Genomic DNA, 230,686 nt, shown 5'->3' with positions numbered 1-230,686 from the left:
TTATATTATTTCTGCAATCCTGACTTATATCTTTTTTATGTGTGACAACGCTCATTCCCCACCTTGACCACAATCCGGATCTTTGTTATAACAAAACACAGAGACATGATAACACATAAATTAAATTCAAAAACAGAGTTAGAAGTTGTAAGAGAGGAAGCTTTAGAACTTAATTTATTACAGAAATTCAATGCATTTGCAGACAGACAGAAACCGTATCAAATGATATGGTGGCTGCTATCACTAATGGTTATTGGCGGCTTAGCATTACCCCTGACATTCCTGCTTGTTTATTCTTTAAACGGTCCGGTTATTCCGTTCCTGACATTAAGTATGATTTCCTTTTTCACATGTTTAGTTTCCAACATGGGCGGCATGGGTATCCGTGTGAACCTTGGAACATTTTGGTTCAGCTTAATCCTTCATGCATTAATGGCTAGCTTTACACTATTAGCATAACGTCAAATCCCAATTATCTTTTATTACAAAAAGAGGATGTTCCAAATGGTCATCCTCTTTTTTGTATTTACCTTTTAAATAATCTGCTCCTCAAATACCACCCTGCCCTTGTCGAGTTTGCGGCTCATATCGACAGCCCAGGCTGACAAATAAACAGCGCCATCAGGATCATAACGAAGCTTGAAAAAACCTTTCACTTTTTCACCGAAGCGAAGATACTTTCCATCTTGCACAACATACTTTACTTTTGACCCCGATCCGCTTACTATAAAATGGTTATGATGCTTGCAGATGTATTGCAGATTATGCTCATGCCCCGCGGCATAGATAAGATCAGGATACTGGCACAATATCTCTTTCAATTTTTTTCTAAGGCGCCTATAACGCGGATGGGCCATATCTTCCCGCGCCCCTAGAAATTTACGGTAAAGCGGAAGCAATGAGCCAATACCCGGCAAAGGAAGCCATGCATTTTGATCATATATGGTTAGAGGAAAAATATGGTGCTTTAACTGAAATTTCCCCCCGTGGATAGCATAGCTGTAAACAGGATGGTGCCCCACCACTAAGGAGTGCTTGTTTTCCCGCTTATTTCTGTCCAGAATCTCTATCAGTTGCTCGAAGAACTGTTCCTCTGTTGAGACCCTGCAGCCATATTGCTTGCCAATCGGCCGCAGCCCTTTCTGGAGCCACCATTGAGTATCAAGGGCAACAATGGTTAACCGGGGACTGACCTCCAACTCTACAGGGCCTGGGCAGCCGTTAGAAGGAAGAAAAACGTTCCGCCCCTCAAATAGCTTCTGTATGTACTTCTCCTGACGGACAATATAGTCGTAACCATCTTTTCTCCCTTTGTTCCAGTCATGGTTTCCTGCTATAAATACCACCTTGCCATGATAATCCTTCAAAGCCTCGAAATGCATTTTCATCGTGTTCTCGGCATTACGTCGCAACAGGGTTCCCTTTGGGGGCATCCCTCTTGGATAAATATTATCTCCCAGAAATACAACTGCAGATGCCTGATCGGGATTAAAATGAGCACGAAGGGTTTGAAGAACAGGATCTGGTTTTGTGGGATGAATATCACCGGTATCACCAATTAAAAATACTTCAAAGGGAACATTTGACTGAGACACTATGGACATATTACCAATAACAAAAAAAAATAGAAGTTTGTTGGCTGGGAGGATTCTAATGAAAACGATCAGGACTTTAGAACAATCCTAAACGCAGGATTCTGCTTTAAGACATAATACTTTATCCCCAGTTCACGTGCCTGTTGCACCCATTGATTTATCCGGTATTCCTTGTTTGTTGCATCGATCAATACTAATGAAAACTCTACATCTTCATTCAATTTTTGTAATTTGATCCAGGGATTATCAGTTATTAAAACAGCGTTAACCTTCACCCGCTTTCTAAAGTCCTTTTTCTTCCAAAACCTATCCCAGATCATTAATCGCCAACCACCAAGAACTAGAAAATGATTATATGCACTGTCGACATTAGCGTGCGAAGAAGAATTGACCACATTTATCCTGGAAGCAAAAGCACTGACAGAAGGCTGAATAGAGAAAGCAAAGGTCTTGTCGTTGGGTTGAAGATCTGTATATAAACAGCACTGACCTTTAGAAAAAAAAGCAATAGCACGGTTCTTTCGCAAACTGTAGATTATAACTTGCTCCTCTCCACTTCGTTTAATCTGTTCGTAAGAGGTATAAGAAACGATCAATATTAGGAGAGATAAGGATAAGAACAGAATTTTCTTCTTTCTAATTTGAATTGAAATAAGCAGTAATAAAGCGGCGGCAAAGAAAAACAAATAGTAAAACGCACCATAGGGGTAGAAGTTCAGGCTAGAGAATGAAAGGTTCTGAATAGTGATCAATCCATCATTTGTCCATTGAATACAACTGTTTAATACTTCTCCTATAGCTTCCAAAAAATCCTGAGGGATGACTTGGCTGAAAGAAAATAATGCCAAGAATCCAATACCTGCATACATGATTAACTGAACTGGTAGGATGATAAAAAGGTTACTAAGAAGGAAATACACGGGAAATTGATGAAAGTAATACAGACTGAGAGGCAGAGTAGCAAGTTGAGCAGCGACAGAAACAGCGGTCCAACTCCAGATAGTGTCGAAAATCCTATTCTTAAAGAAGAAGAGATGCTTCACTTTAGGATACAGGTAGATCAGGCCAGCAACCGCGAGGTAAGATAATTGAAACCCTGCATCTAGAAGAAAAAAAGGATTATAAATGAGCAGCAAAAAGGCAGAGGCAGCAAGTGTATTGTAAGAATTGGTTCTCTTATTAAAGGTTTTACCAATTACATAAATTGTGCACATCACCGCAGCCCTGCATACAGCCGACGAGAACCCGGTTAACATAGCATAGAACCAAATAAGTGCTATGATTAAGGTAACTTTAAATACGCGTAGCCAAACATTTCTATCGAGGAATGATAGCAAGAACGTGAATATGGAAAACACCAGTAACACATGCATGCCCGAAACTGATAAAACATGCATAGTCCCTGTCTTAGAATATGCAGTTATTATCTCAGAACTTAACTCTGCTTTATATCCTAAGATTAGAGTAGAGGCTAAGGCTGCTGCTTGCTTATCTTTTATGTATTCAGAAAATCCGGCAACAAGCTGTTTTCGAACCTTTAAGCTGTAAGAAATCAAAGGATTACCTTTCTGCCTTCCGACAATTTTAAATTGATTGGCATTAAGGAAAGCTTGCTTCTCTATTCCCTGATGAGAAAGATATTTCTTGTAGTCGAATTCGAATGGATTATACGGCGGCTCTATTTCAGATAACTTTACAGGAATTAAAAGCTCGTCTCCGTACCTTATTGTGCTCTTTTCATTTGCTTTAACAGCAACTTGAAGTTTCCCTCTTACAGGTTTAAACCCCTTTCCCACGAATGCCCTAAGCACCTGCGCCTCAAATCTAAATAGACCCTTTGAATATCTCGGTTCAGACGCCACCCTTATTAAAAATCCTTGTGCCTGAACTTTTCCAAAATAAGTGGGCTGAATGGCGTCTATTTTAGACAAGGTAATAGAAAGACTTAGAAAAAAAAGAAATAGGTGAAGAATACAACCGGCCATCCATTTATTCATATAGAGTTGCAGCCTGTTGTACATAAGCCAAAGAATAATTAGGCATACGAAAGAAAGCAGAGCAATTAGAGATGCTATAATTAACAGCCCCGGTTGTGGGAAAATTAATCCAATAATAATGGCCAACATCACCGGAACCAATATTCGAACAAAGACAAGCTCGCCTTTATAAACTATACCTTTCAAAACTGAAGTCTTAATTGTACTTTGAAATCTGATTTTTTATTCCCAGATATTTTGTCAAGTCCCGAACCCACTTCATCTATATTAGAATAACTAGTGATTGAATATCTAAACCAAACGTCCATTTCCTTTAATAACCTGTATCTTACGTTTGTGTAAAAACGAAGACCTTGATTTTGATAAGCTGGGGCAGAAAAACCATACAAAACATCATTCTCATAAGCGTAGATCCTTGAATTAAAACTTTGGGTATCGAACAGTGCCACCCGGAAGTTTCCTGTTACCTTAGAGCGCATCGGATTAAAGATCATATCCTGGTAAAGAAGAAATCCAAATTCCTTATTAGCTCCTCCTTTTTTAAAGCTTGTAACCTCGGCTCTGCTTCTCGACTGGCAGGAGGCATTCAATTTATAGCTAAACTCCATGCGATAATTCTGGCGCAGCACTTCTTCAAGGAAATTCATTGTATTCTCCAGATTGTCGTTCTCCTGCTTCCGCTCGAACTTATACCGAATTAGCGCTTTCAACTTCTTATTGGGAGTATAGCTAAACTGTGAAAGAAGTTCATAGCCCTGGGAAGGAGCATCTGCCCGAAATCTTAACCATGGGAAGCGAAAAAAATCAACGTATGAAGAGAGTTCGTACTTACGGTTTGGAGTAAAAACTAAACCAGAATAGAATGCTTTTTCATTCACTGCTTTGGATGCCTCCGATATCCCCTGGTTGAAGAACGAATGGAAATCGGCCTGGTAGCTCCTATGTAAAAACACTGTTGCTAATTTAGGACTCATGCTTATAACAGCACCATTTATAACAGCAAAGCCGGAACTCAAGCTGTGTGCTCCTTCGCCGAATAAATACAAGTTGCGCCAGCCATAGGTATAATACAAACCTAAATTACTTAGTTGCTTACCCGCAAACTCCTTACTGCTATACACCTGGCTATTAATCTCAAATGATTTACTAAAATTTGTGCAATAAGAATTAAAGCCTAGCCTCAAGGTGTTCAAGTTGTACTGTGTATTAATACCGTACACAGTCTGCCTAATTTGGCTTTTATTATCAATTTCAACACGGGTCCTATGTAACCCACTTTCATTCAGTGCCCCTATTGCCGCTTCACCGCTCTGGTCGTCCTGATTAAGACTCCCGTCGAGCTTTCTAGAAGAAATAAATGGGGTAATTTCTATTTTTTTCACCTGTATAGTTGCTGCAAGGCCCCTGAAGAAAAGAGCTTCATTTGTCGAACTATATGGTTTAAGTCCCGTTTCGGCCTTAGGAATAGTGGAAACGGCAACGCCCTTGCCAAAGCTTAGGCCTGACCATAAAGACAAACCCTGCCCGAACTGCAAAGAATAATCACCTATGGCAATTTTTCTAACAATATTAATTCCCTTGTAAAAAAGGTTGAGTGAATAAAAATCAAAACCCGGGACAGAGCTTTTGGAAGAGAAACGTTCTCCTGCATCTTTTTCCATTGTTAAAGCCGCAGATAAACCATTGCCATAATGGTATCGATACCGCGTTAGGATACGCTGGGGAGAACCCAGATAATGAGATTTTGATTCATCTTTAATTTGAAAACCCGCCTGCGTTTCAATTACTTGTCCAACCAAAACAATAATCTCATGCCGTCCTTGATGCAAAAGATTTTGTGGTGATACACCACGTAAAGTCCCAACATTTTTAATCGTAATAAAAGGTAGCAACCTGCGTATAGTCTCTAAATCAAGGCCATCCACGGCCTGTAGCTCATACAACTCAAGAAAATCACCGTTTTCCTTTCTGTATTCTATAATCTGATTCACTTGCAGCGGTGAGAGGAACACCAGTTCAAGAAGGCTTTCTTCATTAGCCTTATTAATATCCAATGGGTGTTTTTTATAGAAATTTAGTTTTTCTATTAAATCGGAAAAATCGAAATCATTTCCGACAGTTTCCATTACAGATTCTATGATCGTTTCAATGATGGGATCCTGGTCTGTTTGAGCTACTGCCCGGCGAAACGGTACTACAAGGAGACCCAGGAGTAATAGACCTTTAAAACTCATAAGACATAGATACCTGGGGTGAATAACCTAAAGTTGGATGAGAAGATGCTCCACCATCCAGATGTAGCTTCTGCCACTTGCACCCAAGTCCCGCGAATTGTCTGAAAGGATTAAGACTAACACCTCCCCTGAATGACAAACATTGAAGAGCGTTGTACTCAAGTCCAAACCTTGCATCAGTTAACCATTCCAAATCTTTCACAAATCCGCTATTAAAAATTACCCTATCGGAAATCTCGTAGGCTGCTCCTATTTCAAGAACCGTCGGTATTCGTGCATCAACTTCGCTATTATAGCCGTTCCTTGCAGGATTAGAAATATGGGATCCAATTAGTATTTTAGGAGATGGCCTGAATTGAATACCTGCTTCAAAAGAATATGTTTTTGCCGCGCCATATTGAACTATCTTTACTTGATGTGCATTGAGGGATAATGCGGCAAAGACTGTCTTTCCGAAACGTTTAGCATAAGCAAGACTAATTTTTTGTTCAGAATAAGCAGATATTCCATAATTCTGCAGACCGAGACCTACAGCATTATTTTTAAAAGGACAAATAAATATTGCACCCTGAGTTGCGATGTCTGTCTCCAAAAAGTTATTCTGGTAACTAATAGCTAGTATAGGACTCGTAAGCGCAGCGATTCCTGCCTGGTTTGTCTGCATACTCCAGGCATCCTGTAAAGCAACGCCAGTGTTTCCTAAAGAATTAATTCTGGCCCCTGAGATGACGTCCTGTGCTTGAATTTTAAATACTATCAGCACAAACAGACAAGTTTTAAATGATAGGTTTGAAGGCATATTAAAGGTTTGGAAAACTAAAGTAATTTTTTTTTGAAAAAACGCGTTACATTTAAGAAAAAATTAATCTAAGTGATAAATTCATTATGAAGAAACTTATTCTCGGAGCTGTAATCGGTTTGATTTCAACAGCATCCTTTGCACAGAAAAAATTCTCAGAAGGCACAATAACTTATAAAGTAGAATGGCAGCCGGCTCCTCAAATGCAACAAATGGCTGCTATGTTTCCTACAGAACTAACAGTATACTTTAAAGGAGATTCAACAGCAACTGTATCGAAATCGTCATTCTCGAACACCAACACTATTTTGAATCCAAAGACTGAGTATCAGCGTCTGCTTATCGATGTACCGATGAGAAATAAAAAGTACTCAGTGATACTTACGCCCGATGATGTTGAGCAAATGAAGGAATTTGGTCCTGAATTTAAGGTAACTCCAGCAAACGAAACTAAAACCGTTAATGGGTTCACCGCTCAGAAATATACGATTAGCGAGAAAAAAAGCGGCAAAAGCTTTGATAGTTGGTTCACTAAAGATGTAGATGTAAGCGCTAATTCACTTACTCAATTTTTCGACAAGACATTAGGATTCCCTTTAGAGTTTCAAAGTTTTCAAAGCGGAATGGGTGTTAAAGCAACTGTAAAAGAAATTAAAGAAGGTAAAGTTCCCGCTGGTACGTTCTCGGCTACAAAAGATTATGAAGAAATAACTTTCGCCCAGCTAATTGCAATGATGGGTGGTGGAAGACGTTAATCCTGTTATAACAAATAATTACGAAGGCTTCCATTTTCATGGAAGCTTTTTTTATTTCTCTGTCTCAATTCTACCCGAACGGCTTATCCAAACCACTCATATATGCTTGGCATTTCGAGGGCTTTCTTTTCTTCCTGTTTAATATCTCTTAATACTCTACCTTCAGTCATTTGTATCACACGATTTCCATACGTGTAAGCATCTTTTATATTATGAGTTACCATTAAAGCAGTCAACCGATAGTCCTTTATAATTCTATCTGCTGTTTTCATTACCAACTCTGCCGATCGCGGATCAAGAGCAGCGGTAGGTTCGTCAAGTAAGAGAATTTTGAGGTCGTCCATCGTTGCCATTAACAAGGTTAATGCCTGTCGCTGTCCCCCTGAAAGAGTTCCGATAGCCTGGTCTAGTTTAGCCTCAAGGCCCATTCCCAACATAGCTACTTTTTCTTTAACCCGGCCCCTGAATTCTTCATTAATTCCTATCGTGAGGCTTTTGGATCCCGTTCGGAGCGAAGCAAGGCGAAAATTTTCAAGGATACTCAGATCGGGAGCTGTACCGCTTAATGGGTTTTGGAAAACTCTTGCTATCCATTTACTTCTTTTATAATCGGCATATTTAGTTACATCTGTTCCGTCCATGATTATTGAGCCCGAGGTAGGCAATATGCTACCGGCAATACAATTTAAGAGGGTTGACTTACCTGAGCCGTTTGCACCTACAATCACTACAAAATCATTTTCTTCCACTAAAAGGTTAAGATTTTGAAGGCTTCGCACCTCATTAAGTCTACCTTGGTTAAAGGTTTTGTTTAAAGATGATATCCTGATCATAAGGCCTTCTTAAATAGTAATTGAGGTACGCTTACAATGAGTAGTACAAAAACTGCAGTAATTAACTTAAGCATACTTGCATCGACTCCCAAACTTAAGGTGACTGCCAGCACAGCCTGAAACAGTATGGCACCAATAATCACTAAAAGTAAACTGGCACTTACCGAGGTGATATTAAACCAATTGATAAAGGTTTCTGCAATAATTACCGAACCCAGGCCAGCTATTACAATTCCAATTCCCATGTTTATGTCTGCAAAACCCTGAAACTGGGCTAGCAGATAGCCGCTGGTAGCTGTTAAAGCATTTGCCAGAGCAAGACCGATGATCTTCATCCTGTCGGTACTCACTCCGAGGGAACGGATCATAGTTTCGCTATTACCCGTAGCTCGCATGGTGATCCCGAAATCCGTACTTAGGATATATATGATCAAGCCCGTTAGTACTGCCACAAAAAGCAGAAGAACAATAAGCGTATTCAAATTGAAGTCGTCAAAAATGCTGACCAGGTTATAAAGGTTTAAAAAGTTTAGCAACGGAATATTCGACCTGCCCATGAAACTTAAATTAATAGAATAAAGGGCTGTCATTACCAGAATACCAGAAAGCAACGGGTTTATTTTAAGCTTTGTATGGATGAGGCCTGTACAGGCGCCGGCGGTAGCTCCAGCAAGCATGGTTAGAGGCAATATAATAGGAGCGGAATAACCCGACGACAATAGTATTGCGGTTACTGCCCCTCCCAAGGTATAACTACCGTCTGTAGTAATATCCGGGATATTAAATATTTTCATGGAAATGTAAATCCCTAAAGCTATCCCAGAGAAACATAGGCCTTGTAAAATGGCGGTTAAGTAGAAGTCCATTACTTAACTGCTTCGAAATTTGCAGGGATGGAAATTTGATACTTCTTCGCAGCCCCAGGATTATAAACTCTTTTACGGACCCTAACCATCTCCCAGTTTAGTCCCTCTGTTTTACCCGACTTCAGGTACTTAGCGGCCTGCACTCCAGCTTGATATCCCCATTGATAAATATCGGCGCCAAAAGCTGCTACAGCCCCCCTTTTTACAAGTCCGGCTTCACTAGTAAACACGGGCACATTTTTTTTATCACAGTTTTTCAAAATAGTCTCGAAAGCAGCAAATACTGTATTATCCGGATTAGCAAAAAAGGCATCAATATTTTTATTTAAAAGGGACTGGGTAACGATCTGGGCCTCTGCCGAGCTATTAAGAGGTAATGCTTCTACCTGAACATTATACCGAAGAGCTACCGACTTTATACGCTCAAGAGCGTCTGCTGATTGGGGTTCCGCCTGATTGTAGATCATTCCGACAATTAGTTTCGCTCCCCTTGGCCTTAACATTTTTGGAATAAGGGTAAAAGAGGTATCTATATACGCTAGATCCTCTGCAACTCCGTAAAGATTGGCCGGAGTCTTACCCGATGCATTTAATACCTTCATCCGTGCAGGCACGGGCGAAACCATCATAAAAACAGGGATAGACTTTGTTCGTTGAAGTGCCGTTAAGGTAGATAAGGTGGTGCTTGTAGCTAGCAGGTCCACTTTTTCGGATAGATAGTAGTTGACGATTTGGGTCAAGGCTGGAATGTCTCCCTGCGCATTTTTATAAAAAACTTTAACCGTATTATTCTCCTCGCTATACCCTTCTTTCTTTAGTGCATCTACAAAACCTTCTTTTGCCTGTTCAATAGTTGCATCTTCAAACGCATCCACAAAGCCAACAGTAGGTACTTCTTTATTCTTTGATTTACACGCCGCCAGAAAAAAAACAAGTGCTATTAAATAGGTAAAGCGATTCCAATTCATGTTGCTAATTTATTAAAATACATTCTCAGATCACTATCCTCCAATCAATCCTTACATTATTCTATCATTCCCTCATTCTATCATTCACTCATTCTATCATTCACTCATTCTATCATTCAATCATTCTATCCTACTCATTCTATCCTTCACCCACTCTATCATTCCTTCATTCTATCATTCCCTCACTCTATCCTTCCCTAATTCTATCCTTCACTCATCCTATCATTCCCCATTCCCCTCTCCTCCAACCAAAGTTTATTTATAATTTAGCCGCGATGATTCATTTTAAGTCAAAGCTACCTAAAACAGCAACTACGATATTCAGCGTAATGTCTAAGCTGGCCGCAGACCATAATGCAATTAACCTTTCCCAGGGTTTCCCTGATTATGATGCTCCTGCGGAATTAACCACATTGGTAAACAAATACATGGAGCAGGGTAAGAACCAGTACGCTCCAATGGCGGGGGTTCCCTTACTAAGGGAGCGCATCTCGGAAAAGGTTCAGGACCTGTATGGCTCATTTTACAACCCGGAAACTGAAATAACCATTACTGCTGGAGGAACTCAGGCTATTTTTACGGCTATTGCCGCTACCGTTCAGCCTGGCGACGAAGTGATTGTATTTGAACCTGCCTATGATTCTTATGCTCCTACCGTAAAACTTTTCGGGGGATTGGTTAAGCCTTTTGAACTATGTCCGCCCGATTATAAAATAGATTGGCAGATGGTAAGGAAACTTATCTCTTCCCGAACAAAAATGATTATCCTGAATTCTCCCCAGAACCCTACAGGTGTAATATTGGACGACGAAGACATCAAGCAACTCATAGCTATTACCAGGGGTACAGACATACTCATACTTAGTGATGAAGTCTACGAGCACCTTATCTATGATGGAAAGGAGCATTTAAGCATGGCTCGTTTCCCTGAATTGAGTGAACGCAGTTTTATTACATCCTCATTTGGAAAGCTGTTCCATACAACGGGTTGGAAGATCGGATACTGCCTGGCTCCGGAAGAATTGATGAATGAATTTAAGAAAGTACATCAGTTTCTAGTTTTCAGCGTTAATACTCCCATGCAGTATGCTATTGCGGACTTTTTATCAGACAAGGGGTATTACAAAGAATTATGCAATTTTTTCCAAACGAAAAGGGACTATTTCAGGTCAATGATGAGTGAAACCCGTTTTAAGCTTCTACCTTGCTACGGTTCTTACTTTCAAAATGCGGAAATAAGACATATAACAGAGGAAAAAGATACGGAATTTGTTAAAAGACTAACCTCAGAGTTTGGTGTAGCAGCAATTCCCAATTCGGCATTTTATAATAAAGGCACCGACTATGGCGTTATTCGCTTTTGTTTCGCAAAAAAAGAAGAAACTTTAGAAAAGGCCGTCAATCTATTAACTAAAGTTTAAATTAGTATAAATTTAGCTAATCAATGAGTGTTTTAAAGATCACCACCTTCCAGGCTTACATCTTCTGGGAAAACATTGATAAAAATCTCCAGAATTTGGGTCTGAAACTATCTTCAATCAGAGAGAAGACCGATCTCATTATACTTCCTGAAATGTTTAGTACAGGTTTTACTATGAATGCCCCAGGTCTTGCTGAAGAAATGGGAGGTAAAACCATGGAGTGGATGAAGGTTCAGGCAAAGAAGTTTGAAGCTGTAGTTACTGGAAGTCTTATTATCCGGGAAAATGATCAGTATTACAACCGCCTGATATGGATGCGCCCTGACGGAACGTACGAAAAGTATGATAAACGACATCTTTTTGGTTTAGGCAAAGAAGATTCTGTTTACCGCTCTGGCAAGGACAAATTAATCGTTGAATTGAACGATTGGAAAATTTGTCCGGTTATTTGTTACGATTTGCGCTTTCCTGTTTGGTTGAGGAACAACAATATTGATTACGATCTGTTGTTGATTGTTGCAAACTGGCCGGAGAAACGTTCTTTACATTGGCGCACCCTGATCCCGGCACGTGCCGTTGAAAACCAGGCATATGTTGTAGGAGTTAACAGAGTGGGGCATGATGGAAATGAAATCTACCATTCAGGTGATTCAATGTGTATTGATCCAAACGGCAAAACGGTATACTATAAACCTAATGACGAAGATTTGTACACATTTTCTATCTCCAAAGACGAGTTGATAAAAACAAGAAGAGCGTTCCCGTTTTTAAAGGATGCAGACAAGTTTGATTTATTTTAGTTAAAAAACGTTAAAAAACAGGCTTATTCCACTTGCCAGATTTAATATTACTGATTATTCGGGAAGTGCATATGTGCATTAAGTAAGTTTTATGTTCAGAGAAATTCGTAACAAACCCCTGAGGTACCTTCTAGTTCTTGTATACTTTATCATATTGTCATTCTGTGCTATAGAACTAAATTTCTTATGGCTTTTTGGCTATTCACCTACCCTTCATGATATAAAGACGCCTAACATGCGTATTGCATCTGAGGTATACACTGCTGACAAAAAACTAATTGGCAGGTACTATAAGGAAAACAGGACTCCTATTGAGTTTAACCAGCTTACTCAGCAAACTATTAACGCGCTTGTTGCTACTGAGGACGTACGTTTCTTCAACCATTCGGGTATTGACATCCGTTCGCTATTTTCAAGTATAGTTTCAACCGCGTCAGGGGATAAACGAGGCGCAAGTACAATTACCCAACAACTTGCCAAAAACCTTTATCGCACCCGGAATAACAAACAGCAGGGATTCGTTAAAAAGATCCCGGTAGTAAGAACTATTGTTTTTAAGTTAAAGGAATGGATAACTGCTTTTAAATTGGAAGGGCATTATACCAAGGAAGAGATCCTGACGATGTATTTCAACACCGTTCCTTTTGGTAGTAATACCTTTGGTCTGAAAACTGCTGCTAAGAAGTATTTTAATAAAGATACTGATAAGCTTAGTGTCGAGCAGTCTGCCCTACTCGTTGGTATGTTGAAAGCCAGCACTACTTATAACCCTGAATATCACCCTGAGAGAGCACTTGAAAGAAGGAATATTGTATTATCTCAGATGGAGAAATATGGTTACCTGACTGAGGATGAGTATAAAAAATACAGCAACCGGGGATTGAACCTGACTCTGGGTAAAGTGGAAGATGACACCCGTGGGGATTCTTACCTGCGTACAGCGGTAGCTCGCTATTTGGAAAAGTGGTGTGATGACAAAGGTTACGACCTTTACGAATCAGGATTAAAAATATACACAACCATCGATTCTAAACTACAGAAATACGCGGAGGAAGCTGTAGAAGATCAGATGAAAATTTTGCAAACCAGGCTGAATAATGCCTGGGGGAACCAAAATCCCTGGAGAGATTCTGATGGGAAAGAGATTGAAGATTTTCCGATGAAAGCGGCTCAACGCCTTCCCTATTACTCCTATCTGAAAACTAAATACAGCAATTCTCCCGACTCGATTGACTACTATTTGAACAGACCAAAGAAAATGAAGGTTTTCAGTTGGAAAGGTGACCAGGAAGTTACTTTTTCAACCCTCGACTCTATCAAATACTATTCAAAGATCCTGAATACGGGCATGATGACCATGGACCCTTTTTCAGGCCATATCAAGGTTTGGGTAGGTGGAATTGATTTCGACCACTTTAAATTTGATCACGTTGATCAATCGAAACGTCAGGCAGGATCTACTTTCAAACCTTTCGCCTATCTGGCTGCACTTGAAAGTGGTATGAGCCCCTGCGACAGGTTTGTAGACAAGCCTGTTAAAATTGCTTATGATGAGAACAATCAGCATAAGTTCTGGGAGCCGAAGAATTCTGAATACTACTTTTCGGGACAACAAATGACGTTAAGGCACGCCATGGGTAAATCTGTAAATTCTATTACGGCGCAGATCACTGAGCAGGTGGGTTGGGACAACGTGGTAAAGTATGCTCATAAGTGCGGGATCGAGAGCGAATTGAAATCAGTACCTTCTGTGAGCCTTGGTTCTAATGATGTTTCAGTATTTGAGATGGTTAGGGCTTATGGAACATTTTTAAATCATGGAAAGAAAACAGAACCGATCCTGGTGCATAAGATAACGGATCACGATGGTAATGTTATCGAAGAGTTTAAGGCAGAACAGGAACAGGTTCTTACGGAAGAAATCTCCTGGCTAATGCTATATATGTTCCGTGGTGGTATGGAAGAGCCAGGCGGCACATCCCGCTCTCTTTGGGAATGGGATCTATGGAAAAAAGGAAATCAAATAGGTGGTAAAACCGGAACCTCTTCCGACTTCGTAGATGGCTGGTATATGGGTATTACCAAAGATCTTGTAACTGGAGTTTGGGTGGGCTGCGATGAACGAAGTGTGCATTTTAGATCATCAGGAAGTGGTGAGGGAGCACATACCGCACTTCCGATCTTTGGGAAGTTTATGGAGAAAGTTTACCGCGACCCTTCAAGTGGCTACAGTTACGGGCCTTTCCCGAAACCAACTGTAGAGATCACGAGAGAGTATAATTGTACAACTCCGGACACTTACGTTGACACAACAGCAGTTGATACGCTTCTAACAGACTCTTTAATGGTAGATACCACCGCAGTTCCGGTAACAGAAGACAATCAGCAAGAGCAAAATCAACAGCAACCTGCAACTAGTCCGACACCGGATCAACAAGCCCCTGCCGACAACCTGCAAAGCAATCAAGGCACTGAGGATGAGGCAAAAAGCAGAAGAGAAATTAGAAGGGAACAGAGGCGACAAAAAAGAGAAGACGAGGCAAACAATTAAAATTTTCCTGTATTATTCATAATCGTATGATAAAATTGCATAAGCCCCTAGTTGTTTAATTAGAAACTAAAATGAAGAAAGCATCCTCTCGCTATAAAAGCTGGTTAGTTAAATCAATCTTCCTGTCATTATTTATTTTAATCTCGGGCACTGCAAGTGCTCAGTATTTCGGGCAAAACTTGGTCAGGTATAAAAACCTGAAGTTTAAAGTAAAGCAATCGCCACACTTCGAGCTATACCATTACCTGCGTAATGATAGCCTGGTAAATCGCTTTATGCAGGAAAGCGAGGTGTGGTATGATCTTCATCAACAGGTATTCAGGGATACTTTTGCTAAAAGAAATCCCGTGATCCTGTATGAGAACCACCCGGATTTCCAATCAACAACAGTACTTCAGGGTGGTGCAAGTGTTGGAACAGGGGGTGTGACGGAAGGAATGAAAAACCGGGTGGTTATGCCGATCCAAATGCTAAACCATCAAACCAGACACGTATTAGGACACGAGCTTGTTCACGCATTTCAATATCATACGCTTATAGAAAACGACTCTACTAATCTTGAAAACATCGGTAACCTCCCTTTGTGGATGGTTGAAGGAATGGCCGAGTACCTATCGGTTGGAAAAGTTGATGCTTTTACAGGTATGTGGATGCGTGATGCCTACTTAAATAGAGATATTCCAACCCTTCGTGACCTGACCACAAATAGCCGCTATTTTCCATACCGATACGGTCAGGCGTTCTGGACATATATAGGATCCACTTATGGCGATACAGTTATTGTGCCCCTATTTAAAGCTACAGCAAGGTTTGGATATGAAATGGCTATTAGAAGGACTTTTGGTTATGACGAGAGAACTTTATCCAGTTTGTGGAGAACAGCTATTGAAAACCAATATAAGCCGATGTTGAAAGATACTGCTCAGGTACCAGTAGGCAGGAATATCATAAACAATAAGAATGCTGGCGATATGAACGTTGCTCCTGCTATATCGCCCGACGGTAAATACATTGCTTTCCTTTCTGAAAAAGAACTTCTCAGTATAGATCTTTATCTGGCGGATGCACAAACGGGGAAAATAATACGACGGCTCACGAGCAGGGCCAATAATTCACATATTGATGAATTTAGTTTTATAGAATCCGCGGGCGCATGGTCGCCCGATAGCAGGCGATTCGCCTTTAGTGCATTTAGCTCGGGTAGGAACAAACTCTTCGTCATTGATGTAAAATCAGGTAAAACTATTTCTGAAAATGCTATGGGAGAGGTAGGCGAGTTTAGTAATTTAAGCTGGTCTCCCGATGGATCCAGCATTGCTTTTACCGGACTAAAAGACGGACAAAGCGATATTTATGTCTTTAACCTGACTACTAAGCAGCTTAATCAATTAACAAATGATAAATACTCAGATTATCAACCTGCATTTTCCCCTGATGGTAAAACAATAGTTTTCTCTACAGACAGAACTACTTTTGAAAATGCTACAAAATCAGTAGATATTACTTATAGCCTTGCCTTGATTGATCTTGCAACTAAGGCAATTACAAACATCAACGTATTCGCTGGTGCAAATAATTTAAATCCGCAATTCTCCGGTAACAGTCAGCAGATCTACTTCCTCTCAAACAGGGACGGCTTTAGAAACATGTATAGATATACTATCAATGGCGGACAGGTAGAACAGCTAACCAACTATTTCACTGGTATCAGCGGTATTACCGAATATTCACCGGCTTTAAGTGTTTCTTTAAACGACGACATTGTTTATTCTTATTATAGGTATCAGAAATATACTATCTATAATGCGAAAGCAACTGACTTTAAACCTGTTGTAGTAAATCCACAGGAACTTAATTTCGATGCTGCAATTCTACCTCCAACAAGATCTTCAGGTGTTGATATCATCAACGCTAATTTGGAGAATTTTGAGCGGTTTGAAACCATTGATCCTAACAATCTCAATCCTACTAAATACAGACCTCAATTTAAGCTCGACTATCTCGCAAGTAATGGAGTTGGAGCATCGGTAGGCCGGTTCGGTACAGGTATGTCAAGTGGAGTACAAGGTGTATTCAGCGACATCTTGGGAAGGAATCAAATTTACGCTCTGGCTTCCGTCAATGGTGAGATCTACGACGCTGGCGGCCAGGTAGCCTATATTAATCAAAAAAGCCGTATCAACTGGGGTACAGCCGTTTCGCACATTCCGTACCTTTCAGGGTTTAATGTCGGGTACATAACAGCAGGAAACCCAAATCCGGATGTTAACGGTTCATTTATTTATGGTTACGACATCCTTAGGACTTTTGAAGATCAGGTTCAGGTCTTTGCTTTCTATCCATTTTCCAGAACTTTTAGATTTGAGGCCGGAACTGGAGTAGCTCGTTATAGCTATAGAATTGACAGATATGCCACCTATTACGATGCGGATACAGCTACTGGGTCGATTGGTCGGGCATACCGGTCAGACCGGGCAAAATTGCCTAAAGATGAAGCAAAGAATTACTACGGCATCGACTTCAAATCATTCTCGATCTACCAATTGAACGCTGCATTTGTAGGCGATAATGCTTTGTTCGGAATTACCTCTCCACTAAGTGGATTCAGATACCGCCTCGGTGCAGATGCAATGTTCGGCGATTACAAATTAACTTCTGTAACTGCTGATTTCAGAAAGTACATTCGTACGAAAAAAGTAACTTTTGCAGGACGGGCATACAGTTATTCAAGGATGGGAAGGGATGAGGACAGGTTATATCCTCTTTTTATAGGCTACCCTTACTTAATTAGAGGTTATGAGGCCAACTCATTCTATAATAATGAATCAAGTAGTGGAAGTGCCTTTACGTTAGATCAATTAGTAGGATCAAAGATCGCTGTAGGTAATCTGGAAGCTCGTATACCATTTACAGGCCCTAAAAAGCTAACCGCCATAGAGTCGAGGTTTTTATTCTCCGATCTGAATTTCTTCTTCGACATCGGCCTGGCGTACGACAGGGATTCAAAAGTGGCATTCAGGAGCACCCCAAGGGCTATCGGAACCAAGGAATCAAATCAAGTTGGAGGTGGAGGTACTATCATTGGTAATCCTATTCCTGGACAACCATCACCTATTAACTCCGGAACAACAATTTACGAAAGAATTCCAGCTATGAGTGCGGGGGTTTCTTTAAGGGTGAATGTATTCGGCTACTTTGTGCTAGAGCCATACTTGGCATATCCCTTCCAACGTAAGGATACCAAAGGGCCGGTGTTTGGACTTGCATTCGCTCCGGGATGGTAACAGAACTAGAGATAATAAAAAAAGCGGCGCATACTCCTTGTAGCGCCGCTTTTTTTTATTCCTATTTTCCTTGTTCCTAGAATGCATTGAAAGGTATTTTATGCAGTTGCTAAGCAATCTGAACACTTTTAGTTTCCATATTGTAAACACTGTTAATACCTTTTTTAAAAGGTTTGTAATTTTTAAGATTACAAGGCAATTTTTATTATTTTCGCAGGTTTTAATTGCAGCCTTTATACGAGATTATCGTATAACGCATTGCAGCAATATTGTAGATTTAACACATGCAGAGTTACCAAGAGTTCCTTGACCTTAGTGTCGGTTTCCCTCAGGAAGGTTTTGAAGTTATAGATGATGAATTATACTTCCATGATTTGAATTTGATGGAGATGATTGAGACGTACGGTACTCCCCTACGCTTCACTTATATTCCTCTTATTTCGAAGAAGATTCAACAGGCTAAGCTGTTGTTTCAAAAAGCCATCGTAAACAATAATTACCGTGGCACCTATATGTACACCTATTGTACAAAAAGTTCCCACTTCAGACATATCATAGAAGAAGCATTGAAAAATGATGTTCATTTGGAAACTTCTTCAGCCTTCGATATGCCTGTAATTGACACTTTAGAAAAGAAAGGCATAGTTAGCAAAGACATTACCGTGATCTGTAATGGGTTTAAAACGTATCAGTACAAACAGTACATCATAGATATGTTCCATGATGGGTTCAAGAATATCATTCCGGTTCTGGACAATAAGGAAGAATTCAATATCTATGATGATGAGTTGGACCTTCCTTGTAATCTTGGTATCCGGATCGCATCAGAAGAGCAGCCTGATTCCCAATTCTACACCTCGAGGTTAGGGATCAGGATGGAGGATGTCATCGAGTTTTACAACAATAAGATAGCTCACAATCCAAACTTCCAGGTTAAACTGCTTCACTTCTTTATTAATTCAGGTATATCAGACACTCCGTATTACTGGAATGAATTAGAGAAGTACGTTACCCTTTATTGTAAGTTTAAGAAGGTTAATCCAGAACTTACAACGTTGGATATCGGGGGCGGTATGCCATTTAAAGACTCCCTTGTGTTCGATTTTGATTATGAATACATGGTTAATGAGATTGTGAAACGGATTAAAGAGATTTGCGCGGAACATGATGTAGAGGAACCAGATATCATTACTGAATTCGGCAAGTACACAGTTGCGGAAGCTTCAGGTATCCTTTACAAAGTATTAGGACGTAAGCAACAAAACGACCGTGAGAAATGGCTAATGCTGGATGGTTCATTTATCACAAACCTGCCAGATGTTTGGGCCTTGAACCAGAAATACATCCTATTGCCTATCAATAACTGGGATTCGGAATATGAACGAGTTAACCTTGGTGGAATAACTTGCGACGGCCAGGATTACTACAACCAGGAGGCGCACATGAATAGTGTGTTTATGCCGAAAACGCGTAAGGTACAATACCTTGGTTTCTTCCATACAGGGGCATACCAGGAGGTTTTAAGCGGTTATGGCGGTATTCATCATTGTCTCTTACCTTCTCCTAAGCACGTGATAATTAGAAGGAACAGGGACGAAACTTTCAACTTTGACGTTTTTGGTGAAGAACAAAATAGTAAACAGGTTTTGAAGATTCTTGGCTATACATAGCAGCTAGGGTTTAGAAGTCAGAAATGTTTTTCGACAAGCATTTCTGACTTGCTAATTATTCAACTCTTCTCACCCCTTCTTTTATGGCTAAGAAAAAACTTTCAGACCAGCAGATCCAGGCAATAGCCGAAAGCTTACTACCTTCCTTTATTCCTAAAGATTCTTCAGAAAACCAACTTGCATTTCACTTCACAGCCGAGGGATCTCATTACCAGGTCGCTTTCGAAAAAGAAGCTAAAATCTGGAAGTTCATATCCTGTCAGGAACAAGCAGAAGAATAATCTAATCTTCAAGGTATTTTAGATCAACTTTTGAAAATGAAAGCCAACAATAGAATAATCTAGATTGATCAGGAATTTGTGAGCTCTTGAGCTTTGAGTCAGAGTGTCTAGTTCAACACCTTTACAATTATTCTTTTTTGCCCAATCCTCTATAAAAGCAAGAAAACTAGACCCAAGATCTTGAGATTGGTTAGACGGATCAACAATAACATTGTCTAATTCCAATTGCCTACCTGAATTAAACTTTATTGTAATCCACCCACTCGCAAATCCAATCATCTTCCCATTTAGGAATACACCGAAACAGTGATAATTATTAAACGAGAATAGCTCCTTCAAATACCCTTCAATAATGTGTATGGTCAGCTTCTGATTATATTCTTTCCCCAATAAAGACATCGAGGCAATATCGTTTTCAGAAAGCATTCTAAAATTAGGTTCTTCAGTCATCGTTACCTACCGCACTAGAGCAATATCGGTACTAACAACCTACTAGTCCTAAAGATTTCAAAAAGATAAAGGATACAGTATCATTTCCACAAACCATTTATATAACGGCTAGTTATTCAAAAAACATTTGAATATGTTGCATAATAAAACCGTCGATGATCTTCTCGATATAAAGGAAATCTACCTTGAGCCAGATGTTAGAAAGCATAAGCGAGGATTGGATATTTTAGAGAAATACTCAGGGGCAACACTTACAGAAGTAGAGTCGCATTGGAAGATACCCGAGCTCTTTGGATTTGAAGGCTCAGTGGAAGACTGGATCTCAAATAAAAAGAACGTGCTTATTCTTGGTATTAAAAAATCCTTGAGTGCCAGACCAAATACCAGAAGCTCCCATTGGGTTGGTCCTTCCCAGTCTAATGGTTGTACCATGTCATGCTCCTATTGTTATGTTCCCAGAAGAAAGGGATTCGCAAACCCTATCTCTATTTTTGTGAACATCGAGCAAATATTAGGGTATTTGAAGAGGCATGCAGGCAGGCAAGGGATTAAGCAGGAAGCAGATCACATAGATCCTCAATATTGGGTTTATGAGATTGGGGAGAATGGCGATTGCTCTGCAGATGCAGCAATTTGCGACAACGTAAAGGATATGATTGATCTGTTCAAAGACATTCCTAATGGTAAACTTACATTTGCTACAAAGTTTGTCAACAAGGAAATGCTCAGTTACGATCCTCAGCTAAAGACGCGTATTCGCTTTAGTTTAATGCCTCACAAAATGTCTAAACTGGTAGATGTGCGAACAACCCCTATAAGCGAAAGGATCGATGTGATGAATGATTTCGCTGATGCCGGTTACGAGGTGAATGTGAACTTTGCCCCTGTTATTTACTACGATGGCTGGCTGAACGACTGGAAAGTTCTATTCGATGAAATGAATGATAAATTGAATGAGAAAGTAAAGAAACAGCTGGTAACAGAAATAATCTTCCTAACACATAATCAGCAGTTGCACGAGGTGAATCTCAATTGGCATCCTAAAGCGGAAGATGTGTTATGGAGGCCGGAAATACAGGAGGTAAAATACAGCCAGACAGGTGGCAGAAATGTCCGTTATAAACGAAACTTAAAAAAAGACCTGGTAGATTCACTGGTAGATCTGGTAAAGGAAGAGTTGCCTTACTGTGCTATCAGATATGCATTTTAACAGTGCAACTACAAGATATTTTAGATGTGTATAAAAAAAGGTTGTTCGTTTATTTCGAACAACCTTCATTATTAAGAGTTAAACAACAACTTATTTCTTAAAAAAATCGATGATCAGATTCGCTAGTTCAACTCCAATCCGCTCCTGAGCTTCGTTGGTTGCTGCACCAATGTGAGGAGTTAAAGAGATTTTCGGATGAGAAAGGATCTCTTGACGAGGAGTAGGTTCGTTATCGAATACATCTAATCCAGCAAAAGCAACCTTACCAGAATCCAAAGCATCGATCAAAGCTAACTCATCAATAGTTCCACCTCTTGAACAATTAACAACACCAACACCTTTTTTCACTTTTTCAAACTCTTCTTTACCAAGGATAGGTTTGTCAGTAAATGGAGTGTGTATGCTGATAAAATCAGACTCGCTGATTAATTGATCTAAACTTACTTTAGTAACCGGAACTTTAACGTTTACACCACCAGCCAGATTTAACTCTAACTCAGCAGGAACGTCATACAGGTCATATGCTAAAACTTCCATTCCAAGACCTAAAGCGATCTTCGCAGTTTCGCGACCGATACGGCCAAAACCAATAATACCGATCTTTTTACCTTTTAGCTCAATACCTTTAGCATAAGCTTTTTTAAGGTCATTGAACTTTGAACTTCCTTCAACAGGCATTTTACGGTTTGCATCATAAAGGAAACGGATTCCAGAATAAAGATGTGCAAACACCAAATCAGCTACTGATGGAGAAGATGCTGCAGGAGTGTTTACTACTGCCAAACCTTTGCTCTTCGCATATTCAACATCAATATTGTCCATACCTACACCACCACGGCCGATAAGTTTAAGATTTGGAACTGCATCAATTAAGTCTTTACGAACTTTAGTAGCGCTACGAACAGTGATAGCATCATAGTTCTTCAACGCTTCAGCTAACTGATCCTGAGGAATATTTTGTGTATCAACAGTAAAGCCAGCAGCTTCAAGCAATTGCTTTCCAACTGCATCAATACCGTCATTTGCAAGAATTCTTACCATTTTAGTATTTATGTGATTACGAATTTTAAAAAGGATTAAGCGTGTTTTTCTGCAAACTCCTGCATAGTTTCAACTAAAGCATGGATTGAAGTTATAGGCAGTGCATTGTAAATAGATGCTCTGAATCCACCAACACTACGGTGACCTTTAATACCAACCATACCGCGCTCTTCAGCAAATTTCAGGAATGGCTTTTCAAGCTCAGGGTTTTCCATTACAAAACAAACGTTCATGCGGGAACGGTCTTCAACAGCACAAGTTCCTTTAAATAATGGATTTCTGTCGATCTCCTCGTAAAGAGCTGTAGCTTTTGCGATGTTCTCTTTTTCAATTTGAGCCACACCTCCTTTAGATTTCAACCATCTTAAGTTTAACAATGAGGTATAAATAGCAAAAACCGGAGGCGTGTTATATAAAGATTTGTTATCCGCCTGAACTTTATAATCAAGCATAGATGGAAGTTTTCTGCCTGACTTTCCAAACAACTCATCTTTAATGATTACCAGGGTTACTCCTGCAGGACCCATATTTTTTTGAGCACCAGCATAGATCAAACCGAAATCTGCAACATTGAATTCACGACTGAAAATATCAGACGACATATCACTTACTAAAGGAACAGGTGACTTAGGGATCTCAAATAATTCTGTTCCGAAAATAGTGTTGTTACTGGTTATATGAAAATAAGCTGCATCAGCCGGAATTTCATAATTCTTAGGAATATAAGTATAATTAGATTCCTTAGACGAAGCAACCACATTTACGTTTCCGTATAATTTAGCTTCTTTTAGTGCCTTGCTTGACCATGCACCAGAATCAAGATAAGCAGCAGTTTGACCCTCACCCAATAAGTTAGCAGGAACCATTGAAAATTGTAAACTTGCTCCACCCTGAAGGAAAAGAACAGAATAACCATCCGGAACGTTAAGCAATTCTTTAACAAGGCGGGTAGCTTCTTCTACAACAGCTTCAAACTCCGGTGCCCTGTGCGATATTTCAAGGATCGACAAACCGGTATCGTTAAAATTCAAAACAGCCTGAGATGCCTGTTTAAACACTTCCTGTGGTAGAATACAAGGGCCTGCGCCAAAATTAAATTTCATCGTTAAGTACGTTTTATTTTGCGGTCAAATTTAGAAGAATTATATCTTTTTATTTACCTATTTTTAATTTTTGCAATTATCTTAAAATTAACCTGACGGGAGGTTAAATAATTGGGGATTGCGTACTGGTAGTTATTAATGTCCTTTATCCAGAAGTAGGAAACAGTATTATTAATATTTAAGAGGTTAAACACCTCTGCATAAAGCTGAAAAGTTTCAAAGTACTTCTTCGCAAAACCCAGCTTCCGACCGGAACTTCCCTCCAGTATATTTTTCGAAAAGCCAATATCTACCCTTCTGTAGGCTGGTATACGAAAGGTATCTGCATACCTTTCCGTCCTGGGTGGCCCAACTGGTAAGGCAGAACCATAAAGCATGGTAAGGTGAACTTTATAGGTTGGACTATTAAAGAGCCGGTCCTGAAAAAACGCTGAGAAGTTTATCCTCTGGTCTGTAGGTCTTTTTAAATAACCTGGATAAATAACAGAGGTATTGCCGTCTGCATCCTTTTTCTTGAAGGAATCCCCGGTAATATCTTCCTCCGTCTTCATCAAAGAAACCCTGAAGGAAGATTCCAGCCCTGGCACAAATTCTCCACTAAGGCTGAGATCAATTCCTGCTGCATATCCTACTGCTTCCTGGCCTGCAAAATACCTTATTCTTAGATTCTCTACTTTGTAAGGGATGAGATGGCTCAATTTCTTGTAGTATATTTCGGAACTGAACTTCAATGGCGTGCCTAATGAAACGAAGCTATAATCGGCTCCTGTGAGGAAATGCAAAGAACGCTGAGCTCTACTTTGATTATTGAGATTTCCATTATAATCTCTTAATTCGCGGTAAAATGGAGGTTGATTATAAGAACCGGCCGAAAACTTCAGGCTTAGCTTTTTCGTCGGGCTATACAGGAAATTTACTCTTGGACTTACTAATGTCTCTTTCGTGTACGAATTAAAATTCCCCCTGATGCCAAAGTTCAAATGTAGACGTGATGACCAGCTATATGTATTTTGCAGGAAGCCTGAATAACGACGAGTGTATGTTTTGTTATTCGAGAAGACTGCTTCCGTAAGCAAAAAATCAGGACTATTATAGGGTAAAGAATAACCTGCGGAGTCTGTAAGATTATACTCATTTAGCTCGTCCGTAATCACATCATACTGATAGCGAACTCCAGCCTCCCAGTCCGATCTCCCCTGTTTATAATACCCTCTCAACTCACTGCTATATACCCTCGATTGTAAAAAATTTCGAGCATAATTGTAATCTATACCTTCTCCCCTCCCAGCTCTTACGTTTTCAAACCCAGACGTACTTTCCGGATCTACTGGCTGGTCAAAAATATACCTCCCCTCAATATCATAGGTTTCCTTCTCGGAGATTATGAACGCAGAGTTGATCCATTTTAACAGCAATTTGGACACTGGCCTGTAAGCAAAGGTTACAGCGCCTATTATAGACTCGTACCTATCCTTTTCTGCCCCCTCATAATCCACTTTAAGTTTATACTGTTCGTTGAGTGTTCCGAAGGTAGTTTCTCGGCTTTCCGGTATTAATTCAAAACGACTAAGATTATAATCGGCGAAGAGTGTGGCATCAAGTTTTGAATTAATTCGGCTGCTGTGTAATGCCTGCAAATCGTAAAACCTCGGTTGATAACTTCCTACGACAGGCTGAGTCTTTAGAATACTCTGATTGGTTTTAGTTCGAAAACCAATTAGGGTGAAATTTCTTTTTCTAACGAGTTTCGAAGTAGCTGAGAGACCAAGAAGACCTGCAGAAAGAACTGTTTGCTGACTATCAGGGCGGTTGTAACGAATATCCAGAACAGAGGACAGTTTTTCTCCATACCTCGCATCAAAACCTCCTGCCGAGAAATGTGCCTGACTTACTAATTCAGGGTTTATAAAACTGAGTCCCTCCTGCTGGCCGTTTCTAACCAGCAGGGGGCGAAAAATCTCAACATCATTGATATAAATAAGGTTCTCATTAAAATTACCTCCGCGAACCGAGTATTGCGAACTAAGCTCATTATTGGCAGATACTCCGGGAAGGGTTTTAAGTATAGATTCAAAATTACCTGAGGCTACAGGCATGTTGCCAACCTGTGTAGGATTAATTCTCCGCAAGTTCCCCGTTCTGTTTGTATTGGCTCGAACTTCAACTTGCGAAAGCTGGCGGTAGTTCTGCCGGAGAACAAAATCCTGTCTGATCTCTGAACGTTTTGCAGACCTGATCTCCACCCTTTCACTTTGGAAGCCGTCACGACTTACATACAAAATAATGAAGGGCTTATAGGAAGTGCTTAAAGAATAAGTTCCGCTATCAGTACTGGATATTTTAACTTCTGAATTGGCAACTTTAATCTCTGCCAAGGGTAGTGCTTGTCCCTGTTCGGATCTAACAGTTCCAAACACCCGCACAGACTTCTGAGCAAAGCTTGCAACTGAAAGAGCTAACAGAACAAAGACAAACAAATGTCTCATGTTAGGCCTGAATGAGGTTCGAAGCTTCTTTTAGATCCTTAATTACTTCTACAGGGTCTGCAGCACTAAACACAAAATTTCCTGCAACCAGAACATTCGCCCCGGCATTAAGCAAAGCTCCTGCATTATTACTATTTACTCCCCCGTCAATTTCGATCAGAAGATCATCATTACGGCCGGCAGCAAGAGCTCTCAAAGAACGAATCTTTTTATAAGTATTTTCAATAAACTTTTGTCCTCCAAAACCAGGATTCACCGACATCAATAATACCATATTCACATCAGTGATAATGTCTTCCAGAACCGAAACCGGAGTGTGCGGATTTAAGGCAACACCTGCAATACAGCCCAGATCTTTAATAGCATGAATGGTACGATGCAAATGAGTACAGGCCTCATAATGAACCGTAATAGTTGCAGCACCAGCATTTTTAAACTGCTCCAGATACCTATCTGGGTCCACAATCATAAGGTGAACATCAAGAGGTTTGGATGCATGCTTCTGCAAAGCGGCAATAACAGGAAAACCGAAAGAAATATTAGGAACAAAAACTCCGTCCATGATATCAACATGGAACCAATCAGCTTTACTCGAATTAACCATTTCTATATCCCGCTGAAGATTTCCAAAATCTGCTGCCAGTACTGAAGGTGCTATAAGGTGATTCATAACGCAAATATAAACCTTTAAAGCTTTAGTCCCTTCCTCTTGAAACACTTCATCAGATTTAGCTCGCACCGAATAAAAGGGAATCCACGTATCAATTTTAATGTATAGGTACAAATTTCCCAGCATTAGCAGTGCCTATTCCATACGCTTCATAATATTACTGAATAATCATAGAATAGCTCAATTGGGTATTGCTGTTTTAAAGAAAATGCCCCCAGCCCTTTTAGGCTCGGAGCATAGGTAGAATGTAGGGGGAACCCCTTGCTTTGGGAATACAAATATAACAAATAGCCTTTATAAGTTTCCTAATATTTTAAATACTTTCAATAAATTGGATTATTATAATGTAATCAAGCAAACGTTGCTATTGCAGTTTTTTCAAAAGAAACGTTTTGCCAATGCTGTAGTTCAAAACTTTATTTAGTAGTAAGGGGTTAATGTTACATGTTTTAAATCAAAACAAATACTATGAAATTCATCAAATCACAAAACGCAGATGGTACTGCCGTTAACCTTTTTTACGAGGAATGGGGAACGGGGGCACCTGTTGTGTTTGTACATGGATGGCCTTTAGACCATCAAATGTGGGAGTATCAAACAAGTGTTTTACCAAACTACGGCTTTCGATGTATAGCATATGACCGACGTGGATTCGGAAAATCAGATAAACCCTGGGAAGGCTATGACTATAACACTCTGGCCGACGACCTAAAAGCTTTGTTGGATCAGCTGGATCTACAAAATGTAACACTTGTTGGTTTCTCTATGGGCGGGGGCGAGATAGTGAGGTATTTTAGTCGCCACGCTGGAAAAAGAGTATCAAAGGTGATCCTTATCAGTTCCATAGCTCCATATATGAAACAAACTGAAGACAACCCTGATGGAGTTCCAGAGGATAAACTCACCGAAATCTCTGAGTCGCTACAAGAAGACAGGGCTGGATTTTTGGTTAATTTCGCTAAGCAATTTTATGGATTCAGTTTACTTAGCCATCCCGTAAGTCAAGGAGTTCTAGATCGTGATTTTTTGATTGCATCTCAGGCCTCTTTAAAAGCCACTATTGATTGTGCGCACGCTTTTGGTGAAACGGATTTCAGAAATGAAATGCGTTATATCAATGTTCCTACATTATTAATACACGGCGACGCAGATGAAACTGTGCCAATTAAGGCAACAAGCGACCAGGCAGCCGAATTGATCGCTCAATCAGAATACATAGTGTATGAAGGGGCTCCGCACGGTTTATACTTCACAGATAAAGAAACACTGAATGGTGATTTAATTCAATTTATTCAAGCAGAAAATAGCATTGCCACAACTTAAAGTGTTTAAATTCCAATATACATTGCTTTACTAATAACACCCGGGCCACAGCCTGGGTGTTTTATTCCAGCAAAATATTTCCGTCGATGAATTTCAAATTATACTTGAAGGAATTAACTCGCCAACCATCATCAGTAGATATCAAGCCAATATTATAGCTACCTGTAAACACCCTCACCTTCCCCTTTGTTGCAGTTTCCTTGAAATGCGTAGCTACCACATAGGCAAACACTGTCGCCTCCTCTCCCTGTATATCTATTAAATAATGACCAGCCTGATGATGCACCCCATCCACTCCCTGAAACGTCTTATCCCACAGCTCGCATATTTCTGAAGCAGATTTCTCCCCTGGATCTTCCCCTCCGGCTGAAACCATATCAAACCATACTTTTTCCGTAAATACCTGGTTTTTCAACCTTTCCCAATCACGGTAGTCTTTAAGTATAAAAAGACGGTTAACAAGCTCAGTAATATCGAGCTTATTTGCTATGTCGACTTGTGTACCTAATTCTGCACCCATTGCTAATTATTTATAGTAGAAGAGGAATTTTAGCAAATAGGTTTAAGAAAATCAATAAATCTTCTTCTCTGCGTAGAAAGTACCAAAGGGAATCAGGGAAGCCAAAAATGCAAGAATTACCTTCTTAAATTTCCACTGATACTCGAGCGAAACTTGAATAAGTAAAAAAACATAAGCTACAAACAGTACTCCGTGAGCCATTCCCACAATACGATTTGGCAAGGGCATGGCGTATTGGTATTTTAACACCATTGTGAACCCGAGGAGCAGGTATGATAAACCCTCCAAAAACGCAACTAATCTAAACCTTCCCAGAGGTGTTTTAATAAGATCTGACATAAAACCTGTTAGAGATACAATTTTAAGCAATACAAGATAAATTAAGAGTTCGGGTAGTCGAAATTGAAGTTGGTATGACAGGAGCAATCCGAAACCTTGCATCTTGTTCTTATTGCGGCCAGGATTTATTCAATAAGGACAGTCTTATAAACGTAATTGTAGCTTTTGCCTTACAAACTGGCTTTTACATGGTACAACCATACACCCAACTTGTGCAAAATAGACCATAAATTGCGATACTGGCACCCTAATTGATTCATCTATAGCAGAAACCAAAACTATAAAACTATGAGATTCATTAGCAGAAAAGCCCACGCAGTATTAGATTATATGGCTGGAATTATTCTTATCGCAGCACCCTGGATTTTAGGATTTGCGGATGTAGAAGCCGCAAAATGGTCGGCAGTAATTGTCGGTGCGATGATCCTTGTGATGTCTTTCTTAACCGACTACGAAGGTGGAGGTAAGAAAGTTCTATCAATGTCTGCTCACTTAACTATGGACGTAATTGCAGGTATTTTCCTGGCAGCATCTCCATGGTTACTTAACTTTGATGAACAAGTATATCTACCACACCTAATCATGGGTATTCTTGAAATTGGTGCCGGTATATTTACTGTCACTCAATCACAACATGCACACGATCACCATGTGGATAGAAATATAAGAACTGCACATTAATTGTTTTCAAAACCAATTCGATTAGAAAAGCTGCCCTAAAGGCGGCTTTTCTTGTTTTGACGATATACCAAACTCTTTCATAATTAAACAAACCTATTAGGAAGGTATGCTGTTCCTAGATAAAAATGAATCTATGGCAAATTTCAAATTTGGAGACCGAGTTAAAACAAATGACGGCCGGGAAGCCGTTGTTCAGGAAGATCAGGAAATAGGATCTTCTGAAGTTAAGTTAATGTTTGAAGGAGAGGATTCTGCTCATGTAGTTAATGAATCAGAGCTTCAGAAAATAGAAGAAGAAAATAATTAACAAACGGCTGTCATGATTTCCATGACGGCCTCTACTAAATCTTTAATCTTACCTTATACAGAATACTTCGTCCATTATCATTATCAGCTACAAGGTAGATAATATAATCTCCCTTTTCTCTTCCTCCTACTGCCACAGATTCCACTTTTATATTCTTGAAAATCGCATCTATAGCTGTAAACGGTAAAAAACCATCAATGCTTAAAGAATTTTCACCTGCTTTTTTAGACATATTAGTAATAATTGCAAGAGCCCCGTTTCCTATTTCGCCATCAGCAAAAGCGCTTGTTGTGGCTTCAGAGGAAAGTGTAATGAAAAGCATATCTTTTTTTCGATAGTAATCAAGACCAGAAACTCCTAAGGTGCTATCAGCAAGTATCAATGGAATTACCTTAATATTCCTTTGGGAGGTCAGAGGTAGCTTACTTTCCAACTGTATCAAATAATTTTGTTTCTGGCTTAGATTGCTTCTGTTTGCCAGAAATAAATGATCTTTTACAAAAGCGGCGCCTTCGATGTTTATTTCAGTAACTCCTTTTTTTGTGATCTCAGTATACAGAGGGGCCAAACTGGCCCTTTCGACCTTCCTGCTATTAAGGTCGAGGGTGAATAAAGTATCACGGTAGGGAGAAACACTACCCGAACCAATAAGAAAAAGTTCTTTTCTATTCCTGGATTCAAGGAAGTCGCTTGCTTCTATATCAGCCTTAAAGGACTTCCTTTGTCGCTCGTTGTTTCCGGAAAACATAAGAACGCTTTTGAATACTTGAAAGGCAGTGTCCAGGACAAGAAGTTCCCTTGCATCATCCCCCATTAAGTAAAGGCTATCCTTATAAAAAGTAAGGGATGATCCCGAAGGATAGTTGAAGTCTTCTACCTTTTCTAAAGTTCCTGTCATTACCTGTAATCGTTTTTGAGAGGGACTTTTATTACAAGATATAAGGAATAAAAAGAGAATGATAAATAAGTGAGCTTTCATTAAGCAAAAAGAAAGAGGTCGCCTTTGGATATCCAAATCGAAAGCAACCTCTCTATTAAAAATACTTTTATAAATTTATTTTCCCATGTTCACCATGGTGCAGCTCGTCATCTGCCACCGGTGAAGACCCTAATATCCCCATAAACCGAAGCATACCTTCGTCATGATGATTAGTCCAATATTCTATATCGTAAGGCTTGATCTTAAGAAGAGCGAGACGGGGATCAACAACTCCTTTAGGGAAAAAAGCTTTTACAGTAGAGTTGAATAGCTTTTCCATTTTAGCCCGGTCTGTGACAACAGTAGCGCTTCCATTAACAACAACATAGGTACTAGTAGTAGAATCAGAATAACTGATAGATACTTTGTGCTCTGACTCTACATCATCCACCTTCCCGGAGTATTCGTCAGTAAAAAACCAGATATTACCTTCGTTATCGACTTCAGTTGTGGCCATTGGCCTTGACTTAATCTCAGTGCCGTTATAAGTAGATAGGATAGCGATATCAAGATTATCGACCATGTCCCTGAACTTTTCTATATTTTCATGACGGGCAGTTTCCATAGTTATTATGTTTTTGGTGAAAACAGTTCAATAAAAAGATAGTTTCAATTGCGACTAATAAACCTGTTTCCACCAATATAGAATCTCCAGGGAATACTTTTATAGGGTTCTGAAATATTTAAACCTATCCTGGGGGCTGCTACAACATTCTCCTTATCAACATGAATCAACTTATCTTCCAACCACACCTCATCTCCCTGAAGGGAGATCCCATTATGAGTTTTATTCAAACCCATAGCCTTTGCCAATGCACCCGGCCCCTTGCATAACTTAGTATCATCATTATAGATCTTTCTCCTATGGCGCATAATATCGACTCCCTCACTTGGTTCTAACGCCCTGATAAGAACTGCATGAGAACTATTTTCGGCTCCTGTAACAATATTAAGCATGTCGTGGATCCCGTAGCAGATATACATATAGGCTACCCCACCAGCAGCGTACATCATTTCGTTTCGTGAAGTACGCCGGTGGTTATAAGCGTGTGAACCTAAATCTTCAGGACCTTTATAGGCTTCTGTTTCTACGATAATACCTGCTGTTAATTGGCCGTCAATATTGGTATAAAGGTGCTTTCCTAATAGCTCAGCGGCAATTAATACCACATTCTCCCTCTGATAAAACTCGTTGGATATCTTCATTCAAGTGCAGCTAGTCTTCGGGACGTTCTTTAGGATTAGCCATTTTAACGATGCGTGGCTGAAACTCTGCAAGTACTTCAACGAGATCTTCCTGGGCAGCCATTACATCGTGTATATTTTTATAGACCATAGGAGCTTCATCAAGGTCAGACCCTATTAATGTGATGTTCTTATTTTTAAGTTCAGCTTCTACCAGATCCCTTTTCAAGGTTTTGAAAGCCACATTTCTGCTCATTAAACGACCCGCCCCGTGGGATGCAGAGTTAATGGAGTTTTCATTTCCTTTGCCTCGTACCACAAATCCCGGAGTACTCATAGAGCCGGGAATAATACCCAAAACTCCTTTGCCTGCTGGCGTCGCGCCTTTGCGGTGCACCATAACCTCCGTTCCGTCTGCCAGTTGTTCCTTCCAGGCAAAATTGTGATGATTTTCTATACGAAGAGCAGGATCAAGGCCAAGTGCACGGGCGATCTTATTATGAATTTCGTGGTGATTGGCAGAAGCATAATCGCCGGCCAGATTCATTGCTATCCAGTACTCCTGCCCCTCTTCAGAATCCAGATCCAACCAGGCTAGATGCTTCGCCTCATTAGGCAACTTCATTTTTTTCATTGCTATGGAGGAATAGTGATTGGCTATATTTCCGCCAAACCCTCGTGAACCGGAATGAGATAGCAATGCAAGGTAGCGGCCTTCAGGCACCCCTTCCAATTCTCCTTCTGGAATATTCAATTCGCCCCATTCTACGAAATGATTTCCGGTACCAGAGGTGCCTAACTGGGAATATGCTTTGTCTCGCAGGGAACGGATAAGAGCGGTAGCCTTCCACTCCTTCCGGTCGAACAGGCTCGTATCGAAATGCTTTTTTACTGTCCCTCCCATTCCAAACACAGTATGCTCTTCGAGCATCTTTTTCAATTTATCTTTCTCGCTATCGACGGTGTACGCCGGTAAATCGAAAATACTTAAACACATGCGGCAAGCAATATCAACACCTACGGCATACGGAATAATAGTATTTGCTTCCGTGGCAAGGACCCCTCCTATTGGTAAACCATATCCTTGATGAGCGTCGGGCATGAGGGCACCAGCAACAGAAACAGGCAGATTGATGGCCGTATTCATTTGAGCGAAAGCCCCGGGTTCGATATGCTCCCTTCCAAAAACCGGAAACTCTCTTAAATTCTCCGGCATCTCCGGAGCAGGTTTTTCAAAACGTGGCATTACTCCTTCCTTTTGCAGACCGATCACCTTCTCTGCAAGATTCTTAAACTTCCCATGTTTTTGCCTTAGATAAGCTTCAGGATCTCGAACCAATTTATTCAGATGTTGAATTAGCTCCTCCTTGCCCATCACTTTATGTTTCAACAAACCATTAGCAACACGACTAAAAAGTTCCAAGGCTGCTTCCTGATTTACTCCTAAGGTCTCCAGATCAGCTTGGCTTACATTTTCTTCCTCTATATTAACTTTCCCCATGAAAATCAGTCCTCCTCCCTGTTTACGGTATCAATAGAAAATGCCGGCACACAAACGCTCCAGTATTCACACTCCTCATCAAAGGGATTACTATATCTCACCCTAGATCCTTTTTTCACCAAAATGCTTTTTCCCGCAAGTAATACAATAGTTTCGCCATCTACTTCTATTTGTTTCTTCCCTTTGGAAACCAAAGTCCATTCGTCAAATTCAGGTGTCTGAAAAGGTTCTGACCATCCCGGGGGAGCTTCCATCCGTGCTATACTTATTCCCTCTTCCTGAGTAGAGATCCTGCCGAAATGTTCTTCAATCAATTTCCCTCCTGCTGCCGGAATTATCAATGGATTATTTTGAACGATATGTGCCATTAGAATTAAATCATGTGATTAAAACTAAATAGCGCAATTACTTTGATTGTTTATCTGAAAAATAAAAACTTCGAACAATAGGCTACTACCTCGCTATAATTCTTCATACCGAAAGACTGGTAAAAGATTTTATATCGGGAGAAGACTTGCAGATATTATCATTAAAAGAAACGCTATATGAGAAGGACGGCCCTCGGACGAACAACCGACGGCTAACCGACGAATAACGGACGAAGAGCCTTAATGACCATATTGTACCAAATCCATACAAAAAGAGCAAAAACAGACATTGCAGCAAAGCAAAGATTGTACAATTCCTTACCGATTGAAGTTGGAAAAAAATCTCCGATGAGCAGAGAATGAGAACTTGGCGATTTTCTTACCTGGTAAGAAAACTTTAAAATTAAAGAAGATAAGTTAAGCTAGTAAAAATCATAACAGCGTTTTCCATAATTGTAGCGTTCCCCAGCGTCGCTATTAGGAAATGTTGTTTCCCAGGTAACTGCACCTTCTGTACTACCGCCTGTTTCCCCGTATTTGAGTTTCGATGCAGTAGCATCGTGACTCACACCAACTCTTATTTTATCGTAGGAATCTGAACGATCGAAAATATCCAAACTGATGGAAAACACAAAAGCATCCCTCTGTTTACTTTCACCCCTGTACCAAGCCCCCAGATTTACTCTCCTGGTTTTATACTGGAGGCCAGTGCTAATTGAATTACGACCATATTGGCGATAATATACTACCGAGGGGATCAGTGCGGGGCCATTAACGTCGTCATTATAATCTAAAGGAAAGCGGTAGCTTGCATGCCCGTTAATCCGCATATCTAATACAGATCTTGCTCCTGAAAAAGACTCGTTAGGCTTATTGATATGTTGTACAGAACCGCCAATCATGGCATTAAAGAAAACCAGGTTCACACCTGCTCCGGAATCAAAATAAAATCGATTGTTTTGAGAAGGCAGACCGGCCTTCGTGGGGCTTGCGATAGGGCCATTTTCGTTCAGCTGATCATAAAACACCGCTTTATTGTAGTCGAATTTTAAATTACCTAAACCAGCCTGAACACCAAAAGAAAGTACCGCATTATCCCAATCAACACTGTAAGAATAAATTCCCGCCAAGGTATTTCTTTTAAGATAGGTAGTTCCCTCACTACTCCGTGTGGCTAACAAGCCAACTCCTCCGCCGAATTTTGGGACATTATAATCGACTGAAAATGAAGAATAATTCAGCGGACCGTAAATGCTGGTCCATTGCGAACGGTGAATAAAGTTGACCCTCAGACTTCCGGCAAATTGACCATTGAGGGAAGGGTTTAGATAATTAGGCGCGTTGTAAAATTGAGAATAAATAGGATCCTGCGCAAAAACACTCAACTTTATTAGAATAAGAAAAACTACTAGTAAACCCCTTTTCATCCTTATCTGATCAAAGTTACACTTCCATTTCGGATTTTCCGTCCTTTAGACCCACTATAGCTCATTCCTTTCCATTCTGTCCCATCGACAAAGCTGCCGGAAATTTCCCATACATAGACTCCCTGTGGTGCAGGTGAACCGTTGATCGTGCCATCCCATCCTTCTACCGGAGAACCAGAGTCGTCTAATTTATTTGATTGCCACAGCAACTCTCCCCATCGATTAAAGACTCGAATAGAATAGCTCGTAAGTCCCAGCGCTTTCGGTCTGAAAGTTTGCAGTTCAGGGTGAAGACTACCCGGCTCGAAGGCATTAGGAACCTGCATATAACAAGGGATAGTGTCAACACGAACATATTTAATCATTGTTGAATCACAGCCATTCTCATTACGAACAGTGAGTTTCACCTGATATTTTCCGATAGCAGGGAACTTATGCGTAGGATTTTTCTCGTAGGAGATCTTTCCATCTCCGAAAGCCCAGGTATATCTATTGGCATCGGCACTACTTCTGTTGATAAAATCAAAAGTAAATTTAGGTGCCTTAATTACGGTGTCTGGAGAAACATCAAAGTCGGCCACTGGAGGTCCGGAAACATTAATGTATCTGGTAGCCGACTGTTGAACACAGGTACCGTACCTAATAGTCAGTGTTACAGGGTAAGGTTTATTTCCATCCTGATAATTAAACACTTTCACAGGCTCCTTTAAGGAAGACTGTCCAAGTATGCCGAAGTCCCACTCATAGTTAACGTCATTTGGAGCTGTTGAAGTAAACTTAACGGTAACACTACCGCAGCCGGCATCAACAGATGGTTTAATTACAGGGATCTGCAGATCGATCACTTTGAAATTCTTTTGCAAGGTATCCTTACAGACACCGTTATCGGCAATTAGTCGAACCCAATGGTCACCAGTTCCAAATGCTCTTTCCTGAGGAATTAATCCCGTTTGAGCAGGCCCCTCATCATATTCCCATATGTAAGAGCTAGCCCCCGAAGTAGTGTTAGAGGTTACCTTTAATCGAAGGGAGCCATTACAACCTAGATCATTCTCGAGGGTGAAGGCTGCTGAAGGTTTAGGGTATGTTGAGATGGTAATTTCGGAGCTCATAGCATTCCCGCAATCCACATTCAACACGCGCAACTTCAGTTTGTAAACCTTGTTTGGTTGTTGCAAGACTGGAAGTTGAGGATCAGCCCCGGTAGCTACAACCACTCCATCCAGGATCCATTCATACGCATCAGCGTTCTTTGATTTATTATTAACCTTTATTGCAAGGGGCGCACAGCCGGTTGCATCTGAAATTAATTGGAAGTCAGCCACAGGCAGCGGCTTATAAGTAATGTATTTAGTTGCTGTTTCTGAACAGCCGGTGAGAAGATTAGTAACTGTTAATTGAACTTTATCGGCGTGAGGGTAACTAGAGCCAGTATAGCTGAACAGCTTGCCAGATATATCTTTAGTATTACCTAAAAACTCTGTATCGTTCCTTGTCCAAAAATACTTTAACGGCCCCGCTTCAGTAGAAGTCGTTTTATCGGTAAAACTTAGAGTTGCAGAGGGTCCACAAATTGTCTCTGTAGAAGAAGAAAAATCCACATTCGGACCAGCAGTCACTTGCACTTGCTTTATGTCGGTAGAAATACAGCCCTCACTATTGTAAGCTGTCATCTTCACAGTATAAGTTCCCGCTTGTGTATAAATATGCTCAGAGGTATTTCCAGTGGTTATATTAGATAGATCACCAGGGTCTCCAAAATCCCATTCAACGGCACGGGCATTAGGGGAAGTTGATTGAACTGTTAACGTATAAGGCTTACAATTAATACTTCCCGCTGTGGTTACAAATGAAGCAACCGGCAGTGAAGTAATTATTACCTGTTGGCTATAAACATCAGAACAGATCTGCATAAATGGAGAGGATCTTTCTGCTTTTAATGTAATAGTATAAGTACCCGGATTAGCATAAGAGAAATCTGGGTTTGGACTGCTTATGTACATGCCATTACCGTAGAAGTCCCAACTGTATGCCACCCCTAGCTGGTTTGATTTCACAAACTCCAATTTCTCACCCACGCAATAAATATTCTTCTTCAATTGGAAAGAGGCTTTAGGCGATTCATTCACAACTATCACTAACTCCCTTTCATCTGTCGAGCAATCATCCTTCACCTTCAACTTAACGTGATAAGTACCAGCATCTAAAAATGTGTGAGGTTTATTAATTTCTGTTGCTACTGTGTACTCTATATCGGTCCCATCATTAAAGTCCCATTCATAACTTTTACCATTGAAACTCTTATTGTTAGAAAACTTAACAGTAAAAGGAGCACATCCGATTTGATTGTCAGCTTCCAGTATCGCTGTTACTGTTCTCGGATAAACGGTAATATCAAAACTCGTCTCATCTTCGCCACAGGCATTACTAACCTTTAGCTTTACAGTAAACTTTTTCGTTTGCGTGACGTCAAATATATATGTCTCAATATCTTTAAAATCCTGTGCCTTCTTTTCTTCTACAATTGTGCTTCCAAGCATAACGGTCATTGCATAATCGGTAGGGATATATGCGGAAACTTTCGATTCATTTTTAAACGTTACAGGAAGTGTGGCACAACCATAAAGCTTATCTGGCACAAAAACAGCCTTTGGTTTTGCGTAAACTATTATGTCCTGGCTTTTGTCTGAGGTACTGCAATTAAATCCATCAGTTACAATCAGCTTAATCTTATGAATTGCATCCTCGAACGGTTGGCTTTGGTTAAGCTTGCTAGCTGGGATAGTGATATCTTTAGCATTGCTATAGAACTGCCCGTCTAATTCCCACTTGTAAATTATCCCATCCACCACTGTCGACTTGTTAATTAGTTTTACCTCAAGAGGGTTACATCCCTTGCTCTTATCATTCTCAAATTGGAAGTCGGCCACTAAGGCAGGCAAAATATTCACCTTGATCTCAGAAAAGATGGGAGGACAGCTATTGTCATCGCTAGTAAATGTCCAACGGAAGGTATAAGAGGTGCCCGGAGCTAGACCGCTTACAAAGGCCTTGGGATCAGTTCGGTCAAAAAACCCATTAAGCGCAGGAGTTACCGACCATTCGCCTTTAAAACCATAGGGAGCTGCATTGGCATTTAACCTGAAATTAACTGGAGGAGTACAGAAATTTTGGTTGACTCCGGCGTTAGGAGCAGTACCAGGTTTAACAACTATCGTATAATCTATAGGGGTACCATAACAAGTAGCATCTCCATAATTATAAATGGGAGTAATAGTAAATTTGGTAGTTAAGTTAGAGCTTCCAGTATTTACGGTAGATATAAGTGGAATTTGAGGATCAGTTCCCGAAGTTAAGTCGGTGCCTTTGCTTGAAGGATCCACAACCCTAAGATAAGTGATAGATGCGCCTGCAGGGAGAGATCCTGCATCTGTTGCAGGAGAGAATGCATTTATTTTCTCACCGTTACACACCGTGCTAGGTACTGGATTGCCAGAAATGCCAATTGTAGGCAGTACAAAATATTTAACCTCCACAGGTAGTCCGGTGCAAATGATACCATTTCCATAATCGTACATCGGAGTTACCGTTACTTTAATGATTTGCGGTACTTTGGAACCATTGGCTAAGGTGTTAAATGCAGGTATAGTGGCAGTAGTTTTTAACCCATTAATGTTAGAATTACCACTGTATGCTGGATCAGAACTAAGGTTAAACATTGTAATAGCACCAGGTTGACGCACAACTAGTAGTGGAACTTCTTGAGTTTGCGAATTGTTACATAAATAGAACTCTGTGGTGGCAATCTTTAACTCTGGCTTTTTCCGAACTGAAATAGTTAATATATTAGATAGCGTTTCACAGGAATTTTCAATTGCTCTGATTTGTACATCTGTATTTTTCGTGAGGCCGATGAGATCCAGAACTGAGGAGGACAAAGTTTGTTCGGCAGACCAATCTTCGCCACTCTCCCTTTTTCTCCAAAAGTAAGTTGCGTTTGAATCATATCCTGTCAACTCCAGCTGCAGGTTGTCTCCCTCACAAATGTTGGACGGACCATTATTTTTGACTTTTAAAACAACTGGTTGAGGCAAAGGGGTAACAGTAACCGTAAATGGATCAGATTCATATGGAATGTCTCCACAAGTAGTTCCACCTCCAACAACCACAGCTACAAACTGCGTATTTTTATTAACTGGAGTAGTAAGGGTATTGGAGGTATTATCAATTGTATTCCAGGCAGAGGCTCCGTCTTCTTTGAATTTCCAGTGTTTGATGACACCGTTATATCCGTCTAATGTCAACGTAACAACCTCCCCTGCACACGGTATACCAGGGCCCTTACTTATTATTCCTTTTTTCGGTGCCGGATATATAGTTATTGTTATATACGCGGCCTCCTGACACTCGATCTTATTAGAGAAAGCTACTCCCCAACGGAACTTATAAACAGCAGGTCCCGGGCCTACAGCCTTCAAACCATTCACAGTACAAGTTGCCGAACTTGAATTGCTAATTGCAGCCGAAACAGCACTTGTTGCACCACCAGGAGCTTCTACGCATAGCCAATTCCCTATCTGTCCAGGTAGCACAGGGCGCCCTATTAATTTTATAGATCTTGGAACCGGGTTAGCTAAATCGAAGCCACATATTTCCGCATTGTTACTTCCTAATCCTTCAGCAGGGTCTATAACTGCAGTTACAGTAAATCCGTCTCCTACTTCTATTTTTTTCGTTGCAATCTGTCCCGGATTAGCACATTCGTTTCCGTGAGTAACCCGCAACAGGTATTTGCCAGCCTTTTTGATATTAATTGCTGGAAGGAGAATATTATCACCCTGAGGAAATTCATAAATGTTTGATGGGTTAGAAATTACAGTACCATCTTCATTAAGCAACTCCCATTTATAAGTAGGAGTGTTTGAAAACCCGGTAATTTCCAACTCTATTTCTGTAGGATCAATTAGAGATGGTTTACAAAGTACAAGATCCTCGCCTTTTTTGAAACTAACACCTAGCTCATTAAGGGAGGACGAAATGGTAAGAACTTTTACAGTTTTGATCATCCCGCAGTTCTCAAGGTTGCCAACGCTTAACCTTATTTTATAAGAACCGGGCTTATTAAATCTTATTTCGGAATTGGCGTTAGTGGGAGATCCAACAAAACTATAAGCGGTTGGATCAGCAGGCGATTCAAGAGAATTGTTGTTCAGTACTTCCCACTGATATGAAACAGGGATACAAACACCAGCAAGAGGTGTTGTACTTTCAAGTTTAACACTAGCACCAGCACAATAATTATTAGTAATGATATTGAATTCAGGCTGAGGTTTAGCAGACACACAAAATTCATATTTTCTTTGCGCAGTACAAGCTCCGGTAGTCCCTACTAATAGAATTTCATGCTTTCCTGGAGTTAAGAATGTGTATTTAAAGGGTTTTACTACCCGGTTTTTGCTAATATCAATTTCGGCTGCTTCTGAACTACCATCTACATACCAGTAATAGATCGTCGGAGCATCACAATTCGTCCCGCCATCAGGATTTTCGCCAGGCTCGCTTAAATTATCGAAAGTAAGCTCATTGCCAACACAAAGACCGCTTTGAGGTACTTTAAAATTAACTATGGGAGGTTTACTTACTTTCGCCGCTTTTACAGTTGGAGTCGGTTCACAATAAGGGCTTGTTCCAAGGATCTCTACCTTGTAACTATTTGCAAACTTTTGCCCGTCAACCCAAAAGTCCTTTCCACAGGAGGATGTATTTTCGGCATAAACGTGAGGAATAATACCATCTGAAGCAAAATCGCAAATGGTATATTGCTCAATAGTGTCATCGCCCCAGTTCACCCTGTAGATATAACCGGGGTAATTCTCTAATACCGACTGATCCCCTTCCTTCGTAAACACTAATTTATACGGCTCTCTTTTACACTCGTCAGCTGGTATGAGGTTTACTGCAAAGTTCCTTCTACAGTTTAGGATTAAATAGCTTTTGACTGATGTAGAGCCGTTTGCCGGATTTGTAGCCGTAAAAACAGCTGTAAAGTAGCCCTTGCCAACAGGCAAATTAAATTGACCATTAGTAAAGTTAATATCGCTTACTTTATTAAGATCACTATCATAAACCTTTCCCGTAACATTGGTTCCACTACTGGAATTAATTAAAAGTAAGCTGGCATTGGTGCGATAATCGCAAAATCCGAAGGCTGGAGTAGTTCCTGATGTTTTATCAATACAATCAATATCGATAGTTGCAGGGGCACCTCCTATAACGCTAAATGATGCACCTCCTGCTACGTTAGCTTCCTTTGCCGGCGATGTGGACCGAACTTTTAATTTGTAGTTAGAGCCGGCAGTTGCTAACATTGAGCCATTAATGTAGGTAGTAAAATGGCTCGCCACTGAACCTATCACTTTTTCTTTACCTGCTCCAAAGGTTCCATCAGAGCCAGAGATAACAAGCTCAAACACATTTCCGATGGCGAAACATCCCGTAACCTTAATAGGAACAGAGATCTGGCCCCCATTCACAAAAACTCCTGTCCCTTTGTCAAAATCTCCTACCTCAAGAGTTTGGGCATTAGAACTGAAAGAGAAAAAAACTAGCAAACTACACAACAAAGTGTAAAAGGTACCGTTAAGTTTAGGAATACAATGCGAAACAAAAAGGTAAAATGCCTTCAATATAAAATCTTTCAAAATATTCAAATCAATTTGCAGCAAAGCATCGCTCAGATACTTCTTAGCCTGAAAAATAGATCTGCCCCTCAGATCATCATACTATAGCAATTACCTCAAATTAAAAGTAAATGCTCAAAATCCTCATCAATATTTAAACTCTTTGTTCGAAGGAACAAAATAAGAGGGAAAAATATGAAAATCATCCCGTTTATTAAAGCACTATCTTTTATTAAGTTCCAACATCTTCTATCTCGCCGGGCCGCGCGAAATTCGGTTCATAGACTATCGTGCTATGTATCCTAGGTTTAGTGATGATTGAATACGTCTGATTATCTTATAAAAAGTATAATCTGTAGAAAAGACGGGACTAGGTGTTCTATTACCTCCTCAGCAGGTTTCAAACCCATTATGGAATAAGTTGAAATGAGAATTAAACTTATAATTAAGGCTGGTTATAACTAATATTCTTGCAATATGTCGAACTTTTCGCTGAAATTTTACTAAAACTTAATATTCTAGCAACTTTCCCAATTTCAGATTCGTTTAACCTATATAAAACAGATGAACATGATAATAGAAATGTTAATTGTACTTATCCTTGTAGCGTATCTTTGGATGGGATATGAATTTGCTACAGCACCTGTATTAAAAGACGAAGAGTAATCTACTAATCAATACCGCTTACTCCCCCTGAAACAACGAACTTCATAGCCTCGCTGGCCGACATGTTCAGATGTTTTACCTTGCTTGAATGAACGATATACAGTTGGCCTGCAAAAGAATACGAAAAAGGGAAGTATACAGCTACCTCTCCCGGAAGATTTATTTTTGTTAAATCCTTACTTGTAACAAAGCCGATCTGTTTCAAACCGCTTTCATTCAGCTCTACCAACACTGGTTCGTTAAACTTCTTCTCATCCCCTACAAAGGCTTCTGTTAAATCTTTAATCGAGGTATACAGAAAGTTAAACAACGGCAGCTTTTGCAACCACCTGTTAAGCCACACTTTTATCGGATCGGTTACCAAATTGGTAACAACAATACCTGCAAATAGAATAATTACAACTACAGTAAGAATTCCCAGACCAGGGATATAGATTGGCTTACCGGTCTCAGGATCAATCCATAGAGAACTTAAATTAAGAGAGTTATCAATTGATGAAACAGCCCAGTAAATCAAAAATATAGCAGCAGCAAAAGGAACTACTACTAATAATCCTTTAATAAAATAGGTAAAAAGTAATCTGAATAATTTATTCATTTTGAAATACCAGATGTAAGAATACAGGAACGTCTACCAGCTCCAAAAGTACTTATTGACAATGGCTATTCGTAATAATATATTCTTTTTACCCTTTCAGATATTCCAGTAAGGACCTCATAAGGAATGGTTTCTAACTGGCGGGCAATATCTTCTACTCTAACCACTTCGTTAAACACGATAACTTCATCCCCTTCCGATGCACTAATGCCAGTAATATCAAGCATGCACATATCCATGCAAATATTTCCAATAGTAGGAACCTGCTGCCCGTTAACCAACATTTTCCCGTTTCCGTTTCCCAGCTTCCTGCTGTAACCATCCGCATACCCTATTTTGACCGTTGCAATTTTTCCATCCCTCGGTAATATCCCTTTTCTATTGTATCCCACAGAATCTCCAGCTTTTAGTTCTTTTATTTGCGATATACTGGTTTTCAAAACGGTAACCGTTTCTAAAAGAGGTTTCTTATCCTTATGGGAACTATCAAAGCCGTATAAACCTATTCCCAATCGAACCATATCCATTTGTGCCTCAGAATGGCGACTAATGCCAGAGGTATTAGCGATATGCTTAATAAAAGAATATTGAAGTGCCTGTTCAAGTTGTCCCGTCATTTCAGAAAAATCAGCAAGCTGTTTTCGCGTAAAATCGTCGGAAGCCGCATCCTCGCTGGCAACAAGATGAGAAAAGGCACTGATAACTTTGAGATAAGGACAGTTACTCAACTCCTCAACGAGAGCTGAAATATCAGAAAACATAAAGCCAAGTCGATGCATACCCGTATCAAGCTTAATATGCACAGGGTAATTGTCAACGCCTTTAAGCTTAAGTACATTAACAAAGTCGCGAAGTACGCGGAAGCTGTAAATTTCAGGCTCCAGCCGATGCTCTACCATCACATCAAAACCAAGTACGTCAGGATTCATTACCATGATCGGTAAAGTAATACCGGCTTTTCTTAAGGTAACGCCCTCGTCCGCATACGCAACGGCGAGATAATCAACCTTGTTAAATTGAAGAAGATTCGCAATCTCAAAACTTCCGCTACCATAAGAGAAGGCTTTCACCATAACCATCAACTTTACTCCAGACTTTAACTGAGATTTATAATAGTTGAGATTATTCTCCAAAGCATTTAGATTTATCTCAAGAACCGTCTCATGTACTTTGTGTGTAAGCATCTTGCTTACCCTTTCAAACTCAAAACTTCTTGCTCCCTTTAAAAGGATTGTTTCATTGAATAACTTCAAATCATCGAGATGACACAATAAAGCGTTCGTGCTATCGAAGAAAGCAGTATCCTGTTTAAACTTATCAGCATACTGACTAATCTCCCTCCCCACCCCGATAAGTCGTTCTACACCTTTACTGGTTAGTAATTGGGCTATCTGCTCATAAAGATCTTCCGAATCCACTCCAGCTTCAAGGATATCTGAAAGAATCACGGTCCTTCTTATATGCTGGTTTTGTTGCTTAAGAAAATCAAGTGCAATGGCTAATGAGGAAATATCTGCGCTATAAGAGTCGTCAATGATTGAACAGTTATTAATCCCGTTCTTCAATTCAAGCCGCATTTTTACAGGCTGCAGCTTTTCGAGCCGCTTGTCTGCATCCACAGATAGATAACCCAAAGCCAGCATGGTGGCCCAACAACAAATCGCATTTTCAACTGAAGCTGCATCGATAAAGGGAACAACGCATTGTACATCCTTCTCATGAAAATATCCACGAAGAAATAAGTACTTGTCCTCTAAAACTTCCTCATCTGTTATTTTTAAATCTGCAGGAGCATTCCATGCCCAGGTGAATTGCTGCTTGCCAGGGATTGGCTTATTATATCCTTCGAGATACTTAGGTGAATAAATGAACAGGTCTACGTCTTTAAATAGTTCTAGTTTCTCTTCAATTTTTTCCGCGCGACTGCCGAAACCTTCATTATGGGCCTCTCCGATGTTAGTTAATATCCCGACTGTTGGTTTTATGATGCGTTCCAGGGCAATCATCTCGCCCCTTTTGGATACCCCAGCTTCAAATATGGCAAGGGTATGCTCCTCTGTCATTGACCAGACCGAGAGCGGTACACCTATTTGTGAATTATAACTTTTGGGACTACGTACGATGTTTTTCTCGGGAGCGAGCAATTGGTATAACCATTCTTTCACGATCGTTTTACCATTGCTGCCTGTTATGCCAATAACTGGATAGTTAAACTGTTGGCGATGAGCAGCTGTAAGATCCTGTAAAGCAATAGTTGTATCAGCAACCAAGAGAAAATTTGCATCTCTGGATCGCTTTGGTATGCTTGCTTCTGAAGATATTACAAAATTCCTTACTCCAGCCTCGTATACTTCGCTGATAAAATCGTGACCATCCCTTCTACCTTTTAATGCAAAGAAAAGAGTACTGGCAACATCGACAAGCTTTCTGCTATCGAAAGAAATATTCCGGATAATAGCATCTGCTGAAGAGATAAATCCTTTAGCATTAACAATTTGGGATACTTCTTCTATGGTGTATGATTTGTGCTGCATTGGCCGCTAATTTCTTTATTTTTTTAGTATTTGATGGTATTTTTACCAACTAGAATTCTTGTTGTGAAGTCAGAAAAAATTGCTCCATTAGATAAAAAAGATGCACTCTTAAAAGCTGAGCACTTTTGTGCCTACCAGGAACGATCGCACCAGGAAGTGCGGGACAAGCTCTACTCCTTCAAACTTACAACTCCTGAGGTCGAGGAATTGATATCGCAGCTGATCGAAAACAATTTCCTGAATGAAGAACGCTTTGCTATTGCTTATGCAAACGGAAAGTTCAGAATGAAAGGCTGGGGTAAATTAAAAATCAAACAGGGACTTAAGTTAAAACGGGTTTCACCGAAACTGATTGAATTAGCATTACGGCAGCTTGACGGAAACGAGTATTTAGGTAAACTGAAGGGCATTCTTGAAAAAAAAGACGCAAGTCTGAAAGAAGCAGATACTTTCAAACGGAGACAAAAGCTTGTTAACTTCGCTCTTTCCAAAGGCTATGAAAAAGATCTTATTCTGGACTTACTGACTATCAAATAATTACCAGAAATTTTAAAAAATTATTAAAAAAAAGTTGACAGAAATGCATTTCTACCTATATTTGCATCACCAAAACGCAAGAGCAGCAGCTCAAAAGAAAATGCGAAAGTAGCTCAGTTGGTAGAGCACAACCTTGCCAAGGTTGGGGTCGCGAGTTCGAATCTCGTCTTTCGCTCAAGAATCCCTTCTCAAACGAGAAGGGATTTAAATTTTAAAAAGGTTCTATTCTCTTTACTGAGAAATACCTGCTCGGGTGGTGGAACTGGTAGACACGCAGGACTTAAAATCCTGTGACCCTTAAAGGTCGTGCGGGTTCGATTCCCGCCCCGAGTACCAGTAGAACGGGAAAGTTTGTTAAACCAAGCTTTCCCGTTTTTATTTTACTGGGAATTCTTTTCTCACGGTATTCACGCGATCTCTTTCGGTGATCAAGCAGTTCCCGATACTTCCTTCTTCGCTACCTTCCTATTATGCAAAATAAACAGCTTGGCACAGGCAATAGCATCAGACAAGGCGTCGTGGTGATTTAAATTAATACCGTATGTCTTACAAAGCAGATTTAATTTCTGACCGTATATCTTATAAGTACAATGGGATTTAAAACCAGGCACATTAATACGATAGTAAGCCAGGGTTTGCTGCAGGCAGCTTATATCAAAGGCACTGTTATGAGCAACAATATTTTGATCACAGATATAAGGTTTTAAACGAGGCCATATCTGATCAAAAGTAAGCGCATTACGAGTCATTTCAGGAGTGATGCCATGTACAGCGATATTTTGTGCTGAGTAAAAATTATCAGGAGGCCTTACCAATATAGCTCCTTGCTGAGTAATTACATTCTGTTCTACACGAACAAGACCGATTTGACAGATGCTATGTCTCTTACCCTGAGCTGTCTCGAAATCTAGAGCTGTAAAAGTGTGAAGGCTATCCAAATTATCCTACGCTGAATTTTCGATTTAAAGATAGTGCTTCGTTCTGATTAGAGTCTTTTTTTCTTTCCACAATTAGACAATAGACATAGCAAACCTTTTTATGAAGATGAAATAATTAAAGCACCAATAGGTTTTAATCGTACCTTTGCCGCTTCTTCATAATAACACCCCCAATCTCATTTAGAATCATTGAAAAAGATTATTGACTATAGAAAACTGTTTGGAGTAACAGAGACAGCGGATTTGCAGGAATTAAAAACGGTTTACCGAGGATTAATGAAGAACTGGCATCCCGATAAATTTCAAGATAGTGAAGAAAGCAAAACAGCAGCTGAAGAAAAAAGCAAGGAAATCATTGAGGCCTACCATTTCCTGGTAAGTATTGCTCCTGAAACGAGAGAGAGAACTTCTGCAGAATATGCTTTAACCACCGCCTCTGCTATTAATGACTTCCAATACAAGTCGCAGACCCTCACCATCAGTTTTCTGGACGGCAATGAGTACGAATATTTCGACGTACCGAAGAATATTTATGTAAAGTTTATAAATGCAGATTCTCCAGGTCGCTTCTTTAGACGCCACATTTCTAATTCATATCTTTACAGAAGCACATCACGACTAACAGCTACTGCCTGATAACACATGCCATTAGTAAAACATAAATTCAAGAATTACGTACCTGCCCCGGAAACTGAAATACTGATACTTGGGACTTTCGTTCCTGATGTGGAAGAAGACACAGATTTCTTCTACGGCCGCTCACGGAATTACCTGTGGCACTTGTTACCAATATGCTGGAAGCAAGAGTCGTTGAAGGAAGCTTCTCTAGCCCAAAAACAACAGTTTATGGACAAGTATAAGCTTGGTTTTGCTGATCTTATAGATACGCTTGAAGTACCTGAAGGAGAAGAAGCAAACACTGACGATACTTTTGTTGATAGTCACATTTCTAGCTGGAACGACATTACGGCGTTATTAGAAAGCCTTCCTGCTTTGAAAGCTGTTTATTTTACCCGGAAAACGTTCAATGGAATTCCGAATATAAAGGAGAAGTTAAGCTCGATAGCTGGTTACTGCAAGCAGAAAAACCTTCGCCTGTGTAAACTTGAAACCCCCGCGCGTCATTTCAGTGTGGAGAAACAGCAGCAATGGATCGATACCATTGTGTTAAAAAAGACTTGCCTAAGAGTTTAATTTAAGCATACCTGCTGACATACTGTTGTCACCTGGGCTTTTCATCTTTGTTCTGTTAAACCAGCAAAATATAACATTATGAATATTATTGTAGGAGCAACAGGACAAATTGGTTCACACATCTTAAAAGAACTCGATAAGACCGGGATTCCGGCCCGGGCAGTAATCAGAGACCAGCGAAAACTATCTGATAAAAACAGAGATTTCAGGGAGGCCGATCTATTTAATATAGAAGAAGTTAAAAGAGCATTTGCAGGAGGCGAAACAGCATTCCTTCTAACACCAGAAGATCCAGGCTCACATGATCCAATAGGAGACGCGGAAAAAATTGTAGCAAATTACAGAACTGCAATTCTGGCTACCGGAATACAGAAGATCGTCGGACTTTCCAGCATCGGAGCCCACCTCCCTGGAAATACCGGTAACCTCGCAATGTCCAGGATCTTAGAGCAGGGATTTAAAGACCTGCCAATTGCAACAATCTTTATCCGGCCCTCATATTACTATAGCAACTGGTTAGCCTATATTGAAACCGTCCAGCAATACAACATATTACCCACCTTTTTCCCTGCAGAACTTACACTCGATATGAACGCCCCTGAAGACGTAGCTAATTTCATTGCACGTGTCATAACAGGACAAGTCTTCACAGGAATACAAGAAATCTTTGAATTGACGGGCCCTGTAAAGTATAGCTCATCAGATGTTGCAAAAACACTTTCGAACAAACTTGGTAAAGAAATACAACCTCAACCAATAGCTAAAGAAAATTGGCTTGAAACCCTTCTTTCAGCAGGATTTACTAAGAGTGCAGCTTACAGTCTTATAGAAATGACCCAGGCTGTTGTTGATGGCAAAGCTTTACCAGAGGTTCCCGCCAAGGTAGTAAAGCTTTCCACTAAGCTGCAGGAATATTTTGAAAAACAGCCGGGATTCGCGCCCTCTCCTGCCCTATAAGAGGGGCAGGTTTCGCTCCTTCGATTTATTGTCTTACTAATTTCAATGACCAGTACATCATATTTAGCAGTACTCCAATCAACAACGTGAAGCTCCAGGTTTGAGGGTGAGCAAAAGGATGGATTAGCCGGTTGCAAATATCCTGAAGCAAGCCCAAGGGATCACTTACAATATCCCAACTATTCCATCTTAGGAACCGGCCAAGATAAATACCGAAAGCACTGAGAAACAAAAAGCAAGTAGTCAGAATAAAAAGCCAGAGTTTATTCATATACTTTGATACCAGACTCTCAATGTCCATGAGACTCTGGAAGCCATATAATAATCCAGTCCAGGCAAATGAGAGGATCAATATTAGATCAAACCATATTGGTGCAGTACTTACAGATCTTAAGTGAAAAAGATCTGTAAGTATATAAGGCGAATTAGGGAAGAATAGCAACCAAATAAAAATCAGTAGTCCTGTCGCCCATCTTTTATTGATACCACAAGCAACAAGGCTGGTACTGATAATCCACGGAATAAAGGCAAGAAAAAGATTCCAATTCAGAAAAATGTAAGAGTGCGTGCCGGTCACTAAAAACCTAAGGACTGACAGAGCGAACGAGAATAAAGACATACCTGCAAGTAGAAGCGTTGTATTACCCCTATTCATTTGTTTGAGTTGCATTAGCATTAGGTGGAAGGATTAACCGTAAGGGTTGCTATTAAATGACAATAGATTACGACCATAAAGAAGTATTTTTCACTGTGAACGCCTTTACTTATGACTTCATAATAAAGAAACAGCGGCGGCAACAGGAGAACTGGGAATCTCTATTGGTGCGCTTAAATTCTCTGTGGTATTGAAACTTAAATCAGTCCTTCTGCTCATGTCTATTGGATAGTTCTTTCTGAGCCTCTTATAGGCATAGAAAGTATTCATGAATAAAGCGAGGAGAGCAGCACCGAGGCGAAGGGAAAAAACAGCCCTGGCAATTCTTTTAATAGAATATTTGAACGAAAACGACTTTTTCCATAAAGCCCTGTGAGCTGAAAGCAATTGTTCTTCATTCATCTTCTTTGGCCTGAACGCTACGTTGTAGCCATTATAGAAGTTCCAGTTTCTTTCTTCGAGAATCCGTCCCTCCAATTTCAATGTTGTATAAATAGGAGTCCCTCTGAAAGGCGTCATGATACTTAGGAAGGGAACATCGATCCCAATTTCCATCAATTGATCTGCCATATTAATAATACTTTGTTCATCGTCATGGTCAAAGCCTGCAATGAAACCCGCCATCACTGCAATGCCTCTTTTTCTTATCTCCCCAACGGCCTCCTTATAATTGCCTATCTTATTTTGCTTTTTATTGGCATCCACTAACGATTCAGTTCCAAAAGACTCAATACCAAGAAAAACACCGATACAACCGGATTTTTTCATTAGATCGAGTAATTCCGGATCTTTTGCGATGTCCATGCTAGCTTGAGTTAACCACCACTTCTTCAAGGGAATCATACCGGTTAAAAGTTCTTTGATATAGGGCCTTTTGATTGTGAGGTTGTCGTCCCAAAACCACACAACTTTTCTCTGCCACCAGAAACGAAAGTGATCGTAAGAAGCATCTCTTAGTACGTCTTCTACTGGTCTCAACCTGAAACCCGGGTTCAATGATGGCACCGTGCAAAAAGAACAGGAAAATGGGCAGCCACGCGTAGCTTGTATTACCTTTTTAATAAAGAACTTGTCGGGGAGAAGGTCATAACGAGGAGTAGGTAAATTTTCCATATCACAAGGAGTCCCCTTATAAACCTGTTTTAGCGTTTTGTTCTCAGCATCCATTAATAGACTGGACCAGACATTCTCCGCCTCCCCCGTCACAATAGCATCAAAATACAATAAAGCCTCCTCTTCACAATAGGTTACATGAGGTCCGCCCGCAACCACGGTTTTTCCTTTCATACGAAATTCTGTTGCTAACTTATAAGCAGCAGTAGCGAAGCCGCTGAAAAAAGAAATAGCTATTAAATCTGCGTCGGTGTTGTACTGTATTTGATCAACCTGCTGATGAAACACCCTTACACTGTGCCTTTGAGGGGTAATAGCAGCCAGAGGTATGCCGGTTATAGGAGGCACAAAATCCCTTTCGTGACCAAACTCATATCTCTGGATATAAGCTATGATAAGATCGATTTTCATACACAAACAATTAAAGTTGATGCCCAGAAGAAGATCTTAGAGCACCAGAAGTACTACAGTTTGGATAAGTGGGTACTTTTCAGTTAACTTCCGCTAATCGGCGATCCAAAAAGCCCAACAGCAAGTTCTGCCCATACTAACATTAATGCTAGTAAAAGGACGGCACACAATACCATTCTCTGTCTCCTATTGGGAAATTTAGTTAGGATCAAGTCGATTCCAAATCCGGTGACAAGCAATAGAAGAGCCGCCACTAGAAAATCGAAAGGATCCCATTTCACTTCAGATGTAAACTGCATTGCAATAAAAGGGATAAGTAATAAAAGTCCTACAACTATTAGGATTCCAATTTGTCTTTTTTTCCTTGTAATCATGATGAATTGATTTGTTGAATCAAAGGTATAAAGTATACTTTGTATTTCAAAGTAATTTGTTAATAAAACCACTACGAATACCAATAACATTGAAAATCAACACTATCTCTAATAAGAATACGAGAAACAGCAAATAAACCATCGCGAGTGAAAGCAAGTCGGAACCTTTCTATATCTTAAAAACGAGGGTAACGTTCCCCTTGCCCACAAGATGAAAGGCTTAAAAAGCTAACGTGAGAAAATATAAGGCATGAGGCTGAAGGGATTCCACCTTCCGTTTTAAGAAATTTTAGAGAAAGGAACTACACAAGCTAGAGAGGTTTTCACGTTTATTATTAGCTGAAACCAGAGCTAATGAGGCACATAAACTCTGGTTACATTAATTTATTTAGCTTGTTCTGTTGTTGGCCATTGCTTCAGAAGCCTCTTAAGTTCTGCTTTAGTTATAGGCAAAACAGTTCCATGCCTTGGATGAAAATCCATGCTTACTTCATTATCAATTACACGGAAGGTTTTAAGATCTGAAGACTGAGTGAACTGATACTTCCCTTTCGTGTACAGATCGTACATCAAAATATAACCATTACCCTCATTCAATTTAAATACCCCCGCTCCTTCTACAGGGTCAGAGGTTTGCTGAACCTTTTCCTCTTTTAATTCATACCCTTCGGTTAGTTTGTCAGACAAGGCTAGCTTTATTCCAGGCTTCCCACTTTCTCCTTTGAAAAACAGGTGAAAAAGTCCATCCTTCTCAACAATATCTGCATCTATAGCACCCGAATTAGTAGGACTAAAGAACAACTGTTTTGGCTCTGTTTCCAGGTCTGTAAAGTCCTTGTTTGCATAAGCGTAATAGATCTTATCCGGATCATCGCCATGCTTTAAAGAGAAATAGACCATGTACTTTTTTGCATTAGAATCGTAGATCGTTTGTGGAGCCCAAGCTCTCTTCAGCTCCTCGTTTCCCGTAAATCGCTGCTGAAAATTTACCACACTACTGGCCCAATTGATTAGATCGGTCGACTTCATCAGCACTATTGCTCTATTGGAAATCCACCCATTTGCAGAAACCATATCAGTAGCAACCATATAGAATGTTTTCCCATCGGCACCACGAAGTATATGAGGGTCACGCACCCCACCTGTTGTACTGATTTTCTCACTGCTGATCACAGGCTTGTTTCCATTAAGGGCTTTAAAATTATATCCATCCCTGCTATAACCAAAACGAATGGCCTCATCCGACTTTCGATTTCCGGTAAAATAAGTAAATAAGTAAGCAGAGTATTTCCCTTTCGCCTGCTTTTCTTTCGAAGACTTTTGCACCGGCTGTCCACTTAAACTTAGCTGCGAGAAACTTAATACAATACAGAGGGATTGAAAAATGTACTTTTTGATCATATGCAATTAATAACTGGTTACCTACAATACCCGCATTCCATATTGCTTGAAACAAATGCAGGATTCATAATATCAATAAGTACAAAAGAAAGAATAAAACAATAATAAAAGGAGGGACAAATTATTTAGGATAGGAAGATAAAATACCTATCCAAAGTAGTTCAAAATCTTCTCAAGCTCAAGCTGAATCTCTTTTTGCTTGTTTTCCCCTGCCAATAAAAAGGATGTTCTCACTTCATTTAGAGAATCTCTTTTTACGGTTATCTCCTGACTTATCTGATTGATTTCATTCTTAAGTGTGTTGAGTCGCTGAGTAAGTTGCCTTAATTCCTCAACTTTTTTCTGCAGATCAAGCTCCTTCTGTTGCAACTCCTCTTTATACTGCCGTGCATGGGCGGTTTGGAAGGCGTTAAGATCTCTTCCAATAATACTTTGATATTCATGAGCGGTTGAGATCAGGCGATCTTTATTTAATCCAGCACTTTTAAGGATGTTGAAAGCGGTAGTATACTTCAGTTGCTCATCAGTAATATCGTCAATATCTAATTTTGCATCTATAAATTCCTTAAAATCAGGACCAGCAAATATAGGGTTCTCACGATTTGCTTTATCTAATAATGCATCAAAGTATTCTGTATGCTCAGGAAAAGGCATTGCATCAGTAGGCCGGCCAACCGGAGGCTGCGACTGCTGCTGCATAGGCACAACAGGTGGGCCGGCTGTTCCTCTATCAGATTCATTAATCAGCGGGTGAGTAACATCCTTTTCAGGAATTACAGGAGGAGTCTGAGGAGGATTGCCCTTGACATCCTTCTTGTTTTTATCCTCCTCAAACTCCACAAAGGGATTTAACAAAGTCTTTAGAAAACTCATGTCTGATATTACTTTTTCAAGCTCAACAAGAACCCTATTGTAAAATTAGCATCCCAATCAAAAACAAACGTGTCAGTTTTGGAGGCGTCGGCAATTGACTTGTAGATATTTAAACCAGACTCCATCTTTTTATCCTCTGCTTTATAAGAGGCTGGGGCTTTTAAAACCGTGTATCTCTCCTCTCCTTTCCGATGCTGTTTGGCAAGAGTAAAAGGTACCCCACCTATGATAAAACCTACATTACGTTTATCGGAAGGAACTTTGGAAATTGCGTCCCTAACTTGGTTGTACACATCTTCATTTGAAAGATTTTGCTGATAATACTTCGCTCCTGGTAGTTCCAAACTTTTAAGTGAACCATTCTCTTCCCATGAGATCTTTGTATTACCTGAACCTATATCAACCATAAAGGAGTTTTCTATAAATGCAGGAGGAACGGTTGCCTGAAGAGCAAACTTCGCTTCCTGATCTGGGGTAACATTGTTCACCACGTAACCCATCTTCTTTAGCTCATTACTGATGGTTTTGGTTTTTGGTTCCTTCTGCGCACCAGATGAAATAACGAAATGGACATTGTTCTTTGCTACGCCCTTATCGAACATCCCGGCGATATATTTCTTCAACCCTGCCCGTATGTCTTCTGTGGTTGCCAGGCCCTCATAAGCAAGGGATTCGCCGAAGTCTTTTGACACAATTTCCCAACGTTTGTCTTTGTCCAGATTGATAACAAAAGAATTAAAACCTGTCGCTCCTAATTCAACGACACCGGTCAGGGTTCCATTTTGAGGCTTTTCCGGAGTATAGTTGAATTCTCTCGCCTCATCAGTAGACGCTGTATTATTACCCTGTGCCGGGCTTTGACTTCCCGTTGCACTGCTATCCCAACTATTGGTGGTATTTTCAGAGGACTCAGGTTTACTACCCCCTCCTGAATTCTTAAAGGCGAAATAACCTAATATGGCTATTATCGCAATGATGATAAATATTCCTGCTGGTTTTAGTTTCATTGTCTTAATTTTTAATATCTATTTATTAGCCATTGTTATCACTACAACCCTGCCGCCTTCTTCGTTTGAAAGCAATAGTTTTTTTCCGTCTGAAATCTCTACCATAGAGCCTATCGGTATCAACTTATCCTCCGTCAAATCTTTTAGCGAATTCAGCTTCTGATTTACAAGCACCCACTTATTATTAAACCAAGTAAAGTAGCCCAGAGGCACTTTTTGTTCTTCGGTCAAACGTTCATTCCTTGCTACATTTCTGTTCACATGCCAGTGGAATAAATATTGATTATGATAAACCATTAACCTATGGTTCTCAGGTTTCCATACTGTTGGTTTAAACTGATAGTAGAGATCTAGAACTGGAAGAGTACCTTTAATTGGAGTTCCGCAAAATGGGCATTTAGGGGCTGTAGAATTATCAAAAACAAACCACTTTTGGTCGCAGGCTGTATTTGCACAAGGCTGCATGAGATCAGTAGTCTTTAATAGAGCTTGTTCCCACATATCTGCGTTAGGCCGCTGCTGGGGATGGTGCAGACCCGTAATAAAGGCCTGATCAAATAAAGCTTTCAGATAGGGGCCGGTGAGGGTATAAGGAAGTTTTGTTATGTCAGCCCAGGGCAATGCCGATTTCGGCTGCTGGTCGAGTTTCGGCCTGTTGGAAGCGTCAGTTGGATGCTCTATAAACAGAGCTTTTTCACCCATGGATAGGAGATCGTCTTCTTCTGTATCCAGGGAATTGATCTTTCCTCCTTTCAAAGGATGACGGTAAAGCAGATACATATAGATCATCACCGCCAGTGCATGAAGGTCTGTAAGGCGATTTGCATGTTTACGATTAGGATCACGCAGGTCTAAATGCTTCGTACTTAAGACTTCTGGTGCAATAAAATCTGCAGTACCGATCACATCAGGCGGATACAAGCCAGGAACTACTAATCCGTCTATATCTATAATCGTAGCATCGCGATGAACAGGATCAATTAAAACGTTCTTATAAGAAAGATCGGAATGTGCCAGTCCTGCAGCATGAAGTCGCTTTACCCCTCGCGCTATTTTCACACATATCTGGAAATAACTCTGCCAGTTGCCTAACTCTGACTCATCAAGTCTCAAAGGAAACTGTTTATTCCTAAACTTACCTGAAGCAAACCATAGCCCTTGCTTTTCCTTTCCTTTTATACCGTCGCTAGTGGCATAGCCCTTTGCGAAAAAAAAGTTCTTTCTATAGGTGGGTACAATTAAACCAAGCTGGTTTCCTAATTGCACCACATCTGTTGGCCAGGAATATACTGATTTGTAATACTCCCCACCCTCGCGGTTAAAAAAGCTATCGTAGTACTGCGTTACCAGTTTTGTTAAACGTTCTTTGGAATTAAAATCCTGCTTATCCCGGTAAAAGGCAATAACATAAGACCTATCCGGAGCGAAATAAACATCTTTCATTCCTCCCCTCATAGGATCTCCATTATCAGTGTACTGATAAGTTTTACCTGAATGAATAATTGAAGAAACTGACTTAACGTTTGTCATTAATAATCGATTTATTATTTGCCTTTAACAGGTTCAAAACACAATAGCTAAAGTCCTGTCATCATGATTTCCTGTACTCCAAAAGTCCATCCAGTCGGAGAATTGACTGACTATATCATTGTTGTCAGGATTTATATCAACCTTAACCCCTTCCTCATTCTTACCGTTCAGATCCTCCAGAAATCCTTGCCATTTTTTGATATCCTCCAGATTTGCTTCAACCACAAACTTGGGATCGTAGACCCCGTCAGACATAAGCATCAGGTAAGAAAAGTCCTTTATCTGTCTGAAGCTGAAGCGCGTTGCAAACTTTTCATTTTTGAAGATCTCTGGCATGGTGATGAAACGTGTCCCCCCGCCAAATTCACCTACATCTATCCAATTCAATAATGTAACCTTAGAAAGGTCTTTATCCAGGACAGCAATCGGACAATCGCCAACACCGAAAGAGAGAAAGGCATATCCTGTTTCGTATTTCTTGAATAAAGTAAAGATCAAGGTACAGCTAAGGTCTTTCAGTGTATGTCCAGCTTTCGAAGCAAAGTCCTCGAGCTTTTTATGCACATTAAAGGCTGCGCGACCAAGGGTATTGTAAACAAACAAGTTAAGCTTGCTTTGACTGTCGGCCGCTGTTTTACTATTATGCTCTTTCAAAATCTGATCAAATTCCTCCAGGCTCTTAACAGACGAGTCCTCCTCAAAAAATTCAATCACAGAACGACAGGCAATATCAGAACCCTTCCGGGAAAACTTTGCGCTTCCAGCCCCGTCACTTACCACGATAATACTCCAGCCATTCTGCAGATCTTTGTATCCGAAATCATCTTCGCGGAAGGAACCAACATTTGCATGAGAGCGTCCGCGTTTAGATGAAGCGAGAATGTATCGGTCGCCAAGAGGTTCGAATACAGTAATATTATCCTCTTTCCAATAAGGATCGTTCCTGTCGCTCTCAATGTTCTTCCATAAGCTTTTAGGATCAGGATTTACCGTTAGGGTTATCTCTTTCTCATTAAACGGTTCTTCTTCCCCCTGCCCTTGAAGCTTAAAAAGGAACTTCAGCTTAATATCGCCGCTTACTAAAGGTTGCCCCGTAATTTGTTTCTGTTGTTCACTAAAGTTTAGTCCAGCTTCCTCAAGCCCTTCAAACTTCCATTCAACAATGTCATTCCAGCCTAATTGTTCAAAATCCAGTTTAGCTTCGTATGATTTACCCACGCTGGCATTTAGTATTCTTACTGATTGACCTTTAATCTCTGCAACCCTGTCTTGGATTTTCCAGTTAGCCATAAGCTGGTTCTCGGTTTGATTAATAGCGTTGATCGCTTCGATGGTTCTTTCTTCCCTGATAAAACTTTCAAACAGGCCCTTCCGGCTGGGAGGAACCTGCATATTGTTTTTCCGGAATAGCTCTGCTACATGTTCTTTCACATTTCCTGTTCCCGGCATAGGCGTTGAATTTTTTAAGTGACTATATTCAACTCAGACGGAGGCGGAGGCAGTTCTCCCAGGCCGGTAACTTCTTTGCCCGCATCTTCTACCTTGGTAGAGGTAACTCCAATAGAGGCAGAAACCCATGAGAAGAATTTAGAGATACTTTGACTGTCGGCAGTATCCAAACTTACTACATTTTCTGTAATCTGCTTTAACAGGTTCGAATCAGCGCCACTTCCCGCAGCACAGGCAACTGTAAAAGCAGTCTTCCGTTTTTTAAACTCCTCTAAGCCCGATTGCCATTCGTCAGTAGGAATTCCATCGGTCATTATAAAAACGAGCGGTTTCCAATCGCCTTTCTGTTCCTGTGTAGTTTTGGCAACCTCGTTATCAATGCAGGTAGCAACAAGCTTCAGTGCTTCACCCAAACTTGTAGTACCGCTTGCTTTTATATCGACCATCTGAAATGATGCAAGATCCGTTAATGGCACAAGCTGTCGAGCAGTACTATCGAAAGTGATTATGCTGATAAAGGCAGTTTCAATTGCCTGCGGATTTTGTCGCAGGGAACTGATCATTACCTGCACTCCATTTTTAACCGCTTCAATCGGTTCGCCGGTCATTGAGCCCGACGTGTCTAATAGTAAATAAACCGGTAGTCTTCTCATTTCTTGTTTTTCATTAGGTAAATGATAAAAAGCAACAAAGCCTTAAATGACACTGTTGCTTATATGAATGTAGATTCTACGATCTATAACTAGGAAGAAACCTAAAGGTTTTAGAGAGATATGGACGTTCCGACTGAAAACATAAACCACTGGCAAGCGTTAATTTTACCGCAGGGCTATTCTGGCTATCAAGCGTCTATTGAGATAGTTAAAACGTTTTATTACTTAAACTCTCAAGATACCACGGAATGCGCGGGCGCCGTAATAGGATTGGGCCCCATTATGGTAAACAAAGACATGGTTATAGCGAAAATCGCCAAAAATTGCACCTCCATGCTTTCTGATTGCTTCAGGAGTTTTTAACCAGCTTGATGTTTTTGTATCAAAATGACCGAGCTTTTGCAACTCCCTGTATTGCTCCTCATCCAAAAGTTCAATGCCCATTTCCGCAGCCATCTCTACAGCACTATTCTCAGGTCGATGTTCCTTTCTTGACTCGAGCCCTTCCCTATCATAACAAACGCTTCTTCTACCTTTGGGACTCTCCGCCGAGCAATCGCAAAAAATGAATTCTTTACTGCTATCATCATAGCCAATCACATCTGGTTCTCCTCCGGTACTTTCCATTTCATCCAGCGACCATAACTTCTCAGTTTTTCCTGCGAGCTTTGCTTCAACATCTACCCACTCAATTCCTTCATGCCGTTTCTTATTTTTCTCAAAGCGGGACTTCAGAATCTTCAAAAGCTCTTGAGATTGCTCTTGTGTAAGTTGCTTTCTATTACTGCTCATGTTCGTCATAGTTTAAAAGAGGTTATCGTGAATAAAGCAAATTGCTACACCAAAATTAAAATTATATATGGTCTCCTCTCTACAAAAAAGGAATTACATTCAGCTATTTTTTAATCTCCTGCGTAGTTTTAATTCATCCTGTTCAACCTCCCATGCCAACCATATAAAATCAATAAATACATTTTAACTATTACTTGAATAATAAAAAAAGCTTTATTACCTCAACTAACAATTTCGAGGAGCAAACAGGGGTGTAACCCGGTAATCACCCGGACCAAGCGCGGTAAATTCCGTGAAAGGAGCGAATTAAGGACAAGTTAATCTTTTATTAACTACAACTTTTTATTTGTTCCTTTTTATACTTATCTTAGCAACATTCTTTAACGTTTAATCCTTATTTATGGCAAGACAAAAAAACGGACCAAATGGTCCATTTTATGGAAAATGCGGATCAGTTGTAGGGAGTAGTTGGAGAGGTATTGATTACCTCAGGGGGCTCCCTAAGAAAAGAAAGACAGAGCCAAGCAACGATGAAGCAGCAAATCGAAGCAAATTTGGTTTTACACAATCATGGTTGAATCACGTGGGATATTTCCCTTCCATTGGGTTTGCAAACTTTTCTCCTACAAAGACCTGGCAAAACATGATGATGTCCTGGAATTTAAAAAACGCAGTAACAGGAGATGCTCCAAATTTCAAGATCGATTACTCTAAAGTACTATTAAGTGACGGACCCTTACAGGAGGCAACTAACCCAAAGATTGCGGTTACAGCAGAAGGTGAATTTATGCTCTCCTGGGAAAATATCTACCGCCGGAAAGCAAAACCAACAGACGAGTTATTGTTCACTGCAATTTGTCCCTTATCACTAGATTCATTTTTTAGTGCCGGACAAAGCGACCGAGCTGATGGTAAATTTAAAGCTTCGATACCTGGATGTTTAAAGGGTTGCAACGTAGAAGTATTTATGGCGTTTTGCTCAAGAGACCGCAAAATAGCGTCAAGATCGCAGTATCTGGGGAATATAGCCCTCCCGCTCTGAGAAGAAGGCGTTGACAAATGAGAGATCTTTATAGCAATGCAAAGGTCTAATGAGGGTCGCCCCTTGCATTGCTTTCTTCAAAAAATATAAAGCTTAGCCTTACAGAATCAGCACTTACCATCCTAATTACCTATAGATATAAGCAGGTCTCTGCCGAATGCTAAAAATTGTAATAATGATCATACAATCGCTGCTATGGTAATATCGTATAAAAAAATGGCAAGAAGAAGGAATATGGAGCGGAAATAAAAGCCTTAAATTAGTGCTGGGCAAGGAACAACACCAATACTAACCAAGAACTTTCTCAAAGAGAAAAATTGTAAACTTAAAAATACTTTGCATTCAATAAATCGGGAACAAATAGGGTCCCTACTGGCTATCGTACTTTAAAAGTTCATGATGCTATAAACTATTATAAACTAACTAATCAATCATTATGAAGCTATCTTTACTATTCTTTTTCCTCGCAGTTATTGCACATCGATCGGCAGGCTCAACATCATAGCGGGAGCAGATTCTATGGCTTTGCGTGTTGATATTCTAGATATCCCACCAAGCTATCACTAATACAGATAAATTATTAAAGATAAAGCCAGCAGCCCGGGGTTGAAAGGCCCTGGAAGAATATTGGCTTAAGTGAAGAAGCTGCAACTTCTTCACAAATATTTTAACTAACTAATTATAAGCAATTTTATGGATTCAAAAACAATGGGAGGCCATCCAATGCGCTGCTCCCATCTAAGACTGTCAGGGAAGCGCAGTCTTGGTAAAACATTACTGGTTTCGAGCCTGGTCTCTGCTTTTATAATAGCAGTACCTCTACAATCTTCAGCAAGAAAGCTTACAAAAGCAGAGCTCCGACATGTATCAGCCTTTCCAGTTAAGGGAACAGTGCGAGATGAGAGAAACGAAGCTCTACCCGGAGCAATTGTTAAAATAAAGGGTACTAAAACATCTGTAGTTACTGATGTTAATGGTGCCTTTGTTATAAATGCATCTACAGGAGATGTCCTTGTTGTCAGCTTTATTGGATATGGCGAAACAGAAGTTAAGGTGGGTGCCGAAGGAACAGCAATTAATGTATCACTTCAACCCACTGACAAATCTTTGAATGAAGTTGTGGTAGTGGGCTATGGTACTGTTAAAAAACGCGATCTTACAGGATCAGTTGCCTCAGTGAAACCTGATGAAATTACCGCTAGACCTGGCCCGAATCCAATGGAGTCGTTACAGGGAAGAGTTGCAGGTTTGGATATTACACGTTCATCAGGACAGCCTGGAGAAGGTGTAAACCTGCAATTGCGCGGTACCAGATCAATATCAGCGAGTGCTACTCCCCTATTTATTATCAATGGCCTACCCGGAGACTACGCAACGTTAAATCCTTACGACATTGAATCGATTGAGGTTTTAAAAGATGCTTCCTCTACAGCAACATATGGTGCCCAAGGTGCCAACGGGGTAATTATTATTACAACCAAAAGTGGAAAAGCCGGAAAATTAAGTATCGACTTTAATTCCTACTATGGGAATAACGGATGGTCTGTTACTCCGGAAGTTCGCACGGGAGATGCTTATTTACAAGCAAAAAGAGATGCCTACAAATATGTTTGGGATCCGGCAGCGAACAAATGGACAACTACAGGCGCTCTTTGGCAATCCCCGAATGATGATGAAACTATTTTTGGATCAGCCCGGTACCAAATATTCCGGGAAGGTAATTTCGTTAACTGGGCAGAGCAGTTCTTGCGTAAAAGCGCAGCCACTCAAAACTACAGCTTAGGAGTGTCTGGGGGCAATGATGCAACTAAAGGCTATTTGTCTTTCAACTATACCGACGAAAACGGACAGTACAGAGGAGATCAATATAAACTCTACTCTACAAGTATGCGCATTGACCATAAAATAAGGAAATGGATTTCGATAGGCGGAAACCTTCAGGCTTCATACGTTGATAGAGATAAGGCTCAGGACAAATTAGAAAATGCGCTAGTTACAGATCCTTTAGTGAAGCCCTACAAAGAGGACGGTACCTTAAACACCGATTTAGGCAATAACGTTTATAATCTTCTTCTTGATTATCAACCAGGGGTTTATGGAAATGTAGATAACAATACGAAGTTATTTCTAAACCCCTATTTAGAAATCAGACCATTGAAAGGTTTAACCCTTCTTAGCAGGGCTGGAGCTCATTTAAATTATTCAAACACCTACAGGTTTGATGGGATAGGTTCAGTAAGTTATACTTATGCCAACGCAGGAATTGCACGTGCACGCATTACTCAGAACCGCTTTCAACAATATCAATGGGAGAACGTCTTAACATACAATCTGAAGGTTGCAAAGGACCACGATTTCACTTTTACTGGAGTGACGTCCTTTTTCCATAACCAGAACACCAATACGGAAATGAATCAAAGTAATATTACCTCGAACAATTTTCAGTGGTACAAGTTTACGGGTGATCAGAATACAATAGCCACGTCGGGGTATACAATGCAAAAGACCTTTGGACTAATGGGAAGGGTAAATTACTCCTATTTAGGTAAATATCTCTTCTCTGCTTTGGTTCGTCGGGACGGATCTTCGGTTTTGTATGAAACAAACCAGTGGGATACTTTTCCTGCATTTGCCGCTGGATGGAGAATTTCTGACGAGAAATTTATGGCAGGCACAAAACGCTATTTGGACAACTTGAAATTTAGAGGAAGTTGGGGTATTACTGGGGTGTCTAGTATTGCTCCGTATACCTCCGTTTCTATTGTTGAGAACAATAATATGTCGCTGGGAGGGATAACACAACCCATTTTTAGAAATTCACCATTTGTTACAAATCCTAACCTTCGCTGGGAAAGATCTACAAGTACAAACTTTGGAATAGATGCAGGATTTCTTAAAGGTCGTATAGACCTGGCTTTAGATCACTATATCACAAAAACGGATGGTGTAATTTATAGTGTAACCTCGCCTATTACGAGCGGATATTACAGGCCCGGAACCCCATATCAAACCAATATCAATATTGCTGGTACAAAAAACCGAGGGCTGGAGATTACTTTAAATACGAAGAATATTGTTACGAGGAATTTCCAATGGAGCACCTCTGCTGCTTTTGCGCGCAATAGAGAGAGGATCCTTAGATTAACTGGAGGCGTGGCGAATAATATTGCTAATGGAAATTATACATTGAGCTTAGGCGAATCGGTTAACTCTTTCCGTAATTTCAAATTGGATGGAGTTTGGCAAATTGGAGAAGAAGCAGATGCTGCAGTGTTCAATAAGCGCCCAGGTGATCTAAAAGTAAATGTACCAGGCATGAGCCGCCTTGCAACAGGTGTATATGTAAAAGAAGCGGCAGATGGAACTAAAACTTACTATTATAACAATCTTGCAGATGCACAACCTTACAATTCTGGACTTACAGCTGCTAATTCAAGATACAGCTATAGTAACAATGACTTTCAGATCCTCGGAAAAAACAATCCTGATTGGTCTTTAGGTATTCAAAATGGATTTAAGTACAAAGGAATTGACCTAGGTGTCTACGCGTATTTCAGGTGGGGACAAATGATCAATTACAACATGATGGGATGGTATCAGCCCAATTCGCTTGCCACCAACGCTAGTCCTGCAAGAACAATTCCAGCCAATTTCAACTACTGGACCCCTGAAAATCCAACAAATGATTTTCCAGTAATGAACTATCTGGCATCAAGTTCTACAATGACTGGTTTTTCTGGTCTGAACTATGTGGATGGCTCTTTTTTCAAGATTAAGAACGTAACCTTGGGTTATACTTTACCTGCCAATTTGGTTAAAAAGGTAGCTATGCAGCGACTTAGGGTATATGGAACTATCACCAACCCTTTGGTAGTATCAAAAAGTCATTTCCTGAAACAGTATGATCCTGAGATGAATGGGGAACTTGATTACCCATTAACCAAGCAAATTGTGGTAGGCCTAAATGTAACCCTATAACAATAAAGCTATTAACAGCAATTGGCAAGATGAGATGGAAAGGCTTTGCTTAATTGGTCTAAGAACATCTAATACCAGGTCATTGCTGGAAACCGATAAAAAATAATAGAAAATGAAAATTCAAATAAAGAGAGTAATATACAGATATGGGATTGGTTTGCTTGTTGCACTAAGCGTACCATCCTGCAAGTTAGAAGAATTCAACCCCACATCATTGTCGGAGGAAAACGTTTTGCGTGACTTCAATGGATGGAGAGCATTTCAATCCAACTGTTATAGTGGCCTCTGGGGTTCACTTATCGGTGCCCAATTTGGAATTGCTTCAGAGGTTGGAACCGACCTTTGGACATTTCCATACAATAATCATAATCAATATAAGGATGTTATGGCCTATGAGGAGTTCACTAACAGCTCGGGTGTGGTAAGAAATGTGTGGGAATATGCCTGGGGGCCGATTAAGGACTGTAATAAGACCATTGAGCTTTCTGCGAAATTAAAAGACGGTGATCCAAATGATATTAAAGTATTGGTAGCTGAAGCTCAGTTTCTGAGGGCTTATTATTATTCCGTTCTGGTAACTCATTTTGGGAATGTTCCGTTGATTTTAACTAGTGATCCAACAAATAGCTTAAATCCTGTGCGTAGTACTGTTCCCGAGATTTATATTCAAATTATTGCTGATCTAACTGCGGCGTCTCAAAACCTACCCGTTCAACCTTATCAAGGCAATCCTCAAAGAGCAACAAAAAAAGCGGCATTAGGCCTCCTTGCACGCGTTTACGCACAAGGTGCGGGTGAGGGTTTGAATGAAGGAGGTAAATCATATTGGCTTCGTGCTAAAGAAGTTGCAGACGATCTGATTATTAATAAGGCACAATATGGGGCAATGCTTTATGATGATTTCTCTAAGGTATTTGCTTCTGCAAACAACAGGAACAATACCGAAGCTTTGTTTACTGCATATGGATTGAATCCTTACAATCCATCCTACGATGTTTTTAGCGGAAACTCCAGGCCGAACTTATATCTCCATTATTATCCCAAATTTGATGATGCTTTTGGAACCGGAGACGTATTAAGAAGAGGTGTTAATTCAAATACTACAAATGCCTACTATGGGCGCTTAAATCAGCAATTTATAGCTCCAACAAAATATCTAATTAATTGCTTTAACGCGAATTACGATAAACGTTGGGAAAACACTTTTGCTACTGCCTTTACTAATTACTCCGGCGAGCAGGCAAGGGCTAGTCTTGGAACTTCTACTCCAGGTCCAGCTAATGTAACTTACGCTGCTGCAACGGTTACCCTTACAACTGCAATGGCTACTAAATATGGTATTGATCCTTCACATGTTGGCAAAAAGATTTATCCGTATATTGATGTTAACGCACGTAATGCTTCACAATTTGCCTCTTGGCAATATATCCCTAAAGTATGGCCGAAAGGGGTTTATACAGGTTCGATCTCTGCTTTACAGGATGTGGCAAACGCAAACGTTCATCCTTACCCATTAGCACCAGATGAAGACAGATTCTTTGCATATCTAAGTAAAGAGCCTCTTACTGCAGCCGAAAAAAGAGCAAGGGCTTATGTAACTGTAAACATTGACGACCTGTTCGACATGTCTGACCCAACCGGTAGCACGTACAAAGCTGTCACTTCTAATAACGGATTAACACCTACAAACCTTGCCAACCTCTTTCCGGCAATGATGAAGTTCAATCATAACTTCGACGGCTCCTGGCTAGGCAGCAATTTCCAACAGAAGCTGGGGAATATTATGATCATGCGCATGGCTGAAGTGTATTTAATAGCCGCTGAAGCAACGCTTCATGTAAACGGAGGTGGAGGAAGCACGGCAGCACAGTACCTGAACGAATTGCGTCGACGTGCTTGCAGGAATGCCGCTGACTTCAATGCAGGTACTGGAATGCAATTGAGCAACGCTACAATGAATGATGTTTTTGACGAGTACGCCAGGGAACTTTGTGGAGAATTTAATCGCTGGCCTTTATTAAAAAGGAATAGAGCTTTTGAAAGCCGCTTGCAAAACTTTAACAAAACTGCTTTCACTAACTTCAGTCCAACCAAGCATTATAACCGTCCAATTCCATTTAACTTCCTCAATCAAATTAATAATGGAAATGAATTCGGAACGAACGGATATTAGTATTTGAGTGGTCCTTCGGCTGCCCCTAGCTAATAATTAATTATCTGCATCTAGCAGTTAGGGGTTGATAGGACTTTGAAATAGTCTTTCTTAAAAATTTTTTAATGTTGTTAGTTTATGCGGGGCTGATCTGGAAGGTCAGCCCTTTTGTTTTTAACACTACTTAAAATTTTGACAGAGTAAGTTACCGATAGCCTCAGGAAGAAGCTAAAAAGCTTTAGCAATTTTCCCTATAAAAGAAAAAACCGCCTCTATTTTTAATAGAAACGGTTTTTCTTCAGGTGACCTGGGAGAGATTCGAACTCTCGACCCACTGATTAAGAGTCAGTTGCTCTACCAACTGAGCTACCAAGTCATTGATGCAAACTAAAGCAATTTTAATGAAATTCTGCAATTAAAATTTTCTTTTATCGCTTCTTAAACCTATTGAGCAAAGATTACAGATTCCAAGTCTGGTTTAACTCTTTTAAAAACCCAGTACCGAATTAAAGGGTAATTGAAACTGTAGGAAATAAGCAGATCAACAGCAACCCGACTAACCTTATAATCTAATCCTGTGGTTTCAGTTAATAAGTAAGTTCCAGCCGATTTCAATAAAACACTCCCTCCTATTACTATAGAAAACTTAACTATTTGGCTCCTTAATGAACTTTGAAAATCTTCGTTAGAAAAAGCCCAGCGTCTATTTAGTGAAAAATTAATTGCAGCTCCAACAATCCCGCTAAATACAATAGAAATCGTATATTTCACTAGAAATACCTCGGTTAAGGCAATCATTATAGCGTAGTCGGATAAACCGCCTGATAAGGCAGCAACCTGTGCCTTGCCAAAAGTTAAAAGAGCTTTTCTCAAAGTAAAATGCCTTTCTTCTCCTTTTCACCCTCCGCAAGCAGATTGGAAATGTACTGTTGTTTTGATGTAGATAACATATAAATAAATAGCGGCAAATCAATTAGACCCAATAAACAAATCTGCAATTGAAGAGAAGAGGAATTTACCTTCTTTCGGTAAATGAACAACTTTTCAGATAACGGATGTAACTCTAATTGCAGCTCGAAATCATTATCGGCTGGTGGTTCAAATTAACGAATAAAAAATCTATACTATTAAATTCGAAAGACTAATTAAACTAATTTTGGGCTATTTTAACCATTGCCTGACAATACATAAAAAAGCTGCTTTTCTTATTTTACAGTTAACAATTAAAACCTTAGACAAAACAGTCAATATAATCGAGTGCCATATGGATAAGAAGGCCCAAAGCTACCAGTCTAAACTTTGGCACAAAAAACATCAAAGCGTAAATAACAATGGCGATATAAGAATGAAGTGGATGAAAGCCCACACTACAACGATTTGGGTCGTAGATTGGATTTGCTAGCAGATGATCCACGTCTACTGCCATCGTAGCTATCATAACCAGCCAAGCCTTCAAAGTTGAACTTCTGTAAAAAAGAAAGGCAACAATGGCTGGGACTAAAAAATGAAGAAGTATATGAAACATGTGCTTAAAAAGGGGCAAAAGTAAGGATTGTTGTCGTTCCTCAAAAAATTAAAATTCTCGTATTCAAGCGTTAAGATACAAGCTTATTCACTTTTTCAAAAAAACCTTGACCAATGTATTATTATATCTATATTTGCACTCCCAATCGCAACAAACGGTAGGGAAAGTGCGAAAGTAGCTCAGTTGGTAGAGCACAACCTTGCCAAGGTTGGGGTCGCGAGTTCGAATCTCGTCTTTCGCTCCAAAAGGTTCTTCAATTCCGGTTATTCGGAATAAGCCTGCTCGGGTGGTGGAACTGGTAGACACGCAGGACTTAAAATCCTGTGACCCTTAAAGGTCGTGCGGGTTCGATTCCCGCCCCGAGTACCAGTAAAGGACAGAACAATTATTGTTCTGTCCTTTTGTTTTTACAGACTTTTTTATTTGCTGCTTTGCATAATATTTGTCGAATAAGGATTCACCCTTCCAAAACCGGAAATTAGAAAAATTAGGCACATAAATTATTTTCGTTTAGTCAAAAACAATACCACCTGTTATTTGTATAGCAGTAAATGTCATCACATTTAGAAAAGTTAACAGGAAATAAATATGGGGATTTTACCATTCCTCTCTGCATAAAAAAGGTTTTTAAGAACTCAAGCCTTAAAAAATTCTTACCATTATACTCCGGTAGGCCAATGGCAGTCTTACAGCATAAACTTGATCTAAATTCTGTAGAATTACGGAGCTTGTGTCTAGATATAGATGTTGCCCTCGCAAATACCAGTTTAATCCATATGACCATTGCAAATGAAAAGTAGATTGATCCGGACCTATAGGCATTCAATTCCAAATAACAAAGTTAAAAGCTTAACACCTCGTTTGGTGGTCCATTTAACCCAGCTGAAGATATAGTGCAATTTTTTGTTAACCATATTATTTTCCACTCTAAGTTTCCGACAGGAAAGAGAGGACAGGATATTTCCCTTAACGGACTGGGGAAGAAGTGACAACAATTAAATTTTTTAGAAATTTCCATGACACATTTATATAGTTTCTTGCCAAATGGAGGAGAGATGGGCCAACGGATCCGGGAAGCAAATTGGAGTGATAACATTTTAGGCGCCCCCCAGTTCTGGCCTGATAGTTTAAAGTCGGCGGCAAGCATTTGTCTCAACTCAGGATACCCTGTGGCAATATATTGGGGAGAACAATTTACTTTACTTTACAACGATGAATGGAGTTCATTAGCAGGAAATAAGCATCCTTGGGCTCTTGGAAAGGCCGGCGAGCTTGTTTGGCCGGAAATCTGGCGAGATCTCGAATTCCATTTGAAAGATGTACTTAATAAAGGAGAATCTGTTCGGCAACCTGATGCTCTGTTACTGATGGAGCGTAACGGTTATAGGGAGGAATGCTATTTCGACTACACTTTATCTCCTATTATAGACGCCGATGGACGGATTGGCGGCGTATTTAATGCGGTAACTGAAACAACTTACAAGGTAATTAATGAGCGTCGAAATAAAGTACACATTGATTTTCTCAAAAATTTGGGGTCCGCTTCATCGATAGATGATAGCATTTTCTGCATAAGAACAATCCTTAGCGAAGCAACTGAGGATATTCCATTTAGTTTCATTTGTGTCAATTCAAGTGATTTTTCGACAAAACTTGAGGATCTAAGTGTCGAAGGAACACTTTCAGAGGAAGCAACTCAAGTTAAATGGCCCTTACCAGGGTTAAATGGAGAAGGTACACATCATGTAGAAGACTTAAGGGTATACCTTTCTCAACCCATATTATCGAAGCATGGGGAAGAGTGCATTGAAGCTTTTATTACCCCTATTACTTACGGTAACATGAATGTAACTGGGTACATTTTATTTGGTATTTCTCCACGGAAGAGGCTGGATGATGAATATAAACGGTTTCTAGAAACTGTTAGCTTGAATGCCGGCACGCTAATTAATAATGCATATTCGAGAAATCAGATTTTTCGGCTGGAAAGAGAGCAAGCTTTAAATGAAGAGTTAGCAGCAGCCAATGAAGAATTAAGTGTTATTAATGAAGAACTGCACCAAACTCAACAGAATCTTTTCGCTCTAAACAATGAACTTGAGGACCGTGTAAGAATTAGAACGCAAGACCTTGCTCTTAGTGAAAGCCGTTTCAGAAGAATGATTGAACAGGCTCCTGCTGCAATGGCTGTCTTCCGTGGAGATGATCTTACAATCTCCTTGGCTAATACTCCAGCATTGGAACTAGCTGAAAAAACTTCCGAAATAATCAACAAGCCCTTACTGGAGGCCCTTCCGGAGGTTAAAGAGCAACCTATCTATGAAATACTTTACAACGTTTACCGATCAGGCACAGCTTTCAAGGGATATGAAATACCGGTAACGTTAAACAAGAAAGGCATTATGGAAACTGGCTATTACAATGTTTCCTATACCCCAATGTATGAAGAGGAAAAAATAGTTGGAGTTCTACAGGTCTCATATGACGTTACAAGCCAGGTTTTAAGCAAAAAGAAAATTGAAGAAAGTGAAAGTAGCTTAAGAAGCTTGATCGAAACTGCGCCGTATGCCTTAATGCTCCTTAAGGGACAGGAGTTAAGAATAGAGCTAGCTAACCAGGAAATTGCAACTTTATGGGATCGACCTTTAGGAGAGATAAAAGGTAGAACACTGATGGAAGTATTGCCGGAGTTAGAAGACCAACCTTTTCCAAGACTTCTTAAAGAGGTTTACGATACAAAAAAGCCCTATCGTCAGGAAGAAGAAGTATTTTACGTAAACACTAATAACGGCCCGGCTACAAAATACGTAAGTTTTAGCTATAATCCCCTTTTAAATAATGAAGGAGAATCGATTGGAATCATTGTAGCTGCGAATGATATTACGGCTCTTGTAGAATCCCGTAATATGCTTGAAGCCAGCTATGAAGAACAACAAGCCTTAAACGAGGAGGTTACTGCCACAAATGAGGAACTAGCCGCTGCTAATGAAGAATTGCTTTCCACTAACGAAGAACTTGCTAGAATTCGGCAACATCTGGAGGAAACCGTACATAAACTTGCTGATAAAGAAGCTCGGATCCGATTTATGGTTGCAGATGCTCCTGTTGCAATTGGGGTGTTAACGGGCAAGGAACTAATTATTGAATCAGCAAACAAGCAAATTCTTGAATTATGGGGAAAAACCGACGTTATAGTCGGCCAACCGCTGATAGTGGCCTTGCCTGAATTGGAAGGTCAACCATTCCTGCAAATTCTAAATGATGTAATGAGCACAGGGAATGCATTTAGAGGCAATGAAGTGAAAGCTTATTTAGAGCGCAAGGGAAATCTAGAGGAATGCTACTTCAATTTCGTTTACCATCCGCTTAAAGACGACAATGAAGCCACTTTTAGCATTATGGTTGTTGCTATCGATGTGACCCAGCAGGTCGCTGCCAGAAGGCACATTGAGGAAAGCGAAAAACGTTTTAAATTCATGTTGAATGCTATTCCGCAACAAGTATGGACGGCAAAGCCAAGCGGGGAACTAGATTACGTAAATGAGATAGTATGCAAAGACTTTGGATACACTGTTGATGAGGTAGTCGGACATGGTTGGCAAAAATTTATCCATCCGGAGGATTTACCGGACTGCCTAGAAAATTGGACTAAGAGTCTCCAATCCGGAGAGAGATACATGTACGAGTTCCGTCTTCGAATGGCAAATGGAGAATACGTTTGGCATCTCGCGCAAGCTGTTCCATATATCGAAAACAATGAAATAACCTTGTGGTTAGGTACGAATACCAATATAGATCTTCAAAAAAGAAATGATCAGAAAAAAGACGAATTTCTGTCCATTGCCAGCCACGAATTGAAGACCCCACTCACTAGCATCAAGGCATTTAACCAGCTTATTCAAAGGACCAAGGATACCTCTAAACTAGGAAACTTTATTCAAAAATCAGCAGAGCATATTTTTCGTTTAGAAAAATTAATCAACGACCTACTGGATGTAACTAAAATTAATGCAGGCAAGATGATCTACAACATTGAGCCCTTCAGCTTTCTGAAGATGCTTACAAATAGCATCGAGAGTGTACAGCACACTGCAATTAAGCATAAGATTGAACTAGAAGCGAGCGAAGATGTAATATTTAAAGGTGATCAATTGCGACTGGAACAGGTGATGCATAATTTTCTTACAAATGCTATGAAGTATTCCCCGGATGCTGATAAAGTTACAGTCAATTACAAAGTTGAACAAGATAACATTATAGTTGCGGTACAGGACTTTGGAATTGGTATAGCAGAAGATCACCTTGACAGGTTGTTTGACAGATACTACCGAGTAGATAACACAGCAATGAGATTTGAAGGATTAGGCCTAGGGCTCTTCATATCTTCTGAAATTTTAAAGAGACATAAAGGCAGCTTCTGGATAGAAAGCGAATTAGGTAAAGGGTCAACTTTTTATTTTAGACTTCCTTTACAACCAGAAAAGGAACAAATACCATTAATTTTAGACGAAAATTACTATCAGGACCCTTCAATAACAATTAAGCATAATCAGAAACAGAACTGCCTGGAGGTAGACTGGATAGGTTTTCATGATCTGGACTCTGTACAGAAGGGCTGTTTAAAAATGCTTGAGATGCTTAAAAAGCATAAATGCGACAAAGTTTTAAACGATAATTCGAATGTTCGTGGCACCTGGTCTGAAGCTTCTGACTGGGTTGGAAAAGAATGGTTTCCGTTAATGGAACAAGCTGGTTTAAAATACTTTGCCTGGATATTTTCAAACAGCTCATTTAGTCAAATGTCCGCTAAAAAAAGTATCGACGTGAAGATGGGGAACGTAATTACGCAGTTCTTTACGGATATTTCGCTTGCCGACAGATGGCTTTGCAATAGCGGATGTCTTTCGAAAATGCAAGGAGGTGATTTAACGTTAGAAAAAGACTTGTTACAATAACGGGATTGGGGAGCCTTCTTAATTTCCGGGCTCTATTGATGCTGCGATTCTTTTCAATTTTTAAGATGCACACAATGAACGGGGAAGTTTGAATAATTCGCTTTCCCGTTAACTTTGATTGTGGAATAATTATTGTATATTTTTCATACACACACTCAAGATACTATGAAAAATTTCAATGTAAAGAATCCATTGGCAAGGCCATGGCTATTCTCCATTTTGTTGATTTGCTTCGCAATTGGCCAGTTGATCTCAGCCCTTTTATTATCTATAAATCACTCTTCACCTGAACTTGTTGTCCTAAGCCCTTCGGTTAATTTTTCTCTTATTTTATGGGCATTGGCAATTGCTACTACGACCCCAGAATTAATTGGTCTTAAAATTATTCAACTTCCAATCTACATCTTTATGGTCCTTCAAATGCTGGTTAGTCTTTTGCCTCACCCGCATCTTACAGGACTGGCGGCACTACTACAAATACCTCAATTTCCGGCGATGATTTCGGGCTTCATAGCCCTTATTCAATTAACAAAGCTAGGTAGAAAATACTGGGTATAGAACTTTTGGATTACTATTTGCATACGTGATCATTTACGATAACCTAGAACTTGAAAAGATGCAAGAACGAATAGTAGTGGTGGAAGACGACGAATTAATTAGAGAAACGATAATATTATTACTTGAGCATTGGCACTATGAGGTAAATTACAGCGCAACAGGTGAAGATCTTGTTGAACTTATTAATGAATTTCAACCCCATTTAATTTTGCTCGACATACAACTGGGTGAATTAAATGGCCGGGATCTCTGCCGGGAATTGAAGCAGCACCCGCTCTACCATACGATACCGATCATAATTATGTCGGGAGAAGAGGATCTTTATAACAGCATACCTTGGGAGGGGGCAAATGATGTAATTCTGAAGCCTTTTGATGAAAAAGCATTAATCAGCCGTATAGAAAGGCAGCTATCAAATTCTAAACATGTGCCAACTTAAGTAGTAGCAAAGCTGGGAATTACAAAACATAACTTTATTCGTCATCTAAAAAAAGCCGGGGTTAGTTATCCCGGCTTTTTAATTCATTTACTATTTCCCGGCAAATTTCGCTTCCAGCATTTTGATAAAGTATCCTCCAACCACACTTCTGGCCTGAAACCCTACATTTTTCCCATCTGTAGTTTCATGCCAGTCGCTTAGGGGCACACGGCCAGTTGTTTCTGTCGCAAACCGATAAACCGGGCTCAGCAATTTTTGAAAATCCCCAGGCTTATCTGCTAAGGTAGCAGTCCAGATTATCCAGTCAGACTTGGTGTAAGTGCGGCGACTATCTAGCGGCAATCCATAGGTATTTTGCTTAGTGAGATAGTACGACATTTCCTTCTCGATGACCGTTTTTGGAAATATATTGAACCCTAATAATTTGTCCCATACTAAATTATACTTCTGGCTCCAGGTATTTTTATTATCGAAGGTAAGAGCATAGTGGTCTCCTGCATCAGCCTTATCTATCCATTTCAAAGCCATTTCTTCAGATATCTTTCTGTAATCCGCAGCCTCTGCATTCTTACCAAGCATTTCAGCTAGCATTGCATAAGAACGAAGACCTACAATTGCTTTAATGGAGAGGTTTGCGTTTCTAGCGAGATGTCCGGCAAAATCATCTGTACAAAGCTGGTTAGCAGGATCAAATCCCTCTTTTCGCAAGTATTCTGCCCAAGTTGTTAAAACAGGCCAATGTGCCTTTGCATAATCAGCCTTACCTTCTGCTTTGGCAATAGCGGCAGTCAGAATAAGCATATTACCGGATTCTTCTACCGGCATATCCTCCCCGTAGGTCTGTCCATTAGCCAAAGGATAAGTTCCCAGATCGTGTGCGGCAAAGGGCTTTTTCCATCTTCCACTTTCACTATAGTAAAAGATTCCGTTAAGCATTCCTTTTAAAAGCTCGGGGTTATAGTACAGGAACATGGGCGCTGAGGGATAGGTAACATCCACTGTGTTAATGGATCCGTTACTAAAGTTTTCTTTTGAAAGGAAAAGAATATCTCCCTGCGGGCTTTTCACTAATTTATGAGCAGCAACACTTTGACGATAAGCAAGGACACATAACTTTGCATACTCTTCGCCCCCGGCCTTCAAAGCATCATTATAAAGACTTCTGTCAAAATCATCACATGATTTGATTATAGCAGGATAATCTTGGGATGAACGGGTAAGAAGATCAGTGATCTTTACATTTCCAGCATTGTTCCACCAGGGTCTTAAGTTAGTTCCAAAATATTGAACGGATAATATATCATCATACCCTAGCAAGGTGTAGAACTTCTTCTCGACAGTTCCGACTTTGCCTGCAGGGATGATTGTTCCAAGAACAAGATCCTTACCATTAACAGGTGTGGTAGCTGACTTAACAGAAAAGGGGTCAGTTTGAGCATTAGAGCTTATACTTTGGCTGGCCTTATAGTTTAGCGGAACAGCAACATACATATGCCCCCAATCAATTCTCAAATCATCACCTCTTTTTTTAAGTACCGGCTGCTCCACCGTCCCCGCTTTCAACACCGCCAGATCTCCTGTTTTAAATTTCTCAGCTTGTACCAGCTGAGAAGGTGTATTAACGCTCAGATTTGTAGAGGCGCCAAAGAAAAGATCAACTGTATGGGGTACTCCGTCGTTTGATTTTACTGAATAACTTACATAAGAAACAGGACGGGAAAGAAGGTTTAGATCATTAGGCAACAGGGGACTACTAAAGGTCAGCTTCAGATCTACCTTACCGCAAGTAAAATCGTAAGTTGTTTGTGTTGCTGAGATGTTCACCCCTTTCTGATAAGCTGTGAGAGACTTGATCTCAGGTAATGGGCCTTCAGATAATCCCGCATCCAGATAACTATCGCCCCCGGTGTTCTTTACATAGATGGCCATCACATTACCACTTCTCTTCAGTTTTGAAATTACGGCAGCAGCTAAGGGCACATATATATAATTACTTGAATTACCTTTTTTAGAATACACCATTTCGCCGTTAATCCAAACGATGGCATCGTCATCGTGCTGAATCCTCAAAGACAACTTCTGCCCCGGATTTCCTTTAAAGTCAAAAACTCTTCTGGTCCAAAGCTCCTTACTTGTCCAAACCGTGGAGCCGAGGCTTCTATCGTGACTAAAAGGTTCCTTACCTCTTTTCCAGCTACGTTCGTCGTAATTCAAAAGCTTCCAGTCGCCAGTAGGTTCTGTCTCAGTATAGCTAACTTCTACATTAGCCTCATCACCTGCTGGTACAACAGCCTTATAAGCAGCAGAATTTTTTCCCAGGAAACGATATAGAACATTATCAACCTTGATAAATCCGGTTAACGAATGATCTTTATTAGTCCAGTGAGTGGTTGTGCCTTTGTTCAAGGTATCGTGGGTAGACCATATACTAAAATATGGGTCATGGGCAATAAGTGGATAAGCTGGAGCTTTAGAAACCTGGGCTCTGCAATAAACAGAGGCTGTCAAGATAAAAATGAAGGGGATTAGTTTTAGCTTCATATAAAGTGTGTATTTATACCAGTTTTACTTAGATAGATCGTAAGATTCCACTGGCGGTGTTATAACTGCAAGGCTCAAAATAAGCGAATCTTCTATTGCAGATTTGTTCAAACTTTAATCAAAACGTCTCAAACTTCCCCGGAGGAGCTCCTCTGAATGCTTGAGGAAAGGTCGATTGTTATCTCCGTCCAATTTTGTCCTACTTAAAGACCTTAGCCTCTTTAAACCGAAACATTGAATTTCTATATTTGGCCTACTAGCCATGCATTTTGTTATAAAGCGAAGTCTTCTTTTCTTAACACTGCTCCTTACCTTTCTAGGTGCTAGAGGCCAGTCCTACTATTTCAGGCACTTTCAGACTGAACACGGGCTATCTCACAGCACAGTATTTAGTCTGTTGCAGGATAGAAAAGGATTTATATGGGTAGGGACAAAAAGCGGCATTGACAGGTTCGATGGATATACCTTCAAGACTATAGCCAACAGTAATACAATTGGTTCACTTTCTGACATTAGTATTAATTCGATCTGCGAGGACCTTGAAGGCTTTATCTGGATTGCAACCGGGTCGGGGCTGTTCCGGTATGATCCCATGAAAGAGTCCCTACGTAAGATTGCCAGTCCGGATAGCTTTGATATCAGCTACCTAAAATGTGACCGGGAGAATAATATCTGGTTCATTTCACGAGACGAGGTTTTTCGTTTTAACAATAAACAACAGCGCTTTACCTACACTGGCATTTCTGCTACCTGTTTCTCGCTGGATAGTACTGGCAACCTATGGCTGGGCGACCGGCAGGGAATATTGAAAAAGCTTGATGTGAGAAGCAACAGGTTATTACGTTTTGAAATATTTGAGAAGAGCATTGCCGCGAACTTAAAAACTATTAGTCGCGTATTCTCTTTTGCTAACCAGATCTTAGTAGGAACAACCAAGCAAGGCCTTCTGAGCTTTGATGTAAACACTCAAAAATTAAGATCTGTTTTAAGAAGGAATACTGACGGAACCGGGATTTACATCAGGGATATTATTGCAGGCGAAGAAAATAGCTGCTGGATTGCATCGGAAAGTGGTATCTATAGTTATAATTTGGGCTCTGGTGAAATTTTAAATTTCAAGAAAAGAGCCGACGATCCTTTTTCAATATCAGATAACGCGGTGTATGCACTGTGCAGAGATAAGGAAGGCGGTGTATGGGCAGGAACTTTTTTCGGTGGGCTCAACTACTTCTCAAGAGAAACGAGCAGGTTTGAAAAATACTACCCGCTTAGCTCAAAAAACTCTATTTCAGGTAGCGCAGTAAGAGAAATTCAGAGCATTGACGGAAAAGAGATCTGGATCGGAACCGAAGATGCAGGTTTAAATAAATTTAATACCCATTCAGCCCGCTTCGGCTTTTATACCTCCACCGGTAAGAGTGCAAGCATCTCCTACCCTAATATTCATGGACTTTTTGTGGACAACGATGTTGTCTTTGTGGGCCCGTATCTGCGTGGGCTTGAAGTAATTGACCGTGCATCTGGGCTTGTTAGGGATCGATTTGACATAATTAAGTCGCAGACCGGAAGTTCGAGTGATTTCGTCATGTGCATTTACAAGACTACACAAAAGGCACTACTGATCGGCACAATTGGAGGAGGGCTTTTCGAATTTGATGCCAAAAGAAGAGTGTTCTATAAACAACCCTACTTCCCAAAAACTGATTTCGTCTATTCATTAGCTGAAGATCGCAAAGGGTTTGTCTGGGTTGGTAGTTTAACAGAGGGAGCTTTTTATTATAATCCAAGAACGGGGGAAAATGGAAACATACGTTTCTACGGCCGACCGGACCGCGGCAAAGAGTCAGATTTCCTGATTCAGGGCATAATGGAGGACGGTAAGGGGCGTTTGTGGTTTGCAACAGAAGGAGGAGGTTTAATCCGCCTGGAGAAAGACCGTAAGACCTTCAGGAAATTTTCAACAAAAACCGGATTTCCTACAAATAATGTCTATCGCACTCTGGAAGACAATTCGGGGCATCTCTGGGTTAGTTCACTTAAGGGCCTTATTTGCCTTAACCCTGAGAATGATCAAATCAAGGTATACACACAAGCCAACGGATTATTAACAGACCAGTTCAACTATAATTCAGCCTATAAAGACCCGGATGGAAAGATGTATTTTGGTAGTGTAAAAGGCATGATTGCCTTCCACCCCAAGTCCTTCAATGTAAGGCCAAATCCTCCTGCTCTGTATTTTACGGGCTTTCAGATAGATAATCGTGAGGTGGTGCCAGGCCAAACTCCCGTCTTAAAAAAGTCCATTAATTATACAGATACCATTACTCTTAATTATAATCAAGCCAATTTTAATATTGAATTTGCAGCATTAAGTTATTCTTCACCTACGGTGATCAAGTATAAATACAAAATGACGGGGCTTGATAAAAAATGGACTTATTTGGCAAGTAACAGAAAAGCATATTTCACAGATCTTTCGCCAGGCACTTATTCTTTTACTGTGGTTGCCGAAAGCAATGTGGGCAGCTGGGAAGCGCAAAATAAGACCTTGTCCATAAGAGTTTTGCCCCCTATTTGGAAAAGCGTACAGGCTTACTTACTGTATTTAACTGTGGCAACCATACTGATCTATTATGCAATTCGGTATTATCAGGTAAGGATTGAGAGAAAGAATCGAGCCAAGCTTCAGCTCTACGAACTGGAGAAAGAGAGGGAAGTATATCAAGCCAAGATTGAATTTTTCACAACGATTGCCCATGAGATACAAACTCCGCTTACACTGATTAAGGGTCCGGCAGAACGAGCTCTGAAAAAAATTGAAGAAGTACCGGCTATCAGGAAAAACCTCTTGATGATCGAAAAAAACACTAATCGTTTGCTTGAATTGACCAACCAGCTCCTCGATTTTAGAAAGACTGAAATAAACCAGTTCGAATTAAACTTTGTAAAAGTTGATATAACTTTATTACTAAAACATCAGATTGGCTTTTTTAAAGATGAGGCAGAAAAAAAGGGAATTACTATTATTGAGGGCCTGGCAAGTGATCCTTTTTATGCCTTTGTTGACCGGGAAGCCTTAATCAAGATCACCAGCAATCTACTATCAAACTCAGTGAAGTATTGCGAAACATTTGTTGAAGTAAAGCTAATGTTACCTCAGGGAGACGATCAGACTTTCAGTATTATGTTTATAAATGATGGCCCGGGTATTTCAAACAACGAAAGGTCTAAGGTATTTGACCCCTTCTACCGGGCAGCGAACGGAAAAGGCAAGTCCGGCACCGGCATTGGTTTATCACTTGCTAAGTCGCTTACCGACCTCCATAGTGGAAGTCTGAAATTATTGAACATTGATAACCAACTAACAATTTTTGAAGTAACATTGCCCCTGAGACAAAAATTTGAATTTGTTCTTGGCAAGTAAACCCTAAATAAATGGCAGACACAATTCTAGTTGTTGACGATAACGAGGATATCCTTGATTTTCTTACAGAAATTCTCTCAGACGTTTATGAGGTAAAAACAGCATCGGACGGATCAGAGGCACTTGCTATTTTAGACGACCAAATGGTAAGTTTAATAGTTAGTGATATTATGATGCCAGGGATTGATGGGTTTGAACTTTGCCAGTCGATAAAATCAAATGTCGCCTACTGCCACATTCCGCTGATACTTCTAACCGCTAAAAACACATATAAAGCGAGAGTTGAAGGCTTAGAAGTGGGTGCAGACGCTTATATAGAGAAACCTTTCTCTCCTGAATACCTTATCGCGCAAATAAATAATCTTTTAAAGAACAGAGCTAAAATTAAAGACCACTTCGCGCATTCACCCTTTGAAGATGTGAGAGTAATGGCATATTCGAAAACAGATGAGCTTTTTCTGAAAAGATTAAATGATCATATTCACAAAAACATTCGGAATGCAAATCTTGATATAGATATGCTTTCCGACCATATGAACATGAGCCGCCCAACTTTCTATAGGAAGATAAAGTCACTTTCTTCATTATCCCCTAAAGAATTGATCAATCTAACCCGATTAAGAAAAGCTGCAGAATTATTGGCCACGAGGGACTATAAAATATATGAGATAGCGGAGATGGTAGGCTTTGCGTCACAATCCGTATTTGGGAAAAACTTTCAAAAGCAATTCAAGATGACACCACTGGAATACGTAGCATCACTAAAGCCTAAACAGAATTAGCCGCAAAATAGGAAGGACGCATTCTCTCATTCCATCATTCTCTCATTCTCTCATTCTCTCATTCTCTCATTCCATCATTCTCTCATTCTCTCATTTATTCCTTCCATCCCTCTCTCCCTCTTGTAATCAACATTTTACTATCGCTTCCCAAAAGCTCCCTTATATTTGGTTGATGTAAATAGTGTCAGTAAGTATCCTGATACGTCCTGCACTATTTATATTGAAAACTTTTTTACAACCAATTATGATGAAGCATTTCTCCCTTTTACTCCTGGTATTTCTAAGTTCTAACGTCTTTGGACAACGAGTGATGGAAAACCTGGATCGCGGTATCGTAGCTGTACGATATAAAACTGATTCTGTTTTTGTGAGTTGGCGCCTTCTTGGAACTGAGCCGGAAGATCTTCCGTTCAATATTTACCGGAAAACAGGAAACAAAGCACCTCTCAAGCTTAATTCAAAACCGTTAACCGGAGCTACTCATTTCGTCGATACTAAAGCTGATCTCACAGAAGCAACTTCGTATAGTGTAAGAGCTATTGTGAATGGCAAAGAAACAGCTGAAGATAAATCATTTCAGCTACCGGCCAACGCACAGGTACGCCAGTACCTTTCCATCGCACTAAACACACCCGAGGGTTACCGACCCCATGATATGTCGGCGGGAGATTTGGATGGAGATGGAGAGTACGAGCTTATTGTTCATCAAACAGGAAAAGGATTTGACAACTCCTTCAATGGAATAACAGACAAACCTGTTTTACAAGCCTATAAGCTAAGTGGTAAACTAATGTGGACTATAAACCTTGGCAGGAACATCCGCGAAGGAGAGCACTATCTCCAATTCATTGTCATCGATATGGATGGCGATGGAAAAGCTGAGGTGGCCATGAAAACGGCAGACGGAACCATTGACGGAAAAGGAAAAGTAATTGGGGACTCTACCAGGGATTACAGAAGCAAAGAGCCACGGACACTTGGGAAAGTACTGGAAGGTCCAGAATTTTTCACAGTATTCAACGGCGAGACGGGAGCAGCCCTGGCAACTACCGATTATATTCCCTCCCGTTACCCTACAGATGGTTGGGGCGGACCTGGTGGTAATGGAGGAAACGACAACACAGGAAATCGCGTAGACCGTTTCCTTGCCTGTGCGGCTTACCTTGATGGCCAACTGCCAAGCGTAGTAATGTGCCGCGGCTATTATGGACGAACTGTTTTAGCAGCTTGGGACTACAGAAATGGGAAACTTAGCTCCCGCTGGGTTTTTGACACAAAAGATGGAAAAAATCCATTCTCGGGTCAGGGTAATCATAACCTTACAGTAGCCGATGTAGATGAGGATGGAAAGGATGAGATAGTTTACGGCGCTATGGTGGTAGACGATAATGGAAAAGGCCTCTTTTCCACAGGTTTTCGCCATGGAGATGCACTTCACGTAAGCGACCTTGATTTGAGCAAACCGGGACTTGAAGTTTTTGGTCCCCACGAAATTGAGGATCATTCAAAAGGCGATTCAGGCTTCGTTGCTGGAGCTGGACCTGGGGTAGCCGTATACAGTGCTCGTACTGGAGAAGTATATTTTAAAGGTTCTATGGATACAGATGTAGGAGCAGGCGTGGCGGAAAACATTGATGCCTCTAATCCAGGTGCTGAAATGTGGTGGTCAAACTCAGGTGGATTGCATAATATGAAAGGAGAAAAGATTGGGGAAACCCCAACTGGATCTTGGCTGATATGGTGGGATGGAGACTTCACCCGCGAATTAGTGGGCCGTGGTTCAATTCATAAGTATAAAGCAGGAACAATATTTACTGCATCAAACGGAGAAAGAGGAAATGGGCGTGGCGTTCCAAACCTATCAGCGGATCTGTTTGGCGACTGGCGTGAGGAAATGGTACTTGCTGCCGGAAACAATGAATTAAGAATTTTCACAACAACCATTCCCACCTCCCATCGCTTATTTACGTTGATGCACGATCCACAATATCGTTTAAGTATCGCATGGCAGAACGTTTCGTACAATCAGCCCCCTCATCTTAGCTTTTATCTTGGAGAGGACATGAAGAAAGTACCGAAACCAAATATTATATTAGCCAAAAGAAAAAAGTAATTTCCTATACCTATGAGTGAAATAAACAAAGAAGACATTAAACAAGAGGTTTTTGATCTCTATGATGATTATGCTCACAGCCGCATCAATCGCAGGGATTTCGTACAAAAACTTGGTCTATATGCAGTTGGTGGTTTAACCGTTCCTTCCCTGATGAGCTTCCTTATGCCCGATTATCAGGAACGGATACAGGTAAAAGCCGATGACTCGCGACTAAGATCTGAGTACATCAATTACAATTCATCAAAAGGAGGAGGAAACATAAAAGCCTTGCTATCGAAGCCGGTTGAAGCGAAAAAGAAACTTGGAGGAATTATTGTTGTTCACGAAAACCGGGGCTTGAACCCACATATCGAAGACGTAGCAAGACGAGCAGCATTGGCAGGTTTTGTCTCGCTTGCTCCCGATGCTTTAACTCCACTCGGGGGGTATCCTGGGAATGATGATGAAGGACGCACCCTGCAAAGTAAACGCAACCGGGATGAAATGCTCGAGGATTTCATTGCGGCATACGAGTTTTTGAAGGAGCACAAAGATTGTAATGATAAAATAGGAGTAGTTGGATTTTGCTTTGGCGGCTGGATATCCAATATGATGGCTGTTCGAATTTCAGGACTTGATGCAGCTGTACCTTTTTACGGAGGTCAGCCGGCCATAGAAGAGGTTCCGAAAATAAAAGCTCCTCTCATGCTACACTATGCAGAACTGGATACACGCATTACAGAAGGTTGGAAAGCCTACGAAACAGCTTTAAAGGAAAACAAAAAAGAATATACAGCTTATATATACCCTAAAGCAAACCATGGTTTCCATAACGATACTACCCCGCGGTACGATAAGGCAGCGGCTGAGCTTGCCTGGAATCGTACGCTGGAGTTTTTTAAAGACAAATTGAACTAACTGAACAGTAGTTGGGTGTTGACTATCTTCGACACCCAACTCTGCTGCTTCCTAAACTTATTTCCGAAAGTATGCCCCATCTTCAAATGCCGGCAAGTACCACCAAGCAACTATAATCCTCCGGATAAGAATTCTGCTCTCGAAGGTATTTCTTTAATTTTTAACATACCCTTGTAGCATTCTCTCAATCCTTTGCGTATTTTTCCTTGAACTTATAAATCTTACATGAAAATTCAAAACATCTTATTTTCCGGTCTTGCAGCTGTTATTTTTCTCACCTTTTCTGCCTGCAAGAAGGAAAAGTCTGCCGAAATTATTATTGATCCTGTTTACTTACCTGATCTCGTTAAAACAGTTAAATGGGCGAATTCCGGTACCGAAACCTATACTTATAATCCTGATGGCACTATAAAACAAACCATTGCCGGTAGTTTAGGGGAAGCAACAATGACCAGGGATTTTAACTATACCAACAAGAGACTCAGGCAGGTGATCAAATCAAACCTGATGGAAGAGAACTATCAATATAATAATCAGGGCCGGGTTGGAAGTATAGTGGAAAAATTAGTGGGAACTACTTATCCAGGCACCCGCCTGGAGTTTGATTATAATAGCAACGGTACTTTAAACACGATGAAGTATTATGAATTTGATGATCTTAGAAATAATCTAAAAAGCACATCGACCTATGAGTATGATAATCAAAAAAGGCCTGTCAAAATAACTACGGTAAGTCAGGCTAACCCAGGCACTAAGGTAATATTTGACCTGGAAAACTACTCAGAAGATTTCTATATCAATCCATTTACCCTCCTTGAGCCATGGCATTTGGTGGCTGCCAACTTCCAAATCTACAACTTTGCTCTGTTGAGTTCCTTGAGCAAGCTACCAACCAAGGTAACACGAAAAGTTGAGGTTAATGGTACCGTTCAGGAAACAGAATCAGAAACTTTCACATATGGAATTAAAGATCGCAGGCTTGAATCTATAACTCATCATTCAAACAATTTTAAACTAACGTTAGAGTATTAAATCTTGTCCTTTTTTTATCCTTATTGATGTTAAATACTTTCTATACTTTTATGCTTTCTGAAGCATTATTGTAAAAGAGGATAAAGGGGATTACTCTAACATGAAAAAAGATTCTGAAAAAGTTGATCTGCGGACTTTGGCTAAACAGTTGAATTTGTCTGTTTCAACTGTATCTAGGGCGTTGAACGATAGTTACGAGGTTAGTCCGGTGACAAAAGACAGGGTTTGTGAATTAGCTAAAAAGTTGAACTATCAGCCGAACCCTTATGCGAAGATGTTAAAGGAAAAAAGCACAAAGACGATCGCAGTGGTGATCCCTGAAATTGAGAACAGCTTTTTCGCCGCTTCAATAGATGGCATCCATAGTGTAGCGAACCAGTACGGCTACCATGTGTTGATCTATATCACGCAGGATAGCCACGACAGAGAAACAGCAATAGTTAAACTGTTGTCTGGAGGCAGGGTTGATGGAGTATTGATTTCTTTATCATTAGATGCAAAAGAACTGGATCACCTTTCCTGTCTGTCTCCTGATATTCCCTTTGTTCTATTTAACAGGGTTGGAGTAGATGGCCCCTCTTCATTCAGCAGAGTAACAGCGGATGATTTTGATGGTGGATATAAGGCCGGCCGTCACTTGGTAGAACAGGGGTTCAGGAGGATCTTATATCTAGGTATTTCGCCAAACACTTCAACGGATACCGCAAGGCGTCAAGGCTTGCTGCACGCGCTGATAAATCATAGGGAGGTGAATTACGAGATGATGTATTGCCAGCAACAATCCAAGGAGCAGAATCTAGTTGAGATCAAGAAGAAACTTCAGTCGGGTAAATACGACTCTGTTTTTGTTTCAGTCGAAAACTTGGCATTACCGTGTTACGAGGCATGTGCAGAATTAGGATTAAAGATTCCTGAGGATTTGGGTATCCTTGCCTTCTCGAATTCTCCAGCAACTGCTGTTTTTAATCCGGCATTAACAACGGTAGTTCTTCCAGCAAGGGAAATTGCTATTCTGGCTACTCAAAACCTTATTTTCCTGCTAAAGGGAAAGCCTGATAGCGTAAAACAAAACGAGCGGTTACCATCTAAACTTATTGTACGGACTTCGACAAATAAGGGTAAACACGAGAAATAAAAAAACAGGAGCTCTTGACGGGCCCCTGTTTTTTATGTTTTAAGCAGTTTCTAGAAGTGGAATTGAACACCAATTTGTGGGGTAAAGAAACTAGTACCTACAGCGAAGGTTTCTCTTCCGGCTCCTTTAATTTTGTTATCATCCTTATCTTTTACCGTTAAGCTATTATAGGACGCACCCTGGAAAGAGAATTCAAGCGCAACTTTTTTAGTTGGGAAGTAAGCAAAACCCGGAGAAAGCGCCACACCAATAGAAGTTGAAGTACCTGTTTTATTGCCAGTCTCACCGTTTGCATCAGTTGACTTTACAGTTCCGAATGCCATTGGAACAGCAGCTTGTCCAAAAAATTTGAACTGCTCAGAAAGATTTAGGTAATAACGTCCAAAGGGACTAACTACAAATGCTTCGCTTTGACCTGCAGTGCTCGCACGGTCAATTTTAGAGTAGTTGTATCCAACTCCTGTACCGAGAGCAATATTATTAGCTACAAAATAACCAATGTTCGGAACCAGCGAAAGTTCTTCTGCTGCCTTTGCTCCTGATGCATCTGATTTTGAAGATGTGTAAGAAGCAGTACCTCCTACAATGATTTTTCCTTTTTCAGTCTGTGCTTTAGAAGAAAATGCTAGACCAGATAATAATGCGATTGATAGAATTAACTTTTTCATATTCTTTAAACTTTAATATTTGTCTTTCGACTATGAAACAAATTTAGTCGAATACTCCGTAACGTCAATACACAATAAGCTGGAGAATTCCGATCAAAAACACAATCAACTGATCTATAAGCAATCCAATATTAGAATGACTTTTTTCTTACTCAGCCTTGACTATTTAGCTTCAAATAGTTTTTTGGTAATTCCAACCTATGATTTAAGAATAATTATTATATTTAATACTAAGACAAACGATTGGATAGAAAAATCCGTTAACGCTAACGGATACTAGAACAAAAACAACATATAGTCGATGAATCAAAACCAGAGAGACGAAAAAATAGTCCAGGAGATTTTAGCAGCAGCAAGGGATATCTTCTCCCAATACGGTTTTAAAAAAGCCACTATGGAAGATGTTGCAAAGGCTACTGGTAAAGGTAAAAGCACCTTGTACTATTATTATCCTGGTAAAACGGAGCTATATGAAGCAGTAGTACGGGACGAGGTTGAGAAGCACATTAAAGCTATTCGAGAAGAAGTGAACAGAGCATCAGGATCGCAGGATAAGCTGAAGGCTCTTCTTTCAAAGCGATTGGAACTGAAAAAGCAAATGCAGAACCTGGGTCGTGTTATTCAGGAAAGTATGTTCGACAACTTCGACACTTTTTGCCGTATAAAACAAGAATTTGAAGAAACACAAGTAGGATTCGTAAAAGAGATCGTTCTGGGCGGCATTCAATTAGGTGAATTCAAAAAGCTTTCAACCGAGGAGCTCAACTTTTTCTCTCACTGGGTAATCGCTGGCTTCAGCAGTTTATCCCAGCCTATATACCCTTCGCAGTGGCTTAAAGAAACCGACGAGTTCTGTGATAAAATTGTAGGATTTATCATCGAGGGGGTGAAGAAGTAGCAATTTATTGGTCCAGCCAGGCCTTGAACAAAGGCGTTCGCTGACTGCTTACAAGGACTTCTTCATTCAATGGAGGATCAAGGACGAGTTTAAGTCGCCCTTTAAAGTATGGATGAATTTCAATTGCCGAATCGATATGAATTATTAGCTTCCGGTTAATATGAAAAAAATGCCTTGGATCAAGTAATTGGATAAGTTCTTCAAGTGAGTAGTCAACCGGATATTGGTAACCATCTCTTGTAACAAGGAGGTTCAACTTATCGTGGGAATAGAAATAAGCTATTTCCTCTACCTTAACAGCCCTTATCTTTGCCCCAAGTTTCACCATAAACCTGGATTTATAGCTTGCCTCCTTTGACTTCATCATGCTGATGATATCATCAATTTTTGGCTCCGGAACAAGTGGAGATACGCTTCTCATCTCCTCCAATTTTTGCAGGCTTTGCTCGAGCATCGAATACTTAACCGGCTTCAGAAGATAATCTATACTATGAAACTGAAATGCCCTTAATGCGTATTCCTCATAAGCGGTACAAAAAATTACGGGGCACTTCACCTTTACTTTTTTGAAGATGTCAAAACAAAGTCCGTCGGCAAGATGAATATCAGACAAGATAAGATCAGGCAGGGGATTTTCAAGCAGCCACTCTACTGCTTCCTCAACTGAAGGTATGGTAGTAAGCACTCGAATGTCATTACTATATTCACATAGAAGCTTGACTAAGCGTTCGGCTGCCAGGGGTTCGTCTTCAAAAATTAAAACACGCATGAATTATTCCTTCTATTGTTTCTTAGTACATTTCTAAAAGCGGCAAACTTACTGTAAAATAAGCACCATCATCTTCCACCTCCACTTTTAAACTTGAGAGATAGCTAAATCTCTTCCGAATATTTTCGAGACCCGTTTTCGTCATACCCGTTTCCTCCAGCCCCTTCGGCTGCAAGGTATTTTGCACCAGAAGTCGCTCTTTATCTTTCAGAAAAATCTTGAGAAACAATGGATTGCTCGCCGAAATCTTATTATGCTTTATTGCATTTTCTACCAGTAACTGCAGGGTAAGTGGTGGAATGCAAACCCGATCAGACAGATCATCAGGAACACATATTTCAAAGATCAGCTGATCGCCAAAACGTTTCTTTAGAAGAAATATATAGGAATAAATAAACTCTAGCTCCACATTGAGCGGAACCAGCTCCTCCTTCTTGTACCGCAAAACATACCTGTACACGTCTGCGAACTTATCAAGGAACTCCTGCGCTACCTCCTGATTCAGCTCGATAAGAGACGATAGCACATTGAGATTATTGAATAAAAAATGAGGATCCAACTGCATCTTCAGCGATTCAAGCTGGGTCCGCAGGTTTTCTTCTCTCAATAGATCAGACTGTACGTGTGCCTTTTTCCATTTATTCATGAAATACAATGCAAAATTGATTGAAAGTACCGGAACGATAAACAACAAACCATACACATTCAACACAAGCATTTGCTCGAGAGCAGGGATTTCAGATGTTTGTACCTTAAATAAGTAATAGGTTGAGTTGATGCAAACAAGTGAGTAAATGCAGCTTAACAAAAGCTGGGTAAAAAATCGCTTTCCTGTAGGCCCTGACCAGGGTAACCAATTATCAAGCAGATTAAACAGATATCTATTCCCGAGCCAAAGAAGAATCAGAACGGTAATGATCCATAGAAAAGCAACGAAATAATAAAGTTCGACCCCTGAATTGAATAACCTTAACCCTAAAGCAAGGCCTGCAATCAGGACAATAAAAAATCCCAAAGGCAGGTACCTACCATATCTGGTTTCAATAATTGACTTAGTTTTAATTGCCATCACCTGAATGAGATCTCCCTTACCTTATTCCAGGGAATATATTTATGCCCTGAATTTACCAGCAAAACTACAATCCCCCAATTATTGCCTGTAACATCGTTATGATTGCTTAAGGTCAAAACCCTGTTATCTATTAACGTCACCTTTGACTCCTGTTCGCCGTTAACTTTGAGACTTCGAATGAATTTAAAAGGGATCTGATAGTGAGTATTGCCGCTACTGCCTTCCAATAACTCCACGTTCCATTGCTCATCCAGGTCAAAAATACTATTTCCCTTGAACACCCCTCCATCAGTAGTTTTTACAATAGCGTAAATTCTTCCTGGTTTTTGATAAGATGAATAACCAAGGTTATCCGGAGCCTTTGTAAAGCGAGCGGATACAAAATCTTCCCATTCCACAACTACCCTTCCCCAGTCAGGATGCATTACCACTATACCGTGATTGGTAGCATTAACATCCCTATTGTTTTTAAGGAATACTTTACTGTCTGATCTGAATTTTACCAGGGCTCCCCTGTCTCTTTTTTCTATTCCTGCAATTGTGCTGAAGGAATATTCTGTATCTGTTTTATCAGAATCATTGAGCTTACCTTCCAATCTCTGGCTCGTCAGGAACTTGGTTTTATCCCACTGTATGAAACCGGTAAACTCTCCCTGTTTCGTAACTATCCTTCCATATAACAGTTCAGCTCTAAATGGATCAAAATCCTGAGGATAATTTTTAAAATTCACCCTACTAATCTTTTCCCAGGGTATTTTCTTATACTGAGGATTAAAAACCGCAATATCTTTTCCCAAATGCCGGCTTTCCGTCCTATCCGTGGCCACCCTTACCTTTGACCCATTCTTTAGAAAGATCTGGGCCTTTCCAGGGCCGGTAACATGAATTGAGTAGATATCCCCAAACCGGCAAAGAGGTTCGCCTCGTGTGTCTGGTGTCTTATCTTTCCACAAATTCATAAATTCCCAGTCGATACCCTCGTTCTGGGTAGTTAAGGCGTGAATTTGGTTCCTATTAAGGTATTTCAATGCATATGGCTCTGATTTAGCAACCAGTAATACATCACTATATAACATCTGAGCTCCGCTCCAGCGAATTGCCCCGGTCAATATGCTCCGGTCCTTTAGTACGATATCCCCATACAAAACTCCTTCATACTGCCCATAAACCTCTTCTTTAATAAATAACACCAAAAACAGAAGGCTAAGCCGAAGAAAATAAACCATAACGTTCACCTAATCAATCGCGGAAAGTATTTAAAAGAAAAAATAAAAGCAAGTAATAAGGTATGAAGGCGGAAGCAGGGATACCAGACAGGGAATATACAGCCCTGAAAACAGAAGAAGAGTCTTTTTAATTTTTTTTTAATCTATGACATTAACTTTGTAAATACTACCTCGTCAATATAAACCCTTAGTAACCACCGGATGAAAAGTTACCCTCTTGTTTTCACTCTACTACTAACATTTCTTCTTTTTTCCTGCGGCACTGACACCAAACTCAAAGCCGTTCAGGATTCTCTTGCAATAAAAAACCGGCACATCGATTCTCTTAATATCCAGTTAAAACTAAAGGATGATACTATTGCTTTTATAAAGAATAGTCTTGATACTACTAAGATTACGGAAGACTCTGCCGCTGTGTATAAGGCAGAGCTGGTTGGTCGTTGGGCTGTTAATATGCAATGCATTGAAACTTCCTGTGAAGGATCGGCGATAGGAGATGTGAAAAATGAGCAATGGGAGATTTCCTACGAAGGAGCTGTTTTGGTTGCTAAGGCTTTTAATAATAAGGAGGTTACCAGAATTTACAAGGGAGCCTTTAGCAATGAGCACATTGAATTAAAAAGCATTGAACCAACGGGAAACACTCAAATGATAGTAACTCTTCAGCAGAGAAAAGATGAAGGAACGTTGGAAGGGGTGCGGGAGATAATTAAGGCTAATGATTGTAGAATACGGTATTCAATAAAACTGGCCAAACTTTAACCTTTAGCAATAGTTGAGATGTTGATTCTATCTGCAGTTGATCTGTCACTCCCCTTACAAAACCCGGTGATCATTTTTTCACTGGTTTTGTTTATCATCCTTTTTGCTCCAATATTGTTCGATAAAATTAAGATTCCTCACATTATCGGACTAATCCTTTCGGGGATTGTTATTGGTCCTTATGGTCTTAATCTCCTATTGCGAGATAGTAGTATCGTATTATTCGGGACAGTAGGGCTATTATATATTATGTTTACCGCGGCCCTGGAGATTGATATGGAGGAGTTTAAAAAAAACAAGACCAAGAGCCTGGTCTTTGGGCTTTTCACCTTCATCATTCCCATAGTACTGGGCACATTGTCGGCCTTTTATATTCTTGAATTCAGCCTTCCTGCATCTGTCTTAATAGGGAGTATGTTATCCACACATACTTTGTTGGCCTATCCTATTGTCAGCAAATACGGAATAGCAAGAAATAGGGCGGTAACGCTTACTGTGGGAGGTACGATCATAGCAGATGTTCTTGCACTTTTAGTTCTTGCTGCAGTAACAGGAATGACCAAAGGCGATATCGGTCCCTCATTCTGGATCAAGCTGGCCATAGGCTGCCTGCTGTTCGGAGTCGTTGTATTCATTGTCTTTCCTTTAATAGCCAGATGGTTCTTTAAAAACTATGAGAATCAGGTTTCTCAATACATATTTGTTCTGGCTATGGTATTTCTCGGCTCATTCCTTGCCGAACTTGCGGGATTGGAACCAATCATAGGAGCGTTTCTTTCAGGATTAGCACTTAACCGTTTTATTCCCCATGTTTCGCCCCTGATGAACCGCATCGACTTTATCGGGAATGCTATTTTTATTCCTTTCTTCCTCATTGGAGTGGGGATGCTTGTAGATATCAGCGTCCTATTTAAAGGCTTAGGGGCAATTAAAGTAGCAGCGGTGATGGTAAGCCTGGCTGTTCTGACTAAGTTTCTCGCGGCCTACATGACGCAAAAATCCTTCAAGTTAAGTAGCCTCGACAGGAATCTGATATTTGGATTAAGCAATGCAAGAGTGGGGGCTACATTGGCGATCGTCCTGGTAGGTTATAATATAATTCTAACTGAAACTGAAGCAGGAGATCCAATCAGGTTACTAAGCGAAGATGTGTTAAATGGCACGATCCTTCTTATTCTTATCTCTTGTACCATCAGCTCCCTGGTTGTTGAGAAATCTGCTCAAAAACTCGCATTAAATAATGAAAATTTGAGTGATAAAAATAAAGGAGTAACTAACCGCATACTCATATCCCTTGCCTACCAGGATACGGTTAACGACCTGGTAGATTTCGGACTGATGCTAAAACCGGGAAAAGGAGCTGATGAGGTTTATGCTCTTCATGTTAATGGGGATGATAAAAGCGACCCAAACTCGCATAATTTTGGAAAAAAATTACTTGATAAGGCTATTGTTCACGCAGCAGCCACTGCCAGCCAACTTATCCCCCTGAACCGGCATGATGTTAATATAAGTCACGGGATCATCTATTCCGCGAAGGAATACCGCATAACAGACCTTGTTATCGGACTCCATCGCAACGCCGAAGAAAATGATTTTTTCGGTCCCACTGCCGAACCTGTACTTAGGAGAATAACAGAAACTATATACATTTACCAACCCACCCAACCTTTCAATACGTTGAAGAAAATGCTTGTAGCGGTTCCTCCTAAAGCTGAATTTGAACCGGGCTTCCTGTATTGGTTCAACAAGTTATATAGGATATCGCAGGAAGCAGGAATCCCTCTGCATTTCCATGCAACCTCAGAAACGACAAGCGAATTGAAGCGAGCTTCTGAAGTAATGCAAGGAGCGGTGAACCTCGTATTTAATGAATTTAACAAGTGGGAAGATTTTCTTATTCTGAGCCGGGAATTGAAGCCCGACGACCTTTTCGTAATTGTAAGTTCAAGACAAGGAAAAGTATCTTACAACGAACAACTTAGTAAACTGCCCTACTATCTTAGCAACTACTTCAAGGAAAATAGCTATATAATTATATATCCAAGACAGCTGGAACAAGGAGATCTTTCTGATCTTCAACACTCCAACTCCTTCCTGGTACAAGCCTTTACAGATAAAATTCAAGCAGTAGGACAAATAGGGAATGTGTTTAAGAAAACCGAGAAATGATCAGTTGATTATGAGGGGTATTAAACAGACTTAGCAATAAAAAACCCTGACGCTATGAGAGCACCAGGGTAACCTAAACCTTATCACAATTTAATCTTGAAAGATAACCCGTAAGTTATCTTGTTATAGTAATATTCAATGTTGTAGATGCAGGGAAAAACCCTCATTTCCATATACAAAGGATGTAATAAATAATTAAAAAAAAATTAAAATCCGGAGCGTCAGCCGGTCGTTCATGTAAAACAGCTACTTTTAATCTAGGATTTTAAAGCAAAGAACTATCTACTTAAATGGAGCAGGCGAAAGTATTATTACTAGAGGATGATCAAACTGTTGCGTCGCAGATTAACTTATTCTTAACGAACAATGAGTTTAGTTGCGACGTTATGGAAGACGGACTCAGCGTGCTGAAAGCAGATTTAAGTAGTTATAAGCTTTTTATCCTTGATATAAATGTCCCTATCATCGATGGTATACAGGTTTGCAGAAAGATCAGGGAGATCTGCAGGGAAACACCTATATTAATGCTTACCGCTTACGGCTCCCTTTCAGACAAACTACAGGCCTTCAATTTGGGCGCGGATGATTATATTATTAAACCGTTTTATTTTGAAGAGTTGCTGGCAAGGATACATGCCTTGCTCAGACGTTACACGAAATCGCCAGAAGAGGAAAAACTTGTTGTACGGATTGATGATCTGGAAGTAAATCTGAATGATAAAACGGTATTCAGAGCAGGCAAGAGAATTGATTTAACACTCAAAGAATATAAGCTTCTGGAACTTCTTCTGAGTGCAAAAGGAAGGATACTTTCGAAGCAATTTATTGCATCTAAGGTTTGGGATATAAATTTCGAGACGGGGACGAATACTGTTGAAGTCTATATTAATTTTCTTCGCAGTAAGATCGATAAAGGTTTCTCGAAAAAACTGATCCATAATAAGTCGGGCTTCGGGTACTGCCTAAAACTGCAGGATTAATGAACCTCAAAAAGCGCTTTTCAATATATTTCAGTCTCCTTTTCTCTGTTGTTCTGGCCACGGTTCTTATTGCTGTTTATCTCCTTTTCTCTGAGTACAGACAGGACGACTTCAATACACGGCTCTTTCAACGAGGAGAAACGTCAATAAAATTCCTTGTAAGGGTTGGAAAGATGAATCCTGAACTTTTGGACATGTTCGATAAAAATCGCGCGAACAAGCTGATGGACGAAAAGACAACTATCTACAACGAGAATTATAAGAGGATCTACACCAGTAATGATAACGATTATTTTCCATGGACGCTTAATGACTTTGAAAACCTAAAATCTAAAAATACTCTTACCCTTCGCCGGGAAGGACATTATATTGCAGCAAAGAAATATTTCTTTAATAAAAACCATTACTATGTGGTTGTCTCGGCACTTGACGATTTCGAAACCAGTAAAGTCCCCTATCTGAGATATCTATTGTTCCTCGGCTTCGTTTTCGGTACCGCATCTATTCTCGTCATCTCATTTTATGTAAGTAAGGCGGGATTAAAACCTCTCGATAGCTTGAGAGAACAAATGCTGGAGATTTCTGAAAAAAACCTGCAGAGCAGGATTGAGCTGCATCCGAGGAATGACGAGATCGTTCAATTATCGAAAGCCTTTAACCAGATGATGGATAGGATCGATTCGGCCTACCAGCGGCAAAAAGAGTTTACAGCTAATGCTTCACACGAACTACGAACCCCACTTGCAAGGATCACTTCTTTAATTCAGAATTCAATCTATCCGGGCAAGCCCTCGGAAGAAGATAATCAAAAAAAAATACTGCACGATATCCATCAACTGTCAGAAATTGTAACCTCACTCCTGCTCCTATCAGAAATTGAAGAAGTCTCCGAAAGAAAGGCTTTTAAAGTGATCCGGCTGGATGAAGTTATTTTTGCTGTAGTCCAGGACTTTTCGATGATCCATCCTGAGCTCAAATTCAGCTTCGACATTGTCAATCGTTCAGAATCCATCAGTGTGGAAGTTAAGGGAGACGAAATCCTTCTAAAAGTTGCCTTCTCCAACCTCATTAAAAACGCTTACTTTTATTCTGACGACAAGTCTGTACGATCTTTAATTACGGTATTTGATCAGACAATTACCGTTAGCTTTATAAACAACGGACCCATTCCTGAAATTGAGAATCCAAATTCCCTATTTAACACCTTTGCCCGCGGAAGCAACAGTTCTGGAAAAAGTGGCAGCGGTGTTGGTTTGAGCCTGACCAAGCGCATCCTGAAATCGCACGATGCCGCTCTCTCCTACCAGACAAGGGGCGAGAGGATCAATGAGCTTGTGGCAACTTTTAATCGCGCACTTCCGGCCTGAAACTACCATTTAAAAAGTTACTCGTCCTTTGCCTTAAAAAATTCCTATTACCGCCACTTAATAACTTTCTATATGTTGTAAAAAGATATATGTTTGCCAGGCAGTGTAGCAATTCCATTGAGGCTGTCGATATTATTTCAATACAAACTATATAAAATGAAAAGCGAATTACAGAAAATGCTCGACGGCGAGTTGTACCAGGCATGGGATGAGGAGTTAGTTAAGATGAGAGATTATGCAAGGATCCACTTATCTAAATATAACCTAATGATTGCTGCTCCTCTTGAAGAACGTACTGCGTTACTAAAAGATTTACTTGGCAATTGTTCCACTATCGATATTCAACCTCCGTTCTTTTGCGATTACGGTTCCCACATCTTTGCAGGCAAGAACTTCTTCATGAATTTTAATTGCGTTATACTGGATTGTGCTAAGGTAACCATTGGCGATAATGTAATGTGCGGCCCCTATGTTCAGATCTATACAGCCTACCATCCGGTAATGGCAGCCGAAAGGATTAAGGGTCCTGAATTAGCTTCCCCTATTACCATCGGCGATAATGTATGGATCGGTGGTGGCGCCATCATATGCCCTGGAGTTACTATCGGACAGAATACAACAATCGGAGCCGGAAGTGTAGTAACCAAGGATATCCCTGCTAACGTTTTCGCTGCCGGAAACCCTTGCAAGGTGATAAGACACTTGTAATAATTCTTTAAGCATACCACCTATTCTCCAAATAAATTAACAATTAAGTATCTTTGGTTTAATGGGGGAGAATTTGAGACATACATGGGCAGAGTTCATTGCTGGAAACCAGCAGGCTTTCCTGGAGCTATATCGGCAGCATTATCTGGGCTTGATTAATTACGGGATGAAGTTTACGCACGACCGAGAGCTTGCAAACGAGTATATCATCAAAGTACTTGCCCAGTTATGGGAAATGCGAGCTCAGCTTCCCGAAGTGTCCAGTCCCCGCTCCTACCTCCTCACCTGTTTGCGTCGCGAGCTCCTGCATCATTTTAAAGCAGAAGATCTGAGAAAAGTTAAAGAAGGAATGGCGGCAGGTTCCGAAACTGATCAACTTACCTATAATGACTATTTTGAACGGATACAGGAAAACTCAGTTCTACGGGACAGTTTATTTAAGATAATGGAAAAGCTTACTGAGCGACAAAAGGAGCTATTGACGATGAAGTTTTTCCGGGACATGAGCTATGATGAGATAGCTAAAGAGCTTGGAATAAGCAAAAGAACAGCTTACAACATCATTAATGAAGCAATAAAAACATTAAGATCACATATAAAACCAAAGAACTACCAGGATTTCTCTCATTTTGTCAAGATTTTAGCCACTTATTGCACATTTATAAAAGTATTTTAGCCTTATTTTAAAAAATCACTGTAAAAATTTAAAAAAGGCTTATTTATCATGGTAAATAATATTCATTTCTTCCCTCTATAGGGTAAATAAGGAAATGAAACACCAAGAATACAGCATAGAAGATCTGATATCCAACGAATCCTTCCAGAAGTTCTGCTTAAGGAATGACCCGGATGCTGTTGATTTCTGGGAAGACTTTATTGAGAAACACCCGGACAAACAGAAGGATATTGACACCGCAAAGAACTTCTATCTATCCCTGAATGGAGGCATTACCGAAACGAACTTCCTGCAGGATTATAAAAAGTTCAAGGATGCTCTCGACTTGCACCAGTTGGCCGAACGGGATAATCACGAGATAAAGTCCCCTGCCCCTGTTATTCCTTTATGGCGTAAGTATCTGGCTCCGGCAGGCATAGCTGCTTCACTAATTTTAGGGATTCTGTTCTTTTACAAGCCTGAAAACAAAAAGCAGCAGGAATTCCCTACCCTTACCAGTTATTTCGCGCCTGCAGGCAGCAAGAAAACGGTTAAACTGGCCGATGGAACACTAGTTCTTCTCAATGGAGGAAGCCGCCTGAATATATCCCGCAACTTCAATAGAAACGGCCGTGAAGTTCAGCTGGAGGGTGAAGCGTTTTTTAACGTAGCTCATAATACCAGGCGGCCATTTATTGTATTTACCCCAACAGCTAATATAAAAGTTCTTGGAACTGTTTTCAATGTCAGGGCCTATCCTGAATTACCAAGAATGGAGACATCCTTATTAAAAGGTTCAGTAGAGGTTTCTTTCAATGACAACTCTGGCCGGAAAATACTCCTGGTACCCGACCGGAAGCTGGTACTTCCAATCATCGAGGAAGACGAAAGCATCGTTAGTAATGAGATCAAGTTAAAAGCACTGGCTCATCATTCCGGAGATAGAAGCGTAATCGAAACAGACTGGACCAGGAACAGGCTGACTTTTTACGACGAACCTCTTCCCGAAGTAATTTCCAAGCTTAATTCATGGTACGGGGTGAAAATAGAACTTGAAAACGAGGAGTATCAGAATTCTCATTATTCAGCAACATTCGAGAAGGAAAATCTAAATGAGGCATTGAAAGCCCTTCAGGAATCCTATCCATTTAAATACAAAAGAAAGGAGAATGGCGAGATAATTATTTATTAAGAAAACACAAAAGGGGAACAAAGTTCCCCCGGATTAAAATGCTGTGGAACGGCAATCAATTGCGAGTTGTGGACCGTTCCCGTTTTTCAACCTTTTAATTATTCAAATTTATGCAAAAAAGCACTACTAAGCGTGCCCTGATTTCGTATTACCCTTTTTTTAGGAGATTGTTCGTGATGAAATTAATTGTGATGCTAACAATGGCCTCCTGTATTTGTTTTGCAGCCCCAAGCCGCTCCCAGGATACAAGGATGTCGATTAATGTAAATAATGCATCTATCAGCACCGTCCTCAAGACGATAGAAAAGAAGACTGATTACAAATTTGTATACAGTAATAATATTTTGCCGGATAATAAGGTTTTCCTTAATCTTACTGACACCAAGGTCTCAGAGATCCTTTCCGCTACCCTTCAGAATACAGGGATAAGTTATAAGCTTCTTAAAGACGATCTGATTGTTCTTTCTAAGCAGGTTATTGCTGCACAGGCACTTCGTGTTAGTGGTATGATAACGGATGAAAGCGGGGAACCCTTGCCTGGTGTTTCAATAACCATAAAAGGAGATCGTTCCACAAGCTCGGCTACTGATCTGAACGGACACTTTAATATCACTGTTCCTGATGCTTCGACCGTTCTTGTTTTCACCTATCTCGGCTTTGAAAGCAAGGAAATTACAGTTGGAAACAACACAAATATTAAGGTAACACTCAAACCAAAAGCAGGTGCTTTACAGGAAGTGGTGGTGATTGGGTACGGAACTACCACACGTAAATTGAATACCGGTTCAATAAGTTCTATTACCAGCGCAGAAATTTCGGCACAACCTGTAGATAACTTGCTTACAGCTATGCAAGGCCGCTTGTCAGGGGTTCAGATCACGCAAGATAATGGATTACCAGGTAGCGGTTTGCGTGTGCAGATACGCGGAAATAATAGTTTATCTTCCGGTACAATTCCTTTGTACGTGGTCGACGGAGTTCCTTTTACTTTATTTAACGGAGGCCAGCCTGCTAATGATAACCTTAACGCTTATGGCATTTCCGGAGCCAATGGAGGGGTAAGTCCGTTCAGCCTTATTAATCCTTCCGATATCGAGCGTATTGATGTCCTGAAGGATGCTGACGCCACTGCTATCTACGGTTCTAGAGGAGCTAATGGAGTGGTTTTGATCACTACTAAGAAAGGAACAGCAGGCAGGACTTCTGTGAACTTCAATGTCTACAGCGGAGCAGGAAAGGTTGCCAGGTTTATTCCTATGCTGAATACCCAAGAGTACCTTCAACTTCGCAAAGAGGCCTTTGCTAATTCGGGAACTACACCGACTGCGACTAACGCGCCGGACCTGACAGTATGGGATCAGAATGCGTATACCGATTGGCAGGACTGGGCTATTGGGGGAACCGCTAATGTGACCAATGCCAATGCTTCGATAAGCGGAGGTAATGCACAGAACACTTTCCTGTTCAGCTCAACTTACCGCAAAGAAGGAACTGTTTTCCCAGGGGATCTAAGTGCACAAAACTTTTCGAATCGGATCAACGCGGGTCACAAGAGCAAAAACAATCTTTTCTCAATAGACCTTTCGGCAAGCTACAATTACGGCAAGAACGATCTTATTGGCACTGATATCAGTGGTTTATATAGTCTCTCACCGAATTATCCCTTGCACAACAGTAACGGAACATTGAACTGGACGACAAGAAATCCTCTGTCGTATTTGATGAAAACCTTCGACAACAGATCCAACAACCTAGTTAGTAATCTGAATCTGGCCTATTCGATATTGCAGACTTTGAAATTTAAGACGAACGTAGGCTTCACATCAACAAATCTTGAGCAAAAATTAAGGAACCCTGCAGCATCTAATTCCAATACAACAACTGGCTCACTAAGATATGCCGATAGCAAGAATTCCACATTTATCATAGAGCCTCAACTGGATTATAAATTACAATTTGGCGGCAGTAAGATCTCGGCGCTTGCAGGTACTTCATTTCAGAACACCCGTGCCGCGTCAAACTCTTTTAATGGCAGTGGCTATCCGATTGAAGCCTTACTAAACACCCTTACCGGTGCCGGAGCTGTAGCAGTAGAATATAGTAATACCTTTACTTACCGCTACGCCTCTGCCTTTACAAGGTTGAATTATAACTTTAAAGACAAGTACCTCTTAGACGGTTCTTTTAGACGAGATGGTTCATCAAGGTTCGGAGAAGGCAACCGTTTTGGAAATTTTGGAGCAATAGGAGCAGCATGGATTTTCAGTTCAGAAAGATTCATGAAAAATGCACCTTGGTTAAGCTTTGGTAAATTAAGAACCAGCTTTGGAGTAACAGGGAACGATCAAATCCCTAATGACCTTTTTGCAGACCTGTATAATGTTTCAGGTACAGCATACAGTTATCAGGGAACACCAACACTTAACCCGGGCCCCATACCTAATGCAAACCTGGGATGGGAAACGAACAAAAAGCTAGATCTCGCTTTGGAACTTGGCTTTTTTAAGGACAGAATTCAACTAAAAGGAAACTATTTCCGTAACCGATCCTCCAACCTGCTCGCCTCCCTGGCTCTGCCAACCCAGATCGGATGGAATGCAATTACCTCAAATGCTCCAATCACCGTTCAAAATAAAGGTTTCGAAGCGGAATTAAATAGTACAAATATTAAATCAGGGGACTTTCAGTGGAGCACAAATTTTAACATCACCTTTTTAAGAAACGAGTTGCATTCCATTGAAAATCCGAGCGCCCTGTTTAGCTCGAGCAGTTACTTCGTTGGACAGCCCATCAATGCAATCCGGCTGTATGAATTCTCCGGAGTTGATGCTACAACAGGGTTACCGACGTATAAAGATCAGAATGGTGACGGAGCAATTACTTTCAATGACGACCGAATATTCTCGAAAACAGGTAATCCCTTCTATGGAGGGATAAACAATAGCCTTAGTTATAAGAACTTTGAGCTTAATGTATTTTTCCGTTTCGAACATAGGTATGGCTATCTTAATAATTCACTTGGCCTCCCTTATGGAAGCAGTTCAACAACAAGCACAAATGGAGCGGCATTAGACAGATGGAAAGCGGCCGGAGATGTAACCGGATTACCAAAGGCGTTTAGTTCTTTCCAGCAGGCAATTTTCAATTATGGATCTTCTACTGCAAACTGGGGTGATGCTTCTTTTCTCAAATTAAAGACAGTAAACTTATCCTATTCACTTCCTTCGGCCTGGATAAAACCAGCTAAGATCTCGGCAGCGTCAATCTACTTCCAGGGTCAGAACTTATTCACCTGGTCAAAGCAAAAGTACACGCTTGATCCAGAATCAACTGTTCCCGGCACAGGGAGCGGTCTTGGCACCGGGCAATATATCGCTATGCCTCAATTACGCACATTAATTATTGGTCTTAACTGCTCATTTTAAAATTATGAAAAGATTCATTTTAAAAAATATAACTGTCTTTGGAAGTATACTCATAGCGCTATCCTCCTCATTGTCTTCTTGTAAAGACTATGTCGATATACCGGTCTCGGATAACTCCATTTATTCAAAAGATGCATTTTCTACAGATGCTTCAGCTACCAGTTCTGTATTAGCCTTATATTCATCTGACCAAACCAGGAGCAATATTCTGAATCTTAATTATCTTGGAGGCATAAGTTCTGATGAAATGGTTTACCTGCTGCAAACGGATATGGGTATTGCAGACTTCGGCACGAATACAATATCGCCTTCGAACGGACTCATAGCGAGCCAGCTATGGCAATATCCCTATGGCGTGATTCGTATGGCCAACCAGGCAATCGCTGGATTGGATGGACCTAATTCAGTAAATCCTTCATTAAAAAACCAGTTACTCGGCGAATGTTATTTCTGGAGAGCTTACCAACTTTTCAACCTTACCAACATGTTTGGAGGAGTTCCGATTCCATTAAATTCAAACCCCTTGGATAATGTTGGGGTCCCAAAATCTTCAGTAGCCGAAGTTTACGCGCAGATCCTGAAAGATCTTACAACAGCAAAAGACCTTGTGGGGGACGCTTATCCAAGTACGCTCAGAGCAAGGGTGAATAAGTCTGTCGTTTCTGCTTTCCTTGCAAGGGTTTACCTTTACAATAAAGACTATGCAAATGCCGAAAAAGAAGCCAGCACTTTGATCAGTCAGACCTCAGTTTATACGCTTCCCTCACCGGCAACAAATTTTATAAATACCAGCACTGAGATCATTATTCAGCAGGCTACCCAATTCGGCAATTCAACTATTGCTGCAAATTACCGTTCCACTGCACCTAATAAACCTGTTTACGCATTAAGAAATCAGTTTGTGAATACAACTTTCGAGATAGGTGATGCCCGTAGAACAAATTGGATAGATGAGGTAGTAAACGGTAGCGAGATTACGTACCGGATCAACAAATACAAACTCGCCACAGCCAGCGCTACTACTACAGGGAACGAGTTCAATGTAATGTTCCGGTTAGCAGAGCAGTACCTGATCCGTGCAGAAGCAAGATTGCAACAAAACAACTTGACCGGTGCAAATGAAGACCTGACTACCCTTAGAACCCGGGCCGGCTTAGGAAATAAATTCGCAGGACAAACGCTCAATAAAACTGCTTTAATGGATGCCATAGTGCAGGAACGTAAGGCAGAACTCTTTGGTGAATTTGCACATCGATGGTTTGACCTGAAACGCCTCGGTCTTGCAGATGCAGTGTTGACTCCTTTAAAACCAGGATACAAAACAGATTACCAGCTCTACCCCATCCCAGCTTCCCAATCGCTGCAAGCCGGGTACGAACAGAATAAAGGATATAATTAAACAATAACACTATATAATGAAAACAAAGATCTTTAAGGGAGCAGCTATTGCAGCTGCCCTTTTTGTAGCCAGTACAGTATCGGCTCAAAAAAACAACAGTACGGAGAGTTTAAGAACAGAGCTTGAAAAACTACTTAATTCAAAAGAAGCATCCTCAAAGGCCGAGCTTAATTCCAGGCTTCGCACCCTTGCAGCTAGTAAGAATGAACATGAAATGATACTTGCAGCTAATTACTATTATCGCTTAAATAATATAAAAACAAGCGATTCTATAGTGGCGGAGCAAACTAAGAAATTCCCCGTCGGTATAAGGGCAAGAAGTATCGAACTGCAAAAGATCACATCCTTGAAATCGGCTGCAGAAATGGAAAAGGCTTTTAATCTGGCATTGAAAAAATTCCCGCCACAGAAGTTTGCGACTGGATCGATAGATGATGGGATAGAGTATGATTACGTAATAGCTCAAATAGCTCAAGTTTATGCTACTGAGAAAAATCCCGAAAAGGCGACAAAAATGATCAATCAGCTTTATGCAGATTTTTGGAAGGGCAATGCGTATAGCGGGCTAACACAGGCATTTTATAAGGCGGGCGACTTAGCGAGGGCCACGAAATACGCAAGGCTTGCCATGGAAAATGCCGAGTCGTACACCAATGATAAGAAAGGTAATAGTAATGCAGCACGCTTTGCAGCTTCCGGATACCCGGGATTAACTAGTACGTATGCAAACATGCTGTTTGAACAGAAAAATTATAGCGAAGCTTTGATCTATACAGAGAAGGCTTATAAAAGCGTACAGGGACTAAATCCGGGACTAAACTTTCGTTATGCTACTATTTTGTCTAACCTAAACAGGAATGAAGAGGCTTATGCAGCTATGGAACAGGTAGTTAAAGCGGGAAAGGCCAATCCAGCCATGGGTGACTTGTTCAAATCACTTTACATCAAAGTAAAGGGTAGCGAGGCTGGTTTCTCTGAATATGCAGGAGCCCTTAGAAAAAGCTACCTGGAGGATCTGAACAAAAGACTAGCGAAAGAGAAAGTAAACGAAAAAGCTCCTGGATTTAGCCTGACCGATATCAACGGAAAATTGGTTTCGCTGGAGGAATTAAAAGGAAAAGTAGTAATCCTCGACTTTTGGGCAACATGGTGCGGACCTTGTAAAGCGTCATTCCCAGCCATGCAGATGGCGGTTAACAAATACAAGAACGACCCAAACGTGAAGTTCCTGTTTATCCACACTTGGGAACGCGGCGGCGATGCAACAAAAGAGGCTAAAGATTACGTAACAGATAATAAATACAGTTTTGATGTTTTAATGGATCTGAAAGATCCTCAGACTAAAGCTAACAAAGTGGTAAGCTCCTACAAGGTGAGTGGGATACCGGCGAAGTTTGTTATTGATGGAGCAGGAAATATTCGCTACAAACTTACCGGCTTTGACGGAAGCAATGAGGCAGCTGTCGATGAAATTTCTGCTATGATAGAATCGATATCTGGTACAACAGCGGTGAACTAATAAAGCTAATTTAACAATAAAGGGAGTGGCATGGGCCGGCTCCCTTTTATTAAGAAATGTAAACCTAACAACTATTTAACGTCTACCTCCTAACCGGAACCGATTCCAGCACCTTTATTAAAGCGTCTAGATTGATTGGTTTTGAAATATAGTCGTCCATTCCCGCCTCAAGGCATTGTACCCGGTCTTCATTCATGGCATTCGCCGTCATTGCTACAATGTAAGGCTGCTCAATGGAAAGGTTCTGCCGTATTACCTGCGTTGCTTCCAGACCATCCATCTCGGGCATAAGCATATCCATAAACACGAGATTGTAACGAGTATTATTTACCATCTCCACCGCATGGCGACCATTATGTGCCAACTCTGGTTCATATCCTAATTTATTCAAGATCCTGAGGGCTAATTTCTGGTTGATCAGGTTATCCTCAGCAATTAAGATCTGTAAAGGATATCTAGCAGCAAAGTCATCAGAAAGCACCTGAGATTTAGCTTTTCCTGTCTGAACTTCCTCCTTCTTCTGCTTTAACTGCATCTGCACAACTTTATAAAGCTGCTGCTGCTTTACAGGTTTGGTGAGTACCGCACTGAAAAGTTCAGGGTATTTAGACATGCTTTCATCGCCAATAGAACTTAATAGGATAATTGATTGCGATGGGGTAATTTGTTTTATTAACCGAGCCAGATCAACACCATCCATTTCTGGCATCTGCATATCGGAGATCACCAGATCAAAACTTTCTTCTTTTAATATAGCAAGAGCCTCAGGGGCGGAATAAGCAACCTTCACAGCAAGCTTCCATAACTCAAGTTGGTTGCGAAGAATGGTGCAATTGTTAAGATTATCATCAACTACCAATATTCGCTTACCCTCTGTCTCACGACCAAAGGTAATGTAATGCTTAACAGAACTATCAGCTGCTTTAGATCGGATATTGAAATAGAAAGTTGTCCCTTCTCCTTCTGTACTTCTAACGCCTATATTCCCTCCCATTAGTTCCACCAGCCGCTCACTTATAGCTAAACCAAGACCTGTGCCCCCATATTTTCTTGTAGTAGATGAATCCACCTGAGAAAAAGCTTTAAACAATCTATTCAGCTTATCTTCAGGTATTCCAATTCCTGTATCTGAAACCTCAAAGCGAATATCAAGGTCAATAGTTGAACTATTGTCCCTGTAAACATTAATAAATACCTCACCTGCCTTCGTAAACTTAACTGCGTTACTAACCAAATTGATCAATATTTGACGCAGCCTTAAACTATCCCCAATAATAGTTGCAGGCAAGCGGTGATCGATCTGATACATAAGGTCAATTCCTGCCTGAGCAGCTTTTCCTGCAAACACGTCCATTACGTTTTCTATGCATTGTCGCAACTCAAATTCGTGTTGCTCTATCTCCATGTGGCCGGATTCAATTTTGGAGAAATCTAAAATATCGTTGATAACGCCAAGCAAAGCCTCACCACTTGTATTAATTACCTGAACATATTCTTCCTGCTCATCACTCAGCTCGGTCTGAGCTAAAAGGGACGCCATTCCAATCACACCATTCATAGGCGTTCGTATTTCGTGGCTCATGGTTGCCAGGAAAATACTTTTTGCTCTATCCGCTCTCTCCGCTTCTGCCTGTGCCAGTTCTGCCTCAACACGTTTTGCATGTAGCTGCTCATTGAGCAACTGCAGGCCTTCTGATTGTACCTGAAGCTCTTCAGCCTGGGCTTGTAGTTCTTCAGATTGGGACTGCAGTTCCTCATTCAAATTCTGCAAAGTCTGCGACTGTACCAATAACTCCTCGTTCACCTCTTTAAGGTGTTCGGATTGATTTTGCAACTGTTGGTTCAGGCTAAGAACCTCTGAATTTTTTCGTTCCAGGGCTGAGTTTGACTTCCTGGCGCGCAACCAATGTCTTAATGCAACTATTCCAAGTATAACAGCGAGAATAAGAACAGCTACTATTACCCTTAAAATAAACTGTTGATTCTTATAGATTTTCTGCTGAAACTCCATCAGCGACTGCTGGCGGTTAATATCTTCCTGCTGTTCACTAATTACTTTCCACTGGAGCTGCATTAAGTGAACATTCGAAGAATCGATAACCAGAGTTGGTAGTTCATTCTCCTTTTCGAAAGGAAGTTTTTTCAAAATTTTCACAGCCATTCTAATGGCCTCTTTCCCCCCTGAAGGATATAAAACACTGGCGTCAATTTTTCGTTCCGCCACCATTTGTATACCTCCATTTAGTGTTGGCAGAGCATCAATACCTATAAATGGAACCTTTTTATTAATTCCCAAAGAATCAAATACCTGACGGGCGGCAATTGCCATTTCATCATTATGGGCATAAACAGCATCAATATTTTCTAGCGAATCACGCTTCTGGAGCAATTGTTTTTTTGCAATAGACCTGTGCCAGTCACCCCTTACTTTCGATACTATCTTTATGCCCGGAAAAGCTTTTATTCCTTCTGAGAATCCCCTCCCTCTGTCCCTTGCAGGCGAAGAATCTTCATTTCCCATAATTTCCAGTACTCTTGCTTCCTGTTTTAAAGTACCCAGGTATTTACCTGCTATTTTCCCTATTTGGAAATTATCGCCACCAACGAAAGCTGTGTAATGATCAGAAGCAATTCTGCGATCGAGAATAATAACGGGAATACCTTTCTTGAAAGCTGCCTCGACAACAGGAGTCAACGGTTCTGTTTCGTTTGGAGATATTATCAGGAGGTCTGGCTTTTGAGAAATTAACTCCTCAATTTGATTAACCTGCGTTGTGCTGCTTCCCTTTGCATCGTGAAAAACCAGGTCTACTTCAGGGTGGAAAGACAATTCCATCTTTACATCCTCCATCATCTTCTTGCGCCAATCGTTATCCCCTGTACACTGGGAGAATCCAACGGTGTATCTTATTTCCTGTCTCTTCTTACAGCAAACAAGACACAAAAACAAACACAAACTTAATAGCTGATAGAACTGACCTTTTAACCCTGGCATATCAATTAAAGATGGCATTAGAAAGCTCCCTTTCCAGTTGTCTGCTTACACACATTCTAATGCCAATTTGTTATACTGGACACTTCGAGATTATGTTTCAGCTAAAAGTGCGTTATAAGTGAGTCAGAGCTGATATTTGGATTAATTCGTCAATATTCTGCTTACTAAAAGAATTTTACACGTGTGGATCTTATTATTGATCACCCGGTCGATTATGCTTCCTTGGCTGTACCCAAGCAGGGCAATAAAACGAAATCTAAAATCGACAGGTGTACTACTTTTTCATCAGCAAGGTTTCTACTTCCTTATTAAACTCTGTTTTGAACTCCTCATAGTACTTACCCGTAGCGGGACCATTAAAGCCTGTATGAATTTTAGTAACATTTCCATTCCTGTCTATAAAAATTGTTGTGGGGAATGCCACAAAATTCTCCAGAGCAGGTAGCGATTTGACAACGGACTTCTTGTCAGTAAGTCCCCCGATCAGTTGTGTATATTCGATCCCATACTTCTCCCTTGACCGACTCAACACTTTTTTTAAGTATTCAGGATCGGCTTTTCGTTCATAGTAAACCGATATCACTTCTATTCCACGGGCTTTGTTCTGCTTGTACCATGGGGCAAGAAATGCTGTCTCATCCATACAGTTAGGGCACCAGGTTCCAGTCATTGTTAAAATAACAGGTTTATTTCTAAACCTTTCATCCTTAATGGAAATCACTTTTCCATCGACATCAGGGAGATTAAAGTCGAAGCTTTTATTGTCCTTCTTCACCTGCGTTAAAGAAAACGCATCAGGTAATTCGGCGTCAGGATTTCTGGTTCCCCTGATCCTTGACTTGCCAGAGGCTGTTTTCGATTCTCCTTCAAATGTATTCTGATCAAGAAAAGCTCCTGTTATCAAATGAGGTCCGGTACCGATAAATGAGGACAACCTGAATTCCTTACCCGAAACTTCACCTTGAAGGAAACGTGCATCGCCAGTGGTTCTTAAGAAAGTCCCCGTTAGCTTGCTTGCCTCTTGTTGAAATACACCTACTGTTTTGCTTTCTACACCTTCATCGTTGGTGAATACCACGTCCCACTTTCCATTTAAGTCAACCTGTGGTTTAATTGGGGAAGAAGTAAAGCGATGTGTTTTCCCAAATTCGGCAATCGTTTTCAGGGGTAGTCCCGGGTGATCTGCTAAAATGGGCTCCCCCTTAGCATCTACTTGCAGTGGAGTTCTTTCATCTTGTCTCCTTAGTAATCCTGATAACCTATTTTTTCCTATAACCATGAAAGCCAACTCATTTTCAAACTGATCGATGGGGATAATAATAGAGTCCTTTTTGAAAGTCACCCTATCGGCAGGTGAACGTTCAGCTCCGTTTATCAGGAAAACTTTAGGATTAGAAGGACTGCCTGTGACTTCAAAATTGAAAGGCACTTCCGATCCATCCCTAAGAAAGAATACTCCACGCCACTTCCCTGCAATAAGAGATGTTTGCGCATAAGACATACCTGTAGCTAGGACCAGGCCCCAACAGCTAACATGCTTAACTATTGATATTAGTTTCATATTCGGATAAATTGCAAAATCATATACTAAAACACCTCATTCACCCGTCATCAAGAGGTTTTATAACAAAAAAAGGTTGCCAGTAACCCGACAACCTCCCAAAACATTTTTGATTGTTCTTATTCTTTTTCTTTATTTTTCAACTCACTAACCTCTGCCCTACCTTCTTGAGCTGCATTCTTGATTTCTAGATAAGCCTTACGTAAACGAGTACCTGCAGCCTTATTTCCTTTTTCGTAAAATGCAGTTGCATCAGCCTCTGCTGCAGCAATCAATTCTTTTAGTTTTGCAAATGATGACATAGTTATTTTAGTTTTAATACCCCTAAGGTAGTATTTATCGCGGAATTAGAGGAATTATTGAATTTTCTGGTGCTATTATCTTAAAAATTTCAACCCCGGATACCCGCTAAAATAAGTAAACCGTAATGGCAATCAGTAAATTCACCTAATGATCCAATTTCAAACTTACCTTATTTATACCCTTTAGTTTCCAAAAACCACCGCCTATTTCTAATAATAGTTATTTGGTTCCATTAAGGATAAGTACAGGAAGGTAGGTGTGCAAGGCAAAATCTTTAGTTACACTTCGATGGTACAGGCGCTCCAAAAAACTGTGTTTTTTACCAATAACTGCAATTAATTGAACGTGTTGGCAAATAGCAAAATCAAGCAAGCCTTCAGTCACATTAGAAACATTAATATAATGATATTCTGGCTGTTCTCTTTCAAACATTTTCTGTAATTCTGCCAGTTCAGCGTTCACATCAGGATCAGGTTCCTCAGAACTCCATACATTAACTATGATTAGCTGTGCCTTCAACTCATTAACAATCCACTTCACCGCTTCGGTAGGGGTAGATTTAGACACCTCGTTCAAATCTGTCGCGAGAGCCAGCTTCCTAATCTCTGCAAATTTCGCAGTTGAAGGAATCAGGATGATAGGGATAGGTAACTTTTCAATAATATTCAAAGTGTTACTTCCAACAATAGCTCTTTCTATCCTTCCTTTTCCCGTTGTTGACATAACGACCAGATCTACATCATGCCGTTCGACAAGATCCATGATCCCATCAGGAAGAAGAAATTCATTTAAATAAAACTCTATAGCAGTAGTCTTTTTTACGTAGGGAAAAAGTCTTTTTTTAAAGCTCTCTAATAAATCCTTAGTCTGCTCATGTAAAAGCGGCAGTTCAGCGGCTCTGGATGGTAATGTTTTTGAGTGATATAAGATGATGGAGGAAACGTGAGTTGTGTTAGTTAGATTAGCGGCCCAAAGTGCAGCATTGAAGGAGGATTCGGAAAAATCTGTAGGAATTAATATAGCTTTCATAACCGGTCTAATTAAAATACAAACCAAAAGTTTAACAGTCCCTACCGATAATTGATTTGGGGAAGTAGAAAGCTGTTCATTATAGACCGGTAGTTCGGTCGCCTGAATTTTCTAATTTGGATTATAAGCTTTCCCGATGACCATTTTATCACCAGAAAGATCAACCTCAAAAAAATGAGGTATACGGATATACCGTCCATTTACATCCTTATGGCTATGAATACACATTAGTTGTTTTCCTTCAAAGGTCTTAAAAAGCATACCGTGACCGAAATTTGGCGGAGTGATGGGCTCTTTTTCCTGTACCCAGGGGCCATCCAACTTTCCTGTTGCTGAATATGCAACACCTTGCGTATAATCGCTATGGATCCAGCTGGTCCAAATCATACCAAGACGACCAGTGCCTGTTTTAAAAAGATATGGCCCATCAGTTACCCTGTTCGGCTTGTCTTTACCATTTTGGTCCTTCTCCCGGCTCCAGGGAGAATCGCTTGCTCGGAATAATACTTTTCCCTCACCTATGGTTCCGCTGAAATCCGGTTTTAATTCAATTTTCTCAATTGTACCGTCCCAGTTCTGAAGCCATTCATAGCAATAGACCATATAAGACTTGCCATCTTCGAACCAAAGTGTGGCATCCAGGGTAGGTTTGTTGGCCGGAAGATAAATAGAATCTTTCATTGGAATATAAGGCCCCTCTGGCTTATCGCTCACCAGAACATGACACGCACGCCTTTCGATTTCATTACCCCTATAATTGCCAATTTTTACTTCCTGATTAGTGAAGGTGGCGAAGTAATAATACTTCCCCTTATAAGGATGGATCTCCGCTGCCCAGATCATTGGTTTTGGCCCCATCCATGAACCGGGATCAGTATTAGTAACCTTGAATGGACCGTCCCAATATTTGAGGTCTCTACTCTTCCATAAACGACCTCCTGTGCCCGTCATGTAATACATCTTCGTTGCGCTGTCGGGGAAAATAAAGGGGTCGCTTAGCGTGATAGAATCTATAGGAACATTTTTTCGTACAGGTCTTTCCTGTGCTCTACCTTGTATCTGAACTGAACTAAGAATTATTAAAACAAGAAAAAGTGCCTTCGATATTCTCATAGAATTTACGCTTAAATGGTAGTTAGGCTAAAGTAGTAATATTTATAGGAGTATTAATAAAGTATCCCTTTACCCAACTACATCATTTAATGCGATTATGGCCGTTTTAAATTGTTCGCGGGCAATGATAAACTGAATATTTACTTTCCTGAGGGCAACTCCAGCACTTATAATATTAATTTCCTTTCTTGCTAAGGCTGTTGCACTTTTTGCTAAAAGACCAGGCTGATCCATATTAGAGCCCAGCAAACAGACCATTGCCACAGGTTCTAATGTGATCTTTTCGAAAAGCAGCTCAAGATCGGCGATAAGCTGGTCTTTAAAATCAGATTCCCATATTACTATAGAAATACTGTTGGCGCTGGTTGCCTTAAAGGTATAGCTTACCTCGTGCTTCGCAAAGATCTGCATGATCTGCAAATCGCTTCCTACATTTCCAACCATCAAAGGGTCATAAACATCGATCAGCAAGAATTTATCGATCCCGGTTATCACCTCTACCCTTTTAAGTACAGATACATATTCCCTTGTGATCAAAGTGCCGGGATGGGCAGGTTCAAAGGTATTTTTTATTCTTAAGTTGATCCCGCTTATCTCCAAAGGTTTCGAAGCCTTTGGATGAATAGCTTCCATCCCCACATCTGCAAGCTGATCGGCGATGTCATAATTTGTGTAGCCTACAGGCTTAACGTTTTCAATTCCTACGATACCTGGGTCTGCAGTTGAAAGGTGATACTCTTTATGAATGATGGCTTCCTCAGGCCTAAGAATTCCTGCAATTTTACTGAAAGTCACTTCCGAGTACCCGCGATCGAATTCGCGCATAATTCCTTCCGTCCCTTTTGCATAACCGGTAACGATACAAATGCAGGTATTAAGATCTATGGCTGAAAAAGTTTCCTTTATACGTTGGTCGATAGTAAAAGGACGTTGATCTCCAAAACCTCCAAGATCTACGAATACAGCGTTAACTTCCCTTTTACGAAGAATACTGGTAAGAACAAATGCCGAATGTGTTTCACCAATAGATGCCAGAATTTCCCGGGCAGCCAGCAGTATACCCTCCCTGCTTACATAGCCTGAAGCAAGGATATTAGCGAGGTTCTCCAGGTACCCTTGCGCGGTGAGCACATGATTTTCAATAAAGGTATTTGCTGCCGCTAGTTCTAATCCAAGATGAGAGTAAGATTGGTTGATCTCTTTAAGGCGGAAAACCAATTGCTGAAGTGGTTGATGAAAATCTTCGTTATTAGCCAAACGATGATACACTCCGGGTTCTCCTGTTTTCTTATCTTCAAGAAGCAGGTTGGTAACCCCAGAGAAAGCCGATACAACGAAAACACGATTATAAAGTTCCTCTCCGGAGCGGTTATAAAAAATGATATTATCAATCACCTCAGAAAGAGCACTCATGGATGTGCCCCCAATTTTTTCTACTGTCAGCATATATTACAATGAAAGGGCGAAGCTATAATTAATTCCAGATATTTTCACCGATTCCTTCCCCTCCTTTACCGAGAAGGTGGCCCCTTCAGCCTAATTCAGCTTCTCCAGCCTCTATTCCTACCCTACCTTTGATTCATCAAAACGAAACAAAAACATTAATAATAAAAGATATGAAAACTTTAACTACTATCGCCGCAGCTTTCTTTATGATGATCTCTCTTAACTCTTTTGGCGCCGACAAAACATCAAGCTACAAGGTAAGTGTCTCCAACAACGCAAAGAAGTTCGTAAGTTCAATCTCCGAGGGTAATATTGAGGGTTTGAAAGATATCTTAGATAACTCCCTGACCCTTCGTTTTACTCGCGGTATGGAAATTAGAAGCTACGGTAAACAAGAGGTATTGAAGGCATTGAAAGATGCAGGCGAAGTAAAGCAGGACTGCAGCGTTGCATACCAGAACCAGGAGAATGAAGACGGACAAAGCACAGTATTGATAAGCATGAAGTATGAGAACTTCACTAAAATGACCCGCCTTACATTCAAAGACACCAAAAAAGGTGCAATGATCAGCAAAATTGCCAGCTGGTACGAATAAGGATATAAAAAATGCTTTTTTAAAGAGCCCGGTACACGAAGAACCGGGCTCTTTGTTCTACTATATTTGATTAGTCTTACTGAAACTTAACTACTACCAGTTTCTTCTCCTGTTTGTCGTAGTAAGCAAACTGATGGAATTTATTAGCGACAAAAACAGAAGAGCCATCCTCGGGAATTTTAATAGCTGTTGAATAATTTTGGATCTGTTCGGCTACTGACGGCTGCATTGAACCCTCAATATGCTTGCCTGAAGTTGGATCAGTGAGAACCTTAAACCTTGTGACCCTACTCCATGATGAGCCTGCTCCAAATGATTGATAAACCATCATACCTGATCCTCCCATCGGCATAAATGTTCCTGTAGGTTGTGTTATTCTTTTATAAGCCCCCACAGTGATCTCATCTTGGTTCTTTACATTGCGCACCGCAGTAATTACAGGATTCCCACTAGTGATCTTTCTTAAAAATTGCTTTGTCTTTGTAAGCTCCCGGCTAACATTCATGGAATAGACAGTTCCGCCTCCGTCTTGTGTAATGGCTGTATTTCTAAACCTTATGGTATCTTCGGCAAACGTATAATATTTTGCAATTTGAATCCCCGTATTAAAGTCATTTATAGCAACACCCAACCCGGTGGGACTAGCAACAACCGAATAAAGGCGGGCTTCGAGAAGGAAGGAGTTGAACTTAGGCGCATATTCATCTTCTAAGTCTTTAAACTTCCTTTTTATAACCCTGAAGCTCGTCTCACTCGACTTTAGGTTAAAAGTCAAAAGCTTTAGCAATTGTTCCTCCTTATCCATCAGCAATACCAAACTATCATTTCGTAAATACAATTTATTTGGAGCGTCTGCAACATCAGCCTCGCATTCTACTTCCGGATCCACAACGGCTATATCAGCAGCCCGGGAGAAACCGCCAGAAAAAGACGAAAGTTCGTTCCATAAACTACCATTCTCCAAATTCTTATTCATGCCGTTTGTAGTAAGATCAAAACTAAGTTTTTCCATCTTTTCTCCCCCTTTAAATTTGTAGACATTAAATACGGGGTTTTTCTTGGATGCAGTAATGTAAAGAAAACTATTGGACCCATTAAGATGGCCGAGAATCTTTTCTCCCTTAAATTCCAGCTCGAATGGTATTACTTTTATTGCCCCGGTTTGTATGTCAATTTCTGTATTGATGATCTGCGAGGCATATTCGGGCTTCAAAAAAATCTCTAATTTTCCATTATTAATAAATCCACCTAAAAATTGGCCACCTCCCGCCGTGGTCTCAAATTCCTTAATCAGTTGCATCTTATCGTCAAATAAAAACGCCTTCAAACGTTCATCATTCTTTAGTAAGACACAGGTGCTACTTCTTGTAGAATCAGAAATACTTTTAATCCTTATCGGACCATGACCGGCCCTCCAACCTATATTTTTTTCAAAAGGTTTATCTTGGCATAAGGCTACTTGATAAAAGAAAATCGAAATGGAAACAATTAATACTCTAATAAAAATGTGACGGTTCACGGTCATTGAATTTGAAAGCCTAAAGATAAGAAGATTACTTTAAAGCTCCACTCTTACATCCCCCCCTTAAACTTTTATTCCAGGTTGTTCAGAAACTTAAAATCGAAATTAAAGCCTTTTTGCTCGAAGAACCTAATTGTTTCCTCTTAATAAAGATCATTATAATGCAGGTTTCTATGTAAATGCAAGAGAATCATCGCAGTCGTTGGCAGATGGAGTCCATTCATAAAATCAAATAATTGGGTAAAATTTCAACTGGCGCTACGCTACAAAAAAATGATTGGTTCAAAGATTTCGAACGAAAAACTCAACTACATATTCGAAGCTGCCAGACTAGCTCCCTCTTCTTCCGGATTACAGCTCTATCAAATTTTTGTGATCACTAATAAGGAGCTCTTAGAAGAAATAAAAAAGATAGCTTATAATCAAAGTCAAATCACTGATTGCTCACATCTTCTGGTATCTGCAGCTTGGGACGGATATAGCGATCAACGAATTTCCGAAGTTTTTAACTTTATAGTGGAGGAGCGGGAATTACCTAGAGGTACAATGGATGATTACAAAAAACAACTATTGGATTTGTATTTCCCTCTTGGAACTGATTGGCAGGCGCAACATGCAGCTAAACACAACTAAGCAGACGTTTTGCAGTAGAATAACAATACCCAGGAAAATTGTTAATTTAAGTAGGGTTTTTCTCATATTGTTAGGTGGTGTTAATTGGATTTCGTTGGATAATATGGTCTTTTCAAAGATTGGTATTGACGTATTTAGCCCATTTAGTGGAAGTAGCGTTTTCTTTCGCAAAGGAATGTAGTGAATAACTAAGCGAGAAGTTGAATTGTAATTGCTGGGATAAGAGAAAGAATAAATTCATTGATAAGGGAGGAGGTAAAATCTGTATTTTTGGCGCAAATTGAGGCTGATCTACATAAAAAAGAATTTAACTAGAACATCACCCTTTGCCCAATATTAATACATGCTACCCAATAAGTACATTAAAATAATTGTGACCAGTATAATCCTTGCCTTCTGGATTTTAATCTTCTATTATGGATTAAGCACCGGACTAAACTTTGTGCTGTCTCTTCTTGGTATAATTATTCTGTTTGCCCTTTTGATATTGAATGGGATTTTGGTTTCGCGGGCAGAATCTAGAATAGTTTCGTTTATTATTCTTATGATCCTTGGCGTTGTGGCTCCCGCACTTTATATTATGACTAGTTCCGGTCATTTATAGGTATTTAGGCTTCACCAAATCGTTGAAATAAGATGAGAACTGGAATGGAATTTTCAAAGAATAGGAGAATGCAGGGTCGAAATCAATCTTAAAAAACAAGACCTTATCATGAGGACCAGGTCAACTAACCAATTAATACTCAAAGATAAAATACCCATATTAAGCCGACGTTATCTAAACTTTAATTCATCATTATAATTACGGATTAAATTTGTGCTAAGGTTTTGAACGCAAAGATGTAAGTCCCGAAGAACAGGAAGAATCTCTAAACGTGTTTGCAGATAAAAGGTGTCGCTGCTTTCCATATTGAAGTAGCAGCGAAATAAGTAAGAGCCTTCGCCATTGAATGCTTATCCTCTTCAATTGCGAAAGCTCCTTATTAATCGTTGATAGACATTATATTAGCGCCAACCTAGGGCAGGAGCTACATGCTCAAGTATTGATGATAATACATGTACATTGTAATCCACCCCGAGTGTATTGGGTATTGTCAGAAGCAAGGTGTCGGCTTCCTGGATTGCTTCATCCTCTGCCAACTCCTTAATTAGTTGATCTGGCTCTGCTGCATAACTCTTTCCGAAAATCGCTCTCTTATCTCTTTCAATATAGCCGAACTTATCGCTGCTTCCGCCTTCCTGACCGAAGTAGTACCGATCGAGATCACTTAATAAAGCAAATATGGAACGACTCACAGAAACGCGGGATTCACGCTGGTGCCCGGCTTTTTTCCATGCCTCTTTGTACGCCCTGATTTGTTCCGCCTGCTGTACATGGAAAGGCTTGCCGCTCTCATCAAATTTAAGCGTAGAGCTTTGAAGGTGCATTCCATTTTCGGCCGCCCACACTGCCGTGGCATTCGACGCAGCTCCCCACCAGATACGATCCCTTAGTCCTTCAGCGTGAGGCTCTAGTCGCAAAAGTCCGGGCGGATTGGGAAACATCGGGTATGGGTTAGGCTCGGCGAATCCAACACCGTTCAGTTTATCCAGGAACTCCAAAGCTTTCTTGCGTCCCATATCAGAGTCGCTTTCTCCTTCTGCGGGCTCGTACCCAAAATAACGCCAGCCATCGATCACCTGCTCAGGTGAACCTCTGCTAATGCCTAATTGAAGTCGCCCTCCTGAGATCAGGTCCGCAGCTCCGGCATCTTCAACCATATATAACGGGTTCTCGTAGCGCATATCGATCACCCCTGTTCCGATCTCTATTTTACTTGTTTTGGCACCAATTGCTGATAGCAATGGAAACGGAGATGCTAATTGAGCAGCAAAATGGTGAACGCGAAAATATGCCCCATCCAATCCGATCTCCTCTGCCGCAACAGCAAGGTCAATAGATTGAAGCAAAGTATCAGCTGCTGTACGGGTTTTGTAAGCAGGATGGCTAGCCCAATGGCCAAACGATAGAAATCCAATTTTCTTCATCGATACAAATTTAAGGATTAGACCTCCCATTTTTATCAGGTCTTCCTGCTCCATTATCAGATTAAAGTAAGATCTGAAGCCTGAAATTAGAGCACGATGGCAGAATTGCCATATAATAGTCAGAGACGATCCAAAGTTTAGAGTTCATCGGTATTATTGTTATTTTTGCAAGCTGAAAAAATAAGGGGAAAGGTAAATGCCAGTTAAGATTCCGAATAATCTGCCAGCTATAGAGCTATTAAAGAAGGAAAATATTTTTGTAATGAGTGAGCTTAGAGCGAATACGCAAGATATTCGTCCTATGCGTGTGCTTATCTTAAATCTTATGCCTCTGAAGATATCGGCGGAAACGGATTTTGTTCGCCTATTATCTAACAATCCTTTACAGGTTGAAGTTGAGTTTTTAAGACTTGATTCTCACACCTCTAAAAATATATCCGAGGAACATCTGGAGATGTTCTATAAAGGATTTGGGGAAATAAAGGAGAATTTTTATGACGGATTGATCATTACCGGGGCTCCTGTAGAAATGTTAAAGTTCGAGGAAGTAACATATTGGGATGAAATCACTCAGATCTTCGATTGGGCAAGGAAACACGTTACATCAACCCTATATATCTGCTGGGCATCCCAGGCCGCTCTTTATCATTTTTACGGAGTTGAAAAAAAGCCATTGGATGAAAAACTATCTGGAGTTTTCAAGCATACCGCTACTGAAAAGGGACACTCCTTATTAAGAGGCTTTGACGATGAGTTCTTTATTCCTCATAGCAGACATACTACAATCTCAAAGTCTGATATAGTGGATAAGGAAGATCTACGGATCCTGGCAGAATCTCCGGATGCAGGAATTGCTATCCTTTATTCAAGAGGCGGACGTGAGTTTTATCTTACAGGGCATTCAGAATACTCTCCTTTAACTCTTCACGAGGAATACACCAGAGATGTAAAGAAAGGCCTCGAGGTACCAGTACCGAAAAATTACTATCGCGATGATAATCCGGAGAATGCTCCATTGGTATGCTGGACAAGTCACGCTAACCTACTTTTCAATAACTGGCTCAACTATTTCGTATACCAGGAAACACCTTACCATTTGGAGGATGTGGCGAAACTCGGGGATATTGTGCAGAATGGATAGATTTTGAAGGATAAGTCACGACGTGAAATATTTATCGTGGCTGTTGATGTTAAGGAGGCTCCTGCGTTTGCACAGGAGCCTTTTTAAAAATAGACCAATAAACCCTATTGAACACTAAAATTCTTTGTAAGCTTACCGATCTCTACTTTAAACTCACCGGGTTCGACAACGGGTTGATTGTCTTTGCCGATAAAAGACATATGTTCAGAAGTTAGGGTAAAACGTACAGTTTTTGTCTCTCCTGGTTTCAAACTTATCTTTTCAAACCCTTTTAATCGCTTTACATCGGGAGTGATGGATGCATACAGATCACTTAAATAAAGTTCTACTGTTTCTTTTCCTTCCCTCTGACCCGTGTTCTTTACATCTACTGAAACTGTGATTGTTCCAGTACTTGCTATTTTATCTGAGCTTAACTGAAGATTGCTGTAAGAGAAGGTAGTATAGCTTAAACCGTGACCGAATTCCCATTGAGGATTATAATCTGCATCGTAATTATAAACCCCTTGCACCATATCCCTGCTTTCAGATGGTTTATGATTATAAGCAACCAATGAATTAGGGAATTTAGGGTAGTTATACGGCAGCTTTCCTGATGGATTGATATCCCCATAAATGATATCAGCCAAAGCATCCGCGCCGTAATTCCCCGGCAGGTATGTTTGAATTACAGCAGGGATCTGTTGCTCAAATTTGCTGATGATCCGTGGTCTGCCTTCGTTTAACACAAGTACCACAGGTTTTCCGCTTGCTGCTATCTTCTTCGCGAATTCTGTTTGAAGATCAGACAGGTAAAGATCGCTAAGGTTACCCGGGGTTTCAGTATATGAGTTTTCACCCAGACAAAGAACAACCACATCAGCAGAGGCAGCTGCCTTTACAGCTTCTTGCATCCTGTCTTCGTACTCCTCAAAATACTTTCCGCTCATTTTATAGCTTACTCCGGGGATATAGGTCACCTGGTTCGCTCCTGCTTTGTTCTTAAAAGCTTCTACAATGGTATTGTATTTCGCAGCAAATTCTTCCACTTTCTCTCCCTGCCATGAGTAAGTCCAGCCACCGTTGAGGGTCCGCATGGAATTTGCGTTAGGGCCCGTGATCAGTACTTTTGCATTTTTATTCAAGGGGAGGATATTGTTCGAATTCTTTAACAGGGTAATGGACTCACTTGCCGCTAAATATGCTGCACGGGCAAATTCAGACCCTCCAAACTTTGTATACTTCTTGTAATCCATCACTGGATTTTCAAACAGTCCTAATTTATATTTTAGGGTAAGAACGCGACTTACTGCTTCGTTAATGCGTTCTTCTTTTACCTTACCCTCTTTCACCAGCTCAAGCAGGTTATCGCAAAAGCGCTCGTACTCGTACGCTACCATAGACATATCTATGCCTGCATTTATAGCTATCATAATAGCCTCCTTATGGTCCCGCGCTATTTTATCACGCTGATACAGGTTTTCAATATCGCCCCAATCTGTTACTACCAATCCTTTAAAGCCTAATTCCTGACGCAATAGTTTGATAAGTATGTCGGGATTAGAATGCACAGGTATTCCGTTTACCAATCCCGAATTAATCATTATAGTATGAGCACCAGCGTCAATTGCTGCTTTAAAAGCAGGCAAATGATATTCACGCAATGCCTGTTCGGAGATATAGGCTGGAGTTCTGTCTTTTCCTGAAGCAGACACCTGGTAGCCTAAAAAATGCTTCAGACAAGAAGCTACCCGGAATGGGTCGGAAATGTTATTGCCTGGTCCCTCGTATCCTTTGATCATTTGTTTTCCCAGTTCGGTTATCAGATAAGGATCTTCTCCGAAAGTCTCCCATTGCCGGGGGAAGCGGGGATCAGGACAAAGATCAAGTACGGGAGAGAAATTCCAGGGAATTGAACTAGCCCTTGTCTCATAAGCGGTAATTTCAGCGCCTTTTAAAACCAGATCCCTGTTTCTTGTGGCAGCCATAGCGATCTGCTGAGGAAACATAGTTGCTCCTGCTGTATAAGTAGCTCCGTGAATAGCATCCACACCATAAATAACAGGAATTTTCAGTCCAGTTTTATTCGCCTGCTGGATCCTGCTGATAATATTATTCCAGACTTCAGGGGTACGTGCCCGATTATTAGCCGTGTTTAGCACTGAACCTACTTTATATTTTATAAAAGCTTTTTCCACTTGCAGAGGATCAAGCTCCACAGGCTCAGTACTACTAAAGCGATCGGGACCTTTCGTAATTACATCGAGAGTGAGCTGCGTCATCTGCCCCACCTTCTCCTGCAGGGTCATTTTAGACAGCAAAGATTGCACTTTACTTTCTATTGAAAGGTTGCTTTCTTTCGCTTTTTGGGCTTGTAAATTAGTAACTGAAAGAGCAACCATTACAAGGGAAAGGACATATTTCATTTAATTAGAGATTTGAATTGTGAGACTTAATTTACAGCCTATTTAATTTGCACTAAGAATTTACTATTTGTATTCCCCTGTCCTATAGGAGAGGGAGAGGTGAGAGGGCGAGAAGCGCCATGCTCCCCTCCTACTTTTGGAAAACCCTTACATAATCAACCATCATTTTTTGCGGGAAGACAGTTGAACCGTCAGGACTTCCCGGCCAATTACCCCCGACTGCAAGATTGATCAGCAGGAAGAAATGATTGTTAAACTCACGTAGGGCTGGAGAAGAAGTATCCACAGAATAAAACTGAACACCATCAACCAACCATTTTATACTTGTAGCTTCCCAGATAATAGAAAACACGTGGAACTTGTCGGAAAAATCGCCGCTTGGTAAAGTAAATGAACGTCCCGTATTTGCATAAGTTCCGTTATTATCATAGTGGATTGTCCCATGTACGGTATTGTCTTTTCCGGGACCTCCTCCTACCAGTTCCATTATATCTATCTCCCCACACGCTGGCCACGACACAGTACTAATATTATTTCCAAGCATCCAGAGAGCTGGCCAAATCCCCTTACCTTTAGGCAGTTTAGCTCTGAAATCAATTCTACCATATCTGAAAGTTTTCTTATCCTGGGTTTTAATTCTGGAGGAGGTGTAATCCCTTCCTCCAAAGCTTTCACGTTTTGCCGTAATGGTTAAGAAGCCATCAGCAAGGGATAAATTCTCCTGCCTGTAGTACTGTAGTTCATTATTTCCCCAGCCGTTATTACCCGTACCGGTTTCGTAGGTCCAATCGGACGTGTTTAAGGAAGTTCCATTAAACTCATCCCTCCATACTAAAGTCATACCCGGATAATTCTCTGGCGAGATGTTCTCTTCACCGGCTGGATTAACCGTAACAGAAATGGTTTTTGTAATAACAGCCGACTTATTATCAGTGGAATAAGCTGTAACTTTTACAGTATAAGTGCCGCTTGATGTGTACGTATAAGAAAGCTTGCCGCTGGTAGAACGTGTTCCTTCTTCATTAGCTGAAGTTCCAAAATTGAAGTAGTACCGGTCGGCATTGCTTGCTGATGCTGTAAAAGTCACCAACCCCGACCCATCCGTACTTACCTCGGTATCCATGCTGAGATTAGCAACTCCCGCCGACCCACTTTCCTTTTTACAGCTCTGAACCAGCAAAGGACAGAACAACAGGAACAATACACTATATCTGATTAAAACTTTTGCATTCATCATATATCCTTTTCTACTTTTTCTGATCAGCGGCTCACAAAGAATGGTATGTTCGCCGTCGCTATTTTATTCTTTCCATCTCTAACATAAACAAACAATCGGTAAGCTCCTTCATCTGTGGGACTTGAGAAGCTGATCTTACCTTTGCCTTCCTGCTGGTATTTGAACATTTTAGCTTCCGGCTTTTCTTCATGATCGCCCCCCTCGCCTACTTTGGTAGCCTCCGGAAGTAGTTCCCAAAAATACTCAAGGCTATCGCTGTCAGGATCTATAGCAAGCACATCTGCTGTATAAGGTTTTCCCGCCTTCAGCTTAACGTCGAGGTTCGACTTTTTACCATCCAGGTGGAAAGCATAGATGTGAGGTGCCTTATTTGATGGGAACTCACCTTTCCAGAGGTATTGCATTACATCAACAACTTCCGATTCTTCACCTTTATCTGTGAAAAGACCATACCAGGTTGGTGTGCGCTCCTGCTTTTGCCCCCATAGGAACACATACGATCCCAGGCATTTCTCTTTATCTTTTTCCACAGAATAAGAATACCTGCTTTTGTAAACCGCAGCCTTTTCTGTACTTGTTTCTTCTATCGGTGCGTTCCAGCTGGTAGATAAGCCTTCCCAATGTCCGGTCGGGCCCCATTCCGTTACCATATAGGGACCAGTCCAACCCAGTTCTGCTACACGTGATGGCAAAGCAGCCAATCCTCCGTAGGTATTGATCGATAAAAAGTCAAGGCTCTTAGTTTTTTCCTTAATATAATCGATCTCGCTTTTATTGATTCCGGCCAATACTGTTGTTGCAGGATGATTTGGGTCCACCTGGTGGATCATTTCTGCTATCTCATTTACTGCGTCCCATACTTTCGGATTCTTGTACGACAGGTTGAGCTCGTTACCAATTCCCCAGGCCAACAGCGCTGGGTGATCCTTATACTTCAAAACCTCCGTCCTAATTCTATCGAACTGTTTACTGATAGATCCCGCGTCGTTATAATTAAATCCATGTCGTTCAGGAACGGCTGGCAGTCCCATTAACACTGTAAGTCCGTACTTCTGAGCAGAATCCAAAACCTGCTGCGCATTATCAGTTCCCCAGGTTCTGATAGAATTCCCTCCGTAAGCAGCAAGACGACTAAGGTATTTATTTCCTCCCGCACCCTTCACGAAATATGGTTTCCCATCCCGTAAAAGCTGGTATCCCGATGTTGTTTTCACCACTTCCACTTTGACGGGCTTCTGTGGCTTTTCAGTAGTTATACCAGCGCTGGCTGGCTTGCAAAATAAGCAAGCCACCAGTGCTAGTATTGATATGTGTTTATTCATCCTAATGTTGTGTTTATCGTTTCTGGAGTGATTTCATTGCTAGATTTCCAGTCCTAGGAGTGCTAGAGAATGATCTCTCATTCTATCCTCCACTCCTTCTATCATCCCCCTTAATATTCATTCTGCCCTAAATTTGGGTTCCTTTCCCGTTCTATCTGCGGGATTGGTAACAGGTTGAAATTCTCTCTGTACACCCGGTTCTCGAGATTTTCAACTGTGTAAGTGAACGTTCCGTTAGGATTTTTAACGATTCTCATTCGTTTTACTGGTTGGTTGAAATAAACGGAACCTAGCTTCCAGCGACGAACGTCAAAGAAGCGGTGCTCTTCAAACGATAATTCTACCCTACGCTCGTTTCTTATCCTTTCCCTTAATTGAGGTTGTGTTAAGCCACCCAGCGCTGGCTGACCTGCCCTTCTACGCACTTCGTTGATAGCATCGTACACGTTGTTATCCGGACCAGAAAATTCATTCTGTGCTTCTGCATAATTCAGCAATACCTCGGCATAACGCATAAACAACCAGTCATTATCTCCTCCCTGGTAAACCTGATCGGCTGTAACATACTTCTCATCCATCATCTTCTTAAGCCCGTAACCAGTTTTGGTCCTGTCGCCATTGGAGGCCATGTTAGCATTTCCTCCTTCAAACGTTTCGACAGTAACGCCTTTCCATTGCGACCCATTCCTCAAAAGGGATGCATCTAATCGACTGTCGCGGTTTGCATAAGGATTCTGAGGATCGTATCCTGAACCGGCTTCACCGATTAGCTTTCCGTTCTTCATCTCATAGGAATCAACAAGATTTTGAGTAGCGTGAAAAGCGCCCCACACCCCGCCAATTACTGCAGGTGCCTGTATACTCATGCCTAACTTCCAGGCTGTTTCGTGAATTCTGCCAGGCCGGCCATATTTCTTGGCAAAGATCACTTCCTTATTTCCTGTTTTATCCAGGAACAACCTGTAGTAGTCAGGATGCAAATCGTAAACCTTCAGGTCCATCACCGCCTTTGCAGCATCTGCAGCTCTTTTCCAGCGTTGCAGATCATTGCTGGGATTGTGGAGAGGACTTGCATAATAAAGCAGCACCCTTGCTTTTAGGGCCAGAGCTGCACCTTTTGTCGCGTGCCCCAATTCGGCGTCTCCATAGGTTGAAGGAAGATCTACCGCAGCTTCATCACATTCCTTTACGATAAAATTAACACACTCTTCAAAAGAGCTTCTCGGCACAAACAGGTCGTCACTCACTTTTTGTTCAGTGGTAATCAGAGGCACTCCTCCAAATGCTTTAATCAACTCCTCGTAGGCAAAAGCACGAAGAAACCTTCCTTCTGCTTTGAGCCGGGCTTTCAGATTGGTATTGGTAGTTGGCACGGCATCAATCCTTGCCAAAAGTGTATTTGCCTTTCTTATCACTATATAGTTTGCCTGCCACATTTCAATGCTAAAGTTGAAATTGGAAGGGTTCAGATCTCCGTTTTGAATCGAATTAACATTCAGTGCTGCGTGACCTTCAATATCATCTGTAGCCATATCCAGCAAGCCGAATCCTACCGACCAGTCCTGTCCCAATCCTGCATCCCGGCGTTCAAAACCACTTAGCAAACTTGAATAAATGTTCGTTACGAATTGGCTTGTTAAATTTATATCGCTAAATACTGCAGCATCTGATACGAAATCAGTCGGCTTAATATCCAAAACATCTTTTTTGCAGGAATAGGTTAATGATGATAGCACAAAGGCTCCTATTACCCATTTATATTTTAAAGAAATCATTTCTTGTCGAATTAATTTGTATAAATAATTGATTACCCTTTGTATTAGAACTGCACGTTTAATCCCACGGTGTAAGTTTTTTGCTGTGGATAGTACCATCCGTTTGCCGCTGTATTTTCAGGATCGACATTCAGGATATCAGTAATAGTGAACAGATTTTGTCCCGTAGCAAAGAGCCTTACCCCTCCAGAAGTGTATCTTGACAGGAATTTATTCTTGATGGTATAAGCCAGCTCAACATTCTTAAGTCGCAGGTAGCTCGAATTCTTAACCCAGAAACTGCTGGTTAAGTTATTATTACCGTTAGCATTTAAAGATAAACGAGGCATAGAAGCATCAGGGTTAGCAGGGGTCCAGCGGTCAAGCCATTCCTCAGTTACTCTTCCGCTGTTATAAAATGCCCATGCAGCATTCTGGGTGAGCAGTTGTTGCGATCTTGAAGCTCCCTGAAGCAGGAAATTAAATTCAAAACCTTTGAAACTTACTCCGGCATTGATCCCGTACAGGATTTCAGGAAGTGGACCGACACCTAAATACGTGATATCATAATCGTCTATCTTACCATCGGGTGATCCATCCGGACCACTGATGTCCTGATACTTGATATCGCCGGGACCAGTTGAATTCAGGAATGCAGTAGGCTTTGGAGAATTGTTGTAATCATCCTGATCTCTAAAAATGCCAACGGCCTTATACCCATAATAGCCATTATTGGGACGTCCGGTGATCTTTTTACCTTCGGGAACATTCGCTGCTTCAGCAGCCTCGATAATTTTATTACGAGCGAAAGTAAAGTTTCCCCTTAAAAAGTAGTTAAGGTTATTCGAGATCCTGTTATCGTGACTTAATACCAGCTCGATACCTTTATTTTTTACCGTACCAATGTTTTCGCTCGGTAGAGCTGCTCCAAATGATAGAGGCACTGAAAGGCTACGGGTGGCAAGGATATCATCACGTTTTTCAGTAAAATAGGTAAAGTCGATACCTAACAGATTTTTAAAGAACCTTGATTCAAAACCTACATCAGTTTTAGTTGAAGTTTCCCAGGTTAGATCAGGATTTGCGATTGCACCCGGGGTTAATCCATTCACCAAAGTGTTTCCAAATACATAATTGTTATTCACAAGGTTGTACCGGTTATAGTAACCGAAACGGCTACCGATACGGTCACTTCCAAGCTTACCATGAGAACCTCGGAATTTAAGATAATCAACTGCTTTAAGACCGCTCATGAAGCTTTCCTTGGTCACTACCCATCCTGCAGATACAGCAGGAAAATAGCCGGTCCTTCTATCAGGAGCAAAGTTTTCAGACTGGTCACGGCGTAAGCTGGCCTGTAAAAAATACTTGTTAGAAAAGTCATAATTGATACGGAAAGCCGCACTCTTCAATCCTGTCCTGTTTTCATAGTCACCAAGTGTTTCGTTTAGCGCAGGACCGAAATTTAGAAGTTCAAGAGCAGAGCTTTCGTAAGAATTTCTTCCACCATAGATTCCGCTATTTTCATTTTCCTTCTGGAGGAAAAGAGCAAGTGCAGAAATTCCATGCTCTCCGAAGCGGTTCTCGTAATTAATGTGCCCCTGTAACTCAGTACCTTTAGCTTCGCCAAAATTTTTATTAAGGGACGATTTTGTCGGTGCATTAGTTGAATATGTTCCATCGGCATTCTTTACATACAAAGGCACCCAGGAATTCCAGACCTTATTATAAATAAAGCTCCTGTCGAATGCTAAAACTCCTTTGAGACTAAGACCTTTTACAAAAGGAATGTCTTGTGTAAGCTGAAAGTTGGTTAGAAGGTTATTACCTGAGGTTCTGTTATAACCGCTTTCCGGACTAACTAATGCAAGCGGATTTGGATAAGACCCGGGACTAGCCAGACGACCATCTGCAAATTGAGCAGGCAGAATAGGCGGATTACGCATGGTGTGCTCAAAAATACTTCCTGACGGAGGTGTTAAACGGTTTTCTAAACGACCCGAAAGGTCAACCGAAAATTTGGTCGTTGGCGTTGCCTGCATATCGAGGTTCGAGCGCACGTTGTACCGTTTGTAGTTTAACGATTCATATAAACCATCTTCCTTCAAATAGCCCAGTGAGGTAAAGTACTTCACCTTCTCAGTACCTCCGCTTAACGAAACATTGTGCTGCAAACGAGGAGCACTACCACCTAATACAAGATCCATCCAATCGGTGTTCGGGTATTGCTCAGGGTCAGATCCGCTTCTGAAACCCTCCAGTCGCTCTAATGAAAATTCAGGAGTAGCATTTGGGTTATCATTCAGCTTCGCTTCATTGAACAGAACGGCGTACTCGTACGAACCCAGATTTTTTGGGAGGCGGGTAACCTGCGATGCTCCATAGTTAAAGGAATAATTGGCGCTGATCTTTCCGGTCTTTCCTCTTTTAGACGTAACCAGGATAACCCCGTTAGCTCCTTTTACCCCGAAAATGGCAGCTGAAGAAGCGTCTTTCAATACGTTTACAGATTCAATTTCATTTGGGTCCATCTGGGAGAAATCCCGGAAAGAACGTACGATTCCGTCTACAACTACCAAGGGTTCCATGCTTCCGCTACCGAAAGTAGAATTACCTCTGATATAGATCTGAGCACCATCAGCACCAGGCTCTCCGGCAGGCTGCTTAGTAATTACGCCAGAAACACGACCCGCAATCGCATTACTTAAATCACCAACAGGGCTTTGAACCAGCTCTTTTGTATTAACGGTTGATATAGATCCGGTTACACTTTCCTTACGTTGTCTTCCATATCCTACTACCACTACTTCGTTCATAGTAATGGATTTTTCGTCCATTACCACATTTAATTCCCCTGCCTTGTTAATCACTACTTCCTGCTCAGTCAATCCTATAAAAGAAAAAACAAGGGTTGATCCCAATTTTGGAACAGCAATGGAATAGGTTCCTGTGGGACTTGTAGACGTACCGGCTCTTGTCCCTTTAACCACCACCGACACTCCTGGAAGCGGAGCTCCCTGTTTATCAGTGACTTTTCCGGCTACGGTAATATTTTGTGCGACAACCTGCTGCATAAAACAGCATGTTATCAGCAAAACTATCAGATGCTTTATTTTTTCCATGATTAATTTGGTTAGTCTTTGATTGGTTTATTGTGCTACAAATCTCATTTGGTGTACGGTTTCGGTCGCTGTTCCCGATCTTAAAACCATTTCGGTGTCGGAAATAGAGATGATGCGATAGTTATTGGAAGAAACATCGGTAACACCTATGAAATTTACAGGAGGATTGCCCGGCAGCGTAATAGAAGCAATACCAGCACCTGATACCGTTGAACTAAAAGTAAAACTTACGTTAACGTAAGAACGGTCGGATGAACAGCTGTAGTTAGGGGCGACATTTCCGCCATTAAACGTCGAACCATTGGCATTGTAGGTGAGTTTAAAGTCGTTATTTACGAAAGCAAAGGTATACACATCGTCTTTCTGGCAGTCGGCAAGCGGACCACCCTGAAAATATTCCCCCGGGTTTCCTTCAGTCCCTACAATAACAGGAGCATTTGAGTTCGCATTAAGCTTCCAGGGATGAGCCGTAAGCTTTTGAAAAATCGGGTTGTTTAAGATCGGAGAAAGGTCGTCACTTGTTACACTCACCTTCTGAGTAGCCACATCATAACCCCCATTCCCATAAGCGTAAAGTTTTATATCATAATTTCCTTTCTTTAGATAATAGGCCGTGTCAACCGCCTTTCCGGCTCTTACACCCTGTCCCGAACCAAGATCCCATTGATAACGAAACGCGTTCTCGGATGTACTTTCCAATAAATAAGTGTTTGCTTTTCCGGCTATCGGAGTTACTTTAAATGCAGCCCTGGCAGACTCTCCCAACTCTCCTTCTTTCTCTTTACATCCAGAGATCAGAGACGCAATAATCAAGGGTACATACATGTACCTCATGTTTACAAAAGGTTTGAAATTCATATTGTCTAATTGGTTTGTTGGAAGCAAATGTAGTACTGAAGGAGGGCTAATCACGAATTTAGGGGTACATCAAAACTACAACAAAAGCCACTAATAAGCTCAAAAACGCATTTTTCACCTACAACATATGTCGCTCATCCAAAATTTCCCTATTTTTATTGAACTAATTATAACCATGCATAAACTCTTCCTTTTAGTGTTGCTTTTCGCGCGGGCCACTGCTTTGGCTGGAAATCCTATCGGTTTACCCGATATAGTGAACTATGAAAAAACCAGCTATAATGGAGGAACGCAAAATTGGGATATACAACAGGACAGGAATGGTATAATGTACTTTGCCAATAATGAGGGGCTATTGACTTATGATGGAACTTATTGGAAAATTTATCCTTTGCCAAATAAAACTATTGTAAGATCGATAGCACTGGGATTAGATAGTAGGATTTATGCGGGTGGACAAGATGAGTTCGGCTATTTTTCACCTGCGACTAATGGAAAATTAAAATTTTATAGCTTAAAAAACAAACTCCCTGAAAAGTACCGCTCCTTTGCAGATATCTGGGACATTGTAGGTAATGACAAGGATGTTTATTTCAGGACAGAAAAAGCAATTTTCCACCTTTCAAACAACCAGGTAAAAGTTATTCCTGCTACAAGTCAATGGGTATTCCTGGGCTTGGCTGGTAAAAAGGTTGTAGTTCAGGATAAGCAAAAAGGACTGGCATTCCTAAAATCAGGTTCCTTGAGTAAACAATTTCTTCCCCTACCGGAAAATTTCCTCACCACCTCTGTCTCTGTTTTCTCTGCTGATACAGTTCTGCTTACAACGATGAACCATGGTATATATACGTTGACTGAGGGAGCTCTAAAAACCCTCGATTCGTATGGTGCCCCAAACCTGAGAAATAGGCAAATCCTTCAAGCATTCAGGGATGTTAACGGCATGCTGATTATTGCTACGAATAATAACGGCTTGCTAGTTGTCAATAAGAAAGGTAGTATCGTTTACAACTTCACTAAGAATACGGGACTTCAAAATAGTACTATCCTAAGCATTCACGAGGATCATAATAAGAATTTGTGGCTCGGCCTGAATGACGGTATCGACTTTATTGCAAGTAACAATGCTATCAGACACATTAATCCCGACATTTTTGCCGAAGGGGTGGGACACTCCTCTATAATCTTTAATAACACGTTGTACTTCGGACTTTCTAGTGCTGTTTATTCAATGCCACGGAACAATACAGGCGACATCAGTCTATCAAGCGGTAATATAAAATACACCGAGAATACGGGCGGCCAGACCTGGGGCTTTGACATTGTTGAGAATCATTTATTACTGGGAAAACATGAGGGGGCATATTCGATGTCGGGAAATTCGGCAACCAACTTTTCATCCGACAAAGGCTACTGGAAATTCCTTTATTACAAACACAAACATTTCAAAGACCCCATTCTGCTGGCAGGAAATTATAACGGCATTGATATTTTTTCTTATAATTCTGATGGTTACAAACTTTTGGGACCTGTAAAAAATTTCCATGAATCGGCACGCTTTATTACCGTTGGAAACGACAATTTGATCTGGGCCTCTCATCCCTATAAAGGAGTATACAAGATTGACGTGACCAATCTCGAGAATCCCGAGGTAAAGCTCTATACAAAGGCAAGGGGACTACCCTCAACCTTCAACAATCACGTTTATACGGTAAAGGGGCGCATGGTGATCTGTACCGAAAATGGGATTTATGAGTATAATAAAAAAGGCGATAGCTTTGCACCCTCCGAATTTTTCACTAAGATCTTCCGCCGTTTATATATAAGGTGTATGAAGGAGGACCCAGACGGGAATATTTGGTTTATACAGGACAAGAACCTGGGAGTGTGCAAGTTTTCAGGAGGTAAGCCAGAACTAATCTTTATACCAGAATTGAATGGTAAACTGGTCAGCGGCTTTGAACATATTAATCCTATCGATAAAAACAATATCCTTGTTGGCGCTCAGAAGGGTTTTTATCATATTAATTTTGATAAATATGTACACAATAGCAATTCTATTAAAGTTCAGTTTAGCCAGGTTAGAGCAATAGGAAAAAACGATTCTCTGCTTTTTGGCGGTTATTTTGGAGAGGTTAACGAGATAAAAAAGCAACAGATGTTTCCTGAAGTGAAATACGCGCTAAATTCCTTTCACTTTGAATATTCTTCAATCGTCAATAAAAATCAGGCTAACATCCAATACAGCTATTATCTGGAAGGCTTTGACAAAACCTGGTCGGCTTATAGCAAGAGAACAGAGAAAGACTACACAAATTTGCCATATGGAAATTTTATTTTTAAGGTAAAGGCCAGGAATAATTTTGGAATCGAATCTGTGGCTGCAGTTTACCGCTTTTCAATAAGTCCGCCCTGGTATCATACATGGTTTGCTTATACGATTTACAGTCTTATTATTGCTTTTATTCTATACCAGGTATACAAATTCCAACAGAAAAAATTCATTAACCAGCAGAAACGATTTGAGGAGGAACAAAGGCGCCTCGAGTATCTGCATCAACTGGAGATCGACAAGTCTGAAAAAGAGATCGTTAAGTTGAAAAATGAGAAGCTGGAAACCGAAATAGAGGCAAAGAACTCAGAATTAGCGTCTATAGCTATGCATCTTGGCCAGAAAGCCGAGCTTCTGAATAAAATTAAGGGAGAACTGGACAAGCTCAATAAGCATATGGACCAGGATGAACATCAGATGGAGCTAAAGAAAATACTTAGGACTTTAAGCAGCGAAGAAAAAGCTGACGGAGGTTGGGATCAGTTTTCTATATATTTTGATAAGGTGCATACCAACTTTTTAAGGGACATTAAATCGGCATATCCAAACCTGACTACTAATGACCTGAGATTATGCGCATACTTGAAAATGAACCTCACCACGAAAGAAATTGCGCAACTGATGCAGATATCCCCAAGAGGCGTCGAAATCAGCAGGTACAGGTTACGCAAAAAACTCCAGATCACAGGAGAAACCAACCTGTTCGAATTCTTTAAGGATTTTAAGCTGGAAAAACGACAGGAAGGTTTACTGAGCTAGCTCACTCCGTTTAATTATTCATTATATAAAATAGTTTAGAATCAACGATCCATTTGATCTAAATTATAAGGTTATTATTTAAAATTCTTCCCAAATGAAATTGAACGAATGCATCCATTGAATTAGGGTTCTTCCTGTTATCAGTAAAATTAAGAGGTTTAATCAAATAACCCAAAACCCCTAGTTTGCTTGTAGCTTCCCGGTCAGATACATCTCCCGAAGTGGTCATTACAAAAACCTTTAGATCTTTTAACGATGGATCGTTTCTTATAATCTTAAGAAACTCTATTCCATTCATCTTCGGCATATTCAGGTCGAGCAAAACAATATCAGGATATACAGGAGGAATGCCCCCCTCTCCACGGAGTAAACTAAGAGCTTCAATCCCGTTAAATGCTGTGTAAAGCTCAAATTGGGTATCAAGTCGGTTCAAGCTTCTTTCTACACTTATAATATCAAGCTCATCATCCTCAATTAATAGTATTATGTTACTTTTCATAAAATTAACTGTTATATTCTAAAAATTAACAACGTTCTGTTTAAATGCTTTAATAGATTATTTTAAGTAAACTTGTTACCCTGTTTAGGCCAGGTAAAAATGAAAGCGGCCCCCTTTCCAAGTTCAGAATGAACTTTTATACTTCCTTTCTGCTCTGTGATGATTTTTTTAACAATAGCAAGCCCTATACCTGTACTTTCCTCGGTATTTTTCTCCCTCAGCGTTTGAAAAATACCGAAAATCTTGTCGTGAAACTGAGGGTCTATACCTACCCCATTGTCTTCAATAGTAAACTCGTAAACTTCGGAAAGCTCTTTGAAGGAGACCGTAATCTTGCCATTTTCATTCACCGCGTATTTTACCGCATTGCTTATCAGGTTTGATATTACCTGTTCTAATCTTATTCTGTCTGTTACTATTACAGGCAAGTGCCCTACTATTATCTGGAAGGTACGTGGAACAATAGAATCAATTATACTATTCACTAGCTCCTTCAGATCAACTTTCTCTTTAACGGCATCATTTCTACTTACCCGCGCATAATGAAGAAGAGCGCTGATCAAGTTTTCCATGCGACCGATACGCTGTTGTATAATAATAAGGTATTTCTTAAGCTCTTCTGAAAGTGATTCGCTGAGATCCTCTTCTATCCACGATACTACATTATATATTCCCCTAAGTGGAGCTCGCAGATCATGGGAGACAACAGAAGCGAACTGATCCAATTCAAGGTTCCTCCTGTTAAGATCTGTAAAATTTTGCATCAACTTCTGTGACATTAGGTTTAGTGATAGGCTAAGTCCGGAAAGTTCATCATTCTGATTGTCGTCTATCAAACAGAAATCCCCACCTGCGATGCTCCCGGCTTGGTTCACCATAAAGGAAATCCTGTTTGTTATTGTTCTGATTATATAGAAGGTGCTCGCGAAACCAATAATAGCGGTCATGATCATAAAAGAAAAGGAAGTGATATGGGTGCTTTCAATCGAAGCTGAGAGAATTTCCCTTCTTTTCGCTCTCACCTGATATTCATAAGCATCCATTTGGCGGAATAATAATGCCATCTCATCATTCAATTTTTTACCTACCTGCTTCCTTAGCTTGTTTTGAAATAGGAGATTGTATTCACCTATATTATCCGGTGATTGGTCGGCCTTTCTTTTCGCATCAATGAGCTTTTTGGAATAAGCTAACCATTCCAGATGAATACTTTCTATAGAGTCGAGTTTTGCTTTTTGGACGGGGTTTTTCAAAAGGCCCTTACCTTCCTTTAACAACTGGGGAACCTCCAATCTTCCGCGCTCATATGAATCCAAAAAGCTTTCGTCTTCAGTCAAAAGAAAGCCTCTAAACCCGCTCTGCATATCAATGATCGTTTTATGAAGACGGGCAGAAGTTCTGATTATTGCTTCAGAATGGGTAAGGAATTCAGTATTACTGATTACTTTTTTTGATAGCCGGTAATTCGTAAATGAATCGAGGGCCGAAAGAACAATGACAATAGAAAATGCGAATAGTATTTTATAGGACAGTTTCATTCTACAGTTTAGCCAAATTAGTGGAGATTAAATTTCTGAATGCTCCTTAAGTATTTCACGATAGGTGTTCAAGAAAGTGGATTTAGAGACAAACCCAACGAAGCGATCGGTAGAATCGAGTACCGGCAAAACCCAGGAGCCTGACTGATCAAACTTGTCTGCAACGCCAGTCATGTCTTCATTCTCATAAACGACGACTGGAGTAAACTTCACCAGCTCAGCCAATCCTATTTCAGATCTCTTTTTTTCGTCAAAAAGAATTGGCCTCAACTCATCCACTGCTATAGTTCCTGCCAGGTGACTATCTTCATCCAGCACCGCAATAAGGTTTCTTTTTCCTGATTTTATAACCTCGATCAGGTCGTTTATAGAAGAACCTATAGAAATCTTGGAAACATCCTTCTCAACTAGTGATGATATGTTAATTAGCAGCAGGAGGTTTTTATCGTACTGGTGCGTAAATATTTTTCCGCTATCTGCCAGATGCTTTAAGTCGGGTGATATTGGAGAAAACCATTTAGCGATCAAAAATGATATTACACATACCATCATCAAGGGAAGAAAAAGGTCATACCCCGAACTTGATTCAGCGATCAGGAAAACTGCTGTTAGAGGTGCATAAAGAACCCCGCTCATCACACCAGCCATGCCCACAATAATGAGGTTAGTTACAGGAACATTTGCAATACCTAATTGGATACAAATGGTAGCAAATAGATAACCGACAACTCCACCAGCGAATAATGAAGGGGCAAAATTACCACCATTACCGCCACTGTGAATTGTTATGGAAGCGGCAAAGGCCTTGAATATACATATCAGAAATAGGAAAATAATTACCAGCCAGTTCCCCAGGTCCAGGAATCGAAAAAAGCTGTGTTCTATAATAAGGCCAATCTTACCATTGATCATATCCTTTATACTTTGATAACCCTCTCCAAATAAGGGTGGAAAAAGGAGACATAACGTAGAAAGTAGGATGCCGCCAGTAACCGCCTTTTGCAATCTTGAAAGTTCCACCTTTTTAAAATAGCGTTCCACCCGCTGGGATATAAGGACAAAATAACGGGCATATAGTCCACATACTAACCCGAGCGCCAGGTAGAAAACTATGTTGTGGTAGTCGAAAGAGTGTCGCCTTCCAAACTGAAATAATGTATCTTCATTTAGTATAACCTTGGAAAGTAAACTTCCACACACAGCAGAGACAACCAGGGGAATAAAATCGGTAAAAACAACACCGGTTAAAAGGATTTCAAAGGCAAACATCATCCCTGCTATAGGAGCATTAAATGCCGCCGCAATCCCTGCGGTTGCTCCTGCTGCAAGAAGTAGAGTTCTGTCTTTATAACTAAGCTTATACCTTTGGGCAAAATTGGAACCTATAGCAGCACCCGTAACAGCAATAGGACTTTCCAGTCCCGCGGAACCACCAAAGCCGACTGTTATAGCACTTTGGATAATTTGAGAATACATTTTAACGGGAGATACAAAACTGGAATTTTTAGCAATTTCATAAAGTATTGCCGGGATGCCTTTCCGATCCTGCCCCTTAAAGATAAAGATTACAATTAACGACGTAATTACAAGACCAACGAAGGGTAAGCAGGCATAGTAGAAGATTTGCTCCTCAAAAAGTACTTTACGGGTAACAACATTATGAATATTATGAACAAGCACTTTTAAGAGAACTCCGGCCAAGCCAGCCGAACAGCCGACAAGAACGCCCGAAAGAAGTAAAAAATGGTTTCGAGATAGATTATATTTTAGCCAGTAAAACAGTAATTGGTGAGCTCTGACCTTTTCGCCAGAAGTAGATCCCCGGTTAGAGAACCTTCTCACTAATTTCAAATATTGTTTTAAACGTTTAAAATGTTTCAAATTATAATGAGTAAGAACCTTGCCACGAGTAAGGAATGATTAATAAGATAAAAGGATAATTAAAAAATGTGGTGCTATGTGAGTGCCACAGGATTAATTATCTCATTTTTCATTAAAGAATTGGATCAACAATATGTTTTGTATTACCCAATTATAACTCAGGTCCCGGGTATTTTTCGTCAGGAAAACCTGATCCAGCACAAAGAATGCAATAAGAAATTAAAAAAAAATTAAATATTAAGCTTAAAGTTGAAGAAAACTCGAATTCCTGTTTATCTATGTAAATGACTTTGTAAGTTTCCAAGGCGTCCTAAAACGAAAAAAGCATGAGCCTCAGCTCATGCCAGTAATACAAAAGGAAATTATCTTCTATCGAGACTGTTCTTCTCTACTTACAGGCCTTTGATTTCTTTTTCTATTCTCCTGATATTTGATTCGACCAGGCTAACATTTAGATTTTCATAGTTATCTACCCGGTATTGAAGCAGCCTTGCAACACCTGCCTCTCCTTCCTTAATCAGGGCAGTAATATATTTTAAAGCTCCGGATTTTGCCCGCTCCATTGCACCTACAATTCCCGTATACTCGTAGTACATCATATTATCGGAAGGTAAATGATAGCTAGTAGAACCTAAGGATCTTTCCTTTCCTTTCGGAATCGGCCTATGAAAGTCGTTCACAGAAACTTCTGCCACTTCGGTGCGGTTCTTGTACACACGGTAATACTTAAAGAATGTCATAATTCTTGCTATTAAAAAGATTAATTGCGGCGCTTAAATATTACCAGAGTAAAGGCAATGCCTAAGAGGAGGTGAGTATTGGAATTCCTTAAATGTAACTATTATTTACTGATAATCAAGACATTTCCTGCAATTATTTCTAGAGGCATTCACCCCAGCGAAATTTGGAGGCGAATCTTATCGAGGATAAGCCAGAAGATGAACACCAGGATTTAAACCGGACTGCCCATTTTCTTAATATGTGTTAGATGGGAGAAAAAAGCTCTGGCCATAGTTCGGTGCTCCAGATAATTAACATTAAACTCTTCACAAGTCTCCTTAACGAGCTTATTAATATCCCTATAGTGAACATGACTAATGCCGGGAAATAAGTGATGTTCAACCTGGAAATTTAGCCCTCCCAGGAACCAGGAGGCTATCCTGCTTTTTGTAGCAAAATTCGCTGTCGTGCAAATTTGATGTACAGCCCACTCCTTTTCAATTTTGTTGGTTGTTGCATCCGGCTCAGGGAAATTAGTACCTTCTACAACATGAGCAAGCTGAAAAACGATGCTAATAGAGAAACCACACACCAAGCTTGCAATTCCAAAACCTATAAGCGCCTTTACCCATCCTACCATTAGTATAGGAATTAAAAGATAGACGCTTAAATAAAGGAATTTTGTTGTCCAAAATATTACATGTTCCTTCAGGGGGAGTTTCTGAGTGCCTTTATTTTTAACTAGTAAAAAGTATTTTTCGAAATCCTGGTACAAGATCCAGGCTGCGTATGATATTCCGTAAAGCAACACCCAGTAAATATGCTGGAATTTATGATACTGGTGACGGACTTGTTCCATATGCATGCGCATAAACTTAATATCGATGTCGTGGTCCAGGCCTTCGATATTGGTGTAGGTATGGTGCTCAATATTATGACGTTGCTTCCAAAAATGAATGGTGCCTCCGAGAATATTTAAGGAATAGGCAGACACATCATTGAGCCATTTATATTTGGAGAAGCTGCCATGACCGCCCTCGTGCATTACGTTAAAGCCAATGAACGCCAGATTGCATCCAAATAAGGCGCAAAGCAGAACTGACAACAATGTTCCCGGTGTAAAAAATACGAGAACTATGTAGATTGTTGCGGCCGAGAGACCCAGAATCAGGCTTTTAAAAAAAAGCTGTAATCCTCCGGTTCTTGAAATTCCATTTTGATTAAAATAGCCATTAACCTTCTCCTTTAATCTCTTAAAGAAAACTGCATTACTATTATTGAAGGTAACTTTTGACATAGATAAGTGTGTATTTGAGAGATAAGGAACTCTTGAACAAAGATTTCTATTTGAGAGAGGATCTTAACTTTTTTAATTTCTAAGGGCAATCTATTATTATTAACGTTCATTTCAAAGCAAAGAGTGTGCTAGGAAAATCTTTTTCTTCTTTAAGGTAGTTTTAAGCCAAGGGTTATTAGTGTGAGCTCGTTGGGGAGACTCCAACAACTTACACTATTTCATCTCGCCCTTGCTCTCAGCAACAAGTTCTCAATATCCCATTCTTTCATTCTCTCATTCTTTCATTCTCTCATTCTCTCATTCTCTCATTCTCTCATTCCCCTCTTCACTCCAGCTTAATTCGTGCGTCCTTCATCTTGGCAATTTGAAATAAAGTTAATTTTGTATTGTACATTCCTAGGAGCACCTCGAAGTACTTAAAACAATGCAACAGCCTTTCTTTTGTAATCCCGGTCCTTTCCGAAACACTATTAAGGGTTATGGCATCGTATCCTTCTTCCATCGCTAAAATGTCCATAGCGCTAAAACAAGTAAGGGAAACTATAAGGAATTCTTCAGATGAAACGGGCGGACGTTCTGTTTCCATAAAAATAGGCTTAGTATTATAATCGGTTTCTGCAATTGATGACGGACAGCAAGCTGTTCACTTCCGCTAATCCAGACTTTCTGAAAAATTAGGAATAGCATTGAAAAGTCTTTTATAAACTTCCACGGTTTATACATTTGGTTAAAGTAAATATCGGCTTGGAGCCGTATAAAAAAATGATCCCGCTTACATTTCGAAAAATTCTACCACAGAATAAATAGCGGTAAACAGGGCTTATGATCAGGTGACTTTAGTCACAGACTTCCCCAAGGATAAACATCATATTTGGAATATAAACACAAAACCATGCAACTACTAGGCTATTTCGCATCAGCTTTAATCGGAATTTCTCTTGGCCTGGTTGGCGGGGGCGGCTCTATCCTTACCGTCCCTGTAATGGTGTACATTTTCGGTGTTCACCCACTGCTTGCCACTTCTTACTCTCTGTTTATTGTCGGTTTTACCAGCCTCGTTGGGTCAGTAAATAATTTCAGCAAAGGCTTGATAAGTCTGAAAGCAGCTTTATTTTTTGGTGCAGCGTCAGTGATCACTGTATTTGGAACCCGAAAATTTCTGGTACCAGTTATTCCTAAAAAAATCACGTCGATAAGCGGCTTTACAGTTACAGAATCCTTTCTTACAATGATTCTGTTCGCGATACTTATGCTCGTTGCATCTATAAGCATGATCAGAGAGGCCAGGGATAAGGAACCTGATGAGGAATTTTCGGGCAGGTTTAAATCCCTTAAACTTCTTGGATACGGTGTAGGTGTTGGCCTCGTTACCGGCCTGCTAGGTGCCGGTGGAGGCTTCCTGTTGATCCCAGCTTTGGTATTCCTGATTAAACTGCCGATGAAAAAAGCAGTAGGAACATCTCTCGCAATTATAGCTTTGAACTCGTTGTTTGGCTTTGCGGGTGACCTTGGACACTTTACTATAAACTGGACTTTCCTTCTTAGCATTACAATAATTGCAGTGGCGGGAATATTTATTGGCAGCTTTTTGAGTAAGAAAATTCAGGGAGAAAAGCTTAAAAAAGGCTTTGGCTGGTTCGTGCTGACAATGGGGTTTTATATCTTATTTAAAGAACTAAGCAGTTAATTACTTGTGTAACTAAAGTCACCGTCTCCCCTTTATGAGAACCCGATTTTTGTACGAACAAAAAAAGACATGATCGAACAGATTTATACCGGATGCTTAGCACAGGGTGCCTATTACATCCAATCAGGAAACGAGGCTGCTATTATAGATCCTTTACGTGAAGTTAGCCCATATATAGAAAAAGCTAAAGCAAACGGAGCAAGCATAAAATATGTTTTCGAAACGCATTTTCACGCTGATTTTGTTTCAGGTCACCTGGACCTTTCGAAAAAAACTGCTGCTCCAATCATCTTTGGGCCCAATGCCAATCCCAGCTTTGAGGCTTACATCGCGAAAGATAATGAAGAATTCAAAATCGGAGAAATGACGATCAGGGTTCTCCATACTCCCGGACACACTATGGAATCAACTTCCTATCTTTTGACGGACGAGCAGGGAAAAGAAACAGCCTTATTTTCGGGAGACACCCTATTTATAGGTGATGTAGGCCGGCCCGATCTGGCTCAAAAAGCCGCACACATGACCCAGGAGCAGCTTGCAGGAATTCTTTTTGATTCCTTGAGGACTAGAATTATGCCTTTAAATGATAATATCATTGTGTTTCCCGCTCACGGGGCAGGTTCTGCATGTGGAAAGAATATGAGTAAGGAAACTACCGATACGCTTGGTAACCAGAAGAAAACCAACTATGCTTTAAGGGAGAATATGAGCCGGGAGGAGTTTATAAAAGAAGTAACACATGGTCTCACTCCTCCACCCGCATACTTCCCTTCAAACGTAAAATTGAATAAGGAAGGATACGAGAGCTTTGAAAAAGTCTTACAAAAAGGTACACAGGCTCTAGAACCGCAAGCTTTTGAGGCTGCCGCAAATGAAAAAGCAGCCTTGCTTCTTGATACCCGCGATCCTCAAACATTTGCCATGGGTTTCGTACCTAATTCAATTAATATCGGGATTGACGGCAGTTTCGCCCCTTGGGTTGGAACTTTAATTACGGATATCCACCAGGCACTATTGATCATTGCAGAAGCTGGCCGTGAAGAAGAAGTAGTTACCCGTTTAGCTCGCGTCGGGTACGACAAGGCAATAGGATACCTTGAAGGGGGAATTGAAGCCTGGAAGGCGGCAGGAAAAGAAGTTGACAGCATTGAATCGATCACTCCTGAAGAACTGGCTAAAAGAGTAAAGAAAGAGGAAGAGATAAATGTTTTGGACGTTCGTAAAAATACAGAGCACTATTCAGAACATTTGATAAATTCAAAAAATGCAACACTTGAGTATATAAATGAAACCATGTCTCAGGTGGATAAGAATAAGACTTATTACGTTCATTGTGCAGGTGGATATCGCTCCATGATCTTCAATTCTATATTAAGAGCAAGAGGATACCATAATCTCATAGACATAAAAGGCGGATTTAAAGCACTGAAAGAATCAGGAAAATTTGAAATTAGCCCTTATGTTTGTCCCAGCACAATCGGATAAATAAAACCATCTATTTATCAATCTTCTATCGCCACAAGATGATCGAACTACTTAAACAACCTTGGCCCTGGTATATTTCTGGAGCAGCCATTGCCGTCGTCATGGTGACGCTCTTATTTTTTGGAAAATAATTTGGTGTATCGGCAAACCTTCATACCATTTGTACCATGGCAGGTGCGGGGAAAAGAGTGAGATTCTTTGACTTCAACTGGAAAACACAGAAATGGAATCTGCTCTTCCTTCTCGGTTCAGTTTTGGGAGGCGTACTTGCCTCAACGTTACTGCAAAACGATGAACCGCTTCTGCTATCGCCAGCAACGATCAAAGATCTGAAAGCATTGGGAATAACTTTTGACGGCGGACTTAACCCATCGCAGCTTTTTGGGACAGAAGTTCTTAAATCCCCGAAAGGAATATTACTCCTACTCATTGGAGGAGTTTTGGTAGGGTTCGGCGCCCGTTATGCAGGAGGTTGTACCTCTGGCCATGCAATCAGCGGCCTTTCTAATATGCAGCTCCCTTCGTTAGTAGCAGTGATCGGATTTTTTATAGGTGGGCTGGTAATGACTCATTTACTATTACCATTAATATTTTAAAATTATAAGATGAAAGGACTAAAATATACTTTAACAGGACTGTTTTTTGGCGTGATCATGGCCAAGTCTGAAGCCATATCATGGTATCGTATCCAGGAGATGTTCCGTTTTCAATCGTTTCATATGTATGGAATCATAGGAACTGCAGTTCTGTTAGGGTTAATGGCCGTAGCATTAATCAAAAAATTTCGGATGAAAGACACCCAGGGGAATCCTATTTCCTTCCCTGACAAAAACAGAACCTGGCCAAGGTATATTATCGGAGGTATTATTTTTGGACTTGGTTGGGCACTAACCGGAGCTTGCCCAGGCCCCATGTTCGTTAATATAGGTTACGGCTATTTAGCAATGATCATTATAGTAATTGGAGCCCTTGCCGGCACTTATCTATACGGAACAATTAAAGATAAACTGCCCCATTAATTATACCGGAAGCCTTACCACCCTTTTTAAAAAAACTCTAATTCGCCCAAATTTCATTCTTCGACATAAACATTCCCTGGTAAATAAGTTTAGGATTTCCACTCAATGAAGCTTCTGTTGAGAGCCAGGTCTCCCCGCTGTTCCATCTTCTTCAATAAGCGGGAGATTACCTCTCTTGAAGAGCCCAGATCATTTGCAATTTCCTGATGTGTTATTTGTAACTGTCGTGTTTTCAACTTCTCAGACTGTTTTTTAAGGTAGGATCTCAGACGCTCGTCCATGTTTTTAAAAGCAATATTATCGATAACGGCCAACAATTCTTCATAGCGGCTCCTATAAGTATCCAGAACGAAATAGTACCAGCTCTTGTACTCTTTCATCAAATTGTCCATCAAATGTATAGGTACGTTTAAGGCAACAGTTTCTTCAACTGATTTTGCTCTTACCTCGCTCGTCTCCTGTTTAGCTGCACAGATCATCGAAAGTGCGCAAGCTCCACCAGGCTCTATATAATACATAAAGAACTCTTCCCCGTCTTCCCCCTTCCTGTAGAGCTTCACCCGTCCTTCAACGATGAGCATGGTAGCCCGGAAATACTGCCCTGGTTCCATAAGCACTTCCCCTGTCGTAAAACGCCTAATAGTACACGAATCCACAAGCGTATCCTTAAGACCTGGTTCGAATTGCGAAAAACTCTGGTTCAAATATTGAAAGATCTCTTCTTTGTTGGTCATATGTAAATGGTATAAGAGGAAAGCCGATTTTTCTTCAGAAAGCTAAGCTTTTAAAAATTATAAGCCCCGCTATCCTTCCGGATTGAAAGGACTAGCGGGATCTCAAGAATAACATATAAGAAAATCCACTAAGCATCATCCCTGTTCAGGATTCGCTTAATTCTGTTTGCAGAGTCCTGTAGATGGTAGCGGGTAATTCCACTGCTTTTTGGTACCGCCCTTTGAATCTCTGCCTGTAAATTAACTAAATGAGCCCTTACAATACTGGAGATATCTGTTTGGTAAGCTCCGGCAGAACCAGGACGAGGTCCGGGACCAGAAGACTGGGCAGCTCCGGAAGGTTCTTTTAAGAGGTTATCAAGATTATCAATATACGCCTTCTGTAGGTTCCTTCTAAAAAGGTCAACAGTAGCGCCGCTCTGCAGTTCTGTCCATATTCCCCTTTTCAGATCGCCGAAGAGGTTAATTGCAGTATAACCTCCTGTTCCAAAGGTAGCTTCCGCATTGACTAGTTTAATAAGATTACCTGGATTTAATAATCTTCCCAAAACACCTGTTTGAATATTTCGGATTGAACTAACTGGATCAGCCCCGGTATAAGAAGCCAGCTGTTTATTTACCAGCCACGTCGGTGTATTGAATAGTTCTTTATTTAAAAAGGCCACAGCCTGTTTTTGTACGGCAAAAGGTACTTGTTTATAAACAGCACCCTGTTCTTCCACTCGCTTCGGAGTACTGTAGACGCCTCCAACGTTCTTGGCCACATGTCCCATATAACGGCCGTACTGCGTTACCAAGCCTTGATATATCGTTTTTGCGCTCGAATAATCTTCATTAGGCTCTTTAGTCCAGCTAATTATGTTGGGCAGGATACGTTTCAGGTTCTTAATTCCATAGGTACTGGCAAGCATTGCATTATCACCAAGATCTTCATTCTGAGAACGGGGATCATTTGGATCTGTTTCAGTTCCGAACCAAAGTCTTTTGTTTGCAGCAAGCTTAGCTATTACCACCTTGTTTAAAGCTGCACTTTCTTCTGCCGGGGTTTTGTATTCCGGCAACCATTTGTAACCCCACTCGATTGCCCACATATCATAATCGCCAATACGGGGGAATATTCCTTTTGATGAAATATTGTCCTCTGGCTGAGCCACATAATTGAAGCGGGCATAATCCATGATGGAAGGCGTATGTCCGTGCTCTTCCACCCACTTCTTGTTCCTTAGATTTTCGACAGGAACGGTGGAAGAAGAGCCAAAGTTGTGACGTAAACCTAAAGTATGACCAACTTCATGAGAGGATACGAACCGGATCAGTTGCCCCATTAACTCATCATCAAACTTCATTTTCCTCGCTTTAGGATCAATAGCAGCTGCCTGAATAAAATACCAATCGTGCACCAGGCTCATAACATTATGATACCAGTTAATGTGGGTTTCTATAATCTCCCCACTACGGGGGTCATTGACATGTGGACCGGAAGCATTTGGAATATCGGAAGGTTTGTAAACGATAGCATTATGTCCTGCATCGTCAATACTCCATGACCTGTCTTTTGGTGCTTCTTTAGCCATGATTGCATTTTTAAAGCCAGCTTTTTCGAATGCCACCTGCCAATCATTAACTCCTTGTATCAGGTATGGAATCCACTTTTTGGGAGTAGCTGGGTCTATATAAAAAACGATAGGTTTTGCAGGTTCCACCAGCTCGCCTCTTTTATATCTTTCAACATCCTCAGGCTTTGGTTCCAATCTCCAGCGGGTAATTAATGCAATTTGCTTTACCCCTTGTGGATTAGCGTCGAAGTCGACATAACCGGTTGCGAAATAGCCAACCCTTGGATCAAAGTACCTCGGCTTCATTGGGTCTTTTGGCAAAAGAACAATAGAACTGTTTAATTCATAAGTTACCGGAGAAGAAGACGGCGGTGCAGAAGGCATCGGCGTACTTGTTTTCATGTAAGTTTTTACTGTTCGTAACTCGATATTTGTTTTAAATGCCCTGATTCCATCGATATAAGAACGATCCCCAAGGATATTACCTAAGGAAAAGTTCTTTTTTGCACCCTGATCAAAGAAGAAGATATCGTTATCACTGTTTAGGTAGTCTGTCATATCGATAACAGAAGTTCCGGCCTTGCTCACCGAGTCTTTGCCATATGCTTTTATTTCAAAAGCAGCAACGATCGGCTGAACTGAAGAATTTAAAACAGAGTGAAACATTCCCGTAGTATCCGACGCCCTTTCACCAAACGACATACTTTTCAAAAAGAGCTTATGAGAAGGTCCTTTTTCGAAACGTACCACATTGTCACCAATTTGGTCTCCGGCATAACCTGCCATATTTACCCTCACTCCAGCAGCAGCTTTACTGATACGGTTTACAACCAGGATATCGCGACCAACAAGGGAATCTGGAATTTCGAAATAGAACCTTTCCTCCAGTTTATGTACTTTGAAAAAACCGTCATCAGTAACAGCTTTATTAGTAATAACCTGAGAATAAGGCTTAGGTGCTGAGGCCGGAGCTTTATTTACAGGATTTGGATTTACGGGCGCCGCGCCAGGAGCCGCAGGTGCAACAGGAGCAGGTGCAGGAGGTGTTTTGGGCTGTTTCTTAGATTGAGCCATCAATAGCTCTCCACTAATAAGAAAAGCCGAAAGAAGTAATGTACGCTTCATTAATGCTAGTATGTGTTTTTATTAAATACGTTTTTGCAAGAGTGCCAGACAAACAAAAACCCGCTGCAGTAAGATGCAGCGAGTTTTCTTATATATACGATAATCTGAACACTATTAATTAAGATCCCCTACAAAAATTCGAATTCCCAATATCGGAGTTTGATTACAGAAACCAAATAACGTCTAATGAGAATTTATGGTACTTTAGGACAGACTATTTAGATATTGAAATAAAATCCTATTACTTAGAAAGCACCTCCTTCAGTTTTTCCATCAAATCTTCTCCCCTTAGATTTTTAGCAATTACCTTTCCTTCAGGTGAAAGCAGGAAATTAGAAGGGATTGCAGTTACATTATACAAAGATGCAGCAGAAGGGCCCTTTTCCGGCAGATCACACAATTGCTGCCAGGGCAATTTATCTTCCTGCACTGCCTTCAGCCATGCCTTCCTGGCTGAAGCCTTGTCTAGTGAAACTCCCAGGACTGTAAAATTTTTATCTCTGAAAGCTTCGAAAGCTTTTACCACATTAGGATTTTCCATCCGGCAGGGGACACACCAGGATGCCCAAAAATCAACTAGCACATATTTACCTCTCAATGAATTCAGACTAATTTTATTGCCTGAAGTATCAGGTAGCGTAAAATCAGGAGCGAGGGAGCCCTCAGAGGTACTTTTCAATGCCGAAATCTTCAGCGCCAGCGCTTTACCAGGGCCTGATTTTTTTGCGTTTGATCCCAGGGTATTGTAAAGCTTTTCTAATTCATCCACCTTAGGCGTCCTTCCTCCCATTTCAGAGATTATATCTGCAGCAACTGGCGAATCAGGGTTCTCTGAGATGAAAGCTTTTGTCAGTTCCGCCTTCTCCTTCTCAAGGCTGGAAGAAGTTCGATCAAATACTTCCCGTGCTTTCTCCAGGGCTATTGCCGGAGGAAGTAAACGGCTCCTTAGTTTCTGCAAGTCATCATTCAAGAGCGTCCCTCCTAACACAGCATTTGAAATTTTATCGGGACTATCAATAGTTATGGTACCAGGTTGAATGTAAATATCAATAACATTAACTGCCATAACCGAGCCCTGGATGCCTTTCTCAGAAATGGCCATTCTCGTTTTATAAGGTTCATCCACCTCGCCACTAAGCATAAAAGAGCCGTTCACCAGGACCGCTGAATCCTGCTTATAGCCGTCTTTCGTTTTTAAATTGATATAGATCTTGGCCGGTGCATTATACGTTCCGACTTTCCCTTTGATGGTAAACTTTCCACCAGCAGCAAAAACGGTCGCCGGTAGTATTGCAAGTAGAATAAAAATTTTCTTGATCATAATGTCTGTTATTAAGGAAGAGGTCATACCCTCTTCCTTGTTAAACTGATTTTATTAGTAGCCATCATTCTGGCCCAGATTTAAATTTATGGTCCTGGCACTTGCAGGAATTGGGTACAATACGTCAGTGGATTGCCATGCAGTTCCTTTCACAGGGCTCAACACGGCATCTGCCCTTCCGGTACGTTTCAGGTCAAACCAACGGTGCCCCCATTCCAAAAAAAGCTCGACCTGCCGTTCATGTTCAATAGCCAACAGGATTTGCTCTTTCGTTACAGCTTCTGTTCCTCTTAATCCTGCACGGGTACGAATAACGTTCAAGTCTTCAATAGCCCCTGTTAATTTGTTTTGATGTGCACGGGACTCTGCTCGTATCAGGTATTGCTCGGCAAGGCGCAACACCATCTCATATTCGGTGTTTTGTCCAGCAGTATTACTTCGATATTTATAGGCATAAGGCAGGCCCGCCGTAGTTGTTTTTACCCATTCTGTAGCCCGGTCATCCTCCCCTTCCGGGCGGAGGGGATCCCGCTCAAAAGAAGCAACCAACTGGGGAGTAAGGATATAAACGATATCTGTTGCCCCTGGAAGTAATTCCTTCCCGGTGAAGGTATAGCCGTTAACGTTAGTATAAAATTGGAAGATTGCTTCAGAACTAGCCTTAAGGAAAGCCTGGGATAAAGTAGGTAGGCTAAAAAGCGTATTTTGAGAAATTAGCTTTGTGGCTTCCGCCTCTGCCATGTCCCACTGCTGAGTATACAGGTAAACCCGGGCCAAAAGAGCTGAAGCACCCCATTTATTTACCCTTGTGCGATTATTCCCCGACCAGGAATAATCGGGCGGGAGCTGATCCCTGGCTTCTGTCAGGTCTGTTATGATCTGAGCATATACTTTAGCAGTGTTCTCACGCGGCAGGTCTTTAACCAGTTCAACGTTAGCTGTCAAGACCAGCGGAATATCGCCAAACATGTTGACTAATGTGAAATAGCAGAACGCTCTTAAAAATTTTGCTTCGCCGCTGATTTGCTGCTTAAGTGAGGGACTCAGAGGTGAAGCCGAAACTCCCTCCAATATCCCATTAGCATGATTGACAGCCCTGTAAGCATTCGCCCAAGCGCTGGAAACAGTTCCATTTGCAACCGTAATACTATTAGTAACAAACTCGTCAGTATTCGCTGAGCGGTAGGTCAATTCATCCGCTGAACGAGCGGGAACAAGGCTGGCATTAAAACTGAAATACGACTGCGCTAACTGACCCGTACCATTGTACATATAGCTATATAGGCCATTTAGGGAGGCGAGAGCTGTAAGTGAATCGCTGTAAACACTCTCTGAAACCATCTGGTTTACCGGAACATCTACCTCCAGCAACTTCTCACAGGAGGTGAAAACGAGTGAACCTGCCACTAGCAGGACAGCATAAACTTTAGTAAAAGCTTTTGATAATATTTTTATTGACATACGATTCAGATTAGAATGAACACTGGATTCCGGCTGTCATCACTTTAAGGGCAGGAAGTGTAGTTCCCTGAACCTCCGGATCGAAACCGTAGTAATCGGTCCCTGTCCATAAATTCTGCCCCTGAAGATAAAGCCGGGCCTGTTTAACTTTTAGCCTCTGAGTAAAATTACCCGGCAGAGTGTAAGAAACATTAAGATTTCGCAGGCGGATGTAGGAGGCATCAACTACGCGAGCATCTGAACTGACATAATAATTAGAGTAAGACAGATAAGAGGCAGAACTCGTCAACGTACTCGGTTTAAATCCTGAATTGTGAAGATCCATAGTCATACGGTTGATTAGCCCGGGAAAATTTGCGATTGAGTTACCTGACTGTTTCACATAATTGAAAAACATGTCCACCCTAAAGCCTTTGTATGTAAGCGCAGTGGTGAGTCCACCGAAGAACTTTGGATCAGTAGTACCTGCTATATAGAAGTCATTTGCCAGGTTGCCGACGAATTTGCCATCACCATTCAGGTCAGCAATCTCCGCTACCCCATCCTTAAATCCTGTAAACCGGTAAGCCTTTATGGTATTTACAGGTTGCCCAACTACATAATTATTTGAATACTGATTCTTTACGGTCTCAGACATTTCTGTGATCTGATTTCTGGACCGGGTGAAATTAAAACCGATACTCCATTCAAGGTCTTTCTTCTTTACTGGAATAAGTCTAACGTCGGCCTCGATTCCCCTGTTCCGCACCTTTGCGTCCAGATTCCCCGTGTAGCTGCTGAACCCTGTTTGCGCTGCAACAGGAAACCCTGAAAACAACATGTTATCGGAGATGTGATGATACCAATCAAGGTTAAGTGCTAATCTACCTTCAAAAAAGTTAAGCTCTCCGGCAAGTTCCAGTTTCCGGGTATTTTCCCATCTAAGTTCACTATTAGAAAGCCTCGTTGGAGCATAACCGGGTGATGTTCCGTAAGCACCATAAGTGGTCGAGTAGGTATCCATGTAATCATAATTTCCAAGTACTGCATCATTTCCTGCTACTCCATAGCTACCTCTTAATTTAGCAAGACTGAAAATATTCAAATCTTTAATCAAGGGCTCTTCCGAGAATATCCATGCTGCCCCAACAGATCCAAATGTTCCATAACGATGATCAACACCAAACTTTGATGAACCATCTCTTCTGATTGCCGCATTGAGGACATACTTATTATGCAGGTTGTAATTTAAAAGCCCAAATAAAGAAGCAAATTTATTTTCCTGACTCATGCTCTTCACCTGCGAAAAAGTGGCTGCATTGGTGAAACTTTCCATCAGGGCTTCTGATGAGAAATTAAGTGCATAAACAAAATAAGGGTTATTATACTGCCCATGCTGCCAGCTACCACCTACTGTCGCTTGCAATCTTCCTTTCAAAATGTCAGCAGCATAATTTAACTGAGGTTCCACTAATACTACTCCCCCATTATTGGAGGAATAGAATCCTTGGGAGGCATTCCCAAACGCCGGGTTTGAAGAGGATGCAGGGTAGAGGTATTTCATTTGCTGCTCATTCCTGTTATAACCTACCCTGGTTTTAAAACTTGTACTCTTAATAAAATTCCAGGTGATCTCACCGTTAAGATTGATACTATTGCCAGAAATATTAAAGGAACTTTTTGTCATTGCTGCCGGATTGCTTATGGAGTTTACCCAATACATGCTTCCATTGCGATACATCGGATAATTTCCAGGGGTCGTAATGGAATAGGAAGTATAGTCCGCGCTCGGCATATGGTTATTGTTTCCCGAATAGTAAGCGCCGAAGTCCACTTTTAATTTACCATCTGCAGTTGAATGTCCGGCTCTAACATTTACCCCTCCACGTTTATAACCAAAATTTCCAGTAAACACGCTTTCTTCATCACGGTAGCTACTGCTGATCAACAGGGAAGAAAGGGTATTACCCATGGAAAGACTAACATTAGCTTCAGTTAAATCACCGTTATTTCCAATGATCATATCCTGATAATCTGTATTGCTTTCAGCTCCCCACAGAAGCACATCCGGAGCAAGCGCTTCTGTCATTGTTCTATTGTCATTGGCAAAAGCTTGTTTCCTTATTGCCTGGTATTCTTCCAGGGGAAGCAATTCAAGCTGCTTAGGTATTTGCCCTACACCTCTTGTAACAGAAACATCCAGTTTCGGCTTTCCTTTCCCTCCCCTTTTCGTCGTGATAAGCACAACCCCATTGGCTCCCCGGGAACCATAAATAGCTGTTGCATCAGCATCCTTCAGGACAGTGATACTTTCAATATCAAGTGGATTAATATTATTCAAAGGATCTGTTCCGCCGTTGGTCTGACCTCCCAGAATCAGTCCTCCACCTTGTTGGTCGAGAGTGTTACCACTAAAAGGTATACCATCAATTACATAAAGAGGCATCGAATTGCCCATAAGCGAATTCCGGCCTCGAATCACAACAGAGCTTGCAGCCCCAGCTACACCAGAACCTGACCGAATGAACATCCCTGGTACCTGTCCCTGTAAAATCTGAAGAGGATTGGAAACGGGCTGCCGGGCAATTGTTGCTGCATCAATCCTGGTTACGGAACCCGTATTCAATCTCTGAGTGGTTTCATAATAACCTTTATTGATCACTACTTCCTGAAGCTTGGATGAAACAGCCTTCAATTTGAGCGAGCCAAGATTCTGCTTCACCTTCACTGTCAGATTTTCGAAACCTACATAACTTATGATAAGGGAGGCAGACTCCTCCACTCCGCTAAGATTAAACTCACCCTTAAAATCTGTTACAGTTGATCTATTAACACCTATTACCTTTACACTAGCACCAGGTAAAGGATTACCTTCTTCGTCAATCACCTTTCCGGTGATATTAATTGGAAGACTTACCAGGTTTTTCATTTTTTGTAAAATGCTTTCTTCCCTAACCAATACAGTCTTTTCCTGCTGGTTAATACTATAGCTAAGGGCTTGTGTTGAAAAACACTGCTGAAGCACCTCCTCAAGCGGAGCATTGTGAACCTGGATAGTCACCTTGCCTGACCTGTTAAGTACGTCCGCGCTGTAAAAAAAGTCGTAGCCGGATTGCGTTGCGATCTTTCTCATTACCTCATCAAGAGAAGAATTTCTCTCCGAGAGCGTAATCCTTTGCCCATAACCCGCAGCATAGATATGCAGGGTGGCCAGGAGTAAAAAAACTGAAGTTATATTCATAACTAACAGGAACTTAAATACGGGCCTGCTTTTAAAACAGGCTGTAAAAGACGAATAGAAATTCATACATTTGAAAGTCTGGGTTCTGAACTGAAGAATTAATTGTAGCGATTAAATTATTTGGGTAGCCCGGATATACCGGTTCTCCGGCTTAACCGGGAGTGCCTCGAACTCACTCCTGGTTATTTTTGAGCTACCAGAAAACGTAGCACTTACCTCATAACAACTACCCTCCTTCCATTAATTTCAAAATGAACTTTTCCGGTTGACTCCATTAACTGCAATACTTCTTTGATGCTCTTCGATCGTGAAACGATCCCTCCGAATCTTAAAGCTTCAGGATTTATTTGATCATAGCTCACTTTAACATCGTACCAGCGTTCTACTTTTCGCATAATACTTCCAAGGTCTTCCTTGGCAAAAATGAAATAGCCGTTCTTCCAGGCCGTGGCAGCCTCGGTATCAGCAGCGCTAATTTGTAAAAGGTTCCTATCACGGCTAAGAGTAACCTGTTCTCCAGGTTTCAGGATATTTTTAGAAGGCCTTCCTGACAGGGAAACCAGTACACTGCCTTCCAAGAGAGTTGTCTTCTCCCAGCTTTCCTCAGTGTAGGCATTCACATTGAAGTGCGTTCCAAGTACACGAATCTCTTGATCCTTTGTCTCGACGATAAATGGAGAGCGGACATTGTTCGACTTGCGTTTAGCCACTTCAAAGTATACTTCACCACTTACCCTGACCTTCCTTGTGTTTCCAAATTGCACGGGATAGGTAATAGAAGAAGATGAATTCATCCACACGACAGTTCCATCAGATAAAAGTATTTTATACTGCCCTCCCGCTGGAGTTGAGAGCGTATTTAAGGAAGCCGTGTCTGTACTATTTTTTGAAGCCTGATACGCAAGATCACCAGCGCCAAGTCCAAGAATGATAGTTCCTCCATCTTTTGCAAGCTCCCCACTTGCAGTTTTATCCAATTCAATGATCCTTCCGTCCGCCAGCGTTAAAACTGCCCGATCTGTACCGGGGCGAACATTAGCTGAATGATCGGCAACCTGACGCTGCTCCTTGAGATTCCTGCTTAAGTAGATACCCAGTGTTGATAATATCAGAAGGGCTGCCGCCGCATATTTTATAAGGACCTTGTTCCAAAGTTTTATATATTCATTGCCCTTGGCCCCCTTAATAGAAATCTTTTCGGCAATAACCTTATCTGTCCGATCCACCAAAGCCCTTACACGTGCGGAATAGTACTCATTCTCAATTGGGGCAGCATTCAGTTCCTTATCCAGATAATCCAGAATTTGTTCCCGGTTGCCATCAGTACTGAACTGCTCCTGAAGCTTATGAAAGTCTCCGAGACTATAAGTCCCTTTGAGATATTTATCAAACAGTTTTTCTGTATTTTCGCCGGTATTCAAAGCAGTCTTTTCTATTAGATACGCTTAAGAAAAGAAAACTAACGGCTCCTTTTTATATTTTTTTAATAAAAAATATAAATTACCTTAACATATACACAGAAAAAAACAAAAAGAAAGCTTTAGATGAAGAAGAAAGTCGAGTTTTCAAGAAGATATTAGCTTTTTGAACGTGATCATTTATAGTTGAATGAGAAATTCCAAGCATTTCACTGATCTCTTTATAAGATTTCCCTTCGATTTTAAAAAGAGTAAATACCAAACGCCGTTGGGGCGGCAAAAGAGCTATGGTCTCATCAAGTAATTTCTGATATTCCTTTTGATACAATCCTTCCTCTATATGGCTATACTCTATGGCACCCTGCATCAATTGATCTTCCAGGCGTTTGTCCCGGGCAGATTTCCTGAAGATATCATAGACAAGATTCTTGGCAACACCGTAAAGAAAGGCCTTGAAGGGTTTATTTGGGTCAATTTTGAGACGATTTTCCCAGACTTTAATAAAAAGATCCTGAAGAGCCTCCTCTGCAAGATCGTCCGATTTAAGAAATTTAAGAAGATTAGAGGCCAGAGGAAATTTGTATCTATCATAAAGCAAACTAAAGGCGTATTGATCCCCTTCCCGCAAACGTTCTAATAAAATCTTCTCATCATTTTCTAAAACTACCTGCATAAGCCCCCATGGCTTCACTAAAATAGAGAAAAATCAAGAAAAAATCGACAATCATAATAAAAAGAACAAGAATTTAATAAATTTCCTATAGAAATCTTAAAAAAAACACACAAAAGGAAATAACGTCTAGAACAATTCAACTTTCATATGAAATTGCGACTTTAAACCTATCAATATTTAATAAAGGAGTGCTAGAATTAGAAAAAGAATACCTCAACAGACATTCCTTACAACACATTATGTGCAAATATAGACCAAGGGACTGCTATAACAAAAAAGGGATCCTTTAACAGGTATCCCTTTTGGCATATTTAGTAAAGAGTGGCAGAATTATCAGGCCTGGGTCTTGTTGAACCCCAATTCATTTAAAACATTCCTTATCCTTGCCGAAAGGTCTTGTAAATGATATTTACTACTGCCTCTATTGAGATAAGATGCGCTACTTATCTGTTTTTGCAAATCAACTAAATGCGCTCTTACAATGCTGGAAACATCAGTAGTAGAAGCATCTGGCCCCCCAGCCGGCCCTGCGGGAACAATAATTTTGAAAAGACTTTCAATATAGCTCTTCTGTAGATTTCTCCTGTAGAGATCTATCTCTGAGTTCCTACCCAACTCCGTCCATATACCTGCTCTCAAATCTTTAAAGAGTTCTGCTGTAGTGTAAACTTCCCTGCCATATAGTGCTTCTGCTGAGGTAAGTTTTGATAGTGTTCTTAGAGATAGAAGTTGACCTAGGGCCTGAGTTTGCAGGTTTTTTATAGAACTGATCGGATCAACACCTGCCAAACTAATCAGATCTTTGTTGATTAGCCATACAGGGGTATTAAAAAGGTTGGTATTCAGGAAGGCGATTGCCTCCTTCTGTCTGCTGTAGGGAACCTGTTCATATACCTTACCTTTCTCCTCTACCGTTTTAGGCGTGTTGTATGTGCCGCCTACGTTCCTGCTAATGTGACGAACGTACTGTCCAAATTGATTAATAGTTTCCTTATAGATCATTGCGCTATTTTCATAGCCCTCATTTGGCTGTCTGGTCCAGTTAAGAATATTAGGAATGAGTCTTTTCAGATTTTTTATACCATATTGAGAGGCCAGGACACTGTTGTTTCCTAAATCTTCATTCTGACATCTCGGATCATCCGCATCGTATTCAGTCCCAAACCAAAGCCGTTTATTCTTACTTAAACGTTCTACGATCATCTTATTCAAGGGTGCTACCTCCTCTGCTGCCGACTTGTATTCCGGCATCCAACGGTATCCCCACTCAATTGCCCAAATATCGTAGTCGCCTATTCTTGCAAAAAGATTTTTACGGCTGACTTTATCACTAGGCTGGGCGACATAATTAAAGCGTGCATAATCCATGATGGATGGGGTATGGCCATGAGCATCGAGCCAGGCATTATTGCGGAGGCTGTCAACTGGCACAGTAGATGAAGATCCGAAATTATGTCTTAGTCCCAATGTATGGCCCACTTCATGAGATGCTACCGAGCGGATCAACTGCCCCACAAGTTCGTCGTCGAAATTAAGCTTACGGGCACCGGGATCAACAGCAGCTGTTTGTACCATATACCAATTCCTAACCAAGGTCATAATACTGTGATACCAATTAATATGGGTTTCAATAATTTCTCCAGACCGAGGATCATGAACATGCGGACCGCTGGCATTCGGAACATCCGAAGGTTTGTATACGATAGCATTATGGCTTGCATCATCAATACTCCAATTTGGGTCTTTAGGTGGCTCTTTTGCCATAATAGCATTTTTAAATCCTGCCTTTTCAAAAGCCACTTGCCAGTCTTTCACACCCTGCACAAGGTAGGGAACCCATTTCCTCGGAGTAGCCGGATCAATATAGAAAACAATTGGTTTTGCGGGCTCTACCAACTCCCCCCTCTTGTATTTCTCCACATCTTCAAGCTTAGGCTCAAGTTTGAAGCGCGTGATCATAGCAACCTGCTTAACGCCGTGAGGGTTCGCATCAAAATCAACATAACCGGTAGAAAAGTAACCGATTCGTGGATCAAAATACCTTGCCTTCATCGGAACCCTTGGTAGGAGCACCATTGAGCTATTTAATTCGAAGGTTACGGGACTTGGTGGAAGCGGAGGCATTCCCGGAAAGCTCTGATTATTTTTTAAAAAGGTTTTTACCGTTCTTATCTCTATGTTGGCGGGAAACGATCTGATCTGTTGAATATAGGATCGATCATTAAGGAGGCTCGTAATAGACAACATGTTCTTCACCCAAGGATTGAAGAAAAACACATCATTGTCGCCGTTCAGGTAATCCTGGATATCAATTACGTAACTTTTCTGACGGCTTACAGTATCTTCTGCCCAGGTTCGGATATCAAAAGAAGCAACAATAGGCTGAACGGAAGAATTCAAAACAGATTTATACATTCCGGTGGTATCAGCAGAGCGTTCATTAAAGGAAATACTTTTCAGGAAAAGCTTGTTCTGCGGCCCTTTCTCAAAACGAATCACGTTATCACCGATCTGGTCTCCTGCGTAGCCCATCATTGATGCTCTAACACCAGCAGCCCCCTTACTGATCCGGTTAACAACCAGGATATCCCTTCCCAAAAGAGAATCCGGAATTTCCATGAAGTAGCGATCCTGAACATTATGAACTTTGAACAGCCCCTTGTCTGTTTTTGCCTGATCGTTGATAACCTCCTTGTAGGGCCTCATTCCGTAAGGCAGTGGAGGCTCGGATTTTACCGGAGGTGCAAGCGCCGCCGCTTTAGGCTTAGCCGAATGGAATATTCTCCCTTTTCCTTGTCCCGATACAAAAGTTTGCTGCGACAAAAGAGCAAGAAGAACTAATGACTTTAGTTTCATTTATTAGTATCTTTTGAGTGTAAGTGTGTGTGTGTGTGTGTGTGGTGCAGAAAAGAAAGAGATAAGATAGGCGAAAGAGAAGAAGCTCTTACCAACCTTGCGGCAAATAAGAGCTTCTCAAGAAATAGCTCTGCCTTATTAGTTTCCTAATAAGCTTTCAAGCTTAGTGAATAGTTCTTTGCCCCTTAGATTCTGTGCAACGATCTTTCCGTTCGGGTCAACAAGGAAATTCTGAGGCACAGCCCGTACGCCGTATAACTTGGCGGCCTGGTTATTCCAGTAGTTAAGGTCAGAGACATTGGTCCAGGTTAGCCCGTCTTTTTCGATTGCTGCCAGCCATGCAGCTTTTTTACCAGGCTGGTCAAGTGAAACACCGAGTACGGTGAAGTTCCTATCCTTGTATTTGTTATAAGCTTCTTTCAAATTTGGATTTTCCGCCCGGCACGGTCCACACCAGCTAGCCCAGAAATCGATCAACACGTATTTACCTCTGAAGTCAGAAAGCTTTACGGGCTTATCGTTCACATCATTTTGTGTAAAATCAGGAGCAGTAGCTCCATTAACGGTAATTTTTGCAGCATTTATCCTAACCGCAAATTCCTTTCCCGCATCGGAGTTTCTAAGAGAAGGATTTAGCGACAAGAAAATTGGTTCAAAAACTGACAGGTCCATTTTTGCTCCCGCAGCCTCAGAAAGAGCAACTACACTGAAAAAGGAATTTGGATTTTCTTTAGCAAACTCGATCATTTTGGTTTCCCTTTGTTTGATAGCCTGGCGGAAGTTCCTGTCAACTACATTAAAGAAGGCAGTATCCTTTTGCTGTTCAGGACTAAGCCTGGAAAACTCAGCGTTTGCATTTGCAGTAAGCTCCTGCATGGTTCCTCCTATCCTCTTGATGAAAGCCTGATATTCATTATTGATCTTAGATCCGCTTACACTGGCATTCTTTAATGAATCTTTAGACGACAATGTCATTTTATCTGCTCCCATATAGAATAGCATCACATCGCCCCCATAAGCTACCTGTTGTTTGGGTTCTCCTTTGTGAGCTATAATTAGTCTCGAGTAAGAAGGAGCGGTAACTTTCCCCTGAAAGGTAAAAGCACCATTCTTCAAAACGGCAGAATCAGAAACGCTCTTGCCATCGGCCATATAATCGATAAAGATTTTAGCCGGCGCATTTAAATTTCCCACTTTCCCACTAAGGGTAAAAGGGCCTGTTTGAGCCATACCTATCGCAGGAATAGCTGATAATAATGTTATAAAAAGTTTATTTTTCATGTTTTTCTGTTATTCATTGAACTAACGGACAGCCATATCAACAGGAGCGCCCGGTATTCCGCTGGTTTTTTTAATAAATGCTCCATTCTTGCCAGTACTGATGTCGAGGTAGTGAAGTTCACCTTCAACACCAACTATCAGCGTTTGCTCATCTTCTGAAAGTTTGATCATCGTCACCTTCTTTCCACCAAGGTCTGGCGCTAAATCCCTTAGTTCCTCATTTAACGGGTTGTAGCGATAGACCTTGTTTCCGGAAGCGAGATAGATCACTCCAATTTTAGCACCCTGCCATAAAGTGTTGGCATCGATAATGCTCTGATTAACAAAAACCCGCTTATGCTGAGGCGTAAATTGGAAAGGACCGTTGAATTCTACATTAAACTTAAGTTCATAAACCTTTGCATCCGTACCCTTGAAGTAGGCAAAGCAGTCAGCATTATTCAATTGCTCCATATGAATAAGTTCCATTTCAACGTTTAAGGGATCAAAAATGGTTGTGCTGGAAATGGCGTACTGGGTTCCGAAATACATTGGTGCTCCATACAAATTGAATCTCAAGAACTGTTTCCTGTTTTTATCGAAACCAATGAAATAAGTACCATTTTGAGCCGAACTTAATATGAAAGAGCTGGCCAATTCATAGTCGCCTTCAGCCGGGAAGCCGAACATTCCATAAGTAGCGGACTGATCCCAGGTTGATGTTGTTCCTCCATATAGCTTACCGTTAATCACTCCTGTTAAAACCCCATGGTTCTGAGCTTTTAAAGACCCTACATTAATAGTTTCGGGTGCATCAAAAAAGTTATTAGCAAGCGATGATGGGTTTTTCGGATCCTCCAGCATTGTATTATGTTCAAGGCGAACACCGCCATTGCTCGTTATAATCCAGTAACCGAGAGGAGTATTACCAGTAAATTGATTCTTCAACAGATACAGATACCTGGGATTAGCGGGCAATTCCTTTTGATGCATTGCCTCATAAAGGCGGGCCTGAACAGACCCGTCAGGTTTTATAAAAGAGAACTGTGTTTTTCCGTTTTCCACGCTAAGCACCGACGTTCCCCTACCGAACTGAGTTTTACCTTCAATACTGAAATCATAAAAATACCTCATCCCGTTACTTTTATTGATAACAGTTAGACGGCCTGGATAACGTTTAGCCTGTAATCCAAAAATCGTTCGGAGAGAGGATCCTTTATAATAAAATGACTGCCCGGTTTCAATAACTGTTATACGCCACTCGAATTCATAGTCAGCAGCATTCGACACACTAAGCTTAGGACTAATAATCAGGCTATCACCTACGCTTGCCTGATATACCGTATCAAGATTGGTAAGTCCGGGATTCTCCGGCATATTTATATCGTAGTCACCCAGGTCTTCATAACAGGCCGTAAGCGAAGTGACGAATACAGCCAGCAGTAGTAATATTCTTCTAATGTTCATTGTTCAGTATTTTTTAGTTTACTTCCTGTCCGTTTTCATCAATAAAAAAGTACTTGTTGCTCTGACTATTTTTCCGCAAAAGCATCTTCCTTGCGGGATTAGCTGTATTGTAGAAATAATAGCTATCAGTCGAACCTTCACTAACCGGTGTCAGAACATACCCTTTTGCCTGGTTTTTCTGAACCCAATTAAATGGATTATTAAGCATGGTTGTTAGTATGCCCGTAAAATAAAGGTTCATTGGTGCGTCAAGGCCTACAGTAGTAAGGGAGGTTCTGCCTGTTGTAAGAATAAACAGCTCATGCTTTGTTCTGGAATAATAGCCTCCCAACCACATATCCCACCAATTCGGCTTCTCAAGCTTTGAGGAAAACACAACCTTCGCCCGAACGATTGCTGGATTCTCAATCCCGAAATCATCTGAAGGATTCAGTTTAATTATTGCAGATACCGATCTGTTTTCAAGCTGTTTGTCTTTGTTATATACAACAAATGGAATATAAGTCCATCCTGTATCCGCAGGCATGCGGTATCTTTCCCTCAAAGGTTCGAAATGCAACCCTTCCTGTGCTGTAGACGAGTCTTTTTCAATCCGGGCAGAAAAATAGCGATCAAAGGAAGTACGGATACCAGTTAAGCGGACCAGCAGCCAAACGGTATCTTGCGGAAGCGTGGGGCGATAAGCAAAGGTGTACACCAAACTATCGCGGTCTTTTGTATTGTCGTCGTCAAATTGAAAAAAGATGTTCGCTGAGTGACTGTACTTCAGTTCTTCGGCTTTCTCACAGGATGCCAGAAACAATACAGCCATGATAATATATATATATACTTTCATTGTATTTTTATTTAGGAAAAAACTCTTTATCTGCCTCCAAAAAGTATTTCGTCATCAGGAAGAGGCAGAACGAAAACATTATCAGAAGGCGGGATAACTACTCCGGTTTGCCCAACGATACCCCTGTTAAGACGCTTATACATGTAAAAGACTTGACCTTCTGCAAACCATTCCTTCCTGCACTCTTTAAGGAGCTCAGTAATAAACTGGTTTTCGGAGGAAACCTGAAGTGATTCTCCTATACCGCGAACAGATCTAACCTGGTTCACGTATCCCAAAGCCCGTGTCGGGTCCGTAGCATAAGTACTCTCTGCTGCTATATAGTACATCTCACTCAGCCTGATTGCAGGAGCTACCAGATAATGAAGGTTTGCAGATTCATCACTGCTTAATGGATTTCTGCGATATTTAACTATCTCCATTGGATTTCTACCCTGCTCGCTTCTGGGGCTTAACCACTGCTTATACCGAAGGTCGTTTCCTCCAACTCCTCCTGTTTCATAAAGGGTCTTTGCTGGATCGGATTCGATATACATCCCTGAAGAACCAGTTCTAAACCAGTTATCCTGGAACTCTTTCTTCATATGAGGTATGTACCAGGAAAAGATTAATTCTTTATATAGGATCCGGTCTTTTTTTGATTCATCGAAGGCAAGAAAATCAGTTGGATTTGTCCATGGAAATTTGTTCGCCTGTATAACAGCAAGGGCATTATTCAAGGCGTTTGCTTTATCATTCTTATAGAGATAAACACGAGCCAATGTTCCACAAACGCCAAAGTAATTCATCCGATGCCTCCTGTTTTGCAGGAAAAGAACAGGAGAGTTTTCTTCTGTATTCTTTGTGGTATCCGTCACGGTGGGATAATTAATTATATATGCGGCACTTCTGATTGGATCTGCCGCCATTAAGGTCTTTGCTGCCTCCAAATCAGCTATAATTTTATCTAAAGATTCCCGCACGCTTGACATGGGAGTTACGTCTTTCGAATAGGTGTTGACGTAAGGAATCCCTGTCGCATTTGGATTCCGGGAAAACGATGGTGCGAATAAGCGCAGCAGATCGAAGTGAAGGTAGGCCCTTAAAGCAAGGGCCTCCCCTTTGATCAATTGATAATTTTGACCTGCAAAAATGCTCTGTTTCTCATCAATATTGGAAAGAATAAGATTACAATTTGTTATAGCATTATAAAGTCCGATCCAAATACTATCCTTACGTTCGATAAATTTTTGATGTTTGTAATTATACAATCCTGCTTGCCTGTAATTAAAAGCATCAGCGGAAACTAGTGTGTAATTCTGAGCCAGAACTTCCGGTGTCCCAACGGTCAGTTCTTTTCCGTATAAATCAGGCTGTGTACACCTACTATAAAGGCCGTTGAGTGCTTCCTGAAAACCACTCTCATTAGAAAACAAGATCGGGGCCGAAATTTCCGACTCGGGTTGTACGTCAAGCCACTTGTTGCAGGAAGAGAAAAATATCCCCGCTAGTATTATGGGTAGAAAGATTTTTAAATTCATATCTTTTCCGTTCTTTATATTTGATGATTAGAATCCTGCCTGTAAAGAGAAGGTTACACTATTTGCAAATGGGTAATCGATTCCTCTTTCCTGCTTAATAGACGACCAACGGGCTACGTCATTCGCATTTAAACTGAAGCGTAAATTTGACATGGAAATCTTAGAAGCCAACTTTTTGGGAACATCATAGGATAGGTATAATGATTGAAGATTTATCAGATTATCTGCCTGAACAAATCTTGAACTTACATTTGTCGTCCGGAGATCTGCAATATTCCTATAAAAGGTCATGTCACCAGATTGCTTCCACTTATCTTCGAACACTCTACTGTCAACGTTAAATCGTGGATCTGCATTTTCAACCCTGTCTACTAGTGTTTGGTTATAGAGTTCTCCTCCAAACCTGGTTTCAAAATTCGCTGTTAGCATCCAGCGCTTGTAAGAAAAAGTACCCCCGAAAAAGCCATAAGCCTTTGGTGTAGCATTACCCACTACTGTGATATCACGCGCATCCCAAGTATAGGTTAAGCTGCCATTTTGTTTTACGAAAACTTCCCTTCCATTTTCAGGATCAATACCCAATGATGGCACCGCATATATTGCATCTATAGATTGACCCTCATTAAATCTTAGAAGTGGCACACCTTTAAAATCATCATCATTACCTTGCGCGTCGTTAACCCTGTCATTATACTTCTTTAGCGAGTTGGAAATTCTGACAATCTTATTTCTGTTACTAGCCATATTGGCTGTAAGGCTTAGTGAAAAATCCTTGGACCTGATAGCTTCCCATCTGAAAGTTAATTCCAAACCTTTGTTTTCCATATCCCCGAGATTCTCTTTGTACGATTGGAAACCTGTTGAAGGAGGCAGGGTAATATCAGCAAGAATATCCTTTGTCAATTTTCTGTAAATACGGGGAGATATAAAAATACGGTCTTTAAATAAGCCCAAGTCTATTCCAAAATCTGTACTATGTGTTTTTTGCCAACCAAGGTTCTCATTACCGTAATTGCTAACCGTTGCCCCAATTCCCGTGGAATACCAGTTGGTTCTATAGTACTCATAGGTAGTTTTTGACAAGTACGGATCGAAGGATACTGACCCGGTAACGCCAGTAGTTGCTCTGAGGCGAAGTTGACTGATCATTGTACTCTTAAAAAAGCCCTCTCTGTGAACGTTCCAACCAAGACCTAAAGACCAGAAAGGTGCTAGCTTATTATCTACTCCAAACTTACTTGACCCGTCTGCACGCACCGTCGCGTCCATAAGGTACTTATTTTTAAAGGAATAATTCGTACTGAGAAATGAACCAAATAACCGCGATTTTTGGAGGCTACTAAAAGGCTTACCGTCCTCTGCATATCCAGCTGCAAAACCAATACTGGTAAAGCGGTCATTGGCGAAGCCAATTGCTTCAAAATCTTTCAAATCAGAAAGCTCCGAGCGAACGTTAACACCGGCCAAAAAATTAAAGGAATGGTTTACTATCTGCTTTAGCCAGGTCAACCGCATATTGCCATCCCAAATAGTCTCCCTGTTCTCCCTGTTCCAATATTTGCCTTTTTCATCTAGTCTCGATGCCTCATAATAAAAGAACTCATTCGCCTGTGGTGATGTGAATCTATCTGCCCCTGACATTCGGCTTGTCAAGCTCATTTGAGCTCTTAATCTTAATCCTTTACTTAGCTCTGCTTCCGCTGACAAATTGTCAATAATTTCCGTATAGTTAGCTTTATTGAAACTACTTAATGTAGCATCATACAAAGGATTAAGTACGTTCTCCGTTTGTCTGGTTCCTCCTGGTCCGTTAAAATCTGTGAACCTATCAATCTCGCGGATCATGTTCCCATTACCATCGGCCAATGGATAATAGGGGTTCATGCGTACATAGGTAGAAAAATTACCATAAGGAGACTCACTTGCTTTAACCTGGGTTATTGCTAAGTCGTTACGAAACTGGAACTTATTATTCTTATTATAGCTAAAGTTCATCCCCCCACTGTATTGATCCCGTGCAGAACCTTTCATTACCCCAGGACGATTTTGATAGCGCAGATCTACCCCATAACGAAATACCGGAGATCCTCCTTCCAGGTAAACCGAATGTTTTTGCCCTGCCGCCGTTCTTAATGGTTGCGACATCCAATAGGTATTTACGCCCCCCACAACATTCGCCATTTTCTGATAGTACAGTTCATCTAAGTCATCTTGAGGAATATTTTGCTTTGCAGATGAGTAAACTCCCGCCATCAATTCATATTGCAGCTTCTCTGCAGCATTAAGAACATTATAGTCGCTTAGATCCGGGGCATTAACATTTAACTCATAATTATAAGAAACCTGAAGCTTTCCATCTTTGGGAGCCCTAGTGGTTATCACTAATACTCCGTTGGCTGCCCTAGATCCATAAATGGCTGTTGCAGCTGCATCCTTGAGTAGGGTAATCGATTCAATTCTATTGATATCAAGGTCGAAAACTTTTTGCAAACTCACTTCATACCCATCAAGCATAAAAGCAGGAAGGTTTACATTTCCGTTAAAATTGTCCCTTCTCAAAACACCTCCATTCCCTGTTGGTAGTGCAGATGAACCCCGCACATTGATATTAGGAAGGGCGTTGGGATTTGAACCAAGCAGATTATTGTCCATAAGTTTGAAAGAAGGATCAAAGGCCTGGATACTTTGTAATAAGTTCTGAGGATTAATTTTTTTAAGATCTGCACCTTTGATAGTCACTGCTGTTCCCGTAAAGCTTTCTTTATTGATCTCCTGATAACCGGTAACTACAACATTCTTCAGTTCTGTCATATTCGGTTGTAGTTTAACATCTAAAACTGCCTTTCCCTGAAACTTAATCTCCTGAGTTTTAAAACCGATCATTGTGAAAACAAGTGTCGCATTTTCGGGCACTTGGGTAAACTGATATTTACCATTGATGTCTGTAACTACCACCTTTGGCGTCGCCCCGGGTATCTTCAATTGAACATTCACCCCAGGCAGTGGCTCACCTTTTTCATCGGAGACCACACCTTTCACCGGTTGATCTGCAATGAGTTTTTTGATGGTTTCAGAAACAAGGCCAGTAATTATATCGGAAAAAGACTCTCCCTTTTCCTCAACAATTATTGTATTTTCTATAATATCATAGCTCAAGGGCTGACTTTCAAATACTTCTTCAAGCACTTTTTTCAACTCAGACCTCTGCATTTTAAGCGTAACTGGTCTGGCTTTTTTTAACAGCCTATTATTATAAAGAAAATTGAATCCTGTCTGTCGGCGGATTTCTGTAAATACCTGATCAAGTTTGCTGTTCTTAACATCAAGGGTTACGCTTTGTGAGTAAACGGCAGCACTTAGCTGCATACATGCTAATAGAATAAAAATCCCGGTAAGCTTCATAATTCTGAGAACTTGAGCTAGCACAGGGCGGGGACGGGCCCCGCCTTTGCGGAGCAAATGATGGTCAATAGCTACATACCATTGGGAATGTAAAGCTTCTTTCATACTTTTGTACTGTTTGGGTTAATGCAAAAAAGAAATAAGTGTCGCAACTTTTGGATTTAGGGTTTAACCTGAACACGAGACAATTACGGAGTTACCGTAGCTCCTCTGACTGCTTCGGAGGTCCAAGTCCGGAGCAGTTATTCATTTAAACCTCTGTGAAGATTCTAACTACTGTTCATCGAGAGTTTTTTAAGAGTTTCTATATATTATTTTGATCCTGCACTTTTAACTACCAGATTCCTTCCTTCAAGACTGAATTGTACTCCTACTCCCGGCTCAAGCATCTTTAATACCGAGCTTATACTCACCTTCCTGGAGATAAATCCTGTAAATTGTGCTTCGGGTAGGTTACCCTCATATTTTACATCCACGTCATACCAGCGTTGGATTTCTTGCATAATGTCTTTAAGCTCGGCGTTTTTAAATCTGAAGAGGCCATCTTTCCAGGCCATCACCTCTTCTATATCCACATTAGGCTCTCTTAGCAGTGAACCATCTGCTCCGCTTAGTCGGGCCTGCTGAGATGGTTTAAGAACAATTGAATTATTCGCGCGGGAGACCTTGACTGCTCCCTCTAGAAGAGTCGTTTTAAAATTCTGATCCTGAGAATAAGAACTGATATTAAAATGAGTACCTAAAACCTCTACATCTGTGCCATCCGCTTCCACGTGAAAAGGTTTAGCCTTATTTTTGGCGACTTCGAAATAGCCCTCTCCGTCAAGCTCAACTCTGCGCTCCTTTCCTTTAAATGCTGTAGGATAGTGCAGGGATGAAGCGGCGTTCAACCATACCTTCGTCCCGTCAGGGAGCAAAATGACAAACTTTCCACCTTTTGGTGTCGTGATAGTATTATAAGCAGCTTTTGCAGATTGATTGCTTGTTACCTCATATTCCAACTGCCCGTTCCTTTTACTTATCCGGATACCGTTTTCCACTTTAACTTCCCCTTCCTTCAAGTCGGTAAGATTAACAACCGAACCATCTGCCAGGGTAAGTGTTGCTTTATCTGTAGCAGGAGGAATATCATTCTTAATCCTTTCATTCTGACTCAACTCCTGCCCCGTCCTGGCCGAATAATGATAAATGCCTATAAACAGGACCGCTAGAACGGCAGCAGCAACTGAAAGCCTCCTAAAGCGAATTACTTTTTGATTCTGCTGAGCAGCCAACTGTTCTTTTACCCTAAGAAAAATCTCTTTCCCTACTTCATCCTGATCCCCCATGTTGAGATAATTCCATTCCTGCCGGCCTTTCTGAAAATTATCCAGGTACCTATCAACTAGTTCCTGTTCATTTGTACTTGCGTTTCCGGCCAAGCACTTATCAACTAATTTTTCAAATTCAACCCTTTTCATGGATATATTTAGTGTATGTACCCTAAGTACCCCTACTACCCCCAAAAGAATTCATAATTATTTAACAAAAAAATAAGGCAAGTGATATTTAATAAAAAAATCAAAGACAATAGATCCTATTTTTATAGAAAATACAAAATATGTTAGAAAAAAAATGAAAATAATGGAATATGTGAGGCAAAATTACCTACCTAAGATAAAAACAATAGTAGAAAGAAACAAAACGTCACCTAAATCAGACCTTAAACGGCGGATAGCTATTGTAATTTGATTTTCAACTGTTTTAATTGAGACACCAAGACGCTCGGCTATTTCACGGTTCGAGAGTTGCTCCTTTCGGCTGAGCAAGAAAATTTCCCGGCATTTTCCTGGTAGTTCGTCTATGCGCGCTTCTATAAGGTTCAAAAGGTCTTTTTGTTCTAATTGCTCAGCAGGAGTAGACATAGACATTTTTTCGATCTCCTGAAAGAATCCCTCCCTTACCTTTCCGCTTCTGATCACCTTCAAAACCTGGTATCTCACAGCAGTGAATAAAAAAGAGCTTAGCGACTCAATCTCTAGCGACTCCCGTTTCACCCATAAGCTCACCAGCACCTCCTGTACGATGTCCTCGCAAACTCCTTTATCTCGCAGGATGTTGTAGGCATATACGTAGAGTTTTGACCAGTACCCATTAAATACCTGTTCAAAGGCTTTCTGGTCGCCCTCTTTTAACAGATTGAGATGCATTTTTTCAGAAGAAAAAGGGGTACCAGCAGCAAACATTTCTCTAAAACTCAAGATCAGGAACTAAAATACTAATTTAGTAGACTATTTCATTATTTGTGATAAAAAAACTAGTCATTACACAATTTACAACAATTCTTTAATTTTCCTGCAATTTCGAAATAAATCTATCATAATAAGTATTGTATATATCGTCGTTTTCAATTGAAATCAAATAAATAAGGTATAGCAATTGTTAATACAAAACAAATGGCGCTTCAATATTTAAACTTACCGCATTTTAAATGTAATTTTCACTAAAAGCATATTTAATGAAATTGCCTATAAAGCCCTATACTGCTATTGCTCTCTTATGTCTTACTATACTTCTTGATCTGCAATATCATTTGATATTTAACACATACGAGTTAAAAAATAGGGAATACAATTTTCAGGAAGGAAATTTACTAAGTGAAGCTTACGCACGTAAAATTAGAAATGATAAAATTTACCCAGGAGGCCAGCTTGTTATCGATACCTTCATTAATCGCAACCTCCCCACCCTTCGTCAATTGCAACGACAACGTAAACCACAAGAATTTATCAGGAAAGGCAAACTAATTAGTGATAGTATTTTTAGGGAACTGCGTCTGCGGTGCAACATGGACAGCGTTTTCAACTTGATGATTAAAGAGGAAAACTTAAGCCAAAACCTTGATTATCTTCTTACGGTTGAAGGACTGGCTGTCACTTTCGATGGAAAAACATATCATAATCTTTTAATAACATCAGAGGCAACCCAGTCTCATGATACTCCGTTTAATTCAATATATGGCGTAATAATAGGGGGAGGTTTAAAAACACCGAATCAATCAAACCGGATATGTTACTACACCGTAAGCACTCCCGATCCTAATACTTACCAAATTAGTTTCAGTCTTTTTGCTGATAGGAAAAACAGAACATTAGGGGTTATGAAGGAAATGATGCCAACCTTTCTATTATCCCTTTCATCCATCTTGTTAATTATCGGTATTTTCTACTTTACTTATCGGAATTGGCAAAAGCAGAAAAAACTGGCTGAGATGAAATCAGACTTTCTAAATAGCATTACCCACGAGTTTAATACCCCCTTAAGCACCATTATGGTAGCTAATAAAAGTTTGGGCAACCCTGAGATAACAGCTGATTCCAACAATGTAAGAAGTCTAACAGAAGTGATAGACCGTCAGACAAAGCGCCTGCATGCCCTTATTAACCTTGCACTTGATATAACCTCGATGCCTAAAGGAGATATTGAAAAAGAAGGCTATTGGTTAAACACTTTATTAATTGAGCTGATTGAAGATTACAGAATCAAAAGTCAGGGAAATGCAGTGGTAACTTTCTCCGCCAGTATTCCTGATAAGAAAGTTATCCTGAACAAGTTTCTATTTACAACGATGCTATTCAACCTTTTTGACAATGCAACAAAATATAACCAATCGCCAATAAAGACTATTTGTATTAAAACTTTAGAAACAGAGAGAGGGCTATGTTTAGCTATTAAAGACAATGGAATAGGCATTCCTACTGAAATACGCATGCGAATTTTTGAAAAGTTTTATAGAGGTAAAAATCAACTTGGGGCTTTCGGTCTTGGCCTTGGACTATTTTATGTGCAAAAAAATATAGAGGCTCATAGGTGGACCTTAAAGATCAGTAGTGAGGATGGGCAAGGAAGTGAATTTTTAATCTTTATTCCTATGAAAGATATAATAATTGCAAGTGAAGAGTATATCCCACTACGTCGGGGCCTATCTTAATGAAATAGAAATAGAACTAAAAAAAACAGCAACAATTGGTTCCTCATACGGATCACCTCCAAATAAAATAATATCTGCGGTTTCTTCGCTATGATGAAGCAAGGGTGAACGAATAAGCGCCTTCCAAGGCCGGTACTAAATAAACGGTTCAAGGATTGATTACCTGGATGACTTGGGCTTTTGGGCTTATGGGGAATTTAAAGATAACACCCTTTATCATGCTGGATATAAATTCACTAAACGTTGAACTATGCATACTATTTCAAGGTGTTTATTCCCTCTTAATTCAGGCTTAGGCACCTTGAAATTCTATCGGCAAAGAATGAGGTATTAGGCAAGGCCTGTATATTCACATCCTGTTATTAATGAGGAAGTGCCGCATCATCAATAGAAGAAATCCACTGTTGGGAGATACCCCAGGCTTTGTTTGGTTTTTCGGAAGAGACAAACTCCAGCTTACCGCCTTTCATCAATTCCTGGTGATTAAGCCAGTTTCGATCAAAGCTAATACCATTTAAATAGGCTGCGCTAATGTAGGAATGGTCCTTTGAATAGTTCCTTATGCTGATCTTTAAACTTTTGCCCCCGGGAAGTGCAATTTCTAATGACTTGAAAAGGGGCAAATGAAGGTAATAAACAGGCTCGCCGACACATGCTGGTGAAATACCCATCGCGGCCAGTACAAACCATGAGGACATTGCACCCGCATCGTCGTCCATTGTCCTCAGATAGGCCTGGGCTTCATTTTTATAGATCCTTCCAATGTAAGACCCAATGCCCTTGCTGTTATCATTAAAGTAGTTTTGTACCATAGTATCAATAGCTATCTTTCTAATCAGTGCCTGAGATTTCCATGGTTTCTGCGTAGCCTGGTATAGATAGGGAGCCTGCACATCCGGCTCGTTAGCATGATTATAATAATCCCTGTCAAAAAACCTATCCAATTGCTGTATGAAATCATTCTCACCTCCTGCCAGTTCTTTCAGGCCTTTTACATCGTAAGGCACCAGCCACCGGTACTGCCAAACGGTACCCTGATACATTTTACGGGCTGACATGGCATCAATATCTTCTTTGTTTAGATCCTGAAAATCCTTTTTCCAGTAGTTCCTGTATTCAAGCGCCTTTGAGTAGTATCGTTTACTCAGCTCGCTTTGTTTCAGGTCTTTCAATAACCCGGCGAAAGCCCATAGGTCGTAGGAAGATTCAAGAGCTTTATCTGGGCTTTGGAAAGTCAGTTGATCCATTTCAGCCCGCAAAGATGGAAGTATTTCTTGCAGAGGCAACGCATATCCCTTTCTCAAAGCATCCAATAATACCACTACCGCATGTTCCGTGCGGACGGTATTAGAGGGTTCATTTTCAGTGGCGTAATCTTTCTTCCCATAGCGATATAACCAAGCGACAGATTGTGCGATATCCTTATACCTTTCTGCATAGGCGAATGACAATAGGGGTAACTGCGTTTTATAATTATCCCAAATGGCCCAACCGTTATAAAAATCACTCTTTGTATTCTGCAGGGAGCCGTCGTTCCCCCGATAGGATCCGTCCATCTCAGAAATCTTATATGGTGATTGAAGTGCACGATAAAGTAGTGAATAAAAAAGCTTTGCCCGTTCCTTATCGCCGCTGACTGAAATCCGGGTTAACTCCCGGTTCCATTCACTGCTGCTTTCATTCCTTATTGCGGAAAGACTGCTGTAGTTTATGTCTTTTTTTGCGTAATCCGCACTTACAGATGAAAAGGCGATCCGCATCTCCAGATCCCTTGTAGTTTCATCCAACATCACCAGATATTTGTGCTTATCCTGCTTCTTCCAAGTTACCGGTTTATTGAATTCCAGATAATAGTAGAGCTTGTACTTCCCGGCGTTACAGGTAGTTCCTGCCTCAACAAAACCACTAAGGGAACTTCTTTCCACCTTGTGCTCCTCGCTATAGAACCGGTTCGCTAAGACACTGCTCAAATCAATAAAAATTCCTTTGTTACCCTTAGGAAATTGATATAGGTGGATACCGGCCTTTTTAGAAACGCTAAAAGAAGCTTTGATGCCATTTGTAAAGCTAACGCTATAGTGGCCAGGACTGCCTTCCTCCGTGCGCTTGATCAACTTCTGCTCCTGAAAAAACTCACCAGTGAAGGGTTTGACGAGAATGTTTCCCCCGCTTCCCTGACAGCCTACCCCCTCAAATCGATTATGGGTAAAGCCCAGGAACTCCTTCGCCAGATATTCATAGCCTGTGTGTGTATTAGGATAAGTAACAGGACCGATGCTAAACATACTGAAAGGATATGAAGCAGCAGGCGATAGTTGCCCGTGATCTCCAGAAGTTCCCAAAAAGACATTCACCTTACTGACGGGATAGTCAGAACTTGTGCTTTGAGCAGCTCCAGAAAATGGTAATAATAAGATAACGTAGAAGTAGCAACACTTTTTAAAAAATTGCACAAACTGAACCGTCGATAATTGAAGATGCATTTATTTTACTGATAATTCATTTATTGTTTTTTACTTATCCATCGAATGCATTCACACCTTGCGATAAAAGATGAATTTTCAACTCATAAGTTTGGCACAATTAATAATCGAAAATCCCCTTTCCAAACAGGTTAGAATTCTCAACTTATAGTTCGTTTGTCTCAATTGCATTCATCTTCTATTGCAAAACTACCTTGACAGTATATTAGATAAACACAGCCCTCTTTTCTCTTATATTGCCAACGGACATTTCGACTTATTTCGCCGATCCCCTAAATTCATTATTCTCAATTCTTATAGCTGCACTAAAGATCAGAGATGGATCCAGTCGTTGGGCAGTACGTTCGATCAAGGCTTTGGATCTTTGAATTTTTTCCTCAGCAATTTCATTTCCCTTGTACTTTATCGTGATACTCTTATCTAAATTTACCAATTTATCGTTTAGGAGAATAATGAGTTCAGGATTCTGATTTTCTTCTATATTAATCACATTATTGCTAATTGAAACAACAGTCCTTGCCCCAGGCTTTGCTTTTCCCTCCGGTACAGATAGCCAATAAAACTGCTTTACAGGCACATCATCCTGGATCCAAACCAATTTTTCTGGCAAAGACTTCCTTCTATAACCGGCAAGCCATGGAATTGCTACAGTGTCTTTCCTTTGCATCCAATGAGGCATTTCCTGGTAAATCGTTACCTGATGAACATATCCCTTGGGGCTTGCTGCCTGAAGGCTATCAAGCTTTTGTTTCCACACAGCCGCCAGACCGTTCCTATTATAATCAGCATCTTTACCACCAGCAAAAACAGCAAAAGGAAGATTATAGAAGTTCTCGGGCCGCGCATCCCCCGGATGGCCAGCCATTGCAGCAGCAGCAGCAAAATAATCCGCCATCCTCATTGCTACCTGATAGGTTCCATCTCCTCCTGCAGAATAACCCAGCAGATAAATTTTATCAGGATTTACATTCTCTGCTATTATACTGTACCTGATGATCTGTTGGAAAAGGGAATCAACATGTGCCTGATGCCACTGATTCCAACTATCAGTGGGAGATCTTGGCGCAAGATAAATCCCTTCAGCTGGTTTGTACAGGTTTATCTGATTCTTCCATTGTTGGTCATTAAAGGCGGTCGGAACCCCTCCGCCTCCATGCATTGAGATGTATAAGCTGCGCCCATCTTTTGGTGCCTGTCCAAAAGTCTTATAATCAAATTTCATTTTGTAAGGCCCAGTTGTTACAACTTTCTCCTTCCAACTCTTTAATGCCTCCACTTTTTGCAACTCCAACTGAGTGCGAAGTGCCTCTGCCGCTGCTTTCTCCGCAGCATGCTTACTCATTCTATTCTGCGCATTTGCCCCGGCCACACCTACAGCTAAAAGCATAAATAATAGCCCAATTACCTTACAATACCTTTTCATTAAAATAATATCAAATACCCTATTCGCCTTGGACAAGATCCGCAGCTCGAGTAATATTAAACGTTTCCTTTAATTTTTCAAATCAATAAGAGTAATCAGTATTAAATTACCAGAAAAATGCAGTTAACTCAGGGTCGGCATACGTTTGAATATATACTAACCCCTATTATAGATCGCTATATATATATTCGCTTCCAAATTAAATAATCCAGTTTCAAAGACCTTTACTAGTCACGAGACCCTGCAATTCAGCTATTGCAACGAGGTCACCTCCTGGATAAAGAATCAATCCTTCATCTTTCCATATAATATACCAGGTCTCCGCCGCGTGCCACATCGGAATGTTTTAGGCGCATACCCTCTACTAACTTGCCGTTAAACATTACCTTTTTAACATGCACATTCTTGTCTGACTGATTAATGGCCTGTACTCTAAGTGTTTTTCCATTGCCTAATTGTATCAAAGCAGACTTCACCGCAGGGCTTCCTAACCAGTACTCGTCGGAAGCTGGTGCAAGCGGATAAAAGCCGAGTGAACTAAAAATATACCAGGCGCTCATCTGCCCGCAATCATCATTACCTCCAAGTCCGTCCGGACCGTTATGATATTGATTCTTCAGGATCATACGAATCTTTTCCTGCGTTTTACGAGGCTGTCCGACAATGTTGTAGAGGTAAGCAACGTGGTGGGCCGGCTCATTTCCGTGAACGTAATTTCCAATAATACCTTCGCGGGTAATGTCTTCTGTATGAGCAAAAAACTCATCGGGTAGGTGCATGCTGAATAAGGAATCCAGATAGCGTTCTAGTCGAGCCTTCCCTCCCATTACCGCCATCATTCCCTCCGGATCATGTGGTACGTACAAGCTGAAGTTCCAGGCATTTCCTTCTATAAATCCCTGCCCATCTGTTTTCAATACATCAAAGTCTTTTTTGAAAGTGCCATCAGCCATCTTCGGTCTCATAAATCCTATTCCCGGGTCATACACATTCTTCCAGCTTCCAGCCCTTTTAATAAATGTATTGTATATTTCTGTCCGTCCCAGCTTCTTAGCTAGTTGAGCTATACACCAGTCGTCATACGCATATTCTAAAGTATTAGATACCGAAGTACCTGAATACTCTGATGGTAAATAACCTTTATCTATATAATAACCGATGCCTTCATAATTCCGGCTATTTGCCGTTTTTACACAAGCGTCAAGTGCAGCTATTGCATCACCCTTGTATACTCCTTTTAGTATTGCATCAGCAATGACAGAAACACTATGGTAACCGCTCATACACCAGTTATCATTTGCGTAATGAGACCAGATCGGCAACATAGGCAACACGCTTTGCTGATAGTGCGCCATCATTGAGGCTACCATATCTGCATTGCGGGACTGGTTGATAAGATTTAAATAGGGATGAAAGGCCCTGAAGGTATCCCATAGGGAGAATGAAGTATAGTTCGTGAACCCTTTAACCTGGTACACTTCCTGATCCAAACCCTTATACTCGCCGTTCACGTCCATATAAACAGTTGGCATAAGTGCAGCATGATACATTGCTGTATAAAAATTAATTTTATCCTCCTGGGTTGGAACATCAACAATGATCTTGTTAAGCTCATTTTCCCAAAGGTTCTGCCCTTCCTGACGAACACGATCAAAGTTCCAATGTGGCACTTCCTGCTGCATATTCTGCAAAGCGTTACGCATACTAACCGGACTTATTGCAAATTTCACTTGCAACTGCTCTGAACTGGCGGTTGAAAAATCGAAGTGCATCCGAAGTTTGCGCCCGGCCAGATCTGGAAAATTCTCGGTTTGATTGAACTTACGCCAGAAGCCCCTATAAACCTGATTCTGTTCGCCATTCTTGCTGCCATAACTTTTAAAAGGCTTGGAAAATGCCATAGCAAAGTAAACCGTACGCGTCCTTGCCCAGCCAGATGTTTGCCTAAAGCCTGTTATCAGAGTATCATTCACAACCCTGACTACTGTCCACACATTTTTTTCATCATAGTTATAGATGCCTGCCGTTAGATCAAAAATGATATGAGCATCATCCGTTTTCGGAAAGGTATAGCGGTGAAATCCGACCCGGGTGCTAGTAGTAAGCTCTGCCAGAATATCTTTTTCATCCAGCTTCACTTTATAATAGTTAGCTTCAGCTTGTTCGTTCTCGTGATTAAAACGCGAGCGATAGCCATTCTCGGGATGATCTGCTGTACCTGGGTTCATTTGGATGGAGCCAACGGTTGGCATGATCAGTAAATCTCCAAGGTCAGAGTGGCCAGTACCACTAAAATGGGTATGACTAAAACCAACAATAGTTTTGTCGGAGTACTGATAACCGGAGCAATATTTATATACATCCGGATTATACTTACCGCCAACTGCATAGGGTATAGTATCAGTATCAGGACTTAATTGAACGGCTCCGAAAGGCACTGTAGCTCCCGGAAAGGTATGCCCCATCTTAGCAGTTCCTATTATGGGTTTAACATACTGCACCAGCTTCTTCTGCGCAGAAGAAGCCAGGGGAGCGAGCGCTAAGAGAAAAAGAGCTTTGACAAGTATTTTCATTCCGTCCAGCATTAAATAACCGGATTTTTGCCATAATCACTCCATAACTCGTCGATCGTTTTACCTGTATGATCTTTCCAGAAGGAATCGCTATACGTTTTGGTCCTCATGGCATTATCAAGCTTTTTAACCAGACCTTTTTTTACATTCTTTTCCATCCAGTAGAAGAAGCGAGCTGTAATACGATAAGCATTTGTATAGGATTGCGATTCTTTATAATCCGGCACGCTCCATCCTGCGCCTTTATTGTCTACCCCCATGGTTAAACGAACATAGTCTGCAATTCCTTCCGTTACCCACCCCGGACCAGCTCCACCCGGGTAACTCTGAACCAGGTGCATTACCTCATGTGTTACCACGTCAACATCCCCCGGATTCCGATCAAACCAGGCAGGGTTAAATCGAATAGTTCTACCTGCCGCCGCCGCTACGCCATCGTATCCAGGATCAATCACGAAAAAAACAGAGTCCGTTGTGTTTTTATTATAGAGTTTTGCTTCTTTCGGGTATACCTCGAAAAAAACTTCTGAAAGCCGATTAGTCACGGTTTCGCTAAAGTTTGGCTGCATATTAACGAAGACCAACGTATACTTACCTCTTGTTGTGGTGTCGCTTGCTACTATTTTACTCCGGTCAATATACTCCCAATTATCCTGGGCCAAAGCGGAAAAACCGTTGAATGAAAGAAAAATAGAGAAAAGTGTGTGTTTGAAATTTATTCTAAGCATTTCTTAAAGTATTTAATTACAAATAGTTTTCTACCGTTATGCGGTTTAGTATTTATAAGCCTGATTTTCTGCTCATTACTTCACCGAAGCTTCAAGAGAGTAGGAATAAGGAACAGAAGATTGACCGGTACCCCGGGATTTATTCGGTTCAGATTGCATCTCCACATTCAGTTTTCCTCCGTTGAGAATTGCTGCGTGGCTGATCCAGTTCTTGTCGTAGACTTTTCCGTTTAGGTTGACCTTTTTAACATACCTGTTCGAATCTCCGTTGCCGGGAGCAGTAATTTCAAATACTTTTCCATTTTCAAGCTTCAAACTAACCTTATCAAATAAGGGGGCTCCGAAAACGTACTGATCAGTTGCAGGACAAACGGGGTAGAAGCCAAGGGCGGAAAAAACATACCAGGCAGAGGTTTGTCCATTGTCCTCGTCACCGCAATATCCATCAGGTGTAGGTTTATACAACCTGTTCAGCACCTCTCTTACCCAGTACTGCGCTTTCCATGGGGTGCCTGAGTAATTATACAAATAGATCATGTGTTGGATCGGCTGATTACCGTGTGCGTACTGGCCCATATTAGCGATCTGCATTTCTCTGATCTCGTGAATAACTCCACCATAATAACTATCATCAAAAAGTGGCGGCATGGTGAAAACTGAATCCAGCATCTGGGTAAACTTCTCCTTTCCTCCCATCAGCTGCATCAAGCCGTTGATATCATGGAATACGCTCCAGCTGTAATGCCAGCTATTTCCCTCTGTAAAGGCATCACCCCATTTCAAAGGATTGAACGGACGCTGGAAGGAACCGTCTTTATTTTTCCCTCTCATAAGATTTGTTTCCGGGTCAAAAAGGTTCTTATAATTCTGGCTACGCTTTGCATAAAGCTCAATCTCCTCTTTCGGACGCTTTAATGCTTTTGCCAGCTGATAGATTGCAAAATCATCGTAAGCATATTCGAGTGTACGCGCAGCGTTTTCATTAATATCAACATCATAAGGCACATACCCTAGCTTGTTATAATAGCCGACACCCTTCCTGCCTACTGCAGTCATTGGTCCTTCATTATTGGCACCATGGATCAAAGCCTCATAAAGCTTCTCAATATCGTATCCTCTTAATCCTTTTATATATGCATCGGCGACTACGGAAGCGGAGTTATTACCAACCATAATATCAGCAAAACCAGGACTACTCCATTCTGGTAGAAATCCACCTTCCTTATAATCATTGATAAGGCCTTCCTGCATTTCCTTGTTAATAGAAGGGTACATCAGATTAAGAAAAGGGTATAAGGCGCGAAAGGTATCCCAAAAGCCCGTTCCACCGAACATATATCCCGGTAATACTTTACCATTGTAGGGACTGTAATGAACGATCTTCCCTTCCCCGTTTACTTCGTATAATCTGTTTGGAAAGAACAAGGTACGGTACAGACAGGAGTAGAATGTTTTACGCTGCTCCTCGCTACCTCCTTCTACCTGCAGGCGTCCAAGTTTCTCATTCCAGGCTTTACGGCCTTTCGCTGCAAGCTGATCAAAAGAATCGTTTCCTAGTTCCTTCAGATTAAGCTCGGCCTGTTCCGCGCTAATAAAAGACGATGATACTTTGGCAAGCACGGGGTCGGATTTCCCTTTTACCGAGAACCCAACTATTGCGCCTACGTGGTTCCCTTTGCGGTCTGTCTTATTCAGGAATCGTTGCTTACCTTCCCATACAGAATAATTGCTGAAGGGCTTGCTGAACACAATGCTGAAGTAATTTCTAAAATTTTTCAAATTGCCCCTGCTGTATTTGGTCGAGTAGCCTATGATCATCCTTTTTTCCGGAATGATCTTTACTTCTGATCCAGCATCAAAAGCATCCAGCACCACGAAGGAACTATCACTTTTTGAAAAACTGAACCTGAACATTGCTGCACGCTCTGTAGGGGTAACTTCGGCAGTAACGTCGTGATCAGCGAGATATACACTATAATAATAAGGTTTTACTGTCTCCGCTTTATGCGAAAACCAGCTTGCACGTTCCTCCTGATCGAAAACTGCTTTATCGCTTACCGGCATGAGTGAAAATTGTCCATAGTCATTCATCCAGGGAGAAGGCTGATGCGTCTGTTTAATTCCCCTGATCTTGTCAGCACTGTAAGTATATTGCCAGCCATCGCCATTTTTGCCGGTCTGGGCTGTCCACATATTCATTCCCCAAGGGAGGCCAATAGCCGGGTAGGTGTTCCCATTGGAAAGATCACCTTTCGAATCTGTTCCCATTAGGGGATTAACATAATCAACCGGATCATAAATTTTCTTCTGAGCAGAGACAGAAGTGAAACCAAGAAATGATACGAGAATACTAAAAGCGAAAATCTGTATTTTCACTTGAGGGAGCTTGTTAAGACTCATAGCTAAGAGAAGATGATTAATTAACAGAAAGTATAAAAATAAGATCTTTCCTCTATCCTTCCTGTTAATAGAGGCTCAATGAATTGTTAATGAAAACTAAACGAGGGTTAACTATTTCCTTTTCCCCACACCCTGATGAGTAATTGTTACGGGCAGGATGAAGCCCTTCTCATCGAAACTCATTTTATCGATGCAAGTAACACGATGATTAGCATCGGTTTCACCCAAAGGCCGCCTGTGATAAACAATGAACCATTCGTCTTTCCCTGGAACCTGCATAACTGAATGGTGCCCCGCACCTGTAGCTACCTTCGGGTCCTGTTGCAATACAGTACCTATGCGTTCAAAGGGGCCAAAAGGGGAATCTGCAATAGCATAAGCTATACGGTAATCCGGACCTCCCCAGCCACCTTCCGACCACATAAAGTAGTATTTGGAATTCCTTATAAACATAAAGGGCCCCTCAACATATCCTTTAGGAGTAATCTCGCGGAAAATGTTTCCATCCTCCCATGCGGTGAATCCTGTAAAATCGCTTTTTAGTTTCACCATATTACAACGCCCCCATCCGCCATAGATCATATAATACTGCCCATCCTTATCTTGAAACACAAACTGATCAATAGGTTGTGCACGATTATTAATCTTATCCAGGAGAGGCTTGCCTAGATAGTCTTGGAAAGGGCCTTCCGGCTTATCAGCAACAGCTACCCCGATTCCCCCTGTTTCCTGCTCATTCTGTATATCATTTGCAGAAAAGAACAGGTAGTACTTTTTATCCTTTTTTATAATACATGGCGCCCACATTGCTCTTCGGGCCCATTTAACTGAGGCCGTATCAATAATCCTTCGATGTTTTTTCCAGGTAATAAGGTCTTTGGATGAAAAAGCATCCATAAAAACCTGATCCTCATAGGGAGCTGAATAAGTGGGATAAATCCAGTACTTTTTATCAAAGACCACTCCTTCAGGATCAGCATACCATCCTGGAAATACAGGGTTTCCCTTGCTTTTATCCAACAACGGAAGTTTTTGAGAAAAACATTTGCTTGCAAAGGAAGAGAGAATTGCAAGAACAATCAGCATTTGCGATAGTGAACGTAATTTCATGAATTTCGATTTTTCATATAAAAACTGGTGCTAAAGCCATTTATAACCATCCTGATTTTTGGTAGGAAAAATTGGGTTAGCAATAAAAGATCCTATTTCTTAAAGTTCAATCAAGAATGTAGATCAAGGCCAAAAGACTTCCATAAACAAACCTAAAAAAACAATTTCAATTTCTGCTAAAACGTTTTACTTATTTCCTCGAAATGGCAGCCTGATAGAAACATTTCAACCAATTACTCTCATGAGGCTCACCTTAGTTTTTTTCATACAGGAGTCCTATTGACCTATAATAGCTTTTCGAAAAAACAAGAATAGAATTGTAGAATGGTTAGAGGAGATTCAGGTGAAGTAATATACCATAAAAATGGCCCATGCACAGCATGAGCCATCTTATGTCATAATGCATTTTTTAAGCGAATAACAAACTTGCGATTAAAAAAGCAAAGACTGCTGCAACTAAACCATACATGAAAATATTATAAGAGATGCGCAGTAGCCTGTATTTCTTTCCCAAAACAGCACCCTGGGAATACAGGTCCTTAATAAGCATCTGGTATAGGTACTCCTTGTCATTCATCGCCACTAGCATTGCAGCAGAATAACTTTCAAAGGACATTTTGTGAAAATTTCCGAAGAAGAGGAGGTTTGCTTTCTTTTCGTCTACCTCCTGTTGAGAAAAGGTTCCTTTGGTAATCGAAGGGCGGGTGGATAATATCGCAAAAATGATTGCAGACAAGCTAACCAACATAATCAGGGCAGTGGGCCAGGCCAGGTAAAGCTCTGAATCTATTTTGCGGATAAGGAAGCTTAAAATAGCTGAAAGAATAATAGAGTTAACAGTTATAATGATATGAGCTTTATTATCTGCCATGTCACTTAAGCGCTGATGATTGGCTGAGCTGATACGGAACATCGTCTCTATTCCCCTGGATGGTTTCTCCTCCTTTTCTTTTACAGGAGCATGATTGATAGATTTTACAATTTTAGCATCTTCTTGAACCTCTGAATTATTACCCGTTAACCTGGATTTAAGAGTTTCTATATTCTTCTGTTTCTGCTTGTTTAAAATGTCATTAGCAAAATCAGTTTGATACCGATGAGATTCAAGGAAGGCTATAGTTTTAATAAGCCACTTCTCTTTTGAATATTCCTGAGGATACAAGAGGCTGTATTCCTTTCTCACGCTCTTATTCAGCCCTTTAAATTCTTTTGTGCCTAGATGAAAAAGGTCTGCGTCTCCAAGGATTTGCTCAACGAGATTGGCTCCTGCCTGAGGGATTTTCGTGGATATAATAGCACTTTTAACGGAATCAATAATATCTGTACTGCTGCCAAGTGAAGACAAGAAGCGTCCGGCTACCTCCGCCCCTGCTTCTTCGTGATTAGCAGCGTCGAATAAATAGCCTACATCATGAAACCAGGCTGCACTTAAAAGAATGAAAAAATCCTTCTCGTTCAGTTTATAATGATTTCCTAGTTCACCTGCTTTTTGGACAACTCTCTCTGTGTGCGCGAAGTTATGATAGACCAAAGACTCGTTAGGGTAATTCTGATAGAGACGTTCAACCTCTGCCTTTACTCCTTCTAATTCTGCTGAGTAGTTCATGATTAACAAAAATTAAAAACGGGCACTAAGTTTAAGGTAGGGGTACCAGCCCTCAGTAGAGTGACCTGCAATGAATTGAATTAAAGCATAATTTGCCGGAGCCAGATAAACTCCCCCTCCTACTCCGTGGTGCCATTGGTCGGATTTTTCCCCATCTACCCATACCCTTCCTGTATCGTAAAAGCTACTTATACCAACTTCGCCCGGGAGAATATATGTTGCTAGTTTTGCTATCCTTAAGCGTAATTCAATATTGTTGTATAACATCTGTTCGCCGGCAAAACGGTACTGGTGGAAACCGTAAAGGTTATCATGCCCTCCCAGGAAAAGTGACTGATAGAAGGCTGCATCACCCAGTGTTATACCTCCACCAATTCTGTGCGCAAAGACTAAAGCTGAATCTCGCATTAATTTCTTATACCATCTGAATTCTGGTGTTACCTGAACAAAAGATTTTGCAGCTTCGTTCAATCCTGCTAAACCTTCTGCTTTAATCTTCACATAGGTTCCTGAAGCCGGCAATAAGGTATTGCTTCGATGATCGCTCAGCAGGTTCATACTTAATCCTCCATGGAATTTATCCTTATCCAAAGACTCACTGTCATAAGAGCCAGTATAGTTACTGCTAATAAACCTGCCTATATTTTCAGATGACTGATAAGAGTAATATTGGAAGACTGGCCCTGCAGTGAAACTAGTATTTTCAGTTAAATTCCATTTTAAGCCGCTGCTTAAAGTGGCTAAATTAAAGCGAGAGCGATAGAAAAGATCAGATCTGCTTCCCCTTAACCTCAAAGTCTCATTTCCCCTGCCATAAAAATTAATTGTATTGTTTGGCCCATATACAGCTGCATTTATAGTAAGATCCGCTTTACCGATCACCTGTTTCCAGTCGCCGTTATACTTAATGCGGAAAGCAGACGTGGAGAAAGAATGCGCTACTGTGAATTCGTGCTCACTCGCGTATGGTACTTTCCTGAATCCCTGGTGCGTGTGTTTTATACCTGCACCTAAAATAAATCCGTCATCCCTATTGAATCCGCCTGTAATAAGTGGCATATTAACATTGTACCTATTAATAGGAATATAGCGGGTATGAAGAGTATCCCCTGAAAAATGCTTTCTAAAAGCCCTATCATTGCTATTTATGTGTATTCCGTCTGCTTTTGCATAGAGATGAGTAGGACGACTTGATGCAGCCGCATCAAGTAATTTCTCTCCCTCAGCGGCTACAATTCTCACTTTAATTTTAGAAGGATTATTGATAGAAATCTTGTCATTTCCCTTTCCTGTATACAACCATACTTCTTTGGTAAACTCAGGTCTGATTATTTTAGAAAACACCAGCTCCTTTTTGCCTGATCCACTTAATCTAAAGATCTCCAGGTTGAGGTTCTCTCCCTCTGCGTTCAGCGAGAAATACTCATTTTTATCTGAAGCTTTAATCTCAACGGTCTCATTGATGAAACGATAGAACTTCTCTGACTCTTTCAGGAGATTCTCACGCTGACTCTTCATGTTTGCCAGAAGGGCCTTGTGACGGAGCTTATAAGAAGATTCAGGTAGCCTCTTAAGCGATGCTTCAAGCACTTCGTCTGGCAATGCAGCAACAACTTCTCTGGTAATATCCATCCATTGCTCATAGCTAAGCTCATTTAATATTCTGGATACCATGAGCCTGCTTTCCCACAAATAAGTATTGATGTTACGCACTTTCGAATCAAATCCCTGCAGAAAAGGAAGCAGCCATGAGCGGGATGCGACATTCGGAAAAAGGCCCTGGTTTACATAGAACACCTGATCACGATCACGGGGAACAGCGAGGTACTGCTTTCCTTCACCCTCCTGTATATCCTTCCATCTCCATTGATCAATGTGTCTGTCCCAGTCGCCAATGATTACATCAAGTAGTTGGGCCTTAAGGAAACCCTCTGCGTTAACCCGGTTCTTGCTATCAGCATCGAGTGCGGCAAACATTTTAAGTGTATTGTCTGATTTTCCTAATGGCTCGCGTTCTTCAAGCAACACCAGCTTGTTTTCAAAATCGGCTGCAAACTCTCCCAGAGCTGCATCTGGCGCCACCACTCCGATAACAGGATTAGTGTGCGGCACGCCAGTAGCTTCAGCTAATACGGGAACAATAAGCGCCGCGTAGGGATGTTGGGCCGACATATTATCGTCTACCCAATCCTTCGCGAAGGTGTTCCTTATCTGTTCAGGGATCAGTACCTCAGGAAACTTTTCGATTGAACGTATCACCCACTCATTTCCTTTCTTGTCGGTTAATCGAAGCGAATGAGTTTGGTGGCCTCCTCCCCTTGTTGTAGGGGTTAATCCTCCCTGTATCTGAGAAATTCGAAGAAGAGGTACTTTAGTATCTATCGCCCACTCCTGCCTATAGTTTTCTCCAAACCAAACACGGTGGATCTTCCCATGATCATTATAAGATGGATGAGCTTTAACCACGGTGCTGTCCTGGGCATTTAAGGCATTCGCCAGAATAATAAATATGGCTGAGATGATAGCAAGTTTCATGAGTATTTTAATTAAAGATTGTTATAGTTGATCTCTCTATTGATACTCAAAATTAAACCATGAAAAAGACCTGAAACTTGACATCCCTTAAGAAATGAAGTTGACAAAAGTCAAGATAATTCTGAAACTAGCAGCTACTCTTTTTCCATCCCCCACTTCTTATTAGGTGTGCTGCCCATTATAAACTCCAATGTACCTCCGCTAACAATTTGCTTATGGGTAATAGAGATTTGATTATAAGGCTTTCCGTTCAATTTTATCATTTGAATATAGGTATTTATCGGCGAGACGTTTGCCGCTGTTACAGTAAAGCTTCGTCCATTGGCTAGCTGGATCTTAGCCTTTTTAAGTACTGGAGATCCTATTTGATAACTTCCATTGGCTGGATTTACGGGGTAAAAACCCATTGCACTGAAAATGTACCAAGCAGACATTTGACCACAGTCTTCATTCCCCGAATAACCAGAAGATGAATTATTGTACAGGGTGTTTAATACTTTTGCGACATATCCCTGCGTTTTCCAGGGCTGACCTGCGTAATTATATAAATAAGCTGCATGGTGGCTGGGTTCGTTTCCATGTGCATATTGGCCGATAAACCCAGATGCATTCCCATTTACCTCCTCTGGCAAAGCATTTAGGGTAAAGAACTTATCAAGCTTGGCCGTAAAGGCTTTGTTTCCGCCTACCAAAGAAATTAGGCCTTTTATATCTTGTGGCACATACCAGAAATATTGCCAGGCATTTCCCTCTGTGTACGGATTTCCTCCATTTCCACCATACTGAAGAGGATTAAATGGGTCTATCCATTTTCCCTCGGTGTTTTTTGCTCTGAAGAATCCAGTACTATTATCATATAGGTTACGGTAGCGCTGAGACCTTTCCAAGAAATACTTAAAGTCGTCCTCTTCACCAAGCAACTTTGCAAACTGCGACACACACCAGTCGTCATAGGCCATCTCAAGAGTGATCGAAACAGATTGAGATTGGATATTTTCTGGAATATACTTGTACTTATCCCACGATGAAAAAGGAGATCCGGGATGATCTGTTATTGATGAAGCCCTCACGGCATTATATGCCTTATTAAGGTCGAATCCTTTAATCCCTTTTAAGGCAGCATCAACTATAACTGGAATTGCGTGGTTCCCAATCATACAATAATTCTCTTCGCCCCATAATTGCCAGATTGGTAAGTAACCGTAGGTCTCGTATTGCCGGATCATACTATTTATAAAACCTGCTGTTCTTTCTTCTTGTAGCAAGGTATACAAGGGATGGGCAGCCCTGTATGTGTCCCAAAGTGAAAAAGTTGAATAATGCTTATTATCAATTGCTTTTTGTATACTAAAGTCTGTGGCCTGATACTCTCCATTAACATCTGCAATATTGTTAGGCTGAATAAAGGCATGGTATAAACCTGTGTAATAAATCTCCTTCTGTTCCTGCGTACCCTCTACTAATACTTTATTAAGTTCTTTTTCCCATTTACGATCGGCCTCCTGTACTTTGGCGTCGAAATTCCAATCCGGGTTTTCCTGTTGTAAATTTAATCTCGCATTTTCAATGCTAACCGCAGAAAGGCCGACCTTTACTAACAGAGGCTTTTGAGCGCTAAGTTTGAAGCTGGCCAGGGCCTTTAGGTTTGTTCCGTTAATAATTTTTGCATCTTTGCGAATAGTGTTACCATCATACAGCTCGATATTCGCTATAGGTTCTAAGAATTCAGCCCTAAAGAATACCTTTCGAAGTTTAGCCCAGCCTGTTAATATTCGATATCCCTCTATCGTGTAATTGTCTACAATTCTAATATTTGACTCAATAATTTGGCATTGCCAGTAATTCCTTTTTTTGCTGAGCGAATGGCCAAGATCTATCAATAATTTAGCATTCTGTTTTTCAGGATAGGTGTAACGATGAAAACCGGTGTGTTCTGTAGCAGTAAGCTCAGCGTTCACATCATAATCCAAGAGCTTTACCTGGTAATATCCTGCCTTTGCCTGTTCCTGATTGTGAGAAAAAGAGGATTCGTATGGCTTATCTTTATTTCCTGAGACGGGCAAGAAAAGGATATCAAAAAGATCTGCAACTCCGGTACCGCTAAGATGAGTGTGACTGAATCCAACTATCTTAGTATCGTTATAATCGTAACCTGATGCTGGCTCTTCCGGTTCCCGTCTTGTATCCGGGCTTAGCTGTACAAAGCCGAAGGGCACTGTTGCTCCGGGGAAATTACTCCCAGACAAGCTATTCTTGTCAACAGCCCCAGTGCCAATAAACGGATTCACATATTTCGTAAGGTTTCTCTCCTGCGAATTAGTGATAAAAGGTGCAAGCAGCACAATTGCAGCTAAAAACATTTGTACAGTATATCTATTCATAACTTGAAAGTATTAACAGGTAAAATTAGGAGCAGAACAGTCTTAATGCTGTTAATAGAGGCCGAATGAATTGTTAATAAAAATATAATAAAGTAGCTATTTAGAACTAATACTTGAAATTTTGCTATTTTTCAAATTCAGATGTAGAGTTGAATGAATCTGGAAAAGTTTATACCGCAATAACATTTTTGTAATGTATTTTCTGCTTTATACAAAATCTAGCGGGCCAGCTAGCGGTCAATAAAAATTGACTGCAAGGAGGGTAATGGAAACAAAATTTTTATTTTTATTTTAATGAAGAGGGAAATATTGGCAAATGAGGCATAAACTACTATTTGTGGAAGATGAACCGGATCTGGGGAATATAACCGCCCAATACCTGGGGTTCATGAATTTTGAGGTAACATGGCATGATTCGGCTGAGATAGCATACCAAACCTATCGAGATCTGCCGGGGCAGTTTGATTTATTGCTTCTGGACATTCAGCTACCAGATTACAGTGGTTTCGATCTTGCTGAAAAAATCACTAAAATTAACCCTGGTCAAGCCTTTTTATTCTTAACGGCGAAGAATGACAAGAAAGACCGATTGCAAGGTTTGAGCATAGGTGCTGATGATTATATTATAAAGCCCTTCGATATTGACGAGCTGGTTCTCCGCATTCGTAATATCTTGCGGCGCCAATTGAAATCGGGAGATAGGCAAGAAAACCTCCAGGCAGAGGATATTTTAATTGGGGATATTTTGTTCCAAAAAAACCTTCTACAACTTAACTTTACGAATAATCATACTCTGACATTGACTGTAAGAGAAGCGGAACTGCTGGAATTCCTTAGTCAAAATCCAGACCGGGTATTAAAAAGAGAGGAGATTCTATTACAACTATGGGGAGACAACGATTATTTTATGGGCAGAAGTTTAGATGTTTTTATCTCCAGGTTGCGAAAGGCTCTCGTTCATTCTAAATCAATAAGCATAGATAATGTTTATGGCTTGGGCTTTATTTTCAATACGAGAAAAGGAGGAAATTCCAGGTAGCCTACCCTTCCCTCATTCAATTCATTTCACAGAGTATTTTTATTATCGATTATCTCGGAGTTTTTTATGGAGATGCAGAAACGACTCAGGTATAGCAATAGCAAATAGATAAAGGCCATCAATCACTTGACAGCCTAATCGCTTCCATCAAAAAGAATTCCATTATTAGCAAAATCTGAGAGAAGTCTATGCCGTAACTGCTTTAAATGTGTTTCTTCTTACCACTGGTATAGCAGCTGGTGCCGACGATATTATTATCAAGGCTCCTCCTAGCATAGAAACGTTTTTAAAGAAGTTAATAAACTGCATCTGATACATTATAGGGTCACTTACTGTCCAAAACGGGTGCATTGCTACGGTTATTGGTGCAAGGAAAAGAAGTATAAGAACGGCTCCCCACTTTGGCTTGTATCCTGTTATGATAAGTCCCGCACCAATTAGAGCTAGAATACCGGAAGCAGGAACCAAAATATTGGCGAACAATACACCCTGACTTGCCGCAAAAGCGATCGTTTGCGATGAAAAGTGAGAGATTCCTGAAATAACGAATAAGATTGAGAAAAGCAGGCGTCCTGCTAAATTGATATAGTTCATGATTATATTTTTTAAAGTTTTATAGTTGAGTTATTAATTCCTTAGATGTTAAGCTGCTTTAATAAGGTTCAAAGTGGCTACTGCACCTTTAGGTTGTTGTAGTTTACTTCCTGTGGCCAGGTCTCCCAAATCTACCGGGGCGAAACCAATATCATCGATCAGATGTTGCACTTCAGCTTTTGCTCCTGAATCATCACCTGAATAAAAGAGCACTCTTCTACCATTCGCCTCCTGAGGATCTCTTTGGAGAATTTTAAAATAGAGGGTATTGAACGCCTTTACAACATTTGCTCCCGGGACATGCTCAGCCACTACTTCACTGGAAGCTCTTCCATTTAAATCAGCAAGTTTGAAATCGGGCGCATAAGTGATGAAATGGTTGGTAGCATCAATAACTGTTTTATCGTTCCAATCCGTCAGTTTCTTAAGGCTGGAAAGCTGTGCCCATGGTAAGGCAAGCAATACAATATCGGCAGAAGCAGCCTCTTTTGTTGTTGCAGCGACGGCCCCTGCTCCCAGTGTCTCGATGGTATCTGCTAATGTTTCAGGATTTCTGCTATTACTTAATACTACTTCATAGCCTGCTTTTAATAAATGAGCCGCGACTGTTCTTCCAATATTTCCAGCTCCGATAATTCCGATTTTCTGTTTCATGATTCTTTTGTTTTGATATTTCAAAGGTAGGCCTCTCGCATTTGCTAAAGATTGACATCGCTTAAGAAATGAACTTGATAAAAATCAAGCAGGGGCAATTTAATGGCAGAAAAGAAATCTATAGAAGGTTTTCAAGGTCAGAAAAGAAAGAAAAAGAAAAGACTAACACACCGGTTAGCCCTTCTATATCTGGAATAATTGGTCAGAAGACGATATTGCCTGAGATACTCGGCAATCTGCCCCTTACGTTAAAAGTTAAATTGCACTGGAAGCAAAAACCTCCGAAACATCAGTAAAAGGCAGATCAAGCGCCTCCGCTACAGCAGCATAACATAAGTAGCCGGCATGAGTATTAAGCCCTTGCTTTAAAGCATAAGAACCTGATATAGCTTTCTCTGCGCCTTTATCAGCTAAAATAATAGCATAAGGAAGCGTTGCATTGGTTAATGCCAAAGTAGAAGTACGAGGAACTGCTCCCGGCATATTTGCTACTGCGTAATGCAATACACCTTCTTCGATATAAACAGGATTATCATGAGTGGTAACTCTATCAACGGTCTCAAAGATTCCTCCCTGATCGATAGCGATATCGACAATAACCGAACCTGGCTCCATTGCTGCTACCATTTCGCGACTTACAAGTTTTGGGGCTGCTGCGCCTGGAATCAAAACTGCTCCAATAGCCAGATCTGATTGCTTTATTGCCTCTGCAATATTATAGCTGTTAGAAGCCAGTGTATGAATAGTGTTTCCAAAAATATCTTCGATCTCGCGTAAACGGTTAAGATTAAGATCAAGAATGGTTACATCTGCCCCCATTCCAATGGCTATCCGTGCAGCGCTCGTACCAGCTACCCCTGCACCTATTATACAAACTTTTGCTCTTTTAACTCCGGGTACTCCCGAAAGAAGAATTCCCTTACCACCGGAATGTTTTTCCAAAAACTGTGCACCTACCTGAACGGACATCCTGCCCGCAACTTCGCTCATCGGCGTCAGTAGCGGCAATGTTTTGTTAACTTCAATCGTTTCATAGGCAATTGCAGTCACTCCACTCTTTAATAGAGCTTCAGTCAGCGGCTTATCTGCTGCCAGGTGTAAGTATGTGAATAAAATAAGCCCTGGTTTGAAAAAGCCATACTCCTGGGCGATGGGCTCTTTCACTTTCATTACCATCTCCGCATCCCAGCACTCCTGGGCAGTAGCTGCAATGCGTGCACCCGCCTGCTCATAGTCCGAATCTTTAAAATCTGCACCTAAACCTGCCGAGCTTTGAATAATTACAGTATGTCCTTTTGCACTTAATGCCTTCGCTCCTGCCGGACTTAAGGCAACACGATTCTCATTGTTTTTTATTTCTTTCGGAACTCCAATGATCATATCACATTTAATTTATTCTCCGGGAGGTAAAGACGATAAGTGTTCACAGCACGAAGATGATTTTATAAAAGGAGGCGCCCCCTGAATAACAGGAAAGCCACCTCCCAAGAATTCTATTTTATTTCTTAATATCCAGTTCGGCAATTATGTTCTTGGCGCCGCCCAGTACATCAATACACCAAAGCACATACCTGGCATCCACACAAATTGTGCGCTTGAAATCTTTATCAAAAGCGATATCCCCAGACATTGCTTCCCAATTTCCGTCAAATGCAAGTCCGATCAACTCTCCTTTTCCATTGATAACAGGCGAACCTGAATTACCGCCTGTAATATCGTTATTGGTAATAAAGCCTACAGTTAAGGTACCGTTATTTCCATAAGGCCCAAAGTTTTTTTCTTTATAAGCTTGCAGAAGGTTAGCTGGGAGATCAAACTCTGTATCCTTAGGAACATATTTCGCAACCATACCATCCATTGTAGTGGTAATATTGTAAGTGATACCGTCTTTGGGAGAGTAGTTCTTCACATTCCCATAGGAAACCCTCATTGTTGAATTAGCATCAGGGTAAATAGGGGCATTACCGTTTTTCTCCAGCAGAGCTTTCAGATATTTGGTATCCAACTCAGCCTTCGCTTTGTCGAAGTCGACGGTATATGGGTACAGATTATCTTTCATATAAAGTTCCGGCATCAGGTTAGAGGCATATGAGTATGCAGGGTCTTTCTCCAACTGCTCAAGTGACGGCTTCTTTATAAATTCCTGCAGTTTAGCAGGCGAGATCAAAGCAGAGCTGTTCCATAACTCTTCTGCATAGCTTGTAAAAGTTGCTTCAGGCGCTCCTTTCCAATATTTTTTAGTGATCTCTTTTATAAATTTAGGATGTTGATCTTTAGGAATATCATCATAAAAAGCACTCAGGATCTTGCTGAATATTTTTTTATCTACCTGCTCGTTGTAGGAAGATTGATAATAGCCAAGCAGTCCATTCATTGCTTTAAGGCCTTTGGCTTTATCTTCGGGACTACCTTTTTCTGCGAAATATACCGCCTGTCGTAACTGCTGAACCATCTTCACCCAATCAGAAGCAAGCAATCCCTCACCAAGGTAAGTACGGTGTTTTGCATAGGGCTTGTACTTAGCGTAAATGTTCTGGTAGTCGGACATAATAGAAGTGAACTGCGGCTTTGATGAAGTCCAGCTAGTGAACTGGGCCTCCTGAGCTTGCTTTTCTTCAAAAACGTGATGACTTTTCAACTGCTCTGTTTGACCGATAAAATACTTCCAATAATTAGCTACCTGAGCATATTTTGATGATAAATTCAATCTGTACTGCACGTCTTTATCCATCTGCTCCTTCCATGCCTTCAGCCGGATATCCCTTAACTTTACTATGGTCGGGGAAACTTCTTCAGTAGCTAAGGATACTCCATAAGATGTCAGGAACCTGTCCGTCCGTCCCGGATATCCGAAAATCATGGCGAAGTCGTCCTGCTTTACTCCTTTGATAGAAACCGGAAGGTGTTTTTTAGGAACATAAGGCACATTAATTTCTGAATACATAGCTGGTTTATTATCCTTTCCGGCATAAACTCTGAAAACAGAAAAATCTCCTGTATGTCGCGGCCACTCCCAGTTGTCTGTGTCGCCACCGAACTTTCCTATCGATTGTGGGGGAGTTCCAACGAGGCGCACGTCGTTGAATTTCTGATAAATAAACACAAAGAACTGATTAGCCTTGTAAAAATCTTTTACAACTGCCTCATAAGTTGTTCCTTTAACAGCGTCTTCGGCAATCTTCTGAGTTATCTCAGGCATCGCTGCCGCACGTTTTGCTTCCGGAACTGCTGCCAGAGCCGAATTAACTTTTGCCGTAACATCGTCCATGCGTACAAGGAAGTTCACAAATAAGCCTGGGATCGGCTTCTCTTGCGCGTATGATTTAGCCCAGAACCCATTGTCAAGAATATTGTCCTCCACAGTTGAGTTAGATGCAATAGCATCATATCCGCAGTGATGATTGGTGAATAACAAACCGGAGCGTGAAACAACTTCTGCTGTACAAAAACCGCCAAAGGAAACAATGGCATCTTTGATACTCGCCTTATTTACGTTATACAAGTCTTCAGGCGTTAATTTAAAGCCCTGCTTTTTCATTGCATCATAATTTTTGCCAATAAGCATTGGAATCCACATCCCCTCGTCGGCATTTACATTAATCACTGCAAAAAACATTAGCAGCAGCATGCTCATCTTTTTTTTAATATTCATTTTTATTGGTGTTATTCTACTTATAAATTACAAAATATTGTGCATCCTCTTGATCAGGAATCCTTTCAAGCCAAGCAAAACAATTGCGGCAACAGCACTCGCTATAACGAAAATTGAAAAGAACATTGAAAGCGAGGATTGCGCAGCAATCTTATCCATGAACGAAGCAATGAAGCCTCCCAGGTAATTAGCTATAGCTGCCGCGCAAAACCATATGCCGAACATCATGCTGACATATTTTTTAGGCGAAAGCTTACTAATATAAGAAAGACCTACGGGTGAAACACATAGTTCGCCCATGGTATGAAACAGAAAAGCAAGACAGATCCATATCAGGCTTACTTTTGCAGAGGATGCACCCGCTGGAATTGCGGATGAACCAAAAACCAAAGCTGCGAAACCAATGGAAACAAGCAACAGGCCAATGGCAAACTTAACAGGACCCGAGGGGCCTCCAGACATCTTAGCCCATATTTTCGAAAATACCGGAGCAAGAAGTACGATGAATAATGAATTTAATGTTTGAAACCATGATGCAGGAATTTCAAGGGAGGTAGCAGTGAATTGCCTTGATAACATCCATAAGGCCAAAGCCCATATTAATAGTACGCTTAATCCCATAGTTGCAACTGCAAGCGGATAACTGCCACCTGCGCGCTTAATCATATTTAACAGCAGCCACACCAGAACTCCGAGAGGAATTAAGGTGATGAGCGTATTTAAGATACGGAAAAGATTCAATCCCCAACCAGCTTCCAAACTGCGGTCGGTATAATCCCGGGCATATAAACTCATCGAAGACCCGGCCTGCTCAAAGGCTAGCCAGAAAAAGATAGTAAAAAATGAAAACACTGCAATAACGATAAGTCGATCTCGCTCGACCGCCGCTGAAACAGGATTTTCAGGATGCTTGATAATTTGATCTGACTTGAGCACTTTTTCTGGTTCTGCAAAATAGTTGCGAAAGAACCAAAACTGTACAAGGCCAAGGAACATAAAAATACCGGCCAGCCCAAATCCAAAGTGCCAGCCGATACTTTCCCCGATATAACCACATAGCAGGATTCCAAGAAAGGCACCAACATTGATGCCCATATAAAATATTGTATAGGCTGAATCCTTCAGCTCACTTCCGTTTTGATACAATTGCCCCACCATGGAGGAAATATTTGGCTTAAAAAAGCCATTTCCGGCAATTAACAACAAACACCCCAGATAGAAAGCAGGAATAGCGTCCACTGCTAATACAACGTGACCAAGAGTCATTAACAGACCTCCAAGAACGATCGACCTTTTATATCCCAGTAACTTGTCGGCCAGAAAGCCTCCCAGAATAGGTGTAATATAAACAAGTCCGGTATACCAGCCATAAAGCATGCTTGCCCTCTCTCGGTCCCACCCTAAACCCCCATTACTTAACTCGGCCGTCAGGTAAAGTACAAATAGAACCCGCATGCCGTAATAGCTGAAGCGTTCCCACATCTCTGTAAAAAAAAGCATAAACAGGCCCATTGGGTGACCTGCTATTTTCTCATTCCTGCTCATCATATTTCTGTGTATTCAGCTGCAAACTTAGTGCGATAGGCGAAGTAGAACTTGGACATCAATCACCTTTTATAGGACAATCGATCATTTTTTATATAAAGAACGATGCTTAGGTTCCGGCATTTCGATAAAGCAAGAGATTTGTCTGAGGAATAGCTATCTGCTCACTTCCAGTTCGCCCCGTGATCTTGCTGACATTAAAATATAACCGATCAACACAGCTCCAACGATCAGAAAACCAATATTAGCATAAAGTCCCGGCCATGACACACCTTTTATAAGAATTTCTGCAATTAAAGTGAACCAGATTGCTGTAACCTGGGTGGATTCTACAGCAGCAGTAGCCAACGAGCTGGTTTTAACCATACTTAAGGCTTTCAGAAAAAGTGCAGTACCAATTACGCCTGCAAAGATGGCTGCTCCAAGTGTGGATTCTACTTGTGTAAATGAAGGAAGGCCATTATTGATCAATCCTACAATGGACAAGACCAAAGCTGCGGGAGCAGCTCCTAATGCCATTCCTAAACTAATTTCCAAAGCAGAGAGTTTTACTTTGTTATTTTCAACCTCAAGCATTATTTTACGCAAACCTAAAGGCCATAGAAATGAGGCAGCCAATGCCAGGATGAATCCCCAGAAAAGCGAACTCCCTCCATGTATGCCGTCAAGACTGTCAAGCTGCATAATTATCACAGCGCCAACGATCAGAAGAGACATAATCATAGGCAGTTTTGCAATGTTACGCCGGCTGTCTTTGTAGATGAAGGGCGAAATAAGGCGACCAGCAACTATTGTAAATTGAAAGGCTGCGCAGGATAGCCAACCGGGAACATAGTTTGCAGATAGCACCAGCAAGGTGTAAAAGAATATAAAACCAATTGTCCCCCAAAGTATGAAAGGAACAGGCATTTGACGGAAGGTTTTAATAAAAGGGGTTAAGCGTTTTTGAGCAAGCACAACCAGAAGCAGCGGCGGAAGCAGAAAGAGATATCGTAATGCTACTGTCCAGGCCCAATAGCCGCCTTTATAAGCCAGTAAAGAATTTACAACAAAGCCTGATGAAAGAAATAAGGTAGCAAAAACTCCTAGAAATATTGCCAGAACATTCATCCTGGCAATACTTACTGTATCCACAAATTTCATATCCAAAGCTACCCTAACCGAAGCTAGAAAGATGGTAGATTAGAGCTAAAGAACAGGACTTTTCATGGACGTACTCAAGATTATATTTTTATGCGTTTACCGCTTCCCGGGCGCGATAAGCGTTGGGAGAAAATCCTGTTTGTTTTTTAAAGAAGCGGCAGAAATAGGCGGGATCATCGAAACCCAATAAAAAGGCTGTTTCCTTAATTGAAAGGTTCGTTGTTTGCAATAAAGATTTACTTTCGATAATGATCCGGTCCTTGATCATCTGATGGACTGTCTTCCCTTCAAATGCACGAATAACTTTATTCAATTTCCTGGTGCTCATGTTAACCTCGGCACTGTAAAACTCCGGATCCTGCTCCTCTTTAAAATATCTTTCGATAAGATTCTTAACTTTAATATGCAGGTCCAGTTCCGTCGATATACTCCTCACAACAACGGGCTGAGAACGCCTTTTCAGAGCTAATAACATACCATTGAGCAGATTACCGATTAACCCTACATCAAGTACCTTGCTGCGACTTTCAATCTGCAGAAAACTAAAGAGGCCCATGAAAGTGTCGCAACGTAATTCTCCCAGATCAACATAGGGCTTCTGATAGAACTGGCTCCATACAGAAGAATCAAGATTAAGCTTAACATCTGGTTTGATCAAAATCACATACCCACTTTCAGCATATTCATTAATCAGATGCACCTGGCCCTGACGAACCAAAAATAGCTTTCCAGGTACCATATCATACCGTTGAAAATCGATCTCGTGACTACCGGTTCCCTTCGTGGCCCATAAGATCATATCAAACTGGTGCCTGTGGGGAGAAACAGGAACATCTTTGATCTCGTCAAAACGGTAGACCTCTACTGGATTTCCCAGAGGCATTAACTGAATGGGTAGTGGAGCATTGTAATTTTGCACTTTAACAGCTAAACTCATAATAAGAAATATGGAGGGTGATACTTTGAAAATTTATTTTTTGTAATTATTTAAAGCTTTATCGAGAAAACTCAGATAAGATGCTGCATCAAAATCGGCGCCCTGCGGCTCTGTCAGCAGCTTTTCATTAGTTGGATCCAGCAGCACGTAGAAAGGCTGCGAGTTTGCTTTATATTTTGAGGCCTGAAGATGACTCCATTTTTTTCCGATAGTCTTAACTTCTCTTCCTTCGGGTGTTATAAACCTTTCAGCCTCGGCCAATTCCGCTTTGTCATCTACATACAACTGTACAAGCACGAAATCCTCATTGATCCTCTTGTGAACGTCGGGTTCAATCCATACATTCTCTTCCATCTTGCGGCAGTTAACACAAGCGTGGCCAGTGAAGTCGATCATGATGGGTTTTCCTACTTTTTTAGCGTACTGAACTGCTTCATCGTAATCAAAGAAAGGGTTCAAGCCCGCAGGCTTTTCAAAAAGATCGGCATACTTCCTCGGACCGTCTGGATTGCCAGAAGAGGCAAGCATAGTGGACGTTGAGCCATTACTGTAAAGGTTAAAATCCTGAGTTGACATTGGAGGAAGAAATGCTGAAATAGATTTCAGAGGTGCGCCCCAAAGTCCCGGGATCATATACAGGGAGAAGGAAAAAACTACAATCGCAAGGAAGAGTCGTGGTATGCTTAGATAATGAACAGGGCTATCGTGACTAAATTTCAATTTGCCTAACAGATAGAATCCCATCAGTGTGAATATACAGATCCAAAGAACAAGGAAGATCTCTCTGTCAAACCAGTTCCAGTGGTAAGCAAGATCTACGTTACTTAAGAATTTAAGTGCCAATGCTAACTCAAGAAAGCCCAGAACTACTTTTACACTGTTCAACCAGCCTCCTGATTTCGGGAGGGATGAAAGCAATTTGGGAAACATGGCAAATAATGCAAAGGGAATAGCCAGTGCAAGAGAGAAACCGAACATTCCCATGGCCGGACCTAACAATGCGCCTGTTGTAGCGGCCTGAACGAGCAAGGTTCCGATGATGGGACCAGTACAGGAAAAGGATACCAGTGCCAGGGTTGCTGCCATGAAGAACAGTCCTGCAATTCCTCCTTTATCCGAATTAGTATCCATCTTATTTACCCATGAAGCTGGCAATGTGATCTCGAAAGCGCCTAAAAAAGAGGCTGCAAAAACTACCAGCAGAAGAAAAAAGAAGAAGTTAAAATATCCGTTTGTTGAAAGATCATTGAGAGCGTCGGCACCAAAGAACACAGTGACCAGCAAGCCCAGTACTACATAGATCACGATAATAAAGAGCCCATACAATGAAGCTTTTGTTATCGCACTTCCCTTATTTTCGGCAGACTTGGTAAAGAAACTGACTGTAAGAGGAAGCATTGGAAAGATACAGGGCATAAGCAGTGCTGCCAGACCACCGGCAAAACCGGCTATAAAAATAGCCCAAAGGGTTTGATCATCTGCCTCTGGAGCCCCGGCGGTAGATACATTAGCAGCTGACTGCTCTTTCTGTACACTTGGCGTTACTACCTGTACTGATGTATCTGTAACCGGAACAGATTCCGAAAATTCAATCCCATCGGTCGATATCGTATCCTCCTGTGCAAATATTGAAGTACCGGATAAAGTTAAAATCAGAACTAACAGCCCCCTGAAAGAAAGCTTCGTAAACACATCTATAAACATTTCAAAAAGTTTATTTAACCGCAACAGAGAAATCCATAGTATCCGGAGGAAGACACTTCTCATCATTACATACCATGAATTCCACATTCCCTTTTACAGTTGCCTGTTTAGCTTTTAACTTCACCTTCTGTTGAAAAATTACGGAATTCTCGAAATAAGCTACTTTCATATCAAAAACCTTTTCGAATTTAACAACGGGCTTAGGTTCGATTGTCTTTCCAATTAGTGAGTATGCAGGAGAAGTATTGAAACTAAATGTAGTTTTTACAGGACCTCCGTCTGCGATAGTTTGTGAATACAAATGCCAACCCGGCTCAATTGTTGCTTTAACCAAAACCATTGCTTCATCTTTTCCAATTCTCTTGGCAGCATAACTCCACTTCACCGGATTAAGTATCTGCGCGCCCGCACTAACACTCACTACTAAAAATGCCACAAGGGCTAGAATCCTTTTCTTCATAATGCTATTTATCTAAATGTCTGTTATTTCTTATTCAAGAGGCTCAATTCTAAACTCTTTTAAACATTTTGACAGTATTGTAAAGCCTCCATTTTTATTAGGATAAAGTTCAGTATAGACACAAAAAAACACAAGCAAATCGCCTAATTCCAGAATTTTTCTTGAAAGAACCTAATATTGTTTTTCTTTTTACAGAAAGAGTCTTTCACCCACATTACATTTAGTCTTTTTTTCAGAATCGGTCGCAAAAACAGGACTTTTTAACAAAACACAACAAAAACGAGAAAATAAGCGCATTACGACCATTAAAAACAACAGAAACCAAAAGAAAGTATAGGAAATCATAGATCAAACCCATAAAAAAAAACTTCAAGACAAACTTATAACGACAAAAAAGGAAGATTAATATTTAAAAAAGCGAAAATTTAAAGCAAAGAGACAGTAAAATACCATAAACAGAACCCTAGTAAACCTACCTTCACCTATTCATTTTTCCATTTTAATAGTATTTCATGATCTCTACAGAAGAATCCGCTTGTTTATCAGTCGACCTGGATAAAAAGTTTAAGAGTCTTTGGCACCTGGTTGGCAATACGCCAATGCTGGAACTGCAGTATATGTATAAGAACCGCCCGGGAACCATATTTGTAAAATGCGAGCACTATAACCTTACCGGAAGTGTCAAAGACAGGATGGCCCTGCATATATTATATCAGGCTTATCGTAACTGTAAAATTAAACCAACAGACAGGATCGTAGAAACCACGAGCGGTAATACAGGAATTTCCTTTGCAGCTATTGGAAAGGCGCTTGGACACGAAGTTACCATAATCATGCCTGAATGGCTGAGCCAGGAGAGGATTGATATCATGAGAAGCCTGGGAGCAGAGGTTATCTTGGTTGGTAAAGAAGAAGGCGGCTTCCTTGGAGGTATTAAATTAAGCTATGAAATGGCCGCCAGTGGAAGGGTCTTTCTCCCCGAGCAGTTCAATAATTATTATAACTCAGAAGCTCACGAACTAACTACTGGCCGGGAGATCTGGGAGCAGCTTGAAAGTGTAGGAAAAACTTGCGATGCTTTTGTTGCGGGAGTTGGGACAGGAGGTACAATCATGGGAGTTGGACGTTATTTGAAGAAAAAGGACGCAGGAATCTGGGTGCATCCTCTCGAGCCTGAAGAATCGCCAACACTTACTACCGGATTTAAGGTAGGAAGCCATCGTATCCAGGGGATCTCAGATGAGTTTATTCCCTCGATCATGCAATTGAACCAGTTGAACGGAATAATACAGGCCAGCGACGGAGACTCTATACTTATGGCACAAAAATTATCGCAACAATTGGGATTAGCGGTTGGTATCTCTTCAGGAGCAAATGTTATCGGTGCAATAAAAATAAAGGAAGAACTCGGGAGAAAATCAAACGTTGTGACCATCTTATGCGACAGTAACAAAAAATACCTTAGTACAGACCTGACCAGGAAAGAACCGGTAAAAGATCACTACGTAAGCCCTTTGGTTACATTTACTGGTTACACGCCAATGCCACGCCTAAATGGAATGTCCTTTTATCAATAGATTAGTTATAAATTAGTTGAGCAATTGGGAAAGCGCCGCCTGGCGCTTTCTTATTAAAAAAATCTATTCGCAGCAGTAAGGACTAAACTTCAATTCTTTAAAGCTTTTTAATTTTCAGCAGCAACTTTCCTCTTAATAATTTTGCGTCTCAGGTAATCTCTTCGCGAACGCTATAAGACTTACCACAACGCGATTTACCCTCCATTTCCTTTGATCGTTTCTCGATGATATCTTCTTGTTTTCTCAATGATTTATCGGTGAAAGAAAAGCGAAGGTAGAAGCCGGAAAGAAAGGTGATAGAGTCATGGAGAGTAATAGCAGGTCGGTAGCTGCTAGAAGCAGGGTAAGCACCTTATAGATTTACTTTTTTTGGAAAAAAACAATCAACAATTCCCACTTGGCATCTGGTGGCGAAATGGCGGCAGTTGGCGACGAACTCATATAAAAATAATGTTACGCTCCGGGCCCAGTCTCCTTCCGAAATGCTTCGGTACTGGTGCGGTATGCTAGCGCAATTGTGCCAATCTTCTGCGGACCTCTTGCGGATTCGACGCAAGCTATCTGCAACATTGTGGAAGCAGATGGCTAGAGTTCTGAAGAAGGTGCGAAGCCAATTAAATGCATGTTGGGTAAACATCCCAATTTTGAAAAAAGTGGTGAATGTATATTTGAATTGGGGCTAGATATATTGGGACGAGAGCCTTCTCTTCTTTAGTTCTTCCTCTGTTATTGCTCAGTTTAAAGAGCATTTGAGCGAAGGATGACTGAACAAGAACTGAACATGGTGGCCAGGTTTTGCATCTATGACAGAGATCATTTTCCCGTGTCCCATTTCCACTAGGTAACAGGGAAACAGGCGAAACTTTCTATAATAAATTAGGTTTCACTTTTATTGAATTAGTCAAATTTGCAAAGACCGAGGAGGAACTGGAGAGCAATCTTGACTGGTGGCTTTAATTGCTGAAGCATCTCAGCCAGATGAAGCAGATGCCAGCACTTCTCCGCACCTCTGTTTTTGGGAATTTGTTTAACATAGCAGAATACAGTAAATTAAATAAGGAGGAAAAGAAAATGTACGATGCCAGTTTAAAAGCCCGTTGGGACAACCAGAATGTATTGGATTGCTACCCAGATTAGTCCGGAGCTGTTCAAGGCTCTTGTAGATTTGCAGTGCAACGACCTCAACTCTGCTACCTTCGATGCTTTCTTATAATTCTCACTATTCGTACGGTATCTAACGACCCCTTACCAGTTGCCTCTCCAAGGCTAATTGATGGGAAAGAAACTCGGCAGATCTTTGCAAAACCCAAGAAAGGCCTATAACGGGTAAAAGAAGAGAATAATAAAAAAAGCCGGCAATCTTATCGATCAACCGGCTTACACCCTTGCTCACGGGGCATTACTAAATTACATTAATCATTATAATTCCAATTGAATAGCTGGAAAGAGCAATCTTCCTGCTAACACTATTTGAAATGGTTTTCGATACAAATATACCCTTACCACCAAAAGCAGGAGAGGATTAAAAAGCCGATATCTTGTACTATCCTACCATTAACAAAGTGTGACACAGAAACCAAGGAATTCTAAATTTAAGAACTTGTCAGGGCCAAAAAAGCCCACCTGATGTCCTGTCAGGTGGGCAAACGTATTTAACAACCAATAGAAATTAGCCTGATCTTTAATCCGGCATTGATTATGGATTGAGACAAATATCGTCATTCAAAGTCCAATCGCTGTAGCACTTTATAGTAACACTATTGTACTTTACCACATCTTCCTTTTTTAATACCCGAACAACACTTCAGGACTAAGACGTACAACTTCGCCATACTTTTTAAGATCTTCAAAATTCACCTTATTCTCCCCTGCCACTACGCAGTAAGAATAAGGCTTCTTACGCAAAGCAGTGTTGTGGAATGTTTTCACCGCATCCATATTCAATTGAGGTAATTGCATATAAATATCTTTCCGGTTATCTCCCTCTATTCCAAGTTTCTGATTTGCCAGGTAACTGAAAATTATACCATCTTTTGAAATACGCTGGGTTTCAATATCCTGCTTCACCTGCAGCTTTGCATTATCCAACAGCGATACCGACTCAGGCATTTCATCTAGCAGCTCGTTCATTCCCGCAACAGCTTCGGCCATTTTATCGCTTTGAGAACCAACATATGCCATAACTGTATTACGCTCCCCCTTCTTTGATGGAGTGCTGTAGTTTGCAAACGTTGAGTAAGCTAATGCTTTTGATTCCCTTATGGTCTGGAACACAATAGACCCCATGCCCCCACCAAAATAGGTATTAAATGTTTGCACAAGAGCTACCCTGTCTTTATCAAACACCTCATCATTACGAACCCAGTAAATTTCGGATTGCACCATGTCATAGTTTGCAAAATAAACCTTATTGCTCTCCTGTGTTACCTTGTTAAAGCTTATTTTGCTTTCTAATGGCCTGAATTGAGTTGGCAGCCGATGTAGCTTCTCAAGTGAGTTTTGAATAGTACCTAAATCAGCTGGACCATAATAGAGAACCTTGTGACTAATACCATTTAAAGTATGAAGGGCATCAGTAAGGTTTTTAGAAGTTAATTCATTTAGTTCTGCCCCTGTAAGCTGATAGTTAAATGGATTTTTAGGACCATACATGGCGTAGTTCACAAGTCCCCGCATTAACAGACTTTTATTTAACTTGTTGTTATCGCGTGACTTTTGAATACCCTGCTTAAGTGAGGCAAGTGCATTTTCATCTGTCTTACAGTTCTGCAATAGATCTTCAAAGAGTGCAACTGCTTTATCAAAATTTTCCTGAAGCCCGCTGATGGAAACAGTAGTCTCCTCGTTTTCGACACTCACATTGAAACTACAGGCCAGGTTGTAAAACACAGCGTTAATTTCGTCAACAGATTTAGAATCTGTACCCAGATAACGGAGGTATGCGGCAGCATAAGGAAGTACTTTATTATTCCATGAGCCCGAATCAAACTTGTAATAAAGTCTGAATATGGAGTTCTCTTTATTTTTGACATAGTATAAAGGAGCAATCCCAACATTACCTTTCTGGATCTCCTTATCGTAGTCTACCCACTCCGGCTTAATCTCAGTAGCAGCAATATTATTTATTTGTTTAGAGAAATCAGACTCATCATTACGATTAATAGTAACCGGAGTGATCTGGGGTTTTATTACCTTAACGATAGAATTATCAACCCCTTTTCTCTTATATACAATAACGAAATTATTGGCAAATGCATTAGAAGCGAAACTTACCAACTCTGCTTTTTTCACTTTAGCCATGTCATCCAACATACTGACTTCAGATGGCCACTGCTGTCCCTTGTGTTGTATAAAGGCATGCAAAAGAGCATCTACCCTGTTCTCGTTGTTATCCAAAGCCTGCATTTCTGAAAGGCGCGCATTATCAACTATTGCTTTTAACAGTTGCTCTTTGAACTCACCTTTTTTAAGCTTTTGCAATTCAGCAAACAGCAAGTCCTTGACTTCTTCCAGGCTTTGGCCCTGGCGCGCCTTCCCATACAATGTAAAGACAGAATAATCTTTAAAGGTCTGAACATAAGCTCCCGCCTGCAACACCTTCTGTCTGCGGTTCAAGTCCTCATCGATCAAACCGGCTTTTCCGTTATTTAACAAGTCGGCGATTACATTCAATTTGTTCACTGAGGCTCTATCAGTAGCTCCAGGCAAACGAAAGCCTATATTTACTGACTCTGCATCCGGACCTAGTACTTCTTTAACCACTGGTTTAAGCATCGCTCTTTCCGCCGCAGGCTTATATTCCGTTACAGGTTTTGCTTTCATCCAGGCAAAAGCGGCGTCTAACTTTTTAATTACATAGGATGGATCAAAGTCACCCGACATGATCACCGCCATATTATTTGGAACATACCATGTGTTGTAAAATTTCCGGATGGCTATGAGTGAAGGATTTTTAAGGTGTTCCACCGTACCAATTGTTGTCTGCTGACCGTAGTTATGTGTTGGAAAAAGCGAAGACATCATCGTTTCGTTTATTTTCCAGTTATCATTATCCAGTCCGCGGTTCTTTTCCTCGTAAACCGCTTCAAGTTCTGTGTGGAACAATCGGAAAACAGGAAACCTGAATCGCTCTGATTGCAGCGTAAGGAATTTATCTATTGCTGTCGAAGGAATATCCTCTTTATAAACCGTTTCTTCTACCCAGGTATGCGCGTTAGTTCCTTGTGCTCCCAGCTTTCCTACAATCTTATCGTATTCGTTCGGAATTGCATACTTCGCTGCTACACCGGAAATGGAATCAATCTGATGGTAGATCCGTTTCCTGGCCGCTTCTGATGTAGTGTGATTGTATTTATCGTAAAGCTTTTCGATCTCATCCAGCAGGGGCTTTTCCTTTTGCCAGTTCAGCGAGCCATATTTATCTGTTCCTTTAAATAATAAATGTTCAAGATAATGCGCTAGACCCGTATGGTCTTTAGGGTCATTATTACTTCCTGCCCTGACAGCAATATAGGTTTGAATACGCGGTTGCGTTATGTTAACACTTAACATTACGCTAAGTCCGTTCTTCAACGTATAGAAACGGGTTTTCATTGGATCGCCCTGAACGTAGCGATACGTATAGCCACCTTCAGAAGCCTGGCTCCACTGCTTTGCTGTCTGAGAAAAACCTGGTGATGATACGCTTGTAGCCGATACAAGCAGAAGCGATACAAAAAATCGCCGTACCTTGTTATTATTCATATTTTGCTAATGATTCTTTCGATTTTTTTATGATGCTCAGGATAGCACTAGAATGAGATACATTTATATTCTTAGTACTATGCAATAACCTATCGCAGTGTTCAAACTTAAGGAATAGATACACGTTTCCCTTGTACATCCATTCTTTTTTTCTGGACGATCGGACATCCCCCCCGAGAAAGCAAAGAGAATCTTAAAGGGGTACCAACCGTATATCAATGGTATATATGCACTCTTTCTGCAATCTCTCAATGTTCTCTCATATTACTAATTTCAGCAAGGAGATATCTAGCAGATAGCTCTGTGATAGTAGTTTGATATACCCCTGGGATTGCTTGAGGCTCTATTCGGATTTCTCTTCCCGGGCTCCCATAAGTAGATAAATACTTCTGGTTACTTTACTGATAAAGTGAATTGTTTTAGCCTTTCCGCCTTTCCAGTTCCCGATGAATCAGGCTCAACTCCCGCCCTGTTTGTCCCGCTACTGAAGTATTTTCCTGGGCCCTTCGCAATAAATAGGGGATTACTTCTTCCACTGTACCATATGGGATATACTTGCTGACAGAAAAACCAGCAGAAGCCATATTAAATGTAATGTTATCACTCATCCCAAATAGCTGCGAGAAATGCACATGCGGATGTTTTTTAAGTCCCAGCTCCTTTATAATAGCGGCAGCCAATAGATTACTGGCTTCATTATGAGTAGCTATGATAACAGATATAGTGTCAAGATTCCTTAAACAAAACTCCATACCTGCATTAAAATCGCTATCGGTTGCCGGCTTATTTGGCTGTATTGGTGTAGGATAATTCTTCTCCTTCGCCCTGTCATCTTCTTTCTCCTGGTAGGCTCCTCTCACAATCTTCAGCCCTAATACAAACTTTTCTTTTTTAGCGACAGTCATCAGATCTGACAATACCTTTAGTCTGTCTCTTCGGTAAAACTGGATGGTATTAAATACTATAGCCTGGTCAGTATTGTATTTCTGCATCATATTGTAACCCAAAAGATCTATCGCTACCTGTATCCACGATTCCTCCGCATCGATCAGTACCGCAGTACTCTTACTACTGGCAGCAGAACAAACAGCATCTAAACGCTTTACCACCCGCTCCCATTCTTCCTTCTCCTTTTCGCTTATTTTATTCAGATCTAAACTGTAAACTTCTCTATCATTATTAATTAAGGAGCTAATTCTCTCCAGGAGATCAAATCTGGCTAAAGCTGTCACCTTAATGCTCATATGATTTACCTGATCGACATTGGAGGCAAAATTGATCACCTTTAAAAATTCCTCGCAGGTCTTGTCGAAAACTGTCTCTGATTCTTTTCCTTCTGCTCCGTAATCCAAAATGGCACCCACGTTATATTGATCCAACACTTCTAAAACAGGAGCGACAGATATAAGACTTTCACCACCTACAAACTGAGGAAATATGGTACTTTTTATGATTCCCTTAATTGGGAACCTCCATTTTATGAGGACAGGTATGATCATGGTGCCCAGCTTTACCAGCCAATTGATACTCATCAGCCAAAAAAGCCACTTTGCTCTTTTAAGTTCGGTATCACTTTTATAACTAAAACTGGTCTGGGTATTATCGAAGCTAAGTTCTGCTTCCTTGTATGTACGTAAGCTTTCCATGAACCCAAATGTAGTAGCCTCAGCACGCCCTTGATCTTTCTTGATAATATCAGTTAATACAAGGATAATTTTGATCCTGTGTAAGCGCGCGACTCTTTTTTACTTTGGTTTCTGCGTTTTTAAACAACAGATTAAGATGATTAAAGGATTTTTTACAGTACCAGTGCCGGTCAATGAGCTTGTTCTGCAATATGCCCCTGGAAGTATAGAGCGGGAATTATTGAAGAAAGCGATCACGACCGCATACGCGGGTGAAAAGGACATACCTATGTTTATAGGAGGAAAAGAAGTTAGAACGGAAAAGCTAAAAGCTATCCGCCCGCCTCATAGACATCAACACGTGCTCGGTTATTATCACGAAGGAGAAGCAAGTCACGTTAAGGATGCAATTGACGCAGCATTAGCAGCAAAAGAAAATTGGGAGATGCTTGACTGGGAACATAGGGCAGCTATTTTCCTGAAGGCAGCTGACCTGATTGCAGGAAAATACCGATTTGAACTAAACGCAGCTACGATGCTGGGACAATCCAAAAATGCTTATCAGGCTGAAATTGATTCTGCTTGTGAGATGGCAGATTTCCTGCGCTTTAATGTTAAGTACATGTCGGAAATTTACACTCAGCAGCCTCCCGTATCTCCAGCAGGATCATGGAACCGCGTTGAACAGCGCCCGTTGGAGGGATTTGTCTTTGCACTTACCCCATTTAACTTTACAGCCATTGCGGGGAACCTGCCTACCTCTGCGGCCATGATGGGTAATGTGGTGGTATGGAAACCTTCAAATACCCAGATCTATTCAGCGGGAGTTCTGATGAAGATCTTCCGGGAGGCCGGAGTGCCCGACGGCGTTATTAATCTGATATATGTTTCAGGCCCGGTAGCTGGTAAAGTGATCTTCGAACATCCTGATTTCGCAGGGATCCATTTTACAGGATCGACTGAAGTGTTCCAGGACATTTGGAAAACGATCGGTAATAACATTCATAAGTATAAGAGCTATCCCCGTATCGTTGGGGAAACCGGAGGCAAGGACTTTATCCTTGTGCATAGCAGCGCCGACACAGACGCAGCTGCTACAGCTATCATAAGGGGAGCCTTTGAATACCAGGGGCAAAAATGCTCTGCTGCCTCCAGGGTTTATATTGCCGAATCTGCATGGCCAGCGCTTGAGCAGAAAATCAAAACGGATCTTGCGACGATAAAAATGGGACCAGTGGAGGATTTCAGCAATTTCATCAATGCGGTTATTGATGAGAAATCTTTTGATGGACTGGCAAACGTAATAAAGCAGGTAGAATCAGCATCGGATGCCGAGATTATTGCAGGTGGGAAATATGACAAATCGGAAGGATATTTCATTGAACCTACGGTGATTAAAACTACGAATCCTCGTTTCGTAACGATGGAAAAAGAGCTATTCGGGCCTGTATTAACTATCTATGTGTATAAAGACGCGGAGTTTGAGGATACCCTTAAACTAATTGATCAAACCTCCCCTTATGCCTTAACAGGAGCTGTGCTTGCAGGCGACAGATATATTATTGAACAAGCAACGAATGCGCTCAGGAACAGTGCAGGAAACTTCTACATCAACGACAAGTGTACAGGTGCTGTTGTTGGGCAACAACCGTTTGGTGGAGCCCGGGGATCAGGAACAAATGATAAAGCCGGATCGATGATCAACCTTTTAAGATGGGTATCTCCAAGAACTATTAAGGAAACCTTTAATCCGCCGGTAGACTACAGGTATCCCTTCCTCCAGGAATAACGGAGTATTACAGATGCGATAAATATGAATATGAGCAATTAGAACACTTGGCAACATGTGTTCTAATTTTTTATAAAGAGTACCCGAAATCTACCCGTACTGCACTTTTTGCTGAACTTTAAATTCGCGTATATATTCCCCCGGCGATTTACCGGTAACACGTTTAAATACACGATTAAAAGTTATAGCACTGTTAAACCCGCAATCATATGCCACAGAAGAAATGCTTTCGGAATGATATTCCAGCAATTTTTTACAAGCTTCATTGATCCTTACTTCATTCAGAAATGCAATATAGGTTTTGCGAGTGTGTTTTCTGAAATACTTGCAGAATGCACTTGGAGTCATGCTGGCGACTGAAGAAATCTCCTCTAAACTTATGGTATTCTGATAATGCTGAACAGTATACTTATAGATACGGGTCATCCTGACACCGTCCGATTCTGAAAAAGCATATTTTGATAAGCCAGATGACAAGGATCTCCAGTTTGTCTCATCCTGAGAGAAGAAATTAAGGAGCCCTATCACTTCCATGATTTGTTCAAAAGCTCGGAGTTTGCTTATCAGAAGGATTTTCTCGAATGCTTTTCCATTGATATCCATAAACATCTGTACTCCTGATGAAGCATTTTTCAGGAAAGTACGGATATGATTAAACTCAGAAATTGCTGTAAGCTGTAGGAGTATTGACGTATCTACATAGATATGAATAGTTTGTACCCCTGGCATGCCAAAGCATGTTTCGTCGCGTTTCAGCATATGGGGCTGGTCTTCACCAATAATGTATATATCGCCGGCCCGAAAGCGCTGCATATAGTTCCCGGTAAACAAGGTGCCCTCACCTTCTACAATCATACTTATCTGTAATTCCTTATGCCTGTGCAGCTGGCAATAAAAGTTAGTTGATTTCTCTTCCTCAACAATCACAGTAGTATTTTCGGAAGCGCGTAATGTAAAAGGAACTACTTTCATATGCTTATCAAATTAGAGATCAGGTAATAGCAGATACAAAAGCCGGACAAAGAAAGCCGGTAAATAATAAAGGAGACTGTCCGAAAACAGTCTCCTACGATAGTATGACATTTATGAATCAATAAACTCCAAATATTAATTCTTAAATCACCTTACAAAGGTATGCTGTTATAATAATTGCAAATGGTACACCATGGCATTTTTACGGTACTATCAGTTCCCATGCGTTTTTTTCGATTCAAGCAGATTGTTCAAAAAGTAATCGCTAACTTTCTGATATAAATGGGCTCTGTCTTTACCAATTACATTGTGTGCATGTCCCGGGTAGATCATGTAATCTACCTGAACACCCTTATCCACTGCCGCCTTCACAAAATTAACACTATGCTGCTGAACAACAACATCATCCTGCAAACCGTGAATAAGTAAAAGCTTACCTTTCAGGTTCTGTACCTTCCCGATAAGATTAGTGCTCTTATAACCCTCCGGATTCTCTTGCGGCGTATCCATATAACGCTCAGTGTACATCACCTCGTAAAGTCTCCAGTCCGTTACCGGACCTCCTGCAACAGCTGCTTGAAAAACTCCAGGATGCTCTAACATGAAGTTAACAGTATTAAAACCCCCATAGCTCCATCCAAAAAGTCCCATGCTTTCCGTATTGACATAAGGTAGGGACTTTAGATAATTCACTGCGTTAAGCAAATCCTCCGCCTGGGCCTTACCTGCATTACGGAAAATACTTTGTTCAAATGCTTTCCCCCTGTTATCGCTACCACGGGTGTCGAGATTTAAAACCACAAAGCCTCTTTCGGCCATATACTGAAACCAATAATCTCCGGAACCACTATTCCAACTATTGCTGATCAATTGAGCATGAGGCCCTCCATACCAATAAACAACAACAGGATATTTCCTGGCGGGATCGAAATTAGCGGGTTTAAATAGGGTACCATACAATTCTGTTCCCTCTCCCGTTTTAAATTTAAAGATATTGGATTCTCCTGTAGCAAATCCTGCTAAGGGACTTTTAGCTTGTAAAAGCAACTCAGACCTTTTCGATACAAGATCCTTTAATTGTATTTCCCGTGGCTTTTCTGGTCCCGAGAAGTTATCGATCATCACTTTCCCGTCGCTGCTTAGCAATACCCTGTGATTATAGAAGCCCTCTGTTAATCGCTCTCTTTTACCTGTCTTCAGATTGACACTGTAAAGGTTCCTTGTTATGGGCGACTCCTCAGTAGACATATAGAAAAGCTTCTCTCCTTTCTCATCATAACCCTTCACTTCAGTGACCTCCCAATTGCCTTTTGTTAACTGCTTTAACAATGAACCGTCGGCATTATACAGATAGAGGTGGTTCCAACCATCTCGGTTGCTCTGCCAGATGAATTTCTTTGCGTCATTCTTCACAAAACTCATTGGGACCAGAGGCTCAGTGTATTTGTCGTCTTTCTCCTCAAAAAGAGTTTTTATATATTTTCCGGTAAGCGAATCGTATTGACGCAACCACATGTGGTTCTGCTCCCTGTTCACCACGGCAATATAAACAAAACGATCATCAGGGCTCCAGGCTATATTAGTAAGATATTGCTCGGCCGGTTCTCCTGTTTCCAAATAAATAGTGCGGTTTGAAACAACATCATATACTCCCACTTTTACATGATGACTCTTATCTCCTGCCATGGGGTATTTAATATTCTTGTTAAGGGCAGGTGTCTTTGTCCAATCAATAATTGGGTAATTTTGAACCATAGACTGATCCATGCGATAAAAGGCCAGTTTTTTACCTGATGTACTCCAGAACATCCCTTTATCAATTCCAAACTCATTTCTGTGAACAGCCGAACCATAAACGATATTTTCACTACCGTCTGTTGTAACCTGTTTCCTCCAGGTTCCCTTCGCCACCCAAAGATTATCCTTCTCTATGTAGGAAGTGTATCCGTCACTTCCGTTTTCAACGATCTCAAGCAAGCTTACAGTTTTATCCACTAAAACCTTAACCTCATTTTTGTCAGGATTCAGAGCAAGTTTCTGACCTTCATGGACAAACACCCATCCCACTTCGCTGCCAAATTGGATCAGAGGCATTCTTTCTACCGGCTTCAACCCTGCCTTGGCGAGTTTCTCATTCAGGCTTTGCAGGGTCAGAAAGGGCTTAGATTCATTACCTAAACTTCCCTTTAAATACACAACCTGATCCCTATCCTGTTTGTAATACACATAATCGTGCGAATTATAGATAAATTGGATACCACGAAGGTCTTCCGGAGCAAGACTGCCGCGTGCATTGATCATTGCATCCTGAATAGTTAGTAGTTTGTTCTGAGCAAGGATACAAGTGCTTAACCCGGAGAACAGGAGCAGTAAGGATATTTTTCTCATTATTATATTTCCATTGTCTTTTTACGAAGCCAGCCTCTCTCTTCGTCAGTAAGAAGCGAACTTAGAATTGTGTAAACGTTCTTATTATAACTATTGATCCAATCTATATGTCTTTTTTCAAGCATCCCTTTTATTACAGGCCGGGTGTCGATCGGAGCCAGCGTAAGTGTTTCGAAGGAGTAGAATTCTCCGAACTCGCTCTTGATGTAGGGCACGGAAAGTACGAGGTTTTCTATCCTGATACCGTATTTTCCTGGCCTGTAAAGACCTGGTTCGATAGAGGTAACCATGCCGGGCTCGATCTCAATAGCAACATTACTCTTATTGAAAACATGAGGCCCCTCGTGTACATTTAAAAAGAACCCAACTCCGTGCCCGGTCCCATGGCCATAGTCGCGACTTTGATCCCATAATGGCTTTCTGGTTATTGCGTCGATCTGGTACCCCCGCGTACCTTTTGGGTAAATGGTACTGCAGCCTTCCACCATTGCTTTTAACACAAGTGTATAGTCGACCATTTCTTCATTACTGAGCCTTCCGAGTGGGATAACCCGTGTGACATCCGTTGTCCCGTCGAGGTACTGACCACCCGAATCAACAAGATATAAACCATAGTCCTTAAGCACAACGGGATTTTCTTCATCCGGCCTGTAGTGAGGCAGGGCTCCGTTTGGTCCATAAGCAGATATAGGGGCAAAACTATTACTTACAAAATTCGGGTTCTGAGCCCTGAGTTCCGTGAGTTTCCCGGCAGCGGAGACCTCGGTGATTCCACCACTGGGTACTTCTTTTTCAAGCCATCTGAAAAAACGAACAAGAGCAACGCCATCATTACGCATTACAGTAAGGATGTTATCAAGTTCTATCCGATTTTTAACAGCTTTAAATAGAGTTGAAGGATTCGTGCTTTCAACGATCTTTATCGACCTATCCAGATTTGTCAATGTGCCCTTGGCTGTTCGTTGCGGATCGATCAATAAAACCGAACTGGCAGCTAATCCTTTAAGATGCATTTGAAGCGAACTATAGGATCTAAGTTGCACACCAGAAGCTTTTAGCCTGCGGATATCGCCTTCCGCAAATTTCTCTTCATCCACGAACAGCAACACTTCATCAGAACCAATCAGGGCAAAAGCCAGAACAACTGGGTTATAGGAGATATCAGCACCGCGGATATTAAAGGTCCAGGCAATATCATCAAGGGATGAGATAAGGTGATAAGAAGCTCCGGCCTGTTTAATTGCACTGCGGATGCGCGATAATTTATCAGCAATTGATTCTCCACAAAGGTCTTCAGAAATACAATATGCCTTCTCAGCGGGAAGTTCTGGCCTGTTCGTCCACGCCTGATTCAATATATCAGAATGCTTCACCTGGAGACCCTTTGCATGGCATTTCATATTGATCTCCTTATCGATCAACAAAGGCATCACCTGAAAGTCAAAAGCTATACTTCGCTCAGCATCGATCCTTTGCAATAACCAGTCTACATACTCCGGCCTTCCCTGTACGGCTAACGGCACCAATTCCCATTCTGTATCTTTAAATTCAGCTTCTGCCTGCGAGAAATAACGGGAATCAGTCCACAGGCCAGCGAAATCAGTAGTGATCACCAGGGTGCCGGCAGAACCTGTAAAACCACTGAGCCAACTTATATATCGATAACATTGCGGAAGATACTCGCTGACATGGGGATCTGAAGACGGCACTATCATTGCGTCAATGCCATCCCTTTTCATTAATTCTCGTAGATGCTTTAAAGCTAACGTTCGATCCGGTTGCATAACAAATAAAATAAGTTCAAATGGAAAAAAGGCTGTCGCTAGACAACCTTTTCAATAATGATGTTGAAGATAAACGATTTTCTATTTACGTCTGAATTCTATTTAATATTTAGCGATCCTTAGTTTTATTTCAGTACGCCTAATTCTGTTCCAACCTTAATGAAAGCAGCTATTGCTTTATCCAAATGCTCCTGTTCATGTGCAGCTGATATCTGAACCCGGATACGTGCCTTTTCTTTTGGCACAACCGGATAATAAAAGCCAATAACATAAATTCCTTCATCCAGCATCCTTGCTGCAAATTCCTGAGCTAATTTTGCATCATACAACATTACCGGGACAATAGGATGAACTCCGGGACGAATGTCAAAGCCAGCTTCAGTCATTTTTTGCCTGAAATACATTGTGTTGTTTTCCAGCTTATCACGCAGGCCGGTACTTTCTTTTAACATATCCAGCACTGCAATCGAAGCGCCGGTAATAGAAGGAGCGAGTGTATTTGAGAAAAGATAAGGGCGGGAACGCTGACGAAGCAAGTCGATAATTTCCTTCCGGCCAGAAGTAAAGCCGCCAGAAGCTCCACCAAGTGCCTTACCGAGTGTGCCGGTGATGATATCGATCTTGTCAATCACGTTATGATGTTCGTGCGTGCCACGGCCATTTTTTCCCATGAAGCCAGAGCAGTGACTCTCGTCAATCATCACCAGGGCGTTATACTTTTCGGCAAGTGTAGTGATCTTGTCCAACTGTGCTATAGTACCGTCCATACTGAAAGCTCCGTCGGTTACAATAATACGATGTCTCAGATGTTGTGAGCTTTCCAGCTTCTCTTCAAGATCTGTCATATCATCGTGCTTGTAACGATAGCGCTGGGCCTTACACAGCCTTACACCGTCAATGATCGAAGCATGGTTTAACTCATCCGATATGATGGCATCCTGTTCGTTAAACAGGGGTTCAAATACCCCGCCATTTGCATCAAATGCCGCAGCATAAAGAATGGTATCCTCTGTACCGAGAAACTCAGAAAGCTTTGCCTCCAGTTCCTTGTGGATATCCTGGGTACCACAGATAAACCTTACAGATGACATGCCATAACCATGGGAGTCAAGAGTAGCTTTTGCTGCTTCTATCACTTTTGGATGCGATGACAGGCCAAGATAGTTATTGGCACAAAAGTTAATTACCTGAGCTCCGCCTGCTACTGTTATATCTGCTCCCTGTGGAGAAGTAATGATGCGTTCTCGTTTATACAATCCGGCGTCTTCAATGCTCCGGAGTTCTTCAAGTAGTTGTTCCTTAAGCGTATACATAAATTTAATAATTAACACTCACTGAGACTGATAGGAATGTTTACTGCTAAACCTCCTTCTGCTGTCTCTTTATAGCGCGAGTTCATATCTTTAGCGGTTTCCCACATTGTTTTTATCACTTCATCCAGGCTTACCCGTGCCTGTTCGGGGTTCGAGGCTAGTGCCAGCTGGGCTGCTGTTATGGCTTTAATTGCACCCATCGTATTCCTCTCGATACAGGGGATCTGCACTAAACCGCCTACGGGATCGCAGGTTAAGCCCAGGTGATGTTCCATCGCAATTTCGGCTGCCATTAAACATTGCTCAGCAGAGCCTCCGCTGATCTCCGTCAGACCAGCCGCCGCCATTGCTGAAGAAACACCTATCTCAGCCTGGCACCCACCCATCGCCGCAGAAATGGTCGCGCCCTTTTTGAAAATACTTCCAACTTCCGCGGAAGTCAGGAGAAAACGTATTACGTCATCCTCGGTAGCATTGCTGAAAATTACAGCGTAAAGCAGAACAGCAGGTATAACTCCAGCTGAGCCATTGGTCGGAGCAGTTACAACACGGCCAAAGGCAGCATTTTCCTCATTCACAGCCAATGCAAAACAACTTACCCAGGAAACAATATCATTGAAGCTGTTCGGCGTTTCGCTGATTAGTTTAAGCCATTCCTGGTAACTACTATGCTGCCTTCCGGCAAGGTGTGTATTGCTAAGAGCTGAAGCACGCCTTACCACATTTAGTCCCCCCGGCAAAATGCCATCAGTTGTACAGCCGCGATAAATGCAGGCCTCCATCACCTCCCAAATTTCCAGTAATTTCTTTCTTACTTCTTCCCCGCTGCGCCACTGTTTTTCGTTCTCCAGAACCACGTCGGATATCCGCAATTTATCTTGTTTACACCACCTAAGCAAATCTTCAGCATCGTCTATAGGATATGGAAGAACTAAACTTTCAGCACTCAACTCTTCTTCATGCTCTTTTACAACGAAGCCTCCGCCAATGGAGTAAAAAGTCTCAGAGCTCAACAGGTCATCCCCCCTTTTCGCTTCGAAGATCATTCCGTTAGCATGAAAGTCGAGACTTTCACCGAAATGAAAGACGATAGTGTTCAGACTATCATAGGGAACGTTTTTTTCCGCGTTCAGCTGTAATATCTTTTCCTTTTTAATGGTATCAAGGATCACAGAAATCTGAGCTGGATCTATAAGAACGGGGTCAAATCCGGAAAGCCCCAATAAAAGCGCTACATCTGTACCGTGCCCCTTACCTGTTTTAGCAAGAGAACCATACAAATGAACGGTAACAGAAGTTATCTCCTGAAAAAGCTCCCTTTCTTTCAACTCAAAGATAAATCTTAAGGCTGCCCGCCAGGGTCCAAGGGTATGGGAACTGGAAGGACCGATCCCAATCTTCAGAATATCAAATACGGAAATACGCTCTTCTCTCATTATCTATTTCGTAAAGGGCAAGCTGCACACTTTTGCATCCAGCGCTTTATCACGGACCACCACTTTAATAGGGGTTCCTTTTGCCGAGACACTTTTATTCAAATAAGCCATACCGATGGATTTACCTAATGATGGAGAGATACTGGCGGAAGTAACTACCCCTACCTCATTAAAATGCTCGTCTAAAACCTTGTTTCCTCGTCTGGGAAATCCCTTACCAACTATTTCAAAACCGCAAAGCTTTTTCTCAATTCCGTTCTTCTTTTGCTCTTTAAAATGATCACTGCCGGTAAACTCTTTACTGAACTTTGTAATCCAGCCAAGGCCTGCTTCTATTGGCGAAGTCTCATCATTTATATCATTGCCATAAAGACAATATCCCATTTCAAGCCTGAGCGTATCTCTGGCACCAAGGCCTGCCGGCTTTATTCCGTAAGGTTTTCCAGCCTCCATAACAGCCTGCCACAAGCGCTTAGCCTCCTCGTTTTTACAATACAATTCGAAACCTCCGGCACCTGTATAACCTGTTGCTGAAATGATAACGTCATCAATTCCTGCAAGCTGAGCTTGAAGGAATGTGTAGTACTTCATTTGAGCTAGAGGCACCGTAGTTAAAGACTGTAAAGCAGTTGCCGCAGCAGGACCCTGTACAGCAAGTAACACTATTGAATCTGAAATGTTGGTCATCTTTACAGATCCAGCATTCCGTTCTGAGATCCAGTTCCAGTCTTTCTCAATATTTGAGGCATTCACTACCAGCATATACTTTTCTGCTTCAAGACAATATACCAGTAAATCATCTACAATTCCTCCTTTTTCGTTAGTCATGCATGAATACTGTACGTCTCCCGGCTTCAGGACTGCAGCATCATTGGTTGCAAGCCTTTGAATAAGTTCCAGACTGCCTTCACCTTCCAAAATGAATTCACCCATATGACTTACATCAAATATTCCCAGGGAATTTCTAACGGCATGGTGTTCTTCCATAATCCCCGAGTACATTACCGGCATAGAATAACCGGCAAAGGGAGACATTTTTGCACCAAGTGCAATATGGATATCATTAAGAACAAGTTCTTTCATTCTTATAGTCCGATTACAGCTTTATACTCATCAGCAGAAAGCAGCTGATCCAACTGAGAGGGATCGTTTAACTTTGCTTTAATTATCCAGCCCTGCCCATATGGGTCTGAATTCACAAGCTCAGGAGTACCTTCAAGTGCAGCGTTCATCTCTGAAACAGATGCTGTTACCGGCATAAAAAGATCGGACACGGTTTTCACAGCTTCTACAGAACCAAAAACTTCGTCTTTACTTACCTCCAGCCCCAGGGCAGTTATGTCGATATATACAATATCGCCAAGCTCTCGCTGAGCAAACTCAGTAATTCCAATGGTTGCTTCTCCGTTTTCAAAGGAGATCCATTCATGATCGTTCGTATATTTTAAATTATCAGGTATGTTCATTTTTAAATCAATTAACCATTAAAACTTCTTCTGTATAGGTTTCTATAGGCGGACATGAACAGATCAGATTACGGTCGCCTTTACTTTCATTCACTCTTCCAACTGACGGCCAAAACTTCCGTGTAGCGATCCAGTCAAGCGGATAAGCAGCCTTGTGGCGACTATAAGGCCTGTCCCAGTTATCGGTAGTAAGTACCGCAAGAGTATGAGGAGCATTTTTAAGCACATTATCTGCCTCATCCGCAAGACCTGTAGCAACTTCATCAATCTCCCCTTTAATAGCGATCATAGAATCGCAGAAGCGATCAAGCTCGGCTTTTGACTCTGATTCTGTTGGCTCAACCATAAGCGTTCCGGCAACAGGAAAGGAAACAGTTGGAGCATGGAATCCGTAATCCATCAGACGCTTTGCAATGTCGGTCACCTCAATATTAAACTTCTTAAACTCACGGCAGTCAAGTATCATTTCATGAGCACAACGGCCGTTTGCTCCGGAGTATAATACGGGATAGTAGTCTTCCAGTCGCGCTTTTATATAATTTGCATTCAGTATTGCAGCCATTGTTGCGTCTTTCAGTCCTTCAGCGCCCATCATAGCAATATAGGCATGTGAAATCAGGAGGATTGATGCAGAACCCCATGGTGCCGCTGATACAGCGGAAATGGAATTTATCTTGTTTATATCCACCTGAGAGTGTCCGGGAAGGAAGCCTTTTAGGTGGGCAGCAACACCGATCGGTCCCATGCCCGGGCCACCTCCTCCATGTGGAATACAGAAAGTTTTATGCAAGTTCAGGTGACAAACGTCGGCTCCAATACTTGCGGGACTGGTTAAACCTACCTGCGCGTTCATATTAGCACCATCCATATAGACCTGTCCACCGCACTTATGTACTACTGCACATATCTCTTTTATTCCTTCTTCATAAACTCCGTGGGTAGAAGGATAAGTAACCATTAAACAAGACAAGGTCTCTTTATATTCTTCGGCCTTGGCCTGCAGATCAGCGAAATCAATATTACCATTAGTATCGCATTTTACCACAACGATCTTCATACCGGCCATCGCAGCAGAGGCGGGATTGGTGCCGTGGGCTGAGGCTGGGATAAGGACGGTATTTCTTTGCGCCTGACCATTATAACGATGATAAGCCCGAATAACCATCAACCCAGCATACTCACCCTGAGCCCCGGAATTTGGCTGGAGACTCATTGCGTCGAAGCCAGTGATTTCACATAGCCAATCTTCAAGTTCGTCAAAAATCTGTTTGTATCCCTGCGTTTGAGCAGCTGGCGCGAAAGGATGAAGAGAAGAAAACTCAGGCCATGTCAAAGGCAACATTTCGGTTGTTGCATTCAGTTTCATGGTACATGAGCCAAGAGGGATCATTGAATGACAAAGGGAAAGATCTTTGGCTTCAAGGGATTTGATATAACGGAGCATTTCATGTTCGCTGTGATAACTATTGAACACAGGATGATCAAGAAATGCTGAAGTTCTCTGTAAGGCTTCCGGTATGCTGGTTGCTACTGCAACAGTGGTAGCCCGGGACTTTTTATTAAGTGCCTTTTCAAAGACAGAAAGGATCAGGTCAAGGTCCTTCTCACTCGTGCTTTCGTCAAGGGACAGTGTGATGCTGGAGAATCCGTAATTAAAATTCAAACCTGCCTTTGTTGCCTCGCGATGTACCGCTGCAAGTTTGTTCCCAACCTCTATCTTTATCGTATCAAAATAGGTCTCATTACTGATAGTCATACCCAGCACGGCCAGCCGTTGGGATAAAGTGACCGTCAATGAATGGATCTTGCCGGCAATGGCCCTGATACCTTCCTGTCCATGCCAAGCTGCATACATTCCCGCCATTATCGCAAGTAGAGCCTGAGCTGTACAGATATTAGAAGTGGCTTTATCTCTTCGGATATGCTGCTCCCGGGTTTGAAGTGCCATCCTCAGCGCATAATTTCCTGCAGTGTCTTCGCTTACCCCTATTACTCTTCCGGGAATGAAGCGCTTAAAATCCTCCTTTACAGCCAGGTAGGCTGCATGAGGCCCACCATATCCCATAGGTACACCGAATCGTTGAGTTGTACCCACGGCAATATCTGCTCCAAATTCACCTGGAGGCTTTAACAAAGCCAAACTCATTAGATCGGCAATTACACAAAGAGAAACACCATTTTCCTCTAGCATCCGGGCGAAATCTTCGTAATTATAAACGGATCCATTTGCTGCAGGATATTGAACAATAGCTCCAAAAACACCTGGTGTTATTGGTTCCTCATGACCAGCAATATGCAGTTCAATTCCCAGTGGTGCCGAACGTGTACGAAGGACGTCTAAAGTTTGAGGAAATATCTCAGGGGAAACCCAATACTTCTTCGCCGCTTTATCTTTTCTCTGACTAAACTGAAGGAACATTGCTTCTGCCGCTGCTGTTCCCTCATCTAGTAAAGAAGCGTTAGCAACAGGAAGCGCAGTTAGACTGGTTACCATTGTCTGAAAATTCAGTAAGGCTTGCAGGCGTCCCTGAGATATCTCAGGTTGGTATGGGGTATATTGGGTATACCAACCCGGATTCTCGAGTATATTCCTTCTGATTACCGAAGGTGTGATCGTATTATAATATCCCTGTCCGATGAATGATTTGGCAATAATATTTTTTGACGCTGTTTGTCTTAAAGAATCAAGGTATTCTGATTCTGTTTTAGCCACTGGAAGTTGCAATGGGGACACTAACCGGATAGACGCGGGAACTGTCTCGCTGATTAAATCTTCAATAGAATCAGAACCAACCATTTTCAACATCATGCTAACGTCATCCCCTGTAGGAGCAATATGTCTTCTTTGAAATAATTCGGAGTTTTGTAATGAGTTCATATGTTAATTGCTATGCAAGTTGAGGACTTTCAATAAGGTGGTCGAGCATATCTTTTACCAGGGATTGCAGGCCATAGGCTGGTTTCCAGTTCCAATCCTGCCTTGCGATGCTGTCATCGATACTTGCAGGCCATCCGTTTGCAATGCCTTGACGGAAGTCGGGAGCATAGTCTACGGAAAAATCACCTATATATTGTTGGATCTCTGAGGCAAGCTCCTCGGGTGAGAAGCTTAAAGCCTGAAGATTATATGCTGTACGAATCGAAATTTGATCTGATGGGGCTTCCATTAACTTCAAGGTGGCCCTGATAGCATCATCCATATAGATCATCGGCAGACGGGTTCCCTTGTCAAGAAAGCAGGTATAATGCTTCTCTTTGATTGCTTTGTGAAAGATGTCCACTGCATAGTCTGTTGTTCCACCTCCGGGTGCTGATTGGTACCCGATAACACCTGGATAACGTAGGGATCTTACATCCAGGCCATACTTATTAAAATAATACGCGCCCCAGTTTTCGCCGGCAACCTTTGCAATTCCATAAACTGTTGCTGGCTCGGGATAGAAACTTTGAGGAACGCCCTCCTTTGGTGCGGATTGTCCAAATACAGCTATTGAACTAGGGATAAAAACCTTGGAAAGCTTAAAAATACGACCGGCCTCCAGCACGTTTAACGTACTGCTCATATTTATATGCCAGCTGCCCGTTGGATCTGTTTCTCCTTTGGCTGAAAGTACAGCCGCCAGGTGATAGATCTGGGTGATCTGGTATTGCATGATCAGCTTACTAAGGGTATTGGAATCAGTAGCATCAAGCAGCTCGAAAATACCTTCATAAGTATTATCTGCCCGAAGATCTGTTGCAATAATATTATCATTACCGAACAGCTTCTTTAAAGCTGCAACAAGGACCTTTCCGATCTGACCGTTAGCACCGGTGACCAAAATCTTCTCTCTTTGCATACACGAAATTTTAAGATTTAAAAAAGCTGCCGGATGATGAAGAAATCCGGCAGCCTATACCATTTTGAGGAAGCAAGCCTCTGAATCAAAGGTACCTCGACTAGAGTCGCAGCAACAGGACAAATGGTACTAAGTTTTGGATATTGAAGCTTTAAAAAGACGAACATTTGATGGCGTCGTGAGATTCTCTCATCGTGTTGACAAGAGCTTCAACCGAACTTAAGGGCAAAGCATTATAAAGTGAAACCCTGAACCCGTCTCCAAAGGGAGCTTTAATACCCACCATACCCTCTCTTGTAGCAATTTCATAAAATAAGCTGGCCATTTCAGGATCATCAATAGAAAAACGGACATTCATCATCGAACGATGTTCCCTTACAATGGTAGGATGAAACATAGGATTTGAGTCGAGCTCGCGATAAAGAATTTCCGCTTTAACATTGTTGCGTCGTTCCATCTCCTTTACGCCTCCCTGCTGCTTGATCCAGCGAAGGTTTAGAAGCATAACATATAATGAAAAAACGGGTGGGGTATTGTAGAGCGAATGAAAGTCCCTGAATACCCGGTAGTCCCACATCGCCGGCACCTTACTACTACAATTATCAAGCAATTCATCTTTTGCGATCACCACCGTTACTCCGGCCGGGCCCATATTTTTCTGAGCACCTGCATAAATAAGATCAAACTGCTGAACGTCAATTGTGCGACTAAGAATATCAGAAGACATATCGCACATTAGCGGTATGGGACTTGAAGGAAAGCTCTTCATCTGGCTCCCTTCGATAGTATTGTTAGACGTACAATGAAAATAGGAGCAAGAAGGGTCAATGCTATAGTCAGATGGGATCGAAGTGTAGTTGGAATCAGCTGAGCTTGCTACCACATCAACTAAGCCAAAATGACTGGCTTCAGCTATTGCCCTTTTTGAAAAAAAGCCGGCATCAAGGTAAGCTGCTTTCCCTGTTCTTCCCATGAAATTAAAAGGTATCATCGAAAATTGGGTACTTGCTCCTCCCTGGATAAAAAGTATACTGTATCCGGATGGAATCTCCATCAACTCCCTAATAAGTTCTTCCGCTTCATCCACCACTGCACGGAACTCTGGCGTCCGATGAGAAACCTCGAGGATAGAAAGGCCCTGATCAAGCCAATCACCCACAGCTTTACGTGCGCCGTCTAACACTTCGGGAGGCAGGATACTTGGTCCTGCCGAAAAATTATGTTTTAAAATAGTATTCATGAATGTGCTGCAGTGCTTTAACACCCGGAAAAAATCCCATACCAGGAAGGTATGGGCTGATCATAATCTAAAAAGAACGAGCGTAAGGCAAATATCGGGAAGGCAAGGTTGCCATGGTGGTATATGAATTCCAAAGTACTGCACAAAACAACCAATTCTCATCGTTGCAATATGTCTCACGAGGAATTCCTCTTGCACTAACTGAGATCGCTGGCGAAAGCAGGACTTTCCAGGCGACGTAAAGACTTATAATTTCTAAAATATGTATCGGTAGAAATATATCCCTCTTTGACAGGCTCCTCCCTAACAAGGTCTGTGCTAAGATATTTTTTATTGCTATCGCTAAGGATAGTGGCGACTACAGGGTCTCCCCCCATTTGTTCCCTTAACTTAATAGCGCCAATAACATTTGCGCCTGAAGAGATCCCTACGGCAAGGCCTAATTGTTGCGAAAGCTTCTGAGCCATAATAATTGCATCCCCATCATTCGCCTGCACTACTTCATCCAGTTCATCCATCTTCAAAATTGAAGGAATAAATTCATCAGAGATTCCTTGAATACGGTGACTTCCAACTTTGAAACCTGTTGATAAGGTCGGAGATTCGGCGGGTTCTAAAGGATGCACTTTAATTGCAGGGTTAACACGTCGTAGAAAAGCTCCTGTTCCCATCACTGTTCCTCCGGTACCTACGCCAGCCACAAATGCATCGCAGCCGAGACCTGCGTTTTTAAGTTGTGTCCATATTTCCGGGCCTGTTGTTAATTCATGAGCAGAGGCATTACAACAATTCTCAAATTGTCGGGGTAAAAAAACGTTGCCTTCAGCAGCCATTTTTTCACTTAATGCTATACTTCCTAAAAAACCTCCTTCTTCCTTACTTATCAAAATCACGTCGGCACCAAGACTTCTGATAATGTCGATTCGCTCCCGGCTTAACCAGTTGGGCATAATTATTTTCACATCATGTCCAAGAGTTCTTCCAAGGGCGGCAAAAGCAATACCGGTGTTCCCACTTGTAGCCTCTACGATGACATCCCCTGGCTTAATTTTCTTTTCCAAATAAGCGTTGTATAAAATATAAAGAGCCATCCGGTCTTTAACACTACCGGTTAAATTATAATGCTCGCACTTTGCGTAAATTTTTCCGGGTATACCTTTATAGATATAGGAAAGCTCGATCATGGGCGTGTTGCCCACCAGATTCCACAAATTATCAAATCTTTCTTTCAAATCAACTTCCATTACCGGCGAATTTCTCATTTTCAGACTTACTTTATTAAGAATAAAGGTCGATAGTCCCATTAAAACAAGCAATCGTTCGGTAAAAAGTCATAAATTTTCCAATTTACATGGGGAATATCCGTTTTTTTTATGATTTTAGCGCCTACATCAGGCACAGATGCTTATATTTTTCAATGTTATTCTCTTAGCTTAGACTATGAATAGTTTAGACCGTACCGATACCGAGATATTAAAGCTACTTCAAAGGGATGCTTCACTTACAAACAAGGAAATTTCGTTTAAACTTCATAAGTCCATCGCTACCATCCACGAGCGAATAAAAAAGCTAAAAGATCAGGGATATATTACTAAAGTAGTAGCCATCCTTGATCGGAAGAAGGTTAACAAAGGTCTGATTGCCTTTAGTCAGGTTCATCTAAGCGACCATACTACGGCTACGCTAAAAGAATTTGAAAGAGAGGTAGTAAAATTCCCTGAAGTGATGGAGTGTTTTCAAATGTCGGGAGCCTTTGATTTTATACTAAGGGTTGCGTGTTCGGATATGAACGAATACACAGACTTTTACCGGAATAAGCTAGCAATGCTTCCAAATATCAACACCGTGCAGAGCTTTTTTGTGCTGGCTGAGACAAAAAGTGATACAGCATACCCTCTGTAGATCAGTCTCTAATGGCAGAAATAAAAAAACCCGCGGTATGGGACCACGGGCTAACCTAAACCTTATCACAATTATTTGTACAGCAAATATACAATCTTTTCAAATTCCCCCTAAAAATTCCATAAAATTTTCTACTTAATTAATTTCTCACGCCGGGCTCCGTTTTTATACTTGCTCCTTTCCTTCAAGGATGCTTGTAGCATTTGACGTAGATTCCGCGTAATGTGTTTAAATTAGAGACATGAAACAAGTGCTTTTCTCCCTGCTCATTATAACAATCATCTTCCCTGCATGCAAAAAAGACAATGAAATTGAAATTGAAAAAGCTCCGTTTCAAAGCTATATCCTAAGAAATCAAAGGTACTATCAGCTCCATGATGCCGATCTGAGTTTTGACAAACAAGACCAACAATACACATCAACCATTTGGCTTACCAGTGGCGAGGAAAATAACAGTGTCCAAATTGATCTTCTACTACTAACTGGCGAGGCGCTTCCGGAGGGGGAATACACATACAAAACCCTTACCTCCAATAATCTGGAATTGAATAGATTTCACGCCTTGTCTTTGCAATACGGGGAGAAGAATTCAAAAGAGCAGGTGAACTCCTTCGAAAACGATATAAAAAACGCCTCGATTCAAGTAAAACAATCGGGAGACCTTTACACTATTGATGGAGAATTTGAATACGACGGTTCGGTGACAAAAGTTCATTACGAAGGGAAAGTCGACTTTCTGGAATATTGGTAAGGTAAATCCGGGTGGCAATTTTGTAAAGGCACGCAAAAGACGTTTTATATTCCACACAAAATACTTTTGACAAGGTTATTAATACATGAGTGATCTTTCAATAGAAGAAAAGATTAGGCTGTTTGAACTAGCAGCCCAACAGGTAGGTACTTATGAGGACAACAGGTTATTTTCTTATGCCACTAAAGTACGGGTACTTTTAGATGCTATTATGACCTTTGAAGTGGCGCCCACAGACCCACTTAATGCGATCGAACGTCTTGAGATAGTTCTTATGCAACTAGAAGAGAAAATTCAAAAAAGACAAAATTATGAAATTGTTATGAGGCTCCTGGACTAGAGGTCCTGAACCCCTTAACTGCAGAAGTCTTTGGAACTTCCATCAGGAAGGATATCCGAAATGGCGTGCTATTTTAAGATAGCTCGGGACAACAACTTGGTGGCTCTCGGCAAGCCGTACAATATCAAAGATTAACTCTTCCCGTTCGTCGGACTTCCCTTTTTTCATATCTTTCTGAATGGAGGCTGTAAAATCAGGAGATAAACTATCCAAAATGGCCAGATTATTGTCTATAATTTGTTCTCGGGAGAAGCTAAATTGCGCAGCCTCACTAATTTGATAGAGTTCTTCCAGTAAAAACCGAAGGAGATCCCGATACATCCCCGCCCTCTGCAAATCAGACGCTTGCTTATCGTAATACGCGGCAACAGCAGCAAATGCAGAGGTGAAACTTAGCTTACGAAATATTTCGGCAGTAATAGCTGTTGTATTCCGTATCTTAATTCCACAGCTTTGAAGATCGCTTTCCATTTGTTGTCTCATCTCAAGATTTCTGGTATCCGGTGCATTAAGTCCGTAAACAATTCTGAAAATAGTATTATTCTGGCTCACCTCGCCTGGGGCAGAAAGATAACCAGTGATATAAATGCAGCCGTCATAGACGCTAAGGCCGTGCAACTTTCCGCGAAGATAAGAACCAGCGCCTAAAGAGTTAAGGATAGGTATGATCAGGGTTGCCGAATGAGAAGCTTTTCGAATAAGACTTAGTATATCATTGAGATTATACGCTTTGACTGCCACAAAGAGAACATCGAACTTCTGATCCTCAATTTCCTCCTCGGCTAATGCTCTTATATCTTTTATAGTTACTGGAGAGTGCCCATAGGTTTTAATAGTAAGACCTTTTTCCTTCATAGCTTTCAGGTGCTCTCCCCGGGCTATTATTGTTACATCCAGGTTGTTTTTCGTTAAATATCCCCCAATTAGTCCCCCCGTACCTCCGGCTCCAATTACCAAATATCTCATGTTTGTCTTCTGACTATGGCTCTAAATTTAATTGAATTTACATATCCGTGCCGAATTAACTTTCAGCTAAACTACCTGCTACTCCCGCTGCTTCCTTTCCTTTTCCTCGGCCTTTTTATCTTTCTCACGCCCCTGCTCAAGCTCTTTCCTGATCATTTCCTCGACTTTCTTTTCGGTCTCACGATAACGTTCAGCTAACTTTTTTGCTTCTTCCTCCCGTTTTTTAAGGAATTCATCCACCTTCTTGCCATCATCCTTTCCATCTTGGCTTTTGTAGTCTTCTATTGCAGTTTCTATCATCTCTCCCACTTGTTCAGGCAGACTTACCTGGTATTCCTCCTGGGCAATAGGCTCAGCTTCTGCACACGCAATTTTATTTTTAACTTCCGGTAATGGTTCTGCGAATTTTGCAAAATTGTATTTATATCCGCCCCCGTCACGTACAAATGAATTCATAAAGCTGCCGAAAATAGGTAGCGCAGTGCTTGCTCCCTGTCCCAATTCTAATGTACGGAATCGTATTGCTGGATTTTGTCCCCCAACCCAGACACCAGTAACCAGTCCCGGTACAATGCCTATGAACCATCCGTCTGACTGGTTCTGCGTTGTTCCGGTTTTCCCTGCGATATCCATTCCTAATCCATACTGTCCCCTCAATCTTCTGGCACTACCTTCATTCACCACCGCCTTCATCATTTCCACAATTGTTGAGGCATGGAGGGGATCAAGGGCCTGATCCTGACCTTCGGGAACATGTTCCTCTATAATATTGCCATCCTGATCCGAAATTTTAGTAATAAATACAGGCTTGGTACGTTTCCCCTTATTTGCCAATGAGGCATATGCAGTTACCATTTCCAAAAGTGGAATTTCCGCAGTACCTAGTGCGAGTGATTGCACATGAGGCAATTCTGACTCGATGCCCAGGTCTTCTGCAAGATTAACCGTCTTTCGTACACCTACTTCATCTATGATTTGAGCCGAAATAGTATTGACGGAATGAGCAAGAGCTTGCACCATCGTCATTTTCCCCCCGTATTGTTCATCCGCATTCCTTGGCGTCCATTCGCCATAAGAAACCTGCTTATTCTCGAACGTCTGGCAGGGTTCCATTCCATCCTCGAGAGCTGCAGCATATAATATAGGTTTAAAAGTGGATCCTACCTGCCGTTTGCTCAACACATGATCGTACTTAAATACCTTAAAATTGATCCCTCCTACCCAGGCTTTAACCTGACCAGTTTCCGGTTCCATTGCTACCAGCCCGGTGTTGAGGAACTTCTGATAATACTTGATAGAATCAATGGGACTTAACGTTCTTTGCAGAACACTTCCTGAATAGGGATTTACGATTTTCATAGAAACAGGCGTACGGAAGCTGCGGTGTATTTCTTCTTCACTAATTCCCGCCTCGCTCATCAGCTTATATCTTCTTGTCCGTTTAATTTCTGCATCGATGACGGATTTGTTTTCTGTCCACAAGCCACGTCCCGACCAATGACTGTTAAACAAATTCTGCAAGGCATACATTCTTTTCTTTACAGCGCTTTCTGCAGCACGTTGAGCTTTGCTATTTATGGTAGTATAGATCTTTAACCCATCCCTATAAAGATTATAGGTCTCACCTCCACTTTTCTCATGTTCCTCACACCAGACCAGAAGATCTTTTTTTATCATCTCCCGGAAGTAGAATGCCATCGTTCCATTGCTCAGGTTAGTTGTTCCTTTTCTCAACCTAAGCGGAATTTCCTGCAGTTCTGAGGATTTCGCAGAGGTTATAAACCCATACTTAGCCATCTGCGCAAGAACAACATTTCTCCTTTCTTCAGATCTCTGTAGATTTCGGGCTGGATTAAACCTTGTACTGGCCTTTAGCATCCCCACCAGAACAGCAGCCTCTACCAGTTTGAGCTTGCTTGCCGGCTTATTAAAATAAGCCCTTGAGCCCTGCTCGATACCATAGATATTCCCTCCCATATGTACGGAGTTAAGATACAGCTCGAGGATCTCTTGCTTTGAGTATACTGCTTCGAGACGTTTTGCAATTACCATCTCGCGCATTTTATTGATGGCTGTTTCCAAAAACCAGTAGTCGCGTCTGGGATAGAGGCTTTTTGCAAGCTGCTGAGTAATGGTACTTCCTCCTCCTGCACTTGACTGTTGCAGTAGAACGCTCTTTATCAAAACCCTGAACATACTCCGGGTATCAATACCACTATGTTGGTAGAAGCGGACATCCTCGGTTGCAATAAGTGCAGAGATCACATGAGGAGAGATACGATCAAGGCTTACCTCCTTTTTGTTTGTAATAAAGTATCGTCCCAGTAAGACACCGTCGGAAGAGTATACCTCGGAGGGTTTCTCGTGCCTCCTCTCAAGGAGGGCCTTTTTGGAGGGAATAGCGCCAAAAACACCTATATAAATAGATAGCAACAAAACAAAGAAAAACAGTAGGGAGTATAAAACAGCTTTTATTCCCCATCGTAACCAGGTCCTTGAATTGGAGAAGTTAACAGGTTTTTTTGAAAATATAGAAAACAGTCCAGCTTTTAAACCTTTCAGCATAGAAAACATATAAGGACAAATATCTAACAATATTAGTGCTAAATGGAGAAATCGCAACGGTATAAAGTATTTTGATGCCTCTTTAAGTGAACTAACAAAAAAAGAGTGCGTTGTGCGCACTCTTTATAACCAATTATCATTTATAGTATGAGACTGAGCGAGATTTCAGTCATTAAAGGAAGGCATTATTCAAAATAATTTAAGAGCTTACGGAAGCACATTTTATTTCCCCGTAGCCTTAATAAATCGAAACTACGCTAGTAGGTTTGGTTTCTCCTGGTAAGTTTTCCAAAGTAACTCACCAAACAGCGTATTGGCCCAGGCAAACCATTTACGGGTGAAATTTTTAGGGTCATTCTTATGGAAGGACTCGTGCATAAAACCGGTATCTCCATGTGTCTTCCTGAGGGTTTCAATACAGGCTTTGATCTCCGCATCGTCATCACTGGTTAAAGCTCTCATGATTATGCTCATCGGCCAAACCATATCTTTTCCAATGTGAGGGCCTCCAATTCCTTCGGCAGCGGTG

General features: G+C 41.0%; 165 protein-coding genes, 5 tRNA genes and 1 pseudogene (1 of these 171 running past the window's edge). 60 read left to right on the top strand and 111 right to left on the bottom strand.

The annotated features are described in order from the left end of the window. The first annotated feature begins 105 nt into the window (after positions 1-105). Complete coding sequence (locus tag J4N25_RS19085) at positions 106-459, top strand: hypothetical protein (RefSeq protein WP_207423391.1); 354 nt, start codon at positions 106-108, stop codon at positions 457-459. Between the two features lie 74 nt (positions 460-533). On the opposite strand, the gene J4N25_RS19080 is transcribed toward J4N25_RS19085, so the two are convergent. Genes J4N25_RS19080 through J4N25_RS19065 form a run of 4 tightly spaced genes read right to left on the bottom strand, consistent with a single transcriptional unit; the run spans position 534 to position 6,625 of the window. Next, positions 534-1,604 carry a metallophosphoesterase gene (locus J4N25_RS19080; protein WP_207423390.1) on the bottom strand — a complete coding sequence of 357 codons (1,071 nt, stop codon included), beginning with the start codon at positions 1,602-1,604 and terminating at the stop codon, positions 534-536. Between the two features lie 59 nt (positions 1,605-1,663). Next, complete coding sequence (locus J4N25_RS19075) at positions 1,664-3,778, bottom strand: ComEC/Rec2 family competence protein (protein ID WP_207423389.1); 2,115 nt, start codon at positions 3,776-3,778, stop codon at positions 1,664-1,666. Further along, entirely contained in the window at positions 3,775-5,826 is a 2,052-nt protein-coding gene (locus J4N25_RS19070; protein ID WP_207423388.1) for a ComEA family DNA-binding protein, read from the bottom strand. The genes J4N25_RS19075 and J4N25_RS19070 overlap by 4 nt, the downstream gene beginning before the upstream one ends. Next, positions 5,816-6,625 carry a PorV/PorQ family protein gene (locus J4N25_RS19065; RefSeq protein WP_207423387.1) on the bottom strand — a complete coding sequence of 270 codons (810 nt, stop codon included), beginning with the start codon at positions 6,623-6,625 and terminating at the stop codon, positions 5,816-5,818. Before J4N25_RS19065 ends, J4N25_RS19070 begins: the two co-directional genes overlap by 11 nt. Before the next feature lie 86 nt (positions 6,626-6,711). Here J4N25_RS19065 and J4N25_RS19060 point away from each other — a divergent pair, with 86 nt between their 5' ends. Next, positions 6,712-7,380: a hypothetical protein gene (locus J4N25_RS19060; protein ID WP_207423386.1), complete on the top strand. Its 669-nt coding sequence runs from the start codon at positions 6,712-6,714 to the stop codon at positions 7,378-7,380. Positions 7,381-7,463: 83 nt separating this feature from the next. On the opposite strand, the gene J4N25_RS19055 is transcribed toward J4N25_RS19060, so the two are convergent. From J4N25_RS19055 to J4N25_RS19045, 3 genes are all read right to left on the bottom strand, one after another. Further along, positions 7,464-8,213: an ABC transporter ATP-binding protein gene (locus J4N25_RS19055; protein ID WP_207423385.1), complete on the bottom strand. Its 750-nt coding sequence runs from the start codon at positions 8,211-8,213 to the stop codon at positions 7,464-7,466. Then, complete coding sequence (locus J4N25_RS19050; protein ID WP_242695948.1) at positions 8,210-9,007, bottom strand: ABC transporter permease; 798 nt, start codon at positions 9,005-9,007, stop codon at positions 8,210-8,212. Before J4N25_RS19050 ends, J4N25_RS19055 begins: the two co-directional genes overlap by 4 nt. 71 nt (positions 9,008-9,078) lie before the next feature. Beyond that, on the bottom strand, positions 9,079-10,047 hold the full coding sequence (locus J4N25_RS19045; RefSeq protein ID WP_207423383.1) for an ABC transporter substrate-binding protein: 969 nt from the start codon (positions 10,045-10,047) through the stop codon (positions 9,079-9,081). A gap of 275 nt (positions 10,048-10,322) precedes the next feature. On the opposite strand from J4N25_RS19045, the gene J4N25_RS19040 reads away from it, so the two are divergent. From J4N25_RS19040 to J4N25_RS19015, 6 genes are all read left to right on the top strand, one after another. Beyond that, positions 10,323-11,468 (top strand): methionine aminotransferase, encoded by a 1,146-nt coding sequence (locus tag J4N25_RS19040; RefSeq protein WP_207423382.1) that lies wholly within the window; start codon positions 10,323-10,325, stop codon positions 11,466-11,468. A 23-nt stretch (positions 11,469-11,491) separates the two neighbouring features. Beyond that, on the top strand, positions 11,492-12,268 hold the full coding sequence (locus J4N25_RS19035) for an amidohydrolase (protein WP_207423381.1): 777 nt from the start codon (positions 11,492-11,494) through the stop codon (positions 12,266-12,268). Between the two features lie 91 nt (positions 12,269-12,359). Next, positions 12,360-14,819 carry a penicillin-binding protein 1A gene (locus J4N25_RS19030; RefSeq protein ID WP_207423380.1) on the top strand — a complete coding sequence of 820 codons (2,460 nt, stop codon included), beginning with the start codon at positions 12,360-12,362 and terminating at the stop codon, positions 14,817-14,819. A 71-nt stretch (positions 14,820-14,890) separates the two neighbouring features. After that, on the top strand, positions 14,891-18,103 hold the full coding sequence (locus J4N25_RS19025; RefSeq protein ID WP_207423379.1) for a DPP IV N-terminal domain-containing protein: 3,213 nt from the start codon (positions 14,891-14,893) through the stop codon (positions 18,101-18,103). A 284-nt stretch (positions 18,104-18,387) separates the two neighbouring features. Next, on the top strand, positions 18,388-19,773 hold the full coding sequence (locus J4N25_RS19020; protein ID WP_207423378.1) for an arginine decarboxylase: 1,386 nt from the start codon (positions 18,388-18,390) through the stop codon (positions 19,771-19,773). A gap of 83 nt (positions 19,774-19,856) precedes the next feature. Continuing rightward, positions 19,857-20,054: a hypothetical protein gene (locus J4N25_RS19015; RefSeq protein ID WP_207423377.1), complete on the top strand. Its 198-nt coding sequence runs from the start codon at positions 19,857-19,859 to the stop codon at positions 20,052-20,054. 18 nt (positions 20,055-20,072) lie between these two features. Here the strand turns inward: J4N25_RS19015 and J4N25_RS19010 are convergent, their stop codons facing one another. Next, positions 20,073-20,504, bottom strand: coding sequence for a GNAT family N-acetyltransferase (locus J4N25_RS19010; protein ID WP_207423376.1), 432 nt, complete (start codon positions 20,502-20,504; stop codon positions 20,073-20,075). Between the two features lie 133 nt (positions 20,505-20,637). Between J4N25_RS19010 and J4N25_RS19005 the strand changes: the two genes are divergently transcribed. Further along, a complete protein-coding gene (locus tag J4N25_RS19005) occupies positions 20,638-21,714 on the top strand; it encodes a spore photoproduct lyase family protein (protein ID WP_207423375.1) in 1,077 nt (358 codons plus the stop codon). Positions 21,715-21,804: 90 nt separating this feature from the next. Here the strand turns inward: J4N25_RS19005 and J4N25_RS19000 are convergent, their stop codons facing one another. Genes J4N25_RS19000 through rpe form a run of 4 tightly spaced genes read right to left on the bottom strand, consistent with a single transcriptional unit; the run spans position 21,805 to position 27,014 of the window. Continuing rightward, positions 21,805-22,755, bottom strand: a complete 951-nt coding sequence (locus tag J4N25_RS19000; protein ID WP_207423374.1) for a D-2-hydroxyacid dehydrogenase — start codon at positions 22,753-22,755, stop codon at positions 21,805-21,807. Between the two features lie 35 nt (positions 22,756-22,790). Beyond that, positions 22,791-23,858 (bottom strand): 3-phosphoserine/phosphohydroxythreonine transaminase, encoded by a 1,068-nt coding sequence (gene serC / locus J4N25_RS18995; protein WP_207423373.1) that lies wholly within the window; start codon positions 23,856-23,858, stop codon positions 22,791-22,793. A gap of 53 nt (positions 23,859-23,911) precedes the next feature. Next, complete coding sequence (locus tag J4N25_RS18990; protein WP_207423372.1) at positions 23,912-26,344, bottom strand: TonB-dependent receptor; 2,433 nt, start codon at positions 26,342-26,344, stop codon at positions 23,912-23,914. A gap of 1 nt (position 26,345) precedes the next feature. Further along, the gene (gene rpe, locus J4N25_RS18985) at positions 26,346-27,014 is read right to left on the bottom strand and encodes a ribulose-phosphate 3-epimerase (protein WP_207423371.1); all 669 of its coding nucleotides are present in this window, start codon (positions 27,012-27,014) and stop codon (positions 26,346-26,348) included. Positions 27,015-27,482: 468 nt separating this feature from the next. Here rpe and J4N25_RS18980 point away from each other — a divergent pair, with 468 nt between their 5' ends. Then, entirely contained in the window at positions 27,483-28,337 is an 855-nt protein-coding gene (locus J4N25_RS18980) for an alpha/beta fold hydrolase (protein WP_207423370.1), read from the top strand. 61 nt (positions 28,338-28,398) lie between these two features. Here the strand turns inward: J4N25_RS18980 and J4N25_RS18975 are convergent, their stop codons facing one another. Beyond that, on the bottom strand, positions 28,399-28,857 hold the full coding sequence (locus tag J4N25_RS18975) for a nuclear transport factor 2 family protein (RefSeq protein ID WP_207423369.1): 459 nt from the start codon (positions 28,855-28,857) through the stop codon (positions 28,399-28,401). 51 nt (positions 28,858-28,908) lie between these two features. Beyond that, positions 28,909-29,196: a DUF3817 domain-containing protein gene (locus J4N25_RS18970; protein WP_207423368.1), complete on the bottom strand. Its 288-nt coding sequence runs from the start codon at positions 29,194-29,196 to the stop codon at positions 28,909-28,911. 288 nt (positions 29,197-29,484) lie between these two features. Between J4N25_RS18970 and J4N25_RS18965 the strand changes: the two genes are divergently transcribed. Together J4N25_RS18965 and J4N25_RS18960 are read left to right on the top strand one after the other, a co-directional pair. Then, entirely contained in the window at positions 29,485-29,877 is a 393-nt protein-coding gene (locus J4N25_RS18965; protein ID WP_207423367.1) for an SPW repeat protein, read from the top strand. A 133-nt stretch (positions 29,878-30,010) separates the two neighbouring features. Beyond that, positions 30,011-30,184 (top strand): hypothetical protein, encoded by a 174-nt coding sequence (locus J4N25_RS18960; RefSeq protein WP_207423366.1) that lies wholly within the window; start codon positions 30,011-30,013, stop codon positions 30,182-30,184. Positions 30,185-30,218: 34 nt separating this feature from the next. Here J4N25_RS18960 and J4N25_RS18955 read toward each other — a convergent pair whose 3' ends face one another. The 9 genes from J4N25_RS18955 to J4N25_RS18915 form a co-directional block, all read right to left on the bottom strand. Continuing rightward, entirely contained in the window at positions 30,219-31,082 is an 864-nt protein-coding gene (locus J4N25_RS18955; RefSeq protein ID WP_207423365.1) for a DUF6929 family protein, read from the bottom strand. Positions 31,083-31,230: 148 nt separating this feature from the next. Next, complete coding sequence (locus tag J4N25_RS18950; protein WP_207423364.1) at positions 31,231-31,728, bottom strand: pyridoxamine 5'-phosphate oxidase family protein; 498 nt, start codon at positions 31,726-31,728, stop codon at positions 31,231-31,233. A gap of 44 nt (positions 31,729-31,772) precedes the next feature. Next, positions 31,773-32,369: a DNA-3-methyladenine glycosylase gene (locus J4N25_RS18945; RefSeq protein ID WP_207423363.1), complete on the bottom strand. Its 597-nt coding sequence runs from the start codon at positions 32,367-32,369 to the stop codon at positions 31,773-31,775. A gap of 10 nt (positions 32,370-32,379) precedes the next feature. After that, positions 32,380-33,849 carry an RtcB family protein gene (locus J4N25_RS18940; RefSeq protein WP_242695947.1) on the bottom strand — a complete coding sequence of 490 codons (1,470 nt, stop codon included), beginning with the start codon at positions 33,847-33,849 and terminating at the stop codon, positions 32,380-32,382. A 5-nt stretch (positions 33,850-33,854) separates the two neighbouring features. Beyond that, positions 33,855-34,217: a cupin domain-containing protein gene (locus tag J4N25_RS18935; RefSeq protein WP_207423362.1), complete on the bottom strand. Its 363-nt coding sequence runs from the start codon at positions 34,215-34,217 to the stop codon at positions 33,855-33,857. A 422-nt stretch (positions 34,218-34,639) separates the two neighbouring features. Beyond that, positions 34,640-35,644: a PorP/SprF family type IX secretion system membrane protein gene (locus tag J4N25_RS18930; protein ID WP_207423361.1), complete on the bottom strand. Its 1,005-nt coding sequence runs from the start codon at positions 35,642-35,644 to the stop codon at positions 34,640-34,642. Positions 35,645-35,646: 2 nt separating this feature from the next. Beyond that, positions 35,647-42,255 (bottom strand): PKD domain-containing protein, encoded by a 6,609-nt coding sequence (locus J4N25_RS18925; protein ID WP_207423360.1) that lies wholly within the window; start codon positions 42,253-42,255, stop codon positions 35,647-35,649. A 739-nt stretch (positions 42,256-42,994) separates the two neighbouring features. Beyond that, a complete protein-coding gene (locus tag J4N25_RS18920) occupies positions 42,995-43,588 on the bottom strand; it encodes a DUF502 domain-containing protein (protein ID WP_207423359.1) in 594 nt (197 codons plus the stop codon). 65 nt (positions 43,589-43,653) lie between these two features. After that, entirely contained in the window at positions 43,654-46,122 is a 2,469-nt protein-coding gene (locus J4N25_RS18915; protein ID WP_207423358.1) for a bifunctional UDP-N-acetylmuramoyl-tripeptide:D-alanyl-D-alanine ligase/alanine racemase, read from the bottom strand. Positions 46,123-46,185: 63 nt separating this feature from the next. Between J4N25_RS18915 and J4N25_RS18910 the strand changes: the two genes are divergently transcribed. The 3 genes from J4N25_RS18910 to J4N25_RS18900 all read left to right on the top strand — a co-directional run bounded on the left by J4N25_RS18910 (position 46,186) and on the right by J4N25_RS18900 (position 46,995). After that, positions 46,186-46,659: a regulatory protein RecX gene (locus tag J4N25_RS18910; RefSeq protein WP_369410872.1), complete on the top strand. Its 474-nt coding sequence runs from the start codon at positions 46,186-46,188 to the stop codon at positions 46,657-46,659. A gap of 102 nt (positions 46,660-46,761) precedes the next feature. Next, positions 46,762-46,834 (top strand) — tRNA-Gly (locus J4N25_RS18905). Positions 46,835-46,906: 72 nt separating this feature from the next. Further along, positions 46,907-46,995 (top strand) — tRNA-Leu (locus J4N25_RS18900). Between the two features lie 92 nt (positions 46,996-47,087). Here J4N25_RS18900 and J4N25_RS18895 read toward each other — a convergent pair. After that, positions 47,088-47,597: a 3'-5' exonuclease gene (locus J4N25_RS18895; protein WP_207423356.1), complete on the bottom strand. Its 510-nt coding sequence runs from the start codon at positions 47,595-47,597 to the stop codon at positions 47,088-47,090. A gap of 189 nt (positions 47,598-47,786) precedes the next feature. Here J4N25_RS18895 and J4N25_RS18890 point away from each other — a divergent pair, with 189 nt between their 5' ends. The 3 genes from J4N25_RS18890 (at position 47,787) to J4N25_RS18880 (ending at position 49,748) form a co-directional block, all read left to right on the top strand. After that, a complete protein-coding gene (locus J4N25_RS18890) occupies positions 47,787-48,233 on the top strand; it encodes a KTSC domain-containing protein (RefSeq protein ID WP_207423355.1) in 447 nt (148 codons plus the stop codon). A gap of 6 nt (positions 48,234-48,239) precedes the next feature. After that, positions 48,240-48,791: a uracil-DNA glycosylase family protein gene (locus tag J4N25_RS18885; RefSeq protein WP_207423354.1), complete on the top strand. Its 552-nt coding sequence runs from the start codon at positions 48,240-48,242 to the stop codon at positions 48,789-48,791. Positions 48,792-48,869: 78 nt separating this feature from the next. After that, on the top strand, positions 48,870-49,748 hold the full coding sequence (locus tag J4N25_RS18880) for an NmrA family NAD(P)-binding protein (RefSeq protein ID WP_207423353.1): 879 nt from the start codon (positions 48,870-48,872) through the stop codon (positions 49,746-49,748). Positions 49,749-49,773: 25 nt separating this feature from the next. Here J4N25_RS18880 and J4N25_RS18875 read toward each other — a convergent pair whose 3' ends face one another. From J4N25_RS18875 to J4N25_RS18830, 10 genes are all read right to left on the bottom strand, one after another. Next, complete coding sequence (locus J4N25_RS18875) at positions 49,774-50,418, bottom strand: DUF1361 domain-containing protein (protein ID WP_207423352.1); 645 nt, start codon at positions 50,416-50,418, stop codon at positions 49,774-49,776. A 102-nt stretch (positions 50,419-50,520) separates the two neighbouring features. Then, positions 50,521-51,927 (bottom strand): B12-binding domain-containing radical SAM protein, encoded by a 1,407-nt coding sequence (locus J4N25_RS18870; RefSeq protein WP_207423351.1) that lies wholly within the window; start codon positions 51,925-51,927, stop codon positions 50,521-50,523. An 83-nt stretch (positions 51,928-52,010) separates the two neighbouring features. Next, entirely contained in the window at positions 52,011-52,301 is a 291-nt protein-coding gene (locus tag J4N25_RS18865; protein ID WP_207423350.1) for a hypothetical protein, read from the bottom strand. A gap of 384 nt (positions 52,302-52,685) precedes the next feature. Then, entirely contained in the window at positions 52,686-53,702 is a 1,017-nt protein-coding gene (locus tag J4N25_RS18860) for a glycoside hydrolase family 43 protein (RefSeq protein WP_207423349.1), read from the bottom strand. Positions 53,703-53,849: 147 nt separating this feature from the next. Further along, a complete protein-coding gene (locus tag J4N25_RS18855) occupies positions 53,850-54,575 on the bottom strand; it encodes a hypothetical protein (protein WP_207423348.1) in 726 nt (241 codons plus the stop codon). 8 nt (positions 54,576-54,583) lie between these two features. Then, positions 54,584-55,582: a hypothetical protein gene (locus J4N25_RS18850; RefSeq protein WP_207423347.1), complete on the bottom strand. Its 999-nt coding sequence runs from the start codon at positions 55,580-55,582 to the stop codon at positions 54,584-54,586. A gap of 18 nt (positions 55,583-55,600) precedes the next feature. After that, positions 55,601-57,112 (bottom strand): helix-hairpin-helix domain-containing protein, encoded by a 1,512-nt coding sequence (locus J4N25_RS18845; protein ID WP_207423346.1) that lies wholly within the window; start codon positions 57,110-57,112, stop codon positions 55,601-55,603. Between the two features lie 33 nt (positions 57,113-57,145). Next, entirely contained in the window at positions 57,146-58,561 is a 1,416-nt protein-coding gene (locus tag J4N25_RS18840) for a PP2C family serine/threonine-protein phosphatase (protein ID WP_207423345.1), read from the bottom strand. Positions 58,562-58,575: 14 nt separating this feature from the next. Further along, positions 58,576-59,214: a vWA domain-containing protein gene (locus J4N25_RS18835; RefSeq protein WP_207423344.1), complete on the bottom strand. Its 639-nt coding sequence runs from the start codon at positions 59,212-59,214 to the stop codon at positions 58,576-58,578. Positions 59,215-59,439: 225 nt separating this feature from the next. Beyond that, positions 59,440-60,006 carry a DUF4256 domain-containing protein gene (locus J4N25_RS18830; RefSeq protein ID WP_207423343.1) on the bottom strand — a complete coding sequence of 189 codons (567 nt, stop codon included), beginning with the start codon at positions 60,004-60,006 and terminating at the stop codon, positions 59,440-59,442. A 400-nt stretch (positions 60,007-60,406) separates the two neighbouring features. Here J4N25_RS18830 and J4N25_RS18825 point away from each other — a divergent pair, with 400 nt between their 5' ends. The 3 genes from J4N25_RS18825 (at position 60,407) to J4N25_RS18815 (ending at position 67,199) form a co-directional block, all read left to right on the top strand. Further along, a complete protein-coding gene (locus J4N25_RS18825; protein WP_207423342.1) occupies positions 60,407-61,048 on the top strand; it encodes a DUF6266 family protein in 642 nt (213 codons plus the stop codon). A 693-nt stretch (positions 61,049-61,741) separates the two neighbouring features. Further along, positions 61,742-65,026: a SusC/RagA family TonB-linked outer membrane protein gene (locus J4N25_RS18820; protein ID WP_242695946.1), complete on the top strand. Its 3,285-nt coding sequence runs from the start codon at positions 61,742-61,744 to the stop codon at positions 65,024-65,026. 112 nt (positions 65,027-65,138) lie between these two features. After that, a complete protein-coding gene (locus tag J4N25_RS18815; RefSeq protein ID WP_207423341.1) occupies positions 65,139-67,199 on the top strand; it encodes a RagB/SusD family nutrient uptake outer membrane protein in 2,061 nt (686 codons plus the stop codon). Positions 67,200-67,481: 282 nt separating this feature from the next. Here the strand turns inward: J4N25_RS18815 and J4N25_RS18810 are convergent. From J4N25_RS18810 to J4N25_RS26825, 3 genes are all read right to left on the bottom strand, one after another. After that, positions 67,482-67,554 (bottom strand) — tRNA-Lys (locus J4N25_RS18810). A gap of 68 nt (positions 67,555-67,622) precedes the next feature. After that, positions 67,623-68,051: a GtrA family protein gene (locus J4N25_RS18805; protein WP_242695945.1), complete on the bottom strand. Its 429-nt coding sequence runs from the start codon at positions 68,049-68,051 to the stop codon at positions 67,623-67,625. A gap of 358 nt (positions 68,052-68,409) precedes the next feature. Next, a complete protein-coding gene (locus J4N25_RS26825) occupies positions 68,410-68,703 on the bottom strand; it encodes a DUF6122 family protein (protein WP_242695944.1) in 294 nt (97 codons plus the stop codon). Positions 68,704-68,871: 168 nt separating this feature from the next. Between J4N25_RS26825 and J4N25_RS18800 the strand changes: the two genes are divergently transcribed. The 5 genes from J4N25_RS18800 (at position 68,872) to J4N25_RS18780 (ending at position 74,655) form a co-directional block, all read left to right on the top strand. Next, positions 68,872-68,947, top strand: a tRNA-Gly gene (locus J4N25_RS18800). A gap of 36 nt (positions 68,948-68,983) precedes the next feature. Then, positions 68,984-69,072 (top strand) — tRNA-Leu (locus tag J4N25_RS18795). A 647-nt stretch (positions 69,073-69,719) separates the two neighbouring features. Next, the gene (locus J4N25_RS18790; protein WP_207423340.1) at positions 69,720-73,658 is read left to right on the top strand and encodes a PAS domain-containing protein; all 3,939 of its coding nucleotides are present in this window, start codon (positions 69,720-69,722) and stop codon (positions 73,656-73,658) included. A gap of 165 nt (positions 73,659-73,823) precedes the next feature. Next, positions 73,824-74,216, top strand: coding sequence for a hypothetical protein (locus J4N25_RS18785; RefSeq protein ID WP_207423339.1), 393 nt, complete (start codon positions 73,824-73,826; stop codon positions 74,214-74,216). Positions 74,217-74,274: 58 nt separating this feature from the next. After that, on the top strand, positions 74,275-74,655 hold the full coding sequence (locus J4N25_RS18780) for a response regulator (RefSeq protein WP_207423338.1): 381 nt from the start codon (positions 74,275-74,277) through the stop codon (positions 74,653-74,655). Between the two features lie 90 nt (positions 74,656-74,745). Here J4N25_RS18780 and J4N25_RS18775 read toward each other — a convergent pair whose 3' ends face one another. Next, positions 74,746-77,196 (bottom strand): glutaminase family protein, encoded by a 2,451-nt coding sequence (locus J4N25_RS18775; RefSeq protein ID WP_207423337.1) that lies wholly within the window; start codon positions 77,194-77,196, stop codon positions 74,746-74,748. Positions 77,197-77,458: 262 nt separating this feature from the next. Here J4N25_RS18775 and J4N25_RS18770 point away from each other — a divergent pair, with 262 nt between their 5' ends. The 6 genes from J4N25_RS18770 to J4N25_RS18745 all read left to right on the top strand — a co-directional run bounded on the left by J4N25_RS18770 (position 77,459) and on the right by J4N25_RS18745 (position 86,582). Then, positions 77,459-80,620: a ligand-binding sensor domain-containing protein gene (locus tag J4N25_RS18770; protein WP_207423336.1), complete on the top strand. Its 3,162-nt coding sequence runs from the start codon at positions 77,459-77,461 to the stop codon at positions 80,618-80,620. An 11-nt stretch (positions 80,621-80,631) separates the two neighbouring features. Continuing rightward, positions 80,632-81,402, top strand: a complete 771-nt coding sequence (locus J4N25_RS18765) for a response regulator transcription factor (RefSeq protein ID WP_207423335.1) — start codon at positions 80,632-80,634, stop codon at positions 81,400-81,402. A gap of 244 nt (positions 81,403-81,646) precedes the next feature. After that, positions 81,647-83,515 carry a rhamnogalacturonan lyase gene (locus tag J4N25_RS18760; protein ID WP_242695943.1) on the top strand — a complete coding sequence of 623 codons (1,869 nt, stop codon included), beginning with the start codon at positions 81,647-81,649 and terminating at the stop codon, positions 83,513-83,515. A gap of 12 nt (positions 83,516-83,527) precedes the next feature. Beyond that, a complete protein-coding gene (locus tag J4N25_RS18755; RefSeq protein WP_207423334.1) occupies positions 83,528-84,415 on the top strand; it encodes a dienelactone hydrolase family protein in 888 nt (295 codons plus the stop codon). Between the two features lie 225 nt (positions 84,416-84,640). After that, the gene (locus J4N25_RS18750) at positions 84,641-85,447 is read left to right on the top strand and encodes a hypothetical protein (protein WP_207423333.1); all 807 of its coding nucleotides are present in this window, start codon (positions 84,641-84,643) and stop codon (positions 85,445-85,447) included. Between the two features lie 100 nt (positions 85,448-85,547). After that, the gene (locus J4N25_RS18745) at positions 85,548-86,582 is read left to right on the top strand and encodes a LacI family DNA-binding transcriptional regulator (RefSeq protein ID WP_207423332.1); all 1,035 of its coding nucleotides are present in this window, start codon (positions 85,548-85,550) and stop codon (positions 86,580-86,582) included. A 50-nt stretch (positions 86,583-86,632) separates the two neighbouring features. Here J4N25_RS18745 and J4N25_RS18740 read toward each other — a convergent pair whose 3' ends face one another. After that, complete coding sequence (locus tag J4N25_RS18740; protein WP_207423331.1) at positions 86,633-87,250, bottom strand: outer membrane beta-barrel protein; 618 nt, start codon at positions 87,248-87,250, stop codon at positions 86,633-86,635. A gap of 301 nt (positions 87,251-87,551) precedes the next feature. Between J4N25_RS18740 and J4N25_RS18735 the strand changes: the two genes are divergently transcribed. Next, positions 87,552-88,148 (top strand): TetR/AcrR family transcriptional regulator, encoded by a 597-nt coding sequence (locus J4N25_RS18735; protein WP_207423330.1) that lies wholly within the window; start codon positions 87,552-87,554, stop codon positions 88,146-88,148. Between the two features lie 4 nt (positions 88,149-88,152). On the opposite strand, the gene J4N25_RS18730 is transcribed toward J4N25_RS18735, so the two are convergent. The 3 genes from J4N25_RS18730 to J4N25_RS18720 are packed head-to-tail and all read right to left on the bottom strand — an operon-like array spanning position 88,153 to position 91,215. Further along, positions 88,153-88,917 carry a LytR/AlgR family response regulator transcription factor gene (locus tag J4N25_RS18730; RefSeq protein ID WP_207423329.1) on the bottom strand — a complete coding sequence of 255 codons (765 nt, stop codon included), beginning with the start codon at positions 88,915-88,917 and terminating at the stop codon, positions 88,153-88,155. Between the two features lie 22 nt (positions 88,918-88,939). Continuing rightward, positions 88,940-89,986 (bottom strand): sensor histidine kinase, encoded by a 1,047-nt coding sequence (locus J4N25_RS18725; protein WP_207423328.1) that lies wholly within the window; start codon positions 89,984-89,986, stop codon positions 88,940-88,942. Then, the gene (locus J4N25_RS18720; protein WP_207423327.1) at positions 89,986-91,215 is read right to left on the bottom strand and encodes a hypothetical protein; all 1,230 of its coding nucleotides are present in this window, start codon (positions 91,213-91,215) and stop codon (positions 89,986-89,988) included. Before J4N25_RS18720 ends, J4N25_RS18725 begins: the two co-directional genes overlap by 1 nt. Positions 91,216-91,416: 201 nt before the next feature. Here J4N25_RS18720 and J4N25_RS18715 point away from each other — a divergent pair, with 201 nt between their 5' ends. The 10 genes from J4N25_RS18715 (at position 91,417) to J4N25_RS18670 (ending at position 105,394) form a co-directional block, all read left to right on the top strand. Further along, a complete protein-coding gene (locus tag J4N25_RS18715; RefSeq protein WP_207423326.1) occupies positions 91,417-91,977 on the top strand; it encodes a hypothetical protein in 561 nt (186 codons plus the stop codon). A gap of 18 nt (positions 91,978-91,995) precedes the next feature. After that, entirely contained in the window at positions 91,996-94,149 is a 2,154-nt protein-coding gene (locus tag J4N25_RS18710) for a cation:proton antiporter (RefSeq protein ID WP_207423325.1), read from the top strand. 290 nt (positions 94,150-94,439) lie between these two features. Next, complete coding sequence (locus J4N25_RS18705) at positions 94,440-95,129, top strand: response regulator transcription factor (RefSeq protein WP_207423324.1); 690 nt, start codon at positions 94,440-94,442, stop codon at positions 95,127-95,129. After that, a complete protein-coding gene (locus tag J4N25_RS18700) occupies positions 95,129-96,496 on the top strand; it encodes a HAMP domain-containing protein (protein ID WP_207423323.1) in 1,368 nt (455 codons plus the stop codon). The genes J4N25_RS18705 and J4N25_RS18700 overlap by 1 nt, the downstream gene beginning before the upstream one ends. Positions 96,497-96,652: 156 nt before the next feature. After that, the gene (locus J4N25_RS18695; protein ID WP_207423322.1) at positions 96,653-97,204 is read left to right on the top strand and encodes a sugar O-acetyltransferase; all 552 of its coding nucleotides are present in this window, start codon (positions 96,653-96,655) and stop codon (positions 97,202-97,204) included. 73 nt (positions 97,205-97,277) lie between these two features. Continuing rightward, positions 97,278-97,880, top strand: a complete 603-nt coding sequence (locus tag J4N25_RS18690; RefSeq protein WP_207423321.1) for an RNA polymerase sigma factor — start codon at positions 97,278-97,280, stop codon at positions 97,878-97,880. A gap of 94 nt (positions 97,881-97,974) precedes the next feature. Beyond that, on the top strand, positions 97,975-99,051 hold the full coding sequence (locus J4N25_RS18685; RefSeq protein ID WP_207423320.1) for a FecR family protein: 1,077 nt from the start codon (positions 97,975-97,977) through the stop codon (positions 99,049-99,051). A 176-nt stretch (positions 99,052-99,227) separates the two neighbouring features. Further along, positions 99,228-102,476: a SusC/RagA family TonB-linked outer membrane protein gene (locus tag J4N25_RS18680; protein ID WP_242695953.1), complete on the top strand. Its 3,249-nt coding sequence runs from the start codon at positions 99,228-99,230 to the stop codon at positions 102,474-102,476. A gap of 4 nt (positions 102,477-102,480) precedes the next feature. Continuing rightward, complete coding sequence (locus J4N25_RS18675) at positions 102,481-103,875, top strand: RagB/SusD family nutrient uptake outer membrane protein (protein WP_207423318.1); 1,395 nt, start codon at positions 102,481-102,483, stop codon at positions 103,873-103,875. A gap of 16 nt (positions 103,876-103,891) precedes the next feature. After that, positions 103,892-105,394, top strand: a complete 1,503-nt coding sequence (locus J4N25_RS18670) for a TlpA family protein disulfide reductase (protein WP_207423317.1) — start codon at positions 103,892-103,894, stop codon at positions 105,392-105,394. Between the two features lie 82 nt (positions 105,395-105,476). Here J4N25_RS18670 and J4N25_RS18665 read toward each other — a convergent pair whose 3' ends face one another. The 6 genes from J4N25_RS18665 to J4N25_RS18640 form a co-directional block, all read right to left on the bottom strand. Beyond that, positions 105,477-108,389, bottom strand: coding sequence for a response regulator (locus J4N25_RS18665; RefSeq protein WP_207423316.1), 2,913 nt, complete (start codon positions 108,387-108,389; stop codon positions 105,477-105,479). 274 nt (positions 108,390-108,663) lie between these two features. Beyond that, on the bottom strand, positions 108,664-109,950 hold the full coding sequence (locus J4N25_RS18660) for a peroxiredoxin family protein (RefSeq protein ID WP_207423315.1): 1,287 nt from the start codon (positions 109,948-109,950) through the stop codon (positions 108,664-108,666). A gap of 119 nt (positions 109,951-110,069) precedes the next feature. Further along, the gene (locus tag J4N25_RS18655; RefSeq protein WP_207423314.1) at positions 110,070-110,252 is read right to left on the bottom strand and encodes a BF3379 family histone-like protein; all 183 of its coding nucleotides are present in this window, start codon (positions 110,250-110,252) and stop codon (positions 110,070-110,072) included. Between the two features lie 220 nt (positions 110,253-110,472). Next, on the bottom strand, positions 110,473-111,282 hold the full coding sequence (locus tag J4N25_RS18650; protein WP_207423313.1) for a universal stress protein: 810 nt from the start codon (positions 111,280-111,282) through the stop codon (positions 110,473-110,475). A gap of 111 nt (positions 111,283-111,393) precedes the next feature. Continuing rightward, positions 111,394-112,395: a glycoside hydrolase family 43 protein gene (locus J4N25_RS18645; RefSeq protein WP_207423312.1), complete on the bottom strand. Its 1,002-nt coding sequence runs from the start codon at positions 112,393-112,395 to the stop codon at positions 111,394-111,396. Positions 112,396-112,464: 69 nt separating this feature from the next. Then, on the bottom strand, positions 112,465-113,841 hold the full coding sequence (locus J4N25_RS18640; RefSeq protein WP_207423311.1) for an aspartate kinase: 1,377 nt from the start codon (positions 113,839-113,841) through the stop codon (positions 112,465-112,467). A 170-nt stretch (positions 113,842-114,011) separates the two neighbouring features. On the opposite strand from J4N25_RS18640, the gene J4N25_RS18635 reads away from it, so the two are divergent. Next, the gene (locus J4N25_RS18635) at positions 114,012-114,437 is read left to right on the top strand and encodes a hypothetical protein (RefSeq protein ID WP_207423310.1); all 426 of its coding nucleotides are present in this window, start codon (positions 114,012-114,014) and stop codon (positions 114,435-114,437) included. A 76-nt stretch (positions 114,438-114,513) separates the two neighbouring features. On the opposite strand, the gene J4N25_RS18630 is transcribed toward J4N25_RS18635, so the two are convergent. Next, on the bottom strand, positions 114,514-115,764 hold the full coding sequence (locus tag J4N25_RS18630; protein ID WP_207423309.1) for a hypothetical protein: 1,251 nt from the start codon (positions 115,762-115,764) through the stop codon (positions 114,514-114,516). A gap of 468 nt (positions 115,765-116,232) precedes the next feature. On the opposite strand from J4N25_RS18630, the gene J4N25_RS18625 reads away from it, so the two are divergent. Beyond that, positions 116,233-116,592 (top strand): nitroreductase family protein, encoded by a 360-nt coding sequence (locus J4N25_RS18625; protein WP_207423308.1) that lies wholly within the window; start codon positions 116,233-116,235, stop codon positions 116,590-116,592. A gap of 1,005 nt (positions 116,593-117,597) precedes the next feature. Here J4N25_RS18625 and J4N25_RS18620 read toward each other — a convergent pair. Next, positions 117,598-118,620, bottom strand: a complete 1,023-nt coding sequence (locus J4N25_RS18620) for an LLM class flavin-dependent oxidoreductase (RefSeq protein ID WP_207423307.1) — start codon at positions 118,618-118,620, stop codon at positions 117,598-117,600. Positions 118,621-118,816: 196 nt separating this feature from the next. On the opposite strand from J4N25_RS18620, the gene metA reads away from it, so the two are divergent. Next, on the top strand, positions 118,817-119,761 hold the full coding sequence (metA, locus tag J4N25_RS18615; protein WP_207423306.1) for a homoserine O-acetyltransferase MetA: 945 nt from the start codon (positions 118,817-118,819) through the stop codon (positions 119,759-119,761). Positions 119,762-119,865: 104 nt separating this feature from the next. On the opposite strand, the gene J4N25_RS18610 is transcribed toward metA, so the two are convergent. From J4N25_RS18610 to J4N25_RS18585, 6 genes are all read right to left on the bottom strand, one after another. Further along, a complete protein-coding gene (locus J4N25_RS18610) occupies positions 119,866-122,166 on the bottom strand; it encodes a glycoside hydrolase family 3 N-terminal domain-containing protein (protein WP_207423305.1) in 2,301 nt (766 codons plus the stop codon). Positions 122,167-122,296: 130 nt separating this feature from the next. Beyond that, positions 122,297-123,403 (bottom strand): family 16 glycosylhydrolase, encoded by a 1,107-nt coding sequence (locus J4N25_RS18605; RefSeq protein ID WP_207423304.1) that lies wholly within the window; start codon positions 123,401-123,403, stop codon positions 122,297-122,299. A gap of 23 nt (positions 123,404-123,426) precedes the next feature. Beyond that, positions 123,427-124,725, bottom strand: coding sequence for a glycoside hydrolase family 2 TIM barrel-domain containing protein (locus J4N25_RS18600; protein WP_207423303.1), 1,299 nt, complete (start codon positions 124,723-124,725; stop codon positions 123,427-123,429). Positions 124,726-124,835: 110 nt separating this feature from the next. Next, on the bottom strand, positions 124,836-126,500 hold the full coding sequence (locus tag J4N25_RS18595; protein ID WP_207423302.1) for a RagB/SusD family nutrient uptake outer membrane protein: 1,665 nt from the start codon (positions 126,498-126,500) through the stop codon (positions 124,836-124,838). A 44-nt stretch (positions 126,501-126,544) separates the two neighbouring features. Beyond that, positions 126,545-129,601 carry a SusC/RagA family TonB-linked outer membrane protein gene (locus J4N25_RS18590; protein WP_207423301.1) on the bottom strand — a complete coding sequence of 1,019 codons (3,057 nt, stop codon included), beginning with the start codon at positions 129,599-129,601 and terminating at the stop codon, positions 126,545-126,547. 27 nt (positions 129,602-129,628) lie between these two features. Beyond that, positions 129,629-130,459: a hypothetical protein gene (locus J4N25_RS18585; protein ID WP_207423300.1), complete on the bottom strand. Its 831-nt coding sequence runs from the start codon at positions 130,457-130,459 to the stop codon at positions 129,629-129,631. Between the two features lie 127 nt (positions 130,460-130,586). Between J4N25_RS18585 and J4N25_RS18580 the strand changes: the two genes are divergently transcribed. Further along, entirely contained in the window at positions 130,587-133,550 is a 2,964-nt protein-coding gene (locus tag J4N25_RS18580; protein ID WP_207423299.1) for a ligand-binding sensor domain-containing protein, read from the top strand. Between the two features lie 58 nt (positions 133,551-133,608). On the opposite strand, the gene J4N25_RS18575 is transcribed toward J4N25_RS18580, so the two are convergent. From J4N25_RS18575 to J4N25_RS18550, 6 genes are all read right to left on the bottom strand, one after another. After that, positions 133,609-134,049 (bottom strand): response regulator, encoded by a 441-nt coding sequence (locus tag J4N25_RS18575; RefSeq protein WP_207423298.1) that lies wholly within the window; start codon positions 134,047-134,049, stop codon positions 133,609-133,611. Positions 134,050-134,111: 62 nt separating this feature from the next. Continuing rightward, entirely contained in the window at positions 134,112-135,587 is a 1,476-nt protein-coding gene (locus tag J4N25_RS18570) for a sensor histidine kinase (RefSeq protein ID WP_207423297.1), read from the bottom strand. Positions 135,588-135,614: 27 nt separating this feature from the next. Then, the gene (locus J4N25_RS18565) at positions 135,615-137,429 is read right to left on the bottom strand and encodes a chloride channel protein (protein WP_207423296.1); all 1,815 of its coding nucleotides are present in this window, start codon (positions 137,427-137,429) and stop codon (positions 135,615-135,617) included. 431 nt (positions 137,430-137,860) lie between these two features. Next, positions 137,861-138,208, bottom strand: a complete 348-nt coding sequence (locus J4N25_RS18560) for a hypothetical protein (RefSeq protein ID WP_207423295.1) — start codon at positions 138,206-138,208, stop codon at positions 137,861-137,863. Between the two features lie 212 nt (positions 138,209-138,420). Next, positions 138,421-139,485 (bottom strand): fatty acid desaturase family protein, encoded by a 1,065-nt coding sequence (locus tag J4N25_RS18555; RefSeq protein ID WP_207423294.1) that lies wholly within the window; start codon positions 139,483-139,485, stop codon positions 138,421-138,423. Positions 139,486-139,810: 325 nt separating this feature from the next. Further along, on the bottom strand, positions 139,811-140,071 hold the full coding sequence (locus J4N25_RS18550) for a hypothetical protein (protein WP_207423293.1): 261 nt from the start codon (positions 140,069-140,071) through the stop codon (positions 139,811-139,813). Positions 140,072-140,377: 306 nt separating this feature from the next. Between J4N25_RS18550 and J4N25_RS18545 the strand changes: the two genes are divergently transcribed. From J4N25_RS18545 to J4N25_RS18530, 4 genes are all read left to right on the top strand, one after another. Then, positions 140,378-141,172, top strand: coding sequence for a sulfite exporter TauE/SafE family protein (locus tag J4N25_RS18545; protein WP_207423292.1), 795 nt, complete (start codon positions 140,378-140,380; stop codon positions 141,170-141,172). Positions 141,173-141,241: 69 nt separating this feature from the next. Beyond that, on the top strand, positions 141,242-142,657 hold the full coding sequence (locus J4N25_RS18540; RefSeq protein ID WP_207423291.1) for an MBL fold metallo-hydrolase: 1,416 nt from the start codon (positions 141,242-141,244) through the stop codon (positions 142,655-142,657). 167 nt (positions 142,658-142,824) lie between these two features. Then, a complete protein-coding gene (locus J4N25_RS18535; protein ID WP_242695942.1) occupies positions 142,825-143,253 on the top strand; it encodes a YeeE/YedE family protein in 429 nt (142 codons plus the stop codon). Positions 143,254-143,262: 9 nt separating this feature from the next. Further along, entirely contained in the window at positions 143,263-143,676 is a 414-nt protein-coding gene (locus tag J4N25_RS18530; RefSeq protein WP_207423290.1) for a DUF6691 family protein, read from the top strand. Between the two features lie 89 nt (positions 143,677-143,765). Here the strand turns inward: J4N25_RS18530 and J4N25_RS18525 are convergent, their stop codons facing one another. From J4N25_RS18525 to J4N25_RS18455, 15 genes are all read right to left on the bottom strand, one after another. Continuing rightward, on the bottom strand, positions 143,766-144,410 hold the full coding sequence (locus tag J4N25_RS18525; RefSeq protein ID WP_207423289.1) for a Crp/Fnr family transcriptional regulator: 645 nt from the start codon (positions 144,408-144,410) through the stop codon (positions 143,766-143,768). Between the two features lie 128 nt (positions 144,411-144,538). Beyond that, complete coding sequence (locus J4N25_RS18520) at positions 144,539-147,091, bottom strand: zinc-dependent metalloprotease (RefSeq protein ID WP_207423288.1); 2,553 nt, start codon at positions 147,089-147,091, stop codon at positions 144,539-144,541. A 241-nt stretch (positions 147,092-147,332) separates the two neighbouring features. After that, positions 147,333-148,412 carry a TlpA disulfide reductase family protein gene (locus tag J4N25_RS18515; RefSeq protein WP_207423287.1) on the bottom strand — a complete coding sequence of 360 codons (1,080 nt, stop codon included), beginning with the start codon at positions 148,410-148,412 and terminating at the stop codon, positions 147,333-147,335. Positions 148,413-148,466: 54 nt separating this feature from the next. Then, complete coding sequence (locus tag J4N25_RS18510; protein ID WP_207423286.1) at positions 148,467-149,873, bottom strand: RagB/SusD family nutrient uptake outer membrane protein; 1,407 nt, start codon at positions 149,871-149,873, stop codon at positions 148,467-148,469. A 10-nt stretch (positions 149,874-149,883) separates the two neighbouring features. Further along, entirely contained in the window at positions 149,884-153,093 is a 3,210-nt protein-coding gene (locus tag J4N25_RS18505; protein WP_207423285.1) for a SusC/RagA family TonB-linked outer membrane protein, read from the bottom strand. Positions 153,094-153,305: 212 nt separating this feature from the next. Continuing rightward, complete coding sequence (locus tag J4N25_RS18500; RefSeq protein ID WP_207423284.1) at positions 153,306-154,514, bottom strand: FecR family protein; 1,209 nt, start codon at positions 154,512-154,514, stop codon at positions 153,306-153,308. Between the two features lie 79 nt (positions 154,515-154,593). Beyond that, positions 154,594-155,184 carry an RNA polymerase sigma factor gene (locus J4N25_RS18495; RefSeq protein ID WP_207423283.1) on the bottom strand — a complete coding sequence of 197 codons (591 nt, stop codon included), beginning with the start codon at positions 155,182-155,184 and terminating at the stop codon, positions 154,594-154,596. 333 nt (positions 155,185-155,517) lie between these two features. Beyond that, complete coding sequence (locus J4N25_RS18490; protein ID WP_207423282.1) at positions 155,518-158,040, bottom strand: zinc-dependent metalloprotease; 2,523 nt, start codon at positions 158,038-158,040, stop codon at positions 155,518-155,520. Positions 158,041-158,178: 138 nt separating this feature from the next. Then, a complete protein-coding gene (locus J4N25_RS18485) occupies positions 158,179-159,321 on the bottom strand; it encodes a redoxin domain-containing protein (protein ID WP_207423281.1) in 1,143 nt (380 codons plus the stop codon). Positions 159,322-159,342: 21 nt separating this feature from the next. Then, entirely contained in the window at positions 159,343-160,767 is a 1,425-nt protein-coding gene (locus J4N25_RS18480) for a PKD-like family lipoprotein (protein ID WP_207423280.1), read from the bottom strand. A gap of 13 nt (positions 160,768-160,780) precedes the next feature. Further along, positions 160,781-161,602, bottom strand: coding sequence for a DUF4843 domain-containing protein (locus tag J4N25_RS18475; protein ID WP_207423279.1), 822 nt, complete (start codon positions 161,600-161,602; stop codon positions 160,781-160,783). Between the two features lie 26 nt (positions 161,603-161,628). Continuing rightward, positions 161,629-163,122 carry a RagB/SusD family nutrient uptake outer membrane protein gene (locus tag J4N25_RS18470; protein WP_207423278.1) on the bottom strand — a complete coding sequence of 498 codons (1,494 nt, stop codon included), beginning with the start codon at positions 163,120-163,122 and terminating at the stop codon, positions 161,629-161,631. Positions 163,123-163,149: 27 nt separating this feature from the next. Beyond that, positions 163,150-166,629 carry a SusC/RagA family TonB-linked outer membrane protein gene (locus J4N25_RS18465; protein WP_242695941.1) on the bottom strand — a complete coding sequence of 1,160 codons (3,480 nt, stop codon included), beginning with the start codon at positions 166,627-166,629 and terminating at the stop codon, positions 163,150-163,152. Positions 166,630-166,835: 206 nt separating this feature from the next. Continuing rightward, positions 166,836-167,984 carry a FecR family protein gene (locus J4N25_RS18460; RefSeq protein WP_207423277.1) on the bottom strand — a complete coding sequence of 383 codons (1,149 nt, stop codon included), beginning with the start codon at positions 167,982-167,984 and terminating at the stop codon, positions 166,836-166,838. Positions 167,985-168,167: 183 nt separating this feature from the next. Beyond that, a complete protein-coding gene (locus J4N25_RS18455; protein ID WP_207423276.1) occupies positions 168,168-168,764 on the bottom strand; it encodes an RNA polymerase sigma-70 factor in 597 nt (198 codons plus the stop codon). 257 nt (positions 168,765-169,021) lie between these two features. Here J4N25_RS18455 and J4N25_RS18450 point away from each other — a divergent pair, with 257 nt between their 5' ends. Both J4N25_RS18450 and J4N25_RS27185 read left to right on the top strand, forming a co-directional pair. Continuing rightward, the gene (locus J4N25_RS18450) at positions 169,022-170,494 is read left to right on the top strand and encodes a sensor histidine kinase (RefSeq protein ID WP_207423275.1); all 1,473 of its coding nucleotides are present in this window, start codon (positions 169,022-169,024) and stop codon (positions 170,492-170,494) included. Between the two features lie 139 nt (positions 170,495-170,633). Then, the gene (locus J4N25_RS27185; protein WP_207423510.1) at positions 170,634-170,741 is read left to right on the top strand and encodes an Atu4866 domain-containing protein; all 108 of its coding nucleotides are present in this window, start codon (positions 170,634-170,636) and stop codon (positions 170,739-170,741) included. A gap of 115 nt (positions 170,742-170,856) precedes the next feature. Here J4N25_RS27185 and J4N25_RS18440 read toward each other — a convergent pair whose 3' ends face one another. The 9 genes from J4N25_RS18440 to J4N25_RS18400 form a co-directional block, all read right to left on the bottom strand. Then, complete coding sequence (locus J4N25_RS18440; protein WP_207423274.1) at positions 170,857-172,977, bottom strand: glycoside hydrolase domain-containing protein; 2,121 nt, start codon at positions 172,975-172,977, stop codon at positions 170,857-170,859. A 256-nt stretch (positions 172,978-173,233) separates the two neighbouring features. Next, positions 173,234-174,400, bottom strand: a complete 1,167-nt coding sequence (locus tag J4N25_RS18435; protein WP_207423273.1) for an alpha/beta hydrolase family protein — start codon at positions 174,398-174,400, stop codon at positions 173,234-173,236. Between the two features lie 293 nt (positions 174,401-174,693). Next, the gene (locus J4N25_RS18430) at positions 174,694-176,973 is read right to left on the bottom strand and encodes a GH92 family glycosyl hydrolase (protein WP_207423272.1); all 2,280 of its coding nucleotides are present in this window, start codon (positions 176,971-176,973) and stop codon (positions 174,694-174,696) included. An 11-nt stretch (positions 176,974-176,984) separates the two neighbouring features. After that, a complete protein-coding gene (locus tag J4N25_RS18425; RefSeq protein ID WP_207423271.1) occupies positions 176,985-177,701 on the bottom strand; it encodes a basic secretory protein-like protein in 717 nt (238 codons plus the stop codon). 75 nt (positions 177,702-177,776) lie between these two features. Continuing rightward, the gene (locus J4N25_RS18420; RefSeq protein ID WP_207423270.1) at positions 177,777-180,101 is read right to left on the bottom strand and encodes a GH92 family glycosyl hydrolase; all 2,325 of its coding nucleotides are present in this window, start codon (positions 180,099-180,101) and stop codon (positions 177,777-177,779) included. Between the two features lie 111 nt (positions 180,102-180,212). Further along, positions 180,213-181,211 carry a glycoside hydrolase family 43 protein gene (locus J4N25_RS18415; RefSeq protein WP_242695940.1) on the bottom strand — a complete coding sequence of 333 codons (999 nt, stop codon included), beginning with the start codon at positions 181,209-181,211 and terminating at the stop codon, positions 180,213-180,215. A 409-nt stretch (positions 181,212-181,620) separates the two neighbouring features. Next, on the bottom strand, positions 181,621-182,817 hold the full coding sequence (locus tag J4N25_RS18410; protein ID WP_207423269.1) for a Pycsar system effector family protein: 1,197 nt from the start codon (positions 182,815-182,817) through the stop codon (positions 181,621-181,623). Between the two features lie 12 nt (positions 182,818-182,829). Beyond that, entirely contained in the window at positions 182,830-185,352 is a 2,523-nt protein-coding gene (locus J4N25_RS18405) for a BamA/TamA family outer membrane protein (RefSeq protein WP_207423268.1), read from the bottom strand. Between the two features lie 134 nt (positions 185,353-185,486). Next, on the bottom strand, positions 185,487-187,733 hold the full coding sequence (locus J4N25_RS18400; RefSeq protein ID WP_242695939.1) for a GH92 family glycosyl hydrolase: 2,247 nt from the start codon (positions 187,731-187,733) through the stop codon (positions 185,487-185,489). A 316-nt stretch (positions 187,734-188,049) separates the two neighbouring features. On the opposite strand from J4N25_RS18400, the gene J4N25_RS18395 reads away from it, so the two are divergent. After that, entirely contained in the window at positions 188,050-188,772 is a 723-nt protein-coding gene (locus tag J4N25_RS18395; RefSeq protein ID WP_207423267.1) for a response regulator transcription factor, read from the top strand. Between the two features lie 186 nt (positions 188,773-188,958). On the opposite strand, the gene J4N25_RS18390 is transcribed toward J4N25_RS18395, so the two are convergent. The 9 genes from J4N25_RS18390 to J4N25_RS18350 form a co-directional block, all read right to left on the bottom strand. Beyond that, positions 188,959-189,366, bottom strand: coding sequence for a DoxX family protein (locus J4N25_RS18390; protein ID WP_207423266.1), 408 nt, complete (start codon positions 189,364-189,366; stop codon positions 188,959-188,961). Positions 189,367-189,414: 48 nt separating this feature from the next. Further along, a complete protein-coding gene (locus J4N25_RS18385) occupies positions 189,415-190,044 on the bottom strand; it encodes an NADPH-dependent F420 reductase (RefSeq protein ID WP_255537127.1) in 630 nt (209 codons plus the stop codon). 231 nt (positions 190,045-190,275) lie between these two features. Beyond that, on the bottom strand, positions 190,276-191,400 hold the full coding sequence (gene ald, locus J4N25_RS18380; RefSeq protein WP_207423264.1) for an alanine dehydrogenase: 1,125 nt from the start codon (positions 191,398-191,400) through the stop codon (positions 190,276-190,278). 118 nt (positions 191,401-191,518) lie between these two features. Further along, positions 191,519-193,672, bottom strand: coding sequence for a S46 family peptidase (locus tag J4N25_RS18375; RefSeq protein WP_207423263.1), 2,154 nt, complete (start codon positions 193,670-193,672; stop codon positions 191,519-191,521). A gap of 27 nt (positions 193,673-193,699) precedes the next feature. After that, positions 193,700-195,220 carry a peptide MFS transporter gene (locus tag J4N25_RS18370; RefSeq protein WP_207423262.1) on the bottom strand — a complete coding sequence of 507 codons (1,521 nt, stop codon included), beginning with the start codon at positions 195,218-195,220 and terminating at the stop codon, positions 193,700-193,702. 153 nt (positions 195,221-195,373) lie between these two features. Further along, entirely contained in the window at positions 195,374-196,360 is a 987-nt protein-coding gene (locus J4N25_RS18365; RefSeq protein WP_207423261.1) for a multidrug resistance efflux transporter family protein, read from the bottom strand. 88 nt (positions 196,361-196,448) lie between these two features. After that, on the bottom strand, positions 196,449-197,297 hold the full coding sequence (locus tag J4N25_RS18360) for an AraC family transcriptional regulator (protein WP_207423260.1): 849 nt from the start codon (positions 197,295-197,297) through the stop codon (positions 196,449-196,451). Positions 197,298-197,330: 33 nt separating this feature from the next. Then, positions 197,331-199,001: a protein-disulfide reductase DsbD family protein gene (locus J4N25_RS18355; protein ID WP_207423259.1), complete on the bottom strand. Its 1,671-nt coding sequence runs from the start codon at positions 198,999-199,001 to the stop codon at positions 197,331-197,333. Between the two features lie 10 nt (positions 199,002-199,011). Then, a complete protein-coding gene (locus tag J4N25_RS18350; RefSeq protein WP_207423258.1) occupies positions 199,012-199,461 on the bottom strand; it encodes a protein-disulfide reductase DsbD N-terminal domain-containing protein in 450 nt (149 codons plus the stop codon). A gap of 512 nt (positions 199,462-199,973) precedes the next feature. Here J4N25_RS18350 and J4N25_RS18345 point away from each other — a divergent pair. Together J4N25_RS18345 and J4N25_RS18340 are read left to right on the top strand one after the other, a co-directional pair. Continuing rightward, positions 199,974-201,038, top strand: coding sequence for a PLP-dependent cysteine synthase family protein (locus J4N25_RS18345; RefSeq protein ID WP_207423257.1), 1,065 nt, complete (start codon positions 199,974-199,976; stop codon positions 201,036-201,038). 846 nt (positions 201,039-201,884) lie between these two features. Next, a pseudogene (locus J4N25_RS18340) lies at positions 201,885-202,175 on the top strand (PD-(D/E)XK nuclease family transposase); the annotation flags it as partial. A 648-nt stretch (positions 202,176-202,823) separates the two neighbouring features. Here the strand turns inward: J4N25_RS18340 and J4N25_RS18335 are convergent. Beyond that, positions 202,824-205,781: a M16 family metallopeptidase gene (locus J4N25_RS18335; protein WP_207423256.1), complete on the bottom strand. Its 2,958-nt coding sequence runs from the start codon at positions 205,779-205,781 to the stop codon at positions 202,824-202,826. Positions 205,782-206,200: 419 nt separating this feature from the next. Then, positions 206,201-207,427: a proline dehydrogenase family protein gene (locus J4N25_RS18330; RefSeq protein ID WP_207423255.1), complete on the bottom strand. Its 1,227-nt coding sequence runs from the start codon at positions 207,425-207,427 to the stop codon at positions 206,201-206,203. Positions 207,428-207,563: 136 nt separating this feature from the next. Between J4N25_RS18330 and pruA the strand changes: the two genes are divergently transcribed. After that, positions 207,564-209,195 carry an L-glutamate gamma-semialdehyde dehydrogenase gene (gene pruA / locus J4N25_RS18325; protein WP_207423254.1) on the top strand — a complete coding sequence of 544 codons (1,632 nt, stop codon included), beginning with the start codon at positions 207,564-207,566 and terminating at the stop codon, positions 209,193-209,195. Between the two features lie 90 nt (positions 209,196-209,285). On the opposite strand, the gene J4N25_RS18320 is transcribed toward pruA, so the two are convergent. From J4N25_RS18320 to J4N25_RS18270, 11 genes are all read right to left on the bottom strand, one after another. Next, positions 209,286-210,167 carry a helix-turn-helix domain-containing protein gene (locus J4N25_RS18320; RefSeq protein WP_207423253.1) on the bottom strand — a complete coding sequence of 294 codons (882 nt, stop codon included), beginning with the start codon at positions 210,165-210,167 and terminating at the stop codon, positions 209,286-209,288. Between the two features lie 213 nt (positions 210,168-210,380). Further along, on the bottom strand, positions 210,381-212,555 hold the full coding sequence (locus J4N25_RS18315; protein ID WP_207423252.1) for a S9 family peptidase: 2,175 nt from the start codon (positions 212,553-212,555) through the stop codon (positions 210,381-210,383). Between the two features lie 2 nt (positions 212,556-212,557). Beyond that, the gene (locus tag J4N25_RS18310; protein WP_207423251.1) at positions 212,558-214,339 is read right to left on the bottom strand and encodes an aminopeptidase P family protein; all 1,782 of its coding nucleotides are present in this window, start codon (positions 214,337-214,339) and stop codon (positions 212,558-212,560) included. A 125-nt stretch (positions 214,340-214,464) separates the two neighbouring features. Then, positions 214,465-215,652, bottom strand: coding sequence for a glycine C-acetyltransferase (kbl, locus tag J4N25_RS18305; RefSeq protein ID WP_207423250.1), 1,188 nt, complete (start codon positions 215,650-215,652; stop codon positions 214,465-214,467). Between the two features lie 11 nt (positions 215,653-215,663). Further along, positions 215,664-217,088 carry an L-serine ammonia-lyase gene (locus tag J4N25_RS18300; RefSeq protein ID WP_207423249.1) on the bottom strand — a complete coding sequence of 475 codons (1,425 nt, stop codon included), beginning with the start codon at positions 217,086-217,088 and terminating at the stop codon, positions 215,664-215,666. A gap of 3 nt (positions 217,089-217,091) precedes the next feature. Continuing rightward, complete coding sequence (gene gcvT, locus J4N25_RS18295; RefSeq protein ID WP_207423248.1) at positions 217,092-218,171, bottom strand: glycine cleavage system aminomethyltransferase GcvT; 1,080 nt, start codon at positions 218,169-218,171, stop codon at positions 217,092-217,094. A gap of 2 nt (positions 218,172-218,173) precedes the next feature. Further along, on the bottom strand, positions 218,174-218,554 hold the full coding sequence (gene gcvH, locus J4N25_RS18290) for a glycine cleavage system protein GcvH (protein WP_207423247.1): 381 nt from the start codon (positions 218,552-218,554) through the stop codon (positions 218,174-218,176). Positions 218,555-218,561: 7 nt separating this feature from the next. Continuing rightward, a complete protein-coding gene (gcvP, locus tag J4N25_RS18285; protein ID WP_207423246.1) occupies positions 218,562-221,432 on the bottom strand; it encodes an aminomethyl-transferring glycine dehydrogenase in 2,871 nt (956 codons plus the stop codon). 10 nt (positions 221,433-221,442) lie between these two features. After that, the gene (locus J4N25_RS18280; protein ID WP_207423245.1) at positions 221,443-222,393 is read right to left on the bottom strand and encodes an NAD-dependent epimerase/dehydratase family protein; all 951 of its coding nucleotides are present in this window, start codon (positions 222,391-222,393) and stop codon (positions 221,443-221,445) included. A gap of 151 nt (positions 222,394-222,544) precedes the next feature. Continuing rightward, positions 222,545-223,633 (bottom strand): 3-phosphoserine/phosphohydroxythreonine transaminase, encoded by a 1,089-nt coding sequence (gene serC, locus J4N25_RS18275; protein WP_207423244.1) that lies wholly within the window; start codon positions 223,631-223,633, stop codon positions 222,545-222,547. A gap of 197 nt (positions 223,634-223,830) precedes the next feature. Beyond that, on the bottom strand, positions 223,831-224,895 hold the full coding sequence (locus J4N25_RS18270; protein ID WP_207423243.1) for a PLP-dependent cysteine synthase family protein: 1,065 nt from the start codon (positions 224,893-224,895) through the stop codon (positions 223,831-223,833). 178 nt (positions 224,896-225,073) lie between these two features. On the opposite strand from J4N25_RS18270, the gene J4N25_RS18265 reads away from it, so the two are divergent. From J4N25_RS18265 to J4N25_RS18255, 3 genes are all read left to right on the top strand, one after another. Further along, the gene (locus tag J4N25_RS18265; protein WP_207423242.1) at positions 225,074-225,535 is read left to right on the top strand and encodes an Lrp/AsnC family transcriptional regulator; all 462 of its coding nucleotides are present in this window, start codon (positions 225,074-225,076) and stop codon (positions 225,533-225,535) included. A 241-nt stretch (positions 225,536-225,776) separates the two neighbouring features. After that, on the top strand, positions 225,777-226,286 hold the full coding sequence (locus J4N25_RS18260) for a hypothetical protein (protein WP_207423241.1): 510 nt from the start codon (positions 225,777-225,779) through the stop codon (positions 226,284-226,286). Positions 226,287-226,371: 85 nt separating this feature from the next. Beyond that, a complete protein-coding gene (locus tag J4N25_RS18255) occupies positions 226,372-226,626 on the top strand; it encodes a hypothetical protein (protein WP_207423240.1) in 255 nt (84 codons plus the stop codon). A 42-nt stretch (positions 226,627-226,668) separates the two neighbouring features. Here J4N25_RS18255 and J4N25_RS18250 read toward each other — a convergent pair whose 3' ends face one another. From J4N25_RS18250 to J4N25_RS18240, 3 genes are all read right to left on the bottom strand, one after another. Beyond that, positions 226,669-227,592, bottom strand: coding sequence for a ketopantoate reductase family protein (locus J4N25_RS18250; protein ID WP_207423239.1), 924 nt, complete (start codon positions 227,590-227,592; stop codon positions 226,669-226,671). 78 nt (positions 227,593-227,670) lie between these two features. Further along, the gene (locus J4N25_RS18245) at positions 227,671-230,157 is read right to left on the bottom strand and encodes a penicillin-binding protein 1A (RefSeq protein ID WP_207423238.1); all 2,487 of its coding nucleotides are present in this window, start codon (positions 230,155-230,157) and stop codon (positions 227,671-227,673) included. Between the two features lie 252 nt (positions 230,158-230,409). Continuing rightward, positions 230,410-230,686, bottom strand: partial view of a glycoside hydrolase family 125 protein gene (locus tag J4N25_RS18240; RefSeq protein ID WP_207423237.1) — the final stretch only. 1,145 nt of this gene lie beyond the right edge of the window; 277 of the gene's 1,422 nt are visible here — the last part of the coding sequence; the start codon falls outside the window, past its right edge; it ends in the stop codon at positions 230,410-230,412.

It is taken from the genome of Desertivirga brevis (genome assembly GCF_017355835.1).
The sequence above is the reverse complement of the archived record's forward strand: the minus strand, read 5'-3'. Positions and strand labels throughout refer to the sequence as shown.

What these genes read in the sequence shown, in the direction of transcription:
- J4N25_RS18450 (WP_207423275.1), top strand. Translation starts at nt 169,022, where the DNA reads ATGAAATTGCCTATAAAGCCCTATACTGCTATTGCTCTCTTATGTCTT.
- J4N25_RS18990 (WP_207423372.1), bottom strand. Translation starts at nt 26,344, where the DNA reads ATGAGACATTTGTTTGTCTTTGTTCTGTTAGCTCTTTCAGTTGCAAGC.
- J4N25_RS18310 (WP_207423251.1), bottom strand. Translation starts at nt 214,339, where the DNA reads ATGCAACCGGATCGAACGTTAGCTTTAAAGCATCTACGAGAATTAATG.
- J4N25_RS18545 (WP_207423292.1), top strand. Translation starts at nt 140,378, where the DNA reads ATGCAACTACTAGGCTATTTCGCATCAGCTTTAATCGGAATTTCTCTT.
- J4N25_RS18515 (WP_207423287.1), bottom strand. Translation starts at nt 148,412, where the DNA reads ATGATCAAGAAAATTTTTATTCTACTTGCAATACTACCGGCGACCGTT.
- serC (WP_207423244.1), bottom strand. Translation starts at nt 223,633, where the DNA reads ATGAATACTATTTTAAAACATAATTTTTCGGCAGGACCAAGTATCCTG.
- J4N25_RS18930 (WP_207423361.1), bottom strand. Translation starts at nt 35,644, where the DNA reads ATGAAAAGGGGTTTACTAGTAGTTTTTCTTATTCTAATAAAGTTGAGT.
- J4N25_RS19005 (WP_207423375.1), top strand. Translation starts at nt 20,638, where the DNA reads ATGTTGCATAATAAAACCGTCGATGATCTTCTCGATATAAAGGAAATC.
- J4N25_RS18715 (WP_207423326.1), top strand. Translation starts at nt 91,417, where the DNA reads ATGAAAAGTTACCCTCTTGTTTTCACTCTACTACTAACATTTCTTCTT.
- J4N25_RS18475 (WP_207423279.1), bottom strand. Translation starts at nt 161,602, where the DNA reads ATGAAAGTATATATATATATTATCATGGCTGTATTGTTTCTGGCATCC.
- J4N25_RS18865 (WP_207423350.1), bottom strand. Translation starts at nt 52,301, where the DNA reads ATGATTACAAGGAAAAAAAGACAAATTGGAATCCTAATAGTTGTAGGA.
- J4N25_RS18655 (WP_207423314.1), bottom strand. Translation starts at nt 110,252, where the DNA reads ATGTCATCATTTGCAAAACTAAAAGAATTGATTGCTGCAGCAGAGGCT.
- J4N25_RS19025 (WP_207423379.1), top strand. Translation starts at nt 14,891, where the DNA reads ATGAAGAAAGCATCCTCTCGCTATAAAAGCTGGTTAGTTAAATCAATC.
- J4N25_RS18720 (WP_207423327.1), bottom strand. Translation starts at nt 91,215, where the DNA reads ATGGTTTATTTTCTTCGGCTTAGCCTTCTGTTTTTGGTGTTATTTATT.
- J4N25_RS18695 (WP_207423322.1), top strand. Translation starts at nt 96,653, where the DNA reads ATGAAAAGCGAATTACAGAAAATGCTCGACGGCGAGTTGTACCAGGCA.
- J4N25_RS19030 (WP_207423380.1), top strand. Translation starts at nt 12,360, where the DNA reads ATGTTCAGAGAAATTCGTAACAAACCCCTGAGGTACCTTCTAGTTCTT.
- J4N25_RS18595 (WP_207423302.1), bottom strand. Translation starts at nt 126,500, where the DNA reads ATGATTTCTTTAAAATATAAATGGGTAATAGGAGCCTTTGTGCTATCA.
- J4N25_RS19065 (WP_207423387.1), bottom strand. Translation starts at nt 6,625, where the DNA reads ATGCCTTCAAACCTATCATTTAAAACTTGTCTGTTTGTGCTGATAGTA.
- J4N25_RS18375 (WP_207423263.1), bottom strand. Translation starts at nt 193,672, where the DNA reads ATGAATATTAAAAAAAAGATGAGCATGCTGCTGCTAATGTTTTTTGCA.
- J4N25_RS18635 (WP_207423310.1), top strand. Translation starts at nt 114,012, where the DNA reads ATGAAAACTTTAACTACTATCGCCGCAGCTTTCTTTATGATGATCTCT.
- J4N25_RS18650 (WP_207423313.1), bottom strand. Translation starts at nt 111,282, where the DNA reads ATGAAAGCTATATTAATTCCTACAGATTTTTCCGAATCCTCCTTCAAT.
- J4N25_RS18365 (WP_207423261.1), bottom strand. Translation starts at nt 196,360, where the DNA reads ATGAAATTTGTGGATACAGTAAGTATTGCCAGGATGAATGTTCTGGCA.
- J4N25_RS18465 (WP_242695941.1), bottom strand. Translation starts at nt 166,629, where the DNA reads ATGAAAGAAGCTTTACATTCCCAATGGTATGTAGCTATTGACCATCAT.
- J4N25_RS18970 (WP_207423368.1), bottom strand. Translation starts at nt 29,196, where the DNA reads ATGTCAGATCTTATTAAAACACCTCTGGGAAGGTTTAGATTAGTTGCG.
- J4N25_RS18640 (WP_207423311.1), bottom strand. Translation starts at nt 113,841, where the DNA reads ATGCTGACAGTAGAAAAAATTGGGGGCACATCCATGAGTGCTCTTTCT.
- J4N25_RS18440 (WP_207423274.1), bottom strand. Translation starts at nt 172,977, where the DNA reads ATGCATCTTCAATTATCGACGGTTCAGTTTGTGCAATTTTTTAAAAAG.
- J4N25_RS18550 (WP_207423293.1), bottom strand. Translation starts at nt 140,071, where the DNA reads ATGGAAACAGAACGTCCGCCCGTTTCATCTGAAGAATTCCTTATAGTT.
- J4N25_RS18625 (WP_207423308.1), top strand. Translation starts at nt 116,233, where the DNA reads ATGATTGGTTCAAAGATTTCGAACGAAAAACTCAACTACATATTCGAA.
- J4N25_RS18705 (WP_207423324.1), top strand. Translation starts at nt 94,440, where the DNA reads ATGGAGCAGGCGAAAGTATTATTACTAGAGGATGATCAAACTGTTGCG.
- J4N25_RS18370 (WP_207423262.1), bottom strand. Translation starts at nt 195,220, where the DNA reads ATGATGAGCAGGAATGAGAAAATAGCAGGTCACCCAATGGGCCTGTTT.
- J4N25_RS18785 (WP_207423339.1), top strand. Translation starts at nt 73,824, where the DNA reads ATGAAAAATTTCAATGTAAAGAATCCATTGGCAAGGCCATGGCTATTC.
- pruA (WP_207423254.1), top strand. Translation starts at nt 207,564, where the DNA reads ATGATTAAAGGATTTTTTACAGTACCAGTGCCGGTCAATGAGCTTGTT.
- J4N25_RS18860 (WP_207423349.1), bottom strand. Translation starts at nt 53,702, where the DNA reads ATGATCAAAAAGTACATTTTTCAATCCCTCTGTATTGTATTAAGTTTC.
- J4N25_RS19015 (WP_207423377.1), top strand. Translation starts at nt 19,857, where the DNA reads ATGGCTAAGAAAAAACTTTCAGACCAGCAGATCCAGGCAATAGCCGAA.
- J4N25_RS18255 (WP_207423240.1), top strand. Translation starts at nt 226,372, where the DNA reads ATGAGTGATCTTTCAATAGAAGAAAAGATTAGGCTGTTTGAACTAGCA.
- rpe (WP_207423371.1), bottom strand. Translation starts at nt 27,014, where the DNA reads ATGAATCACCTTATAGCACCTTCAGTACTGGCAGCAGATTTTGGAAAT.
- gcvP (WP_207423246.1), bottom strand. Translation starts at nt 221,432, where the DNA reads ATGAACTCATTACAAAACTCCGAATTATTTCAAAGAAGACATATTGCT.
- J4N25_RS18740 (WP_207423331.1), bottom strand. Translation starts at nt 87,250, where the DNA reads ATGAAAAAGTTAATTCTATCAATCGCATTATTATCTGGTCTAGCATTT.
- J4N25_RS18320 (WP_207423253.1), bottom strand. Translation starts at nt 210,167, where the DNA reads ATGAAAGTAGTTCCTTTTACATTACGCGCTTCCGAAAATACTACTGTG.
- J4N25_RS18570 (WP_207423297.1), bottom strand. Translation starts at nt 135,587, where the DNA reads ATGAAACTGTCCTATAAAATACTATTCGCATTTTCTATTGTCATTGTT.
- J4N25_RS19010 (WP_207423376.1), bottom strand. Translation starts at nt 20,504, where the DNA reads ATGACTGAAGAACCTAATTTTAGAATGCTTTCTGAAAACGATATTGCC.
- J4N25_RS19000 (WP_207423374.1), bottom strand. Translation starts at nt 22,755, where the DNA reads ATGGTAAGAATTCTTGCAAATGACGGTATTGATGCAGTTGGAAAGCAA.
- ald (WP_207423264.1), bottom strand. Translation starts at nt 191,400, where the DNA reads ATGATCATTGGAGTTCCGAAAGAAATAAAAAACAATGAGAATCGTGTT.
- J4N25_RS18430 (WP_207423272.1), bottom strand. Translation starts at nt 176,973, where the DNA reads ATGAAAATACTTGTCAAAGCTCTTTTTCTCTTAGCGCTCGCTCCCCTG.
- J4N25_RS18425 (WP_207423271.1), bottom strand. Translation starts at nt 177,701, where the DNA reads ATGCTTAGAATAAATTTCAAACACACACTTTTCTCTATTTTTCTTTCA.
- J4N25_RS18735 (WP_207423330.1), top strand. Translation starts at nt 87,552, where the DNA reads ATGAATCAAAACCAGAGAGACGAAAAAATAGTCCAGGAGATTTTAGCA.
- J4N25_RS18505 (WP_207423285.1), bottom strand. Translation starts at nt 153,093, where the DNA reads ATGAATATAACTTCAGTTTTTTTACTCCTGGCCACCCTGCATATCTAT.
- J4N25_RS19055 (WP_207423385.1), bottom strand. Translation starts at nt 8,213, where the DNA reads ATGATCAGGATATCATCTTTAAACAAAACCTTTAACCAAGGTAGACTT.
- J4N25_RS18415 (WP_242695940.1), bottom strand. Translation starts at nt 181,211, where the DNA reads ATGAAATTACGTTCACTATCGCAAATGCTGATTGTTCTTGCAATTCTC.
- J4N25_RS18605 (WP_207423304.1), bottom strand. Translation starts at nt 123,403, where the DNA reads ATGATGAATGCAAAAGTTTTAATCAGATATAGTGTATTGTTCCTGTTG.
- J4N25_RS18850 (WP_207423347.1), bottom strand. Translation starts at nt 55,582, where the DNA reads ATGAAACTAAAACCAGCAGGAATATTTATCATCATTGCGATAATAGCC.
- J4N25_RS18260 (WP_207423241.1), top strand. Translation starts at nt 225,777, where the DNA reads ATGAAACAAGTGCTTTTCTCCCTGCTCATTATAACAATCATCTTCCCT.
- gcvT (WP_207423248.1), bottom strand. Translation starts at nt 218,171, where the DNA reads ATGAAAGAACTTGTTCTTAATGATATCCATATTGCACTTGGTGCAAAA.
- J4N25_RS18755 (WP_207423334.1), top strand. Translation starts at nt 83,528, where the DNA reads ATGAGTGAAATAAACAAAGAAGACATTAAACAAGAGGTTTTTGATCTC.
- J4N25_RS19050 (WP_242695948.1), bottom strand. Translation starts at nt 9,007, where the DNA reads ATGAAAATATTTAATATCCCGGATATTACTACAGACGGTAGTTATACC.
- J4N25_RS18400 (WP_242695939.1), bottom strand. Translation starts at nt 187,733, where the DNA reads ATGAATAGATATACTGTACAAATGTTTTTAGCTGCAATTGTGCTGCTT.
- gcvH (WP_207423247.1), bottom strand. Translation starts at nt 218,554, where the DNA reads ATGAACATACCTGATAATTTAAAATATACGAACGATCATGAATGGATC.
- J4N25_RS18435 (WP_207423273.1), bottom strand. Translation starts at nt 174,400, where the DNA reads ATGAAAAGGTATTGTAAGGTAATTGGGCTATTATTTATGCTTTTAGCT.
- J4N25_RS18480 (WP_207423280.1), bottom strand. Translation starts at nt 160,767, where the DNA reads ATGAACATTAGAAGAATATTACTACTGCTGGCTGTATTCGTCACTTCG.
- J4N25_RS18245 (WP_207423238.1), bottom strand. Translation starts at nt 230,157, where the DNA reads ATGCTGAAAGGTTTAAAAGCTGGACTGTTTTCTATATTTTCAAAAAAA.
- J4N25_RS18610 (WP_207423305.1), bottom strand. Translation starts at nt 122,166, where the DNA reads ATGAAATATGTCCTTTCCCTTGTAATGGTTGCTCTTTCAGTTACTAAT.
- J4N25_RS18420 (WP_207423270.1), bottom strand. Translation starts at nt 180,101, where the DNA reads ATGAGTCTTAACAAGCTCCCTCAAGTGAAAATACAGATTTTCGCTTTT.
- J4N25_RS18360 (WP_207423260.1), bottom strand. Translation starts at nt 197,297, where the DNA reads ATGAGTTTAGCTGTTAAAGTGCAAAATTACAATGCTCCACTACCCATT.
- J4N25_RS18775 (WP_207423337.1), bottom strand. Translation starts at nt 77,196, where the DNA reads ATGAAGCTAAAACTAATCCCCTTCATTTTTATCTTGACAGCCTCTGTT.
- J4N25_RS18560 (WP_207423295.1), bottom strand. Translation starts at nt 138,208, where the DNA reads ATGACATTCTTTAAGTATTACCGTGTGTACAAGAACCGCACCGAAGTG.
- J4N25_RS18580 (WP_207423299.1), top strand. Translation starts at nt 130,587, where the DNA reads ATGTCGCTCATCCAAAATTTCCCTATTTTTATTGAACTAATTATAACC.
- J4N25_RS18855 (WP_207423348.1), bottom strand. Translation starts at nt 54,575, where the DNA reads ATGAGTTTTCTAAAGACTTTGTTAAATCCCTTTGTGGAGTTTGAGGAG.
- J4N25_RS26825 (WP_242695944.1), bottom strand. Translation starts at nt 68,703, where the DNA reads ATGTTTCATATACTTCTTCATTTTTTAGTCCCAGCCATTGTTGCCTTT.
- J4N25_RS18590 (WP_207423301.1), bottom strand. Translation starts at nt 129,601, where the DNA reads ATGGAAAAAATAAAGCATCTGATAGTTTTGCTGATAACATGCTGTTTT.
- J4N25_RS18300 (WP_207423249.1), bottom strand. Translation starts at nt 217,088, where the DNA reads ATGAGAGAAGAGCGTATTTCCGTATTTGATATTCTGAAGATTGGGATC.
- J4N25_RS18870 (WP_207423351.1), bottom strand. Translation starts at nt 51,927, where the DNA reads ATGAAAATCGATCTTATCATAGCTTATATCCAGAGATATGAGTTTGGT.
- J4N25_RS18945 (WP_207423363.1), bottom strand. Translation starts at nt 32,369, where the DNA reads ATGAAGATATCCAACGAGTTTTATCAGAGGGAGAATGTGGTATTAATT.
- J4N25_RS18880 (WP_207423353.1), top strand. Translation starts at nt 48,870, where the DNA reads ATGAATATTATTGTAGGAGCAACAGGACAAATTGGTTCACACATCTTA.
- J4N25_RS18960 (WP_207423366.1), top strand. Translation starts at nt 30,011, where the DNA reads ATGGCAAATTTCAAATTTGGAGACCGAGTTAAAACAAATGACGGCCGG.
- kbl (WP_207423250.1), bottom strand. Translation starts at nt 215,652, where the DNA reads ATGTATACGCTTAAGGAACAACTACTTGAAGAACTCCGGAGCATTGAA.
- serC (WP_207423373.1), bottom strand. Translation starts at nt 23,858, where the DNA reads ATGAAATTTAATTTTGGCGCAGGCCCTTGTATTCTACCACAGGAAGTG.
- J4N25_RS18620 (WP_207423307.1), bottom strand. Translation starts at nt 118,620, where the DNA reads ATGAAGAAAATTGGATTTCTATCGTTTGGCCATTGGGCTAGCCATCCT.
- J4N25_RS18980 (WP_207423370.1), top strand. Translation starts at nt 27,483, where the DNA reads ATGAAATTCATCAAATCACAAAACGCAGATGGTACTGCCGTTAACCTT.
- J4N25_RS18915 (WP_207423358.1), bottom strand. Translation starts at nt 46,122, where the DNA reads ATGCAGCACAAATCATACACCATAGAAGAAGTATCCCAAATTGTTAAT.
- J4N25_RS18390 (WP_207423266.1), bottom strand. Translation starts at nt 189,366, where the DNA reads ATGAACTATATCAATTTAGCAGGACGCCTGCTTTTCTCAATCTTATTC.
- J4N25_RS18845 (WP_207423346.1), bottom strand. Translation starts at nt 57,112, where the DNA reads ATGACAAACGTTAAGTCAGTTTCTTCAATTATTCATTCAGGTAAAACT.
- J4N25_RS18410 (WP_207423269.1), bottom strand. Translation starts at nt 182,817, where the DNA reads ATGAACTACTCAGCAGAATTAGAAGGAGTAAAGGCAGAGGTTGAACGT.
- J4N25_RS18770 (WP_207423336.1), top strand. Translation starts at nt 77,459, where the DNA reads ATGCATTTTGTTATAAAGCGAAGTCTTCTTTTCTTAACACTGCTCCTT.
- J4N25_RS18335 (WP_207423256.1), bottom strand. Translation starts at nt 205,781, where the DNA reads ATGAATAATAACAAGGTACGGCGATTTTTTGTATCGCTTCTGCTTGTA.
- J4N25_RS18710 (WP_207423325.1), top strand. Translation starts at nt 91,996, where the DNA reads ATGTTGATTCTATCTGCAGTTGATCTGTCACTCCCCTTACAAAACCCG.
- J4N25_RS18525 (WP_207423289.1), bottom strand. Translation starts at nt 144,410, where the DNA reads ATGACCAACAAAGAAGAGATCTTTCAATATTTGAACCAGAGTTTTTCG.
- J4N25_RS18265 (WP_207423242.1), top strand. Translation starts at nt 225,074, where the DNA reads ATGAATAGTTTAGACCGTACCGATACCGAGATATTAAAGCTACTTCAA.
- J4N25_RS19020 (WP_207423378.1), top strand. Translation starts at nt 18,388, where the DNA reads ATGCAGAGTTACCAAGAGTTCCTTGACCTTAGTGTCGGTTTCCCTCAG.
- J4N25_RS18575 (WP_207423298.1), bottom strand. Translation starts at nt 134,049, where the DNA reads ATGAAAAGTAACATAATACTATTAATTGAGGATGATGAGCTTGATATT.
- J4N25_RS18540 (WP_207423291.1), top strand. Translation starts at nt 141,242, where the DNA reads ATGATCGAACAGATTTATACCGGATGCTTAGCACAGGGTGCCTATTAC.
- J4N25_RS18535 (WP_242695942.1), top strand. Translation starts at nt 142,825, where the DNA reads ATGGCAGGTGCGGGGAAAAGAGTGAGATTCTTTGACTTCAACTGGAAA.
- J4N25_RS18355 (WP_207423259.1), bottom strand. Translation starts at nt 199,001, where the DNA reads ATGTTTATAGATGTGTTTACGAAGCTTTCTTTCAGGGGGCTGTTAGTT.
- J4N25_RS18345 (WP_207423257.1), top strand. Translation starts at nt 199,974, where the DNA reads ATGATCTCTACAGAAGAATCCGCTTGTTTATCAGTCGACCTGGATAAA.
- J4N25_RS18765 (WP_207423335.1), top strand. Translation starts at nt 80,632, where the DNA reads ATGGCAGACACAATTCTAGTTGTTGACGATAACGAGGATATCCTTGAT.
- J4N25_RS18875 (WP_207423352.1), bottom strand. Translation starts at nt 50,418, where the DNA reads ATGCAACTCAAACAAATGAATAGGGGTAATACAACGCTTCTACTTGCA.
- J4N25_RS18685 (WP_207423320.1), top strand. Translation starts at nt 97,975, where the DNA reads ATGAAACACCAAGAATACAGCATAGAAGATCTGATATCCAACGAATCC.
- J4N25_RS18510 (WP_207423286.1), bottom strand. Translation starts at nt 149,873, where the DNA reads ATGTCAATAAAAATATTATCAAAAGCTTTTACTAAAGTTTATGCTGTC.
- J4N25_RS18725 (WP_207423328.1), bottom strand. Translation starts at nt 89,986, where the DNA reads ATGGCAATTAAAACTAAGTCAATTATTGAAACCAGATATGGTAGGTAC.
- J4N25_RS18700 (WP_207423323.1), top strand. Translation starts at nt 95,129, where the DNA reads ATGAACCTCAAAAAGCGCTTTTCAATATATTTCAGTCTCCTTTTCTCT.
- J4N25_RS18490 (WP_207423282.1), bottom strand. Translation starts at nt 158,040, where the DNA reads ATGAAACTAAAGTCATTAGTTCTTCTTGCTCTTTTGTCGCAGCAAACT.
- J4N25_RS18840 (WP_207423345.1), bottom strand. Translation starts at nt 58,561, where the DNA reads ATGCCGGGAACAGGAAATGTGAAAGAACATGTAGCAGAGCTATTCCGG.
- J4N25_RS19085 (WP_207423391.1), top strand. Translation starts at nt 106, where the DNA reads ATGATAACACATAAATTAAATTCAAAAACAGAGTTAGAAGTTGTAAGA.
- J4N25_RS18280 (WP_207423245.1), bottom strand. Translation starts at nt 222,393, where the DNA reads ATGCAAAGAGAGAAGATTTTGGTCACCGGTGCTAACGGTCAGATCGGA.
- J4N25_RS19040 (WP_207423382.1), top strand. Translation starts at nt 10,323, where the DNA reads ATGATTCATTTTAAGTCAAAGCTACCTAAAACAGCAACTACGATATTC.
- J4N25_RS18520 (WP_207423288.1), bottom strand. Translation starts at nt 147,091, where the DNA reads ATGAAGCGTACATTACTTCTTTCGGCTTTTCTTATTAGTGGAGAGCTA.
- J4N25_RS18825 (WP_207423342.1), top strand. Translation starts at nt 60,407, where the DNA reads ATGGCAAGACAAAAAAACGGACCAAATGGTCCATTTTATGGAAAATGC.
- J4N25_RS18395 (WP_207423267.1), top strand. Translation starts at nt 188,050, where the DNA reads ATGAGGCATAAACTACTATTTGTGGAAGATGAACCGGATCTGGGGAAT.
- J4N25_RS18460 (WP_207423277.1), bottom strand. Translation starts at nt 167,984, where the DNA reads ATGAAAAGGGTTGAATTTGAAAAATTAGTTGATAAGTGCTTGGCCGGA.
- J4N25_RS18745 (WP_207423332.1), top strand. Translation starts at nt 85,548, where the DNA reads ATGAAAAAAGATTCTGAAAAAGTTGATCTGCGGACTTTGGCTAAACAG.
- J4N25_RS18405 (WP_207423268.1), bottom strand. Translation starts at nt 185,352, where the DNA reads ATGAAACTTGCTATCATCTCAGCCATATTTATTATTCTGGCGAATGCC.
- J4N25_RS18950 (WP_207423364.1), bottom strand. Translation starts at nt 31,728, where the DNA reads ATGGAAACTGCCCGTCATGAAAATATAGAAAAGTTCAGGGACATGGTC.
- J4N25_RS18885 (WP_207423354.1), top strand. Translation starts at nt 48,240, where the DNA reads ATGCCATTAGTAAAACATAAATTCAAGAATTACGTACCTGCCCCGGAA.
- J4N25_RS18675 (WP_207423318.1), top strand. Translation starts at nt 102,481, where the DNA reads ATGAAAAGATTCATTTTAAAAAATATAACTGTCTTTGGAAGTATACTC.
- J4N25_RS18670 (WP_207423317.1), top strand. Translation starts at nt 103,892, where the DNA reads ATGAAAACAAAGATCTTTAAGGGAGCAGCTATTGCAGCTGCCCTTTTT.
- J4N25_RS18760 (WP_242695943.1), top strand. Translation starts at nt 81,647, where the DNA reads ATGATGAAGCATTTCTCCCTTTTACTCCTGGTATTTCTAAGTTCTAAC.
- J4N25_RS18730 (WP_207423329.1), bottom strand. Translation starts at nt 88,917, where the DNA reads ATGCGTGTTTTAATTTTTGAAGACGAACCCCTGGCAGCCGAACGCTTA.
- J4N25_RS18470 (WP_207423278.1), bottom strand. Translation starts at nt 163,122, where the DNA reads ATGAATTTAAAAATCTTTCTACCCATAATACTAGCGGGGATATTTTTC.
- J4N25_RS18815 (WP_207423341.1), top strand. Translation starts at nt 65,139, where the DNA reads ATGAAAATTCAAATAAAGAGAGTAATATACAGATATGGGATTGGTTTG.
- J4N25_RS18585 (WP_207423300.1), bottom strand. Translation starts at nt 130,459, where the DNA reads ATGAATTTCAAACCTTTTGTAAACATGAGGTACATGTATGTACCCTTG.
- J4N25_RS18935 (WP_207423362.1), bottom strand. Translation starts at nt 34,217, where the DNA reads ATGGCACATATCGTTCAAAATAATCCATTGATAATTCCGGCAGCAGGA.
- J4N25_RS18665 (WP_207423316.1), bottom strand. Translation starts at nt 108,389, where the DNA reads ATGCCAGGGTTAAAAGGTCAGTTCTATCAGCTATTAAGTTTGTGTTTG.
- J4N25_RS18955 (WP_207423365.1), bottom strand. Translation starts at nt 31,082, where the DNA reads ATGACAGGAACTTTAGAAAAGGTAGAAGACTTCAACTATCCTTCGGGA.
- J4N25_RS18485 (WP_207423281.1), bottom strand. Translation starts at nt 159,321, where the DNA reads ATGAAAAATAAACTTTTTATAACATTATTATCAGCTATTCCTGCGATA.
- J4N25_RS19080 (WP_207423390.1), bottom strand. Translation starts at nt 1,604, where the DNA reads ATGTCCATAGTGTCTCAGTCAAATGTTCCCTTTGAAGTATTTTTAATT.
- J4N25_RS18250 (WP_207423239.1), bottom strand. Translation starts at nt 227,592, where the DNA reads ATGAGATATTTGGTAATTGGAGCCGGAGGTACGGGGGGACTAATTGGG.
- J4N25_RS18830 (WP_207423343.1), bottom strand. Translation starts at nt 60,006, where the DNA reads ATGAGCAGTAATAGAAAGCAACTTACACAAGAGCAATCTCAAGAGCTT.
- J4N25_RS18790 (WP_207423340.1), top strand. Translation starts at nt 69,720, where the DNA reads ATGACACATTTATATAGTTTCTTGCCAAATGGAGGAGAGATGGGCCAA.
- J4N25_RS18270 (WP_207423243.1), bottom strand. Translation starts at nt 224,895, where the DNA reads ATGAGAAATTCGCCGGTAATGGAAGTTGATTTGAAAGAAAGATTTGAT.
- J4N25_RS18780 (WP_207423338.1), top strand. Translation starts at nt 74,275, where the DNA reads ATGCAAGAACGAATAGTAGTGGTGGAAGACGACGAATTAATTAGAGAA.
- J4N25_RS18315 (WP_207423252.1), bottom strand. Translation starts at nt 212,555, where the DNA reads ATGAGAAAAATATCCTTACTGCTCCTGTTCTCCGGGTTAAGCACTTGT.
- J4N25_RS18975 (WP_207423369.1), bottom strand. Translation starts at nt 28,857, where the DNA reads ATGGGTGCAGAATTAGGTACACAAGTCGACATAGCAAATAAGCTCGAT.
- J4N25_RS18750 (WP_207423333.1), top strand. Translation starts at nt 84,641, where the DNA reads ATGAAAATTCAAAACATCTTATTTTCCGGTCTTGCAGCTGTTATTTTT.
- J4N25_RS18330 (WP_207423255.1), bottom strand. Translation starts at nt 207,427, where the DNA reads ATGGAAAGCTTACGTACATACAAGGAAGCAGAACTTAGCTTCGATAAT.
- J4N25_RS18965 (WP_207423367.1), top strand. Translation starts at nt 29,485, where the DNA reads ATGAGATTCATTAGCAGAAAAGCCCACGCAGTATTAGATTATATGGCT.
- J4N25_RS18940 (WP_242695947.1), bottom strand. Translation starts at nt 33,849, where the DNA reads ATGGGGAAAGTTAATATAGAGGAAGAAAATGTAAGCCAAGCTGATCTG.
- J4N25_RS19060 (WP_207423386.1), top strand. Translation starts at nt 6,712, where the DNA reads ATGAAGAAACTTATTCTCGGAGCTGTAATCGGTTTGATTTCAACAGCA.
- J4N25_RS18835 (WP_207423344.1), bottom strand. Translation starts at nt 59,214, where the DNA reads ATGAGAAGACTACCGGTTTATTTACTATTAGACACGTCGGGCTCAATG.
- metA (WP_207423306.1), top strand. Translation starts at nt 118,817, where the DNA reads ATGCCAGTTAAGATTCCGAATAATCTGCCAGCTATAGAGCTATTAAAG.
- J4N25_RS18350 (WP_207423258.1), bottom strand. Translation starts at nt 199,461, where the DNA reads ATGAAGAAAAGGATTCTAGCCCTTGTGGCATTTTTAGTAGTGAGTGTT.
- J4N25_RS19070 (WP_207423388.1), bottom strand. Translation starts at nt 5,826, where the DNA reads ATGAGTTTTAAAGGTCTATTACTCCTGGGTCTCCTTGTAGTACCGTTT.
- J4N25_RS18530 (WP_207423290.1), top strand. Translation starts at nt 143,263, where the DNA reads ATGAAAGGACTAAAATATACTTTAACAGGACTGTTTTTTGGCGTGATC.
- J4N25_RS18820 (WP_242695946.1), top strand. Translation starts at nt 61,742, where the DNA reads ATGGATTCAAAAACAATGGGAGGCCATCCAATGCGCTGCTCCCATCTA.
- J4N25_RS18920 (WP_207423359.1), bottom strand. Translation starts at nt 43,588, where the DNA reads ATGAATAAATTATTCAGATTACTTTTTACCTATTTTATTAAAGGATTA.
- J4N25_RS19045 (WP_207423383.1), bottom strand. Translation starts at nt 10,047, where the DNA reads ATGAATTGGAATCGCTTTACCTATTTAATAGCACTTGTTTTTTTTCTG.
- J4N25_RS18495 (WP_207423283.1), bottom strand. Translation starts at nt 155,184, where the DNA reads ATGCAGGTAGTTTTAGAAAATGATGAGAAGATTTTATTAGAACGTTTG.
- J4N25_RS18555 (WP_207423294.1), bottom strand. Translation starts at nt 139,485, where the DNA reads ATGTCAAAAGTTACCTTCAATAATAGTAATGCAGTTTTCTTTAAGAGA.
- J4N25_RS18600 (WP_207423303.1), bottom strand. Translation starts at nt 124,725, where the DNA reads ATGAATAAACACATATCAATACTAGCACTGGTGGCTTGCTTATTTTGC.
- J4N25_RS18660 (WP_207423315.1), bottom strand. Translation starts at nt 109,950, where the DNA reads ATGAAACTAATATCAATAGTTAAGCATGTTAGCTGTTGGGGCCTGGTC.
- J4N25_RS19035 (WP_207423381.1), top strand. Translation starts at nt 11,492, where the DNA reads ATGAGTGTTTTAAAGATCACCACCTTCCAGGCTTACATCTTCTGGGAA.
- J4N25_RS18645 (WP_207423312.1), bottom strand. Translation starts at nt 112,395, where the DNA reads ATGAGAATATCGAAGGCACTTTTTCTTGTTTTAATAATTCTTAGTTCA.
- J4N25_RS18680 (WP_242695953.1), top strand. Translation starts at nt 99,228, where the DNA reads ATGAAATTAATTGTGATGCTAACAATGGCCTCCTGTATTTGTTTTGCA.